Below are 230,686 nucleotides of genomic sequence, written 5' to 3' on the forward strand. Positions count from 1 at the left end.
TGAATCGCTGGAAGCCGCTGTACGCGCAGGTATGAGGTTTCCTCAAATTGATACGAGCACAGGACGCCCTGCATACGATAAAACTCTCGCTTTTCTTCAACGATTGGCTCGCATTTTCAAATGGGATAAATATGAGCGTAAAAGCATAGGGTTTATGAAAGGTCCAGAATTCACTATGCTCCGGTGGTATACCGTGATTCTAATCCAGTGGATTGAAGGTAATGGTCTACGAATGATTCTAGATAGTTCTATCGAATACCAGCGTGAACACCCGGATAGGTTTAGATTCAATCATCAGGAGGTGAAATACCTAGACACTCCTGAACATAAGAACGAAGTGTGTAATAAGACGCTCGAAGCAATTGAGAGCGTCATTCTGTTTAGCTTTGCCAACTACTTCCTGCGAGTTTCAAACGAAATAAAGAAGCAGGAAGGCAAAGACGTGATTGAGAATGATTGGTACGAATACGTAGAGTACGGGACAACTAACGCGAGCACAATTATACTTCAGCGTATGGGATTCACACGTGAATCAGCCACCTGGATTCGGACGCACTATTTCGAGCACATGTACCAAAACAATGAAACCGGCGAAATTTACCTTAACCCTGCGTTGCTGGATGCAGAAAACATAAGTGTTCGTCGTGAGGCTAACGAGATCAAGTTCAACGTGCCAAGGATATTTAATCTTACCGAATATTCTTGGTGACAGATATTTCTAGCATTCCACTCTATTTGAAGTATTTGCCGGTTGCCTGAACATTTTGGCGCATCGGCGTCGTTGCGGTTTCTTAGACGACATTGGCGCGTCTTTGAGAGGCAGGTTCTCTATAATCTGGTAAGAGGATGACCTGCGGCTCGGCTCTCAGGCAGGGTTGACTCGAAGAGGCCTCCGAAGACAGTCCGTGAGATTTCGGCCCAGTTCGCCCGATTGCTGAACTCCTCCAACAGGAAGTCGATGATCTCCTCGGTGGATCCCGGAATCTCGAGGTCTGCCGCAAACAGGCCACTTTTATTAACTATCTGGTTAGGCGATCTCGCCTCATCTGGGTAAAACAAAACCCGGTATCAACTCGCCTAGATACCGGGTTTTAGTTGCGGGGACAGGATTTGAACCTGCGACCTCCGGGTTATGAGCCCGGCGAGCTACCGAACTGCTCCACCCCGCGGCACAAGAATTAACTATACATTTGTTTTTAACGCAACGCAAATTCTTGATGTGAAGCAAAATTTTGGGAGATACAAATCTAATTCATAGATAAGAGTTGGAGTATAAGAGCAGCAGTAATCGAATTATCGAGAAAGCGTAAGAATCGTGAATGATGATGAGCAGCTAAACACTGAAGCAGATCGCGTTGCACTGAATGACAGTCTGTCTCACAACGAGCGCGCAGACGCAGCGGTGGAGGGCTTCAAGCAGCAGAATCAGCTTGAGCAACAGACTCAGCAAGACCAGGATGCGCAGCAGGATCAGCTCCAGCGGCACGACCAGCAGGATCAGCAGCACCAGCAAGAGCAACAAGTGCAGCAGGGCCATAGTGATCGGCAGGAGTTACCCACAGCGATATACGCACCACCAGTAAACACTGCCGTTCTGCACGAGACGCCGCAGTCTGATCCGCAAGAACAGCAAGCGCTGAGAGAGCCGCAAGCACCAAAAGAGCCAAAATCGAAAAATAGGGGAGGGGTGCTGCTCCTTTCCGGCCTCCTGATTGGTGGTCTGATTGGCGGCGTCAGCGGCGGCGTTGTGGCCGCAAACGTTGTCGGAAACAACACCGGCAGCGCGAGCACCGGCGTCAGCGCCGTCAAGATCTCTAACCCTGATACCGCAACCGTCGTTTCTGCCGTTGCGGCACAGCGTGTTGAAAGCGTTGTAACACTGCAGGTGCGAGGTCAACGATCCGGCGGCAGCGGCTCGGGTGTTGTCTATTCGCGCGACGGATACATTGTCACAAATGCGCATGTGGTGCTCGCTGAGCCGGGCAACATGCGCCCCGATATCACCGTGCGCTTTGCCGACGGCAAACTGCTGAAGGGTGAGCTTGTTGGCGTTGATCCGCTCGCTGATTTAGCGGTTGTGAAGGTGAAAGCTGACAACCTGAAACCGATCCCGCTGGCAGACTCGAACGCCACCAACGTCGGCGATGTAACCGTTGCAATCGGTGCGCCTTTGGAGCTCAACAGCACTGTAACCAGCGGCGTTGTCAGCGCTGTTAACCGCGGCATCTCTGTCGCCAATTCACTTGTTGAAGACGGCCGCCGCGCACCGGAAGATAACGGTGATAGCGAACGCAACAGCCCGTTTGATTTCTATCTGCAGCCGCCACCGGAGCAGCAGCAAACCCCACGAGCTGACGCAAGCCGGGTCACCCTGCCCGTTATCCAAACCGATGCCTCGATCAACCCCGGCAACTCTGGCGGTGCACTGTTAAACACAGAAGGTGAGCTCATCGGCATAAACGTTGCAATCGCCTCAACGCGATCCTCCGAGACAACAGCGGGGTCTGTTGGCTTGGGCTTTGCGATCCCCGCAAACCTTGTAAAGCGAGTTGTTGACGGGCTGATCGCGGGCGAAAAACCAACCCATGGGCTGTTGGGTGCGAGCGTTAGCGATGCTGCGCAGACGCAGGGGGCCACCCACGCGGGCGGTTACGTTGCTGAAGTTGTGCCAGATTCAGCTGCAGCAAAAGCAGGGATCCGCGCCGGTGATGTGATCACAGCGGTGGAGGGCATTCCGGCAGCAGACGGCACCGCGGTATCCGCCTTGGTGCGGATGCATCCCGGTGGCGCTGAGCTCAATCTCACAGTGCTTAGAAACGGTAAGCCGCAAGACGTTAAAGTAACACTCGGCACACTCTAAGCACAAAGATTTTCGGGATAGAATTACTCGGTATGACGGGGTCTGCAACAAAGTTTGATTTTGCCACTGGCAATTTCTTAAAACTGTTGCGGATCCCGCTCTATTTTTTCGGGTTTCTGCTCTGTTTACTGATTCCCCGCGATAAAGAACGCTGGGTTTTTGCTTCCGCGGCCGGTTTCGGTGAGGGCGCAAGACCGTTAGCTGAAAAACTGCGCGAGCAGCACGCCGAAGCAAAAATCACCTGGCTGGCAGCAGATAAAACCGTGCAACAAGATATCGAGCAGCACGGCTTTAGCGCGGTTTTACAAAAAAGCTGGGCTGGATTTTGGGCCACCGCACGCGCCGGGCAGGTGATCGTGACTCACGGGTTGGGGGACGCAAACCGCTACGGAATTTTTGGTGCGCGGGTTGTGCAACTCTGGCACGGCGCCCCCCTCAAAAAACTCCATTTAGATAGCAGCGCAACAACTAAGCTGCGCGCCCCCGGCATCTTCAAACAGCTCCTGAACCGCATGTATCGCTTCGGAGCGGCAACCGTTGACCTCTATGTTGCAGGATCCTACACCGCAGCAACCAGGCTGCGCACCGCCTTTCGCGTGCTGCCGGGTAGGGTGCAAATTCTTGGAGACCCGCGGCACGATCCGCTCATAAAAATTTTGCGTGATGCTGCGGCGCTAGCAGAACAGCGCAATCAGTTGCTTGCTGTGTTAGAGGGGGCGGATCGAGGGCGCGTGGCCGCAACCGACTGGGTGCTGTATGCGCCAACTTGGCGTGACGGCGAGGCAGACCCCGGAGTGCCGACCCAGGAAGAAGCAAAACAGCTTGCCGCGTTTGCCGAGCAGTGCGGGGTAACCGTTTTTGTCAGGCCCCATCCGCTCGCTGTGGGAGACTACTGCCATCTTGCAGAGCACCCAGAGATAGTGCTTTTAACAGCCGACAGGGTGCGAGATTTAACACCGCAGCTGGGGCAGTTTGCTGTTGTGGTGACAGACTATTCCTCCGTCGCGCTTGATTTCTCACTGACCGAACGCCCGATTGTGTGGTTTGCACCTGATGTTGAGCGATACTCGAAAACAAGGGGGCTCTATGAGCCGTTTTCGGTCACAACAGACGGTCGCTTTGTCACCAGCTGGCAGGCGTGCACGGCAGCACTGCAGCAGATTTTCACCGACCGCAAAGCACGCTCGCTAGCTGCGCAGGCTACTGCGCGGCTGCGCTCAAGGTTTCATAAATACAGTGACGGCTGTGCGTCTGAGCGGGTGATTCAAGCTATCTATGAGCTGCGCACCCCGCTAGCAGATATGGTGCCTGAAAACGCAGTCTATTTTGAGAGCTTCTATGGCAAACAGGCCTCAGACAATCCCTTAGCGCTAGACCGCGAGATCGCAGCAACACTGCCGCAGGTGCCGCGTTTCTGGGCGATTGCCGATGAGACGGTGAGTGTGCCCGCGGGCGCAAGTCCGGTGATGATCGGATCCCGCCTCTGGGTTGCAGCACGCAAACACGCGAAACTTTTAATAGTGAACGATTGGCTGCGGTTTAATTTCAAGCGCGGCAAACAGCAGACAGTGCTGCAAACCTGGCACGGCACAATGCTGAAAAAACTCGCCCTTGCGCGCGACGACACAACGCTACGGTCGCGAATTGCTGTGCATCGTGAATCGCGCCGCTGGTCACTTTTGCTGTCACAGAACCCACACTCAAGCGAGCAGTTTAGAAGCTCTTACGCATATCGTGGTGAGATTCTTGCGAGCGGTTATCCGCGGGTTGATGTCTTAGCGAATGCCGTTTTACTGCAGGGTCAGAAGCGGCAGGTGAATCCGGTGGTGCGGCGTGCCGCGCGGGAGCGTCTCGGTGTGCGCACCAGGTTTGTTGTCTCATATATTCCAACCTGGCGGGCAAACGGTGCTGCGGTGCGGCTGTTAGATGCTGACGAGCTGTCGCAGTCACTGGGCAAGGAATGGACGATCCTGCTGCGCGGGCACACCAGATCTGCAAAAGGCATGCAGCCGGCTGCATCTGGAAACTCAGACACCGCAGCTATTGTGCAAGATACTTCTAACCACGCTGACTTAAACGATGTTTTGCTCGCCTCTGACATTGTGATCACCGACTATTCATCCGTCATGTTTGATGCGAGCGTTGCCGGGCTGCCGCAGATTTACTTCGTGCCCGATAAAAACACGTATCTACAGCAGGAGCGCGGGTTCACATTTGACTTTGATGCTGTCGCTCCAGGGCCGCAGCTAACCAAAACCTCCCAGGTGGCTGCAGCACTTAGAGAGTATGCGGTTTTAGGTGAAAAGGCTGCCTGGATTGTTGCGCACGAAGCGCAGCTAACAGCGTGGCGGGCACGGTTTAACCCTTGGGATGACGGCGCGGCAGCTAGTAGGGTGGTGGCTGAATTGCAGCAGCGCAGCGCACTACCGCAGACGGGAACGGTCAACGCTGGATCCGCCCCCGAACAGAAAACCACGCCAAAACCCTAAACCCCAGCTCAAATGCATAACAGGCAGCGCACTCAGACGCAGCAGCGCCGCGCGTATATTCTGCGGCCGCATTGTGAAAACAGCAAAAATCAGCCCGAGCAGATAGCTGACAGGAAGAGCCAAACCCAAAAACAGCAGCGTCGGATTACCGTTATTAGCAAAACCGACCCCTCCAATAACAGTGATAATCGTCGAAAAGAGAAGCGCCGCAACCAACAGACCTGGCGCAAAGAAACGGGCCGGGTGTTCAGAAAGATAGCGGCGCATAATCACCGCACGCCACACACCCGTCGCCCAAAACTGCTTCGCCAGCGCACGAAAACTGTCTCTCGGGTAGTAGGTCACTTTCAGCTGCGGATCAAACCAAACTTTTTCACCCAAGTTTCTAATGCGCCGATTAAGCTCCCAATCTTCGCCGCGCAGAATCGTCTCGTCAAAACCGCCCGCCTGCACAACAGTCGCGCGGTTAAAAACTCCAAGATAGGCTGATTCTGCCTCCCCAGCCGGGGCCTCACCGTGATACACCCCGCCACCGAGACCGAACGGACTGTTGTAGCAGTCTGCAATCGCCTGCTGTTTTCTAGTGCGGCCAGCAGCCCGCATAACGCCGCCGATGTTTGCAGCCCCGGTGCGTAGGAGCTCAGTGACCGCCCGCTCAACATAGCCGGAATTTAGTTTAGAGTGTGCGTCAACCCTGACAATAACACTGTGTTTGGCAGCGTTAAACCCAAGATTTAGGGCGGTCGGAATATGGTTAGTGGGGTTGTTGATGAGGCGGATCTGCGGGTGCTTTTCTGCCAGCTCTGCTGCCAAAGCGGTTGTGCCGTCAGTGGAGTTGCCGAGCACAAGCAGCAGCTCAAACTCGTTCGGATAGTTTTGCGCAAAAATGCTTGCGACAGCTTCAGCAATATAAGCTGCTTCGTTTAACACCGGCATAACAAAAGAAACCGGCGGGAGCATCAGCGAGGCTGCAGGAGTCACCCCTCAATTTTGGCACGAAACAACACTCTAAGTTATTTCAAAAGCCCAGGGTCTAGCATTGAGGGGATACAGTGTTAGGAGTTTCTTTTTGAGCATCAAGTCTCGTTTGCGCATGTGGGCGGCACGCAACCTTTCTGAACAGCAGAAACGACAGATTAGAGAAATCACGAGTCTCGCATTTCTGTCAGATCGCGCGAAAGTTGTTACCGAATTTGGTAAAAAGCACCCGGTGCACAGTTTTGATGCGTTCAAAAATATTGCCGCCGATCTAGAGTTTTTGCGAGGCACTCTAAAAAAGCACGATATTGAGTGGGCTGAGCTGCCGGCAGATAAACTGCTGCGCACGAATCTGGTTATCGCTGATCGCGACCTAGAAAAGTTCGTGACAGCCGTGCGGCCGCTCGCAGAAACTGGCGCATGGAGCATTCGCGCCGTGCTGAAGCAGGGTTTTCAGGTCAGCATCACAAACCAGAGGCTAAAACTAGCAGAAGTGCAGTCTATTATCTGCCGCAGTCATCACTTTGCTCCCTCTGGCAGGCAGCTTTCTACCGCTGCGGAACAGATTATTGTTGAACCGTGGCGCATCGCATCAGACGGCGAGTTTCGTGCAGACGGAAACACACATCTGCCGGGCACTTTGATCCGCAAAATACCTTTGCGAAACACCCTATTAGAATACTTAACCCCGGCAGCTTGGCAGCGGGCGCAAGAGCACCCCGAGCATCGTGTGTTGCATGAGTTTCCGCACATGTATGAGATTACCCAGCCGATTGATGTGGTTTACACGTGGGTTGACGGCAACGATCCCGCCTGGGCTGCCCGCAAACAGGAGGCACTTGGTGGTGTCGCTAGCGAGAATTTTAACTCCACCGCCTTAAATCAGTCGCGCTTCCAGTCGCGTGACGAACTGCGCTACTCGCTGCGGTCACTGGAATACTATGCGAGCTGGGTCAACCATATTTACATTGTTACCGACCAGCAGATACCGAGTTGGTTAAACACAGAGCATCCAAAAATTACGGTTGTCGATCATAAAGATATTTTTTCGGATCGCAGCAAGCTGCCGGTGTTTAACTCACACGCGATTGAATCGCAGCTGCACCATATTGCAGGGTTGAGCGAACAGTATCTCTATATGAACGACGACATCGTGTTTATGCGACCGGTGGAGCCGTCCCTGTTTTTCACAGCAAATGGGCTGTCGAAGTATTTCCCCTCCAATGCTTCTCTGGATATCGATGAGCCAAGCGCACGGGATATGCCCGTGCTGTCAGCCGCAAAACGAAACAGGCGTCTGCTTGAAGAAAAATACGGGCGCACAGTCACCAACAAGTTCAAACACACGCCGCACCCGCAACTAAAGTCGGTGCTAGAGCAGTTTGAAGCAGAAAACCCTGAGCTTTTTGCAGCCGTTTCAGCCTCGAAGTTTCGGCATCCGGAAGACTATTCGATTCCATCAGCTCTCTACCACTACATTGCCTATGCGCAGGGGAGAGCGATTAACAGCGCCGCAATTAAATACGGATATTTAGATATTGCAAGCGCTGATGCGGAAGAGAAACTTGCGAGCCTTTCTAAGCATCAGAAGTTGGACGTTCTCTGCCTGAACGACACCGCCACCGAACCGGAACAAATAGCGCACGTGAACGCAATCATGCATGACTTTCTCGCGGAGCGTTTCCCGCTTAAGAGCTCTTTTGAGGTTTAACCAAGTATTATTAACGACATGACTTTCAACAGCAGCACACTAGCTCCGGCCGGCGGCGCAGACGTGCTTGATCGAGAGCTTTCAGAGCTGCTCGAAGAAAAGCAGCTTGAAGACGGCGATCACGACCGTTTCTCGCACTATGTGCCAAAAGATAAGATCGTCGAGTCTGCTATCACCGGGAAACCTGTGCGGGCGCTGTGCGGCAAGAAGTGGGTGCCAAACCGCGATCCTGAAAAATTTCCTGTCTGCGCAGAGTGCAAACATATTTACGAGACTGTAATTAACCCATAACTGTTTTATTGGGCAGTCGCTAGCGGCAGAGTGCGCGTCTTAGGCACTGTCTTGCCCGCTGTCGAATAGTCTGCTCCACGAACAGGCTGCGCCCAATCAGAGGGCTGTCTTAGCGCGACGCCTGCTCTGTGCTGCAGCTTAGTTGCCGATGTATTCGATTTGCAGGGCAGGATCGCCGCGCTGCAAGCTCATCGCGATCAGAGGCAGCTCTTGTAGGCGCTGTGCGTGACGCTCTCTTGCTGCTTCGAGACCTGCGGCACCAAGGTGCTCTTGATGAATGTTTCCGTCTGTGATGAGGGGGACGGTGATCTGCTCAAGATTTTCACGCCCCGGCACGCCAGCGGTGTCGGTGCCGTCTTGCGCTTGCACCTCAAACAGTTCTGCAATAGCGCGCCCGTTTTTAAACTCCCGGTAGGCAATTTTCTTACCGCCAACCGATCCTTTATTTTCAGATTTTTTAGCAACTGAAACCCACTGACCGTCGTCTCCCTGGCGCGCAACCAGCTTGTAGACCATATTCATTGTGGGGGAACCTGAGCCGGTCACAACAGATGTGCCAACACCGAAATTATCTACCGGGCTAGCGGCGAGAGCGGCAATTGTGTGCTCATCCAGATCGTTTGTGACTGTGATTTTCGTGTTTTTTGCGCCGAGGGAGTCTAGTAGTTCACGCACCCTGGCAACAACGACCGGCAGATCACCTGAGTCGATGCGCACCGCACCAAGCTCAGGGCCTGCAATTTCGATTGCGTTTTTTACTCCCTGCTCTATATCGTAGGTGTCTATTAGCAGCGTGGTTTGCGGCCCGAAAGCAGTAATCTGCGCCCGAAAAGCCTCTTCTTCGCTATCGTGCAAAAGCGTGAATGAGTGGGCTGCTGTGCCCATTGTTGGCAGACCGTAGGTGCGCCCTGCCTCAAGGTTGCTGGTTGCTGAGAAGCCCGCCAAATATGCTGCGCGTGCGGCATACACGGCGTTAATCTCACTTGTGCGACGTGAGCCCATTTCGGCCAGCGGTTTACCTTTTGCGGCTGTGTGCATACGAGATGCTGCCGTTGCGACGGCTGAATCGTAGTTCAGAATGCTTAATGCGAGCGTCTCAAGCACAACGCCCTCGGCAAAAGTTGATTCTACGGTTAAAAGTGGTGAGCCAGGAAAGAACACCTCACCCTCTGCATAACCGGTTATATTTCCGTTAAATCGGTAGTTTGCGAGCCAGTCGAGAGTTTCACTGTGCAGAAAGTCTCTGTCACGCAACCAGTTCAGCTCAGCATCGGTGTAGCGGAAGTTTTCAATTGCTGTTAGGAGCCTGCCCGTGCCCGCAAGCACACCGTATTTTCGTGCACCCGAAAGTCTGCGGGTGAAGAGTTCGAAAACACTTTTACGGTGCGCTGTGCCTGAACGCAGAGCGGCGTCAACCATTGTGAGTTCGTAGTGGTCTGTGTGGAATGCTGTCGATTTGCTCACAGTTCTAAGTCTAGTGTCGCTTATGTAAACTCGCGCTTAAATCCCGCTTAAACTCCCGCGACTTTTGATCGCATATTGCCAACCAGGTAGGGTCGTTTCGCTTTCGGTAACCCGGCGACGATCAGCGCGTAGGAGTCGGCTATCAACTCGGAGAGGAACTGAGAGTCAATGTCTTCACCGGCGGTGATTGTAATCCAGTGGGTCTTGTTCATGTGGTAACCCGGGCCAATCGAAGCATATGCCTCGCGCAATGCGATTACATCACTCGGGTCTGCTTTGACATTGATCAACTGGCGACCGTGTAGTTCGGTGGCGACCATGAACCACTTGCCAGCTACCCGTACTGCGGTCCAGCCTGGAGCATACTCTCGCTCCTGTGCTCCAGGCAACTCCAACGCATGACGCATAGCCGTTTGATATAGCTGCACATCGTCCATACCCACAATCCTAAATCCTGCGGAGGTGCCGTTGAGTTTGTTTAACTGGCTACGCGCCACAAACTTTACAACACTTATATGATGCAGTAAACAGAAATACCTAAAAATAAAGCAAAAGACACATATTAGGATTGAATTTGTGGATGACGAAGAACGCGGAGATTTTGAGCGCGAAGCTGAGCAAGCGCTGTTTCGTGAATACCGTGACGTGGTAGGGCAGTTTAGATACGCCGTCGAGACAGATCGCCGCTTCTACCTCGCCAATGAAGTTGAGGTTATAGAGCACGAGCGAGGCACGCAGGTGCATTTTGAGCTTAATCTGCGCGATGTTTGGGTGTGGGATATTTATCGCCCTGACCGCTTTGTGAAAAATGCGCGCGTGCTAACATTCCGTGATCTAAACATTGAAGAGCTCAATCATCAAGAGCTGCAGCTGCCTGACGCTCTCGCCTTTGAAGAATAACTAGCATCGCCAAAAGCGTGAGCACACGCCCTATTTTTTAAAAAAAGAGCGCATTTAATAGCCCGTTTGTAACAGGGGAGGCTAACGAATGTTATCCCCAGATTTTTACGTAATCTAAATTTCTACAACCTGCCACATCGATGCTTGTTGTGGAGGTAGAAAATGTTGATTACAAGCGCAGAAAAGCTTGCGGATCGGGCTGAAAAACCTGCATCTGTGCCGCGCTCCGGCAGCTGGTGTACCCACGAGAAAAAACACCTGATCGGGCAGCTGAAGCAGTGTCTTGGGGCGCAGGGTGAAGAGCATGTTGCCCGCCACTGCGTTGCAAAAGGGTATCGCGTGCTCGCACGCAACTGGCGAGCTGCGCACGGCGAGATTGATTTAATTGTGCAAGACGGTCGCACAGTTGTCGCTGTTGAAGTAAAAACACGTTCCGGTGTTGGGCTTGGGAGCCCGTTTCATGCGATCACTCCGCGCAAACTGCAGAGACTGCAGAGTCTGCTTTTGCAGTGGATGCAGGTTAACGGCTATGCGCACTATCGTGCACGCGTTGATGCGGCAGCGGTGCTTATGCGACCCGGTCAAAAGATTGCGCTCGAATATTTGAAAGCAGCAACTCATGGATAGAGTCGCCCGGGTCACAACTATTGCACTCTCAGGAGTGTCTGGCACGCCGGTCACGGTGGAAACCGCAGTCACAAACCAGCTGCCCGGAATTGCGATTATTGGCCTGCCGGACACCGCGCTTGCAGAAGCAAAACTACGGGTGAAACTGGCCTGCGCACAGGCGGGTTACCCGTTAAAAGACCAGTTCATAACAGTTAATTTATCGCCGGCAGCGCTACCGAAGCACGGCTCAGCTTTTGATTTGGGTATCGCGATTGCCTGTATGAGTGCGTGTAAATATTTGCCCAAACTCACCGGTAAAACCTGTGCGTATATTGGAGAGTTGAGCCTCGACGGTGAACTGCGCCGCCCCAACGGTTTGCTCAGTGCCGTGCGGGCGGCTAGAGAGCACGGCTATCAGCAGGTGATGGTTCCTGCGGTGGGAGCGGTTGAGGCTGCTTTAGTGCCAAACATCACAGTAATCGCTGTGCAGAATCTGGCTGGGGCAGTGAACTGGCACCACGGTAAACCTGCAGGGTGGTTTATACAGAGCCCCGCCGATAGCAGCGAGACGCCACACCAACAGAGTGAAATACTGCCAGACCTAGCCGAAATTATTGGCCAGCCAGAAGCGGTTGAGGCTTTGCAGATTGCGGCGGCAGGCAGACACAATATGGCGATGATCGGCCCACCCGGTGTCGGGAAGACAATGATTGCCTCGGCGCTGCCCGGAATTCTGCCAGAGCTTGAAGATATCGCTGCCTTAGAAACAAGCTGTGTGGCATCACTCGCAGACACTCCAATTGTGCAGCTGTGTCGACTGCCTCCGTTTGAAGCACCACACCACTCTGCAACCAGTGCAGCGATTTTGGGTGGGGGTAGCGGCAGGCTGGTTCCCGGCGCTATCACCCGTGCGCACAACGGAGTGCTTTTTCTAGATGAAGCACCAGAGTTTAATCGCGGTGTGCTTGACGCTTTACGGCAGCCACTTGAACAGGGTGAAATTAAACTGCAGCGCGCCCACAGCAGCGCAGCGTTCCCCGCAAAGTTTCAACTTTTGTTAGCGGCAAACCCCTGCCCGTGCGGTTTTGCTTATTCGCTCAACCCAAAGCAGGTTTGCACCTGCCCGCCAGCAAAAGTTATTAGATATTTAAACAAAATATCCGGCCCGCTGCGCGACCGAATAGACCTGACAGTAAAGCTCAACCCGGTGATTAGCTCCGTCGCCGATAAAAGCCTTGCAGTGAGCACAAAAACCGCGAAACAGCGAGTGCAAACAGCGCGGCAGCGACAGCGAGACAGATATCAAAACTGTGCTTGGAGCCTGAACTCTGAAACACCCGGAGTGTGGCTTAGAGACCCAGAAAACAAACCAAGCAGACAGGCGCTAGCCATCCTCGACCAGTCGCTAGCGAACGGGGCTCTTAGTCTGCGCGGATACGACCGTGTGCTCAGAGTCGCTTGGACAATTGCAGATCTCGCCGAAAAAGCTAAACCCGAACGTGAAGAAATCACACAAGCCCTGCTACTGAGAGGAAACCAGCGATGACAAACAGCCCGCCGCAGCTAAAAGATATGCTTCCAGCAGTGCAGGATCTATTGCACCGGGTAATAACCGGGGCAGATGCCGACAGCTCTAAAACAATACCGCTTGAAACACAGCAAGAGGTGCTGAGCCGTATTGCCTGGAATGCTTTAACCGAGCCCAATGAATACATTAGCCGCACACTCATCGATAACTACAGCGGCAGCGCGGCACTCACAGTGCTGCAGAGCGACAACACCGCACATGAAATTAATCAGCTCCTGGATGCAGCAGGCATCACTGTGACACAGCAGCTAGCGCAGAAAGCTATTGAAAGATGGCAGGCCAGGCTAATGGAGCGAAACCTCTTAGAGCTTGTGCGCGACACTCTACAAACAGCGGTAAAAACGGGTCTGCGGGTGCTCACACCGCAACTGCCCGGCTGGCCGGAAAAGCTCAGCGCACTCGGCGAAAATCAACCAATACTGTTATGGACAAAAGGCGACATTGAAACCATCAAACACAGGTTTATCGCAGTAGTTGGCGCCAGGGCACTAACACCCTACGGTGAAACCGTTACAAACTATTTCACCGAGTATCTGTGCAAACAAAATCTTGGCATTATTTCAGGCGGAGCATACGGAGCAGACGGCCTCGCACACCGCATAGCACTCAATCATAAGACACCCACAATAGCAGTGCTGGCAGGCGGAATAGACCGCCCATACCCGAGCGGACACACAGAACTCTTTCGCAAAATTGTGGACACTGGAAACCTGATAGTAACCGAAGCAGCCCCCGGATCCGCCCCCACAAGATGGCGCTTTCTACTGCGAAACCGCTTAATCGCCGCTCTCAGTGAAGGAGTGTTGGTAACAGAAGCAGGAATGCGATCAGGATCAATCAACACAGCCAACCACGCAGCAGAACTCGGAATTCCACTCGGCGCAATACCCGGCAGCGTTATGCTCGGCTCAAGCGCAGGGGCGCACCAACTAATACGCGACCATAAAGCAGAGCTGATTGCCAACACCACACAACTCGATGAGCTGCTGCACCTTCAAGAAACAACCGACAGCACAGAAAACACAAGAAACATTGCCCACCTCCTAGTGCTCGACGCCCTCCCCCTAACAAAAAGCGCAGCAGTGGAACAGATTGCCAGTAGGGCAGGAATCAGCCATAAAGAATGCACCGGCATTCTCGCAGAGCTAGAACTTCTTGGAAAAGTCACACAAGAACACGGAAAATGGCCACCACACTGGCGCCTAGTCAGAGAGTAGGCTATAAAACGCAGAGCCGGATAGCGTCAGACCGCTTGCAAAGAGAGGAAGCAGATGCGCCTAACTCAAGCGATATCCCAGTTTTTGCAAACCGTCGAGCACCAATACGGTTACTCAGCACACACAGTGCGCGCCTACCAAAACGACCTAGACAGATTTGCGGCACATCTTAAAACAAAACACGCACAGACACTCGAAAACGTTGCAACCATCACACTAGAAATAATGCGAGACTGGCTTTGGGAGCTACAAGAACAGGGTAAAAGCACCGCAACCATCAGTCGCAACATCGCAACACTAAAGTCATTCGGCAAATGGCTCGAAGAGCGAGAACTAGTCGAAATCAACCCAGCCACCAGACTGAACACACCCAAAAAACAGCACACCCTGCCGCGAGTCATAGGCGAAAAACAGATAGAAAACCTGCTTATAAACCTGAGACAGGCGGCGCTCGCAGGCGAGGCTGCTGCGCAACGTGATTACGCGATCCTTGAACTGTTATACGCTAGCGCTATTCGCGTGTCTGAGCTGGTGGGTCTAACAGACAGCGATATCAATTTAGCGGAATATACTCTGCGGGTCACAGGCAAAGGGAATAAGCAGCGGATAGTGCCGTTTGGCAAACCCGCTGCCGCAGCCTTAAAACTGTATCTCGAAGCGGGGCGTTTGCAGTTAGCCTCTAAAAATTCAGCCGGCTTAGCAAGCAGCAATATATTTCTTGGCAATCGTGGGGGAGCGCTCAGCTCGTCAGGTGTTTATCGCATCGTGGCGAAGCATCTTAAAAGCCTGCCCGGCGGTGGCCCGCAGGGGCCGCACACACTGCGCCACTCTGCCGCCACACACCTTTTAAATGGCGGAGCTGAGTTGCGTATTGTGCAGGAGATGCTGGGGCACTCTAACCTTGCCAGCACACAAATATATACGCATGTGTCGACAGAGCGGCTTGCACAAACTTTTAAGCAGGCGCACCCGCGAGCGTGATTATCCCGCAGGCTCTGATACCTCTCAGAATCTGACTGTCTCCCCGAGACTGAGTATCTTTCCGAGCCTGATACCTCTCAGAGCGTGATTATCCGCCCGAGAGTGACTATGCGCACCGTAGGTTAGTGCAAAGGCAGTAGAACCGGCTTGCGACGGAAAAATCTGATCGGATTAATATAGTCGTCATTTTTGCGCACACCAATATGAATTGCGGCAGCTGCTGTGTGCCCGGCTCCTTCCACTGTGCCAAGGGGTTGACACCTTGTAACCCTGTCACCGACCTGTAAATCTGTTGCTACCGGTTCGATTGAATACACCAACTCTGGCGACACCTGCACTGAAATAACGTGCCGGTCAACAACCTTGCCAACAAACGAGACGGTGCCCCCGGCCGGGGCTCGCACGGGAGCAGAGGCGGGCTGCTTTGCGATGTCTATCCCGCGGTGCCCGGCAGCATAATAAAAAGGTAAATCAAAATAACGGGTCACGTTAAGCGGGGCATCAAAAGGCGTGCACCACAGATCTGCGTTCTGCACTGTTTGCGGTGACACCTGATGTGCGGTTTCTGACTGGGGCGTGGAAAAGCTGTCTGCGTTGCCAATGGAGGCTGCGATTAGGAATGTGACGCTAGCAAAAAGATGCGTTTTAAACATGCCACTAGCTTTGCAAGGGGAGCGAGGTGAGAATGCGCTTCAGCAAAACATGTGGAGAAACGCCACAGGAACCGACTTGTGCACAGTTGTGGCAAGCGATTCCTGTGGCGCTATAAACAAGGAAGGTTTAGGTTAGTTTATTTTCCGGCTACAATCTCCATTTCTACAACTGGCTTATCAAGCGAGATACGTTTCGTTACTTCAAATGAGGTGAGGTCAACAACGACGAGTTCTTTCTTAACTGCGTCGGTGATGTAAGCCCAGCTACCGTTAACCTTCAGGATTGGTCCCGGCTCCTGCCAGTCTGCTTTCTCTTCCCATTCGCCAATTACTGGCACGCGGTTTGTTACCTCACCGGTGTTCTGATCAATTACATTCAGGTTGCCGTCGTAGGTGAGCACGAGACCCTCACCAGCGGGGCCGCGACCCAGTGAACGGAACCAGTACGCTGAATTCAACTCAACCAGCTTCAGGCTGACAGCTTCGGTGTCGATCAGCGCAACGCGAGTCGGGCGCTCAACCGGATCAGCGTTAGGATCAACCTTGTAATCGCCAAGCACGATTGGTGAGTCTGGGTGGCCAGCAAGATTGCCAGAGCGTGAGTAAGCATCTGCTACAGGAACTTTGTGGAATTGGCCATCTTTAAAGACGAATGGGCCATTCTGGCAACCCATAACCACAACGTCGCCGTTAGCGTTCGGCTTAGCGGTAGCCTCACCGTGGCTGCCCGGGCAGTCTTCGGTAACTGCAACGGTTTTTTCACCGTTTACTACGCGCAGCACTGAGCGTGCATCTGGGTGACCCTCAGTGTGGAAAATGCTGCCGTCACTTAAGCGCACCGCAACGCCGTGGTGTGCGTCACCAGTCTTATGCAGTTCGGCATCTTCTGTGCCGTGCTTAATGTGCTCGGTTGGAACAACCTGGAATGTGCCATCACCGTCAGCAAAGAGCGTTGTGTAGCCGTCATGCACAGTAACGTGGCCAGCTTTTTCTGCTGGGAATTTGACATCGGTGAGCTTTGGGTCGCCCTCAAAGTAGTGGAAGTGGTCACCGTGTGCTTCGGCAACTAGGCCGGTGTCGAAGAGCTGAAATTCGTTGCCCTTGCTGACCAGCAGGTGGCGGTTATCGCCTGCCTGGTTGAGGCGCAGGAAGCCGTCTTGCTTAACCTCGTTAACCACTTCACCGGTTGCAAGATTTACTGTTACGAGACCGCCCTCAACGGCGAGCACGGCGCGCCGTTCAAGCTTCGATACCTCAGTCAGACCCTCTTCAACTTCGATCCCGTGCTCATGATCGTGGTGGTCGTGATCCGCCTCTTCCATCGATGCGGAATTATTACCTGCGCAACCAGCGAGCAACAGAGCTGCTGCGCTGGCGGCTATTAGTGCTTTGTATTTCTTCATGCAGACAATCGTATATGAAATGATAATGATTATCAAAACGGCGTGGCGGCGAGGTTTAATTCCGCTGGCAGCAACTTAGGTGAGTTTTAATATCGCTGCCAGCAACTTCAGCGGCAATAAACTGGTATCCTTAAAGAGCGCCTCGTAAGAGGTGACTTCGCGTGCCTAATAAAACTGCCCGGCCAACGGTCTTACACAGTAAGTGGTGGGGCATTAGGCACCAGGGCCTGTGGTAAACACAGGTGTTTTAAACCGTAAGCGCGTGTAAAACACGCATAACACAAAGGAATATCTGTAATGGCAGTAGTAACCATTCGCCAGCTCCTCGACGCTGGTGTGCACTTCGGGCATCAGACCCGCCGCTGGAACCCAAAGATGAAGAACTTTATCTTCGCTGAGCGTTCAGGCAACCACATCATCGACCTCCAGCAGTCACTCGGTTACATTGACGAGGCATACGAGTTCGTAAAGAACACAGTTGCTCGCGGTGGCCAGATTCTTTTCGTCGGCACCAAGAAGCAGGCGCAGGGCGCAATCGTTGAGCAGGCAGCACGCGTAAACCAGCCATATGTTAACTTCCGCTGGCTGGGTGGTTTGCTCACCAATTTCCAGACCGTTACCGGTCGCCTAGAGCGCATGAAAGAGCTTGAAGCACTCGACTATGAGGGCGGCACCACCGGCTTTACCAAGAAAGAGCTGCTGCTGAAGAAGCGCGAGCTTGAGAAGCTGCAGAAGTCACTGGGCGGTATCCGCCACATGTCTAAGACCCCTTCAGCTCTGTGGGTTGTTGACACCAATAAAGAAAGCCTCGCTATTGAAGAGGCAAAGAAGCTGGGCATTCCGGTTATCGCTATTCTCGACAGCAACTGCGACCCAGACGACGTAACCTACCCAATTCCAGGTAACGACGACTCTATCCGTTCAGTTGGCCTACTCACCCGTATCATCGCTGACGCAGCAGCTCAGGGCATGCTCGAGCGCCACCAGAAGCCGGTTGACGGCGAAGCTGCAGAGCCGCTCGCAGAGTGGGAAGTTGAGCTGCTTAACGCTGAGAGCCAGGACGCTCCAGAGGCTGCAGCTGCAACCGAAGAAGCTGCGGCAGAAGCACCAGCTGCTGAATAATTTGTAATTTTTATAACACTAACTACTTAGGAGTGACATGGCTGCAGTAACTATGGCCGCTGTGAAAGAACTTCGCGAGCGTCTCGGCGCTGGCATGATGGACAGCAAGAAGGCACTCGAAGAGGCTAACGGCGATATCGAAAAGGCGATCGAGATCCTGCGCTTGCAGGGCGCCAAGGGCGTTGCAAAGCGTGAGGGTCGCGCAACCACCGAGGGTCTCGTTGCTGTCTCAGAAAACGGGGGATCAGCAACTCTGATCGAGCTTGCTTGCGAGACCGACTTCGTTGCAAAGAACGCTAAGTTCGTTGAGCTTGGCGAGAAGGTGCTCGCCGCTGTTGTTGCCGCAGGTGCAGAAGACCTAGAGTCTGCGCTTGCAGCAGACGCTGACGGTCAGACCGTTGCAGAGCTCATCAACGATGACGCTGCGATTATCGGTGAAAAGCTTGAACTGCGTCGCGTTGCAGTTGTAAAGGGTGACAAGGTTGCCGTTTACATGCACCGCACCTCAAAAGATCTGCCACCACAGGTTGGCGTAGTCGTTGCATACTCAGGCAGCGATGATGAGACTGCTCGCGCGATTGCACAGCACATTTCATTCGCCGATCCTGTCTACCTCAGCCGTGAAGATGTGCCGACTGAAGAGGTGAAGAAGGAAGAAGAGATCGTGACCGAGATCGCGAAGGGCGAGGGCAAGCCAGAGGCTGCTCTGCCAAAGATCATCGAGGGTCGCCTCACCGGTTTCTTCAAGAACATTGCGCTGCTCGAGCAGCCTTACGCACGCGACAACAAGCTCAGCGTGCAGCAGGTTGTTGATCAGGCTGGCATCACCATACAGGGCTTTGCACGCCTGAAGGTTGGTGCATAAGCCTAGCGGCTTAGATTAGAGATGGCCTCCGGGTTTTCCCGGGGGCCATTTTCTTGCGGATCGGCGGCCAACACGGATGAAATTAGTCCTCTGCGCGTGGGGCCTGCGTCCATTATTATTGGAGAAGCAGAATATGGGTAAACGGTGAAGGACGGCAAGATGTCAGAACAAAAACGTCGGGTTCTATTGAAGCTTTCAGGTGAGGCATTCGGCGCCGGTGCACTCGGTGTAAACCCTAGTGTCGTCAGCCAAATAGCTGCTGAAATCGCAGCAGCAAGCAAGCAAGCGCAGATCGCTGTCGTTGTTGGCGGTGGCAACTTTTTCCGCGGCGCTGAGCTCTCACAGGGCGGTATCGACCGTGCACGCGCCGACTATATGGGTATGCTCGGCACCGTTATGAACGCCCTCGCGCTGCAAGATTTTATCGAGCAGGCGGGTGTGCCGAGCCGGGTGCAGTCGGCGATCGCGATGACGCAGGTGGCAGAAAACTATGTTCCGCTGCGCGCTATTCGACACCTCGAAAAAGATCGGGTGGTGATCTTTGGGGCCGGGGCCGGTCTGCCATACTTCTCAACCGACACAGTTGCAGCACAGCGTGCGCTTGAAATTGGCGCAGACGAGGTGCTTGTTGCGAAAAACGGTGTTGATGGCGTGTATACCGCTGATCCGAATAAAGACCCAAACGCGACTAAAATCGATGAAATCACCTATGCTGATGCGCTGCGGCAGGGCCTGAAGGTTGTTGACGCCACCGCATTTAGCCTGTGCATGGACAACAAGATGCCGATGCGTGTTTTCGGAATGCAACCAGAGGGAAATATTACTCGTGCGATTCTTGGCGCAGAGATTGGCACCTCGGTGCGAGCATAGCGCGCACTCTAAATAGTTAAATCCTGCGTGAGGCAAACGCGGTCTCACGTGGGCGAGTGGGTATGCTTTAAGCATTGATCCAATAGGAATGGAGTTAAGGGTGATTAACGAAGTCTTTACAGATGTGAAAGATCGCATGGCCAAAGCTGTTGAAGCAGTGAAAGAGGGCTTTGCTGGGGTGCGCACCGGGCGTGCAAACCCAGCACTGCTGCAGAATGTGATGGTTGACTACTACGGCACTCCAACCCCGCTGCCACAGCTTGCCTCAGTGCAGAATCAGGACGCACGCAGCCTCTTAATTAGCCCCTACGATAAAGGCGCTCTGACCGAAATCGAAAAGGCAATCCGTGATATGCCGAATCTCGGCGCAAACCCGACTAACGACGGCAATGTTGTGCGCGTAACCCTGCCAGAGCTAACAGAAGAGCGTCGTCGCGACTATGTGAAGATGGTAAAGAACAGGGCTGAAGAAGGCCGTGTTGCGGTGCGCGGCGCACGTCGCAAGGCGAAGGACGAGCTCGACGCTTTGAAGAGCGAAGTTGGCGAAGACGAGATTGCGCGTGCCGAAAAAGAACTGGAGAGCGTGACCAAGTCATTTATCGATCAGATTGATGCGGCTCTCGCGGGTAAAGAAGCTGAGCTTCTCGAGGTTTAACTCTTAATGCAACAAAAGGATCGCCGCCAACTGCGGGCTCAGTTTGAAGCAAATCGGCAGAAATTTGATGCAGCTAATGCGCGGGTCACAGAACGCGTCGGCCGCAACCTGGTTTTTGCGCTTGCTTCCGGCCTGCTATTAGCGGCGATCTTTCTAATTAGTGTCTTTGTCTGGACACCGCTGCTGCTTGTTGTGGCGCTGCTGTTTGGGATCATGGCGATGATCGAACTGGCAACCGCCTTCCGGCAGGCTGGCAGACGTGTGCCGCGTATCGGTGTTTCACTGGGCGGGGCTGCTATTCTAATCGGCGCCTATTTCTGGGGCCTTGAAGGCTTACTCTGGTCCCTCTTCGGAGCAGCACTGTTTTTGATGCTCTGGCGTGCTGTTGAAAGCATCATTCCCGGTTGGAAAGTGCCCTGGCGCACTCTAATTGCTGATCTTGCATCCGGTGTTTTTACGCTTGTTTATATTCCGTTTTTGCTCGGTATCGCGGTTAACTTCGTCAAGATTGAACCCTACGGTGAATGGTGGGTTTTCACGCTTGTGCTGCTTCCTGTTGTCTGCGATATTGGTGCGTGGGCGGCGGGCGTCTCATTTGGCAAACACAAGATGGCGCCGCGCATCAGCCCTAATAAAACCTGGGAGGGTTTTGCCGGTGCCGCTGCAACTGCGGTTATAGCTGGTGCTTTGGCAGCTCATTTTTTCCTGCAGCAGCCTTGGTGGCTTGGCGTATTTCTGGGGCTTGCTGTGCTGATCACAGCGACAGCCGGCGATCTTGTGGAGTCACTAATTAAACGGAATTTGAACGTTAAGGATATGAGCAACCTGATTCCGGGACACGGGGGTCTTTTGGATCGGCTGGACTCGATACTTCCCTCTGTGATTCCAGTGTTTATGGCCGCTTTTTTGATCGGAGTGATATGAGCCGTAATGAGGAAGCGCTTCCGCTTGCTGTGGGTGGTGAGCTTGGATACAACACAGCGCAGGTCGATGAGTTGTTCGCGAAGGCACGCGCAGCCTATGAGGGCGAGCAAGACGGTGCAGTTACCGCTGATGATTTGCGCACGGTGTCTTTTAAACTACAAAAAAACGGCTATGCGGCCCGCTATGTTGATGCTGCCCTCGAGCGGTTAGAGGATGTTTTTGCTGCACGAGCAGGTCGCAACTCAAACGCAAACTCTGAATCTGCTGTGATTGAAGCCGAAAAAAATCAGTTAGCGCGTGAGGTTGCAAACCGGCTTATGCGCCCGCGTGGCGAAAAATTCCGTCGGCGCAACCTGCTCACTTTTGGTTACCGGCGCAGCCAGGTTGATGCTTTTCTCGAACGTGTGGCAGCAGGTCTCGCGGGGGAGAGCAAGCTGTCTATCAGCCAGGTGCGCGAAGCGGTATTTTTCTCAGAGTGGCGCGGCTATGACGAGGCACAGGTTGATGCGCTGCTCGATAGTGTGGTCGAGCTGCTGCTATACGCTCGCTCTTAACTGAGAGAGCGCGATCGCAGCCGTTGTAATCAAATGGTAATATAAACACATTGTGACTGATTTAAAACAGCTAACACCACGAAAGAAGCAACGCCGAGCCGGTCGCGGTCTCTTGGCTGCTGTTTCTGCTGTCGCCGTGGCGGGTGTTTTTGCAATTGCGCCTGTTTCAGGCCTCAACTACGCCTCAGCTGAAGTGATCCCGCTGGCCCCCGGCGAGACACTGAATCAGGAACTTATGGCTGCCGCAACAGCACAGGTTGAGTTTGAGCTGCCGCCGCTTGAAATTGCTGAGATTCCAAAGCCGGAGCCTGAGCCAAAAGCTGTCACAACTTCTGATGCTGCAAGCGGTGGGGGTGCGGCTCCCGCCTTCGCTCCGCCAGCTCCTGCTGTGTCACCAGGCTCCGCACAAGAAATAGCTCGCGGCTATGTAGCTAACGATCAGGAATTTGCCTGCCTGGTTTCACTCTGGCAGCGTGAGTCAAACTGGAACCCGAGCGCAATGAATGCATCTTCTGGCGCATACGGAATCCCGCAAGCACTCCCCGGTGAAAAAATGGCCTCAGCTGGCGCTGACTGGCGCACAAACCCCGATACTCAAATTCGTTGGGGTCTGGGTTATATCGTCGCCCGATATGGCTCACCGTGTGGGGCTTGGGGGCACTCAGAATCGGTCGGCTGGTATTAACAGTGGGGCGCAGAAATCGTCGTGCGCCGCAAGCAAAGATCCGAGATGTTAGTTTTCTCGCTAACGGGGGAGCTGCAATTCAAAGCCGGCGCGGCGAAGAGTATTTTGTGCGGCAAATTCCTGCTGACAGGGCGATAAAAAACTACACATGCCCAGGGTGCAATAATTTAATTCCGGTAGGTCAGGCACACGTTGTTGTTTGGCAAAAAGAAGGATTTTTCGGATCGGCTGCCGCTGTGGCCGACCGGCGTCACTGGCACAGTCACTGCTGGCGATTAGCTTAAAACAGTTTATTAGCCGCCGAACTGTGCACCGTATTTTCTAATTCTGCAACACGTGCCTCGAGCGCTGTAAGGCGTGCGAGGAGATCAGAAGTGTCGTCAGTCTTTGCTGCTACCGCTGGTGCTGCTGTTTCGGTCGTTGCCGCAAGCCCAGGGCCGGTCTGCAGAGTCTGATTAGTCTTAAAAGACTTTGCCGCATCGTTTGCGATCCTGTCTGCCATTTCATTTAGCGGATGCCCGGCATGCCCCTTAACCCATTCGAAACGCACATCTCGACCCTGCACGGCCGCATCGAGATCCTGCATAATTTCTAAATTGAGGACGGGGGAGCCGTCAGCCTTCCGCCAGCCGCGACGTTTCCACCCGGCCATCCACTTTGTGATTGAATCGATCGCATACTTGCTGTCTGTCAGAATTACAAGCTCTTCATCGATGTGCGCGGTTGCGTGTAATAGTTCAAGGATCGCGGTGAGCTCGGCTTTATTATTGGTTGCTGACTGCCACCCACCGGCAGCCCAGTTGTCTGCATCAATAACCCACGCCCAGCCTGCCGGCCCTGGATTGTTTAGCGCTGACCCATCGGTCGCTGCCCGTAATGTCATTTATCCTCTAACTTTGTGTCTGGCAGAATGCTGCCGAGACTTTCAAAATATCTCGCAACCGCGCCACGCTCAACCTTCAGCTGATTCATGCGATCCTCAGCAGCGGCGACAACACGTCCCGCCCGCTCTTCTGCAGCGGTGAAGGTGTTGTGCGCCCGTCGCTTGGCCTCTGCGATGATCTGCTGAGATTCTTCGCTCGCCGCTGTCACCAGACGATCAGCTTCCGCAACTGCGTTGCTGTGCAATTCAGTTATTTCAGCACGCTTTGCTTCTGCCTCCTGCCGCAGCTGCTCTAGATCAGCGTTTGCTTTCCCCACAGCCTCGTCGATTCGCTGCTGCGCAGCTTCATTTTGAGCTTTAATATCGGCGTCAAATTCCGCGCGTTTTTCAACCAGTTCGGTTTGCGCGGTGAGTTTTTCAGCTTCTATCAGCTCACGACTTGTGCGCGCATACTCATCGGCCTCAAAACGCGAAGCGGCAATCTCCTGCGCGACGCGATTTTTTTCCAGTTCGAGCTGGGCATACACCTCAGAGCGACGCCGTTCGAGATCACTGTTTAGACTCTGTGCTGCAAGCGCTGCCTCCTCAGTCAGGGAACGCTTGTGCTCTGCCAGTTCGCGGCTCAGGTTTTCTTCCTGCGTGGCTCTTGCTGCAGCTAGCTCTCGCTCCTGGGCTTTGCACCTTGCGGCGGCGGCTTCTTTCGCAACTATCTGCGCAGCTTGCAGCTGCAAAGCCGCAGCCTCTTTAGCTAAGGCCAATGATGCAGCTGTTAGATCCCGTTCCGCTGCGAGCTGTGCATGCTGCTCGGCAGCGAGAGATGCGAGCTGATCCTCGGTGGTTGTTTTTTGGCGCAGCAGCTCGCGTTCGGTCGCAGCGGTAAGCGCCTGCAGTGTTTCTTCGTGTGCTGCTCGGCTGCGCTGCTGTTCCGCGGTGAACGCTGCTCTATTACGTGCGAACTGTTCTTGCTGCTCCTGTGCTGCTTGCAGTAGCTGTGCTTCCTGAAGCTGTCGATCCGCAAGCAGCTGCTGCAGGAAATTTTCTCGTTCCGTATTTAGCTCTGCGCTCTGCTGCTCGCGCTTTTCAGCCAGCTGCAGATCAAAGTTCTCTCGCTCATACTGTAAGCGCTCATTATGCTCTTTCAGCTCACGCGCTAACTCAGCTGTTTGCGCCTCGCGCTCTGCTTTTAGGCGGGCATTGTGATCGGCAAGCTCGGCGCTCAGACGTGCAAAGTGTGCGGTCACCTGTTCTGCGAGACGCTTATCGTGCGCATCTTTTGCCAGCGCTAACTCTTCAAGCTGCATTGCTTCACGCTCTTCGAGATTAGCTGTGAATGTCGCAAGCTCTGTTGTGCGCCTGTCCAGTTCTGTCTGCCGGGCGGCCTGCAGTTCGACCTCGAGATCAGCGCGTCTCTGCGATGCTGTTTCGGCCTCGCGCGCTTCTTCAAGGCGCAGCCGCTTATTATGCTCACGCAACTCTGCTGCGATACGCGACTCATGCTCGGCTGTTTCACGCGCAAGTTTAGCGGTGTGCTCGCTTGTTTCACGAGAAATTTTTTCACGCAACTCAAGCTCTTGCTGCTCGAGTGAGTTAAGCAGCGTTTTATATTCAGTCTCCAGCTGTAGCCGCTTTGCAGCGTATTCTGTCGCAAGAGTGTGCTCTCGCTGAGCTTGCGCAGTTGTAAACGCTGCACGACTCTGCTCAGCCTCGTCTAACAGCCGAGTCTGAATTTCAACGGTATCTCGCTCAAAATCAGCTTGCTGCTTGGCAACTGCCGCTGCCAGCACTTGCGCATTTGCTTCAAGCGCCGCAACCTCCTCATGCGCGGCGTCGAGGATTTTGGCAGCCTCAGCTTGTGCTGCAGAGATGATGCTTTTAGCCTCGTTCTGGGCCTTATTAACCGCAGCTTCGCTCTCTCGTTTCTGCTGCAGCTTGGCTAGCTCTAGAGCGCGAGTTGATTCCCGCTCCAGCTGCTCACGCTGTATTTTTGCTTGCGTATTTAGTGCGTCTGTATCGGTGCGAGCTCGGGCGCGCAGACGGTCTGCTTCTTCGATGCTGTGCTGCAGAGTTAGATCGGCACGCTCCTGCGCATCACGCAACAGTCGTTCAGCTTCTGCCTCTGTCTGTCGCCGCAGTTTTTCAGCGTCTGCATCTGCCTGCGCCATTAGTGTGTGCGCAGTTTCTTCGGCGGCCTTCAGACTTTTTTCAACACGCAACCCCAAACCTGCATAACCGGTTGTGCCGAGCGCTTCAAGCTGAGTTTGCAGGTCGACAACAAAGGCGCGCTGCTCATCTAACTCTTTGGATGTTTTAGCAAATGCGGCCTGCAGAGAGTGTGACTGCTCACTGAGATCAGCAATCTGTTTGTTCAGATCGGCGACGGTAGCGTCAACCTGTTTCCGGTTGTAACCGCGCATTGCGCTATCAAATTGAGTCACGTTGCTTACTCTCCTCGGGTGGCTGTCTATTTTAATGATAATTCACTGCGTCTAAGGTCTCTCAAGTTCTATTTCGCTGCTTCAGGTAGGCTATACCCTTATAGAGGTGTGCCCGCATCGGTTTAACTTTGTTATTCACACCAGTTAGATATTTAACTTAGTAGGAGAAGAATTGCGATACCTTTTATCGTTAAGCGCAATTATTTTCGGTGCGGTGCTGCTGGTAATCGCTGCCGGGCAGCGTGCAATTCTGGGTGGGCCTGCAAACATTGAAGTGCAGAGTGAAACCGTGAAGGTGGCAGAGTATGTTGTTATCCCCGGTGAGGAACTCGCAAAAATTAATGGCAAGCCGCACCTGTCTGCCGGTCACAACGTCGGCGCCATAGCAACAGGGTCGCTCAGCGATGTCACCGCATGGGCTGCGCCGTACGGCTACACAAAGCTTGTTGTTGATCCAGAATCGAATCGTCTTACCTCTGAAACTGTCGCTCCTGCTGCAGATGAAAAACCCGATCCAAATTTTGAAAGCAGTGATCTCTGGCGCTCCTACGCTGGGTTTGACGGTTCAACAGCCTTTGAATCAACGATCATTGCAGATGAGAATGAAGCCGCAATCGTTTACAGCGATACAGCAGAAGACAAAGCGGCTACACCGATAGATTTGAAATGGGAACAGGTGCGCTACACGCCCTGGGTCGGCCCCTTCTTAACCGCGGGCGGGTTTTTTCTCCTGCTCGGGATCGTGCTCTACATAGTATTTGTGGATCGGGATCGACGCGGTCTCGGTCCGCGTCGCGGTCGCCGGGGGCCGCTTGTTGGCATCAGAAATATGTTCAAACGTAAAAAACCGGTCAACCCACGCTATAGCGGTGGGTCAGCGATGCAGCGTGTGAGCAAATTTACCGCAGTAGGCGTTTTATCAGCTTTGGCCCTAACCGGCTGCTCCGCAGAGCTTTGGCCGCAGCGTATGGAAGAAAAAGCTGATGTAGTTTCTGAAGCACTGCCGCCGACTGTTGCAGAGGAACAGATAGCACGCATTCTAAAAGACATTAGTGCAGTTGCCACTGCAGCGGATGAGGGCCTTGATGCTGGCGGCCTTGAAGCACGTTTTTCAGGTGATGCGCTAAATCAACGGCGTGCAAACTATGCGATCCGCAATGCAAACGCCGACTATAACCTGCGCCCGCCTTTTATTACCACCGAACGGCTTGGGTATGAGCTCGTGCAGCACACCAGCACCTGGCCGCGCTCAATCCTTATGACCGTTGCATCATCAGACACAGCGCCTGATCCGAACGCAACACAAACATCAGACAGCGCAGAAGATACTTCTGAGAGCGTCGAAACAGCGCCGCAGAGCGCATCTCCATCACTGGCCCTGCTGCTAACGCAAGAGAACGCACACGCGCCGTTTAAAGTGCGCAATATCGTCTCCCTGCGCGGTGGCCAGCAGATGCCTGCTGCCGCGCCAGCCGATGAGGGAACAGCGCTCCTGGATAACGAAACCGAACTGTTGACTGTGAAGCCAGCCGAGCTTGGCGGGCTTTACGCAGCCGCGCTGGTCGAGGGTGTCGAGAGCGAAGCTGCGGCGAATTTTGAAACTGTTGAGGATGTTATCCTGACTCGCGGCGGTGCAGCTTGGGTGGCCGCAGAAAACGAACGCACCCGCGACTCGCAGGGGAAGGCAACATTTTCTGTCCGGGCCGAGCAAACAGGTGAGCCTACCGCAATCTCGACAGGCACAGGCGGTGCCCTGGTGGTGCTGACCGTCAACGAATTGCGCACAACAGCCGCAGACGATGACTCTGAGCTGCCGATCAGCGACACAATCGCAGCGATCTCAGATCTGGAGGGTGCGCAGCGGAGCATTACACAAATCGTGGCTCACCAGTTGCTGTTCTACGTGCCGCGCGTGGGCAGTGAAGAAAAGATCTTATTGCTAGGTTCAACGAGCGAGCTTGTAGGAGCATCAAAATAAAATGGCAGATAACCGCTATATTGGCCGTGGGCTTGATCTCAGCTATCTTGCAAACCAGAACCAATCCGCAGCTGCAACAGCGACCCCAGATAGTGGCCAGCAGGCTGCTGGCCAAACAATAGATATTCCAGCTGCGGTATTTACTGTTACTGAGCAGAGCTTCCAGGGTGTAATGCAGCTCTCGCAGGTGGTGCCGGTCATTCTGCTATTCGTAAACCCAGCAGATCAGGCGACTGTCGCGCTGCACGATGCGCTTGCAACGGGAGTTCGTGGGGCGGGCGGCAAACTCACCTTAGGTGTGATTGACGCAACCGCAAGCCCGAGCCTGGTGCAGGCCTTCTCTGTGCAGACTGTGCCGACAGCGGCGCTTGTGCTGGCGGGGCAGCCAGAACTACTGTTCCAGGGGCAGCAGGATCCTAACGCAGTTGTAACCGTGCTACCGCAGATTGTGTCACTCGCTGCTGCACAGGGCATGACCGGCACAGTTAACGCACCCGACCTCGGCGAGACCGCACCAGCTGAGACGCAGAATCCGGTTAATCCAGAACATCAAAAGGCGTTAGATGCCGCTGAGGCGGGCGACTATAAGACTGCGATTGCTGAATATAAAAACGTGTTGGCACGCAATCCGCGCGATAACGAAGCTAGCGCAGCACTCGCCCAGGTTGAACTGCTTGAACGTTTGAGCGGTAAATCAGCGCAGGAGATCCGCGAGGCCGCCGCAAACTCACCACACGGTTTGAGCGAGCAGATGGCGGTCAGCGACCTCGATATCGCCGGGGGGCATATAGAAGACGGTTTCTTGCGTCTGCTTGATCTGTTTGAAAACAGCACCCCAGATGATCGTGCTCACATTCAAGAACGGCTCTTAAAACTATTTGAAGTGGTTGGTGTCACAGATCCGCGCGTGAGCGCAGCACGCCGGAAGCTAGCAAGCCTCCTTTATTAGAGGGGGTTTTGTGCGCGCATATTTTGACCACGCAGCCACCAGTCCAATGCCACTGGTGGTGCGCAAAGCTTTTTTTGATGCCTTAGGCACGGTCGGCAACCCCGCCTCACAGCACGCTGACGGGCAGGCAGCGCGAGACGTTCTCGAGTCAGCGCGTGAAATAATTGCGCGCACCCTACATGTCACCAGCGCTGAAGTTGTGTTTACATCAGGCGGCACAGAGGCTATTAATTTGGCATTGAAGGGGCTGTTTTGGGCACGGAATAGTGGGGCGGATCGCAGACCGGTTATTCTCGTTGCAGACGGTGAGCATCATGCAACAATCGATACCGTAGAGTGGCTGGTCGCACACGCCGGCGCCGAAGCAGAGTGGCTGCCGCTTAACAGTGACGGTGTGTTACTGCCCGAAGTGCTTGAAGCAGCTATCACTAAACACGGTGTTGAAAGAATTGCGCTTGCAACGGTGCTTTGGGCAAACAATGAAATCGGCACTATTCAACCGGTTAGCTCACTCAATCAGATCTGTGAGAGGCATGGAATTCCGCTGCACATCGATGCGGTGTCTGCGCTCGGGCACATAGATATTTCTGCTGTGCACCCTGCCGCGCTGAGTCTTTCTGCCCATAAAATTGGTGGGCCAGTCTCCAGCGGGGCACTAATTCTCGGCCGTAAATGGCAGGTTGTGCCATTAATCCACGGTGGATCGCAGCAGCGTGCACGCTCTGGCACCCAGGATGCGGCTGCGGCAACCGCTTTTGCAACCGCATTAGAGCTGGCATACCAAGATTTAGACCGAAAGCACGCCCGCCTGCAACAAATACAGCAGCGGTTGATAACCGCGATCCGAGAGATTGACGGTACCGCTGTTTTGCGTGGGCCGAAACCGGGGGAGATGCGACTAGCGTCTAATGTGCACTTTACCTTCCCCGGCTGTCAGGGAGATTCGCTCCTCTTTCTGTTAGATATGGCTGGGGTCTCGGTGTCAACCGGCTCTGCCTGCACAGCAGGAGTTGCCGAAGTATCACATGTGATGACAGCGATCGGTCTTGATGATGTGAGCGCAGCTGGAGCTCTTCGCTTTACCTTTAGCCCCGATACGACCGATACAGAAATTGAGATGCTGCTAACCGCCCTGCCACAGGCAATCTTACAAGCACGCAGAGCCGGAATTACCGCTGTTTAAGCCGCACAGAAAGCTCTGCGATTCTTAACGATTTACCCAGCTAGTGAGCCGGTAGACTACACGAGTGAAGATTTTGGCAGCAATGAGCGGAGGCGTGGACAGCGCCGTTGCAGCGGCACGTGCAAAAGAAGCGGGGCATGATGTTGTCGGGGTGCATTTGGCGTTGAGCCGGATGCCCGGCACCTTACGCACCGGCAGTCGTGGGTGTTGCACGGTGGAAGACGCGATGGACGCGCGCCGGGTAGCAAACCTGCTAGATATCCCGTTTTATGTGTGGGATTTTTCCGAACGCTTTAAAGCCGATGTGGTTGATGATTTTGTGGCAGAGTATGAGGCCGGTCGCACCCCAAACCCATGCTTGCGCTGCAACGAAAAAATTAAGTTTGAGGCGCTGCTTGATAAAGCAATTGCGCTCGGCTTTGATGCGGTTGCTACCGGCCACTACGCCAATGTTTTAGAGACTGAAAACGGTATCGAGCTGCATCGGGCGAGCGCTGAAGCAAAAGACCAGTCGTATGTTTTGGGTGTGCTCACACAAAATCAGCTGCGGCACTGCTATTTCCCGCTGGGGGACACCCCGTCAAAAACTCTAGTTCGACAAGAAGCAGCTGAGCGCGGCATACAGATTGCGCAAAAACCTGACAGCTACGATATTTGTTTTATCCCGGAGGGCGACACACGCGCCTGGCTCGATGAGCATATGCATCGCGAACCGGGTGACATAGTCGATCAGGACGGTAACGTTGTTGGCGGGCATGACGGTGCACAGGGATACACGGTAGGGCAGCGTCGCGGTCTTGCAATAGGTCGCCCAGCGCCGGACGGAAAACCGCGCTATGTGCTCTCTATCCGGCCGGTTTCAAACCAAGTGGTTGTCGGGCCGAAAGAAGCGTTAAATGTAGCAACGATTGCCGGTGGTCGCTACTCTCTCACCAGTGAACCGGGGTTTGATCTTGCTTCCCCGTTTAGGTGTGAGGTGCAGATTCGCGCACACGCTGACCCGGCGCCAGCAACAGCGCAGCTGATAGAGATTAACGAGGCAGAGCGCACTGAGAATCACCGCGCTGAGGCAACACACGAGATTGTTGTGACGGTGGATGAGCCCCTGACAGGGGTGGCACCAGGACAGTCAGCTGTGCTCTATATTGGCACGCGGGTGCTTGGGCAGTTCACGATAGATCGCGCAATTTCTCGGCGGCCTAGCGGCTTCTAAGTCGTGCAATACTGCTGCAGTTACTTAAGTTCTCTTTTAATAAGTGTGAGCCCTGAGAAAGTTTCCCAGGGCTCACACTTATTAATAAAGGCAGCTGTTAGCTGATGTGGGTTTAGTCAACATCCTCATCAACCCAAGCCTGTGACTTGGTGATTGCCTTCTTCCAGTTGCGCAGCAGACGGTCGCGCTCGGCATCCTCCATCTGTGGCTCCCAACGACGATCCTCCTGCCAGTTGGCTGAAAGCTCATCTTTGTCTGCCCAGAAACCAACCGCAAGACCTGCTGCGTATGCAGCGCCGAGAGCTGTGGTCTCTGCAACAACAGGGCGCACAACCGGCACGCCAAGCACATCAGCCTGGAACTGCATGAGAGTGTCATTTGCAATCATGCCACCGTCTACCTTCAGCTCGGTCAGATCTACACCGGCGTCTGCGTTAACAGCGTCGAGTACGTCGCGAGTCTGGTAGGCCACTGCTTCCAGCGCCGCACGTGCGATGTGGTTCTTGTTTGAGTAACGGGTCAGACCGGCAATCGTGCCGCGCGCTGTTGAATCCCAGTAGGGGGCAAAAAGCCCTGAGAACGCTGGCACAATGTAAACGCCGCCGTTGTCTTCGACTTCCTTGGCGAGGGTCTCAACCTCAGGTGCATCCTTGATGATTCCGAGCTGGTCGCGCAGCCACTGAATCAGTGAGCCGGTCACCGCAATCGAACCCTCGAGAGCGTAGTGTGCTGGCTCATCACCGATCTTGTAACCAACGGTGGTGAGCAGACCGTTATCTGAGTGCACGATTTCTTCACCGGTCTGGAAGATCAAGAAACAGCCTGTGCCGTAGGTGTTCTTGCTTTCGCCAGCCTCGAATGCGGCCTGACCGAAGGTTGCTGCCTGCTGGTCACCGAGGATGCCTGCGATTGGAGTCTCGCGCAGCAGTGAGTTGTCACGTGCGTGACCGTAAACCTCAGAGCTAGAGCGAATCTCAGGCATCATTGATAGCGGCACACCGAAGTCTGCGAGAATTTCTTCATCCCAGCTCAGTGTCTTCAGATCCATGAAGAGAGTGCGCGACGCATTTGTAACGTCTGTTGCGTGCACGCCGCCCTGTGAGCCGCCGGTCAGGTTCCAGAGCACCCAGCAGTCGGTGGTTCCAAATAGGAGATCGCCAGCCTCTGCCTTTTCGCGTGCACCCTCGACGTTGTCCAGAATCCATTTAATTTTTGTGCCCGAGAAGTAGGTGGCCAGCGGCAGACCCACACGATCCTTGTAACGGTCGGTGTCGCCGTCTGCGAGCTCGTCTACGATTTTCTGGGTGCGGGTGTCCTGCCACACGATTGCATTGTAAACAGGCTGACCGGTGTTCTTATCCCAAACAACGGTGGTCTCGCGCTGGTTTGTGATACCGATGGCGGCCACGTCGTGACGAGTGATGTCGGCGTTAGCGAGGGCTACACCGATCACCTCCTGGGTGTTTTTCCAGATTTCGATCGGATCGTGCTCAACCCAGCCAGCTTTTGGCATGATCTGCTCATGCTCTTTCTGGCCGACTGAAATTACGCTGCCAGACTTATCGAAAACAATTGCACGGCTTGAAGTGGTGCCCTGGTCGATTGCAATTACATATTTAGACATTTTTGTACCTCTTTAGGCTCTTAAATTAAACCGCTACTGCGAGCAGAACTGGCGCAGCGAGTGCGGCAAGTAGGCCACCAACGAGTGGGCCTGCAACAGGCACCCATGAGTATGCCCAGTCGCTTGAACCCTTGCCCTTAATTGGCAGGATTGCGTGTGCGATACGTGGACCGAGGTCACGAGCAGGGTTGATAGCGTAACCGGTTGGGCCACCGAGTGATGCACCGATACCAACAACGAGCAGAGCTACTGGCAGAGCGGTGAGCGCACCAAGACCGCCTGGCACACCGATTTCTGCAACACCAGAGTTAGCGAATGCGAAGATTACGAAAACGAGCACGAAAGTAGCGATAACCTCGGTGATGAAGTTCCAAGCGTATGAGCGGTTTGCAGGGCCTGTTGAGAATACGCCCAGCTTGTTTGCTGGGTCTTCTTCGAGGTCGAAGTGCTCCTTGTATGCGAGCCAGCACAGCACAGCACCGATGACGGCGCCAACAAGCTGAGCGGCAACAGCTGTAAAGAACTGTGCAGCAGTGATTGAACCTGCGGTGAGCAGGCCGAGAGACACTGCTGGGTTGAGCTGTGCGCCGGAGTAAACAGACACTAGCACACCCGCGTAAACCGCGAGGCCCCAGCCCCAGTTGATCATGAGGGTGCCGCCACCGTTGCCTTTAGTGCCCTTCAGCACTACGTTTGCGACAACGCCACAGCCAAGCAGGATAAGCATGGCGGTACCAACAGCCTCAGACAGGAAGTACAAGCCGAGATTAGTATCCATGTCGACATTGACCTTTCTTTATTGTTATTTGGTTTATTGCTGATTATTCAGCGGTTTCTAACGTTACTTAGACCTATTGTGCCGCTTCCGGCTCAGGCGCTACACCTGGCTCGCCGAGGATGACACGCTGTTCTATCCTTAGCTTTTCGGTGGTTCGCTCAATTTCAGCCTGCTGCCGGTTTTCATCCCACCCAAGCGGAGCTGCAATTGCATCGGTAACCTGCTGCAGAGTCTCATCTGTCATGCCGCCGCGGAAAGCGATATGGGTGCGACGCAGGAGCATATCGTCAAGGTGCACAACCTGCTCGTGCTCGGCAAGGTAGGCGAGTTCTTCTGCTGTGTAGCCTGGCACAGCGCTGAGTTTAGTTTCAGTCTCTGGCAGGCTTGCGATGATGTCTTTTGCGCGGGTGCCGTAGCGTTCGAGCAGCTGTTCCACGCGATTGGCGGAGTGATCTCCTTTATGCTTCGCGATCCACTTGGTGCGTGCTTTATCACCCTTTGGATAGTTGCGGCCACCACCAATTGGCATTTCGACGGTGTTTGCTTTGCGGCGCACATCAAGCTCTTTGAGGGTGTCGTCTGCCAGATGCTCTGAGAGCGCACGGAAGGTTGTCCACTTTCCACCAACCAGGCTGAGCACTGGCACACCAAACATCTGCTGGCGTTCGATGCGGTAGTCGCGGCTGACGAAGCCGGGAGCGGTGTCATCGTGTTTTGGCAGTGGGCGGATCCCTGAGAAGGTGTAAACAATCTGCTCACGCTCCAGCTTGATGCGCGGGAAGATGTGCTTTACCAGGTCAAAGAAGTATTCGATTTCACTGTCGGTGCAAACCGTAAGTTTTGCTGGATCAGCGTCGATATCGGTGGTGCCCACAAGCACGCGATTCTTGAAAGGATAAATGAGCACGATACGACCGTCTGAATGCTCAAAGAAGATTTCGTTACCGTTTGTTGCGGCGTAGAGTTCTGGGTTGTCGAGCACAATGTGTGAGCCCTTTGTGCCGCCCATAAACTGTGTGTCATTGCCGAGTGATTCATTGGTGAGGTCGGTCCAAGAGCCAGAGACGTTCAGCACCACGTCTGCCTTAAAATTGAACTCTTTTCCGCTCAGGTTGTCGCGAAGCACAGTCTCGCCATTCTTGAAGCCAACGGCCTCAACGTAGTTTGCGGCGCGTGCTTTCTCGCCACCCAGTAACTCACCATCGGCCAAAACATCAAGTGCGATGCGCTCAGGATCGTGCATAGAGGCGTCGTAGTAGGTGGCTGTGTATTTCACATCGTCGCGCATCTGTGGGAATTCAGCGCGGCTCTTTTTCGCGCCCACAAACCTGTGACGGGGGACTGCTCCGCCGTCGCGTGAGAAGAGATCATACAGTGTGAGGCCGGTTTTAATGAGGGCTGCGCCACGCTCTTTTGGCTTCCCGGTGCCGTGGCTGACCAGCAGTCGATATGGCGCAGCTAAAATGCCTGAAAATGTTGAAAAGATTGGGATCGTGGTGCGCAGCGGCTTGACGTAGTGAGGCGCGTTTTTAATGAGACGGTTGCGCTCAACGACAGCCTCCTGCACGAGACGGAATTCACCGTTTTCGAGGTAGCGAATGCCGCCGTGCACCATATGGCTTGATGCGGAGGAGGCTCCCGAAACGAAGTCATGGCGTTCGACTAGGGCGACATCGACACCCTGCAGAGATAGGTCGCGGAAGGTTGCGAGACCGTTGATGCCCCCGCCAATAATCAGAACGTCTGCGTGCGGGCGATCCTGCAGCGACTTTACCGCGCTACGGGTAACTTCGATGTTCACTCTCTAGCTCCTTAGGTTAGCTTCGAAGATCTTGTGGATCACGTTGGCGTACACCACAACCAATCATTGCCTACAGCCTTACGCCTTGAGAATATTTTTGCAAACGAATTGCACATATGTGCAAGAATTTTCGCATGTACACTGAAATCACAGCTTAGAGTTACATGCTAGGACGGCAATATGGTTCGTGGTAATGAAAATTTGCGCATTAAAGATGCACTGTTTGCGGCCAAACTTTACTACGAGAAAAACGAAAAAATGGCGGCTATTGCCCGCGCGCTGGGAACCTCGCGCTCAACGGTTTCGAGACTGTTGGCATACGCGCGCGAGCAGGGGCTGGTTGAGATACAGATACACGCGCCCACAGGGGATCGCAGCCGTCTTGAAGAGCGGTTAAACAAAAAATTTGATGTGCTTGCCACAGTTGTGCCAGCTTCAAGCCGGGTGAATGAGCTCGAACGGTTAGATAGAACGGCGCGTGTTGCCGCAAAAGCTGTTGCCGCAGCGATTGACTCGAGACTGACCGTCGGTGTTGCCTGGGGGGCAACCCTGTCAGCAATTACTAGGCACCTGCCCACGAAAGACGTATTTGATGTCAACGTGGTGCAGATGAACGGCGCTGCGAATGTGCGCACCAGTGGGGTCTCCTATACGGGCAGTATTTTTGGCAAGTTCGCCCAAGCTTTCGGAGCCTCACTGCATCAGTTTCCTGTGCCCGCGCTGTTTGATGATCCGCGCACAAAAGAGGCCATGTGGCGTGAGAGATCGGTGCGCAGTGTGCTTGATCTGCAGCAGCGCGCCGGTCTTTTTGTCTTCGGTCTCGGCTCACCAAAAGCAGGCCTTCCCTCGCATGTTTTCGCCGATGAGTATCTTGATGGTGCAGATCGGGAGCAGATTAAAACCGAAGCGATTGTGGGTGATTGTGCGACAACCTTCTATCGTGTAGACGGTAGCACCGATGGTATTGCGCTGAATCAGCGTTCGAGCGGGCCGAGCTTCGAGCAGATCCGCAGCATTCCGAGCCGCCTGTGTGTGGTGGCGAGCCCCACAAAACGGTATTCACTGCTTGGTGCTTTACGGGCAGGGTTAATTACGGAACTGGTGGTCGATGAGCAGTGCGCGCGAGCTGTGCTGGCTGAACGGTGAAATAAAAAAGACCTACCGGAGTAGGTCTTTAACTGGGGTGGCTAACGGGACTTGAACCCGCGACCACCGGCACCACAAGCCGGTGCTCTACCAACTGAGCTATAGCCACCATGTGTCGACAACTGTTGCCGCCGACAACTATGCCAGCATAGCGCAACTAAATCTCTTGTTCCAAGTTTAGGCAGTTTCGGCGTGCCGCGTGTCTTGCAGCGAGACTCCTGAGTCTTCTAACAACTCTTTAAACGCTTTTTGAGTGTGCAGCTGCGCTTCTTTCAACTGCGCAGTGTCGGCGTCGATACCACTATTTTGGAAGATCACACGACGGAAGTATGCAAGCTCCTGGATAGATTCAGCAATATCAGCAAGCGCACGATGCCCGCCAAACTTTGGTGGTGAATAGTCGAAAGCTGTGGGAAACCAGCGTCTTGCTAACTCTTTAACGGTTGATACATCTATGCTGCGGTAGTGCAGTAGTGCATCAAAATTCGGCAGATATGTGCTGATAAAACGACGATCCATTCCGATAGTGTTGCCCGCCACCAGTGGCCGCCTGTTACCGCTTACGTATTTCTTCAAATATGCAATGACCTCAGCCTCAGCGTCTGCAAGCGTTTTTCCGCTCGGTATTGACTCAAGCAGCCCTGATTTTGTGTGCATGTCACGCACAAATTCGTTCATATTTTCAAGCGCTGCTGCGCCTGGATTAATCACAACTTCGAGCCCGGGAGCCACCGGCTGTAGGTCAAAATCGGTGATGATCAGTGCAATTTCGACAAGTGCGTCTTTGCTGACGTCTAAGCCTGTCATCTCGCAGTCGATCCAGACTATTTTGTCTGAGGGGTAATTTGTCATTATTTGTCTCTAACGTAATAGGGGAGAGTAAGGGGGTATCTACTCATCTTACTGAGCGATTATTCTTGAGGTATGGCTATTCTTCCAATAACAATTTGTGGTGAACCGGTTTTGCACACCCCCGCAAGCCCTGTGACAGAGTTCGATGCGGCGCTACGCAAACTTGTTGACGACATGTATGAGACGACCGTTGCAGCCCCGGGAGTTGGGCTCGCAGCTCCCCAAGTTGGAATTGGAAAGCGTATTTTCGTGTGGGATTATGCCGACCAAGATGTCGCACCAGCGCAGGGGGTTGCGATCAATCCCGTGCTGCTAATTTCACCCCCGCAGCCTGGGGATCCCGATCAAGAGCTTGAGGTTGAGGGTTGCCTGTCGTTCCCGGGTGAGCGGTTTGCGCTGCGTCGAGCCGAGCGTGCTCTGCTCACCGCGCAGGACATTGACGGCAGAGAGTTTCAAATAGATGCAACCGGATGGTTTGCGCGCATCATGCAGCACGAATACGACCACCTGAACGGCTATCTCTATATCGACCGGCTCGGAGATTTTGACTACCGCGAAGCAATGCGAATCAAGCGTAAACGCAAGTGGGGCAAACCAGGGCTGACCTGGCTTCCGGGGCAGGATAATCTCGAAGGCTAATCTTCTTCCGATTTTTCTTGCGGATCAAAACCGGCAATCGGGATCGATCCCGTTGTCTCCGGTAGTTCAACGATTGAGATAGCGCCGGTTGCAGGAGCAATATCTGGGCTAACTGTTGGCAGCACTTCAGAGCTCTGCTTGGTGTGAAGTCGCAGCGGTTCCGGGCTAAATACCCAAACCGTGCAGGTTATTAGCATCATCAGAGCACAGGCCCAGAACGCGGCGAGCGGGCTCACTCCGTCCAGTAGCGCGCCGACGGCAACAGGGCCGATCACCACCCCAAGGTCTGTCACCATAGAAAGGCTCGCTATCAGTTTCGCTGAACCGCGCTTACCTGCAACGTCAGCTACTGTTGCGTTGATTCCCGGGTTGGCGAGTGCGCCCGCCATACCGATAATGGCGACCACGATAATCATCAAGATAATCTCTGTGCTGAAGGGGAGCAGTAGCAGTGCCACAGCGCTGACGAGTGTTCCAATAATAATTAGCGGCCTGCGGCCGAGCCGGTCGTTCAACCTGCCCGCAGGCACGACGAGTAGCGCATTTCCGGCCGCATAGGCGGCCATAGCCCAACCAGCGGCGGCCGGATCCTTCGAAATATACGATGCGATAAACAGCGGCAGGATGGCCATACGCATACCCCAGACAATGCCGTTTGAAAAACCGCCGATGAGTGAACCTCGAAAGCTTTGAAAGCGCAACCCCTCGCCAAGCGTCATCGCGGAATTTTTTGCGGCGCGGCTATCAGGTTTGCGCCCAACGCGGCTGTTGCGCAAGAGCACGGCAATCAGTGCCGCTGTAAGAGCCAATATGACGCCGTAGACAATAAACGGTGCGCGCATACCAAAGGGAACCAGCAGCGCGCCAAGCAGCGGGCCAATGATGTTACCCGACAGAAAAGCTGCGGCGTTTAAGCTGACAATCTGTGCGCGGGCGGTTGCTGGGGCGAGCCCAAAAAGCATGACACTACTGGCTACCGAGAATGTCACTGAGCCTATGCCTCCGAGTGCGCGCCACACCAGCAGCTCTGTCATGCTTGCAGCGTATGCGCAGAAAATTGTTGTGACAGTCACTATAGAGAGGCCGACTAGCAGACCCGGCAGCCCACCAAATCGTGTAGTGAAGAAGCTTGCGAGTGGTCCAGCAACAAAACGCATTGCCGCAAAGACACTGACCACAAGCCCGGCAACAGCAAAGCTAACCCCAAAAGAGTTTGCGAGCAGCGGCATGACCGGAGCTACGATGCCGTAACCCAAGGCGATCATGAAGGAGCCGCCGAGTAGAACCCACGCTTCTTTTGGAAACTTTGTGCGCTTCATCAACAGAGGCCGTTCTCAATAGTTTCGCATGCACACACGCGCCCCCAGCTGGATTCGAACCAGCGACCAACAGATTAGAAGGCTGTTGCTCTATCCACTGAGCTATGGAGGCTCGAGGCTATCTTAGCCTATTGCCAGGTGTGTCTGCTCTCACGCGGGGCCACAGTATTAGATAAGATTGGGGGAGTTCGAGTATTACTTCGGAGGATTCCTTGAATAACCCAATTAATGATCCAGGTCACGGTGATTCACCAGCAGCGTGGACTGCAGTGATAATAATTCTGCTTGCTTTTGTTGCCGGCGCTTTTTTCTTCTTTTTCGATAAGCCGGTTGCTGTGTTTATCTGTGCAGGCGTAGCAGCTTTCGGTTTGCTCTTGGGCTTCATACTGTCAAAGGCGGGCTACGGAGTAAACGGCCCGAAGTACACGCCAAAGGGTCATTAATCTCCCGTGCTTAGTGACTTATACGCGGGTGCTCTTGAAGACGCTAAAGCCCGTGAGGCAGCAACCACCATTAGTGAGCTAGAAGCAGCGATTGCAGCGAGCCCGCAACCGCTGGACGTGCTTAGCGCTCTCGCGCCAGACGAAACTATTAAGGTCATTGCTGAAGTGAAGCGCGCTTCTCCGTCGAAGGGGGAGCTGGCTGATATTCGCGACCCGCAGTCGCTAGCGCAACAGTATGAAGCTGGCGGGGCGGCAGCGATATCGGTGCTGACAGAGAGTCGCAAATTTAAAGGCTCGCTTGCAGATCTTGCCGAGGTGAAGCGTGGGGTATCGATTCCGGTGCTCCGCAAAGACTTTATCGCTACCGAGTTTCAGCTTCTTGAGGCGCGGGCAGCTGGGGCGGATATGGCCCTGCTCATCGTTGCTGGCTTAGAGCAGCCTTTGCTGCAGAGGCTTTATGACTTCTCGATGCAGCTCGGAATCACCCCGCTGGTCGAAACTCACTCTGCTGAAGAGGTTGCACGAGCGGTAGACATTGGTGCTGAGATCATTGGCGTGAACGCCCGCAATCTTTCAACCTTTGAGCTCGACCGTGATCTATTTGCCTCAGTCGCTGATCATATTCCTTCCGGGGTTATTCGTGTTGCTGAATCAGCTGTAGCCTCGGTTGCAGATGTCGCGCACTACCGGGCAGGTGGTGCTGACGTTGTGCTGGTTGGCGAGGCTCTTGTGCGCGACGGTGATCCTGCAGCAGCTGTAGCCGCATTTTCAGCGGTAGCCTAGATAGACTTGGTAAATTAATGTAGTTCGCGCGACAGCGCGACGTCCATCACTTTAAAGTCTGGAGTTTTTCGTGTCATTGAGCACAGCATCTGGTCCGTTCTTTGGTGAATATGGCGGGCGTTATATGCCTGAATCATTAATTGCGGCGATCGATGATCTGAGCAGACAGCATGAGATCGCGCTTAATGACAAAGACTTCCAAGCTGAGCTAGCTGAGCTACTGACACACTATGCGGGGCGCCCATCTGAGCTAACGGAGGTGCCACGTTTTGCTGCAGCTGCGCGTGAAAAGCTTGGTTTAAGCGGCAAAGGGCCGCGTTTTTTTCTGAAGCGCGAAGATCTCAACCACACCGGCTCGCACAAAATCAATAACGTGCTCGGTCAGGCGCTGCTGACCAAACGGCTCGGGAAAACTCGTGTAATTGCTGAAACAGGCGCCGGCCAACACGGTGTTGCTACCGCCACAGCCGCGGCTCTTTTAGGCCTTGATTGCACAATATACATGGGTGGTCTCGACACTGAACGGCAGGCTCTGAACGTCGCTAGAATGCGTCTTTTGGGTGCTGAGGTTGTTGCGGTTAATTCTGGGAGTCGCACACTTAAAGACGCTATTAACGACGCGTTTCGTGATTGGGTGGCCACGGTTGAAACCACAAACTATATTTTCGGGACGGCCGCCGGCCCCCACCCCTTCCCAACATTGGTGCGTGATTTTCAAAAAATTATTGGGGAAGAAGCACGAGAACAAATGATTTCGCGCACCGGCGCCCTGCCGAACGCAGTTGTTGCCTGCATCGGTGGTGGATCCAACGCAATCGGAATGTTTAATGCTTTCCTTGACGATGCTGAGGTCGCTATTTACGGAGTTGAGGCAGCGGGTAAGGGGCTAGATACCACCGAAACCGCGGCATCTATCGAACGTGGGCGGCCGGGTGTTTTGCACGGTGCGCAGACTTACATCCTGCAAGACGAAGACGGTCAAACAATCGAGTCACACTCAATATCAGCCGGTCTAGACTATCCGGGCGTTGGCCCGCAGCACGCGTGGCTCAATGATATTGGGCGAGTGAGCTACATCGGTGCAACCGACGACGAAGCGATGCAAGCACTCCGCATGCTCACTCGCTGCGAGGGTATTATCCCGGCGATTGAGTCGGCGCACGCGCTTGCAGGAGCGATTGAAGTTTCACGCGATATGGACGAATCAGAAACTATCGTTATCTGCCTCTCAGGCCGTGGCGACAAAGATATGCATACCGCAGCTAAATATTTCAACTTGATTGACGAAGGAGCCGAGGGATGAGCCGGGTAACCGCTGCAATCGAGGCTGCACAAGCTGCCGGTCGCGCTGCTTTGGTGGGGTATCTGCCGCTTGGCTTCCCCGATATTGAAACAAGCGTTGCAGCTGCAGTTACTTTGGTTGAGTCTGGCGCCGATATTATTGAGCTTGGGCCGCCCTATTCTGACCCGGTTATGGACGGTGCAGTCATCCAAGAAGCAACAACTATTGCTTTGCAAAACGGCTTCCGTGTGCGTGATATTTTTCCTGCGATTAAAGCAATTTCAGAGCGGGTGGCAGCACCAATTCTTGTTATGAGCTACTGGAACCTGATTCTGCAGTATGGGGTGGATCGCTTTGCTGCAGATTTGCGGGATGCGGGTGGCGCGGGGCTGATTACCCCAGATATCACTCCTGAGTTCGCTGGTGAATGGATCGCTGCTGCAGAGAAATACGATCTTGATCGAGTGTTTCTTGCGGCACAGACCTCGACCGATGAGCGGCTACAGTTGATCGCTGAAAACAGTCGCGGTTTTGTTTACGCGGTTTCAACGATGGGCATTACCGGAGCCCGTGAAGAGCTGGATGCCGCTGCTGAAAGTTTGGTGCAGCGCTTACGTGCCGCAGGTGCAAAACACGTGTGTGTCGGCATCGGAATCACAAATGCTGCGCATGTGAAAGCTGTTGCTGGTTACGCAGACGGCGCGATCGTTGGCACCGCACTCGTAAAAGCACTGCGTGACGGTGGGATAGATAGGCTCAGTTCTGTTGCGGCAGAATTAGCAACAGGAACCAAGCGTTTGCATAACTCGTAAACTAACACAGTGTAATGCAGACGAACTAAGTTAAAAGTAGCCTCGTAAGATACCGAAAAAGGCAAGAGATGCACAGTTTTTATATTCCAAGCCCAGATATTAACGCGTTTAATCTTGGGCCGTTGCAGATTAAATTTTATTCAGTCACTATGCTGCTTGCCATCGTAGTCGCGACTGTATACACCGCGCGGCGCTTAACGAAGCGTGGCGGTCATGAAGATGCGATGTTTTACTTCCTGGTCTCCGCAGTTTTTTTCGGTATCGTCGGGGCTCGCCTGTATCACGTCATCACCCACTGGGATGAGTTCTTTTATGAGGGCGCCAATCCTTTAGAGGTGTTTGCCATCTGGAACGGCGGAATCGCTATCTTCGGCGCGCTGCTTGGTGGTGCACTCGGTGTTTTTCTTGCATCACGCCTGACCGGTGTCAGGTTTTGGTCACTGGCAGATGCTTTAGTTCCCGGGCTGCTTTTGGCGCAAGCTATTGGCCGTATCGGTAACTATTTCAATCAAGAACTTTTCGGATCACCAACCACCCTCCCTTGGGGTCTTGAGATTGATCCGGGCAATCCTGCTCTGCCGGTTGGTGCACCTGCCGGTGTCTATTTCCATCCGGTGTTTTTGTATGAGATCCTCTGGAACCTGCTCGGCTTAGCCGTGCTGCTGACGCTCGAAAAGAAACTGCAGCCGCGGTGGGGTAAATTCTTTGGCATGTACCTGATCTGGTATGGCCTGGGGCGCATGGCGCTTGAAGGAATTCGCTTGGATCCGTCATACGAGTTTTTTGGTCTGCGCACCAACGGATTAACGGCGCTAGCAGCTATCTTGCTGGGTGTTTTGATTATCTTTATCCAATCACGCCGCCACACAGGCAGGGAAATTAGTGTCTACAGGGATGGTGCTGACCGACCCGGAAAATCAACCCTGAAAGACACCGCCGATGGTGAAAAATATCACCACATTCTTAACCATCCAGAGGTTTCTAATGTCAGTGCACATGAAACCATGGATTCGATGAATCAGAAAGTTTAGGCTTAAAAATTATGCGTCACGCAAAAATTGTTGCTACTTGGGGGCCGGCGGTTGCCAGCTTTGAAAACACGCTGGAGCTTATTACTGCTGGAGTGAACGTTGCTCGTTTAAACATGTCGCACGGCACCCATCTTGTGCATGAAGGGATCTACCGGAATATTCGCAGAGCCGAACAGCAGGTTGGCAGGCCTGTTGCGGTGCTCGCAGATTTGCAGGGCCCGAAGATTCGACTCGGGAAGTTTGACGGTGGGCCCTACGAACTCGAGGTCGGTGATCCTTTCGCGATCACAACTCGTGACGTAGTTGGAACGCGTGAGCTTGTCGGAACAACGCACAAGGGTCTGCCGGGAGATGTGCGCGTTGGGGATCCGCTCCTAATCGACGATGGCAAAGTTGTTTTGCGTGCTACTGAAGTGACAGACGACACCGTGCACGCTGTGGTTGAGGTGCCCGGCGCGGTGAGCAATAACAAGGGAATCAACCTGCCCGGTGTTGCTGTTAATGTGCCAGCACTGTCTGAAAAAGACGAGGAAGATCTGCGGTTTGCACTAAAACTTGGCGCTGACTACATCGCACTCTCTTTTGTGCGCAATGCTGCAGACATCAAGCGTGTGCACGAAATTATGGCGGAAGAGGGTATTCACCGTCCGGTAATTGCAAAGATCGAGAAGCCACAAGCGGTCACAAATCTCGAGGAGATTATTCAAGCCTTTGACGGCATTATGGTTGCCCGCGGGGATCTTGGTGTTGAACTACCGCTCGAAGAGGTGCCGCTGGTGCAGATGGATGCGATTCAGCTTGCCCGACAGAATGCGAAACCTGTTATTGTTGCAACGCAGGTGTTCGAGTCGATGATAGAAAACCCACGCCCGACACGGGCGGAAGCATCTGACTGCGCAAACGCAATCATTAACGGTGCTGACGCTGTGATGCTCTCTGGCGAAACTAGCGTAGGTGCGCATCCTGTGCAGGCTGTGTCGATTATGGCGAAGGTTATCGAAGCGACTGAGGAGAAAGCGCTCGGGCGCATCGAACCTATTGCGACTAAACCGCGCACGCAAGGCGGTGCACTGACGCTTGCTGCGGGAGAGGTTGCTGACTTCGTTGGAGCGAAGTTTGTTTGTGTGTTTACGGAGTCGGGGGATACCGTGCGCCGTATGTCACGCCTGCGCGGATCCGTGCCAATTTTTGGTTTCACTCCATCACTAGATATTGTGCGTCGTATGCAGCTTACCTGGGGTGCGAAGAGCTATCAGGAGCCGCGTGTTAGCACCACTGATGAGATGTTTGAGCAGGTCGATAATGTCTTACTCGGCGACGGCTCCGCACAGGTGGGGGATCTCTGCATAGTCATTTGTGGCACACCTCCGGGAATAATTGGCACCACTAACACTATGCGTATTCATCGCATAGGCGAGGCGACTGGTCGTCTGCCTGAAGCTGGGCCGCGGAAACACGTGTTGGAGGCTGCAAGTCAGTAAAGTTTGCGCTATGCTGGAGCAGGCAGACTGTTTGGCCTATGCTTCAGCAGCGCCAGCCGGAATGGCGGAATTGGTAGACGCACCGCACTCAAAATGCGGCGCCGCAAGGTGTGTGGGTTCGAGTCCCACTTCCGGCACTATTAGGACTACCTTTGTGATACAAATCACGATGGTAGTCCTTAATCGTTTTTGGATAAAAGCGTACCATCTGTGTCAGTTCACTCATCCAGATTAACCACTGCCTTGAAACAATCAAGGTTAGAACGTGAATGAAGAACGACCACAGCCTGTTTCCCAGCTTTTTCGAGAGCGCAGGCTAGCGATTCAAGCTCAGCACGTTCTGCTGCAGGGGTGAGTTTCTTCAAAGTCTCGTCTAGCAGAATAAGTTGGCTTGTCCCTTCGTGCAGGACCGATCGGGCAAGCGCGACACCGCTCAAACCTGATTCTTCAGACGCAAACGGGTCTATATCAGGCACAATAGCTACTTCGCCCTCAGGACGCTGACGATATAAAGCATCAAGTATGACAGATTTCCCTACGCCAGTTGACCCAATCAGCGCGACCATCGGATATTTCTTATCAAGAGCGTCCTCGAGTCGTTTCAGGTCAGCGGGTCTAACTGTTGGAACCGCACGAGACGACTGAACCTCTTCAAGCATTCTGATACGCTCTGCAGTCAAACTAACTACACCAACTTCCTGCAGCGTTTCCACCGTGGATTGAATACCAGAAGATAGTGTCACAGCAAAGTAGATTACGGCAGCGGAAGTAACTAACGAATTTGAATTACCGTACAACAGCACTAGTATCACGGCAGAAATATTCAACAAGAACACTAGTAGCTGAATCAGTCCTGTACGGAGCGCGTAAGCGTTAGCTAGCTGAACAGAAGTTCTGACATATGCTGCTTCTGAACTAGCATAGGCATCCTCCCCGGCCCGACGGAGCCCGGCACTCACGGGTAGAGTGTGCATACCCGCCTGTGCGCCAACTGCTCCGATGAATTCTCCTCGACTATTTGCGGTCGCTGTTGAAGCAGGAAGAATCCATTTTGAACCTTGACGCATAGCAAGAACCGCTAGGGGAGCAACCGCTAGCACAACAATAATAAACAGTGGGGCGCCAGCAACTGCACCGCCAATGAGCATAACGGTCTGTACGATTACCAGGAAGACTGCGCCTAGGGCGCTAGGTACTGACATTTGGAGATCAGAAAAGTCCTCACCAATTCGTCCCACAACCGAACCACTTGTCCGAGGACTAGCGAAACGGTCAATCCTTTGCACAACCCTGCTGTGCAGGCTGCTTAACCTCGCAATAGGGGCTCGGTAGAGCGAGCCAAAGAACAGCACAGATCCGATTAGTGCTGCCAGCGCGCACGCAGCTGAAACAGTAGCGAGCAGAGTAGATAACTCGTCAGATTGAGCAAGTGTTAAGGCAAAAGCGACTTCGGAACCTGCCAGCAGCAGAGCGCCAACTAAAACCCAAACCACGTGAGGGCCAAACAACAGCCTCACTGATCTACGGAAAGTTGCCTGCTTCGGCTGCGGATCTGGAAGATCCACTGTCTCATTTGTATCCGCAGAACCAGCTTCTACTGCTCCCACAGCTCTCGGAACGCCACCCTCTAGCCCCTTATTTTTTTGTTCTCCACTGTCGGAAGTAAACAAGTTAGGAACGTATTCTTCGGAGCTAGTTAAAAGCGTACACGCGGGCACAAGCTCCAGAATTTTTTTGGCGACGATTTCACGCGTAAACGGGTCGAGAGCTGTGAACGTGTCGTCTAGCACCAACCATTCTGGTTCGTCCACCAAGACCAGAGCGATAGCTGCGCGGTGTCTTTCGCCAGAAGATAGAGTCTTTGCATCTACCCAGAACCGTTCTATCGCGTCTTTTTTCACCCCCATGTCTAAAGCAAAATTCGTAAACCGGGATATTTCTTCATTCGATGCAGAATTTTGCCACGCTAGCAACACTGTCTGGGGCATTTCCGGGTTGCTAGGTACGAAAGCTGCATCGCTGCCGGTTGCGGATTTGCGTAAAGCATCAGCGCGATCAGAAGCAGAATCAAGCACCTCTACACCTTTCGAAGGAGGTGACACTAGATTCTGACTATCAGCGGTAGTTTCCAGAGTCTTCTCTAGCCTGTCAAGTTCGTGCATCATCGGCTTAGCCAAGCGAATAACCCGATAATTAACAATGTTGTTCTGCACTGCCGCGTACAGGTAACGGGCCGCCAAAATAATTCCAATGCCGAAGCTTGCGGCAGGGAAAAGCCACGCACCGAGAATAGCAACAAGAGCAAGCACGGTGGTCAAGGCTCCCTGCTCGAGGAATCCATTCAAAACCTGTAACCGTACGCGCTTTTTCAGGAGCTGCTCTTCGGATTTTCTGATGCTTAAAACCTTGCCCAGGGCGCCAGTCCAACTGGGGATAGCACGCCCGCGGGGTAACGAATCAACTAGCCGTTGAATCCAGCGTCTACGCTCTCCCTCCAAAGATACATACTGCTCCCACAGGTTTCCAACCAGCTTCACGAGTTTGACACTAATGAAAACTAATCCAGCAATAAGTAATGCAGCAACCGCACCGCCTGCACCATACAGCGCGAGTGAAATAGCGAGGAAAGCAACAATCTGAACCGTTGAAACAGTAAAGTCAACAACATATGCAAACTGACTGATCTGCGCCGGGTACGTTAGTACATGCTCGTGTGCTTGCTTAGGAGGATTTGAACGCTTAAAAATTTCGCTAAACCGCCGATAAGTCAGTTGGCGCACTGCTAACGTCAGAAGACTCTCCTGACGTTCTTTCACCCAATCCCCAAAACTTTCAGCTAGAAACCCTAAAACAAGCAACCAGATAACACTGACTGGAGTGACAGAATCCGATGACACTCTACCGATGCTCATCGTGATAGCTAGAGAACCTGCAACGCTCAACAGGCCTGCTGCGAAGACTATGAAACTCGTTCTTGCCGGGGCAAAAACAAAAGCAAACCAACGCAACCGTTTTGGTAAAGTCTTCACGAGTCGCTGATAACGCTCAAACATTGAAATCATATTCATAGCTACTCACCTACATTCAGAAAACTTGGTAACTAACGCCAGAAACCTGTCACTGATTTCTTATCCTCAATATTGAATTCAATTACGCTTCGCAACAGATCATACGGTGGTTCAGCACCCCACGGGATCCGAAATAAGTTTGCCGTATAGGATAATTTCAGTTTCTTCAGTGATTCTTCGCAATACGCGATGCCAGCCTGCTCCGGTGACACCGACAGATGTTTAGAAGCAAAAGACAAACCGATAATGTATGTGTCATGGTCCGTAAACATGGGCTGATTCCACGCGATCCGCGCTTTAAGATTTGGGAATTCGCGGTGAATCCACTGAAGAATCTCTAGCGCCTGTGCTCTGTGCGCGGAAACCTTAATCTTCGCCAAAACAGGGGAGAAGAACTCCTGCAAACTTTCTCCCTGAGACATTTCAACAGTCATAGTTCCAAGTATTACACGGAGAAATGTCGTGATTATTTAGTTTGGCTTGGGATCTCACACGTCAGGTGAGATCCCTGAAAACCACGAAACAGTTGAAGAAGTTCTTTTGATCCAGCTGAACTGTCGTGATTAGTTTTTTGAAAAGGTGTCGACAGCAGTCTGCACTGCTGTGTAATAAACAGTGAGCCTACAGACCGAGTTTTTCGGCAACGTAGTCAATATCTTTATCACCACGACCCGACAGATTCACAATAATAATCTTGTCTTTATCAAGGGTGGCAGCCAGTTTTAGCGCGTAGGCGACGGCGTGACAAGACTCGAGCGCTGGAATGATGCCCTCATATTTACACAGTGCCTTAAACGCTTCGAGTGTCTCAGCGTCACTCGCTGTTTCATAGGTCACACGCCCCTCCTGCTTCAAGAAAGCGTGTTGCGGGCCGACGCCAGGATAGTCGAGACCAGAGGCGATAGAGTGCACCGGAGCGGGGGAGCCCGACTCATCCTGCAACACCAGTGTCTGCATCCCGTGAATCACACCGTCTGTGCCGAAGGTTATAGTCGCGGCGTGCTCACCGACAGTGTTTAAATCTTTACCGGCCGGCTCCACCCCATAAATTGCGACCGACTCATCGTCAAGAAATTCGGTAAACAAACCAAGCGCGTTTGATCCGCCCCCAACTGCGGCAACCAGTGCGTCTGGCAGACGACCCTCGTGCGCAAGAATTTGCTCTTTAGCTTCGCGCCCGACGATCGACTGAAAGTCACGCACCATATTTGGGTACGGATCAGGGCCAACCACCGATCCGATAGCAAACATAGTATCTTCATAGTCGCGCGCAAAAACATCGAAAGCAGAGTCTACTGCCTCTTTCAGCGCACCCCCACCAGCGACATTTTCACCAACTGGCACAACTTTTGCACCCAGCAGCTGCATGCGCACCACATTAGGTCGTTGCTTCGCAACATCGATAGCACCCATATGAATTTCGCACTCGAGCCCAACCAGCGCCGCAGCAGTGGCGAGCGCGACACCGTGCTGGCCGGCACCTGTTTCAGCAATAACCTTCTTTTTGCCCATCCGTTTTGCGAGCAGAGCCTCGCCGATACAGTGGTTGATTTTGTGTGCACCGGTGTGATTAAGATCTTCACGCTTCAAATAAATCTTTGCGCCACCGGCATGTTTCGAAAGTTTCTCAGCAAAATAAAGAGGTGATGGACGACCGACGTATTCGGCGAGTAACCGCTCCCACTCGGCTACGAATTCCGGATCTTTAAGCGCCTCAGCATAGGCCTCCGCAACCTCAGCAATTGGGCGTTCTAACTGCGGCGGCAAGAAGCGCCCACCGTAGTTTCCGAAGTATCCCTGTGCGTCCGATTTCTTAAAACTCACCATGAGTATGAGTATATTCCTGCACAGCACGGGAGTGAGGCGTGCGACACCCAGGATAATGCAAGCAGTTGCCTGATAAATTGACGCTATGAGTATCAATAATCCAGTTTCCCTTGCAAACGGCAACACTATTCCAAACGTGGGGTTTGGAACCTTTCAAACACCCCCTGACGAAACGAAGATAGCCGTTGCTGAGGCGATTAAAGCTGGTTACCGCCATATTGATACCGCAGCAATTTACGGTAATGAGGCTGGTGTGGGTGAAGCGGTGCGTGAGAGCGGCGTTGGGCGAGGCGAATTTTTTATCACCACAAAAGTTTGGAACACCGAGCGCGGCTTTGAAAAAACTCTCGCTGCAGCTGAAGGCTCACTCGAGAAGCTAGGTCTTGATTATGTCGACCTGCTGCTTGTGCACTGGCCAGCAAACTACCTGCAGTTTGGTTCGGAAGCAAAAGCATTAAATGCTGACACGTGGCGGGCATTCGAGCACCTTTACGAGCAGGGCAGAGCAAAAGCTATCGGAGTTTCAAACTTTATGGCGCACCACCTAGAGGCGCTTGAAGAAACCGCAAAAGTGCGGCCGATGGTGAATCAGATTGAGGTGCACCCGGGTTGGTATCAAGCAAACGCCATAAAATGGTGCCAAGATCACGATATTGTGGTGGAGGCTTGGAGCCCGCTCGGGCAGCAGGCCGTGCTAGCGCATCCGGTGCTCCAGGAGATTGCAGACCGTCACGGTAAAGAAACTGCGCAGGTTAGCTTACGTTGGGCACTGCAACACGGGCTTATTCCACTGCCGAAGTCGGTGACTCCCGCTCGCATTAGGTCAAACACTGAGCTATTTGATTTCGTTCTTTCTGTGGAAGAAATTCAGGCTATCGACAAGCTTGAGAATATTGGCGGACCGTGCCTGCGCCCAGATGATGTTTTGTTTTAGTATTTGAAATTAATAAACACAGTAGTTTCGAGTCCCCGACTAGATGGAAGGTAATCATGAGTGAAACGAGCGCGCAGCGTCGTGTAGTGGTTGCAGAAGATGAATCATTGATTCGTCTTGATATTGTTGAGACGCTAAAAGATAACGGCTACGACGTTGTTGGTGAAGCCGGCGACGGTGAGGAAGCTGTGCGCCTTGTAGAGGAGCTGCACCCCGACGTTGTTGTTATGGATGTGAAGATGCCGAAGCTTGACGGCATCTCAGCAGCCGAGAAAATAAACAAGGAACGCATCGCCCCGGTTGTACTGCTGACCGCCTTTAGCCAGCGGGAATTGGTAGAGCGCGCAGCTGAGGCGGGAGCGCTTGCCTATGTTGTAAAACCATTCACTCCAGACGATTTGCTTCCTGCAATAGAAATCGCAGTTTCCCGCTTCCAGCAGATTCTAACCCTTGAAAACGAGGTGCAGGATCTCGCAGAGCGCTTTGAAACTCGCAAACTTGTGGATCGTGCGAAGGGTATCCTAAATGACAAAATGGGGTTGAGCGAGCCAGAAGCATTCCGTTGGATTCAGAAGGCATCGATGGATCGCCGGCTGACAATGCAGGATGTTGCCAAAACCATTATTGATCAACTGGGTGCTAAGAAAGACGACTAGTTCCTAGATTAAATAAGTGTGGCGCGTCCTTCGGGGCGCGCCACACTTATTTAGTTAAGGCTTTCTCTCAAGTTTTTTATAAAAGTTGGTGATCCGAATTGTTGAGCAGCGTTTACCATCATTATCACGGGTTATAACTATCTCATGCACAGTGAGTGAGCGGCCAACATGTACCGGCACGCAAACACCAGTCACCGTGCCACTAACAGCCGAATTAGTGTGAGTTGCATTGATGTCAACGCCCACCGCGACGTAGCCTTCAGGGGCGATGAAGTTTGCGTGCATTGAACCGAGAGACTCACCGAGCACAACATAAGCACCCCCGTGCAAAAGTCCGATCGGTTGCGTGTTGCCCTCTACAGGCATTGTCGCCACTGCGCGCTCAGAATTAAACTCTTTGACTTTAATACCCATTCGCTCAGCCAACCTGCCGAATGTGCGTTCCGCAGCCCATAACATGCCGTCTTTAACCTGCTGATTCTCAGCCATTACTGACCTTTCTAACCGGAAGGTGATTATAAACTCACACACTGGAGCGGTAGCCTTGAAGTGTGTCTAATACAAAGCCTACCTTGATGATTATCGACGGCCACTCACTCGCGTTTAGAGCCTACTACGGGGTGCCGGTAGAGCGCTTTCAGAACTCTGAGGGGCAGCACACCAATGCGATTCATGGTTTTATCGCGATGCTGCTTGCCCTGCTAGAGCAGTACGAACCAGATGCGTTAGCGGTGGCTTTTGATATTTCAAGGCACTCATTTAGAACTGAGGAATATCCGGAATACAAAGGAACTCGCGGTGAAACTCCGGAGGAGTTTAAAGGGCAGGTGCCACTTCTAAAAGAGGCGCTTGCCGCGCTCGGCATCATCACACTCGAGCAGGAGGGGTTTGAGGCTGACGATATTCTGGCGACGCTGTCTGTAATTGGGCGCGACAACGGATATAGGGTGTTGGTGGTTTCTGGCGACCGCGATACTATCCAGCTAATCAACGATGATGTAACCCTCCTTTATCCGGCTGCGCAGGGCGTAAAAAAGTTAAAAGAGTATGACGCTCAGGCGGTGAAAGAAAAATATGACGTCTACCCGCACCAGTATCAGGATTTAGCTGCGCTTGTCGGTGAGACCAGCGATAATCTTCCGGGGGTGCCGCTTTGGGGGCCAAAAACAGCTGCTAAATGGATCAATCACTACGGCTCACTCACAGAAATTCTGGCCCATCGTGATGAGATCAAAGGCAAAGCCGGTGAAAATTTGCGCACCTTCGTTGAAAACGTTGAACGCAACCGACGCTTAAACGAGCTGAGACGTGATTTAGATTTACCCGTCGTGATTTCACAGTTAGAGCGACAGCCTGTTGATATTTCAGCTGTAACAGAAATTTTTAGCAAGCTGGAGTTTAGAACGCTGCTGACCCGTGTAAAAAAGTTTGCCGGCCTCGACAATAATGGTGCTACCGCAGCTGATGATGCACATGGTGCAGCGGGGCAGCGATCCTCTAAAGTTGCGTTTAGTAATGACAGTGCGCAGGCACCTAAGCCGCAGGTTTTTACACCACCGCTTCACCTCATTGGCGAAGAGCTGGTGACATGGTTAAAGAAGGCTGACAGGCCTGCGCTCTATTTTTGGGATATTAATCGCGACGGTGTAATTCGAGTGGGCGTTGCGGCGGCAAACGGCACAGTTGAATTTGACTGGAAACCGGGCACTGCTGACTACCGTGAGTTTGAAACATGGCTGAAAAGCGAGCAAGAGAAAATCGTATTCGACGCTAAAGCGTTGCTGCACCTGCTTGCTAAATTAACAACCCCAGAGCTTGGAAATCTCAGCGATGCCCAGCTGCTGGCTTCTATTTGGCGCCCTGATTTCACAGACCGTTCATTTAAAGGGTTTGCAAAGAAGCTGTTGCAGTTTGAAGTTGTTGAGCCTGATATGAGTCAGCTCGTGCCAGACCTTGAGGCTGCAACCGGTGCAGCGAAGCGCGCCTGGCTGACACGTCAAATTCACGAGCAAGCTCTTGAATCACTCCACGATGCGGGGCTGAAGCTCTATTACAGCACTGAACTGCCACTTGTGAAAGTGCTGTTTAACCTTGAACACAGGGGAGTTGCGATAGATACACCGCTGCTTGCTGCGCAACAGGCGGAGCTGCGCGATGCAATCGCAGAGTATGAACAGCGCGCCTATCAGGTGATCGGTCGTGAGGTTAATCTAGGATCGCCGAAGCAACTGCAGACGGTGCTGTTTGACGAACTACAGATGCCAAAGACCAGGAAGATTAAGAGCGGATTTTCTACAGATGCGGCATCACTGCATGAGCTGCAGGCAAAGAGCCCGCATCCGTTTCTGGATGCGCTGCTAGCACACCGTGAAACAACCAAGCTCTCACAAATTATCACCTCGCTTGAAGAAGCGGTCGCAGCTGACGGTCGCATTCACTCCACGCTCTACCAGGTGGGGGCGGCAACAGGGCGCTTAGCGTCTAACTCACCAAATCTGCAAAACATTCCAACCCGTTCCGAAGCGGGTAACAGGATTCGCGGAGCCTTCACACACGGTTCCGAATACATTGGTCTGTTGACAGCAGACTACTCCCAGATTGAAATGCGGGTGATGGCGCACCTCTCTGAAGACCAGGCGCTCATCGAAGCGTTCAATGACGGTGAGGATCTGCACCGCTCAGTTGGTGCACGAGTCTTCGGAGTTACAGCAGCGGAGGTCACTCCTGTTATGCGCGCAAAAGTGAAAGCGATGTCTTACGGTCTCGCCTATGGTTTGGGCCCGTTTGGGCTCGCCAAGCAGTTGGGTATCACTCAAACTGAAGCGAAACAGCTGATGACAGACTACTTCGCACGATTTGGAAAGATTCGAGACTATTTGATGCAGGTAGTGGAAACAGCTCGGGCTGACGGCTACACAGAAACACTTTTTGGGCGCCGCAGGCCATTCCCAGAGCTAAATTCACCAAATCGTGTGCTGCGGGCAACCGCAGAACGTGCCGCCTTAAACGCTCCAATTCAAGGCACCGCAGCTGACATTATTAAAATCGCGATGCTGAAAGTTGAAAGTGAAATTGCGGCTGCTGGGCTTAAATCGCGAATGCTCCTACAAATTCACGACGAACTAATGTTTGAAGTGGCGTCGGGAGAGCGCGAGGCTTTGGAGAAGCTGGTGCGTGAAAAGATGGCCTCGGCCGCAAAACTTGCTGTGCCGCTGGAAGTGTCGGTCGGTTTTGGTCCAGACTGGCAGCAGGCGGAACACTAGCGAGACTCCGCAGGCTGATAAGTGGGAGGCATCAAAAGTCAAATAGATGCTGCGATTTATTTAGCGTCTAAGCGATCGAGAATAAACTCCACTCCCTCTTCACGCATACCGTTGTCGAAGTAGGCGATGTGCCCTTCTTCATTAAATGAGTCGCGGGTTTGGCAGACAATATCTTCGGCTACACAAAAAGAGCGTATGCGATCCGCCGCCCTGTCTAATGCGCCCGGAAGCCGCGGCAGAGCGCCATCAACCGACTCTTTGAAGGTGCCGTAAGCAAAAGAGTCTGACCCGAGGAAGCGGGGATCGCCGTAAAAAATGATCGCTTTCACCCGGTCGAGTGCGGCATCTGAGATGACACCGACGCCCCGCCCTAAGAGACGAGAGTCAGGGTCTGTAAGCGCTTCACCAATTACATAGGCGCCCTGCGAGTAGCCAATGAGAGCTATCTCTTGTTTTGGGCACTCTGTGCTGTGCATCTCAAGGATGTCAATGAGCTTCCGCATGCCTTCGGGTGCGCTCTCGCCAAACTCAGAGCTGGCCGGGTAGTCAACGTCGATTAACTCATAACCGACTTTGCTTGCTGCTGAATCAAATGCAGAGCTTGCATCACTGTCAGACTGCGAAGTTTCAGATTGAGAGCGTTTAGAGTCACTCTCAGGTTTGAAGGGATCGCTCTTTTTGTCTTCTGACGCCTCCAGTTTCTTTTTCAGCATGTTTGAAATGCTGACGACCAGACTTTTTTCACCGTACGGTTCTGCCGTGCCGCGCACAGTCACCGTCAGCACATCGCTGCAAGTCTCAGGAACTTCGGCGGTGGTGTCAGGAAGCTCTGCCAGCGTCCAAGCAGTGCCGGCCACTGGCAGGTCTGTTTCAGATACTTTTTCGAGTGCAGCAACTTCGGCAGCAGCGGCAACACCGGGTGTGTGTGTCGAGCAGGCAGACACTAGGAGGATGCTGCACAGTGATGCCATTAAAGCGGCAAATTTTGGAGAGTGTGAAGCTGGGCGCATAAAAATTAATAATAGGACGAAATAGCCTCTTGATGCGGAAATAAACCGCATTTCGACCTTGCACTGAGTGCATTTGAGGATTACACTGGATGTATGGAACCGTTGTCACCACTCGGTGTGCCGAAATCAAAAACTGATGCTGCGCTATTAATTGTTGCCGCAGCTAATCGTTTGATGCGCGCAGATAACAACGCATTCTCCGCTACTGAATTGGCTTCGGCGGCGGGTGTCTCGCGACGAACCGTATTTAATCACTTCGCCTCACTCGATGATGTAAAAGTTGCGGTTGCCTTAGAGCATGTGCGTGAATTTACAGCGTCGTTTTTGCAGTCGCGCGGCGAATCAGATCCGACGCCCTACGCTAGCTACTCTGAAGCAATTACCGATCTTGAAGCACTGCTGCGCAGCTCTAAACTGCAGAATCTGCTGGTGACCCTGGCGCAGATGCTCGACTGGCGTGAGGGCTCTGATAGGCAGAGCAATGCAATGTTTGCTGACTCAGTGCGGTTGCTCGTGCAGGAGGCAGTGCATCAAAAATTCCAGGTTGTTTCTCCCAGCAAACGACTGGAAGTGATCTTTTTTGCCGCTACTCTGCATGTCTATCTTGCTGAATCTGCACTGTTGTGGCTTGCAAATTTCCGAGATTCACCAGAAGCTGATGCTCATTGGCAAGAGCTGATCTCGGTCGCAATTGATCTTTTGCGTGGTGCCTTTGCGCGCAAATCGTTTTAGGTAAATAAAGTAGGACTAATGGCTAAATTTCTTTACAAACTCGGTCGGTTTGCAGCACAAAAAGCATGGGCTGTCATTCTTATTTGGACGGTCGTGTTGGCTGCCGGCGTTGGGTCTTTCTTCGCCTTTTCTGGCACTCTCACGAATGCGGTAAACATTCCGGAGACAGAAACTGAGAAGGTTGCGGATCAGATCGCTGCTGAGATCCCTGAAGCTGCCGGTGGTTCAGCAGTTGTTGTGCTCAAGGCGAAGAGCGAATTTACAGCCGATCAGCGGGCGGATCTTGCCGCTCTTTTCAGTGAAGTTTCTGATTTACCAGGTGTTGACCGCGTGGTTGATCCCTTCGCTACCGAGGCTGATCTCATGCAGCAGCGAGAGCAGGTGACCGCAGGCGAAGCGCAGATTGCGGATGGCCGCACACAGCTGAATGCCGGAGAGCAACAGCTTACTGCAGCTGAGGCTGAGCTAAAGGCTGGTCGTGACCAGGCGGCTGCAGGTCGCAGCCAGCTTGAAGGAGCCATCGCGCAACTGCAGGCAGCTGGTATCGATCCGCAAGCAAACCCGCAGATAGCCGCACAAACTGCACAGCTTGAGGCCGCAGAAGAGCAGCTGAAAGCAGGAGAAGAGCAGCTTAATAGTTCTAGAGCAGAGCTAGCCGCACGGAAAGCAGAGCTTCAAGCCGCAGAAGAGAAACTTACACTCGGCAAGCAGTTGCTTGACTATGCCACAGACGCGCGGGTTATTTCAGACAGTGGCACCACCGCGCTTGTCAACGTTGTGCTTGAGAAACAGTTCTATGAACTGTTAGACACTGAGCGGGACGGCATTGTTTCAGCTTTTGAAAACGGTGTGCCCGATGGGGTAGACGTGCACTTCAGTCAACAGCTGGCCCAGACAGTGCCAGAACTTATCGGTGTTGGTGAAATAGTTGGTCTTGCGGTAGCACTTATCGTGCTCCTTGTGTTGATGCGTGCGGTGCTGCCGGCTGTTATCCCAGTGCTCAGCGCGATCGTTGGTGTCGGCGTCGGTGTAACCGCCTCGCTGTCGCTCTCAGGAAGCATTGAGATGATGTCGGTGACCCCCGTGCTGGGCATCATGCTTGGGCTTGCAGTTGGTATTGACTACTCACTTTTCATTATTAACCGTCATCGCAAGCAGCTCGCGCAGCGTGTGCCGCTTTTGGAATCGATCGGGTTGGCGAATGGAACCAGCGGTAACGCAGTAGTTTTTGCCGGTATTACGGTTATTATCGCGCTCCTGGCTTTGGGCACCACCGGAATTCCGTTCCTCGGCCTGATGGGCTATGTTGCAGCGGGCTGCGTCGCTATTGCGGTGCTTGTTTCAATCACCCTCACCCCAGCGTTGCTCGGTTTAATCGGAATGCGTGTTATTAGCCGTGCCGATCGTCGCAAGGCTGCCGCGGGCCAGTTCCGGGATGAAAAGCCGGTGCGGGAGATGTCTCGCGGCCGGGCAATCGCCTCGGTGCTACTGCCGGTGGTTGGGCTTGGGCTCATCGGGTTACCTGCGCTTGGTATGAAGCTGGGGCTGCCAACCGGAATTTCAGAGCCGGCAGAAACCACACAGCACAAGGCGTATGTTGCAATCGCTGAGGAGTTTGGTGAGGGTGCAAACGCGCCGCTTATTGTTGTTGCAAATCACAAACCTTTGAACGAGAGTGATTTTGCTGGTGCAGAAGCAACTGTGCTGAAAAATCAGGCTGAGACTGCTGGAAAGCTGGCGGATCATGACGCGGTTGTTGCTGTTGCCCCAATCGCTAATAACATAAAGACCGGCACGTACGCGTTCCAAGTGTTGCCTTCGGGAGATCAAGACGCAGATACGACCCGTGCGCTCGTGTCAGAACTGCGTGATGAAGGATACGGCGTTGCCGGCAACGCCTCCGCGGCTATTGACGTATCCAATAAATTGCAGGCGGCGCTCCCCGTATATCTTGCGCTGGTTGTCGGATTCTCGCTGATTGTGCTGATTCTGGTGTTCCGTTCGATTCTGGTGCCGCTGATCGCCACAGCAGGCTTCGTGCTTTCCTTGCTTGCAACCCTCGGCGCAATGACCGCGATTTATCAGAAAGGTTTTCTCGCTCAGGTATTTGCGGTGGATCACCCAAGTGCGATTATCGCCTTCCTGCCAATCATTGTGATCGGTATCCTGTTTGGTTTGGCGATGGATTACCAGCTCTTTATCGCTAGCGGTATGCGCGAAGCCTATGTGCACGGCACGCCCGCAAGGCTTGCTGTGCAGAAGGGCTTGCGTTTGGGACGCTCGGTTGTGATCGCCGCAGCTCTGATTATGATGAGTGTTTTTGGCGGGTTTATTTTCAGTGCCACAACCATGATCCGTGCCGTTGGTTTCGGCCTCGCATTCGGAGTTCTTGTCGACGCCTTCGTGGTGCGACTTGTTCTGATGCCAGCACTGGTGCACCTTGTCGGTGGTAAAGCCTGGTGGTTGCCGAAGTGGTTGGATAGGTTGCTCCCAAATCTTGACGTTGAGGGCGAAACCTTAAACCGCCAACACACAGACGCGCAAATGCTTGAAAATACGCATAAAAGTGCGGTAAACTGAACCGTCACGTTTGTGGCAGTTTAACTATGTCCATTAGTTCTAATCGCAGCCCGCGCCTAGAACCCGATTTGTATCCATTCTGGAGAATAATTACATGACCAGCAAGACGACCAAGGCGAGCAACCAGGTAGCCGTAAACGATATCGGCTCTGCAGAGGATTTCCTCGCCGCCGTCGAGCAGACACTGAAGCATTTTAACGACGGTGACATGATTGAAGGCACCGTTGTTAAGATCGACCACGACGAGGTGCTCCTCGACGTTGGCTACAAGACCGAGGGTGTAATCCCTTCACGTGAGCTTTCTATCAAGCACGATGTTGATCCGAGCGAGGTCGTCGAAGTAGGCGATACCGTTGAGGCACTCGTTCTCCAGAAGGAAGACAAAGAAGGCCGCCTGCTCCTTTCAAAGAAGCGCGCACAGTACGAGCGCGCATGGGGCGATGTGGAAGGCATTAAGGAAGTTGACGGTGTTGTTACCGGCACCGTAATTGAAGTTGTTAAGGGTGGTCTGATTGTAGACATCGGTCTGCGCGGCTTCCTCCCAGCTTCACTGATCGAACTTCGTCGTGTGCGTGACCTCACCCCGTACCTCGGGCAGGAGATCGAAGCGAAGATTCTGGAGCTCGATAAGAACCGCAACAATGTTGTGCTGTCACGTCGCGCTCTGCTTGAAGAGACACAGTCAGCAAGCCGCTCATCATTCCTGCAGGAGCTCAAGCCAGGTCAGGTGCGCAAGGGTGTTATCTCATCTATCGTCAACTTCGGTGCATTCGTTGACCTCGGCGGTGTAGACGGCCTCGTGCACGTTTCAGAGCTCAGCTGGAAGCACATTGAGCACGCTTCAGAGGTAGTTGAAGTAGGCCAGGAAGTTACTGTTGAAGTTCTTTCAGTAGAGATGGATCGTGAGCGCGTATCTCTCTCACTGAAGGCAACTCAGGAAGATCCATGGCAGGTGTTTGCACGCACCCACGCAATCGGTCAGATCACACCGGGCAAGGTTACAAAGCTTGTGCCATTCGGCGCATTCGTACGCGTAGCCGACGGCATCGAAGGTCTCGTGCACATCTCAGAGCTCTCAGCTGCTCACGTTGAGCTGGCAGAGCAGGTTGTGTCAGTGGGTCAAGAGGCATTCGTTAAGATCATCGACATCGACCTCGACCGTCGTCGTATCTCACTCAGCCTGAAGCAGGCAAACGAGGGTGTTGACCCAGAGGGCACCGAGTTTGATCCAGCTCTCTACGGTATGACCACTGAATACGACGAGAACGGTGAATACAAGTACCCAGAAGGCTTCGATCCTGAGACCCAGGAGTGGAAGGAAGGCTTCGAGGCAGAGCGCGAGGCTTGGGAGCAGGAGTACGCTGCTGCACAGGCACGTTGGGAAGCTCACAAGGCACAGGTTGCTGCCGCTAATGAGCTTGAGGCAAACGTCGCACCTGCAGGAGATGCCGCACCGGCTGCTGAATTTACTTCAGACACCGACGCAGCAGGCACTCTCGCTGACGACGAAGCACTCGCAGCGCTTAAAGAGCAGCTAGAGGGTAACTAATTCCCTAAGCTATAAGTAGATTTCCCCGCGACTAATGAATTTTGGTCGCGGGGTTTTCTATTACAAGTAATCTAGAAACTATGGTTGTATTTGCATTAAGCGGGGGTATCGGCGCTGGGAAAAGCACCGTCGCTGACATGTTTACTAAGCTCGGCGCATACAGCGTTGATGCAGATGAACTCGCACGAGAGGCTGTCGCCCCCGGCTCCCGTGCGTTAGCTAATATTGCCAAAGCGTTTGGAGACGATCTGCTTTTAGCCGACGGATCGTTAGACCGCTTAGCCCTCGGGCAGATCGTTTTTGCATCAGATAGAAAGTTAAAACAGCTTGAAGCAATTGTGCACCCCGAGGTGCAGCGTTTAGGCAGAGAATGCTTCAAAGTGATTGAGAAAAACGATCCGAACGCAATAATCGTGTATCAGGTACCGCTGCTCGTTGAAGCGCAATTAGCGGGGAACTATGCGGGTAACATCATTCTCAGTGCGGATCCGCGAGTGCGGCTTTCTCGCCTGGTAGAAAACCGCGGTATGAGCGTTGCAGATGCGCAGCGCAGGATCGACGCGCAGGCGAGTGAAGCTGAGCGCCTCGCTGTCGCAGACTGGGTGATCCAAACAGATGTGACACAGGAAGAGACCGCAGCGCAGGTCGCTCGAGTGTTTGCAGAGTTAAAAAATTTGGCCGATCCAATTTAGATTTGCTTGCGCCATCACCGCAATAAGCAGGTAGCTTGCAAGAATCGCAACCCACGCCCAGGAAGCTAGTCCCGGTAGTTTTCTGCCAAAAACTCCATGCTTTAAAGCGAAGCTGAGATTTATCCAGAACAGCGGAATAGTTGCGGTCCAGACCACCATGCACCACGGGCAGAGAGTGCCGATGATGAAAATAGACTGAAAGCTGAGCCAGAAAACAAAGCCAATGCCAAATGTGAGGCCGGCAAGGTAGAGCAGCCAGAAAAACCGGTTAAAGCGGGCGCCAGCTAAAAGAGCCGCACCCACAAAAATGGGTGCTGTAAACATCATCAGCCCGAGAATAGTATTTGAGAAACCAAAAACTGAGCCCTGCCATGACTCCATATTTGGGCCACAGGTCACCAAAATTGACAGATCACAGTTGGTCACATATTCAGGATTTTTTAGTTTCTTGATGTATTCAGTAGCCAGCTCAAATGCTGCGAAAAGACCTACTGCGCCAGCAATAATATTGAAAACCGCAAGGGTGCGGAGACGTTCGCGAGTTGCCGGAAACTGATTCATAATTTTAAGTTTATTGATGATTTTCATAAAGAAGGCTTAAGTAGGTGCAATAATAGATTTCAGGTCTTGCGCTACTTGCGTGAATCCGTAAGATTTTTGATCTACTGTGATCTACTAATTGCTACAGTGCGGCCGTTTCTCACACTGAGTAAGTGGGGCAGAGGCGCCGCCGGCAAAGATTTAAGTGCGCTGAAGAAATTTCAGCCGTATGAGGAGTGCACCCACGTGGTGAATAAAACAGAACAAGAAACCGAAACAACTAACTCGCAGTTAGATACTGAAGTCAAGAGCGAGAGCTTAGAAAATACTTCAGTTCCAACAACTGACGCCTTTGGGCAGCCTATCCATTTACCGCTTGCAGAAATGAGCGCGGCAGAAAAGTTTTCTGCGACAAAACGACTGCTGTTTGTGGCACCAGATGTGCCGCCGGTGCCACCGCGGCCGAGACGCTCTGGCTTCCGCAAGCTGGATGATGTGCTCGGATCTATTCTGACTAAAACTCAGGACGCAGATTTTGAGCAGAAGAAATTTGAGCGTAATGAGGAGCGCGGCCGTAATCGCGGGGACAATCAGTCTGCCGACGATGAAGAAAGCGAAACCGGTAATCGTCGTAAGCATCGCAGAGGTGACGCACGCGACCAGCGTAACGAAGATAAAACACAGGTCAGTGAGCCTCAAAAGGTTAAGGGCTCAACCCGCCTAGAGGCAAAGAAGCAGCGCCGTCGTGAAAACCGCGACCAGGGTCGGCGTCGTTTGGTGGTTACCGAATCTGAATTTTTAGCGCGCCGTGAAGCCGTTGACAGGCGAATGGTCGTCAACACAAAACAGGATCGTATTCAAATTGGCGTGCTAGAGGACAAAGTTCTAGTTGAGCACTATGTTGCACGCTCTAGCGAAGCGTCAATAATCGGAAACGTATACCTCGGTCGTGTGCAGAATGTGCTTCCGAGCATGGAGGCTGCTTTCGTCGATATCGGCCGTGGGCGTAATGCTGTGCTCTACTCTGGTGAGGTTGATTGGTCTGACTACAGTGGCAGCAACAACTCACGCAAAATTGAGAAAGTGCTCAACCCCGGCGATACCGTCCTAGTGCAGGTTACTAAGGATCCGGTAGGGCATAAGGGTGCGCGACTGACGAGTCAAATTTCTCTGCCCGGTCGTTTCCTCGTTTACGTGCCAGGCGGAGCAATGAACGGTATCTCGCGCAAACTCCCAGATACCGAACGCGCACGCTTAAAGAAGATCCTAAAAGAGATCGTGCCAGACGGATCGGGCGTGATTGTGCGCACCGCCGCTGAAGGTGCGACAGAAGAACAGCTAACCCGCGATGTGCAGCATCTCACTAAGCAGTGGGAAGAGATCCAAGCACGTGTTTCCAAGGGTGGCGGCCCTGCCGTGCTGCACTCAGAGCCCGATATGCTCATCAAAATTATTCGCGATGTCTTCAACGAAGACTTCGAAGAGCTCATCATCTCTGGCGCTGAAACACACAGCACAATCGCCGGCTATCTTGAGCAACTCGCGCCAGATCTGCTGTCTCGAGTAACACTCTACGACGGTGAACGTGACGTTTTCGATAAATACCGGATCACCGAGCAGATTCAAAAAGCGCTTGAGCGTAAGGTGTGGTTGCCCTCGGGTGGGTCGCTTGTTATTGACCGTACTGAGGCAATGACTGTTATCGATGTGAACACCGGCAAATTCGTTGGATCCGGCGGCAATCTCGAAGAGACGGTGACAAAGAACAATCTTGAAGCCGCTGAAGAGATTGTGCGACAGTTGCGACTTAGAGATATCGGCGGAATTGTCGTCATCGACTTTATCGATATGGTGCTTGAATCCAACCGTGATCTTGTGCTGCGCCGTCTAGTTGAGTGCCTTGGGCGTGATCGCACAAAACACCAGGTTGCTGAGGTTACCTCCCTGGGCCTTGTGCAGATGACCCGAAAGAAGCTCGGACTCGGTCTGCTTGAAACATTTAGCGAACCCTGTGAGGTTTGCGCTGGCCGAGGCGTTATCGTGCAGCACGACCCAGTGCAGCACAGAAAACAGGATAATCAGGCTCGCCGGCGTAACGGCAGCAACGGTAACAATAAGTCAGTGCAGAATTCCTCAGAAACAAAGGCACACGCCCTCACCGAGGGTGCGAAGACGATGATTGCGCAAATCGCCGCATCAACAATTTCGCAGACCAGTGATGCTCAAGATCAGGCAGAAGCACAGACGGACGCGGTTGCTGCAGAACAGAGCAGTGATGCTGCTGGGCAGGGCAAAGAGCAGGCGAAGCAAACTGAAACAAGCCAGCCTGTGCAAAAGAAGCGTCGGGCAAAGCGCGTAGAGAAGTCAGACAACCTGATCGACGATCTTGTCGCTGATGTGCAGCAACTCGAAGAGCATAAAAGCAGCCGCAAGAGTGTGCGAGCAGATGCTGATCTTGCAACCCTGGATGCCATCTTTGAGGCCCTGCCAGAGCCTCCAGCGCCCGGCACACGCTCGCGCCGCGTCTCGCGTCGTCTGTCGCGCCCCGCTGACAGCGCTGAGTAACTAAGTGCGACACACGTTGCACGATGTTTGACCAAAAGTCGGGTTTAAGACTAAACTTGACACTTGGTTCTATCGTTAATTCGGTGGATTAGTGGTTTCCCAAAATACGTAGGTATTAAGGGTGTTGGTTCTAGGGCCGTCGAAGACTTAATTCGATTGGTTCATGTATTAAGAAATAGGTATCAAATGGTTTACGCAGTAGTGCGCGCCGGCGGCCGTCAGGAAAAGGTCGAGGTTGGCTCAACCATCGTCACCAACCGCATTGCCGGTGATGAAAAGGGCATTGTAGAGCTTCCAGCTGTGCTTTTGGTTGACGGAGACAAGATCACCACCGACGCTGACAAGCTCGCTAAGGTAAAGGTGACTGCTGAGGTTGTTGAAGATCTGCGCGGTCCGAAGATTGTGATCCAGCGTTACAAGAACAAGACTGGCTACAAGCGCCGTCAGGGTCACCGTCAGGATCTGACCCGTCTGAAGATTACTGGCATCAAGTAAGTTTAGTTTTTAGTTTTTAAGGAGCTCATAATGGCACATAAGAAAGGCGCGGCATCTACCCGTAACGGCCGTGACTCAAACCCACAGTACCTCGGCGTAAAGCGCTTTGGTGGCCAGCAGGTAAACGCAGGTGAGATCCTGGTGCGTCAGCACGGCACCAAGTTCCACCCAGGCGCTAACGTTGGCCGCGGTGGCGACGACACTCTCTTTGCTCTCGCAGCTGGAGCCGTTGAGTTTGGCACCAAGGGCGGTCGCAAAGTTGTAAACGTAGTCGCTGCTTAAGAAGCTAGCGATACTCTAGAAGGACGAGCTGCGGCTCGTCCTTTTTAGTCGCAGCAGGCAGAATTTCAGGAGACGATAAGATGGTTACCTTCGTTGACCGAGTCCAGGTTTTTTTCAACGCAGGCAACGGCGGGAACGGTTGTGTCTCCGTAAAGCGGGAGAAGTTTAAGCCGCTTGCAGGCCCTGACGGCGGGAACGGTGGTAACGGCGGTGATATTGTGCTCACCGCCACAGAGCAGGTGACCACACTCTTAGATTTTCACAGACGCCCACACCGTGCTGCGTCCAACGGAGCTTACGGCGCCGGAGACTGGCGCAATGGTGCGCACGGTGAATCCTTACAGCTTGAGGTTCCGCCAGGCACTGTTGTGAAGTCTGAAACCGGTGCGGTGCTCGCTGATCTTACGGAGCCTGGGGATACCTTTGTTGCCGCACAGGGAGGCCAGGGCGGTTTAGGGAATGCAGCACTCGCCAGCACCAAACGTAAGGCTCCGGGCTTTGCGCTGCTGGGTATTGCGGGCGAAGAGGTGACGCTCACTCTTGAGCTGAAAACTATCGCGGATGTTGCTCTGGTTGGTTACCCGTCTGCAGGTAAATCAAGCCTTATTGCCGCAATGAGTGCGGCGAAACCGAAAATTGCTGACTATCCATTTACAACACTGCACCCCAACCTCGGTGTTGTGGAGCACGGCGGCCATCGCTTCACAATCGCCGATGTGCCCGGTCTGATTGAGGGGGCCAGTGAGGGTAAGGGGCTTGGTCTCGACTTCCTCCGTCACGTTGAGCGCTGTAGTGCGCTGCTGCATGTGCTCGATGCGGCGGCGCTTGAGCCGGAACGCGATCCGGTAAGCGATCTTGATGTAATTCTGCGTGAGCTCGCCGCCTATCCTGTGCCTGAGGGGCAGACGCCACTCTTGGAGCGACCGCAACTGGTTGCCCTGAATAAGGTCGATATTCCTGACGGGCGCGAGATGGCAGAATTTATGAAGGGTGAGCTTGAGGAGCGCGGTTATCGTGTGTTCCTAATCTCGACTGTGACCAGAGAAGGCCTGCAAGAGCTCGGTTATGCACTCGGAGAGATTGTTGAGACCGATCGGGCAGCGAAACTTGCTGCAAAACAAGAGCAGCAGTCTGAGCGGATCGTGCTGCGCCCACAGCCGAAATCTCGCGAAGCCTCATTCACGATTACTGTGGAGGGGGGCAGCTACGGCCCGGTTTACAGGATCCTTGGAGCGAAGCCGGAACGCTGGGTAAAACAGTGCGACTTCACCAACGATGAAGCGATAGGGTATCTCGCAGACCGCCTGAACAAGATAGGCATTGAGGAAGGTCTTGTAAAGGCGGGCGCTGTCGCCGGTTCTACGGTTGTGATCGGCGAGGGTGAGGGCGTTGTTTTCGACTGGGAACCAACCCTAACTTCAGCAGCAGAGGTGCAGGTTGTGGGAGCCCGCGGCACTGACAGCCGCATTGACCAGAGCGATCGCCGCACAAACAAGGAGCGCCGCAAAGAATATCACGAGTGGATGGACGCTAAAGCCGCGATGCGTGAAGAGCTAGAGCGGGAGCGCGAAGCCGGACTGTGGAAGGAAGACTAGCTGTGGCCGATAACCGCAAGCTGCAACACGGAAACCGCATTGTAGTAAAGGTGGGTTCGTCGTCGGTCAGCGGCGAAAACAAACAGCAAATTCCGCAACTAGCTGCATCCTTGGCGCGGCTGCACGCTGCCGGCAGTGAGGTGATACTCGTCTCTTCAGGCGCGATCTCCAGCGGTGTGCCATTTCTGCAGCTGTCTGCAAGACCGGAAGATCTCGCGACTCAGCAGGCGGCAGCCGCTGTGGGGCAGAACGTTCTGATTAACCGCTACCAGCGGGCCTTCGGCTTTTATGACATAGTTATCGGGCAGATTTTGCTCACCCCCTCAGACTTCGACTCAGCCGAACGCTCTGCTAACGCTCAAGCAACACTGAATCGTATGCTTGAGCTTGGCGCTATTCCGATCATCAACGAAAATGACTCGGTTGCAACGACAGAAATTCGCTTCGGAGACAACGACCGGCTTGCTTCGCTAGTTGCGAAGCTGGTAAAGGCGGATCAGCTTGTGTTGCTGAGTGACGTAGCTGCTCTTTACACAGCACCACCTAATAACCCTGAAGCGCAACCGATACAGTTTGTGCCGTTTGGTGACGACTTAAGCGGTGTGCAGATTGGTGAAGCTAAATCGGGGTGGGGCACCGGGGGAGCGCTAACCAAGGTTGCGGCAGCCAAATACGCGGCAGCGCACGGTGTGCGTGTGGTGCTCACCGATACAAAACTTTTCGCCGCTCTTATAGACGGTGAGTCACACGGCACTTGGTTTGAACCACGTAAAATTTGAGTAGGATTAGGGCATGTGCGAGGAAGCCATCTATCAGAAGCTGTCAGCCGGACGTGAGGCAGCGAAAAAATTTGCAACTGCGTCAACAAACTCTAAAAATGAAGCGCTGAAAAATATTGCGCTCGGCTTACGTAAACACACCGATGAAATTATCGCAGCCAACCAAAAAGATCTGGCTCGCGCTAAAGAGAACGGTATGGCGCAGAGCATCCAGGATCGTCTTATGCTCAACGCTGAGCGGGTAACCGCGCTCAGTGATGCCATTGCTGAAGTAATTAGCCTGCGTGATCCGATCGGTGAAATTGTGCGCGGCTCAACCCTGCCAAACGGCCTGCGGCTCACACAAGTGCGCGTGCCGTTCGGCGTGATTGGCGCGATTTATGAAGCACGCCCCAACGTCACAGTTGATATCGCCTCGCTAGCAATAAAAAGCGGTAATGCTGTTGTGCTGCGTGGCGGTAGTGCTGCAGAAGAGACAAACGCAGTTCTAATCGCCATCATTCAGGATGCCTTAGAAATTTCAGGTTTTCCACGCGCAGCGGTGCAAACCGTTGATGAGTTTGGTCGTGCAGGCGCGACAGCCATGATGCGGGCGCGCGGTTATATTGATGTGCTCATTCCCCGCGGATCCGCAAACCTGATTGAAACAGTAGTGCGTGAGGCGAAGGTGCCGGTGATTGAGACTGGCGCTGGAGTTGTGCACATCTATATTGATAAGAGTGCGAATCTGGAGACAGTTCCGGCGATAGTTGAAAACGCAAAAGTGCAGCGCCCTGGCGTCTGCAACGCCGTAGACACTGTTTTAGTGCATGAGCAGGTTGCCCCTGAGGTTATTGCTGCGATTGAGAGCAGAATCGCTGACCGTGTTGAGCTCTTAGGCGATGCTGCAGCTGTTGCCCTTGGCAGCACAGTGTCTGCCGCCGATGACAGTATCTGGGGCACAGAGCACCTAGCGTTGCGACTTGGTATTCGGGTTGTTTCTGATGTTGACGAGGCGATCGCCCACATCGACCGATATTCGACGAGACACACTGAAGTTGTGCTCGCAGAAGACTACTCTGTCGTTGAAAAATTTATCGCAGAAGTTGATGCAGCAAGCGTGATCGTAAACGCATCTTCCAGATTTACAGACGGCGGTGTGTTTGGCTTTGGCGCAGAGGTTGGCATTTCAACACAGAAACTGCACGCGCGCGGGCCGATGGGAATTACCGAATTGACCAGCACGAAGTGGATTACGCGCGGAAACGGCGATATTCGCCACTGATAGCTGGTGGTTCCCTGATAACATGGGGGAGTTACTATTTACCGATTTCAGATAGGTGATAACTATGAACGCAGTTAGCTTCATTACTGCCGAGGGTGCTGCAGTTGTTAATGAACTCCCGATGCCCGCTATTGTTTTCGGGCTCATTGCTATTGTTGCTTTTATCGCTCTCGCAGTTGTAACTTTCAGCTTCCGCGACGTTGCTAACCGTCACGCAGAAAAGGCTGAGCAGTACAAGCAGAAGTTTGGTGGGCAGGCTCCGCACCACCGTTAAGCACGATGGCACACTCGAGGCGGCGCATCGGTGTCATGGGTGGCACCTTTGACCCGATTCACCACGGTCACCTTGTCGCAGCAAGTGAGGTTGCTCACAGCTACGGGCTGGATGAGGTGATATTTGTGCCCACCGGCAGGCCCTGGCAAAAGTCAGGGGTCTCGCCTGGGGAGCATCGCTATCTAATGACTGTGATCGCAACCGCCAGCAACCCACAGTTCACTGTGAGCAGAGTAGACATCGATCGTGCGGGCCCAACATACACGGTTGATACTCTTCGTGATTTGCGCCAACAGTTTCCCGATGATGAGCTCTTTTTTATTACCGGAGCTGATGCAATAGCTCAGATATTGAATTGGAAAGACGTCGAAGAAATCTGGGGTTTGGCCCACTTTATCGCAGTTTCAAGACCCGGACATGAACTGTCTTTGAGCGGATTATCCGGCGACAATGTTAGTTTATTAGAAGTACCAGCTATGGCTATCTCCTCAACAGACTGTCGTAGCCGAGTCAAACAGGGGCACCCTGTGTGGTACTTAGTCCCCGACGGTGTGGTGCAGTACATTGCAAAACACCGACTGTATATAGATGAAAAGGCAGATGATGACTGAGCAGAATCAAAACGGCCGTGGGGCGTCTAATGCCCCCAACGTTGGATTAGGTGACGCTTTCAATCCAGCTGCTACAGAGACCGGATCAATTCCAGTGCTGCTTGAGCAGGGCGCTGAGTTAACCCCTGAGCAGCTCACGATTCTTGAGCAGCTTGAATCAAGCGTGCAGCTTCCAAGTAGCAACCCAGATGGCAGCCCGCTGACACGTCGTCAGCGACGTGAACTGCATACGCAGGAGTTGGATCGCATCATCAGCGAGTGGGAAGCCGAAAACGGGCCTATTCGTGAATACGGTGTGCAGGCTGCGGCAAGTGACGCACAGTTCGATGAAGACGCACTGCCAGCTACCGAAGCCCTCAGCCTGCAAGAGATGCTAGCTGAGGATCCAACCTCAACTGTTGACCCGCAAGATGCTGCGCAGCCTGCAGAAGAAACAGCTGCAGAAGAATCCGCCGTCGATGTGGATGCGGATAGTGCTGCGTCACGCAAAATCTCATTCTGGCCGTTTGGTGGCAAAAAAGAGTCTCACGAAACTGCAGAGGCTGCTGAGACGGAACCAGCACAGGCTGATTCTGTAGAGGTGGTTGCGGTAGAAAATTCTGAGGTCGCAGCAGCGGCTGATGATGCAGAGATCGTTTCTATTGAACAGTTAGACGATGTAACTGCTGCTGAGCTTGAGACATCAGCAGAACTTGAAGCTGCAGACACTGCTGAGCCTGCAGAGACTGCTGGTGGTGCAACAGCGCAACCTAAATCTGCGATTGTTGGCGGGGGCCACAGTTTCCCAGATATCGTGCCGTTTGAAGAAGAGTCTGTCTTTGACCCTGAGTCTGATCGCAAGATGTCAGATGCTCCTGAGACGAGCGGTTTTGATACCCTGATCTCCAGAGTTGTTTCTGATGAGAGCTCAGCAACCATCACAAGCGGCACCTCAGCTTTGATACTGCCGAGCATGCCGTCTGGCAGTGATCTTGTTGAGTCAATCAACTCAACCGGGGAGCTTTTTGCATCCGGATCAATCGACCTGCCGCAGGCGCTGGGCGAAACAGGTGCCCACCATTCGTTGCACGGTGTTGACGAAGATTTTGATGCGCTGCTCGATATTGAAGCAGCAGCAGGCGATACCTCTTCGCGCCCGAAGAGCGCGCTATCTGCTGTGTCTTCACGACACGCGCAGGCAATGCCGGCCGTGGAGCAGACTAAAGCAGATTCGAGTAAAAAGCCGCTGGTGTTTGCAATCGGTACCGGGGTGCTCATCCTCGCTTCTATCGCCACTGTCGTGGCCGCATTTAATGGAGTCTTTAGCTAGTAATGCAAAACAGTTCAGCTTTAGCGATGTTAGACATCGCTGTTCCCGCCTCGCTCAAATCTGATGGGCAGGATCCGATCGCTCTTAACGTTTCTGAGGTGTTCGGGTATGCCGACATTTTTATGATCGTCTCCGGAGCTGTGGAACGCAATGTGCAGGCGATAGCGCGTGATATTGAAGACGAGCTTAATGCTGCGGGTTATAAAACTCTGCGGCGTGAGGGGCGCGAGTTAGGGCGCTGGATCTTGCTTGATTTCGGTGATCTCATTGTGCACGTCTTTCACGAAGAAGAGCGTGAATACTATGTGCTTGAGCGGCTCTGGTCTGACGGAGCTAAAATTGATCTCTCAAAGCATTTGCCGGCCGTGTAATTTGTTTTAACCTGCAAAAAGCACTAATATAAATATTTGTTGTTCTACACAGAACAAAAGGGCCTATGGCGCAGCTGGTAGCGCACCTGCATGGCATGCAGGGGGTCACGAGTTCGAGTCTCGTTAGGTCCACAAAATTCTCAAAACGTATAAGCTGTTTTCATGGCTGTGAAACTATCAACTATTCGCGCTTTCCTTGAAGAGCTTTATCCGCTCGACTGGGCTGAAGACTGGGATCGAGTTGGTTTAGTTGCTGGGGATCCGGATCAAACAATTTCGCATATCCGCCTTGCGGTGGATCCAACAGTTGCTGAAGCTAACGCAGCGGCTCAAAATACGGGAACCCTGCTGCTCACGCACCACCCACTGCTGCTGCGACCGGTAAGTTTTCTGACAACCGAAACCGGTAAGGGCGCGGTGATTACCAAACTCATACAGTCAAGGGGCGCGCTGTGGTGCGGCCACACCAACTCTGATCGCTCCCGTGCGGGCACGGTTGGCGCCTGGATTGATGCCCTGCAGCTTAAAAATGCTGCACCGCTCGTCGCGCCGCAGACAAACGAGCCGGTGGGGGATTCCAAGCTTTTCGGAATGGGGGTTGTGGCAGATTTGCCCGCGAAAACCACGGTTGTTGGGCTTGCGAGGCAGATCGCAGACATTGTTCCTGCGACAGCGCAGGGTGTGCTTTATACCGGCTCGGGTGACCGTGAAGTGGGGCGGATCGCGGTCTGCCCGGGGGCTGGCGATTCACTGCTCGAGACTGTCTCTCAGCTTGATGTCGACGCATACATCACCTCAGATCTGCGCCATCACCCGGCACTTGAGCATATCGAGTCGCGAGCTAATGCGCTTGCCGTGCCAGCACTGTTGGATCTGCCACACTATGCGAGTGAGTTTATATATCTTGAGTCGTTAGCAAAGATGCTAAGAAGTGAATTTCCAACTGTTACAACAGAGGTTTCTGCCATTTCGAGCAATCCATTCACCGGACGCGTGGATAAAAGCGTGAATTAAAGGCTATTAGAATTTTCACACAACCTACCTTGATACGAATGGAGAAGAGGAAATGGGTTATATAGGCCGTGATATCGAAAATGATCGCAGAGAGAATGTAGTATTGTTTGTACTCTCATTTTTGGTTGGGTTTGTGACAATTTTTTTGACAATAAAGAAACTAAGAACCGCTCGGAGAGAGCACAACCCGATTGATCCGTTCCTCACAGCAGCGTTTTGGATAAGTGCCGTCTATTGCATAGCAGCGGTATCAATCATCGTTGGTTCTGCCTATATCAGTTTCATAGAACCGCAAATAAGTTAATTGTCGCGCAGCGCATCAACCGGTTCGATTTTTGTTGCTTTCAGCGCTGGGTAGGTGCCAGCAATCAAACCCACCAGCGCACCAACAAGCACTCCGATAGGCGCAGCCCAGGCGGCCAAAATTGGTGTCCACTGCTGCACCACACACACCCCGATTAACGCAAGAATACCAACCACAACGCCGATCAGACCGCCCAGTAATCCGGTGGTGAGCGACTCCAACATGAACTGCGCAGCGATATCACGAGCCCTGGCGCCGAGAGCGCGGCGCAAACCAATCTCACCACGCCGTTCTGAAACCGACAGCAGTGTTACGTTCGCGATGCCTATTCCGCCACCAATCAGCGCAACAATACCAATAGCGACAAAGAGCACATTGATATCTGATTCAATGCCCTCCTGCACAGCGTTTGCAAGACGCGGCGCACCAACTTTGAAACCGTCGGGGGAGTTCGGGTTGAGTGCAATAGGGGCTTGCCGACCAACCACTTCGCCGGCACCAAGATCTATGCGAATGTCAAAGTTGCTTGGGGCACCCATATTGAAGTCATGACGAGCGGTTGTGAGCGGCACAATAACAGCGTTCTGCAGATTTTCCCGCACTTTTACGCTCTTCAAAATTCCGATGACAGTGTAGGCGTTGCCGTCAAGAAAAATCGCTGATTGATTGTTAACTCGGTTGATACCCAGCTGTTCAGCCGCTTTTGCCCCGAGCACAGCCACACGATCACCGCGTGCATCGTGACCGGCGTCAAAAAAACGACCGGTTTCTATTTCACCGGCAACCACATCTAAAAGTGACGGTGAGGCAGCTGTAATGCGTGGTGGAACACGCTGAAGTTCAGCGGGATCAGCAATTTCAACAGCTTTTACAGGAGTGTTTTCTGGCGCGTCGGTAATTATTGCAGATGTGGTTACCCCGGCAAGATCCGCAACTCTAGCCGGCGCATCCCAAGGAATTACAGCAGTTGCTTGCTTCGTGCCGCTACCGCCTGCAGAATTACTGTTAGAGCGCTTCGGCTCAATAGTGACGCGCGTTGCGCCGAGTGAATCAAACTGCTGCGCAATCTGACCGCTGGCTGTTTGCGCAAAACCGATTGTTGCCACTAATGAGGCAATACCGAGAACCGTGCCGAGCAGAGTTATAAACATTCGTGATGGGCGGGCACCAACACCCTCAAAACTCTCGTGAAATAAATCACGGGCACTAATGCGCGGCACAGTACGCCGAGGGGTCTTGGCTTTACGATCCCGTTTGAGGCGAATTTTTTTCATGTTAACTCCGTAAGCAGGCCATCGGCTATCCGAACCTGTTTTTGGGCGGCCTCAGCCACATGAGAATCGTGGGTAATCATGACTATTGTGAGCCCGGATGCCCCGAGCTCTGCAAACAGCTCCATGATGAGTTCAGAATTTCGCCGGTCGAGATTTCCTGTTGGCTCATCGGCTAGCAGCAAGCGCGGCTCATTGGCAATCGCACGGGCGATAGCCACTCTCTGGCGCTCACCGCCAGAGAGTGTTGTCGGGTAGAAATTTACACGGTGCTGTAAGCCGACGCGTTTCAAAGCCTGCCGGGCACGTTCTTCACGCTCTGCACGATTGCGCCCGGCATAGGTGCCTGCCAGCATTACATTTTCAAGCACCGTTCTTTTCGGCATCAGATGGAAAGACTGAAACACGAAACCAATTGCTTCACCACGCAGCGCCGCACGATCATCGTCGGCAAGCTCGGAGGTGTTAATCCCCTCGAAATAATAGGTGCCGGTGCTCGGGCGGTCAAGCAGCCCGAGCGTGTTCAACATCGTAGACTTGCCAGACCCGGAAGGGCCGATTATTGCCAGATAGTCACCGCGCTCAATGCGTAAATTAACTCCGCGCAGCGCGAGCACCTGCGGTGAACCGGCAAACAGTCGGGTGACATCGTCAAGCATCGCGATTGGCCCATCGTAGTCGGGGTTTCCAACCGTGCTCACGGTGTTCATTAGCGGCCCACCACAACCTTAGCGCCTTCTTTAACGCGCTTGTCTGTGCTTGAAATTTCTACAAATCCTTCAGCGGCGAGACCGGTGGTGACCTCGACTAAAGCGGTTTCCATCCCGCCTTTATCTTTCGAGATGAGCAGCTCGATGCGGTCTTCACCGCCTGATCCTGCTGTCACCGCCGCAACAGGCACTGCTAACACTTCAGACTCTGTGGCAGCGATGGGGATCGTAACGCGCACGTTGTTACCGCGCAGCTCGGTTACGTCTTCAGCAGACAAACCTTGCGGCTCTAGCACGACCTGATAGCGGCCGGAAGAGTCACCGCTGTTGGAGTTCTTATCGCCCTCTGATCCCTCATCTTTATTCTCGGTGTTTGCAGACCCCCTGCGCACTTCCTTCACAGTGGCTGTGTAGTCTTTACCGCGATGCACAAAAGTTGCGGTCGAGCCGACGGTGATTGACTCTGCATCCTGTTTGCTCACTGTGCCGGTGATTGACAGAGTCGCGCCTGAGACACTCATGGGGGAACCGCTCAAAACATCGCCACGCTTCACTCGCAGCTCATCGACACGACGCGGCAGATCAGTTAGATAGAGAACTTCCGAAGCCGGCAGGTAGACCATATTTGCTTCAACAGCAAGGCGGTACTGTTCCTCAATATCGCGCAGCAGCCCCTGGTCAACCGGCTCTACGTCCTGTGCTTCTGAATACTGCCGTTCGAGATCGCGGATAGTTTTGCGCCCCTCGAGCCCGCCGTCCGGTGCCTTATAACCGAGATCGCGGTACAGTGCGGCGACCGCTTCAGAAGTCGCAGCGTCGAACAGATTGCTAGTAACATCACCAACGCCATACCCGAGCGATGCAAGAGCCTGTTTCAGCTGCAGCACATCAGGCCCCTGCATCCCGACTTTGAGAGTGCGGTAAGCAGGCAGCTCGCCCGGTAACACTACGACCGGCCGACCCGCAACCTCAAGTGCGAGAGTGCCTGCTTCTAAGAGATCACCAACTTTGGGTAGATTTCCGGTTATGATAGGGCGTTCTTCGCTGCCGGCTGTGTCTAACTCGACAGCAACCGCATCAGCGAATGATATTTCACCGCGAGTGATGATCTTGTTCTCTATCTTCCGAAGTTCGATAGGCGCGCTGATCGGGCCGGCCTCGGGGGCTTCTTTGCGTGCAGCAAGCTCTGCAGGTGACACAATAAACTGCATTATGAGCACACCCGCCAGAAGTGAGGCAAGAGCTACGGCGGCAATTACTGCAACAAGTTTTGAACCGCTGAGACCTTTTTTAGATTTCGTGGTGGGCTCTGTGCTGGCATCCTCATCAGTGGTATTTGTATCTTCGTTAGTGGTGTTGGTATCCAGCTCAGGCGCTTGCTCGTTATCAATCATCAGAAATCTACCCTGTCGCGTTACTTGCTTTTCGAGTTCTTCTCGTTGACGAGAGCTGTTACACGGTTGAGAGTCGCCTTATTCTCGTTGACGAATTGGGTCTGCCGCTCAAACGTTATATCGTAGTGTTTTTTGTGATACCCGATCTTTTCCTTGCAATCCCACTCAGCAACGGCAACCTCTCGCTCGCGCTTTTTAAAGGCCTCTAACTCTTCCGGCGAAGCAGAACTGGTCTCGCCAGAATCATCAGATGCAGCAGCTAGCTCGTTGTATTCCTCCCAGAGAATATCTTGCGCACTTTGGTCACCTAAGTTGTCTAACCCAACATCCGCTTTTGCTAGACAGTCAGACAGCTCTCGGTCGAGATCGTGGAAGGGGTAGTCAGCGTGTGTTTTGTCATACTCAGAGTTAGCTAGTTCACCTATTTTCTCAAGCAGGTCTTTGATTTCAGGATCATCCTGCAGCGCACCAATAGGATCCTGTGACATTTCATCATGCCTTATGCTGCCGTAGCAGCCCTGGTCGTAATCATCCCAGCTTGCCTCGCCAGCTTCAATCGCAGCCATTTGCTCTTCAGTAAGCGAAGGGCCCTGCAGTGACTCGTAGTATGCGTCCCGTTCTGAGTCACTCAGACTGTTTACATAGTCTTGATTGGGATCTACCTGCTGGGCGCCGTCAATATCTTCGTCATTTAAGCCGCCCGGAACTTCGGTGATGCCGTAACCGTGTTTTTCCGCATACTCTCTTGAGTCGTACGATAAATCATCATCAGAAGAGCTGTAATCGTCACTGAAATCCTCACGCTTTGGTGGGTTCGGTGTGTAATCCCAACCCTGATCCTGCATACATGAGGCAATTTTTTCCTCCGCCTTAACCAGCGTTTCGTATGCCTTATCGGCATCGTAATCGTTGGCTGAGTAGATCTCGTTAAAAAACTGGTTTAAAGGTAGCTTGTCATAATCGAGATCGGCGGCGCTGCTAGCGTTGTTCTGTGAACCACAACCGCTGAGCACCAATAGTGATGAAGCGAGAATCGCGATTGTTGGCAGCGCTCTCTTTTTGAAGCTCATTGCTGTCTACTCCTTTGTACGGATGTAAGTGCGTACAGCTATACTAGAGCCGCAATCGTCGTAAATAACCGCAAATAATCAAATTGTTATTTAACATCTGACTTTTGGTTTCTAATCAAGCCCAGCACCAGCGGAATTACAATATATGCGGCCAAAACAACAATGTTGTACCACAGCGGAGCAGGCGAGTCGACGCTCCACCCAGGCTCTACAGCAGCGAAGTTGTCCACATAAGCAGCAATGTCTTGCGTTCGTGGGATCGCCAGCACCTTAGCAAGAGGGTGCAGCGCTTCTATGTAAACCGCAGCCGTGAACAGCAGACTCTCGATAACCATGTAGTAGACCAGCGTAATCGTCATGCCTGAAACAAGACTTCTGAACAGGGCAGAAAAGCCGAAACTTGCAGCCCACATCAAAACAATTGGCAAAATTGCGGCAAGTGCTTCGCCATAACCCCTATCAGCAAATCTAACGTTTGGGGCGATCCAAATAACCAGTAAGCTCAAGGCAACTCCGAGCAGCAGATTCAGTGTCAGAAACGTAAATCCAGTCACAGCTTTGGCGCACAACCACTGCCAACGTTTTTGCTGAGTCAGGAATGCATGAGCGTTAAGACCGGACGAAATATCGCCTCCAACGCTAGAAGCAGAAAACACCGCTGCGATGATCGCGAAGATAAAAGATGATGTGGTGAAGATAGATCCCCATGTTTCAACACTGTCTTCTCCGGCAAACACCGCCGAAAGCACCTGCGGCCCGTAGAGGCTGCCAGTTAGCAAAACTGTATACAGAATGGTGGAGCGCAGAGACGCTAGTTTAATAACTTCAGCTTTAATTGCGTTCATTAGATTGTTCATTAGTTTTGGCCTCCGTCTACCTGCGCAGTTGAATACTCTTGGGAGGCGCCGGTTAGTTTTAGGAATGTTTCTTCAAGTCCGACCGTTTGTGTGTAGAGCTGTGTGATGGGAAGCCCATTGGCGAGTGCAAGGCCGGCGATATCTGCACGCGCTGCTGCTTCGTTTTGCTCTTCAGAGATTTCAACCTCAATTTGGGAAGCAGCTTTAGAGCTCGTATTAACTCGATATCCTGCATTTTGCAATAAGGCGGTTAGCCGCACGTGTTCTGGGCACTCGACAATAACCGCAGCGTTACCGGCGAGGAATTCTTGCATGGAATATTCTCCAAGCAGCTGCCCGCGGCCGATTACAACCAGTCGATCTGCGGTGAGCTGCATCTCATTCAGAAGATGCGAAGACACCAGCACAGCCCGCCCTTGGGAGGCGAGGAAGCGGATCGTATCACGCAGCCAGCGCACACCCTCGGGGTCGAGGCCGTTAACAGGTTCGTCCAAGAGCAGATGCTGCGGGTCTCCCAGCAGTGCAGCAGCGAAGTTGATGCGCTGTTTCATGCCAAGCGAGTAGCTTTTCATAGGTTTTTTCGCGACCGCTGTCATGCCTACGAGATCGAGGCACTCAGCAACCCGAGACTGCGGTATCCCGCCGCTCGCAGCCAGTACACTCAGATGCCCATACCCGGAGCGTTTGGGTGTGAACCAATTGGCGTCGAGAATAGCGCCGGCAACTCGCGATTTATTAGGCAACTTCGAGAAATCAGAATCGTAGCTTTTACCGTCAACTGCGCCCGTAAATCTGACAGAACCAGAGCTGGGGGTATCCAGCCCAAGCATGCAACGCATCGTTGTTGACTTGCCGGAGCCGTTTGGGCCGAGAAATCCAGTTACCTGCCCGTCCGGAACCGAAAAACTGAGATCGGCAATCGCCTTCTTGCTGCCGTACGTTTTAGTTAGATTTTCAACTTCGATCATTGTTTAAGAATAAGCGCAACAAGCCTTCCAGCGTAAGGGGGGGCGTGTCGAGGTTTTTGTAAAAATCTGTTACGCTTTCAACAGTTCAAGAGTTGCAGCCTTACAGTACCTGGCTGGCTGCACGACAACCCGAGCTCATTGTTCCGGGTGTCCCAGGGTAAGAACCGGCGCACACGGTGCAGCAAGACAATGAATATCTGCTCATCTCGTGCGTGCAAGCAATGAACAACCACGAAAGCGAGATGAAATGCAGCTCTTCACCTCCGAATCTGTCACCGCCGGTCACCCTGACAAACTGTGTGACCAGGTCAGTGACGCCATACTTGATGCCTACTTGGGTGCGGATCCCACAAGCCGTGTCGCTGTCGAAACGCTGGCCGGTAACGGTCGGATCGTGATCGCCGGCGAGGTGAGCTCTAACGCAGGTATCGACCTTGAGGCAATCGCGCGGAAAACTATTAGAGAGATCGGATACACGGATCCCGCATACGGCCTTGATGCTGCAAACTGTGAGGTGCAAATTTTTGTTGCGCCGCAGTCGCCTGAGATTGGCGAGGGCGTCTCAGTCTCTGCCGAACAGCGCAGTGCGACAGCCGAGGATCCTTTCGACCTGCAGGGGGCCGGTGACCAGGGGATAATGTTCGGTTACGCAACAAACGAAACCCCGACACTAATGCCGCCAGCACTCACTATCGCGCACGCGCTTGCTGCGCGCCTGCAAGAGGTGCGTCAAACTGGAGTTCTAGAGTGGCTGCGACCAGACGGTAAAACCCAGGTGACTTTAGGGCTTGAAAATGGTGTGCCAAAGCTGGTTGACACTGTTGTGCTGTCAACCCAGCATGCTGAACATGTTTCCCAAGATGAGATCCGGGAAGCGGCTGCACATCACGTAGTTGCGCCGATCCTGCACGAAACCGGCCTAGATCTGGAGCAGTTAAAATTACACGTTAACCCCTCAGGCTCGTTTATTGTTGGTGGCCCGCAAGCAGACGCCGGTCTGACGGGACGTAAAATCATCATTGATACCTACGGGGGAGCGGCACGACACGGCGGCGGTGCGTTCAGCGGCAAAGATCCATCAAAGGTTGATCGCTCAGGCGCGTATGCGATGCGGTGGCTTGCAAAACATGTTGTTGCTGCGGGGCTTGCCGAGCGAGCAGAGCTGCAGGTGGCGTATGCGATCGGTAAGGCGCGGCCGGTTGGGCTTTACGTTGACACTTTTGGCACCGGTGTTATCTCTGATGAAGAGATTGCGAAAGCCCTGCAGCGCACATTCGATTTGCGGCCGGCTGCTCTGATTGATGAGCTAAAGCTGAAGCGCCCGATTTATGCAAAGACAGCCGCATACGGTCACTTTGGCAGAGAACTGCCCGAGTTCACGTGGGAGCACACCCCCAAAATAGCTGCGTTAAAACAGGCTGCCGCGTAATCTGGAGTTATGGAAACTATTGGGCGAGGTGCGGGGCGTTATGCGCCGAGTCCAAGCGGGCGCCTGCACATCGGTAATCTGAGCACGGCTCTTGTGGCGTGGCTTGCTGCTCGCTCTACCGGCCGTAAATTTTTAGTGCGGATCGATAACCTCGATCGCGATAGAGATGCCGGCGCAGGGCCAGCACAGCTGTCGGATTTAAAACTGCTTGGGCTTGACTGGGATGAGCCTGCTGTGTGGCAGGCGGATCGATCCGCAAGCTATGCTGCAGCGGTTGAGAAGCTTACCGCAGCCGGATTAGTGTTTGAGTGTTTCTGCTCGCGTAAGGATATTCTGCAAGCACCCACCGCGCCGCATGCACCGCCGGGAGCGTATCCGGGCACCTGCCGCAACCTGAGTGCAGCAGAGATCGCGAACAAGCAGGAGCAGTTTGGTGGGCGCAACCCGGCACTCCGTCTGCGCACACCAGCACCGGCCCAAGAGCGCTCGTTTACAGACGCGCTGCTCGGCAGAGTTACAGGCTCTGTTGATGATTTCGTATTGCGACGTGGTGACGGCACCTACGCCTATAATCTTGCAACCGTGGTTGATGATGCCGCAGCGGGAGTGGATCAGGTGGTGCGGGGAGAGGATCTTGCGCTGAGCACTCCGAGACAGCTCGTGCTTTATGATCTGCTCGGTCTAAAAGCTCCTGAATATGCACACGTGCCGCTGGTTTTAAACAAACAGGGTCAGCGCTTAGCTAAACGTGATGGCGCTGTCACCCTGGCAGAGCTGCTTGAGTTGGGGATCAACCCTAGTGAGGTGCTCTCTAAAATGGCAGAATCTTTGGGGCTTAGTAAACCCGGTGAAGTGGTTAGTGCCACACAACTAATTTCACGCTTCGAGTATGCGAAACTTCCGAAAAAGCCGTGGATCTTTGCGGGGTTATAAGCGAAAAGAATCAGCTTTGATTCAGAGTTTGAATAGGTGCTGTTGCAACACCTAAGTGACGCTGCACACGCTGCGCTAACAGCAGCGCCAATAACCCTAAAGCGGTAAACCCAATCGCTAAGAATGCGGGTGAGTTAAAGCCGAACCCGAGGCCGACCATGAGACCGCCGCCGGCGGCACCGAGAGCGTTCGCTGCGTTGAATGCTGAATGCATCAGAGAGCTGCCGATCACCGGTGATTCAGGAGTTATATCCATCATCCATACTGCAACCATCGGGCTGCAGGCGCCGCTAGAAAACGCCATCACGAAAACACCTGCGCCCAAGATGAGTGGATTGTGTGCGCCAAAAGCAACAATCGCGCAGCCGGTGAGGAAAGCAAGCAGTGCAATGCGCATCCAGAAGCGTTTATTGATATCGGCTAACCTGCCGCCGGTCAGGCTGCCGAGTGTTTGACCGAGGCCGACCAATACGAGGGTTGCCGAAACTAAGTGCGCGTCAAGCTGCGCGACATCTGTTACCAGCGGTGAAATATATGAGTACACCGCAAAAAACCCGGCGGTGCCCAACATCGCTGCGATAAAAGCAAGCCACAAAAGCGGTTTTGTAAGCACCCGGAATTGCGATGTGAGCGGCGCATGTGCCGGAGTTTCCTGCGCTGGCACAGTAACGGCGATAGCAATCACCGCGAGCAGAAAAACACCGGCTATTACGCCGAGCGCGATGCGCCAGCCGAAGGTTTGGCCAACAAGAGTTAGCACCGGCACCCCAGCGAGGGAGGCGAGCGGGAGCCCGAGCATGACGTAGCTGACGGCTCTGCCACGCTGGCCCGGCCCCATCATACGTGCTGCAACCAGCGGCGCAAGACCGAAATAGGAGCCGTGCGGTAAACCGGCGATAAAACGCATAACGACAGCGAGCGCAAAGTTATTAGTGAGCACGGTAGCAAGTGTGGTGAGCACGAAGCTAGCCATAAAAATAAGCAGCACACGTTTTGGGTTAAAACGACCGGCCAGAATGGTGACAACCGGCGCTCCGATAATTACACCCATTGCGTATGCGCTAATAAACCAGCTGGAATTACCGAGCGCGAGATCGCGATTTGTGATGTATTGCGTCTCTAAAAGATCACTCGCGATCTCAGGCAGGATGCCCATCGGCAGAAATTCCGCAGCGCCTATACCAAAACTGCCTATCGCAAGCGCGATGATAGCGAGTAAAACTGTTTTCCTGTTATTCAACTGGACCAGGCTCCGGTCGCTTTGGCTCCACGTTATCGCCTGAGGAAACTCGGCGAATACGACGGATCACCCACGGCAGCAAATACTCGCGCGCCCATACGGCGTCTTCTTTTCGCGCCTCCCGCCAGGTGCGCACGGGAGCGGGTTCGGGTTTGCGTGCTTCAAGCGAGTGGGGCACGTTAAGGCTGTCAAGGATGCAGATAGCTACGGCATGGTGACCGAGCGGGTTGAGGTGCAGACGGTCTTCTGCCCAGTAGCGCGAGTCGGTAAGTTCGGTGCGCGCCCACAGGTTCACTATTATTGCGTCGTAGCGTTCAGCGACGGTGCGCTGATGCATAGAATACAGTGCGGCACGACTGTAGATAGCTTTAAAAACGCCCTCACTGCTGTCAAATGCGCTAAACAGAACAACAGTCGCTCCGGCTTCGGTGAAACGTTTAACGATGCTCTCTTGCTTTGCGATTATTTCGATAATGTTTGCTTTCGGCCGCAAAACATCATTACCGCCGGCAGAAATGAAAACAAGATCAGGCTTTAAAGCAAGTGCTTTATCAACCTGTTCAGCGATGACCTGATCAATCACTTTGCCGCGCACTGCGAGGTTGGCGTATGCCAGATCAGGATTGTGCTTTGCGAGGACGGTTGCGACGCGATCTGCCCAGCCGCGCAAACCACCCGGGGCGGTGTCGTCAGGATCACCCACACCCTCGGCAAATGAATCTCCGATAACCACCATACGGTTCCAGGGGAGACGCAGACCTTCGTTAACCGCAGCTTTTTCTCTGGCGCGCAAAGCTGCTGCGTCCAGTTCTTCCTGATTCGGGATCCGCACCGAATCGGTCGCTGACTGTGTTTTATTATTCGACAAAGCGTCCTCCCAAAAGCACTTAAGATCTGCTTGTGCAGTTTTATTGCTCCCCGATTATTCTAGAGGGGTATGTCTGATCCAATCGACCGCCTGCATCTGCCTGGAACCAGCGCCGCAGAGCACCTTTCACCCTCTTATCCGGAGCGTGCCGCTTGGGGTACGGCGGGAACTCTTAGAGCCTGGCAGGAAGAAGCAATCAGCAAGTATCTAGCTTCTGAACCGCGTGACTTCCTCGTATCGGCGACCCCCGGCGCCGGTAAAACTACTTTTGCGCTGCGGCTGGCTGCGATCCTACGTGCGAAAAATACAGTTAATCAGGTTATCGTGGTTGCCCCCACAGAGCATCTAAAAGTGCAGTGGGCTGATGCGGCTGCCCGGGCCGGCATTAAACTAAACCCGCACTACTCCAATGGTGATGGCTTAAATTACGGAAGCGGCTATCACGGCATTGTTGTGACCTACGCGCAGGTTGCAATGAAGCCAATCCAGCATCAGATCATCTGTGAAGCCGCCGAGACTCTTGTCATTATGGATGAGGTGCATCACGGCGGTGATTCCCTGAGCTGGGGGGAGGGCATCATAACCGCCTACGCCGCAGCAAAACGGCGACTGGCGCTGACGGGCACTCCGTTTAGATCCGATGACGCACAAATACCGTTCCTGCGTTATGCGCGCATGCCCGACGGCACAAAAGTATCTGACACAGATTATGACTACGGCTACGGCCGAGCTCTGAACGACGGGGTTGTGCGCCCGGTAATTTTCATGATCTACGCCGGAAAAATGAAGTGGCAGTCAAGCGCTGGCGAGGTGATGGAAGCACGGTTAGGTGAGGGGAACCCTAAAGACATTACAAAACAGGCCTGGCGCACCGCACTAGATCCATACGGGGATTGGATGTTAAGCGTGCTTCGAGCAGCCGATAAGCGTCTTTCCGAAGTGCGACACCATGTTGAAGACGCCGGGGGGCTTGTAATAGCTGCGGATCACGCAACCGCAAAAGCATACGCCAAACTGTTGGCGGAGATAACCGGGGAAAAGCCGGCGCTAATTCTGTCTGACGACGCGGGAGCATCGCAGCGGATCGCAGATTTTGCAAAAGCCAACACACGGTGGATGGTCGCAGTGCGGATGGTGTCAGAGGGGGTGGATGTGCCGCGGCTAGCGGTCGGTGTCTATGCAACAAATTCTGCTACGCCACTGTTTTTTGCGCAGGCAATTGGGCGTTTTGTGCGCAGTCGGCGCCGGGGTGAAGTGGCAACTGTGTTTTTGCCAAACGTGCCAGATTTAATGCTGCTTGCAAGTCAATTAGAAAAAGAACGCAATCATGTGCTTGATCTAGCCAAAGGGGCTGAGGAGCTGCTTGATGCGGAACAGGTTTTGATAGATGAAGCCAACCGTGAAGAGCAGGCCAGCGCAGCGCTAACAGGCGAGTTTGTGTATAAAGCCTTAGGATCAGACGCGAACTTTGATATGGCGGTCTTTGACGGTCAAGAGTTCGGCGGGTATGCGACAGTCGGCAGTGAGGAAGAGCTGGACTTCCTCGGCCTGCCAGGTATTTTGGAGCCGACTGAGGTGCGCGCGCTATTGCTGCAACGACAGGCGAGACAAGCGCGCCGATCCGCAAGTAAACAGGGAATTAGCGAATTTGCGCCGGAGCGAGCTGAAGCCCCGGAGGCAATTCACAGAACAATTACTGAGCAGCGGAAACTTTTGCACCAGTTAGTCGGGTTGTATGCGCGCAGAACCGGTGATCCGCACGGCGCAGTGCACGCCTGGCTCAGGCGGGTGTGCGGTGGCCCGCAGGTGTCTAAAGCCTCTGTGTCACAGCTGCAGGATCGTATAAATATGCTGCGCCAGCGTTTAGAGGGGTAATCCCGGGTAGGATTTTGATGTGGTCGAAAATCAGGAGTTTGCAGCGGCAAAAGCGCGTGTTGAGGAGCTAACAAAACTGCTTGATGCGGCACGCAAGGCATACTACGCGGACGGCTCATCGCAGTTGTCTGACGCAGAATATGATGCACAGCTTGCCCAATTACGCGACCTTGAAAACACATGGCCTGTGTTGAAAAGTCAGGACAGCCCGACAGAAACAGTTGGTGCGAGCCCCGCAGGCAGCGGCTTCGCAACACACAAACACGCTGAACGCATGTACAGCCTCGACAATGTTTTTAGCATCGCAGAGTTTGAAAACTGGGCGCAAAAAACGAGTGCTGCCGCTGGGGAGCCGATTGCCTGGTTGAGCGAATTAAAAATTGACGGTCTCGCTATCAGCCTCACCTACCGAAACGGGGTCTTTGAAACAGCAGCATCTCGCGGAGACGGCACCGTTGGCGAAGACATTACCGAGAATGCGCGATACATTTCTGCGATCCCGCAAAAACTTACCGGTGACAGTATCCCGGATTTTTTTGAAGTGCGTGGCGAGGTTTTCTTCACCACAGCAGATTTTAAGCACATTAACGAAAGACAGGAAGAGCTGCAAAAGGCCTATGAAGAAGAGTGGCAGCTTAAGCGAAAGCCGGGAGCAAAAATCCCGAAGGCACCACGCTTTCCACAGTTTGCTAATGCGCGCAACACCGCTGCCGGAACGCTGAGACAGTTAACGACTAACAAAAATGCAACAGAGCTTGCCCTAATGCGTGAGCGGCTTGCATCGCTCAGCATCTACGTGCACGGCATTGGAGCGTGGGAGGGTGAGGTCACCGAGCAGAGTCAGGTATATGAGCTGCTGCACGCATGGGGCTTCCCGGTATCGCCGCACAACCGTGTTTTTGAAAGCATCGCTGAGGTGTCAGAGTTTATTATCCAGACCGGGGAAAATCGACACGCTATTGAGCATGAAATCGACGGTGTAGTCGTTAAAGTAAATGATTTTGCTGTGCAGCGCCGTCTGGGACAGACCAGCAGAGCGCCGCGCTGGGCGATTGCATACAAGTATCCGCCGGAAGAAGTGCACACGAAACTGCTCGATATTCGAGTCGGTGTTGGGCGCACCGGTCGCGTCACCCCGTATGCTGTGTTAGACCCTGTCGAGGTGGCTGGCTCCAGAGTTTCGAGGGCAACACTGCACAATCAAGACGTGGTAAAAGCGAAAGATCTGCTGCTTGGAGACACCGTAGTGTTGCGGAAAGCCGGTGATGTGATCCCTGAAATTCTGGGGCCGGTCTATAGCTCTCGCACAGGGAACGAGCGTGAGTGGCAGATGCCGCAGCAGTGCCCAGAGTGTGACACCCCGCTGACGCAGATGAAAGCCGGTGATGTTGATCTACGGTGCCCGAACGACGAAACCTGCCCGGCGCAGTTGGCCGGTCGTATTGAGTACATCGGCAGCCGCAAAATTTTAGATATTGATGCGCTCGGTGAGGCAGCCGCTCAGGCGCTGACGCGGCCGCTCAACGGGAAACCTCCGCTCACCTCAGGAAAGCGCCTCTTTAGTTTGACCACGGCTGAGCTCTTACCGCTTGAGGTCGGTGTTGTAGACGCTGACACCGGTGCCCCGGTAGTGGATGAAGAAACCGGTGAGCAGCTAGTGCGCAGGCCGTTTGCGAGAATTGCCGGTAGCGGTGAAGAGCCCGAAATTAGCATCACTGCAGCAGGGACTACTTTCGTTCCTAACAAGACAGCCGAGAAATTAATAAAGGGGCTTGCAGCTGCAAAAACGCAGGAATTGTGGCGCTTATTGGCAGCGCTCGGAATCCGGCATGTTGGGCCGGTGACAGCGCGGCATATTAGCGACTATTTTGGTTCGTTTGCAGCGATTTTTTCGGCCACTGCTGCAGAACTGACAGCGGTGGATGGTGTCGCGGCTGAAACTGCGCAGACAATTATTAACTGGTGGGCGGTCGACTGGCATCGCGAGATAGTGACCGCTTGGGAGGCTGCCGGAGTGCAAACAGCAATCGCTGATCATCCGGGGCCTGGCACGCAGACGAAATTAACTGGTGTGCTGGCAGGGCTGACCGTTGTTGCAACTGGGACGCTGACCGGCTACACAAGAGATACCGCACAGGAGGCAATCATTGCAGCCGGCGGGAAGGCCGGCTCCAGTGTCTCAAAAAAGACCGACTTTGTTGCTGCCGGCCCTGGGGCGGGCTCGAAGCTTGCGAAAGCGGAGGAGCTTGGTATTCCCGTGCTTAACGCTGAACAGTTTCACACTCTCGTAACAGAAGGTCCTGCGGCACTCCAGCTGACTGTCGAAGAACTCAGAGACAGCGACGTTAGACTTTAAGTGTTATTTTTCAGAATATAAATCTCAAATAGACAGTGAGAAATATGGCAAACGATCCGGGCATTACCCGCGAAACCGTAGAGCACCTTGCGAGCCTTTCGCGAATTACGCTCACCGATGATGAAACCGAGATGTTCACCGCACAGCTTGGTCAGATCCTTGGCGCAATCGCCAAGGTTAGTGAGGTTGCTGGCGAGGATGTGCCAGCAACAAGCCACCCGGTACCACTGGTAAATGTGATGCGGGAAGACGAAGTGCGTGACGTGCTAACCCAAGAGCAGGCGCTGAAAAACGCGCCAGAATCGGCCGAGGGCAAGTTCCAAGTAACTGCGATTTTGGGGGAGGAACAGTAATGAGTTTAATAACCAACACCGCAGCTGAGCTTGCCGCAAAACTCGCAGCTAAAGAGGTTAGTGCCGTTGAGGTAACCCAGGCGCATTTGGATCAAATCACAGCAAGTGACGACACTTACAATGCGTTTCTTGCGCACAATGATTTAGCACTTCAGGTTGCTGCAGACATCGACAAGCAGCGCCTTAGTGGTGAAAACGTGCCCGCGCTTGCCGGTGTGCCGCTCGCGGTTAAAGACGTGCTGGTCACAACAGATATGCCATCAACCTCAGGCTCGAAAATTCTTGAAGGCTATATGTCGCCATTTGATGCGACTGTGGTTGCCAAGTCACGCACTGCCGGGCTGGTGCCGCTTGGAAAGACCAATATGGATGAGTTTGCGATGGGTTCGGCCAACGAAAACTCAGCCTACGGCCCAGTAAAAAACCCTTGGAACATCGATAAAGTTCCGGGCGGCTCTGGTGGTGGCTCAGCCGCTGCTGTTGCCGCATTCCAGGCACCGCTCGCGCTCGGCAGTGACACAGGTGGATCAATTCGCCAGCCAGCCGCACTCACCGGAACTGTCGGCGTAAAACCGACCTACGGTGCTGTGAGCCGGTACGGCGCAATCGCTATGGCCTCATCACTCGACCAGATTGGTCCGTGTGCTCGCACCGTTGCTGACGCCGCTCTTCTGCACGACGTAATCGCAGGTTACGACTGGCACGATTCAACCTCACTCAAGCACGACTGGCCGCTGATGGCTGACGCTGCTCGTGCCGGCGCAGACCCCACGAGCTTAAAGGGCGTGCGAATTGGCGTTGTGAAAGAACTGCTCAGCGACGCAACACAAGAGGGTGTGCGGCAGCAGTTTGAAGCATCTCTCGCACTCGCTGCAGCTGAGGGGGCAGAAATCATTGAGATTAGTGCGCCACACCTTGAATACGCTGTGGCGGCCTACTATCTGATCATGCCAGCTGAGGTCTCAAGCAATCTCGCTCGCTATGACTCAGTTCGTTTTGGTCTGCGTGTGACCCCTGAAAACGGTGGCACTGTCGAAGACGTTATGGGAGCAACCCGTGCTGCAGGTTTTGGCACAGAGGTAAAGCGCCGCATTATTCTCGGCACCTACGCTCTGTCGGCTGGTTACTACGATGCCTACTACGGCTCAGCTCAAAAGGTGCGCACCCTTGTGCAGCGTGATTTTGAAGCGGCTTTTGAAAAGGTTGATGTGCTCGCCTCGCCAACCTCTAACACCACCGCTTGGAATCTTGGCGATCGCGTTTCAGATCCGATGCTTAATTACCTTAACGATGCAACCACTATTCCAGCGAACCTTGCCGGCCTTGCGGGCATCAGCCTACCTGTTGGTCTCGCGGCGGAAGACGGTCTGCCGGTTGGCCTGCAGCTAATGGCGCCGCAATACGGCGATGATCGCCTGTACCGTGTGGGAGCTGCAATCGAATCGCTCATAACCGAACGTGATGGAAAGCCGTTTTGGCAGCACAATCCGGTGTTTGAGACCGCAAAGGCAGGTGCGTAACAGTGGCTAAAACAAAACTGATGGATTTTGATCGAGCACTCGAACTTTTTGAGCCTGTTATCGGTCTTGAGGTGCACGTCGAGCTCAATACGAAAACTAAAATGTTCTCGGCCGCCCCAAACTTTTTCGGTGGCGAACCAAACACCAACGTCACACCTGTTTGTCTCGGGCTTCCCGGAACTCTGCCGGTAGTCAATCAGGAGGCGGTGCGCTACTCAATCAGTCTCGGCCTCGCACTCGGGTGCGAGATCGCAGAGCACTCCGGTTTTGCGCGCAAAAATTACTTCTACCCGGATATGGCGAAGAACTATCAGATCTCGCAGTATGATGATCCGATCGCACACGACGGTTCGCTCGAGATTGAACTGGCAAATGGACGCGTAGTGCATGTGCCAATCGAGCGCGCTCACATGGAAGAAGACGCCGGTAAATTAACACACGGCGGAGACAGCGGGCGCATTCAGGGTGCCACCCACTCGGGGGTTGACTACAACCGTGGTGGTGTGCCGCTGGTAGAGATTGTGACCCGGCCAATTTTCGGCGGGGAAAAAGATACCCCTGAAATCGCTGCCGAGTATGTTGCAACCATTCGCGAAATAGTAAAAGCGCTCGGCATCTCCGACGCGCGTATGGAACGCGGCAATATTCGGTGCGATGCCAATGTTTCACTGCGGCCGCGCGGCACCGAGCAGCTCGGAACCCGCACCGAAACAAAAAACGTTAACTCACTACGCTCTATCGAACGCGCAGTGCGTTTCGAGATTCAGCGTCAGGCACAGATCCTGTCTGAGGGCGGATCGATAGTTCAAGAGACGCGCCACTGGCACGAAGACACAGGTGAGACCTCACCCGGTCGCCCGAAGAGCGATGCTGATGATTATCGCTACTTCCCAGAGCCGGATCTTGCGCCGCTTGCCCCCAGCCGGGAACTGGTTGCAGAACTCAAAGCTGCGCTGCCGGAACATCCAACCCTGCGTCGTCGTCGGCTGAAGCAAGAGTGGTCGTTCAGCCCGCTAGAGTTCCGTGACGTTCTAAACTCTGGGCTGCTTGACACTATTGAAGACGCTGTTGCAGCGGGTGTTCCCGCACAGACCGCACGAAAGTGGTATACCGGCGAAATTGCACGCATTGCAAACGAGCGCAACGCCGTTCCGGGCGAGCTCATTTCAGCCGCACAGCTCGGCGATGTTGTGCAGTTGGTTGATGCTGGCACCCTCAACGACAAACTTGCGCGCCAGGTTATTGCCGCGATTATCGACGGTGAGGGCAGCGCCGCAGAAATCGTGCAACAACGCAACCTGGCTATTGTCTCTGATGATGGCGCACTAATTAAGGCTGTTGATGAGGCGCTTGCAGCGCAACCGGATGTGCTCCAGAAGATCCGTGACGGTAAAGTGCAAGCGGCCGGCGCAATTATCGGTGCTGTTATGAAGGCTATGCGTGGCCAGGCCGACGCTGCCCGCGTGCGTGAGCTTGTGCTTGAACGCGCCGCCGGTTAAACGCAGCACCAGTAGTTTCGCTAGAGCGATGACAGGATCGACGCCGGCAAAGTCAAAACAGGCCGATAAGGCGTCGATCCTGCACATCGATATGGACGCCTTTTTCGTATCCGTCGAATTGCTTTCCCGCCCAGACCTGCGAAGCAAACCGGTTGCAGTTGCAACAGACACCGCTCGTTCGGTGATCTCAACGGCAAACTACACTGCCCGTAAATACGGGGTTGGCTCAGCAATGTCAGTAGCTGTTGCAAAACAGCGCTGCCCTAATTTAATATTCATACCGCCAGATATGAAGAAGTATCGCGACTTCAGCCGCAGAGTTTTTCATATTTTTGAACGCTACACACCTTTGGTTGAGCCTTTAAGCGTAGATGAGGCGTTTTTGGATGTATCCGGGGCGCAGAAACTGTTTGGCACCCCGCGCGAGGTCGCACAAAAAATCCTTGCTGATATATACCGGGAGACAGGATTAACCGCCTCTGTTGGAATCGCCGCAACTAAATTTGTTGCGAAGATAGCTTCCGGCATTAATAAGCCAAACGGAATAACCGAAGTGCCCGCTGACCGCACCCTTGAGTTTCTGCATCCGCTGCCCGTCTCCAAAATCTGGGGAGTGGGTGAAGTTACCCGTAAAAAGCTGGCCGATCGTGCGATCCACACTGTGGGTGAGCTGGCGGTGGCCGATCCAAAAAGCCTTGCAAACCTCATAGGGAAGGCGCAAGCGCAGCATCTTTTGAATCTTGCTAACGGTATTGATTTGCGTGCCGTGCAAACCGAACGGGTAGAGAAATCCGTCTCTGCCGAGCAAACTTTCGAGCGCGATTTAACGGATACGCGTGAGGTGGAGCGAGCCCTTATTGCGCTTTCCGCCAAGGTGGGCCGCCGTGCCCGCAGACAGGGCGTGACGGGCACCACAATCACGGTGAAACTACGCTGGAGTGATTTCAGCACATACTCGAAGTCGCATTCAATAAAAACCCCTATTAACAGCGGTATGTTAATCGCCCAAGAGGCGAAGCAGCTCGCGCATTCGATTATAGAAACACAGGAGCGGGCTGGTCGCAGCCTAGCGCTCAGGCTTCTCGGGGTGCGTCTGAGCAGTTTAACACCGGCGCATACAGCGCAACCCGCGCTCTTTGAGAGCGAGCAGGATCGGTGGCAGAAACTGGATGAAACAGTTGATGAACTGCACGAAAAGTTTGCGCATCTTGGTGTGCAATCAGCGCGGTTACTCAGTGTGCCGCCGCGCTCGGGTGCGCAGCACATTCGAAAGACTGTTGATTAAATCAACCAGCCAGAGGAAAACAATTACCGTATCTCCAACCTCTTGATTAGTTGCCTGTTCGCGAAGTTCTAGCATTTCTTCTGGTGTTGTGACATCAAGTCGCGCGGCCAGGGTTAGCGTGAGGGCGGTGAGCACCCGCGACCACTGGAGCAGCTCTGCATCCGTGAGGGCGATCTGCACCGCACCCACAGCGCACCATTCCTCGAAGTTGCCTAGCTCATCTCTTAGATCCGGCGGCATATTGACCAGATCTAAAAGCGCAGGATCGACTCGCACGGTCGGTTTTTCAAAGTCGCTGCTGCACTGGAGTTCAAGAGTGTCAGCACTGATAGTGGGGAAGCGATCTGCAAGCGCACTGTCGCTGAGCTGTGCAGCGGTTAGTTGCTGCTGCACCTCGTGTGACACTTGCGCCAACTGAGTTACAAGGCTGCGCTCTGTCTGCTGGCGAAAGCTAGTGGCTAAAGCAGCATCGGAGGTGCTGACATCAGGAAATAGTCGGAGCAGGGCGGGATCCTCCGGCGGTTCCTCATTGCCTCCGAGAGCGTATTTTGCAAAAAATGGATCCGGGTCGCTGGGGGAATTTAAGTAGTGGTTGAGCAGCAGCTCAAGCTGCGTGGTCAAGCTCGTTAGTGCCTCAACCTCCTGCGGTGTAAAGCCCAAAAGCACATGCCTGGTGCCACGATACATGCGCACTATGGGAGCTCCTGGAGTGTTGCGATGATGCCGTAACCGTGCAATCTCTCTGCAAGCAGCCACGCCTGCTCTTTATCGCCGGTATACAATTCACAGCTTCCGAAATTGTGAGCTTCATTAACGAAACCTGTTATCTCTTTCCGGGTAAACTCCGTTAGCTCTAGCAGCACAGAGAACACATAGCCGTAAACGAGCACAGGACAGTTGTGCATCACAACCTGCCACTGCTTTCCGGCTGCGCCACTCATGCTCTGCGAGCCCTAAACTTTTGCACCAACCAGATGATGAACAGCACCACAAGAACTGCTATAACCAGGTATTTAAAGCGATCCACCCAGATAATAACCGTTTCCCACTGATTGCCCAGCCAGAAGCCAGCGAGAATCCAAATAGTGTTCCAAAGGAGTGAACCGAGCAGTGTGAGCAGCGTAAATTTCATCAGGTGCATTCGCTCGATACCTGCTGGAATAGAAATCAGACTGCGAAACAGGGGCACCATGCGCCCAAAGAAAACAGCTTTATAACCGTGGCGGTTAAACCAGGCCACTGTTTTCTCGACGTCGTTACCGCTGACTAAGGGCAGTTTTTCAAAAATTGCGACGGTGCGATTATGGCCAATAACAGCGCCTATCCAATAGAGGGCTAAAGCACCTATAACCGATCCCGCGGTAGCCCAAATAATTGCTTCTAGGGGAGTGAACAGGGCACCAGGCTGGCTGGCAGTAAAACCGGCGAGAGGGAGCAGCACCTCACTTGGGATGGGGGGAAATAAATTTTCGAGCGCGATACCGATTCCCACTCCGGGGGCACCTATGAGATTCATAAGGTTTACAACCCAGTCAACAATCGGCTGCAACCAGCCGCCCTCGCTGTGCTGGGCAGCTAGCACTAGGAAATGCATAGTGACCTGCGACACTTAAACACCCACACGAATTTCAGCGAGCGTCTGCACGAGCTGATTATCCAGTTCCAGTTCGGCGTATGATCCGTCCGCAATTTTTGTGGCGATACGCTCTCCAATTTCAGAAGTGGTAAGACCCATCTCTTTGCCAGCTAACGCCGGTAGCTTAGCGATTACAGCGGCGGTTGCTCGCTCAATTGCGGCCGCGGCAGCCCCCTCACCAAGATGCCCGAGCATTAGTGCGAGCGCGAGGATCGCAGCCGACGGGTTAGCCAACTGCTGCCCTGCAATATCCGGTGCAGAACCGTGAATCGCCTCAAACATGCTTGGCGCGCTGCCGTCGAGGTTCAGGTTGGCGCTTGTCGCAACACCGAGACCGCCCTGCACAACCGCACCAAGATCGGTAATGATGTCGCCGAACAGGTTGTCTGTTACAACCACATCAAAACGTTCCGGTGTCAGGGGCAGGTGGAAGCACATCGCATCAACATGCACGTAATCTACTGCAACCTCAGGAAACTCTTGGGCGACTTCATCTACCACCCGCTGCCAGAGCTTGCCTGCTGTCACAAGCACATTAGTTTTGTGACATAGGGTTAGTTTTTTACGCCGCTTGTTGGCCAGTTTGAACGCGTACTCAACCACTCTGCGTGTGCCTGCGTAGGTATTGAGCGACTCTTGCATTGCGGTTTCTTGCTTAGTGCCAGTGTGCACTGAAGAGCCCGCCGCGACGTAGGATCCTTCTGTGTTCTCGCGGACGATCACCAGCTCGCAGCGCTCCGGGTTAAGGTCAGCAATCGGGGTTGGCACGCCGGGGTAGAGGCGGATCGGGCGCACATTCGCCGCCTGATCAAAACGCTGGCGCATTTCGAGAATAATTCCGCGCTCTAGAATTCCGGGAGCTACCCTCGGGTCTCCCATCGCTCCGAAAAATATTGCGTCATAGCCGCGTAGTTCGTCTTCAAATTCATGAAAGAGTCTGCCGGTATTTAGATACTCTGTTGCGCCGATGTCATAGTGCTGTCGTGCTGTTTTAAATCCAAACTCTTTTTCAGCAGCATCTAGCACCGTAAGCGCTGCGCTAACAACTTCTGGGCCGATGCCGTCGCCCGGTAACAGAGCGATTTTATGCTCTCTCATGATTTCGCTTTCTAATCACTATCACTGACTTTTTAAATTTTACGCTTGTGCCCCAATGCCTTTGCGAGCGACAAAGAGAATGAACAGCAGATGACACGCTGCAATAATTAAGAAAACTAGCATTACGGCCGAGTAGCCGGTGACTGTCACGAGCCATCCCGCTAGCAACCCAGCCACAGCCCCTCCAAAAGTGAGCGCTGCGTCGCCCTTTGCTTGCAGCTGTGGGTTTTTTCCGAGATTGTTTGCGGCAAGGGTGGAGGCGCTGCCAGAGATTAGGCCGAAATTCCACCCAACGCCGAGAAGTGTGAGCGCGATCAGCAGCAGATATACGGAATCGCCCGGTGTAAAGAAAATGATGATGCAGCTTATAAGCGAAACACTCGCTGCAGCAAACGCGATTTTCTGCGCCCCAAATGTGTCTACCCAGTGGCCCGTGACTAAAGAAGTTAGGTACATTGCGGCGATGTGCAGGCTGATCAGAATCTGCACCGCTTCCGGATGCATTCCCGCCTCTGCCATATGAGAGGGTGTTACCGCCATAACCCCTGACAGCACAAACATAACTGCAAACATTGTTGTGCCGCCAAACAGCGCAAGCTTGCGGTCAAAGAGCTGTGATGTTGCAGAGGAACGTTTTGCGCCCGTAAACCTAGCAAGGTTCTGCGCTAAGACGTAAGGATCAGGTCGCATCAGAAGCAGCACAATAATTGCTGCGAAGAGATAGGCTAGCGCGCTTAAAATAAATGGCCCTGCGTAAGAGGGGAGCTCAAGCGACTGGGTCGGCTCAGCTATCAGTTTAGAGAGGCTTGGGGCTGCAACTGCACCGATAGTGCTCGCAAAAAACGCAACTCGTATCGCTTTGCCACGGTTTGTCGGGTGCGCAAGGTCGCTGCCGGCGTACCTGGAATGCAAGCTTGCCGCGAATCCGGAGCCGTAAACGATTAAGCCGATAAAAAGCAGTGGTGTGCTGGCAAATTTGGCGGCGATGAGCACCAGCATTGCGCCAAGCCCGCCGAGCGCGTAACCGAGCCCGAGACTTAGCCTGCGGCCGCGCGCTTTAGCGAGCAGTCCCAGTAAATATGCGACAACTCCCGCACCCAACAGTGACAGCGCCGCGGGGATGCCAGGTGCGCTCTCTGCGCCGAACAGCTCAGTTGAAAGCAGCGAACCGCTCAAAATAGTTGTTGGCAGCCCGACACCGGAGACTAGCTGGCTCACCATGACCACTTTTAAGGTGTTATCTTGTGCAGCAGAGATTTTTTCTTGTGAGAGATGCTCGGGTCTGCGTTGTTTTGCCATCGGCTACTCCTTTAACCGGTGTATGTGCAAAAACCCCTGGCAGTTTTTACCGCCAGGGGTTTTAACTCGTGCGCGAGGGGGGACTTGAACCCCCACGCCCTAAATGCGGGCACTAGCACCTCAAGCTAGCGCGTCTACCTATTCCGCCACCCGCGCGAGTTGGGATGTGTTGAACACAACAGGTTTAAACATAGCATGATTTCTTCATTAGAGCGAAAAAAGTTTGTTTGTCCGGCGCGTCACAGTTTCCCTAGATAGGCTTAAAGAATGAATGAGCAGTATTCAGAGACCGTCAGGCTCGCGCAGCGGTTAATTCAGTTTGACACTTCTAATCGTGGCGGGGGAGACGCCAACCCCGAGCTACCGGCAGCCCAGTTTATTGCCGCATACCTTACTGACCTTGGTTTACAGCCGGAGATTTATGAGGCTGCGCCGGGTCGCGCAAATGTGATAGCTCAGATCCCCGGTGCCAACCCCGAACTGCCTGGGCTTGTTTTGCACGGCCATCTTGATGTTGTGCCCGCGGATCCAGCCAACTGGTCGGTAGATCCTTTCGCCGGTGAAATCCGCGACGGTATGCTCTGGGGGCGTGGCGCCGTCGATATGAAACAAATGGATGCGATGATGCTGACCGCGGTGGCTGAACTTTTGCGGGCTGGCGAAAAACCGCGCCGAAATATTACACTCACGTTCTTCGCTGACGAAGAAAACGGCGGTGTTTTTGGTTCGGAGTTTATGGTGCGCGAACACCCAGAGGTGTTTGCCGGCAACGGCTATGCGATCAGTGAGGTTGGCGGCTACTCGATATATCTTGGAGATAAGCGCGCCTACCTATTGCAAACAGGCGAAAAAGGAAACGCCTGGATCAAGCTGCGCGCACGCGGCGTTGCGCAGCACGGATCGCGTCTGCCGGTCGATAATCCGATCACAAAACTGGCTGCGGCAATCAACCGACTTGCCGAAAAAGAGTGGCCGATCACACTCGGTGAAACCACCTCTAACCTGCTTGCTGAGATCGAAAAGCTAACCGGGCCGGGCTCGCCACAGGAGCTTGTGGCACGCACCGGAGCAGCCGCCACCTTCATTGACGCGACGCTGCAAAACACCTGCAACGTGACTCGCCTCAACGCTGGCTATATGCACAACGTCGTCCCGGATGTTGCCGAGGCAGTGATCGATGTGCGCACGCTACCTGGACAGAAGGAAGCAACTCTGGCAGAGATTCAAGAGATTCTCGGGCCGGATATTGAAATGGATGTGCAGTTTTCCGGCATCGATCTTGAGGTGCCGTTCGCTGGTGAGGCGGTCGACGCTATGATTAGCGCGCTGCAGAAGCACGATCCGGATGCGCTTGTGCTCCCGTATCTACTTAGCGGTGGCACCGACAATAAGGCGCTAGCAGAGCTGGGGATCTCAGGTTACGGGTTCGCGCCGCTCCTGTTGCCACCTGAGCTTGATTTTCCAGCTATGTTCCACGGCGTCGACGAGCGTGTGCCGCTTGCGGCTTTAGACTTTGGTCACCGCGTGTTGGTAGATCTGCTGCGCGAGTTCTAGAGGCTGTTCCATGAGCATATTTGAGTCTATTATTCTCGGTTTGATCCAGGGTTTGACAGAGTTTTTGCCTATCTCCTCAAGCGCACACCTGCGGGTTGCCGGTCAGGTTATGGGTCTTGGCGACACCGGCAGTGCGTTTACCGCAATCACACAGCTTGGAACAGAGCTAGCGGTGATCCTCTTTTTTTGGCGTGACATCAAACAGATCATCGCAGCTTGGTTTGGCTCGCTGACCGGTCGCGTGCCGCGCGGCGACGCAAACGCGAAACTCGGTTGGTGGATCATTTTTGGATCACTTCCCATCGTAATTTGCGGCCTCCTTTTTGAAGAGCAGATCGACACCACGCTTCGGTCGCTCTGGATTGTTGGCGCAAACCTGATTATCTTCGGCATCATTCTCGGAATCGCTGACCGGATCGGGAAAAAACGGCGTGAGCTTCAGGATCTTAGCCCCGCGCACGGTTTAACCTATGGTTTTGCGCAGGCTCTCGCGCTGATCCCCGGTGTCTCACGCTCAGGCGGCACGATCACAGCTGGGCTTTTAATGGGCTACAGTCGGGCTGCTGCTGCCAGATATTCTTTTCTTCTCGCGATCCCTGCAATCGTCGGATCCGGCGGCTATAAGTTAATTAAATCGTTTAGTGAAACTAGCCCGGTGGGAGCGCTTGAAACCTTTATTGCAACAGCTGTTGCTTTTGTTGTGGCCCTCATTATTATTAAGTGGTTTATGCACTTTATTTCGACCCGGTCATTTATGCCATTTGTTATCTATCGAGTAATTCTCGGTGTTGTGCTGTTGATTTTGGTTGCAACAGGGGTGCTTGATCCGGCCGGTGGCACAACTCTCTAGGAAGATATGCGTACTTGGACAGCTCCAGCATTAAGCAAACTGCCCGGTAAGGGTGATCTGCCGCGTCTTTTTAATACCGCTACAGGCCGGTTTGAACATACAACGCTGCCAAACGGCAGAGCAACCCTTTATGTGTGCGGTATCACCCCGTACGATGCCACACACCTTGGTCACGCCTTCACCTACCTAAGCTATGACCTGCTACAGCGCGCGTGGCTCGATGCGGGATACGCTGTCGAGTACGCACAAAACATCACCGACGTTGATGATCCGCTGCTGGAGCGAGCCGCACAAACTCATAAAAACTGGGAAGGGCTCGCAGCAGAACAGATTGGGCTTTTCCGCTCAGATATGTACCAGCTAAAAATGCTGCCACCTCAGCACTACGTTGCAGTTACCGAGGTGGTGCAGCCAATTGCCTACGCTGTTTTAAAACTGCTAAAGCACGGATTCGCGTATGAGGTTGACACCCCAGAAGCTACAGCAAATGATATTTATTTTGACTATAAAGCTGTTACTGAGCAGGGAGTGTGGCAACTTGGCGATATTACGAAGCTGCTTCCTGCTGAGTATTTAACGCTGGCAGCTGAGCGCGGCGGCGATCCAGACCGCGCAGGCAAACGTGATCCGCTCGATCCGCTACTGTGGCGGGCAGCGCGAGAGGGTGAACCTGCTTGGGAGTCACCGGTTGGCTACGGGCGACCCGGCTGGCATGTGGAGTGTGCTGTTATTGCCGCTGAGGCGTTGGGCACTCCGTTCAGCGTGCAGGGCGGGGGAGCGGATCTTCCCTTCCCGCACCATGAGTTTTCAGCGGCTACCGCAGCCGCCCTGTATCGCAATCCGCTTGCGCATCTCTACTCCCACACCGCGCTAGTGAGCTACCAGGGGCATAAAATGAGTAAATCCCGTGGCAACCTGGTGTTTGTTCACAAGCTGTTACAAGCAGGGTATAGCGGCTCAGAGATCCGGCTTGCGCTGGCCGCGCATCACTACCGCACAGAGTGGGAGTGGCAGGACGGTGAAATCGACAGGGCGCGTGCCAGACTAGCGCGCTGGGCAAAGGGATTTGCAACAGAGCGGGCGGATCAAACTTCTGCCGCCGCTGTCTTACTGCAGCTGCGCCAGGCACTTGCCAACGATCTAGACACTCCGGTGATGCTCGCCGTGCTCGATGCGGCTGCGGCTACCGGCGTAGATGATCCGCAGACTGTTGTGGCTGCGGTGCAAAACTTGCTCGGTATTGAAATCAACCTCGCTTCAGGAGAGTGAATGCAGAAAGAAAGAAAACCAGCTGCGCTGCTGTGGGATCTTGACGGGACGATTGTCGACTCCGAGCAGTATTGGGTGCGGGCCGGTCATGAAATAGTTAGTCAGTACGGTGTTGCGCTGTCTGCCGAAGCTAAACAGGGGCTGATCGGTAAAAGTTTGTGGGAATCAGCGCGAGTGCTGCGTGAACACGGGGTGACACTGCCAGCCGCAGATATCGTGCAGGGTAAAGCAAATCGTGTGGTTGAGCTTTATCAGACTGCGGGCGTAATTTGGCGGCCGGGAGCGCGCGAGCTGTTGCTGGCCGCACGTGAAGCCGGGATTCCGAACGTGTTGGTGACTATGGCACTGCGTAATGTTGCAGAGGCTGTTGCGGCCGAACTTCCAGAAGGCACATTTGCGGCTATTTTTGGCGGTGATGATTTCCCTCCGGGTGGCGGAAAACCGCTTCCTGCGCCATACCTTGCTGGTGCAGCTGCGGTGAGCGCTGACCCCGGAGACTGTGTTGTGTTTGAAGATTCTGACACAGGGCTCGCTGCTGCAACCAGCGCCGGATGCGTCACAATTGGCGTCGAACACCTTCTAGACTTAAGCGGCTACCAGTCTCATTTAGTGCTTGATACGCTAGCAGACGTTGATATTGAAACAGTGTCAACATATTTCACAAAACTTCGTCATCTGCCACCAACCCGTGGCGGCCACAGTCTTTCAGAGGTATAAATTATGAGCGCAGTTCGTGGCCCCTTCGTTTTTGGTGACCGAGTGCAGCTCACCGGTCCACGCAATAAGCGATACAGCATTACACTCGTGCCCGAAGGGGAGTTTCACACCCACTGGGGGATGATCCCGCACAAAGATATTGTGGGGCGCGATGATGCGAGTGTTCTGACGATGGAGGGTGGTCAGGAGTTTTTAGCTATTCGCCCGCTGCTGGCCGATTTTGTGATGGCGATGCCGCGCGGTGCCGCAATTGTGTATCCAAAAGACGCCGCACAGATTGTGTCACAGTGCGATATTGCGCCAGGGCTTAATGTTGTTGAAGCCGGGGTCGGTTCTGGTGCTCTAACTCTGCATCTCTTGCGCGCGCTTGCGGGCAGCGGCAGGCTGCACTCAATCGAACGTCGGCAAGAGTTCGCCGACATCGCTGCTGCAAACGTGACAGCATTTTATGGCGGCAAAGCGCCGAATTGGGAGCTATCTGTGGGTGATTTCCAGGATGTTTTGCCTAAGGTCGCAGAGCCGGGATCGATTGATCGTGTGGTTTTGGATATGCTTGCGCCGTGGGAGTGTGTTGACGCTGCTGCAACCGCGCTGGTTGGCGGCGGCGTATTCATCGCATACGTAGCGACTGTGACTCAGTTATCGCGCACAGTAGAGGCGCTGCGCGCAAGCGGCGCCTTCACGCACCCCCAGTCATCTGAGACTCTCGTTCGGACATGGCATGTTGAAGGGCTTGCTGTGCGCCCAGATCACCGTATGGTGGGGCACACAGGTTTTCTTGTGACGGCTAGACGCCTTGCGCCGGGTGCAGTGCTGCCTGAGCTGAAGCGACGTGCATCAAAGTCAGAATTTAGTGATGCTGATGTTGATGCCTGGACACCGGGCATGGTTGGGCAGATGGTGAAGAGCGATAAAGTTTTACGTAAAAAAGCACGTGCCGCCGAACGATTTGCCCAGCAGCGTCAAATAAACCCGGATCCAGAGGTTTGAGGCTAGACTGCAGAAGATGAGCCCCTCGCCACCTCACTCAAATGGTGCAGAGTCACCCGCTGCCGCCATTCTGTTTGCGTTTAAGAGTGACCCCAGGCCGCGCACTAAAGAGGAGATCATAACAGCCTTTCCGACCCAGTTTCTAAAGGGTGGTAAATCATCGGCCGAACAGAAATTTAGCGCTGCAAAGCGGGCGCTGAAAGAGAGCGGCATTGTTTTAGAACTTGATAAAAATAATCGCTACAGCTTAGAACTAGATTCAGCCTTTCTGGGCGAGGTAACTCAATCTTTCACAAACGTGGAAGCTATGGTGCTCTACGCTGCGGGCAACATGTGGTCTGCGCGCAGACGGGACAAAATTAACAGCACTCTGCTGTTTAAGCTCGCTACTTTAATTGGCATACATCAGCCGCGAGCACAGCTGTTGCGGCTGGATAGCGCGATAGATTCGTCTAAATTACAGCCCATACTTGACGCTCTGCAGCACGGCCTGCTGCTTGCGACAAATAGCAATAAGACCCTTATCGCACCGCTCGAGCTCGTAGAAATACTGGGGCGTTGGTGGTTGATAGGAGTGGATCAGGATTCTGCAAAGCTCGATATTTGGGCGGTTCATGAATTGGAGGGTATCGAGCCTAACGATCGTGCACAGGCAGCAGAACTGCGCGTCACAGACCTCGAACTGACACAGTTTAAACAGAGTGAACTCTCTCGCCTCATCAATGCGGACCGTATCCACTTGAGTTTGAATCGGCATGATTCTGCTCACCTGCCACTCAGAGAACTAACTGAGAGATGGTATGGCCTAACCGGTCAGGCAAGGCCCGTAGCCAATTCTGACGGCTGGACGGACGATAATCTACCGCAGTTCGACCTGCCAGAGGTATCGAGGCTCATAATCAAAGCGCGTGGCGCGGCACGGGTTGACAGCGGCTCACCAATAGCTACCGCCGTTCAGACTGCACTAGAAAAGGTTGTGCAACAGCACACAGGAGCAGAGCCGGCCGCACCGACTACCCGGGGCAGCGCATTTTCGCATCGCGCCTCAAGACTTGACGAGTTTGAGCGCATGACGCTTGCTACATCGATTGTGCAAATCGTGGGCCAGAGCGGGGAAATCTCTGTTACACAGCTTGCAAATTTTTTGCAGTTGAGCGAAGAAACAGTAACAAAAATTGCACTCGGTGTAAACTCGATCAGCTACGATGCGATTGACGCAGACACACCAACCGCCTGGTCGAGCGAACGATACCCACTATTTGATGAAACAGATCTCACTGAGAGAGGTATCGTCCGCGTTTCGGGTGAGTTGCTAGACGCCTCTTTAACATTTACAGCTGCCGAACTAGATCTGCTAATTACCGGTATTAAGACCGTGCTTATGCATCTTCCCGCACAGTTTAAAGCTGCGGGTGAGAGTGCGATTGAGAAAATTAGACTTATCTACGACAGCAGATACTCTGCAGCAGAGCGGGCCAATTTTCTATACAGCCTGTCAGAAAATAAGCGTCTTACTGCACTGTCCGCGCGCGAGACTGCACCCGAGCTGTCGCCGTTAAACCGCGATCCGCAGTATGCCAAAAAACTCAACACCGTATTAACCGCTTTGGTGGAAAAGCGCGGGCTCAATTTTAAATACCATAATGGGTCAGCGGTTAAAGACCGGACGGCTCTTATTAACTCTATGTCACTGATTGATGGTGACTGGTTAGCAGACGCCTACGATTTAGCTGCCGGTAAAACGCGTCACTTTTATCTCCATAAAATGAGTGATCCGCATTTCGGTGAGATACTATCCGACGATGATTTAACAGATATTGCAGCCTCTCTTGCCGCAACACGGCAACGAAAACACGCCACAGTGGATATCTTGGTGGCACCCCAAGCCCTGACTTTAATTAAAGAGTTCCAACCCCGGCAGTACAAAACCGTAAAAGGCCAAGAACCTGTCGGCTATGCTGACTGGATCCACTGCTCGGTTGATTTGTGGCGCCCAGAAAATCTTGAAAAACTCGTGTTCAGCGCTCCCGGCCAGATAATAGTGCTAGGCAGTGCGGCTTCGCGTGAGCGGATTGCTATGGTTGCAGCGCAACTGCTGCAGACCGTTATTAGAGACGGCGACTAACCTGCGTTACAATCTAGGCGTGGCGAGATCGAAACGGCGAAGCAATCCAGAAGCGCGAATGCGGCTGATGGAGCACATTGCAGAGTTTCGACGACGGCTCATCATCTGCGCAATAACAGTTGCTGTTGCCGCTATCGCAGGTTGGTTTTTAAGCGATATGGTTTGGGATTTTCTGCGCCAACCGGTCAACCAAATAGCCGCCGAAAATGGGCGTCTTACCGCAATTACATTTCGTGATGTCACAGGCTCTTTTGACCTGAAGTTGCGCATCTCAATTTTTATCGCGATTTTTATCGGTTCCCCTATTTGGCTCTACCAAATCTGGGCGTTTTTCGCTCCGGGCCTCACCAAAAAAGAAAAAGCGACAACTATCGGTTTTATCTCTGCCGCAACCCCACTGTTCTTGAGCGGGGCTGTGTGCGGCTGGTACGTGCTGCCAAACATTGTGAAACTGCTCACCAGCTTTAGCTCTAGCGAAGATGCGCTGCTGCTGGATGCGCGCACCTACCTAGATTTTGCAACAAGACTGCTGCTCTCGGTCGGCGTTGGTTTTGTGCTGCCGGTGTTCGTCGTCCTGCTGAATTTTGCTGGTGTCTTAAGCTTCAAAACGATTATTGGAAGCTGGCGCTATGCGGTTATGGCTATTGTGCTTTTTGCTGCTATCACAACCCCCGCCGCTGAAGTTGTCAGCATGTTCGTGATCGCAATCCCGATGGTACTGCTCTATTTCACTGCAGCGCTCATAGCGTATCTGGTTGACCGCCGCAGGGCGAAGCGGTCGGCCGCCGAGTTCGCTGAGTATGAGGGTGTTTAAGAGTGGCGATCACAGAAACCACCGCTGACGCTCGAGATACTGTTGCTGCCTTTCAGCAGAGACTGGGATATCAACTCGATCCTTTTCAAACAGAGGCGTGTCTGCGTCTTGCGGGTGGCAAATCAGTGCTCGTGGCCGCCCCCACAGGCTCGGGAAAAACAACAGTTGCTGAGTTTGCAGTTGCACTATCGCGGCAAGAACACGATCTCGAGATAATTTACACCTCACCGATAAAAGCTCTCTCTAATCAAAAATATCGCGAGCTGTGTGTGACATACGGTGAGGATCAGGTTGCGCTGTTAACCGGCGATGTGACGGTTAACCCTGCGGCGCCAATTAAGGTAATGACAACCGAGGTGCTGCGCAATATTATCTACGCTGACGCTGACAGCCTTAATCGTCTTGCATTTGTTGTGCTTGATGAGGTGCACTATCTAGGAGACCCGTTTCGTGGTGCGGTGTGGGAAGAGATCATCCTGCATTTGCCGCTGCACGTTAAAATTGTCGCACTCTCTGCAACAGTGTCTAATGTTGAAGAGTTGGGCGACTGGATTAACACAGTGCGTGGCGATACTGAAGTAATTATTTCCGAGCGACGACCTGTGCCGCTCTATCAGCATGTGCTCACTCCTGACGCTTTCGAACCGCTGTACGTGCACGGCAGGTTTAATCGTGCGCTCGTGCACAAGCTGCCTGCCAAACGAAAACGGAGCAGGGGAGCTGCGCCTAAAAAAATACGCGCAATTCGTCATGCAGATATTGTGCGCGGCTTGGATGAAACCAAGCTCACCCCTGCAATCGTTTTCATATTTAGTCGCCGCGGTTGTGATCAGGCGGTCACAAACTGTTTGTATGAGGGCGTATCGCTAACAACCAGGCAAGAACGAGAAGAAATACGCCGTGTTGCACTCGCTGCAACCGCAGACTTCTCTGAGGCCGAACGTCGTGTGTTGCGCATTCGCACCTGGATTAGGGGTCTTGAGCGGGGGATCGCAGCGCATCACGCGGGTCTGCTGCCACAGCTGAAAGCGGTGGTTGAGCTGCTTTTTCAACAGCGCCTTCTGAAAATAGTTTTTGCCACCGAAACACTCGCTTTGGGGCTGAACATGCCGGCTAAGGCGGTTGTGCTAGAAAAGCTTGTGAAGTTCAACGGTGAGGATCGTGTGCCGCTTACCAGCGGCGAGTACACGCAGCTCACCGGCCGTGCCGGGCGCAGGGGGATCGATGATGAGGGGCACGCGGTCGTGGTTTGGCACGATGGTCTCGATCTCGAAATGCTGCAGGGATTGGCGGGCAACCGCAGCTACCCGGTGAAGTCGAGCTTTAAGCCGACCTACAACATGGCGGTTAATCTTTTGTGCACGAGAACCCCCGATGAGGTTTATAAAACTCTTGAGCGTTCCTTCGCACAGTTTCAGGCGGATCGCGCAGTGGTCGGGAACGCAGCCGAAATACAAAAAATGCGCCAGTCGCTTACCGCATACGAAACAGCGATCGCTAAGGCAAAGACCGAGGCTGAAGCTGCCCGCTGGCGAGACCGGGCGAAAAAGCTGAGACGGCGCGTTTCACGCGAGCAAAACCGCATCTCTGGCAGGGTGAACAGCGTGCCGCGCCGCTTCAAAAAAGTTGTGCGCGTGCTAAGCGAACTGGGATACCTCACCGCATCAGAGAGGGATGATCTGCAGCCTAACGTGTGGGGGCATGCTCTCACTCATATTTATGGTGAGCGCTCTCTGCTTGTTGCCGAAGCGATCCGCAACGGAATCTGGAATGAGCTGAAACCCGCTGAGCTTGCAGCGCTAGTGGGTGCGCTCACCTATGAGCCGCGCCCAAACGACTGGGGAGATAATTACCCGCTAAGCCCCGCCTTTTATGCAGCAACTGATGCCACAGAGCGTCTGTGGGTGCGGATCGACAAACTAGAAGAGGCAGCCGGTCTGCCAGAGCAGTCAGTCCCCGCAGTGTATAAAGCTTGGGTGATGCACGCCTGGGCAGAGAAGAAACCGCTCGAAGAGATTCTTGAGCGCAGCAATCTTACGCCCGGAGACTTTTTGCGTTGGGCGAAGCAGACCGCAGACCTCTTGGGTCAGATAATTAGTGCTTGTGCGGCAGTCGATAGTGATCCAGCTACCCCGGATATGTATGCACTGGAGGTGCTGGCGAAGCAGGCGCGCGGTCTTGTGCTGTACGGCATAGTTGAAAGCGCGGGTCTCTAAGCTATGCGCACTGTGCTGCCAGCGGTTATCTGGGCGGCCACCGCTGGTGTCGGTGGTCTGCTGTTAGATCTCTCTCATGAGGGCGCTGCGCTTTGGTGGTTAACCCCGGTTGCAATCTGCCTGCTGCTCTTACCGCTGTGGCAAAAATCTATTGGCGCTGTGCTGTTAGGCGGGTTTAGCGGAGCCGCAGCTTTCTGGCTTTTGCACATTAACTGGCTGACTCTCTATCTCGGCCCGATTCCGTGGCTTGCGCTAGCCGGCGTTATGGTGTTGTGGCATTTACTCTTTAGTTTTTTTGCCTCCCGTCTTGTGCGTCTCACCTCCGCAATCGGGTTGCAGGCTGCCGGTGTTGCTGGTTTGTGGGTGGCTAAGGAGCTTGTTGAGGGATCCTTCCCCTACGGTGGTTTTTCTTGGGCGCGCATCTACGCAACGCAGGGGAGCAGCCCGCTGCTTGAAGCAGTCAGCTGGTTTGGGGTGGCCGGTTCGGGCTTTATACTCGTTTTCTGTAGTCTGCTACTGGCGCTCGGCCTGCGCGAGTATTACCTCTCCGGTAGACGCAGACGTAAAGCTTTTTTCTCGCTCGGAAGCGCACTCTGTGGCTTCTTGATATTGGCCTTACTCCCAGCATTTCCGCTTTCTAGCACAGGCTCTTTAAACATTGGTGCCGCACAGGGTAATGCACGCGCTGGTATCTTTCAGGATCGCGAAAGCGGGGATGTGTTTCGAGATCATCTTGCTTCAAGCTACGGCCTCATCGCTGAGATGACTGGTGGCAACTCCGGCACAAAAGATTTTCGTAACAGTGTTTCAGACGGGCTTAAGCCGAAAGACCTCGACCTTTTGGTGTGGCCCGAAAACGCGGCGGAGTTTCAAGCAACCCGTCGCGTCCCTGTGAGAGCGGCTCTGGCTCAGCTCGCCTCTGAAATAGAAGCACCTGTGCTTGTGGGAAGCATTTTGCAGGAAGCCGATGCTGACTTAACTGTCACAAACTCGGCTGTGCTCTTTAACGAAAGAGGCTGGCAGATTGGGCGTTACGACAAGCTGAACCCTGTTCCTTTCGGCGAATATATGCCCAACAGAGAATTTTTTAATCTATTGGTGCCAGATTTAGTGTCTCTTGTGCAACTGGACTATAAACACGGAGATCTGCCGGCTGCTCTCAAGCTGCCAAACAGCCCCAACACAGCACTCGGCGTCGCGATTTGTTTTGACATGGTGTTCGACCGGCACAGCACGGCTATGCTCCAAGAAAAGGCGCAGGTCTTTATCGCGCTCACAAACAACGCTGATTTTGGAGACACGGATGAAAATGCGCAGCAGGTCGCGCTTATGCGGCTCCAGGCTGTTGCTGCCGGCCGTGCAATGGTTAACGTTTCAACAGTTGGCTATAGCGAGATTATCGACAAAGACGGCAGCGTGTTAGCTCACGTTCCTGCGCACACCGCTGGTGGTATGGCGGCGCAGGTGCCGCTGTACGACGGGGCAACGCCGGCGATGATTTTCGGCGGGTTGTTCGCTCTCCTTAGTTGTTTGCTGCCCTGCGGTGTCTTCGGTGGGGCACTGTTCAAGAGAATCAAGAAGGCAGTATCGTAAGACTATTAATTATTTATCACCGTCAGGAGGACATATGAACCCGCTTGCACCAGGCAGCCTTAAAGGAAAGCGTGTTTTGGTTACCGGCTCGTCTCGTGGAGTTGGCGCTGACACCGTCAGCTATTTTGCTGAGGCCGGTGCCGATGTCGTGATTAACTACCGCAATAAGGCTGCGCGGGCTGAAAAACTAGCTCAAGAACTCAGTAAATTCGGTGGCAAGGTTATTACCGCTGGCGCCGACCTCACTGATGCTGATTCAGTAGAGCAGCTCGCTGACACTATTAAAACTGAGCTTGGCGGTCTCGATATTCTCGTGCTTAATGCCTCTGGTGGCATGGAGCGCGGCATGGCCGAAGACTATGCGATGGTGCTAAACCGCGACTCGCAGGTGCGCATGCTCGAATCAATGCAGCCGCTGCTTGCAGAGGGTGGCCGTGTCGTCTTTGTGACCAGCCATCAGGCGCACTTTATTCGCACCACACCCACCATGCCTGAATATGAGCCGGTCGCGCTCTCAAAGCGTGCCGGTGAAGACGCCCTCCGTGAACGCATTCCGGCGCTCACTAAAGACGGTATCGAGTTTGTTGTTGTGTCGGGTGACATGATTGAAGGAACAATCACCGCAACCCTGCTTGAGCGCGCAAACCCTGGCGCAATCGAGGCGCGTCGCGAGGGGGCGGGCAAACTTTATAACGTTGCTGAATTTGCGGCAGAGGTTGCGGCGGCGGCTGTTGATCCGGTGCCCGCCGACAATACACGCCTTGTTGGTGACACATCTGATTTTAACGCTGCGTAATGTCGGCTGCGCTGACGCTCTCGCCTGCTCAAGTAACCGCACTGCGTGCAGCGCTTGACAGTGCCGACTATACGCTTGACAGTGTGACGGCGCTCCTTGGCGCAGAAGCGTTGGAGTCGTTGCGTGCGGGATCTTTTGCCGGTGCGCTGCATCGCTTCGCCAAACTTCCTGCCTCACCACTCAAAACGCTCTGTGCACTGTTCTATCTCGGGGCACCTGTCACTCGTGATGAGCTGCAAACAACCTTCACACAGCTGACCCCGGAGGAGCTCACAGGGGCCGGGGTGCTCCGGGCAAATAACAGTTATTTTTCTGCTGCAGTATCTTTGAACCCGGTAACTATCGCTGACGGGCACAACCGCGACTCAGGCGCCTACAGCTGGTGGTTATTCAGCGATTTAGACGATCATCTGCGCAAAGAGGCTGTTTCCGATGACCATGTTATGGGCGTTGGTGGCGCAACTCGATCCCTCATTTCACAGCTTCCACCCCTTAAAGTTGCCACCGCCGCAGATATTGGAACCGGGTGCGGGGTTGTCGCTTTCCACTTAGCAAAACGCGCTGCAAAGGTTGTTGCAACGGATCTTTCTTCACGTACGCTCAACTTTGCGCAGGTAAACGCACAGTTGAATGAGATAGTAAATATCGAGTTTCGTGCGGGGGATCTTTTTGCGCCGCTCGGGGCAGAGCGCTTCGACCTGCTGGCGAGCAATCCACCGTTTGTTATCAACCCCGCAGGGGAGAGCGCGCTCAGCTATCGCAGCACGCAAGAACCGGGAGATGCTCTGGTTGCACGCTTCACCAAGCAGCTTCCGGGTTATCTGAATAATGAGGGGCGAGCGGTTGCCCTCTTGAGTTGGGAAAACTACTGGGGTAAGAATTTTGCGGATCGCCCAACCGCTTGGCTTGAGCAGAGTGTTAAGCAGTTCGGGTCTGCATGGGTTATTGAGAGGGATCGCGTTAACCCACTTGCTTACGCAAAAATGTGGGCGCGCGATGGCGGTGTGCAGCTTGGCACAGCAGCCAGTGAAAAGCTGCAGCGCTCTTACCTTGACGACTTTGAAAAACGCGAAGTATCGACAGTTAGTTTTGGCTCCTTACATCTGCAAAACGGAGGTCAGAAACCCGTTCTGCATGTTGCAGAAGTGCGCTCACCCTACGGGGATCCGCAGAAATTGGGGAGCGCTATTGATGCAGCGTTTCGCACCGGTTCTCGCATTACAGGCTTAAGTGATTCAGAAATCCTCGAAAGTCGTCTGATGCTCGCCGCCGGTGTGAAAGAGCAGCGTTTACACAAGCCGGGGGAGGCAGATCCGCAAGAAATCTGGTTTGCGGCAACGCTGCCTTTTCTACAGCAGTATCCAGCGGGCACAGCAACCGCAGCAATGCTTGGAGCGAGCGACGGGGAGCTGAGTGTGGGGCAGATTGCTGGCGCGCTTGCCGATATTTTTGAGGTAGAGCCCGAAGCTTTAGCAACTGAGCTTTGCACGGTTGTGCGTGAGCTCGCCTACACCGGTCTTTTTACTGTCGCGCCTTAATTTTGCGCGGTAGAATTAGCTAATTATGCGATTTATAGATCTGACCGGAAAAACCGGTGATAAGCAGCGACTGCTCAACAGCGTACCACGTGCTGCACTGGGTGCAACTGAAGCGCAAGAGCAGGTTACTGCTTTGATAAATGCTGTGCGTCTCGAGGGTGAAAAAGCCCTGCGTGAACAGGCGGAACGGTTTGACGGTGTTGCAGGTCACGCTCTTAGAGTGCCTGAAAGTGAAATTACCGCTGCGCTTGACTCGCTCGATCCGGCACTACGGGATGCTTTAAAGACGATGGTGGAGCGCGTGCACGCTGCTTCTCTCGCGCAGATTCCTGCTGCACAAACAGTAAACTTTGGCACTGGAGCTGAGGTGTCGCTGCGGTGGCAGCCGGTTTCGCGTGTCGGCCTCTATGTGCCGGGCGGAAAAGCAGTCTATCCGTCTAGCGTCATAATGAATGCGGTGCCCGCGAAGGCCGCGAAGGTTGAGTCACTGGTTATCTGCTCACCTGTGCAGCCAGAAAACGGTTCTGTGCACCCGACAATCCTGGCGGCGGCGGCGCTCTGCGGTGTCGATGAGGTTTACGCTATTGGCGGCGCCGGTGCAATTGCGGCGATGGCGTATGGTGTGCCTGACATCGGCCTGGAGTCTGTCGATGTTATCACCGGCCCCGGAAACATCTTTGTTGCGGCGGCAAAACGCGCTGTTAACGGCGTTGTGGGGATCGACTCTGAGGCGGGCACAACTGAAATTATGGTGCTCGCAGACAGCACATCAGAGGCGCGTTTTGTGGCGGCTGATCTGCTCAGCCAGGCAGAGCATGACGAAGCTGCTGCTTCGGTGCTGGTGACCGACTCTCAAGAGTTTGCTGCAGCCTGTGCAGCCGAGCTGCAGCAGCAGTTGGCGATAACCGAGCATCGAGAGCGGGCCACCCGCGCTCTCGAAGGGCCGCAGTCCGGAGTGATACTGGTGCGCGACCGACAAGAGATGATCGCAGTAGCAGACGCTTATGCGGCAGAGCATCTCTCGATCCAAACCGCAGATGCTGAGGCACTTGCTTCTGAAATCAGCAACGCCGGCGCAATTTTCATCGGGCCTTACGCTCCTGTGTCTTTGGGTGACTACATGGCCGGCTCCAACCATGTTTTACCGACCGGCGGCACAGCACGCTTTAATTCTGGGCTTGGCGCACACACATTTCTGCGCCCGCAACAGGTAATTAACTACTCTAAAGCAGGGTTGCAGCACGTTCTCGATCCGCTGTTGACCATGTCTGACGCAGAGGGCTTGCCCGCCCACGGAGCAGCCGCAGCCGTTCGCTTTGGAGGCACCAGCTAATGAACTGCCCGTTTTGCCGCAACCCTGATTCGCGTGTGATAGACACCCGCACAACTGACGAGGGCACCCTAATCAGACGCCGGCGCGAGTGTCCAAACTGCGGGAAGCGGTTTACAACTTCAGAAACAGCTGCGCTCACAGTGTTAAAACGTGGGGGAGCGGTTGTGCCTTTTTTGCGCTCTAAAGTGATTGAAGGTGTTAAAAAGGCCTGTCAGGGGCGCCCGGTAACTGAAGCTGAGCTGTCACTTTTAGCGCAGCAGGTTGAAGACAATCTGCGTGCAACCGGTGCAGCGCAGGTTGAAGCAAAAGAGGTTGGGCTTGCGATCCTGCCTTTTCTCCGCAAACTCGATCAGATCGCCTACCTACGCTTTGCGAGCGTCTATGAAAACTTTGAAAGTTTAAGCGATTTTGAGTCTGCAATCGCTGGTCTACGGGCTGAAGAGGCTGCAGAGGGCGTTCAGAGCAGCAACAGTCATACAGAGGATCAACTGACCGAAAATAACAGTTAGAGTCGCACTATGTATCAGTTCATTTTTAATAATTTCTTCCGCCGCATTGACGCTGAAACAGCTCACAAACTGGTTTCTGGTGTGCTGAAAGCACTGCCGCCGTTTGCGCCTGTTTTGCGGCGTTTTACACAGCCGCATCCCGCACTGCGCGTGCGTGCTCTCGGAACTGTTTTTCCGTCACCGTTCGGCTTAGCCGCAGGCTTTGATAAAAACGCTGAAGAGATTATTGGTCTTGGAGCTTTGGGCTTCGGGCATGTTGAGGTGGGCACCCTCACCAAGCACCCACAGGAGGGCAACGAAAAACCGCGGCTATTCCGTCTGGTCGAAGATCGTGCGCTGATAAACAGGATGGGTTTTAACAACGGCGGGGCGGCGGCCGCTGCGCCACGGATTGCGAAAGCTCGACGCAATAAGCACCGTCCGGTAATTGGCGTCAATATTGGTAAGAGCCGCATCACGCCGGTTGCAGATGCGGTTGCTGACTATGTCGACTCAACACAACGGCTTAAGCATCTTGCAGATTACATCGCGGTTAATGTGTCATCACCAAACACTCCGGGGCTGCGCGGCCTGCAGGAGGAGAGCATGCTGCGTCCGCTACTCGAAGCAGTGCACGCCGCTGCAGAATCGGTTCCGGTGCTTGTCAAAATTGCGCCGGATCTAGATGACGAGCAGATTGACGGGATCGTTGCGCTTGCGGCCGAAATTGGGCTCGCCGGAATCATCACCCACAACACAACTATCGCGCGCACCGGCCTAAAGACATCAGATGCAGAGATAGAGCGTATCGGCGCGGGTGGCCTGTCTGGCAAACCCCTTGCGGATCGTTCTCTCGAAGTGCTCAAACGTGTGCGCAAAGCCGCACCGGAAAATGATTTTGTCATTATTTCGGTCGGCGGTGTCACAACCGCAGACGATGTAATTGCGCGTCTTAATGCGGGCGCAGATTTGGTGCAAGGATACACCGCATTTATCTACGAGGGCCCGCGCTGGGCCGCAAAAATTAACCAAGAGCTGTATAAGCGCGGCTGGCGCGGTAACGTCTAATTTAGGTTAGCGCGGGAAGTGACCGCGCTTTACCTGTGGCTTAGGCAGTCGCATGATACGCATTTGCATCGCACGGCTGATTGCGTACCAGCGGTAGCCGCGCTTTAGATTTTCGGCGCCAAATTTCTTGGTTAGGGCGCGCTTTATTTGGATACTCAAGAAAATAGCGTCAACAATAAAGAACGCAATCATGATCCAGAGCGCAAGAATTCCGTATGTTGCGATGTTAGTGGGGAAGAAAGTTAGCACAAGCACTACCAGCATGAACGGTAGTAACAGCTCACCAACCGTCCACCGCGCATCAACATAGTCACGAACGAATTTACGCTGCGGGCCTTTATCGCGCGGAGTGAGGTAGCGTTCGTCACCAGCGGCAACACCCGCACGCACCTTTTCACGCTCAAGGCTGACCGCTTCACGTCTAGCAGCACGAGCAGCTTTCGAGCGATCGCCAACAAGGGGGCGTGCCTTCAGAGCTTGAGCCTGTTTGCGCGTTGGGGTGGGGCGGCCCTTCCCCTGCTGTTTCTTTGCGTTTTCTGGCTTCGGTTCTGCGGCGTTCAAAACACGCTCCTTTGGCTTAGCTATTTTCAGACTTGCTGACTAAAACAGTTTATATAAAAGGACGCTAAATGAGTGCGCTAAATGCGCTCGCTGCGTAGAATTAACACCATGAGTGGCAATACATTAGGGCATCAGGTTGCGCTGACTGACGCAGCCCGCGAGAAGGTTTCCAGCTTGCTTGCGCAAGAGGGCCGTGAAGATCTGCGCTTGCGCATCGCCGTGCAGCCGGGCGGTTGTTCCGGTCTTATTTACCAGCTTTATTTTGATGAACGCCTGCTTGAAGACGACGCAATCGTAGACTACGACGGCGTTGAGGTGATTGTCGATAAAATGTCGGCCCCTTATTTAAACGGCGCAACAATTAGTTTTGAAGACACAATTGAGAAACAGGGCTTCACAATTGACAATCCAAACGCCCAGGGATCATGCGCCTGCGGCGACAGTTTTAGTTAAAAAACTCCCTAGATAAACATTAAACACGCCAATACGGGTAAACTTGTCCTGAAAATCCCCTGAAAGGCGGTAAGCTATCAGGGAGTAATCAGGTTTGAAGAATCTTTCAGCTTGTTCACATCTTGAAAGGTAAGCAGTGCGTTCTACACGTCTTAAGAAATGGGCAGCGGGTGCTGCGGTAGCCAGTGCGGGCATTCTCCTTGCTGGTTGTACACCGAACCAGACCCGGGGCTTCCTTCCTGAAGGATCAGAGGGAGCGACAAATCACACCGACAGCATTATCGGTCTCTGGACCACCTCATGGATCGTGCTGCTTGTTGTTGGTGTCATTGCGTGGTCGCTCGTGATTTGGGCTACCATTGCTTATCGCCGTCGCAAGGGTGAGACCGGTGTGCCTGTGCAGCTGCGCTACAACATGCCGATCGAAACACTCTTCACTGTGATCCCGGTGATTCTGATCATTGGCTTCTTTGCTTTTACCGCAAAAACCCAGTCTGCAATTGAAGAGCCTATTGCAAACCCAGATAACCGCATCGAGGTTATCGGTAAGCGCTGGGCTTGGGATTTCAACTACACCGATGAGAATGTTCACTTCTCCGGTGTGCAGGTGCAGACCGATCAGAACGGCTCACCAACTGCTGACACGATGCCGACTCTCTACCTGCCGGTAAATAAGAGCACCGAGGTAAAGCTCGAGTCGCGCGACGTGATCCACTCATTCTGGGTTGTTGAGTATCTCTACAAGAAGGACATGATTCCTGGTAAGACCAACTACATGTACTTCACTCCAACTAAGACCGGTACATTTGTTGGTAAGTGTGCAGAGCTCTGTGGTGAATATCACTCAAACATGCTTTTCCAGGTGAAGGTGGTCGAGCAGGACGAGTACGATGCATACATCGCGAGCCTTGCAGCGAATCCTGAGAATCAGGGTCTGCTCAGTGTCGACTACAACCCTAATCAGAACCTGCCCGGCACCAGCGCTCCTGAGGGCCACTAGGCATAAGAGGAAATACTGAAATGAAAAAAGGTAACGTAATCGTTTCGTGGTTGACGTCAACAGACCACAAAACAATCGGGTACATGTACCTGATTAGCTCCTTCGTGTACTTCCTAGTCGGCGGCCTGATGGCTCTGGTTATTCGTGCACAGCTGTGGGCACCGGGGCTCGAGGTTGTCGCCACACGTGAACAGTTCAACCAGCTGTTCACCATGCACGGCACAATCATGCTTCTGATGTTTGCAACACCACTGTTTGCAGGCTTCGCAAATGTGCTGCTGCCACTGCAGATCGGCGCACCTGATGTGGCTTTCCCGCGTCTTAACGCTTTCGCGTTCTGGCTCTACACCTTTGGTTCACTGATCGCTGTTGGTGGTTTCTTCACCCCGCAGGGTGCGGCCTCATTCGGTTGGTTTGCCTACGCACCGCTCTCAAGCGAAACCTTCTCACCTGGTATCGGTGGAAACCTGTGGGTGCTGGGCCTCGGCATCGGTGGTTTCGGCACCATTATGGGTGGTGTTAACTTCATCACCACTATCCTGACAATGCGTGCTCCTGGCATGACGATGTGGCGCATGTCGGTGTTCACATGGAACACCCTCATCACCTCAATCTTGATCCTTCTGATCTTCCCTGTGCTTGCCGCAGCTATGTTGGCACTCGCCTCAGACCGCATCTTCGGTTCGCACGTTTACGACGCAGCAACAGGCGGCGCAATTCTCTGGCAGCACCTGTTCTGGTTCTTCGGGCACCCAGAGGTTTACGTTATCGCGCTGCCATTCTTCGGCATCGTGTCTGAGATTTTCCCAACCTTTAGCCGCAAGCCTATCTTCGGTTACAAGACACTTATTTACGCAACAATCTCAATCTCTGCTCTGTCTATGACCGTGTGGGCGCACCACATGTTCGTAACCGGTTCGGTATTGCTGCCGTTCTTCGCGCTGATGACAATGCTTATTGCGGTGCCAACCGGTGTGAAGATCTTCAACTGGATCGGCACCATGTGGCGGGGTAGCATCACCTTCGAGACCCCAATGCTCTACGCTCTCGGGTTCTTGGTAACCTTCATCTTCGGTGGTCTCACCGGTGTTATCCTTGCCTCACCGGCACTCGACTTCCACCTGTCAGACTCATACTTCGTGGTTGCGCACTTCCACTACGTGATTTTCGGCACCGTGGTGTTCGCAATGTTCGCAGGGTTCTACTTCTGGTGGCCAAAGTTTACCGGTAAGCGTTTGAATGAGCGCCTCGGCAAGATTCAGTTCTGGATCCTGTTCATCGGCTTCCACGCTACGTTCCTCGTGCAGCACTGGATTGGTGTTAAGGTTCTGCCACGTCGTTACTACAGCTACCTGCCAGAGGACGGCGTCACCTGGATGAACCAGCTGTCAACTGTCGGATCAGTTTTGATCGCAGTTTCGATGCTGCCATTCCTGCTCAACGTTTACATCACCTGGCGCAATGGTAAGAAGGTCGAAGTTGACGACCCATGGGGTTACGGGCGTTCACTCGAGTGGGCAACAAGCTGCCCTCCACCACGTCACAACTTCAACTCAATCCCACGTATCCGCAGCGAGTCTCCTGCTTTCGACCTGCACCACCCAGAAGTGAGCGGGGTAGAGCAGCCTGCTCCACGACCAGCTGTCACAGCATCACACTAAGAGGTAGGTAAACAATGAAATCGAACATCGTAATTTATTCGGTGCTTGCCGTCTACTTCTTCGTGATTGCAACCCTGTACACCGTGTGGCATATGATCGCCTACAACGGTGAGGTTGAGTGGGCTGGTAGCCTCGCAGTTGCCGGCTCAGGGTTCCTCGCGCTGTTCTACGTTGGCTACCTGACCCTCAACTACCGCAAGCAGGGCGGTCAGCTTCTTGAGGATCAGGCTGAGGCAGATATCGATGACGCAGATCCTGAGATCGGCGAATTCAGCCCTTGGAGCTGGTGGCCGCTGCTTCTCGCATTCGGTATCGCGGTTGTTACTCTCGGTCTGTGCATTAACGGCTACTGGCTCGCATTCTACGGCGGCCCTATTGCACTGCTCGGCGTTGTCGGTCTTATCTTCGAATACTACAGAGGTAACTTCGCGCGCTAAGATGTCAGTATGACTATCACTATTCGCAGAGGCCAGTCTGAAGATGCTAAACAGCTCTTCGGGCTGGCCTCGCAGTATGTAACAGGCCGTGAACCAATCACCATTGACGAATTCACGGTGGCGCTTGATAATGTGCTGCGTTATCGTGAACAAGAAACCAACGTTCTTTTTGTGGCGGAGTATGAAGGCAGGGTTGCCGGATACTCCCTGATGACCGTCTCCCGACTGCTGCACGCACCGGGCCTCACAGCGCATCTGCAGGAGTTAATTGTTGATGAATCTGTGCGCGGTCACGGCATCGGAGATCGCCTTGTAGCGGCTAATGAGCACTACTGTATGGGTCGTGGCGTGCGTCAGCTGTCTGCAATGACTTCGCACATCGGGCGCTTCTACAATCACCGCGGGTTTGAGCCTATCGGGCAGCACTACCGTAAAATTCTGGAGCTCGGCTAAACGCACCACCCTTAAGGCGGGCATCTTCCACAGCATGCCTCAGTGTCTTCGCATGCCATCCAGCACGCAGCATGCTAGCGAGCCCAGCAGCAGCTGTCTCGAGTGAGGTAGGGCTGCCTCTTTGCAGCCCTATAAATACTCTGCACGCTGCCTGATGTCTCAGAGACTTTATGCCACGCCGGATCAAATGCGCGCAAACTACGATTTAGCCGCTTGATTGATTCATATTCAAGATTAGAGAGAAGAATCTTGTGACCTTTTAACCGCCCAGTGTTCCTGCCCGCTTGGGTACCCCTGTCCGGTGACGAGAGGTGGATGGTTGAGACCTTTTACCTAGGTGAAGACACCATGCAAACCGATGCCATCATTGCGATCTGCGACCGGCTTCGCGTTGAGCGCTCCATGGCCTACAAGCGTAGAGCTAAGGCGCTAGAGCATCTGTCCGCCCTTCTCTATGGACGCTAGATCTCTCTTGGGGCAGTCTCCTTCGCCGCATACCTTCGGGGTAGAATGGAGGTATGCGGCGAAGGAAAGGCCCTAAGTCATCGGTAGAAGAATGGTCAGATTTCAAGGGCAAATCTGATCTGTTGCGTTACGCCGTATATTGCGTTCAGGTAATAGCGATCATTTTTGGTGCACTCGGTACACTCTTAGTGGACGTGGCTGCAGTATTCACTTCACGATCGGTACTCGGATTAATCCTGATCACCATTTCTGCTATAACAGCTGTGGGTTTTCAAGTGTGGGTTGATGGACGCACAAGAGAACTCGAGAAACGCCGCAATAAGCACATCACCAACTTCAATGATCACCTTGACGGCATCATTACGCCTCTTTTAAATCTCGCATCCTCCGATGGGGGCATGAAGACTGCAGAAATTTTTACGGATGCAGTTCTAGCTGCAGGTGTTCACTTGTTTCCCGAGGATGGCCTGAGACTGTGCTTGTACCGGCTTGAAGACATCAGCGATGTGCCTCCAGGTGAAAACCTGGAAGGATCGGATCACTACTTGCAACTTATCGGATCCCGTGGTCGACTTGATGTGCCACGCAGGTACTTTATTCCGGGTGAAAAAGCGAGTAACCACGCGATTGAAATTGCACTTGGTCACTCAAGTAGGCCGTTTTCGCTAGTTCCAGAAGATGATGATCGTTTCTCTCGTTACGAAGGCTCGGTCTGGTGCTCGTACATGGAGTTTCCCCTAATCGGTAAGCATCGAAATCTCGGTGCCTTGATGGTGGATTCTCGTGAACGCGTGCTGTGGACACAGGAACATCAAGCGATCGGCCAAACGGTTGCGACGTTGCTCTCACACGGCCTTGACTTGCTGCCAAGTGCTGCCCGTGATGTTGTCCCTGAGTTAACTTCGCTCCAGGGTGTCGAAGGCATCTTGCCGAGCGGCTGGGTAAGCTGAAAGAACGAAGGGAGGACGACCATGGCTGATATTTTCGATGTCTCTAAGGAGATTCTTAAACACTATTCCTATGGTATCTCCACTCGCAAGCTCCAGAAGCTTGCTTATTTCTCTCAAGGATGGGTGCTAGCCTTGACTGGAAAGCCTCTTTTTGAGGAGGACTTCGAAGCGTGGCAGTTTGGCCCTGTGTCTCGCTCCTTGTATTGCCGCCATCGTGGCGCGTACAGCATTACTGACTCTGATCTTCCGCTTGGAGACGCCACCAATCTTAACCGCACGGAATCTGTCATAGTCGGAGCTGTTCTTCGGAACTATGGCTCACTCTCTGGTGACGAGTTGAGTGATATGACACATGCAGTTGGGACACCTTGGCAGCGGATTCGACAGGAGAAGGGGGTACAAGTTGGTAAGGGGTCCAGCGAAATTATCCCTAAAGACCTCATTCAGGCTTACTTCCGTAATATTCTCCGTGTTGAGAGTTAGGTGGACAAAACACGAACGCATTTGCGCTTGCAGGTCGTCTACACTGTAAGCAGTTGAAAATATGTCGAAATCCCCCGCAGTCACTATAGTTCGGGGGATTCAGTATCCCCGGCAGCGTGGGAGGTGATGGATCATGCCGCCTCGACCTGCTATTCCGTGCCGGTGGCTTGGCTGCCAAGCTCTCACCGACACCCGCTACTGCCCTGAACACGTGAAGAGAGGCCGACCGGAACTATCGCCGGTATGAGCGTGACCATGAGATCAACAAACTCTACAGCAGCCTGGCGAAAGATCCGTACCGCCTATGTCGTCCGTCATCTGCTCTGCGAATGCTGCGATGTCAATGGACGTTTGACGCCCCTGTCTCACGGTGGCACCCATGATGAAGACAACCTGATGTCGCTGCTCAACCCGCGCCACTAACGCCAAACTGCGAAAGATGGTGACCGGTGGCGAAACACGGGGGAGTGGTGTGAATCTCTGGAGCCTCTTTCTGTACGTGTAAAATCAGATCTTCGCACCTGATATACGGCATAAGTTATATAAAAGAAAAGGGGGTGTGAGATAACTCACACCCCCGAAATCTTTACCTATTAGTGGTGATCGTGCTTAGCAGCTTCGATCTCACCCTTAGTTGGTGGGACGATACGATCCTCGAAGAAGAACCGGCTAATAGCAGCACGCACACGACGCCCAAACGGAATCTTGCCGTTTGCGTCAGGACGCAGCACCAGCGGTGCGTAGTCGTGGTAGCTGACAAGCTCCCAGCGCTCTGCGTCAGAAACAGGCTCGTGCACCTCAGTGAACTTACCGCCCGGCAGACGCACGATGCGTGCAGATTCGTAACCGTGCAGCGCGATGCTACGGTCTTTCTTCTGCAAACCGAGGCAGATGCGCTTGGTGACAACGAAGGCGAGAATAGGGCCAACAATCAGTGACACCTGGAGCATGTGAATCATAAACTCCAGAGACTGCTGGAAGTGAGTCGCCATCAGGTCGGAGCTAGCACCAGCCCACAGCACAGCGTAGAAGGTAACACCGGCTGCACCGATTGCGGTACGGGTAGGTGCGTTGCGTGGACGGTCAAGGAGGTGGTGCTCGCGCTTATCACCGGTAACCCAAGCTTCAATAAATGGGTAGAGAGCCACAATTATGAAGAAGATACCGATAACGATAAGCGGTGCAAGCATGTTGAATGACCAGGTGTAACCGAACCATTCAGCTTCCCAGCCCGGTGGCACAAGACGTAGCGCACCGTCAGCGAATCCGATGTACCAGTCAGGCTGGGTACCAGCGGAAACCGGTGAAGGATCGTATGGGCCGTAGTTCCAGATCGGGTTGATGCTAAAGGTTGCAGAGATTAGCACCAAAACACCAAACACGATGAAGAAGAAGCCACCAGCTTTAGCTGCGTAAACAGGCAGCACTGGGAACCCTACAACGTTTTCCTGAGTGCGGCCGGCACCAGGGAACTGGGTGTGCTTGTGAATTACCACGAAGGTAAGGTGCAGTGCAATGAACAGAATCACCAGAGCAGGCAGCACCATAATGTGCAGCATGTAGAGGCGACCAATGATATCCATGCCCGGGAATTCGCCACCAAAAAAGAGGTAGCTGAGCCAGGTACCAACAACCGGAATTGCCTTCATAATGCCGTCAATAATGCGCAGACCGTTACCTGACAGCACATCGTCAGGGAGTGAGTAGCCTGTGAAGCCCTCAGCCATTGCAAGCACAAAGAGCACGAAGCCTACCACCCAGTTAAGCTCACGAGGCTTGCGGAATGCGCCGGTGAAGAATATACGCAGCATGTGCAGACCAATAGATGCTACGAACATTAGAGCGGCCCAGTGGTGGAGCTGTCGCACCAACAAACCACCGCGCACTGAGAAGCTGATATCGAGGGTCGACGCCATAGCGGCAGACATCTCAATACCCTTCATCGGTGCAAAGGGACCATCCCAGTGTGTCTCAACCATTGATGCCTGGAAGAAGAGCGTCAGGAATGTACCTGAAAGCAAGATTACAACGAAGCTGTAAAGCGCAACCTCACCGAGCAGGAAAGACCAGTGATCTGGGAATACCTTGCGGCCGAACTCCTTAACGGCGACGCCAACCTTGGTGCGCTCATCAAGATAGTTTGCTGCTTTTGCTGTAAAGCTGGTCTGGCCAGCCTTTTTTTCGAGAGTTACGTTACTCACTTCAGACGCTCCCAGTAGCTAGGGCCAACAGGTTCTTGGAAGTCACTCTGCGCGATGAGGTAACCCTCGTCGTCAACAGTGATAGGAAGCTGTGGCAGTGGACGCTTTGCAGGACCAAACACAACCTTTGCCTGATCAGAAACATCAAACTGTGACTGGTGGCACGGGCAGAGGAGGTGGTGGGTGTGCTGTTCGTAGAGTGCAACAGGGCAACCGACGTGGGTGCAAACCTTTGAGTAGGCGACGATACCGTCGTATGACCAAGACTTGCGATCTTCAGGCTCTTTTAATTCGTCCTTGTTGAGGCGCATAAGCAGCACGATTGCTTTTGCCTTCTCGTCAAGCGGGTGCTCTGCTTCGTACAGATTCTCTGGAATTACATGGAAAGCAGAACCAATGGTTACCTCTGATGCCTTGATTGGAACACCGCTCGGGTCGCGAGCCAAACGCACACCCTTGTCCCACATTGTGTGCTTCAAGAGATCGATCGGATCATACTCCTGTGGCGCCAAGCTGCGCAGCAGGGTAATACCGGGCAGCGGGAAAGCGATTAGAGCACCAATCAGGCTGTTGCGCACCAGGGTGCGGCGGCTGAAACCAGACTCTTCATCTGCGAGTGCAAAAATCTCAGCAGCGGTTTTGCGATCTTCCTCGTTAGTGGCTACCGGATGGCGGTAGTCGATCGATTCACCGTCATGCATTAAGGCCTTGCCCCAGTGCACAGCACCAATACCAATGCCGAGCAGACCGAGTGCCATACCCAAACCAACGAACAGGGTGTGCAGACGTATGTCAAACAGTTCACCTGATTCGATTGGGAAGAACATGTAGGCGAGAACTGCACCGAGGCTACCTGCAATTGAGAGGTAGAACAGTGAGAACACAATGCGCTCAGCTCGCTTAGCCTTCTTAGGGTCGAGATCGGTCACGCGCTTACGATGCGCTGGCAGACCAGGGTTCTCTACCGCGTCAGAGGAAATCACCGCGGTGCCACCATCTTGCGGGTAGGCATCGTGGCTCTGGCTGGCGACAACGGCGCCGTTAATGCCGTCTTTCGCTTCCTTTGCCAATTTAGCTCCTAATTATTTCGGTTAAAAGATTTTTCCAACAGGGGAGAGTTAGTTTGACTTAGAGGTCACCCACACAGTGAGTGCGACAAGCCCGCCAAGCCCAATCACCCAGATAAACAGACCTTCGGCTACAGGGCCGAGAGAGCCGAGCTTGAAGCCACCAACAGAAGTCTCGTTTTCGATGTACTTGAGGTAGCTGATGATGTCAGCTTTATCTTCAGCGGTCAGGTTTGCATCTGAGAACACCGGCATGTTTTGTGGGCCGGTTGCCATTGCCTCGTAAATGTGAGCAGCGTCAACACCCATCAGGCTTGGTGCAAACTTGCCCTGTGTCAGAGCACCACCGGCTGCAGCAACGTTGTGGCACATTGCGCAGTTAATGCGGAACAGTTCGCTACCGCGCGCTGCATCGCCGTCTGCCTGCAGGAATCGTGAGTCTGGAATCTCAGGCCCTGGAGCGAGTGACGCGATGTAAGCAGCCATCTGCAGTGTCTGTTCTTCTGTGAACTGCTTTGGCTTCACCATGCCCTGCGGACCCTGGAAGGCCAGTGGCATACGGCCGGTGCCAACCTGGAAGTGCACAGAAGCAGCGCCAACACCGATAAGTGACGGGCCGTCGTTTGGAGTGCCCTCAGCGTTCATGCCGTGGCATGTGCCGCAGTTTGCAGCAAACAGTTTGCGGCCCTCTTCAATAGTGCTAGCAGAGGTCATATCAACTTCAGCGGTTGCTGATACCTGGTTAATTCCAGCGTATGCGCCACCGGTGATGATTAGACCGATACCGAGAAGTGCCAACGTGGCAAGCGGATGCCGACGTCCTGTTTTCTTAAGCTTTTTTGACTTTGCCATAATCTATATCCCGATCTAAACTGCGCTTACTTAGCGATGTAGATGATCCAGAAGAGGATGATCCAAACGATGTCAACGAAGTGCCAGTAGTAAGAAACTACGACTGCGCTAGTTGCTTCTTTGTGGGTGAAGTTCTTTACTGCGTAAATACGGCCGATTACCAGCAGGAATGCAATAAGACCCAAAGAAACGTGGAGACCGTGGAACCCGGTGGTCAGATAGAAAGCAGCGCCGTATGCGTTGCTAGAAAGTGTCACACCGTGGGAAACAAATGTTGCATACTCAAACACCTGACCGGCAACGAAGATCGCGCCCATGAAGTAGGTCAGGTAGAACCATTCGACGGTGCCCCAGCGGCTGATCTGCAGCGGGCCGCCAAGACGGTATGGCTGGCTGCGCTCTGCCGCCCACACACCCATCTGGCAGGTGATAGACGATGCCACCAGGATCAGCGTGTTAATGAGCGCGAAAATGAAATTGTGCTTCGCTGTTTCTGCCGCCCACTGTTCAGGGGCCATAGCGCGTAGAGAGAAGTAAATTGCAAAAAGACCAGCGAAGAACATAACTTCACTGCCGAGCCAGATAATCGTGCCAGTGGCGACGATATTAGGCCGCTTCACTGCCTGCACGGCTGATTTGGTAGCCATCTTGTAACTTTTCACCTTTTCATATTGGTCGCTGCTGTTCCCGCAAGCCAAAGCAAGCGCTCACAACCGCAACTAAACGGTCTCTGCCATCTTACCTGAATAAATGCCGTGAGTGCAGCGCATTTGCAGGTGGTTTTAATGAAACATTTCAGATTTTGCGTAAAGCGACCCCGTTTAGCGGTGCAGAACTCCTAGAAGTACACCATTAATTAGCGGGTTTTCTGTAAAATTTAGGCATGTCAAACACCGTTGAATCATGGCCAAACATTCTCGAAACACTCCTCGCGGGGCGCGAGCTTGGCGTGTCGCAGGCCGAGTGGGTAATGTCCCAGTTCGTGACGGGGGAGGCGACTCCAGCACAGATCGGCGGCACTCTCGTAGCTCTGCGAAGTAAGGGCGTGACAGCTAGTGAGCTGCTTGGATTCAGCGACGCAGCTCTTGCGCACGCGACACAAACAAAGCTCGGCAGTGACGCTGTAGATATTGTGGGCACCGGTGGTGACAAGGTTGGCACTGTCAATATTTCAACAAGCGCTGCAATGGTTATAGCTGCGGCGGGCGTCCCGGTTATCAAACACGGAGCTAGGGGAGTATCGAGCAAATCGGGCGCGTCAGATGTGCTGGCAGCACTCGGCGGCAGCCACGGCTTAAGCGCCCAGGCGCAGCTTAGTGTTTTTAAAACAGCAAACATCGCCTTCTTAAATGCACCCAATATGCACCCAGGTTTTGCGCACGTTGCGCCTGTGCGCAAAGAGTTAGGGATCCCAACCGTATTTAACTACTTAGGGCCGCTCTGCAACCCGGCAAAACCGATCGCATCTGCGATTGGTGTAGCAAATGCAGAACTTGCACCAAAAATAGCTGAGGTGTTTGCGCTGCGAAAGCAAACGGCTTTGGTGTTCCACGGCGGTGACGGGCTCGATGAACTAACGACAACAACCACCTCGACTGTTTATCAAGTTGCGGGGGGCAAAATTACATCTCTCGAGTTTGATCCGCAAAATGTTGGCATCGGGCGTGCAACAATTGCAGAGCTTCAAGGTGGGGATCCAGCAGAAAATGCACAAATCATGCGAGACACCTTCAACGGCGCGCAGGGCCCTGTGCGAGAAATAGTTGCACTCAATGCAGCTGCGGGGCTAACAGCGTATGAGCTTGCAACAGATGAAAATCTGGGCAGCGCTGATTTCAACGAGCGTATAGCAAGGAATTTGCAGCGAGCCTATGAGGCAATTGATTCAGGCGCCGCACTCAGCACAGTTGACGCTTGGGTGAAAGCAACTCAGGAAAACGATTAAGCGCTCTAAGTCGGTAATCTGCCGCGTCACCGCGAGGGGAGTTGATTTCACTCGCAGTGATAAGCGAACAGTTCTTCAGAATACTTAAACTGACATAATATGTATTATCAACGCAAGAGCAGAGTGGCGCGATTAGCAACCCAGATGCAGGCTGCAATTACCGCCGCATACGCACCGACCATGATTGCCGCGTCGCTTCTTGTAAAGGCGGCAAAAATTAAAAAGATCAGCGCAACCAATGTGGCAAGGCCAAATAATACGCGCAACAGAAAACGCACCAAGGAGCCAAGCAGCGCAATTTTATTGTCGCCGTGCGCAATTATTAAGCTCCAGAGCGCGTAGCTTCCGATTGTGAGCGCCAGCGCGCCAACCATGTCACTCGGACGATGCCATCCGGCGGTCATCACCTGCAGCGCAACTATGCTCAGACCAAAACCAACTAAAGCTGACATAAAACCACGAATCGCGGCCGGCACAGCAAATATCAGCGCTATCCCGAGCACCGCAATAGCCGTCATATGCCCGCTTGGAAAGGAATTGTGCGTCAGCGCCGCGTCTATTAACACCGGCCTGTCTAGCAGCACATTCTTTAACAGCTGTGACCCAAACAGTGCTGTGAGTGACGCCAGCAGCACCACCAGCGCACGGCGGATACTCCACACCGCTAGTGTGAGCACAACAAGCACACCAAGGCTTAGAAAAACCGATAAGGGTGACACCATATTTACCGGAAAACCGGGATCGGTCTTGTAGTTAGCCGTTTCTAGCACACTCGCCTCGGCCAACTGTCCGGTTCTTGTGAGCACGCCAACATAGTAAGCTGCAAACCCCGCAACACCCGCGATCAACAGGGTGAACGAAGCGGCTAAACGTGACCTGTTAAGCATATTCGTCAAAATCCTATTGCCTTTCGTTGTTGCTGGCGTCGCCCTTACCAAACTAGCCGGATTGGCTTTGATTTAACTGCGACACTGCGCGCAACGACCACAAGCTAAGGCTGGCGGCGTGTGCGACATTGAGTGAATCAACACCGTTTTGCATCGGAATTTTTACGAGCACATCAGAGGCTCCAAGGGCCTTTCTAGATAGACCCGGCCCCTCAGAGCCGAGTAAAAACGCCACTTTCTCAGGCGGATTACTGGCAAACTCCAGAAGATCCACTGCGTTTTCTCTTAGTGCGAGACCGGCGAGCGTAAATCCCATCTTCCGCAGCAGCGGGCCCGCCTCCTCCCACCGCGGTAGATGCGCCCATGCGACGTTAAACACGCTCCCCATACTCACTTTTATTGCGCGTCGATAGAGCGGATCCGCACACCCCTCTGTTAGTAATACTGCGTCTGCGCCGAGGCCTGCAGCAGCTCGAAATATCGCCCCCACATTTGCATGGTCTACAAGCTGATCCAGCACAACCACAGTCTTTGCATTTTGCAACAGCGGTGTGATCTCAGCAGGTCTGGGGCGATTAAACGTTGCCAATGCTCCCCTGTGCACGTTATAACCGGTAACAGCGGCAAGCTGCTCGCTCGTTCCAAGCACTATCGGAACTTTAGGATACTGCTTTATTAGAGGGGTTAAAGTATCTAGATGTTTTTCCTGCAGCAGCGCAGCGCGCGGTGTCAGCCCAGCCTGCAGCGCACGATTAATAATCTTTTCTGATTCAGCGACAAACACACCGTGCTCGACCTCTGCTTTCGAGCGCAACTGCACTTCGGTGAGGTGCACAAAATCTGCAAGCACCGCCTGCGGCGCATCTTCCCATGTCAGAATCGTCATTATTTCAGACTCTGTATGAATTTAATCGCAAGCTGCGCGGCTTCCAGAGGTGCTTCGTAGTGCACCAGGTGCCCGACTCCCCCAACAATATGAATTTGCGCTTTTGGCAGTTTATTAGCCAAGGCTAGCTGCTCAGGCAGTGCAGTAATATCATCTTTTTCGCCGACGATGAGCTGTATTGGGAGCGCAGTAGCGCCAAGCTCTTCTCCAACGGTGGTGCTAACGCTCGCTTGAAAGGCTTCAAGCAGCGAGTTTGTGTCGGCGAAATTACTGAAATAAAGGCTGTGCTGCCGGTGTATCCAACCGCGCAGTTGCCGGTCGCGAGTTTTTGCCATAATTTCGCTCATACCGCGCACAATGATGCCATTGCTCAAAAGTTTGTGCGCAATTTTCTGCGGTAGCACAGCTCCAGCCCTGTAATAGGCGATAGCGAGCTTGGTTGCTAGGGCGCGCGGCCCTTCAAGCGCCGGCGCCGAAATCGGGTTAATGAGGGTCAGCGACAGTGGCTGCAACCCCCCACCAACAGCTGCAGCAGAGACCAGTGTGCCAAACGAATGGGCAATTATGTGTGCGCCAGCGGGCGCCACAGCGTGACAGAACTGCTGCAACCAAGCGGCAAACCCAGCTATATCATGGGTGGCGTTCATAGTTGGAGTCTGACCGAACCCGGGCAGATCAGGAACAATAATGCGGTATTCACTCGCCTGTGAGCCGAGTGTTTTGAGTATTCCGTCGACTATCAAATTAAGGCCGTGGTGATCACCGCGGAAACCGTGCACAAGCACTATTGGCACCCCAGTATCAGGGCCGGTTACCCAGGCCGCAGTGGCGCCAGCCCCTGCCATCGGCACATACAAAACTTCAGTTTCCATAACCCTCTCAGTCTAGTAAGTGCGGCTTAGAGCTTTTAAGAGCGAGATAAAGTCATACACCCCCGCGTTACCATAAGTACATGTCACAAAAAGACCTAACAGCGTTTAAAAATTTCATTGCATTCGATACTGAGACAACCGGAATAGACACTGCCGCATCGCGAATTGTGAGCGCCTCAGCAACTGTTTTTGCAGCGGGCGAGGCGCAAACTACCTACGATTGGCTTATCAATCCAGGAGTTCCAATCCCGGAGCAGGCATCCAGGGTGCACGGCATAACAACTGAAATTGCCGAGCGTGACGGGCAGCACCCGGCTGAGGCAATCACAGAGATTGTGGCGCTCCTAAACTCACACGCTGATAAGGGGTATGCGATTCTGGCTTACAATGCGCCGTTTGATCTATCGATCCTTAAAAGCGAAACAAAACGCTACGGCCTTTTACCAGTCAAAGAAAACAGCACAGTTTTTGATCCGCTCGTGCTCGATAAACACTTTTGGAAGTATCGCAAAGGCAAACGCACACTCGAGGTCACCTGCGAGCACTACGGGATTACACTCAGTGCAGCTCACACAGCAGATGCTGATGCGCTCGCGGCGGGCCTGCTGATGCTGGCGATGCTGGAGAAGTTCGGTGACGCAGACGACTTCCCTAAAACACCAGCTGAACTCCATACCGCACAGGTGCGGTGGGCTGTAGAGCAGGCAGCCGATTTTGAGGCCTACCTGCACCGCATAGGCAAAACCGACGCAGTCATATCAGGCACTTGGCCGGTTAAATAAAAAGGTGCGGCGCTCAAACTCTTTGAGCGCCGCACCTGCAACAGCAGCAATAAACTGCTGTCAGCAAAAAGACTTACTGCCCGAAGCCAGCAAAACGCTGGTTGAACTTCTCAACACGACCTGCAGAGTCAAGAATGCGCTGCTTACCGGTGTAGAACGGGTGTGATGCGCTTGAGATTTCAACGTCGATAACCGGGTAGGTTTCACCGTCGAGCTCAATGGTCTTGTCGCTGGTGAGGGTTGAGCGAGTCAAAAAGGTTTCACCTGAAGCCAGATCGCGAAATACGATTGCTTCGTAGCTAGGGTGAGTTTCTTTCTTCATGATGATCCTTCTAAAGTTTGAGTTTGCGCGTGTTTACGCGAAAGTCTAAATAGCGAAGCTAATCGCACCAATAGATTAATATAGCATTTAAATTCGAGTTATGCTGCAGCAACAGCGAAATAACGGTCTGATTCGCTGCTAATTTTTAGCTCAACCCCGAATGCGGCTGACAGATTTTCTGAAGTGAGCACCTCAGAAATAGCTCCCTGCGCCTTGGGCTTGCCGTCTCGACCCAAGAGCAGCATGTGTGTGAAGCCCGGCGGGATCTCTTCCACGTGATGCGTCACCATAATCATGGCTGGGCTGTCGGGCGACTTTGCAAACCCGGAGAGCATCTGCAACAGCTGCTCACGCCCGCCCAGATCAATATTTGCGGCAGGTTCATCGAGCAACAGCAGCTCTGGATCGGTCATTACGGCGCGCGCGAGCATGACACGTTTGCGCTCACCGTCACTGAGGGTGCCGAAAGTGCGCTCTGCGAGATCGGTCAGGTGCCACTCAGCGAGCACACGGTGTGCCCGCTTTTCATCAAGCTCGTCATACTGTTCATGCCAACGGCCAGCCACGCTGTAGGCCGCAGTCAAAACAACATTAAAAACGGTCTCGTCTAGCGGAATGCGTCGCTCGTGTGCGCGGGTCACGATACCGATAGCTGTGCGCAGCTCAAAAATATCTACCCGCCCCAAGCGCTCCCCAAGCACATCTACTGTGCCTGAGGTTGGGTAGTCGCTCACACCGGCAATCTTCAGCATCGTAGATTTACCCGCACCGTTTGGACCGAGAATCACCCACCGCTGTGAGCTGTCTACCGTCCAATTAATACCGTTCAGAATCGCCCGGCCACCGCGCACGTAACGGACGTCGTCAAAATTAATGACTTTAACCATGCAATTTAGCCTACTCTGGCATTCTTAAAGAACCGTGCGGCACGCCTTAGCGTTGAACGCAAATACAATGTTAGATATGAACAAAAACGCGCCACTGGTAGTGCTCGACTGTGATTCAACCTCGATCCGCGAAGAGGTGATTGAGATTATCGCCAAGACCGCGGGATCTTATGAGGAAGTAAAAACTATCACCGATGCCGCAATGCGCGGTGAGTACGATTTTGCTGAAAGCCTGAAAGCGCGTGTCGCAACCCTTAAAGGTGTGCCAGAAAGTGTTTTCGAGCAGACCGCAAAACAGCTTAATTTCAACCCCGGTTTTACCGAGCTTGTCGAAGCAGTGCACGCGCGTAACGGGCATATTGCTGTTGTCTCTGGCGGGTTTCTAGAGGTGCTTGATCTCGTTATGCCAGCGCAAAAGGTCGACGTCTGGCATGCGAATCGGCTGACGGTTGCAGACGGCAAACTCACCGGCACTGTCAGCGGGGAGATTGTGACCGCAGCAACTAAGGCTGACTACCTGAAAAAATGGGCGGCAGAGTTTGGCACTCCCCTGTCTCACACCATTGCGGTTGGTGACGGCGCCAACGATATTGAAATGATGCGGATCGCGGCAATTAGCGTCGGCTATCAAGCAAAACCAGCTGTGCGCGAGGTCGCCGACTACTGTTTCGACGACACTCTCGCACACATTATTCCGCTGCTTGATCGCCTCGGCTAACCGCACAGCTACTAATAGCTAGTGACCCATCCCGAGACCGCCGTCGACAGGGATGACAGCGCCTGAAATGTAGGCTGCGTCGGGGCCTGCGAGGAATGATGCAACACCGGCGATTTCAGAGGCATCACCAAAACGAGCCGCAGGAATGTTTGCTAGATACTGTTTCTGCTGCGCCTCTGGCAGCACCGCAGTCATTTCAGTGTCAATAAAGCCCGGTGCGATCACGTTTGCGGTAATGTTGCGCCCGCCTAGTTCGCGAGTGAGTGAGCGCGCAAACCCGACAAGCGCAGCCTTAGATGCGGCGTAGTTTGTTTGCCCCGGCGATCCGTAGAGACCGACAACACTTGAGATCAGGATCACACGGCCAAATTTTGCGCGCAAGAATCCCATTGAGGCGCGCTTCACGACACGGAAAGCGCCGGTTAGGTTGGTGTCAATCACACCGGTAAATTCTTCTTCGCTCATGCGCATCAGCAGAGTGTCTTTAGTGATGCCGGCGTTGGCCACCACCACCTCAACCGGCCCCCATTTTTCTTCAACCTGTTTAAATGCTGCGTCAACGCTTGCAGAGTCAGTAACGTCAGCTTGCACGGTAAATGCGCCCTCGGGCCCTCCCTCACCGGAGCGTGAGGTAACCGCAACACGATGACCGTCAGCGATCAGACGCTCAGCAATAGCGCACCCAATGCCGCGATTTCCACCGGTGATTAGAACTACTCGGCCAGTCTCTTGAGCCACATTTCCTCCTCTTGTGGGATCAACCATTTTCATTAATGCTAGCTGTTCAAGGAAGGCGTACACTGAATGTGGGAGGTGGTCGTGTCGGAGTCGGTAAATATCACGAGTGTGGGCGTTGATCCTGCCGCAGATCGGGCACGACGCCAGCGTTTTTACCTGCTTTCGATGGCGATCCGCTTTGTGTGCGTTGCGTCGCTGTTTTTTCTGCCGCTGCAGCTGTCATGGTTTGCAATTGTGGGGGCGGTTGTGCTGCCCTATTTCGCGGTTATGATCGCCAACGCTGTCGCGCCAACAGTCGATGATGCTAAATTTCAGACGGTGACGCCAGCTGCGATCACCCCGGAGGCACCCAGTGCCCCAGCAGCGAGCACCCCGCACACTATTGTTGTTGATGCTTTTGCGGATCGGAAAAGCTCAGGTGAACGCATTTATGGGGAGTCTTAAGCGCTGTGATCCGCAATCTGTTTGATGAGAGTCTGCCGCGCTACACCTGTTCGCGCACGAACTGCCTCGCGCACGCAACGGCAAAGCTCCTGTGGCGCAATCCAAAAATTCACAGCAACGGTAAAACCAAAATATGGCTTGCCTGCCCTAAACACCGCGAGTATCTGTTTAACTTTTTAGCGGCAAGAGATTTCCCAGTCGAGATTGAGGAAATTACAGAACTGTGAATCGCGAACAAAATAAGTATGTCGGGTGGCGTTTTCTGTATTCACCACGGTGGATCGGCTATTACGCGATGCTGGTTATTTTCGCGGTTGCCTGTGTGCTGCTCAGTGACTGGCAGTTCAACCGTCGCGAAGAGGCGCGCGCTGAAATAGCCAGAATCGTCAATAACTATGACGCACCCGCAAAAAACCTGTCAGAGGTTTTGCGCCCCGGTGACAGCTTCGACACCGATGACATGAAGTGGTTGCCGGTTACTGTGACCGGTGAATTTGTTGGCGAGCCGCTGCTCGCACGCAATCGCCCCGGCGCTGGCGGCTCTGGCTCTGACGTGGTGCGCGCTTTTCAAGCGACCGACGGCACAGTTATTTTTGTCGATCTCGGTTGGGTCGACTATTCATTAGACGGTGACACCGCAGCCGATTTTGCCGCGCTGCCTACTCCCCCAACGGGTAAAACGCACGATTTAACAATTCGACTGCGCGCGAGTGAACCGCAAATTAAAGACCGGGTTTCAACCACTGAAACTGTTGGCACGCTCAACGTCTCTGACATGTTAGAGGTGGCAAACCGCAAGGGCCCTGCCATTAGTGAGCAACAACTGATAACCGCTGCGTATGGCATGTTTATTGCTGCTCAACCGACTGTAGAGCACGGCGCACTGCCCGACAAACCCGCGCTAGATGAGGGGCCGCATCTGTCTTACGCACTGCAGTGGATAGTTTTCATTGCGATCGCGGGATCCGGGGTGTGGTACGCGGCACGGCAGGAGTTTAAAAACTTTAACCGCGGATCCGCAAGGGTTAAACAGATGGAAGAAAAAGCGCAGGCCAAACAGCGTGCCCGTGAGGCAAAACGCGGTAAGAGCGACGCCGATATCGAAGACGAACTGTTAGACGGTTAAGCAAGCTCGATCAGATCGAGATAGTCTGCAGACCAGATGTCTTCGGTAGCTTCGGGCATAATCAGCACCCGCTCTGGGTTGAGGGCTGCAACCGCGCCCGGATCGTGCGAGACCAGCACCACTGCCCCGGTGAATGTCGCAAGCGCGTTTAGGATCTCTTCGCGGCTGGCCGGATCCAGGTTGTTTGTTGGCTCATCCAGCAGCAACACGTTTGCACTGGAAACAACCAGCGTTGCAAGCGCAAGCCTAGTTTTTTCACCGCCTGAGAGCACCCCAGCCGGCTTATGCACGTCATCGCCGGTGAAGAGGAACGAGCCGAGCACTTTGCGCGCCTCTGTTTCGGTTAAATGCGGCGAGGCAGACACCATGTTTTCAAGCACAGAGCGCTTAACATCGAGTGTTTCATGCTCTTGCGCATAGTATCCAACCTTTAAACCGTGCCCTGCTATCAGTTTGCCGGTGTCTGGCTTATCAACACCGGCGAGGATGCGCAGCAGTGTGGTTTTACCCGCGCCGTTAAAGCCGAGCACAACAACTTTGCTGCCCTTATCGATAGCCAGATCAACGCCGGCAAAAATCTCCAGCGAACCGTAAGACTTTGAGATGCTCTCAGCCATGAGCGGTGTTTTCCCGCAGGGTTGCGGATCGGGGAAACGCAGTTTTGCCACTTGGTCAACCTGCCGCACAGCCTCAAGCCCGGAGAGCATTTTCTCGGCTCTGGCGACCATCTGGTGTGCTGCGGCAGCTTTTGAGGCTTTCGCCCCAAAGCGAGCAGCCTGTTCTTTTAGCGCGCTGGCTTTCTTTTCAACATTGGCCCGCTCTTTACGGCGTCGCTCCTCGTCGGCGGCACGCTGGCGCAGATAGTGCTTCCACCCCATGTTGTAGATGTCGATAACCTGCCGGTTAGCGTCAAGATAGAAGACACGGTTTACGGTTTCGTCTACCAGCTCTACGTCGTGGCTGATGATTATGACCCCGCCTTTATAGCTGCGCAGAAACTGCCTGAGCCAGGCAATAGAGTCGGCGTCGAGGTGGTTTGTGGGCTCGTCAAGGATCATCGTGTCGGCGTCGGAAAAAAGGATCCGCGCTAATTCGATGCGTCGCCGCTGCCCACCCGACAGCTCGCCCAGTGGTTGTTCGAGCACACGATCAGGCAGCCCGAGATTGTGGGCGATCGTCGCCGCTTCGCTCTCTGCCGCATAACCGCCGAGTGTGTGCAGCTGATCCTGCAGCCGACCGAAGCGTTTCATCGCGCGTTCGGCAACCGTCGTATCGCTGCTCGACATTTGCTCTGTGGCTACCGCGAGCTGTTCGTGCAGTGTGCCCAAACCGCGCGCGTCTAAAATGCGGTTGCGTGCTATCTGTTCGGGGTCTGCGGATCGCGGATCCTGCGGCAAAAACCCGAGCTTGCCGCGCACACTCACCCGCCCCTCGCTCGCCTGTTTGTCACCGGCGAGAACTTTAGTGAGGGTGGTTTTGCCCGCACCGTTTCGGCCAACCAAGCCGATTTTGTCACCGGGGTTGACCGTGAACGAGACGTCGCTCATTAACCGTCTGGCGCCAACATCAATCGCCAGACTCTCTACTGAAATCACTAGATTGAAAAACCTAGGGCGCGCATCATGTCGCGGCCGTCATCGGTGATGCGCTGCGGAGTCCACGGCGGCATCCACACCCAGTTGATGCGGAATGCGGCAACAAGGCCGTCGAGTGCTTCAGCAATATCGTTTTCGATAACGTCAGTGAGCGGGCAGCCGGCGCTCGTCAGCGTCATTGACACAACAAGCGCGTCATTTGCTTCATCGTAGGCGAGGTCGTAAATGAGACCGAGGTCGACGATGTTTACCCCGAGTTCTGGGTCAGAAACATTTTTCAGCGCTTCAAGCGCCTGCTCTTTAAAGGCAGGATCCATATTGGCAAACTGCGGCTGAGTCAAAAAAATGCCTTTCTGTTTAATGAACTCGCTGGAGACTGATTTTACTCTGACTCCAGCGAGTTGTGAAGCACTGCTTCTTTAATCAGGTTATGCAGCAGCCTTAAGGTAGCGATCGTAGCCCTCTTCTTCAAGCTGCTCTGCAAGCTCTGGGCCGCCCTGCTCTACCATCTTGCCGTCAACAAAAACGTGCACGTAGTCGGGTTTAATGTAGCGCAGGATGCGAGTGTAGTGGGTGATCAACAGCACGCCGAGGTCGTTGCTCTCGTGCGCGCGGTTCACACCCTCTGACACGATGCGCAGCGCATCAACGTCAAGGCCGGAGTCGGTTTCGTCGAGCAGCGCAAACTTTGGCTTTAGCAGTTCGAGCTGCAGAATCTCAGCGCGCTTCTTTTCACCGCCTGAGAATCCTTCGTTCACGTTGCGCTCGAGGAATTCACCACCCATGCGCAGGTTTTCCATCGCGCCCTTCACGTCTTTCATCCAGTCGCGGATCGCCGGCGCGTTACCGTCGATAGCGGTTTTCGCGGTGCGCAGGAAGTTTGACATGGTGACGCCCGGAATTTCTACCGGATACTGCATTGCGAGGAAGAGACCGGCTTTAGCGCGCTCGTCAACCTCCATTTCAAGCACGTCTTCACCGTCTAGGGTGATTGAGCCGCTGGTCACCTCATAGTCTGGGTGGCCTGCGATGGTGGAGGCAAGGGTTGATTTGCCTGAGCCATTTGGCCCCATGATTGCGTGGATCTCACCCGAGTTAATTGTGAGATTCACACCCTTAAGAATTTCTTTCGCACCGTTGTCAGTTTCGATTGAAACATGCAGGTCTTTAATTTCAAGAGTTGCCATTAGTCGTTTTTCTCCCTGTAAATCGGAGTTGGATCAATAAGAATTTGGTTGTTTTCGATCTTCACATCAAAGACCGGGACCGGCTCATAGGCCGGCAGGTTTTGCGGCCAGCCGGTGCGCAACGAAAACTGTGAGCCGTGCGCCCAGCATTCGAGAGTGTCGTCCTCTACGAAACCTTCGCTCAATGAGATATCACCGTGGGTGCATCTGTCACCAATAGCGAAGACGTTGCCGTCGCTGTCGCGCACAACTGCGATGTGCTGGCCGGAAAGCTCAACTTTTTTGGGCGTGTTCACCTGCACCTCATCGGCTGCGCACACTGCTTCAAAGCTCATGCTTAGCGCTCCATGCTCGCAGCGATCGCAGCGTCTGAACGCGCAAGTTCAGCGTCGAGTCGCTCAGCAACTTGCGCAGCGATTTCAGCGTTGTCGATCTGCTGCACAACCTCGTTCAGGAAGCCGTGCACAACCAGGCGACGAGCTGTTAGTTCGTCGATGCCACGCGCCATCAGATAAAACAGATGCTCCTCATCGAAACGGCCGGTTGCTGATGCGTGACCGGCACCTTCAATATCGCCGCACTCAATTTCAAGATTTGGAACAGAGTCGGCGATTGGGCCGCTTCCGAGCACCAGGTTCCGGTTTTCTTCATATGAGTCGGTGCCAACAGCTTCAGGGCCGATAAGCACGTCACCGATCCACACTGTGTGCGATCCGCGCCCCTGCAGCGCACCCTTATAGCTGACGCGTGAGCGACAGTTGGGCGCCTGGTGGTTCACCCAAACCTGGTGTTCGAGGTGCTGGCCGGGATCGGCAAAGTAGAGGCCGTGCAGCTCGACGTCTGCGCCCTTGTGCACAAGGTGTGCCGACGGGTTGATGCGCACGATCTTGCCACTCAGGTTGATAACAACGTGCTTTAAGAAAGCATCACGGCCAACCTCAGCATGGTGGGCTGAAACATGAATCGCATCTTCATCCCACTCACCAATCGTGATGAGGTTGAGTTTTGCGCCGTCTCCCACTTTCACTTCAACTGTTTCGGTGAGTTTCGCGCTGCCGCTGTAAACGAGAGTGAGCACAGCCTGTGCGTGCGGTTTCACATCAATAAAAATATGGCCGCCGCTTGCTGCGGTGCCGTAATCAGACAGCCGCACAACACCCTGTTTTTCTTCTTCGCCGCTGATCTCGATGACGAGTGCTTCTTCGAAAGCGTTGTGCGCGCGCACTGCCGCACGGTCTTCTGGTTTGTAGACCGAAGCGATGCGAGCATCGTCGCGGCTTACGAATTTAGCGTCAATTCCGGCTGTTTCTCCGGCGTCTACGGTTGGTTTAGCTGCTGCCAGCTCACCGTTCAAGATTGCGTCGAGCTCTTTCACGGGAGTGTAGCGCCACTCAGCCTCACGACCGGTAACCTCCGGGAAATCAGCGAGGTCGGTTGAGCTGGGGCGCTCTGAGCGAGTTTGGATTGGTACGAACTTTTCGTCGTTGTGGTTAATACCCATTACTTAGCCGACCGATCCTTCCATATTCATTTCGATAAGTTTATTCAGCTCGAGTGCGTACTCCATTGGCAGTTCGCGTGCGATCGGCTCAATAAAGCCGCGCACAATCATCGACATTGCTTCAGTTTCGGTAAGACCCCGGCTCATCAGGTAGAACAGCTGCGCTTCGCTCACCTTGGTGACGGTTGCCTCATGGCCGAGCTGCACGTCATCAACCCGAATATCGATTGCGGGATAGGTGTCTGAGCGTGAAATACGGTCTACCAGCAGCGCATCACAGATAACGGAGTTTGCTGAATGGTGCGCATTTTCAGCGATCTTGACCTCACCGCGATAGCCGGCCCGGCCACCGCCACGCGCAATCGACTTTGACACGATTGATGACTGCGTGTGCGGCGCTAAGTGAATCATCTTTGCGCCAGCATCCTGGTGCTGACCGGGGCCTGCAAAGGCGACTGAGAGAGTCTCACCCTTGGCGTGCGCACCGGTTAAGAAGATTGAAGGATACTTCATCGTCACTTTTGAGCCGATATTGCCGTCAACCCATTCCATAGTTGCGCCCTCTTCAGCGATTGCACGCTTCGTGACGAGGTTGTACACATTGGTAGACCAGTTCTGAATTGTGGTGTAACGCACACGGGCGTTTTTCTTCACAATAATCTCAACAACAGCAGAGTGCAGTGAGTCGGTCTTATAGATTGGTGCGGTGCAGCCTTCGATGTAGTGCACGTAGCTACCCTCATCGGCAATAATCAGGGTGCGCTCAAACTGCCCCATGTTCTCAGTATTAATGCGGAAGTATGCCTGCAGCGGGATCTCAACGTGCACGCCCTTCGGAACATAAACAAAGGATCCACCAGACCACACTGCGGTATTTAGGGCAGCGAATTTGTTGTCTCCGGCAGGAATAACGGTGCCGAAATACTCTTCGAAAATTTCTGGGTGTTCTTTTAGCGCGGTGTCAGTGTCGAGGAAGATAACCCCCTGCTGTTCGAGATCTTCACGAATCTGATGGTAGACAACCTCTGACTCATACTGTGCTGCAACACCGGCAACCAGACGCTGACGCTCAGCCTCTGGGATGCCGAGGCGCTCGTAGGTGTTTTTAATATCTTCTGGCAGATCTTCCCAGGTTTGCGCCTGCTCTTCTGTCGAGCGCACAAAGTATTTGATGTTGTCAAAATCAATCTCTGAAAGATCTGCGCCCCACTGCGGCATTGGTTTGCGATCAAACAGCTGCAGTGCTTTGAGGCGACGCTGAAGCATCCATTCAGGTTCACCCTTTAAACGAGAAATATCGCGCACAACATCTTCGCTCAGGCCGCGCTTGGCGCTTGCCCCGGCTGCGTCAGAGTCGTGCCAGCCAAACTCGTACTTACCTAGCTCTTGCAGTTCGGGACGATCAATTAATACGTCTGTCATTACACCTTCCTTGCGGGCTTTTAGTCGCGGTTGCGCATAGAATAGGCACTGTTAGCGACCACGCCTTCTACTCTACCGAGCGCTGCCTGAATTTTAGGTAGGCTTGAATCAGGTTAGGCTTACCTTGCCAGACACGCGCCTAAAGGAGTTTTTCGATGTCACCTGCCACCGCCCCTGCCTCTCTTGCGGATCACGGCAACCAAGGCATCAAAAGCCCGTGGCTGAGGCGCATGGCCTGGGCTTCAATGCTTGCCAATATCGTGATTATCGGCACCGGTGGTGCTGTGCGCCTAACCGGTTCGGGGCTGGGCTGCCCGACTTGGCCGTTGTGCACTCCCGGCTCTCTGCTGCCGACAGAGGAGCTCACATGGCATTCAGCGGTTGAGTTTGGCAACCGTCTCATGACCGGGGTGCTCAGTGTGTTAGCGCTTGCTGTGCTGATTCTTGTGTGGCGTTACCGGAAGCAGCGCCCAGATCTTTTCGCGCTTGCCTGGGTCATGCTCGCGGGTGTGTTAGCGCAGGCGGTTGTGGGCGGCATTATTGTGATTACCGGGCTCAACCCGCTGATCGTCGGGTTCCACTATTTTGCCTCCATTTTGATGGTGACTGTCGGCACAGTTTTTGTGATGCGCATGACCCAAGCGCCCGGCCCGCGAGTGAAGGTTGTGAAAGACTCTATTTGGCTCACCACGACCCTGATCGCCGTGCTTAGTGTTGCGACTATTTTCGTTGGGATCATCACCACCGGGGTTGGCCCCCACTCTGGTGATGCTAACGTGCAGCGCACCGGCATTGATGCGCAGCTGCTCGCGCACATGCACGCCTGGCCGGGGTATGCGCTGCTCACAGTCACAGTTATTGGTTTGATTCTTGCCTATGCAACAAACGCTAGCACTCGCAAGTTTTTTGCCGCGCTTTTGGTGCTGCAGCTTGTGCAGGTGGCTATCGGAATTTATCAGGCTAACTTTGGGCTGCCACCGATCGCGGTTGGGGCACACATGGTGCTGGCAGCGATCCTCGCATCGATCACCACCGCAATGATTGTGCGTTCGAGCAAGCCACACTCTCTTGCAGACTGACCTAGGTTAGTTCCACTAGCGGATTCTTCTTCGAGTCCGTTGGGTTATCTCTCCCGGCTAACGCAGGCACGAATCCACCACCGCTATCACCCATACTGTTTCATGGCTTTTACCTGATCCGCACGGTATGCGCAATCTTGGTTGTGTATCATTCATGCAGTGGTATAAAATGGGTAACGATAGATCCCCGGTCAGGCCTCTCACCCATCGCGGGTGATGCACAAATGGCCGGGGCCTTTCATATCGTGGAGGCAAACCCAATGCCGAAAGAATGGTTGAGCTACGAGCAACAAGTAGAACTGCTCGGCCAGCGCGGCATGTGCTTTGATGACACAGCAGCTGCAATTAAGTTCCTTGCGAGAGTCAATTACTACCGCTTCTCAGGGTACTTCCGGTACTGGCAGCATGATCCAGCAGGCGGCAACAACCGATTCTTTGACGGCACCTCATTCGAAACTATTTGTGCACTCTATAACGCTGAGCAAGAACTTGTGAGTGTCTGCGATGAACTGCTGCACCCTCTGGAGGTTCTTCTTCGCACCCGGTTCGCTTATGCCTATGGTCGCCATGTTGGGGTAACGGGGAAGTTTGCACGCGGTGAGGGTTTCACCCAATCACCCCACCAGGATGCGATACGTGTCGAAGAACATGCGCTTTCCAATCTTGACCGCAGTAAAGAAGATTTCGTCGCTCATTACCGTGGTGAGGTCAAGCAAGGCCGTGTCTACAAGCCTGAAGCCTATGACCGCATGCCAATCTGGGTTGCAGTGGAAGCCTTCTCTTTCGGCAGCCTGTCTCGTCTCATCGAAGCTTCCACTGCCTCCGGCGTGCTTGATGATATCGCAGAATCGATGGGCACGTCGCGCAAATTACTGCCCGGTCAAGTCAAATCATTCGTATATTTACGTAACCGAGTAGCCCATTGCGCTCAGCTGTGGAACCACCGGGTGCTCGATGTTCCCGGTCTACAACCGAAGACCGCCAGACAAATCAAGCGGAATTACCGCACCTTTTCAGATCATTCAATATACAAAATTTTTGTCGCGCTTGACGATGTCGCTACCCGTTCTGGAATATCTAGCGCGTGGTTGACAGACACTATCGAGCCCATATTAAACAAGCATCCGTTGCTAGCGAAAGGGATAGCCGAGCCGGCACGCTACGGAGAACTATCTCGCGATACCCTTATCAATTAGATTTTGTGGCAGAGCTGTCGTAGCTGAAGAGATCTCTGTTGCACGGATTCAAACCATTTATCGATCTTTACACCGCAACCGGTCGTTAAGATGAATACCTAAACATCGTTTCGCAAGCCACAAGACCGGAAAGAAGGCTAATGAAAACCGCGCAGCTATTAAAGTACAACAAGCAGTCGATACAGCTTTCACTCGAGGAGGCTCCAAAGCCGACACCCGCCCCTCACCAGGCTCTGCTGCGTGTGCTGACAGCGGGTGTGAACCCTCTTGACAACATGGTCTCCCGGGGCGAAGTAAAGCTCATCACGCCATACTCTCTGCCGCTTATTGCAGGCCATGAAGTGGTTGGCATCATTGAGGAACTAGCAACACCACACACCAGGTTTCAGCCGGGCGACAGGGTTTTTGCGAGGCTCCCGCTAGATAACATAGGTGCCTTTGCTGAATATGTTGCCGTAGATGTTGACGCACTCGCGCATGTGCCTGATGTTTTCAACGATGTGGAGGCTGCCGCGATCCCGCTCACGGCGCTGACCGCCGTGCAGTCTCTGCAACTGATGGATCCGCAACCGGGCGAGACAATCTTCATTTCAGGGGGCACCGGCGCTCTGGGTGCAATGGCCATCCCCCTAGCTAAAGCCAAAGGGTTAACCGTCATCACAAACGGCTCTGCCAGTAACAGGGAGCGGGTGCTAGAGCTGGGTGCTGACCTTTTCTTCGACTATCGCACCCAAGACTACGCCACCGAGCTAGAAAATATAGATTATGTGCTCGACAGTGTAGGCGGCAAAGAGACTGAGCGCCAAATGGGAATCTTAAAACCCGGCGGGCACATAGTTTCTCTGCGCGCTCTGCCAAACGGCGCTTTTGCAAAGCGTATGGGCCTTTCTCTGTTCAAGCAGATGCTATTCACTCTGGCCGGCAGGAAGTTTGATGCGCTAGCCAAACGTCACAACGTCACCTATGATTTCCTTTTTGTAGAATCCAATGGTGCCCAGCTGCAAGATGCCGCAGCCGTGCTCGCCGAGCGCAGTATCTCCCCCGCTGTTGACGCGGTTTACGATCTTACCGATATTAATCAGGCACTTGAGAAGGTGGCGAACGGCCGCTCTAAGGGAAAGACGGTCTTAAACATCTCTAAGCAGAGTACCGGAGGAAATCGCGGCTAGTCGGCAAAGCGGATTATGTCGCGCGCTACTTCCTCGGCAATAATCGGGATCCCGTAAACACGCGCCTTCTTAGCTTTTAATGACTGTGAGTCTGGATCCCCCGCAATTAGCACCCGAGTTTTTTTCGCGATGCCGGCCAACTCTACACCGTGTGCTGCCAGGTACGCAGTCCAGTCTGCTCTACTAAACTTCTTTTCACCCGTCACGGTCACCCGATCACCGGCGTGCAACAGAATTCCCTGCAAAGGGCCCACTTGCTCAGAAGCAGGACGGCCGGCAGCACTCCCCTGCGACTGTGACCGAGCTGCGGCAGATAGGCTAGACCGGTTAGAAGCGAGAGCAGCCTTCGTAGCAGCTTCGGAAACACCCAAGGCGCTAGCAACAGTCAACACGATGTTGCGCTCTTGCTCGGTAATAACTCCATCAGCCCAGGCTTGTTCGATCAACTGAGAAACATAACTCTCATGCAGCTCTCGCAGACCGTCACGGCCCACTCTATTATTATTAGCGAAAGATACTAACTGAGTCTGCTCAGTTAGCGACAGCTGCTGATCCAACAACACCAGATCTAACAGTTTGAAATATTCCTCAAACGCCACGCTCGCCACAGGCGCACGGTCACGAACCAGCCCAGCAAACCAGCCACCATCACGCGCGGCGGCACGAGCCTCAGCAACAAGTTTTCGACTCAAAAGCACCGGCTGCTGCGGTGACGAAAGACCGGGTGTCGACCGCACACCGGTTAAATCTGTAACCTGTGCGCACAGGGCGCTAATCATGTGGTCAAAAGCGGAAGTGTTTTTTAAGAGGTACTGGAAAAGCTTTGCGGTTGCGATGGCATCAGCAACAGCAGCATGCGCCTGCTCATTAGTGATGCCGAGATACTCACAGCAGGCACCCAGTTTTACGCTCGGCAGATTTAAATATTTCTTCGCAAGGCTGACCGTGTCAATCACAGGCAGATCCTGTGCGGGGCCGCGCCCGCATCGTCGCAGCTCGTGATGAATAAAACCGCTATCAAACCGTGCATTGTGTGCGACGAGAATGCGCCCATCGAGCGAGGACAACAACCTGTCAGCGATATCTGAAAAAATAGGGGCACCGCACACATCAGCGGCAGTAATTTTATGCACCTCTGTAGCGCTCACATGCCGTTGCGGGTTCACCAGGGTTTCCCATGAGCTTTCAATCTCGCCAGCAGGGCTCAGCTCGACAACACCAATTTCTATAATCCGGTGCCCGTGGTTAAACGAAAAACCGGTCGTTTCTATATCTACAACTGCGTAGCCGCGCATCCTCAACTCTCGCTTTCAAAGGATGGTGGATAGAGTGCCTTTTCGGCTGCCATACTGCTTTTTATATTACTCTACGGGCAATTGAGTGATCAGCTCTTGTGAGTTGTGAAACATGACCACCTTCCGGGTCGTCCACGCCTCAGTTTTCCGTCATCACCCGTTTAGCGGCCTCTGCGGTATCTCGCCATGCTTGACGCACTTCCTCATCATTCATCCCCGGTTTCCAAGCCCGCAGTAAGACAACAAATACCAGCTCCACAGCTATTGCGATAAGCACTATGATTCCTGCTGATGACAGAGAACCAGTTAGCACGTAAGACGCTGCAAAATAGATGCTTGCTAACAGAAAAAGCTTTGCAAATATGGGTAGCCAACCACCTGGAGAATTATGCTTCTTTTTTCTTGCATAATTCAGATCAAACGTGGTCGATAGTGTTTCGCAAATAACCACGCTTAATCCCACAATAATTATCAATAGATGCACAGGCATCTTGTATGGCAATAGCCAAAACACAACGGCAGAGGCTATAAGAACACATACACCGACAATAAAACCAGTGATTAGATGCCCCCACCAGGCGTATGAAAACGAGACAGGCTTCCAAGAAGTATCCATGCCACTTCTCCATTCTCACCCGAAGCAAGCGGAAATTATTCCATCGAATCCGAGGATTATCGCGAGAGCTTGAGCACCTTCCTCGCCAATCTCAGCAAAGGCTGCTCCGCTTTTAATGGCTCTCCAAATGCCGCTTACGCCACCCCAAATTTTCCGCGCGTCTTTCAACCATTTGAGTATTTTACCCACAGGAAGGCCATATTGAACAATTACACTTGCTATCTCAGCACCACACTGCCACCACGATGCTCGAGTAGTTATCCCTCCAACACTCATTACGTTCAGCGCTCGAGAAAGCTGCTCCTCATAATTAGGCGTTGTCCGCGGGTTAGCATTCCTTAAGTTTTCTGGAATTCTATCTAACGCCTGAATAAGACGGTCAAGTTCTGCGTCACTCAGCGAAGGTGAAGTCGAATTCAGGTTAACCGATGTCGAGACTATTTGCATCGAAATATCTCTGCCACTCCCCTCACTCACACTAACAGCAGTTACACTGTTACCGGCCAGTCCGAGTGCCAAACTTACAGAGGATCCAATAATCATATTGAGAATTTTCATTTTTCTCCTTACTTTATTTCGTTGCCGGCTTCCATGGCGGCAACCTCTGTTCCGTAGTAAGACTCAGTGCTCGCTGCAGTGAAACAGCATTTACGCAACAATTTTGTTGCGTAATACGATTATTAGTGTTATAGCTTATCTAACATCATGCGTCAACGGAAAATTCTCTTTATCTTTAGCGCGATTTTTATCAGTTCCTTGGAAGGTAGGATCATGTCTTTGAAGCCTTGCTGGGGTCACAAGTCGTAAGGCACATGATCGTTATCGAATGTGTCTCAGTGTCAGCGGCGTAATCAGGAAATACAGAGCTTGGGTGTGGACGTCATCTGAACTAGTTCCCGTTAGTTGGACGAGGATGGGGAAGTCAGTTTCTGGCTGGTGGGTAGCAGTGCACAAGTGCCGAATGGAGTTACTGTCACCGATCCGGTTCAGTCTTTGCGGTTGAGGCGCTCGTGAATCAGGGGTAAGAGCACGCGGTCAATATCAGCTTTGAACTGTGGATCGGCAAGATATTTAATCGCAAAATCCTGATTCTGGTTCATGCGGTCGAGCACGATATCTTGGATCCGCTCAGCGTAAACGATGGAGAACATGTCCATCGAGTTGTGCGCACGCGATTTAACCTCGGGATCTTCCACCATATCTTCGGTGAGCTGTTCGATGACCTTATCCATGTGGGTGAACTCGGTGCCCCAACGGTCGTTGAGCTTAGAAATGATATTAGACAGTGTGTCTTTGTCGTCTTCCTTAACGCCGCCAGTGTCGGGATTGTTTGACAGTTGCCCTTGCTCATCTGCCAGGGCGATGGATCCTTCATACACCTGCTGCAGGCGGTAATACTGCAATGTGACTTCATCATCGAGGCTCGGGGCGGGGTCGCCGTCGATGCGGAGCTTGCGCACCAAAAGTTTTGCGTAAGCGGCAAAACGATGCAGGGTCGCATCATCGTAGCGGATGATGTGGGTCAAGAAATCATAGTTGCGGGTGAACTTATTCATTCGCGCCCGCACTTTGAGCTTGTCTTCGTCACTAAGCTCATTGAATCGACCCACCGCCGGGTCTAGGTAGGCGTTGAGCCTGCTGAAGTCGAGGTTTGTTTGTTTCTTCTGCGCGGTGAAGAACACCCGATTAAAGCCTTCAACCTCTTTGTCTGTCCACAAATGGTATGACGCGAGGAAGTGGTACAGATCGTAGACGATATTGGGGTCGGTTTCGGCTGTGATGCCTGTCGAAATGTAATAGTCTTGGAATGATTTTTGAATATCTTCTGCGCTGTTGACGAAATCGAGCACGAAGGTGTCGGTTTTGCCCGGGTGCATCCGGTTGATCCGCGACAGGGTTTGCACTGCTTTCACGCCGTGCAGTTTTTTATCGACATACATTGTGTGCAGGAGCGGCTGATCGAAACCGGTCTGGTATTTCTCTGCAACCAGCAGCAGCTGATATTCTCCGGTAGCGAACCGTTCCGGCAGTTCTTCTTCCGGGATCTGGTTGAGCTGCTGCTCAGTGTATTCCGCGCCCTTATCGTCTACTGTGCCAGAGAAGGCAACCAGCACACCCAGGTCGGTGTAGCCCATGCGTTCGATGTAGTCACGGAATGCAAAAAAATAGCGCACCGCGTGCAGACGCGAGCCGGTAACCAGCATCGCTTTAGCGTTTCCACCAATCTTGTGAGCGACGTTGGCACGAAAGTGCTCGATGATGATCTCTGCTTTTTGCCGCAGGTTGTAGGGGTGCAGGCTTAAATATTTCCCCAGCGCTTTGTTGGCTTGTTTCGTCGAATATTCTGGATCTTCGGCAGTGGTTTTACCCACTTTGTAATACGTTTGATATGTGGTGTAGTTTTGCAGCACATCGAGGATGAATCCCTCTTCGATCGCTTGCCGCATTGAGTAGACGTGGAAGGGCTCTGGTGTGCTATCTGGCACGGGGGTGCCGAACATTTCTAGCGTTTTTTGCTTCGGTGTGGCTGTGAAAGCGAAGAAGGATAGGTTCTTTTGCCGGCCTTGGGTTAGAAGTTCTTGCGCGATCTGCTCATCAATTTCGAGCTGCTCTTCTTCGACCTGCGCTTCAGCTGCCGCGTAACGCTCGAGGAGGTCTTCTTCTGAGTCTTTCCCCTCTGTTGCCGTATCTGCCAGCACCTGCTTTAACCGTTCAGATGTCTCACCTGTTTGTGAGGAGTGCGCCTCATCAACGATCACCGCAAATCGTTTACCGGCTGTGGCGATAGCGCTCACGTCTACAAACGGGAACTTTTGCAGGGTGGAAATAATTATTTTCGCCCCGTCTGTTAAGGCTTCTGTCAGCTGCCGGGCGCTTTTATCTACCCGCACTACCACACCGGCTGTGTGATCCATTGCGTAGATCGTATCTTGGAGTTGCTTGTCTAGCACTCGCCTGTCGGTGATGACGATGATTGAATCAAACACTGCCCGCTGCTGACTGTCGTGCAGGTTTGAGAGGTGGTGCGCAAGCCAGGCTATCGTGTTTGATTTACCGGAGCCGGCAGAGTGCTGCACCAGATAGTTTGTGCCCGCGCCATGCGTTTTTGCGTCGGCTACTAAAGAGCGCACGGCGTCAAGCTGGTGGTAGCGCGGGAAGATCAGTTTATTTTTCCGCGCATCAGTTTTATTTGGGATGAATTGCACGAAGCGGTGCAGAATATCGAGCAGTGAATCTCTTGCCAGCACCTGCTCCCACAGGTAGGAAGTTTTGTATTTTTCGGGGACGGGCGGGTTGCCGGCACCGTTGTTAAAACCACGGTTAAACGGTAAGAACACTGTGTTTAAGCCGTTCAGTTTGGTGGTCATCCACACTTCGTCAGTGTCGAGAGCAAAATGCACTACTGCGCGGCGGTTCAGGCCGAACAGCACCTCTGAGGCGGGCCGTGAGCGCTTGTATTGCTCAATCGCATCACGATAGGTCTGGCCGGTGAGTTGGTTTTTTAACTCCAAGGTCACCACAGGAATGCCGTTGACGAACAGCACTGTATCGACAGAGTTGTTGTTTTTCGTCGTGTAGCGCAGCTGGCGCACGAGAGTCATGCGGTTGGCCCAGTATTTTTCTGCCAGCATCTCGTTTAGGTCTGAGCCTGGCGCGAAATACACTAGCTTGAATCTGGCGCCGAGGTCTTCCACACCCTGGCGTAAAACATCAACCACGCCGCGCTGATCAAGTTCACGCGCCACACGTTTGCAGAATTTTTCTGCGGCTTTACTGCCGTGGATGCGCTCTAGGCGCTCCCACTGCTGCGGCTGGGTTTCTTGCACGAATTCGAGGAGATCCTGCGGATACAAGCCCAGCTGCTTGTCATAGCCGGCCGACGGCCTCGACTCGTAGCGGTCAAACTTGGAAGAGCCAACGTTAGTCAGCCAGTGTTCGATTTCTTCTTCAAACCTGCGCTCAGAAGTATCCATCACGCTGCCTCCCCCACACGAATCTTGCCCGTCACCGCATCGTTAATAACCTGTTTGCGATAGTCCCCCAACAGCTCGATCTGGCGTTTGATACCCGCTATAGCCGAATCAATCTCAGCAGTCTTAGCATCTAAATAATCGGCAATAAGCTGCTGCGTTGTTGCGTCGTCAGAAAACGGAACTATCATGTTTCCGAAGTTCGACACTGTTAACTGATTAATAGTGGTTGTTAGGTAGGTTGGTAGGTAATAATTAAATAAGTCGGAGTTAAGCAAGTAGTAGAAATACCTGCTGTTGCAGTAAGGCCTAGCGATCATAATGAAGGCTCCAAAAGCCATTCCATCTTCATCTATGACAGCGCTTTTACCAATCAGTTTTTTACTGCCGTTAGCAGAGCATATTAAAACGTCTCCTCGGGCTGCTTTAGCCTTATCTGGAATATCTAAGTCAACGTAAATCAGATCGGTTTTGTCTAATTTTCCGTTGCGAATATTGTTTGACCTGAGCACAGGAGTCCCATGGTCAGATAGGTTTTCTGGAGAGTATGTTAACCCATTATTAATATCAGCAAGCCTTTTAATTCTGATAGCACTCCATCCCTCTGGTAATTCACCGAACCAAACCTCCTTATCTTCAAGATGAGGCATCATCCCACCGGTGTCGCGCATTGGCGCGTGGGGGTCGAGGCCGCGGGTCACCGTGTGGGCGATCAGCTCACGCCGATACCGCTCCAGCAGCTCAACCTGCCGCCTAAGCTTCCCAACAACCCCATCAACCTCACCAGTCTTGCTATCCAGAAAAGCTGCAATTTGCCTCTGCTCTTCATCAGATGGGACGAGAACCGGAATCTTCCCTATTTCCTTATAATTTACCGACTGCCGAACGCCTCCACCGAGCGAGTAAAACACTTTTCTTAAATCATAAAAATGGATCAACCAAGCCAGATAATTGGCATCCATCGATTCACGAGTGTTTAGCCCAATGTAAGCGCTAGTAATGATTCCGCGCTCTCTCGCGATTGCGCTACGAAGGCTCCTCTTATCGTTCTGCAAGTCAGTCATACGAAGAACAATGCAACCAGGCTCAACGATTTGATAGCCGTCGAAAGAGGACGGCAACAACCCAAACGCAAGGTCAATATCCTTGCGGATTATTCGTCCATAACTCAAGCTAAGTAAATTCTTTTCTAACAGATCCTCATTCTTGATCTTATTTTCATATGTGACATTAGATATATACGCAATTTTCCATGTCGAGGGCATGTTTCCAACCCACTCGACGCCACTGTCTTTGTACTGCTCGTAGGTTTCCATTTAGTCCACCTGCTCACTGAAGAGTTTGGCGATGTCGGCTTGGATGCTCGCCGAGAGGGCTTGGATTTCGGCGAGGGTTTTAACGGGGTCACCGAGTTCCTCATATTTATAGAAGTAGCGGGTGAAGGGAATCTCGTAGCCAACCTTGGTTTTCGCGCGGTCAATCCACGCATCCGGCGCATAAGGAATAACCTCCCGCTGAAAGTAGGCGTCGATATCTTCTCGCAAAGGTATCTGCTCGGTGTCGCGCAGATCAGGGTCGGCCTCAATGTTGCCCTTCGCATCACGGCATATATCACCCTCAGGGTTTTTAGTGCCGAGCTCAGCCACAATCTTCCGCAAGGCGGCAACGCTGATCTTCTCACCCCGGGCTTTAACGCCCTCGCTGAGCAGATCTGTAAACTCATCACGGTTGAGATAAACCCTTTCAGGGTTAAGCCCCGCTAGCGTCTCAATAATTGCCCGCTGCAGCCGCTCCCCCGCCTGAATCTGCTCACTGCGGGCGGGCTCAGTTTTCTTCTTCGAGACAGCAAGATCCGTAAACACCCTAGCCTGCTGCAGCCGGTCAAGCGCCTCAGCGCTGGCCTGAAAGCTTAACCGCAGCGGGCTTTCAACAGTGATCTCGTGATAGCCAAAATCTGCAGTGTCAAAAATTTTAGAGTGTTCAGTCTCTGCAAACGCCCCATAAAGCTTCGTAACGTCATTAATGTGCTCGGGGGTGAGCTCTTTCCGCTTCTCACCGAGGGGTTTGCGCATGCGCTGAAAATAACTCGTGGCATCAATCAGCTGCACCCTGTTCTGACGCTTACGCTCTTTACGGTTAGACAGCACCCAAACATAGGTGAGAATCCCCGTGTTATAAAACATCTGATCTGGCAGCGCAATAATTGCTTCCAGCCAGTCATTTTCGAGAATCCAGCGGCGAATCTCCGATTCACCTCCCCCGGCACCGCCCGTAAACAGTGGGGAGCCGTTAAAAACAATCGCGATCCGGGTGCCCGGCGCATTCACCGGATCTTTCGGATCATAGGGCCGCATCTTCGAGATCATATGCTGCAAAAACAGAAACGACCCATCAGAGACGCGCGGAGTGCCCGCACCAAAACGGCCCTGCCAACCCTTACGTTTCGCTTCATCAAGAATCGGGTCGGCATACTTCTTCCAATTCACCCCAAAAGGTGGGTTGCACAGCATATAGTCAAACCGCTTACCTGCGGTTTGGTCGTTGGTCAGAGAATTACCCTGATAGATGCGCTCCTGACGTTCACCCTTAATCATGATGTCTGATTTAGCGACCGCATAGGTTTGCGGGTTGAGCTCCTGCCCGAAAACCTCAAGACGCGCGGTGCTGTTCAGCCCGGCAACGTGCTGCGCGGCGGTCGAAAGCATGCCGCCGGTGCCCACACCCGGATCATAGAGCGAAACCATCGCACCAGGTGCGCAGATCCGGTCAATGTCTGCGTCTGGGTTAAACAAAATATTGACCATCAGCGTGATAACCTCACGCGGTGTGAAGTGCTCACCAGCAGTCTCATTAGAAAGCTCAGAAAACCTGCGGATGAGCTCTTCAAAAATGTAACCCATCTGAGAGTTACTGACCACATCCGGGTGCAGATTAACCTTCGCGGAGGTAAACTCAGCGAGCACCTGATAGAGCAGGCCCGCCTTATCGAGACGCTCGATCACGTTATAGAAGTTATAAGACTCCATCACCTCACGCGCTGCCGGAGCAAAAGACTGCACATAGTAAGACAGGTTTTGCTCCAGATTGTCTGGGTCATTAAGCAGCGTCTTGAGCGTAAAGTTTGAGGTGTTCCAAAACGGGTAGCCCGTGGCCTTCGCATACTGCAGTTCTTTCACCTGCGACGGCAGTGCGGTGGCCTTAATATCTAAAACAGCCTGCTTCGTGTCAACCAGCACTGAATCTAAACGGGTGAGCACCGTGAAAGGCAGCACAACGTCGCCATACTCGTGCTCTTTGTAGTCACCGCGCAGAAGCTCTGCGATGCTCCAGATCAAAGAGACGTGGCTGGTTAGTTTCTCAGCGCTCACTAAGATCGATCCCTTCATTCATTAGCCGTTTGCGTCCGTCATGCAAAATAAGTTCGGGCAAACACACTCATTAAAAGACTATCGCCCGAGCGCCGTCTTAAGCTGCTCAAGCAGCGCCTTAGAGACGCGCGCACCAAACAGCTCATTATTGACGTGCGACCCGTCAGGGCGAATATACCCCTGATCGCCGACCGCGTCATCGCACAGACCACCGGGGCCGGGGCCAGCGCCCGGCGCACAGAACAGACTGTCACCGTCAAGCACCACAACACTGTCGCGTTGCGCAGCCACCTGCTTCACAATCTCGTTAAAACGCTGCCGGTATTCATCGTGATAGATCATGTTTTGCAGCAGCGGCAGCTCGAGCGTCTCTGCCGGGCGGCTCAGCATGCCAAGCCCCGGGCGCTCAGTGAGCACAACGGCCAGAGTTGCACCGTCTGCGGTGAAACGATCCGCCGCTAATTTGAACGCTTTTTCCTGCTCCCGCCAAAACTCTTCAGAATCCGGGCTGATCAGCCTACCCGAATCTGTATAGCGATCGATCACCTCATAGCGCGACCACCACAGCACAACCCCCGGCTGATACTGCTGCAGCGTCTCATCCTGCACCGGGCGCACATCCGGACACTGCGCGCCAGTCTGGTCAGCCGGCCCCAACTCCATGTGATACGCCATTGGGCTGCACCCGCCGCGCGCCGCACTCACCAGCTCAAAACCATAGTCGCCGACATACTTTGACAGCTCAGGTGTGAGACGCTTTGGCACAGAATCACCAACCAGCATCACCACATTCTCGTTCAGGCTAGAGCCGGCGATAAGCGGCCGCACGGTTTTACTCAACGGGGTGCCACCCACCAGCGTGGCAAGCAGAGCAGTAACAATTATGGTTGATGCAGCGGCAAACAGAGTCTTGCGTGTTGAGAGCCACTTAGAGAGCGCGCCCTGGCGAATCGGCATCTCAATAAGATGGTATGACAGCGCCGCGCACACAACTGTGATGACAATAACCAGCAGCGCTTTCAGCGGCTGAAACTCTTTCACATCACCGAGGATCCACTGCGCCCACGGCCAGTGCCACAGATACAGCCCGTAAGAGATGCGGCCGAGATAGCTGATCGGCGCAAAAGCGAGAATGCGGGCTTCAAAGCCGTTAAGCTTGTGCGCGACACCAAGCAAGAGCGCCGCGGTCGCGATGCTAAAGAGCGCAGCACCGCCTTTAAAATAGAACGGTGCCGGGCCGTCTAGCACAGCAAATAAGGCAAGCATCACTATGCCGCCACCCCAAATGAGCGGGCGCGCCCAGCGGGCCACCCACGCCGCAAAAGCAGGACGCGCCACAAACAGTGCAGCAAGCGCGCCAAGCAGCAGCTCAAAAGCTTTAGTATCGGTGCCCATATAGGCGCGGTCGGTTGAAACGTGTGCGGCAAGCTGCCACATGAGTATCACCGACGCTACGACACCAACCCCGGTAGCAACGGTGAGTGCACCGAGCGCGCGATCCGCCCCGCTGGTGCTGCCGCGTTTGCGCCGCAAAACAGCCCACGTAATTAGCGCCACTAGCAGCGGCCAGAAAACATAAAACTGCTCTTCAACCGCGAGCGACCACATGTGCAGGAGCGGTGACTCGGTGCCGTCTGCCGCAAAATATGAGGTGGAGCCGATAAAACGCCAGTTTGCGAGATAAAAAACCGTCCACCAGGCGTCGGCACCAATCTCTTGCCGCCGGTAAATTGGCGCAAACCACTGCGCCCACACGAGCACAGCGAGCAGCACGAGAATGGCTGCCGGCATCAGCCGTTTAATGCGTCGCACCCAGAAATTAGCGAGACTTATTTTGCCGTCGCGGCGAATGCTGCGGATCAAACCGCCGGTGATGAAATACCCCGACAGCACAAAGAAAATGTCAACACCAAGATAGCCAGCGGCCATCGTTGGCGCAGAGACGTGAAACAGAATAACGAGAAAAACCGCGACCGTGCGCAGGCCATCCAGCGCGTCAAGCCGGTTATCGTGTTTGGCAATAGTTTGAGCAGACATATTTGAAAATTATGATAGCGGCTCTGCCGCGCTCTCCCCGATAACCGCGCCCTTCGCGTTTTAACGTCTCAGCTAGCCAATAAAACCGAAATAGAAAATAGGATCGAGCGCCATTGCCAGTGAGATAACCGTCAGATAGCTAATTGAGCCGTGGAAGACGCGCATCGGGCGCCCCTCCTTGCCGCGAATCGCGTGATTGTAGAGCGCGTGACTCTCAATAATAAAGTATGCGCCAGAAACCACTGCGGTAATCGTGTAGATAAGACCCATCGGGGCAACCGGCACCAGCAGCAAAGAAGCGGCAACAGTCGCCCACGCATAGAGAATAATCTGCAGGCTAACCGTGCTGCGGGCGCGCACAACCCCGAGCATCGGAACATTTGCGGCGGCGTAATCCTCTTTATATTTGATCGACAGCGGCCAATAGTGTGGCGGCGTCCAGAGGAAAATAACCAGGAAGAAGATCCACGGCTCCCAGCTTAAACTTTCTGTCACCGCAGCCCAGCCGATAAGCACCGGGAAGCACCCTGCGATGCCGCCCCAGATAATGTTTTGCTCACTGTGTCGCTTCAGAATCAGCGTGTAAATAACAACGTAAAAGAAAATTGCCACAAGCGACAGCAGCGCTGCAAGCCAGTTTGTGGTGATGTAAAGCCAGACGATTGACATAAGACCCAACACCCACGAGAAAATCAGGGCGTTACGGTCAGAGATTTCACCGGTTACCAGCGGCCGATTTTTGGTGCGCCGCATCTTGCGATCCATGTCGCGATCGATATAGCAGTTGAAGGCACCGGCACTGCCCGCGCTCATAGCACCGCCGATGAGCGTTGCGATAACAAGCCAGAAAGACGGCAGGCCCCGCTCAGCGAGGATCATCGCCGGCACTGTCACAACAAGCAGCAGCTCCATCACCCGTGGTTTTGTGAGGGCAAAATAGGCACGAACCGTTGAGCCTAGCGTGCGCGGCCTTTCGGGTGTTGCCTCGGCAGTAACTGACGCTATTTGAGTAGACATTACCTTAAATTATAGGCCATTCATCTGATGGTTTTGCGAAGGATCGCCCGTCACAACCGTGCCGCGACAGAAAGCACTAAACTTAAGAGAGTTGTCGTGTGCCCCTACACGAAGCAAGCAGCTTAGTTTTCAGCACTAAATCCAAGAAAGACTCGTAATGCAGCCATTGGAGTGGACAGAAGCCGACGACCTCGCCGTAGATACCGCCCGTATCCTCGCGGCAGACGCAGTAGAAAAGGTCGGTAACGGCCACCCGGGAAGCGCGATCAGCCTTGCGCCCGTTGCCTATCTGCTCTATCAGAAGGTCATGCGCCACGATCCGCAAAACACTGACTGGGTGGGGCGCGACCGCTTTATTCTGTCGATCGGTCACTCATCGCTCACCCAGTATGTGCAGCTCTACCTGGGCGGTTTCGGGCTTGAGCTTGACGATCTCAAAGCGCTGCGCACCTGGGGCGCAAAAACCCCCGGCCACCCGGAATACGGGCACACCGCTGGCGTCGAAATCACCACCGGCCCGCTCGGGCAGGGGCTCGCTTCAGCGACCGGTTTTGCCTATGCGCAGCGGTATGAGCGCGGCCTTTTCGACCCGGATGCTGCCGCAGGCGACAGCCCCTTCGACCACTACACCTATGTGCTCGCCGGCGACGGTGACATCCAGGAGGGTGTCACCAGCGAAGCAGCCTCGCTGGCCGGTCACCAGCAGCTTGGCAACCTCATCGCAATCTATGATGCAAACCAGATCTCTATCGAAGACGATATTGATGTTGCCTTTAGCGAAGACGTTGCAAAACGCTATGAGGCTTACGGCTGGCAGGTGCTCGACGTTGATTGGCGTGCTGGCGGCGCATACAAAGAAGACGTGCACGCTCTCTATGACGCGATTGCGGCAGCGCAGGCAGAAACCAGCAAGCCGACCCTAATTATTTTGCACACGATTATCGGGTGGCCGAGCCCCAGCAAGCAAAACACCGGCGGCATTCACGGCGCGAAACTCGGCGGTGATGAGCTTGCCGGTTTGAAGCGCGCGGTTGGGTTTGACCCCGAGCAGACCTTTGCGGTGTCAGAGGCCACAATCGCGCACACCCGTGCGCTGACAGAGCGTGCCGCAGAGGATGTTGCCGTCTGGCAAGAAAAGTTTGATGCTTGGGCGGCTAAGAACCCGGAACGCTATCAGCTGTTTAAACGGCTCGAGGCCCGAGAGCTGCCTGCAGGCGCATTGGAAGCGCTGCCCAAATTTGAGGCTGGCACTGCGGTGGCGACACGCGCCGCATCCGGCAAAGTGCTTGGTGCACTGGGTGCAATTATGCCGGAGTTGTGGGGCGGATCGGCGGATCTCGCCGGCTCAAACAACACCACGATCGCAGGCGCAGCCTCGTTCATTCCGGCAGAGCACTCAACCGGCACCTGGCAGGGTAACGAGTACGGCCGCACCCTGCACTTCGGCATTCGCGAACACGCCATGGGGGCGATTCTCAATGGCATTCAACTGCACGGCAAAACCCGCGCCTACGGTGGCACCTTCCTGCAGTTCGCCGACTACATGCGCCCCGCTGTGCGGCTTGCCGCCCTCATGAACATTCCGAGCGTCTTTGTCTGGACGCACGACTCGCTTGCACTCGGTGAAGACGGCCCCACCCACCAGCCTGTTGAGCACCTCACAGCGCTGCGCGCAATTCCGAACCTTGCAATTGTGCGCCCGGCAGACGCCAACGAGGTTGCAATCGCCTGGCACGAAACTCTGCTGCGGCATGCGGGGCCTGTGGGTCTCGCATTGAGCCGCCAAAACCTGCCGGTGTTTGAGCGTGGTGCCACAGAGGCAAGCGACAGCGAACTCGCTTCTGCTGAGGGCGTGCGACGCGGCGCATACGTGCTCGCTGAAGCGCAGGGCGGCACACCAGAGCTGATCCTGATAGCGACCGGATCCGAGGTAGAAATCGCGCTCGGTGCGCGTGAGCGTCTGCAGAGTGAAGGCATCCCAACCCGCGTTGTGTCAGCGCCGTGCCTTGAATGGTTTGAAGAGCAAGATGCCGCATACCGTGAGAGCGTGCTGCCTAAAGACGTCACCGCTCGCGTCTCTGTTGAGGCCGGTCTTGCGCTCAGCTGGTATAAGTACCTCGGTGTGCGCGGGCGCGCAGTCTCTGTTGAAGAGTTTGGTGCGTCAGCAGACAATGTCACACTCTTTGAAAAATACGGCCTGACCGTTGACAATGTTGTGGCAAAGGCGAAGGAGAGCCTTGATGCCTAACCCCAACACTTCTGCTTTAGGCGCAGCGGGTGTTAGTGTCTGGCTCGACGATCTCAGCCGCACGAGCTTAGCTGACGGCACCCTCGCCCGGCTAATCGCCGACACGAATGTTGTGGGTGTGACCACCAATCCCGCAATATTTGCTGCGGCTATTGGAAAAGACGACAGCTACAGCGACTCGATTGCAGCAGCTGCAGCACAGGGCCTCACCGCCAACGAGACTGTTTTACAGATTGCCTGCGCTGACGTTGCAGCAGCCTGCGACCTGCTGCTTCCCATCTATAACGCGACACAAGGCCGCGATGGCCGGGTCTCGATCGAAGTTGAGCCGCAGCACGCGCACGATCGTGACGCCACAGTTGCGCAGGCTAAGGAGCTGTGGCGCAGCATCAACCGCGAGAACCTCATGATTAAAGTGCCCGCAACCCCTGCGGGTATGCTCGCGGTGGCCGACCTGATTGCTTCGGGCATCAGCGTTAACGTGACGCTTATTTTCAGTGTTACGCAATACCGTGAAGTAATTAACGCCTACCTAGTCGGCATCGAGCGGGCGCTTGAGGCCGGTCTAGACATCTCGAAAATTCACAGCGTCGCCTCCGTTTTCATTTCACGCCTCGACACAGCCACCGCCGACACACTCGCAGCAGCAGACGCTGCCGGTGCTGAGCTATACGGCAAACTCGGCGTTGCAAACGCGCGCCTTATCTACGAAGTGTTTCAGCAGGTGTCTGCATCTGAACGCTGGCAGCTGCTCGCCTCACAGGGTGCGCAACCCCAGCGTCCACTGTGGGCGTCCACAGGTGTGAAAGATCCGGCACTGCCGGCCACCCTCTACGTCGACGAGCTGATAGCCGCCGACACAGTAACAACCCTCCCCCGCGCCACTCTCGCAGCCTTCGCAGAATCGGGCACCGTGCAGAGTGACACCATCACCCCAAACATTGACGGCGCACATCGCGTGCTCAACGCAGCCGCACAGCTCGGTGTCGACTATACAGCTGTGACCGCAGAGCTCGCCCGCGATGGACTCGAAAAATTCGAGATTGCTTGGAACGAGCTCATCGCTACCGTCGCCGGCAAAATGTCTTAGCAGAAGAGCAATAATTTGGCTAAATTTCGCGTATTCACCCCAGATAACGACAGCAGCTACCGGGCGGCTTTACAGCTGTTAGTAGATAACGGTTTTGCCGGTCGGCTGCAGCAGCAGGACGCCACCCTCTGGCTAGCGCAAGATCGCGCAGAGGCGGCCGAACGCATGGGGTGGGTTGCTTTCCAAGAAGCCGCAGACGAAACCCTCGCACGCGCAGCTGAACACCGTGCTAAATTGCGCGATCTTGGGTGTGAGCGGATCGTGCTGTGCGGTGTTGGCGGATCCTCACTAGCGGCAGCTTTGATTGCAGACTGGGAAAATGTTGAGCTGACGGTGCTCGACTCAACCCATCCCGCGCAGATCGCCGAGGTGCTCGCTGCCGATCTTCACCACACCGCGGTTATCATCGCCTCAAAATCAGGCACCACGCTAGAGACTCAGGCACAGCTTCAGAGTTTTGAGCAGGCATACGCCGCAGCTGGTATCAGTGCCCGGGAACGGGTCACAGTCATCACAGACCCCGCCACCCCGCTAGAATCGCACGCGACCCAACACGGATACACCATATTTAATGCGGATCCTAAGGTTGGGGGTCGCTTTTCAGCGCTCACAGCGTTCGGCCTCGTGCCACCCACGCTAGCCGGCGCAGAGCTCGGCCCGCTGTTGGTGGATGCTAATGCTGCAGTCGCGCAGCTCTTCACCGACTCCGATGAGAATCCAGCGCTGCAGCTTGCCGCTGCCCTATTCTCGCGTCTCGAAACAGAGTTTGCCGGATACGTTATTCCAACAGCGGATGAGGCCACCCAGCTTGGTGACTGGATCGAACAGCTTGTTGCAGAATCAACCGGTAAGCACGGTAAGGGCTTCTTACCCATCGGCATTCCGTTTGAGCAGGTTACTGAGCTAGATTTAAAAGCCGCACACACAACAACTGTGTATGTGCCAGAAGAGCCGGAGGCCTCCCCCGCTAGCGGTTATGCGGTGAGCGGAAACCTCGCGGAGCAGTTTCTGACATGGGAGGTTGCGACCGCCGCGCTGGGTTGGCTGTTAGAAATCAACCCCTTTAACCAGCCCGATGTTGAGGCTGCGAAGAGCGCTGCACGGCAAATAATAGAAAGCACAGAGCAGCCATCCATTAACTATTCAGATTCTGAAAATCTGGACGCTGCCGATATTAGTGCGGCTATTGCAGCCGCTGACTATGTCGCGTTTAACGTATACGCACCACAAAATGAGCACAGCCTGGCACTGCTAGAGCCGCTGCGCGCGCAGTTAATGGCCACCGCACAAGCACCGGTGGCGTTAAATTACGGGCCACGCTACCTGCACTCAACAGGGCAATTCCATAAGGGCAGCGCAAAACGCGGTTTCTTTATCTCGCTGCTTGCGCTAGCGGCACCGGAAACCCCGGCATCAGCAGCTGGGTCGGTAACAGCTGCGGCCGCTGCACAAAGCGGCGAGCGGAACACCACCGAGCCCGACTATGCAAAAATTATTGCAGCGCAGGCAAGCGGTGACGCCAAGGTGCTCAGAGAGCGCGGGCATCGGGTTTTGGAGCTGAGTGGCGCAGATCTTGCGCAGCTCGTTTCGCAGGTCGCGGCGGTAATCAGCCATTAGCTGCAGTGAGCACGCGCGAGAAAAGTTTACTGTTCCTGATTTTTCTTTAGATCACCGCGACGCTGCCGCAGCTTCTTTAACGCATCTTCGAGCAGCTGCTCTGCCTCTTCTTCAGTGCGGCGCTCCTTCACGTAGGCTAAGTGCGTTTTGTAAGGCTCATTCTTCTGCGCCACCGGAGGATTTTCACGGTCACGCCCCGCTGGCAGACCGGTCTTAGGCGAGTCGATCTGGTCGGGAATCTCTGCCGGATCTACGTCTGCAGAAAAATAGCGCACTGTTTCATTACCCTCAGCATCCCAGTATGAAACAGCGATACGCGCCGAGCGCATCCCGTGATCAATTTCGCCCATCGGGCCTGATCCAACACGGGCACCACGGATAGCATTATTTCCGCTCAAAGTTCTATGCTCCCCTTCTAGAAGGCGAAACGCTGCAGGATACCCAGCGCAACAACGCTGAAGAACCACACAAGCGCGATGATTATTGTTATGCGGTTGAGGTTGCGTTCAGCAACACCGGAGCTACCCAAGTTTGAGGTAATTCCACCACCGAACATATCTGACAGGCCACCACCGCGACCCTTGTGCAGCAGGATAAACAGGGTCAGCAAAAGACTGGTGATAACCAGAATAGCGATCAGAATAATCTGAATAACTGTCACAATGGCCTTTCTAACAGCCGATAAACACTATGCACCAGTATAACCGCAAAAGTTATTGCGGCTCACAAAGCTTGGTGCAAAGCGCAACTTTATTATTTAGAACTTCACAATGTTGGTGAACTCATCAACCTTAAGGCTGGCGCCGCCAACGAGCGCACCGTCGATATCTGGCTCTGCCATGAAACCTGCGATGTTCTCTGCTTTCACCGAGCCGCCATAAAGGATGCGCGTCGCTTCCGCAAAGTCAGCACCGCGTAGTTCCGTCAGCTTCTCGCGCAGCGCCTTGCACACCTCCTGCGCCTGCTCAGGGGTTGCTGCCGATCCTGATCCGATCGCCCAGACTGGCTCATAAGCAACCACCAGCTCTGCCTCAGCGGGAATTTCAGCTAAGGCGTTTTCGAGCTGAGAGACAGGAACCGCAGCAGCGCCGTGCTGCTTAAGATCCTCTGCTGTCTCTCCGATGCAGAGCACAGGCACCAAACCGGCCGCTGCAGCAGCCGCTGCCTTCCGGCCAACGATCTCGTCTGTCTCGTGATGCCCCTCGCGACGCTCAGAGTGACCTACAATCGCGTAGCTGCAGCCGAGCTTGGTTAGAAACTTGGCGCTGATATCTCCCGTGTAGGCACCCGACTCGTGCTCAGAAACATCTTGCGCGCCGGTCTTTAGTGAAAGCTTTTCCGCTTCAGTAATAACCTGCACCGAACGCAGATCGGTAAAGGGTGGGAAGATTGCGACCTCAACCTCAGCCGGATCGTATTTCGCGTCTCTCAGGCTCCAGGCAAGTTTCTGTGTGAATGCAGTCGCCTCAAGATGATTAAGATTCATCTTCCAGTTGCCTGCGATTAACGGTAAACGTGTTGCGCTCATGCGAGCACCTCCAAACCTGGCAGCTGCTTGCCCTCAAGGAACTCAAGGCTCGCACCACCGCCTGTAGAAATGTGTCCAAAATCAGAATCTGCAAAACCGAGGGCGCGCACAGCGGCAGCGCTGTCTCCACCGCCAACCACAGCGAGACCGGATACTTCCGTCAGAGCCTTGGCAACTGCGCGCGTGCCTGCGGCAAAGTTTTCCATCTCAAAGACACCCATAGGGCCGTTCCAAAAGACAGTTTTAGCGGCACGAATTTTTTCGGCGAACAGTTTCGCAGACTCAGGGCCGATATCAAGGCCGATCCCGCTTGCTCCGAATGAGCTTTCTTCGATAGCGTCTGCTGCGACCACTTCGTATGCTGCATCAGCATCAAACTTTTCGGCAACAACAATGTCGCTTGGCAGCACCAGCTCAACACCCAACTCAGTGGCACGCTGCAAATAGCCGCGCACCGTTTCGATCTGATCCTCTTCAAGCAGGCTCGCACCAACCTTATGCCCCTTAGCTGCAAGGAACGTAAAGAGCATTCCGCCGCCGATAATCAGGGTATCTACACGCTCAATCAGATGATCGATAACACCAAGCTTGTCTGACACTTTTGAGCCACCGAGCACAACCGTGTATGGCCGCTTAAGGTCTTCCGTCAGCTGCTTTAACACCGCAACCTCGTCAGCGACAAGCAAACCCGCCGCACTCGGAAGTGCTTTTGCAAGCTCAGTCACGCTCGCCTGACTGCGATGCACAACACCAAAACCGTCGAGCACGAAAGCGTCTGCAAGCTCGGCCAGACGGGCTGCGAACTGGCTGCGCTCCGCCGCATCTTTAGATGTTTCCTGCGCGTTAAAACGCAAGTTTTCAAGCATTAAAACAGCGCCGTCTTTTAGCTCTTTCACCGCTGCAGCAGCTTCTGCGCCGACCGTGTCAGCAACAAAACTAACAGGCGCATCAATTATCTCGCCGAGTCGCTGCGCGACAGGCTTAAGTGACAGGCTGTTATCAACCTCACCCTTTGGGCGGCCAAGGTGGCTGATAACGATCACCCGGGCATTTTCTGCCGTGAGCTTCTCAATGGTTGCAGCAGCCGCACGCACACGGCCGTCGTCGGTTATTACACCGTCTTTCAGCGGAACGTTAAGATCAGACCGCACTAAAACAGTCTTGCCGCTCAGGTTGCCGAGTGTTTCTAGAGCTCGCATCTCACCCTCCATAGAGTTAGTTAAACCGCAAAAGGCGGCACCAGATTAATGGTACCGCCCCTCACATTAGTTTTTGCGCAGAAAAACCCTAAAGTTTCTCGCCTACGAGCTTGGTGAAGCTCACAAGCTGGTTAGTGTAACCCCACTCGTTGTCATACCAAGAAGAAATCTTTACCAGCTTGCCCGACACTGCGGTAAGCCCTGAGTCAAACACTGACGGATGTGGATCACCGACAATGTCGCTAGACACAAGCGGCTCTTCTGAGTAGGCGAGGATACCCTTTAAACGCCCCTGGCTGGCAGCACGCTGAAACGCAGCGTTAATCTCATCGACGGTGAGATCATCGCGCTTCGCAATAATGTTGAGGTCAACGATTGACGCCACAGGCACCGGAACACGGTATGAAGAACCGTCCAGGCGGCCATCGAGCTCTGGAATAACCTTGCCAATAGCTTTCGCCGCACCGGTTGAGGTTGGCACAATGTTTTCAGCTGCAGCACGGGCGCGACGCAGATCACTGTGCGGTGCGTCCTGCAGACGCTGATCAGCGGTGTATGCGTGCGCGGTCATCATGAAGCCCTGCTCGATGCCGAATTCGTCATTAAACACTTTAGCGATCGGTGCCAAACAGTTGGTTGTGCAAGATGCAGCAGAGATAACATGCTGGGTCTCAGCGTCATACTCTTCTTCGTTCACGCCAACAACGAACATTGGCACGCCCGCCTTGCCCGGTGCTGAAATAACCACCTTCTTAGCGCCCGCGTCGAGGTGCTGTTTTGCAGCGTCGTATTCGGTGAAGCGACCGGTTGATTCGATTACGATATCAACGTCAAGCTCGCCCCACGGCAGTTTAGCCGGCTCTTTTTCGCTCAGCACCTTAATGCGGTCACCGTTTACGGTGATGCTGTCTTCGTCGTGCGTTACCTCAGCGTTAAAACGACCGGCGACGGTGTCGCGACGCAGCAGGTGCGCGAGAGTCGCAGTATCGGTGAGGTCGTTCACTGCAACAATGTCAAAGTCGAGACCGCGCTCAACTGCTGCCCTTACAAAGTTGCGGCCGATCCGACCAAATCCATTAATAGCAATACGTGTGCCCAATTTCACGTGCCTTTCTAAATTGAGAGTGCCTAGTGCGTTGCCATAACGCACCGGCGAGAGGGTGTGTAAGTCTTAGATCAGACCTGCGGTCTGAGTGCGCGCACGCTCAAAGCGCTCAGCGACATTCTCCCAGTTCACAATGTTCCAGAAGGCGTCAACATAGTCTGCCTTCACGTTCACATAGTCAAGGTAGAACGCGTGCTCCCACATATCCAGCATTAACAGCGGGGTGCTGCCTGCTGGGAAGTTTGCCTGCTGATCGAAGAACTGCTGAATGTTCAGACGCTGACCGAGCGCATCCCAGGTGAGCACCGACCAACCTGAGCCCTGAATGCTGAGCGCGGTAGCGTTAAAGTGCTTTTGGAAGCCATCGAAAGAGCCGAAAAATTCGTCAACCGCAGACGCCAGCTCACCCTCTGGTTTGCCGCCACCGTTTGGCGAGAGATTGGTCCAGAAAATTGAGTGGTTAACGTGGCCACCGAGGTTAAACGCGAGATCTTTTTCCAGTTTGCTAACGTTTGCAAAATTGCCGTTTTCGCGCGCCTCAGCCAGTGCCTCAAGAGCAGCATTTGCGCCGGTCACATATGCTGCATGGTGCTTGCTGTGGTGCAGCTCCATAATGCGGGCGCTAATAGAAGGCTCAAGTGCGCTGTAGTCGTAGCTGAGCTCAGGAAGTGAGTAAACCAATTTAATTCTCCTTTGTTTCTACGCTTCTAAGCTCAATTTTAGCGCTTACGCAAAAACAAACTCTGAGAGTGGTTTTAGAGCACACCGCTTATGCGGTTTATGATTCACGCGGAATTGCTGCCTCAGTGCCGGGAATGCCAAGCTGCTTCGCAACCTTATCGGCCATGCCGAGCAGGCGCCTGATGCGCCCCGCGATCGCGTCTTTCGTAAGCGGTGGCTCAGCCTTGCTGCCAAGCTCATCAAGGCTCGCTTCGCGGTGTGTTAAACGCAGCTGGCCGGCAACTTTTAGATGCTCAGGCACATCATCACCGAGAATCTCCAGCGCACGCTCAACACGCGCACAAGCGGCAGCGGAGGCTTGCGCAGACCGCCTGAGATTCGCGTCATCAAAGTTCACAAGGCGGTTTGCTGTTGCCCGCTTTTCGCGATCCTGGCGCTGATTGTTCCAAAACTCAGCGCTCTTAGTTGCTCCCATCTTCGAGAGCATCTCAGCAATTGCTTCAGGATCGCGGATTAACACTTTCACCTGTCCGCGAATCTCGCGGCTTTTAGCCTGGATTCCCAAACGTCCTGCAGCACCCACCAGCGCCATCGCCGCTTCATTTGTGGGGCTGGTTAGCTCAAGGCTCGCTGACCGTCCGGGAGCGGTTAGCATGCCGCGCGCCATAAATGCGCCGCGCCAGGCAGCGGCCAGCTCATCCGGTGAGCCTGTCGCAACTCGATTTGGTAGGCCACGCACCTGCTGTCTGCGACTATCGAGCAAGCCGAGACGACGTGCGATTGCTTCGCCATCACTGGTGCGGAAAAGAAACATCGGCTGCCCCGGTTTGGTTGAGTTAACCGGCAGCTGCTTTGCCTCCGTGACAACACCGTACATTTCAAACAGAGCCTTACGCATGCGCTGCAGAATGTAGGGTGAGTGAAATTCTGCCTCAAGCGCTACCCGGCCGGAGATGTTGTGCAGCCCGCCGGCAAAGCGCAGCGCGGTGATCAACTCCGCATTGCGCACCCCCTGATCACAAACCTCAATTTGACGCAGTTCTTCACGAACAACAGAGGTCTGCGAGGCAGGCATAGCGTTAGACACTGAACGATCCTTCCGACTCAATTTGGCGTTGCGGCAGATAGTTATTTTACGGCAGAAATTAGGCGCGCGTAAACATGTATTATGTTCGGTTAAATTTAGGCGCCGCTCACTTACTCACGCCCGAGGTCGCGGTGCCGCACAGACACCTGCACCCCGGCTAAATCAGCCAATCTGCCGGCAATTTCGTTTGTCACCGCAACAGAGCGATGTTTACCGCCGGTGCAGCCGACAGCCAACATTACGTGCCGTTTGTTCTCGCGTTGGTATCCCGCAAAGACCGGCTCTAACGCCGCAACATAGTTTGCGATAAATTCGTGCACACCCTCTTGCGCGAGCACAAACTCGCTCACCTCTGCATCGTTACCGGTGAGCGGGCGCAGCTCAGGTAACCAGAACGGGTTTGGCACAAAACGCATATCGATCATCAGATCGGCATCACTTGGTGCCCCGTATTTGAAGCCGAAACTCTGCACAACCAGCTGCAGTTTTGGGGCATCAGCCTCAGAAAAGAGCTCACGGATGCGACTCGTCAGCTCATGCACGTTATAGCGCGAAGTATCGATAACAAAATCGCTTAACGCACGCAGCTCAAGCAACCGGTCACGCTCTTTTTGGATCCCGTCGAGCAGACTACCTGCGCCCATCAGCGGGTGTGGCCTGCGCACAGCCTCATAGCGGCGCACCAGCACATCGTCACTCGCATCGAGGAAGAGAATGCGCGGGGAGCCCTTCTCAGAAATTTCAGCCAGCGTTTCCCGCAGCGTCTCATCGAGGTCGCGGCCGCGCGCATCTACAACAGCAGCAATTTTTTTAATCGCCCCGTCTGAGAGCTCAGCCATATCAGCTACGGTGGTTAAAAGCTTTAGCGGCAGGTTATCAACGACATACCACCCCATGTCTTCGAGGGTGTTTGCAGCGGTGCTCCGACCGGCGCCAGACATTCCGGCAACGATTAAAATATCTCGTTTTGCTATCTGCGTATCACTCATTACTGCCCAACTTCATCGTTCTCTGATCCCGCTGTGTCAATGCTATCTAACCCCTTCGCCTTGGCGCTAGGCGTGTGCAGATGTTCGTAAATAACCGAGGCAAGGCTCTCTCCCACACCGGGCACCGCGCCAAGCTCAGCGATGCTTGCCGAACGCACCCTTTTCACCGATCCAAAAGTGCGCAACAGAGCCTTCACCCGAGCTTGGCCGACACCGGGAATTTCTGACAGCTCGGTTGCTAACGCTTTCGATCTGCGCTGTTTTTGGAAGGTGATTGCAAATCGGTGCGCCTCATCACGCAGCCGCTGCACAAGAAACAGCGCCTCTGAATTGCGCGGCAGAATCACCGGAAAATCATCCTCTGGCAGCCACAGCTCTTCAAGTCGCTTTGCAATGCCCGCAACAGCGATATCTGTGATGCCGGCTTCCTCAAGTGCAGCCGCTGCGGCGGCCACCTGCGGTTGACCGCCGTCGATCAACAGCAGCTGCGGCCGGGCACGATACAACCCCACCTCGGGCGCCAGCTCATCTGCTTTGCCGAGCGCCGCAGCCCGGCGGGCCACCACCTGCCGAATTGAGTCAACGTCGTTGTTTGCTTCAACCACCTTGTATTTCCGGTATGCGCCTTTCGCGGGCAGGCCGTCTTCAAACACCACAAGAGAGGCCACCACGTTCGTGCCCTGCAGATGCGATACGTCGATAGCCTCAATGCGTAGCGGGGGTTCTGCAAGCCCGAGATACTGCTGCAGCTCTGCCAGTGCGTCTGTGCGTGCGGTGATGTCGTTGGTGCGGCGCAGACTGTTGCGCAGCAAGTGCTCGCCCGCATTCTTTACCGCACTCTCTAATAGCCGGGCTTTCTCGCCGCGTTCGGCAACCTTAATTTGTGGGAGCGCACGCAAACCGTGCCGCTGTTTGAGCACTTCGCTCAGATCGGCAGCGTTTTCTGGCAGCGCTGAAGTAATAATCCGCTTCGGGGGTGCTTCTCTCTCGTAGACGCTCTGCAGCACCTGCTCGAGCACCGTGCCGGCTGAATCATCCGGCCCGACTTCCACGATCCAACTGCGTTCACCGCGAATGCGGCCCGCTCGCACTTTAAACTGGTGCACAGCACCCAAAAGTTCGTTGGCGTAGTAGCCGAAAAAGTCTGCGTTTACCTCGCTAGCAAACACCACTGCTTGCTTTTCGAGAATATGCTCGAGCGCCTGCAGCCGGTCGCGCAGTTTTGCGGCCTCTTCAAAACGCTGTGCGGCTGCTGCATCCCGCATCTGGCTCTCCACCTGCCGCACAAACCGGCGGTCGAGTGACCGCAAGAATCGCACCATTTCTTTTGCGCGTTCGCGATGCTCGGCAATCGATACCCGCATCGAACACGGCCCGTGGCAGCGGCCTATTTGGCTGGCTAAACACGGTCTGCCGGAGCGCATCGCGCGAGAGTAGTCTGCGTCGTTACAGGTGCGCAGCGGGAATGCCTGCTGCACGAGATCAAGGGTTTCACGCAGCGCCCAAACTTTCGGGTACGGGCCAAAATACTTTGCTTTTTTAATGCCCTCTTTGCGAGAAATGATTGCGCGGGGTGCTTCATCCCCCATTAAAACAACCAGATAGGGATAGCTTTTATCATCTTTAAACTGGACATTAAAAGGCGGCCGGAATTCGTTGATCCAGCTGTGCTCGAGCACCAAAGACTCAGTGTCGCTAGCAACAACCGTCCAGTCAACCTTAGCCGCCAACTGCACCATTAATTGTGTGCGCGGTTGCAGCGTGTGCAGCGGCTGAAAATAGTTTGCCAAGCGGTTGCGCAAGTTTTTTGCTTTGCCGATATACAGCACGCGACCGTGGCGATCCGAAAAGCGATAAACACCCGGGTCTGTTGGCACCTCCCCCGACTGCGGTTTAAATGCCTTCCGGTTATCGACGGTGCGCATTATTTACCGGCTGGGTGAGCTGCTAGCGCTTCTTTAAGGAAGCGACCGGTGTGACTTTCAGCTACCTGCGCAACCTCTTCAGGGGTGCCCGCAGCAACCAGCGTGCCACCGCCTGAGCCGCCCTCAGGGCCGAGGTCAATTACCCAGTCTGCAGAGCGAATCATATCGAGATTGTGCTCAATAGTGATTACTGTGTTGCCCTTATCAACCAGAGTGTTGAGCACCTTTAAGAGCTTGCGCACATCTTCAAAATGCAGACCCGTGGTCGGCTCATCAAGCACATAGACGGTGCGGCCGGTCGAACGCTTCTGCAGTTCAGTTGCAAGCTTCACCCGCTGTGCCTCACCACCGGACAAAGTTGTGGCCGCCTGCCCAAGCTGCACATAACCAAGCCCCACATCAACAAGAGTTTGCAGGTAGCGATAAATCGAGCTGATCGGCTGGAAGAACTCCGCCGCCTCTGAGATCGGCATTTCTAGCACTTCAGAGATGTTCTTACCCTTGTATTTAATCTGCAGGGTTTCACGGTTGTAGCGTTTGCCGTCACACACCTCACACGGCACATACACATCGGGCAGGAAGTTCATCTCGATCTTCAACGTGCCATCACCCGAGCAAGCCTCACAACGCCCGCCCTTCACGTTGAAACTGAAGCGACCGGCAAGATAGCCGCGCACCTTAGCCTCTTGTGTTTCAGCAAACAGCGCACGAATTTTGTCAAACACACCGGTATAGGTTGCCGGGTTTGAGCGCGGAGTGCGCCCAATTGGCGCCTGGTCAACGTGCACGACCTTATCTAAATGTTCAAGCCCGTGCACCCGCTTATGCTTGCCCGGCAGCTGGTGTGCGCCGTTTAGTTTATTGGCGAGCACCCGGTAGAGGATATCGTTAACCAGCGTAGATTTGCCGGATCCGCTCACACCCGTCACCGCAGTAAACACACCGAGCGGGAATTTCACACTCAGCTCTTTAAGGTTGTTTGAGCGCGCACCAACAACCTCTAGCTGCCGTTTCTTATCTACCTTGCGACGTTTCTCGGGCGTCGCAATTACCTCGCGGCCAGAGATAAACGCACCGGTTATCGACCGTTTATTTGCGCGTAAGTCGGAGACGGTGCCGGAATGAACAACCTCGCCGCCCTCAACACCTGCGCCCGGCCCAATGTCAACGATCCAGTCGGCAGCGTCGATAGTTTCTTCGTCGTGCTCAACAACGATTAGCGTGTTGCCGAGATCTCTAAGCCGTATCAGAGTGTCTATCAGACGGCGGTTGTCGCGCTGATGCAAACCAATAGAAGGCTCGTCAAGCACATACAGCACGCCGGTCAGGCCAGAGCCGATTTGCGTTGCCAGTCGAATCCGCTGCGCCTCACCGCCGGAGAGTGTGCCAGCAGCACGACCCAGAGTAAGGTAATTCAGCCCGACTTCAATTAGGAAGCTAAAACGCGCCCGAATCTCGCGCAGCACCTGTGCCGCAATCTTTGCCTCACGCTCGCTCAGAGTGAGCTCGTCAAAAAAGACCTGCGCCTCACCGAGACTGAGGTCAGCAACCTCAGAGATAGAAAGATCGTTCACCGTCACCGCAAGCACCTCAGGTTTGAGACGCGCACCCTTACAGCTTGCGCACGGCACAGCGCGCAGCAGCTCAGCCCACTTTGCGCGCACATTATCGCTTTCTGCCTCCATATATTTGCGTTCAACATAGGAGATTGCGCCCTCAAAACCAGAGCGATACTTCACCTCACGGCCGTGACGGTTGCGATAGGCGACCTGCACTTTAAAGTTTTTGCCGTAGAGCAGCATCTCTTGCACACGTGCAGGCAGATCTTCCCACGGTGTCTTAAGAGAGAAGTCGTGCTCAGCAGCTAAAGCCTGCAGCTGGTTTTGGAAGTAACTATAAAGCCCGCTGCCCTGCGTGCTCCACGGAATAATCACCCCTTCGGCGAGCGACAGCGTGGTGTCAGCCAAAACAAGGTCGGGGTCTGCCTGCAGGGAGGTGCCAAGCCCTGAGCAGGTTTCACACGCGCCAAAAGGTGCGTTAAACGAGAAGGTGCGCGGCTCAATTTCGCTGATCTGCACCGGGTGGTTGTTCGGGCAGCTGCGGTGCTCACTAAAACGGCGCACAGGCAACTCAGGCTCACCCGCACGAGCCGGGAAACTCACCTCAACAACTCCCCCGGTTAGTCGCAGCGAGGTCTCAATCGCGTCAGTGAGGCGACCAAGAATTGAATCTTTGCGCACCAGCCGGTCAACAACAACAGAAATGTAGTGCCAGTCACTCTTTTTCAAGGTCGGTGGTTCGCTCAAATGATGAGCCTGACCGTCAACGATAATGCGTGAGAAACCGTCAGCTGCTAATTCAGCAAAATAGTCAACAAATTCGCCCTTCTTCTTTTCAACCACGGGAGCCAAAACCTGAAAGCGTGTGCCCTCTGGCATCTCCATGAGTGTGTCGGCAATCTGCTGCACGGTTTGTGATTGAATCAGCTCGCCACAAACCGGACAGTGCGGGATCCCGATGCGCGCCCACAAAAGACGCATATAGTCGTAAATCTCGGTAATCGTGCCAACCGTTGAACGCGGGTTGCGGTTGGTTGACTTCTGATCTATTGAAACTGCCGGGCTCAAGCCCTCAATAAAATCAACATCGGGCCTGTCAACCTGCCCCAAAAACTGGCGCGCATATGCGCTGAGCGACTCAACGTAGCGGCGCTGACCCTCAGCAAAAACAGTGTCGAAAGCAAGGCTCGATTTACCGCTGCCGCTCAGGCCGGTAAAAACCACCAGGCTGTCGCGCGGAATGCTCACATCAACATTCTTCAGGTTGTGCACTCTGGCACCCTGCACTTTAATTTTTGCTTGCGCCAACGACTTTACAACCGGTTTTTTCACACTCTGCCTAGCTTTAGTCACCTATTAATTATATGGCAACAGCAAGAAGAAATAGAACATTCGTTCGAGAAAGCTGAATCACGTCGTTAGTGCGCTTTCCGCACCTGGCGCAACTCCTTTTTCAAATCCTGAATTTCGTCACGCAGCCGCGCCGCCAACTCAAACTTCAGCTCATCAGAGGCAGCCAGCATCTGCGCAGTGAGCTCAGCTATCAGCTCTTCAAGCTCAACACCGTCACCACTCTGGGCGCTAGTTTTTGCGCTCGACTTACGCGCTGTCGCAGGCCGAGCGCGATCCGCAAGCAATTCTTCGCTGTCAGCTGCTTCCCGCGCCAGCATCTCGGTAATATCACCGATTTTTTTGCGCAGTGGTTGCGGATCGATACCGTGTTCCTGATTATATGCCTGCTGAATTTCACGGCGGCGGTTGGTCTCGTCAATCGCCTCTTGCATTGAGTGCGTAATATTGTCTGCATACATATGCACTTCACCGCTGACATTGCGCGCCGCACGACCAATCGTCTGAATAAGCGAAGTGCGAGACCTTAAGAAGCCCTCTTTGTCTGCGTCAAGGATCGCAACCAGCGACACCTCAGGCAGGTCGAGACCCTCACGCAGCAGGTTAATTCCGACAAGCACGTCAAACACGCCCGCGCGCAACTCGCTGAGCAGCTCCACGCGCTTCAGGGTGTCAACATCCGAGTGCAGATAGCGCACCCGCACGCCAGCTTCTTCCATAAAGGCGGTCAGCTGCTCAGCCATTTTTTTGGTCAGCGTGGTCACCAGCACACGCTCATCACGTGCGGTGCGCACCCGCACCTGCTCGAGGAGGTCATCAATCTGCCCGGCCGATGGCTTCACGATTATCTCGGGATCCACCAAACCTGTTGGGCGAATAATCTGCTCCACAACACCGTCTGCGCGATCCAGCTCATATTTACCGGGTGTTGCAGACAGATACACAACCTGCCCGACACGCTCTTGAAACTCAGCAAACTTCAGCGGTCGGTTGTCGAGTGCGCTCGGAAGGCGAAAACCGTGCTCAACCAGTGTGCGCTTGCGCGATGCGTCGCCCTCATACATTGCACCGATCTGCGGCACAGTTACGTGCGACTCATCGATAACAACAAGCAGGTCGTCTGGAAAATAGTCGAGCAGACAGTGCGGCGCCTCCCCCGGTGCACGCCCGTCCATATGCCGTGAATAGTTTTCAATGCCCGAGCAGAAACCGATCTGCTCCATCATCTCCAGGTCAAAGGTTGTGCGCATACGCAGGCGCTGCTCTTCAACAAGCTTGTTCTGTTTTTTTAGCTGCACGCTGCGTTCTTCGAGCTCTGCTGCGATGTCTTTCATCGCTCTTTGCATCACATCGTGACTTGCGACATAGTGTGATCCAGGAAAAATCGAGACCGTCTCAACTTCGCGGATCAAATCTCCGGTTACCGGGTGCAAGAAGCTCAAAGCTTCAATCTCGTCACCGAAAAGCTCGATTCTAACGGCGAGCTCTTCATACATTGGAATGACTTCGATGGTGTCACCGCGCACACGGAAGTTGCCGCGCACAAACTCTATGTCGTTGCGCTGATACTGCATATCGACGAGGCGTCTGGTGAGCACATCACGGTCGATAACATCTCCAACAGCAAGCGGGAGCATCGCCTCATAGTATTCCTCAGGCTTACCGAGGCCGTAGATGCAGGAAACGGTTGACACCACCACAACGTCACGTCTGCTCAAAAGCGCATTCGTGGTTGAGTGACGCAGACGCTCAACCTCAGCGTTAACGCTGGAGTCTTTCTCAATAAATGTGTCAGTCTGCGGCACATACGCCTCAGGCTGATAGTAGTCGTAGTAGCTGACGAAATACTCGACCGCGTTGTTTGGCAGCAGCTGCCGAAACTCATTCGCGAGCTGCGCTGCAAGTGTTTTATTATGCGCGAGCACGAGCGTGGGTCGCTGCACCTGCTCGATCAGCCATGCGGTGGTTGCAGATTTTCCCGTTCCGGTCGCGCCGAGCAGCACAACATCGGTTTCACCCGCGTTGATCCGGGCAGCAAGCTCAGCGATTGCCTTGGGCTGATCACCGCTCGGAGTGTATTCAGAGACAACCTGAAACGGTCGAACGCTGCGAGTGAGCTCCACTTTATGCGAACCAGAGAGCTATTTCGCGTGCGGCTGATTCTTCGCTATCGCTGCCGTGCACAAGATTCTGCTGCACTTTTAAGCCCCAGTCGCGGCCGAGATCACCGCGGATGGTGCCTGGTGCGGCGGTGGTTGGATCGGTGGTACCGGCCAGGGCACGGAACCCTTCAATGACGCGGTCGCCGGTCAGGCGGATAGCAACCGTTGGGCCGCTTGTCATAAACTCCAGCAGCGGCTCATAAAACGGCTTCCCCGCGTGCTCAGCATAGTGTTCTGCGAGAAGTTCACGGTTTGGCTGCACAAATCGCAAATCTGCAATAACGTAGCCCTTCGCCTCGATACGACGCAAAATTTCGCCTGTCAGCTGACGTTTCACCCCGTCTGGCTTGACAAGCACGAGCGTTTCTTGAGACATCTCTCCCCCAATAATTTAAAAACTTAGAGCTAGGTTAAATTGTATGCTTTAGCGCTGGAATTTTTCTGGGTTTGCCGCCCATGCTGCGCGCATTCGGTCAATCTGCTTGCCCTTAATCATCGCGAAGACCCACAGCCCGCCAAACAGGACTGCCACAATCAGCGTTGCTGGCAGGAAAAAAGCGGCAGCGAAAAGAATAATTTGCACTAGCCAGCCGACGGTGATACCAATCGGTGTGCGCATGACGAGAAGCGCAACAACGCACAGCGCACAGAGAATAAGACCTGCGTAAATTCCAATTTGTGGCGGATCAAAAACGTTAAGCCCGTACATCGTCATGCCCACCAGGAAAATGATAATAATTTCAAACCCGAGCGCGATTGACGCAAGGGCTTTCTGGGTTGAGCCACGGCCGTGGTGCCCGCCAGAGAGCCGGTTTGCGTAGTTAACTCCCGCGCGCTCAGACGGCGACAGTTCAAGATCGTCAGCCATTACCAGCCCTCTTCTTTCGCAATCGCTATTGCGGATCCCGCGAGCAACACAGATCCGGCCACGAGTATACCGCGGCCTGCATCCTCTGCCGCCCAGTCGTAAGCAGCGGTTAGACCGTCAAATGTTGACTCAGCAACCCACAGATTATCGTGCGCAGCAAGCTCACTCGCCTCAACGAGGCTGTGCAGCTGCGTGACATCAAGGGTGCGCGGTGAATCAACCGGCACCAAAATCACCTGCTCACCCAATTGGGCGAGCTGCGTCAGCACCCCCGTAGCGTCTTTATCGGCGAGCACACCGGCAACAACCGTGGTTTCTGAAAACGCGAAGTTCTCGGTGAACGCTTGGCTCAGCGCGGCGGTGCCGTGCGGGTTGTGCGCCGCGTCAACAACGATAGTTGGGTTCTGTGTCAGCACCTGTAAGCGACCGGGTGAGACAACCGCAGCAAGAGCAGCCTCTACAGTTTCACTGTCGAGCGCGCGTGGGGCAAAGAAAGCAGCAACAGCGGCCAGCGCCGTTGCGGCGTTTTCACCCTGATGTGCTCCCATGAGCGGCACAAAAAGATCTTCGAGCGTGTAATCTCCCTGACCGTCGGTCAGGCGCACGGAGATCAACCGCCCGCCCACGGCAACCTGGTTTTGCAACAGCTCATACTGTGCTCCTGCCGCAACAACTTCTGCATTTTGTTGGCTGGCAAAATCTTGCAGTTCCGCCTGGGCTTCCGGGCGCTGCGATGCGAAAACAGCTTTTGATTCAGGTTTTATGATCCGCGCTTTAGTTGCCGCAATTTCAGCAATAGTGTCGCCGAGAATCCCTGTGTGATCGAGCGCCACCGGGGTCACTACAGCAACCTCTGCATTCGCAATATTGGTTGCATCCCACTCACCGCCCATACCCACTTCGATCACCGCAATTTCAACCGGGGCGTCCGCAAAAAGTGCATAACCGAGCACAGCGAGCGCCTCAAAGAATGTGATCCGTCCCTGCCCCTGTGCTTCTAACTCAGCGTCAACCACTTCTAGCGCCAGCTGCATCGACTCCCAAACTGTCGCCAACTGCACGCCGTCTACCGGTTCACCATCGATACAAAAGCGTTCGGTGAAGCTCACCAGGTGTGGGCTCGTGAAGAGCCCGGTGCGCATGCCGTGCGCTCTGAGCAGTGCCTCAATCATGCGTGCGGTTGAGGTTTTTCCGTTCGTGCCGGCAACCATAATCACCGGGTAGAGATCCTGCGGGCGCCCCACCAAATCAGCCAGTCGTTTCACCGGCTCAATGCGTGGGCGCGGTGTGGCCTCACCGACGCGGGTCATAAGCTCATCGAGCACCAGCTGCGCAGCCCTCTTTGACTCAGTGCCGTAAATTTCTGCGTGCACCTTTAAGGCTGCGGCGCTCAGCTGTTCGACGGCTGCGCCGTCGTCGGTGGCGTCGTCATCGTCAAGCAGCGGGTTGAGCATTTTCGCCATTGCCACTGCTTCTGCCTTCGCAGCGTCAGCAGTGATACCGGCCTCACGGTTTGCGGCATCCCACGGGTCTAATTCTTGAGTCATTACTGCGCTGCACCCTCTGCATCCACCGTTACCACAATTGGAGCCTTTTCAACGCCCAGCGCTTTAGCTATCGCGATACGCGCGATCCTGTCGCTGATCTGTTTGTTGCCGGCGTTTGCAAGCGCAGCAACATCGTCAGTTGCCTGCACGTTGAAGGCGACAGCGAGTGTTTCACCGCTGATGAGTGCGGCGTGTTCTTCCAAGGCGGCAGCGTATTCGGGGGCAACATTCACAGCGAGCACAATGCGATCACTCACATCAAGGCCCGCCTGTTTGCGCGCCTCCTGAATCGCGCGCACAGCGTCACGGGCAATCCCCTCAGCTTCAAGCTCCGGCGTAGTTTCGGTGTTTAGCAGCACAAAACCACCGCCAGCCAAAAGCGCTAGCGCAACACCAGCAGCTTCACCATCGCCCGCCGACAGGGTGAGCTCGTACTCCCCCTCTTGAAGTTCAACACCACCGGCGGTGACAACACCATCAACCTCTGACCAGTCGCCACTCTTCGCGCCCTTAATCGCTTGCTGCACAGCTTTGCCGATGCGCGGTCCGGCAGCGCGGGCGTTAACGGTGAGGTTTGAGGTGATGCCGTATTTTGCGGCCGCATCATCTGTCAGCTGTGAGAATTCAACCTGACGCACGTTTAATTCGTCGCACAGCAGCGCCGCAAACGGCTCCAGTGCTGCTGGTTGGGTGCTCACCACGGTCAGCTTCTGTAGCGGCAGGCGCACGCGCAGCTGCTTAGCCTTGCGCAGGCTCAACGCTTGTGAAGTTATCTGGCGCACCTCGTCCATAGCTGACACAAGTTCCGCGTCGTATGGAAGAGAGGCAGCATCAGGCCAGTCGGTGAGGTGCACAGAACGACCGCCTGTCAGCCCCTGCCAAATCTCTTCAGTAACCAGCGGCGCTAGTGGTGCGGCTGTGCGGGTTAGCACTTCGAGCACCGTAAACAGGGTGTTAAAGGCTTCACGGTTGCTGTCTTTGCCGTTTTCACCGTTGACACCCTCCCAGAAGCGGTCGCGCGAGCCGCGCACATACCAGTTGGTGAGCACCTCGGCAAAGTCGCGCAAAACAGCTGCAGCGGTTGTTGTGTCAAGATTTTCAAGAGCGTTTTCGGTTGCAACAACAGCGTCCCTAAGCTTTGCCAGAATATAGCGGTCGAGCTCATTCGTGCTGCCGGTGTCAAACTGCGGCTCAAACCCGTCTGCATTTGCATACAGGGTGAAGAAATACCAGGTGTTCCAGAGCGGCAGCAAAAACTGTCGCACACCCTCACGGATCCCCGCTTCTGTGACGATCAGGTTGCCGCCTCTCACAACCGGTGAGGCCATCAGGAACCACCGCATAGCGTCAGAACCGTCGCGTTCAAAAACCTCGTTGACATCGGGATAGTTGCGCAGCGACTTCGACATTTTGTTGCCGTCACTGCCGAGCACAATGCCGTGACTGATGCAGTTTTTAAATGCCGGGCGGTCAAACAGTGCGGTCGCTAACACGTGCTGCACATAGAACCAACCGCGAGTTTGCCCGATATATTCAACGATGAAATCTGCCGGTTGGTGTGTCTCGAACCAGTCTTGATTTTCGAAGGGATAGTGCACCTGCGCGAACGGCATTGAACCGGAGTCAAACCACACGTCGAGCACGTCTTCGATCCGCCGCAGTTTACTCTTACCCGTCGGATCGTTCGGGTTGGGTTTCACAAGCTCGTCAATATACGGTCGGTGCAGATCAACCTCGCCCTGTTCGTTGCGTGGCAGAGTGCCAAAGCCGGCTTCAAGCTCAGCAACAGATCCGTAGACCTCAACGCACGGATATTCGGGATCGTCACTCACCCAAACCGGGATCGGTGTGCCCCAGAAGCGGTTTCGACTGATCGACCAGTCGCGCGCCCCCTCTAGCCACTTCCCAAACTGCCCGTACTTCACATTTTCTGGCACCCAGTTAATTGCCTCATTGGTTTCGAGCAGGCGATCCTTAAAATCGGTAACGCGCACAAACCAGCTTGAAACAGCCTTATACATAAGCGGCGTGCGGCAGCGCCAGCAGTGCGGGTATGAGTGCTCATAGCTGGCCTCACGCAGCAGTCGGTGATCTGCTTTCAAAACATTAATAATGGTGCGGTTTGCTTCAAAAGCTTGCACACCAGCGATATCGTTCAGCGGCCCGCCCCGGAACAGTGGCAGGAATTCAGCGGCGTCATCAACAGACAGAATGACTGGAATGCCATACCGCTGATTGACGAGCATATCTTCTTCACCGTAGGCGGTTGCCTGATGCACAATACCGGTGCCGTCTTCGGTTGTGACATAGTCTGCAACGGTGAAGATCCAAGCGTTTTCAGTGCCCCAGGTTGCAGCGTCGCTAAAGGTGTCCCACAGCGGCTGGTACTCTACATATTCAAGCTGTGATCCCTTAATAACCCAGGTCGCAGCAGCTAGCGCAGCAGCCGGCTCAGCATAACCAAGCTCTTTTGCGTGCGCGGCAACTCGATCCTTTGCCAGCAGGTATTTTGCGGTGCCCGCTGCTCCCCCGTCGGCAGCACCGTTTTCGCCCGCTGGCACTACGACATAGTCAACCTCTGGGCCGACCGCAACCGAGAAGTTGGTTGGCAGCGTCCATGGCGTGGTCGTCCAGGCGAGGGCGCGCACACCCTCGAGGCCAAGCTCGCTAGCTTTCGCACCAATAAGCGGGAATGTTACCGTCACAGACGGATCCTGCCGCATCTGATAGACGTCATCGTCCATGCGCAGCTCGTGGTTTGACAGCGGTGTCTGGTCGCGCCAGCAGTAGGGCAGAATGCGCTGCCCCTCATAGGCCAGACCCTTTTTATAGAGCTCTGCGAACGCCCAAATGACGCTCTCCATGTATTCGATATTCAGGGTCTTGTAGTCGTTTTCAAAGTCCACCCAGCGCGCCTGGCGGGTCACATACTCTTCCCACTCGCGTGTGTACTGCAGCACAGACTCGCGTGCTTTCGCGTTGAACTTATCGATCCCCATATCGAGAATCTCTTGCTTCTCGGTCAGCCCCAGCTGCTTCATTGCCTCCAGTTCGGCCGGCAGCCCGTGGGTGTCCCACCCGAAGCGGCGCTCCACCTTCTTGCCGCGCATCGTCTGGAAACGGGGGAAAATGTCTTTCGCATACCCGGTGAGCAGGTGCCCATAGTGTGGCAAACCGTTCGCGAACGGTGGGCCGTCGTTAAAAACCCACTCTGCCGCACCATCACGCTGCGCAATAGACTGCTTAAAGGTGTCGTCCTGCTTCCAAAACGCTAAAATTTCGCGTTCGATAGCGGGAAAATTAGGTGCGGGGGTGACACCAAACGCAGCACCGCTGCCCGTGTTCTGTTTGCGCGGAAAGATCATCTCGGTTTACTCCAGCTCACATTGTTCACTAACACGCTGGGACGAGATTGCTCCCGCGGTACCACCCCGCATTGCCGCAAGAGCGGCCACTTCATGCTGGCTTTACGCGCCACAACGCCCGGTTCTAATAGGCGACCCAGTAATGGGCTGCTGTTCTTCCAGGAACTCCCCGGTGATAGCCGGATCTTCGTCAGACTACTATTCTAACCCATGTTGCCGGGCTTGTTCTGCAAGCACAGCAGCGGTTTCACCGTGTGCCACAACCACACCGTTTTGCAGCACAATCGCGGTGGCGGCAACGCTGTGCACAATCTCCAACTCGTGCGACACCAAAATGATGCCAAGCTGCAGCCGCTGTATTAGATCCTGCAGCAGATTAGCAATTTCCATGCGCGCAGATTTATCCAACGCCGCAACCGGCTCATCACACAGCAGCACATTCGCGCCGGTCGCTAACGCACGGGCGATTGCAACGCGCTGTGCCTGCCCACCAGAAAGGGTGCGGATCCTGCGGCGCGCCAGACTGCCTGGCAATCCAACCGCCCGCAGCAGCTCGTCGACAGTCTGCGCTGTTTTGCCACGCCGTTTTGCAACAGCACCCGCTTCTTTCAAAACCGTTTCGACTCGCATTTCTGGCAGCAAACTGCTGCGCGGATCCTGCGGCACCCATGCAAAGTGCACACCGGCGGCTTTTGTGACAGCCCCTGTGTAAGGCACTGCGCCCAACACAGCCTGCAGCAGTGAGGTCTTACCTGAGCCGCTCTCCCCCAAAACAGCAACCGCCTCCCCCGCTCGCAAAGAGAAACTCACCCCGCTCAGGGCGGCTCTCTCAGCGTCGGGGTAACGCACACTTAAATCACACAGCTCAAGCAGCGTTGCAGTTTTGTGCGCTGGCTGCGGCGCGCTCACCCCACCAGCAGTCTGCACGGTCAAATTCCCTGGGGCAACACTGCCGCCTTTCACAAGATATGCCCGATCCGCAAACTGCGCTGCAGCGGTCATATCGTGCGTAATTAAAATCAGTGCTGCGCCCGCATCAACATACCCGCGCAGGGTGGCTAGAACGGCTGTTGCTGTCTGCTGATCCAGTGCACTGGTTGGCTCGTCTGCAATTATCAGTGGCGGCGTGTGCACCGTAGCTGCAGCAATCAGTGCCCGCTGCCGCATACCCCCCGAAAGCTCATGCGGGTAGCGCCGTATAACCGCGGGAGCATCAGCCAGCTGCGCCCCCGTCAACGCCTTAGTTACCGCCTCACCAGTGTGTCGCACACCGCGCAGGCGAAGTGATTCAGAGACCGCTAAACCCACCCGCTGCAGCGGATCAAGCGCACTCAAAGCATCCTGATTAACAAAGCCGATGCGGGTGTTGAGAAACTGGCTGCGCCCGCGTGCGCTGAGAGACAGCACATCGTGATCGCACACTCGCAGCTTATCTGCCGTGGTTTTAATCCCAGCGGGCGCAAGAGCTGTCAGCGCCCGCACAAAGAGGCTTTTGCCCGCGCCAGACTCCCCGACGAGAGCGACACACTCACCAGCGCGCACCTGAAAATCAGCAGCTGCCACAATCAGCCCCTGCGGGCCAGAAACTTTAAGATTCTTAACACTAACCACCGTCATTAGAAAGCACCTCGCGTCTCTGCAATCTTCTGCCGGTAAACGTAAACAGCATAATCGTCAAAAGCAGTGCCAGCCCCGGCCACAGCACCGGCCACCAGCTGCGTGCAACATAGCTGCGCCCCTGACTGAGCATGACACCCCAGTCGGGTGTTGGAGGCTGCACACCCAACCCCAGGAAGGTGAGCCCCGACACAATCAAGATGGCGGTGCCGATGCCAATTGTAAAGAGTGAAAATAGCGGTTGCAGAGCAGGCATAAGCACGTAACGCCAATTGCGCCGCAGCACCCCAACACCGTTAAACTGCGCGGCGGTGTAGGCTTCGCTTGCGCGCTTTGCCTCAGCGCTATAGAGCATGATACGGGCATAACCGGGAGCCATAGCCAGCGCTACCGCCGCTATCACCGCGACCGGGCTGCTCCCGAAAAAAGCCAGCAACAAAAGCGCGAGCAAAAATTCTGGCAGCGCCATCAGCGCATCAATAACCCGCATACCCGCTTCACGCACCACTCTCGGCACCACAGCCAGACCGGCGCCCAGCGCAACACCCAGCACAAACGCCACAGCAACAGCGCCCAAGCCGGTGAGCACGGTCGAGCTCGCCCCATACACCACACGCGCCCAAATATCGCTGCCGGTCTGATCGGTGCCCAAAGGGTGCGCCGCTGAGGGAGGGGCGAGCGCAAGGTGCGGATCGGTCGCGAGCGGATCATACGGGGTAAATATGCCCGGCGCGACAACACACAGCAGCAGCAAAATAAAGCCTAAAGCTGTTAAGACCTGCCTGACCCTACCCATGCACAGCACCCCGCAGCCGCGGATCCAGCAGACGCACCGTCACCTGAGTAAGCACAGTAAGTGCCGAAAAGAGGGTCGCGGCTAAGGCAACCACCCCGAGCACAACAGGCATATCGCGCATCACAATCGCATCGAGTGTGAGACTGCCCAAACCCGGCCTGGCAAAAACAGCTTCAACCAGCACCGCACCACCCAGCACCCCACCGATCAGGTTCACCAGCAGCCCGAGCACAGCGGGGGCGCTGTGTTTTAAACCGTGTGTCAGCGTAAACCGCAGGCGAGACATGCCGCGCGCTCGCGATGAGAGCGCAAACGGTAGCAGTTCTATGCGATCCAGTTCGTGGTCGAGCACCTGCCCAAGATAGCCGGCAGCGGGAATCGCTAGGGTGAGAGCTGGCAGAATACTCGATCCGGGAGAAGCGACACCGCCGGATGGTAACCATTTGAGCGAGAACGCAAACAGGCTGAGCAGCAAGAATCCAAGCCAGTAGCTTGGGGTTGATGCTGCCAGCGTGTGCGCAAAATCAAGCAGGCCGCTCACGCGTGAGGAAGCACCCCACGGTGTGAGCCCGCGTTTAAATATCTGCCCCAATAGCGTGAGCAGCACAGCGAAGAGCAAACCCAGTGCGGCAATTTCAAGCGTGTATTGAAACTGCTGCGCGAGCATCGCTGTCACAGCCTGGTTGCGCTGCAGAGAAAAACCGAGGTCGCCGGTTATGAGGTTGCCGAGGTAGTTTAAGTATTGAATTGGGAGCGGCCGATCCAACCCCATTTCAACAAAAATTTCGGCCTGGCGTTCGGCGCTGATGCGTGACAGCGGCCCAAAGCGGGCGCTCACCGCGTCACCGGGCAGTGCAGCGACCGCCCAAAATGCGATCGTGACCGCTAACCAAACGGTTACCAGGGCGCGTAAAAGTGGGCGAATTACCGCACGCGATATTAAGCCCACTTTTACTCTCATACCCTGCAACTTTGTGTTATTTAACCCTCTAGGTGTTTGTTACTTACGCTTTGCTGGTGTTAAAAAACACCGGGAAACCGTAGCCGTCCACAGCAAAGCCCGCAGTGTTTTTACCAACGACGTTAATAAATGCGGTGTTGAACACTGGGATAATGTAAGCCTCATCAGCTGCGGTGCGAATCACTTCGCTATAGATTTCTCCGCGCTTTTCAGCATCGAAATTTGCTGTTGCAGCGGTGAGCTTCGCATCCAGTTCTGGGTCAGCAACAGACACGATATTTTGGAAGCCCGCGCTGTGCAGGTGGTTGCGCAGAATGTCTGGATCGGCAGAAGAATAACCCCAGTCGGTTAGCGCCATCTCTGGGGTGCCGTAAAACTTGTTGTACTGCTCCCCCTCAAGCACGTGAATGTTCACTTCAACGCCGAGCTTGCGCCACCCGTCTGCCAGGAAGGTTGAGATGGTTTCACGCTCAACCGGCTGCTCCGTCCAGCGATACCAATCGAGCGACAGTTTTTCGCCGTTCTTTTCGCGGATCTCTCCCGGATTGCTCTGCACCCAGCCTGCTTCATCGAGGAGCGCAGCTGCCTTTGTTTCATCAAAGTTTGTGTAATCTTTATCTGCTGCTGCGCCGATTGCTGGCGTTGACTGGCTCAAAACACCGGTGGCCGGCTGCAAATTGCCCTGGAAGGTTGAGGCAACGATTGCGTCAATATCTGCGCTGAGAGCCAGCGCCTGCCGCACCTTAACATCAGCGAGAATCGGGTTAGAGGTGTTCAGGAACACTGAATACGGCATTCCCGGGTTCTCATTCAGCACAACTTCTGAGGTAAGACCGTCAAGACCGTTTGGTTGCAGCTCAGAAGCAACATCTGCCTCACCGCTTTCAACACGCTGCACACGCACCTGCTGCTCAGGCACGATTTGCACCTCAAGGTTGCTTGCAGTTTTATCAGCCGCCTTCACTCCCTCTGGGTACCAGTTGTAGTCGGCGTTGCGTTCATAGCTGATGCTTGCGCCGGGGGTGATTTCTGTCATAACCCACGGCCCTGTGCCAACAGATACTCCAGGGCCGCCCACCGGCAGTTTTTCAGCGCTCGCGGCGAGCGCTTTCGGTGAATACATGCCCAGGTTTGCGGTTGAAGTGTTGATTAGAAACGGTGCGAAAGGCTGTGTAAAACGCACCTCAACAGTGTCATCATCGATAACCACTGTTTCGCTATAGACGTCACCGCCCAAAAGATCGCTTGCCGCAGCAGACTCGGTTTCTTCGGCCATGATGTGATCGAAGTTAGCTTTCACCGCTGCTGCGTTAAACGCCTCACCGTCGTGGAAGGTAACGTCGTGTCGCAGATCAAAGCTGACGCTCTTCCCATCTTCAGAAACGGACCAGTCGGTTGCCAGCCACGGCTGCAACTCGCCTTTTTCGTCGAGGTAGGTGAGCGAGTCCAGCACCAGGCGCCCAACGATTGCGCTGACATCCAACTGGCTGCGGTGCGGATCCATGTGGTTGTTCTCGAGATTGCCACCGGCGATCGCCCACACGAGCTTCTCGTTGCCAGTTGCTCGATCTGCTGTGTCGCCGCCCGCTGTTGCGCAGCCCGACATCACAACCGCGCCGAGCGCTGCGATCGCCGCTATGCGAGATAGTTTTGCTGAGAAAGATGCCATTTAAAGCCTTTCTTGAATTCTTGAACAGTGTTTATTTAATACCGAGTGTTAGTGTAGCAGTATGGCGTCAGCTCAAGCACATACGGGTCGCGGGCGACCCAAAGCCACCAATGCAGAGACACTGCAAGAGGCGGCCTATGACCTGTTTCTCACACAGGGTTACGACAGCACCACAATCGCACAAATCACGGCAACTGCCGGCGTCGGGCGCACCACATTCTTCAACTACTTCGCTGAAAAGAGCGATGTGTTTTGGCCGGAAATTGATAAAACTCTTGCCCGCCTGAAACTAGCGCTGCAAACACACGATAAAACCGGCATAGATCTGCTTATCGCCGCCGTCAGCGATACTTTAAAGCCGTGGGAGGCTGGCGCGATCCCCTGGATATTGAGCCACTTTGCCGCTATCGGCAGCCCGGTCGCCGCACTAGACAGCTCCGGCAGTCGTGTGTATGAAATCGCTGCGCTAATCCGCACACACTTAGTTAGCACTCCAGCAAACAAAAATTTCACTGCAGAGATAGCAGCTGCAACACTCACCGGAGCCCTTTTGGCGGCAATTTTTGAGTGGGTGCAAAAAGGGCCGGATCGCGGATCCATTCACCACCATCTGACACAGCGGCTGCAACCTCTTGCGCACCTATTTGACGAGAAAATCCGCTAAAATTCATAAGTATTTATGTTTTCGGCAGGCCTTTTCTGCCAAGACTACGACCGAGAACTCGTGGAGTATCTAAAATATGCGTAATATCCCAGAAAAACCAGCGCTTGAAGGTCTTGAGACAAAGTGGGGCGAGGTCTGGGAGCAAAACGGCACCTACTCTTTTAAACGCGACGGCGCAGAGCGTGAGTGTGTCTACTCTATTGACACCCCGCCGCCAACCGCGTCTGGTGCTCTGCACATCGGTCACGTGTTTAGCTACACGCACACCGACCTTATTGCACGCTACCAGCGCATGCAAGGCAAGCGCATCTTCTACCCCGTCGGCTGGGACGATAACGGCCTGCCCACCGAACGACGCGTGCAAAACTACTACGGTGTGCGGTGTGATCCATCGCTGCCGTACATCGAAAATTTTGAACCACCGCAGACCGGCGGTGACAACAAGAGCAGCAAAGCTGCCAATCAGCTGCCGATCTCACGGCGTAACTTCATCGAACTGTGTGAAGCGCTAACTGAGGAAGATGAAAAACACTTCGAGGAGCTGTGGCGCACACTCGGTCTCAGCGTTGACTGGTCACACCAGTACCGCACTATTTCACCGGCAACCATTCGTGTCGCGCAACAAGCCTTCTTAAACAACCTCGAGAAGGGCCAAGCGTATATTTCTCAAGCGCCAACACTCTGGGATGTTACCTTCCGCACCGCGGTAGCGCAGGCAGAGCTTGAGGATCGTGACATGCCGGGCGCCTACCACACGCTGGTTTTCACCAATGTGGCAGACGGTGCTGAAATTAAGATCGACACCACGCGCCCAGAGCTGCTTCCGGCCTGTGTTGCGCTCGTCGCACACCCGGAAGACGAACGCTACCAGCAGCTGTTTGGGCAGACTGTGCGCACCCCGCTTTTCGAGGTTGAGGTGCCGGTGGTGGCCCACCCTCTCGCGCAGCCTGACAAAGGCACCGGTATCGCAATGATCTGTACCTTTGGTGACACAACAGACGTTACCTGGTGGCGCGAGCTGCAGTTGCCCAATCGCAATATTCTCGGCTTTGACGGCCGTGTGGTTGCTGATGCTCCTGAGGTGATTACCAGTGAGGCCGGCTTGGCTGCGTTCGCGCAACTTGCCGGAAAAACAGTATTTAGCGCAAAAGAGACAATCGTTAAACTGCTGCAGGAGTGCGGCGGCATGGTTGGGGAAATTCGCAAAATCACCCACCCCGTAAAATTCTTTGAAAAAGGCGATAAGCCGCTCGAGATTGTTTCCACCAGGCAGTGGTATATCAAAAACGGCGCAACCGACGAAGCGTTACGCGCACGTTTGCTCGAACACGGTAAAGCGCTCACCTGGCATCCAGACTTTATGCGGGTGCGCTACGAAAACTGGGTTGAGGGTCTCAGCGGCGACTGGCTGATCAGCCGTCAGCGCTTCTTCGGGGTGCCGATCCCTGTGTGGTATGCGGTAGATGATAACGGTGAGACTGACTACGATCGCGTTCTCGTGCCGAGTGCTGAGCAGCTCCCTGTTGATCCATCAAGCGATGTGCCAAACGGATACTCTGCCAAGCAGCGCGATGTGCCCGGCGGTTTTACCGCTGAGGTTGATGTGATGGATACGTGGGCTACTTCCTCTCTCACACCGCAGATTGCGGGCGGTTGGCTGCACGACCCAGAGCTGTTTGACCTGGTTTACCCGTACGATATTCGCCCGCAGGGGCAAGATATCATTCGCACCTGGCTGTTTAGCACGCTGCTGCGGTCAGAGCTTGAGTGCGGCAAACTACCTTGGAAAAACGCGGGTATCTCAGGTTGGATCCTTGACCCAGACCGAAAAAAGATGTCGAAGTCAAAGGGCAATGTTGTAACCCCAATTGGCATGCTTGCCGATCACGGAGCAGACGCCGTGCGCTACTGGGCAGCCAGCTCTAAGCTTGGCACTGACGCTGCTTTTGATCCGCAGCGGCCAACACAAATTAAAATCGGTCGGCGTCTAGCGATGAAGGTGCTAAACGCGGCGAAGTTTGTGCTTAGTTTTGACTCATCTGGTGTGAGTGACGCGAAAGAAAGCGTTACCGAGCCGCTTGATCGGTCGCTGCTTAAAGCACTGTCGGAGGTTGTGACTGAGACCACCGCCGCCTATGACGCCTATGATCACGCACGCGCACTAGATGTGACAGAAACCTTCTTCTGGACGTTCTGTGACGACTATCTGGAGTTGGTCAAGTCACGCGCCTACGGCGAGGGGGCTGGCCAAACATCAGCCGTTGCAACACTCCGCACCGCCCTGAGTGTGCTTGTGCGGTTACTCGCCCCAACTCTGCCGTATGTCACCGAAGAGGTGTGGTCTTGGTTCAACGACGGCTCTGTGCATCAGGCCGCCTGGCCAACCACTGACGAGGTGCTTGCTGTTGCCGGCTCTGCTGCCGACGCCTCCCTACTGCAGGTTGCCGGTGAGGCGATTATCGGTGTGCGCGGCGCGAAGAGCGAGGCTAAGGTATCGCAGCGCACCGGTGTGCTGCGCGCTGTGGTCTCGGCTAACGCTGAAACCGCCCAAAAACTTGAGCAGGTTGCTGCAGATATTAAAGCGCTGGGTCGCATCACAGCACTTGAGATCGACAGCAGCGGATCAGCTATCGAGGTGCGCGAGGTTGAGCTTGATCTCAGCGCTGACGCTGCAGGGTAAGCAGTTATGCAAATAGGCACCTCATGGCGGTTTGGCACCCCCATTCCAGATGCGGTGCCCCAGGCGTTTCACAGTGAAATTTTAGCGATCGAAAGCTCACTCACGGGCAAGGAAAACAACTACTGGAAGCTGACCTCGCTGGAAGGTCAGCCCCGGGTTGCGCTCGGCAACACTGTGACACTCCTGCTGTCAGATACCGGCGCAGTAGAGCGGCTTGATCCAGACGCGGCAAACACCACAGCGCTGCAGCGCAATGCTGCAGACGAAGATGATGACTGGATCTAGAAATTTTCATCTAGACCTGCGCACTCAGGCGTGAACTTGTTTTAAGCTGTGCGTTTTGCGTTTTTCTTGTTGCGCAGCACGCGCGGCGCGTCAGTGCCGTTAACAGCATCGGCGGTAATCAGCACTTTCACGATGTCCGAATCTGACGGTGCATGGAACATTACCGGGCCGAGCACCTTTTCAAGAATTGAGCGCAAACCGCGGGCGCCTGTGCCGCGCGCCATTGCCTGCTTTGCCACCGCCTCGAGTGCATCCTTAGTGAATTCTAGGTCGATGCCGTCTATTCTAAACAGCTCTCTGTACTGTTTTACGAGCGCATTCTTTGGTTCAGTCAGAATCCGGATCAGAGCTGTTTCATCTAAAGCGTCAACGGTTGCAATGACCGGGAGACGCCCAATAAATTCAGGAATGATGCCGAACTTGTGCAGGTCTTCCGGTTCCACCAGCGAGTAGGCGTCGCTTGCTGAAACCCTGTCACCAATATCTGCGCCGAAACCGATCCCGCCGCGCCCGAGACGCTTTTGGATAATTTCTTCGAGGCCGGCAAAAGCACCGGCAACAATAAAGAGAATATTTGAGGTATCAATTTGTAAGTATTCAGAGTTTGGCTGCTTCCTGCCACCCTCTGGCGGGACGGATGCAACCGTCCCCTCGAGAATCTTCAAAAGCGCCTGCTGCACTCCCTCACCGGAGACATCACGGGTTATCGATGGGTTGTCGCCTTTGCGCGAAATTTTATCAATCTCATCAATATAGATGATGCCCTTTTGTGCTTTTTCAACATTGAAGTCTGCGGCACGCAAAAGCGTCAGAAGGATGTTTTCGACGTCTTCGCCAACGTATCCGGCTTCTGTGAGCGCGGTGGCATCGGCAACAGCAAAAGGCACTCCGAGCTGTTTCGCAAGCGCCTGCGCCAGATAGGTTTTACCAACACCGGTGGGGCCAATCAACATAACATTTGATTTAGCCAGTTCAATTTGCTCTTTATCTGAGTCAACCAGAGATGGTTTTTGCTGCGCCTGGATCCGCTTATAGTGGTTGTAAACAGCGACAGACAGCGCCTGTTTTGCACGGCTCTGCCCGATCACATACTCATCGAGGAAAGCCGCAATTTCCTTCGGTTTTGGCAGCGTGAAATTAGTCTCATCCTGCGCGCTATCCTGCGCTTCACGCTCTGCGATAATCTCGCTGCACAACTGCACACACTCATCACAGATGTAGATGTGTGAGCCCGCGATGAGCTGCTTTACTTGACTCTGCGGCTTACCGCAGAAAGAACACTTCAGGCCCTCGCTCGAGTCGCTCTTCAATGCCATTTCAAGCTCCATTCATAAGCACTGCCTAGCCAGTTTAGGGGGTCCATTTAAATACGCCAGTAGCCGCGCCGATGGAAAACTCGGAGCGGCTACTGAATGCAGCGATTATGCGTTTTCGCGACGCGTAAGCACCTGATCGATGATGCCGTATTCAACAGCTTCCTGCGCGCTCAGGATCTTATCGCGATCGATGTCTTTGTTCACCTGCTCAACAGACTGGCCGGTGTGTTTTGCGAGAGTTTCTTCAAGCCAGCTGCGCATGCGCAAAATTTCCTTGGCCTGAATCTCGATATCGGTTGCTTGACCGTGCCCGCCGCCGCCGGTAGCTGGCTGGTGGATCAGCACACGTGCGTTCGGCAGCGCCAGTCGCTTCCCGGGAGCCCCGCCCGCCAGCAGCATTGCCGCAGCTGATGCAGCCTGCCCGAGGCACACTGTTTGCACATCAGGTTTGATGTACTGCATTGTGTCGTAGATCGCGGTCATCGCGGTGAAAGAGCCACCGGGTGAGTTGATGTACATCATGATGTCGCGTTCTGGATCCTGGCTTTCAAGCACCAGGAGCTGCGCCATGATGTCGTCCGCTGACGCATCATCAACCTGCACACCTAGAAAGATAATGCGATCTTCAAACAGTTTCGCATACGGATCTTGCCGTTTGAAGCCGTATGCGGTGCGCTCTTCAAAGCTCGGCAGCACATACCGACTCTCAGGCATGTTTCGCACTGCGTTTGGCAAAAGAAAGTTTTCACTCATTTTCATAAACCTTACTTCTTAGTACCGCCGCCGCCAACAACATCAGATGCGGTAGCTCGAATGTGATCCACAAAACCATACTCGAGAGCTTCTTCGGCGGTGAACCAACGATCGCGATCACCGTCTGCGTGAATCTGTTCAACAGTTTTGCCGGTTGCCGCAGCTGTGATCTCAGCAAGGCGCTGTTTCATGCTGGTGATAAGCTGCGCCTGAGTCTGTATGTCGCTGGCTGTGCCACCGAATCCACCGTGCGGCTGATGCAACAGCACACGCGCGTTCGGGGTGATGTAGCGTTTGCCGGGGGTGCCGGCGGTTAGCAGGAACTGTCCCATCGACGCAGCCATACCGATGCCGACCGTCACAATATCATTTGGGACAAACTGCATAGTGTCGTATATCGCCATTCCGGCAGTGATGGAACCACCGGGCGAGTTAATGTATAAGTAGATATCCGCCTCTGGGTCTTCTGCCGCAAGCAGCAGCATTTTTGCCGAGATCTCATTCGCGTTATCGTCGCGCACGTCAGAGCCCAACCATACAATGCGATCTTTGAGCAGGCGATCAAAAACATTCGCCTCGTGTGTCTTAGCTGACATTTTTTGCTCCATTCATACTGTCTGTAATGAGACTAGCCGCAATTTCACGAAAAATCAGGCTTGTTCGCCGTCGGCGGAATTAAATGAAAAGCCCCTGGGAGCGACTGCTCTCAGGGGCGATCCAAACAGTTAAGCACTACTTCTTGTCTGAGTCTTTCTTGCCTGCTTTTTTAGCTGGTTTTTCCTCAGTGTTTTCAGCAGCTTCCTCTTCTTCACCGGTGTCAATGCGGGTGAATTCTGAAAGATCTACCTCATTGCCGCTTGCGTCAACAACGTTAACCTTGGCAAGCGCAATTGCCATTGCCTTATTGCGGGTAACCTCACCGACAATAGCGTTCATCTGGCCGCCCTGGCTCAATAGCTGAATGAACTGGCCAGGCTCCATGCCGTAGCGCTGCGCAGACTGGAAGATGTACTGGCTGAGTTCGTTCTGGGTCGGCTGCACTTCTTCAGCCTCAACAATTGCGTCGAGAATTAGCTGCAGCGCAATCTGCTTCTGCACGTCGCTGGTGACCTCTTCGCGGTGCTCATCGTCTTCAAGACGCCCCTCCTGCTCAAGGTGGCGGTGCACCTCTTCTGCAACAAGCTCTTCAGAGACAGGCACCTGAGCGCTTTCAAGCAGCTTCTCGATGAAGATATCACGCGCCTGCTCACCCTGCTTGAATACCGCCTGCTGTTTCACTGTCTCAGCAAGATTCTCTTTCAGCTCTGCGAGAGTATCAAACTCTGAAGCGAGCTGCGCGAACTCATCGTTAGCCTCTGCAAGCTCACGCTCTTGCACCGCGTTAACGGTTACCTCAACCTCTGCGTCTTGGCCTTCGTACTCGCCGCCGAGCAGCTGTGAGCTAAAGGTGGTTGATTCACCAGCGGTGAGGGTTTCGATCGCTTCATCCATACCCTCGAGCATGTTTCCCGCACCAACCTGGTATGAAACACCTGTCGCACGGTCAACCTCTTTACCATCGATGCTTGCTACAAGGTCGATAGTTACGTAGTCGTCTTTTGCGGCAGGGCGGTCGACATCTTTGAGCTCACCAAAACGCTCGCGCAGCTTCTCGAGCTCTGCATCTACTGCATCTGCACCGATTTCTGCATCATCAACGGTGATCTTGTACTGACCGTAGCGTGGCAGCTTGAACTCAGGGCGCACCTCTACTTCAAAGACCAGCACGAGATCGCTCTTGTCGTCTTTCGCGTCTGGCCACTGCTCTACATCGGCGGTTGGGCGGCCCATTGGAACCTCGCCAGACTCGTCAATTGCGGCGCGGAAGAATGTATCGAGCGACTTATTAACCGCTTCTTGGATAACCGCTTCGCGGCCAACCCGCTGATCGATAATTGGAGCAGGTACGTGCCCTTTACGGAAACCTGGGATCTGCACCTGCTCTGAGATGGTCTTATATGCGTCTTTCAGGAAGGGAGCGAGCTCCTCCTGAGTAACAGTAACGCTAAGCTTTGCGCGGGTTGGAGTGAGCTTCTCAGCTTTAGTAGTCGCCAATTTCGGCCTCTCGTGTCGGATACGTGTTCGGCGCTCTGGTGAGACTGTTTCAGTCGGGATGACAGGATTCGAACCTGCGGCCTCTCGGACCCAAACCGAGCGCTCTAGCCAAGCTGAGCTACATCCCGGAAGTTGCCGGCAAGCCGGCGAAAAACAGTCCCACTGCGCGTCTATATGAGCCGCGCAGAGCAACTTAACCAGTATAACTGATTTGCAGACTTTGCGCCTCACAACACCGCATCCTCAACACTGGGTTGAAGACAGGCACACCAAGAATGCTCTCGATGTGACACAGTGGCTCCCCCGACTGGGCTCGAACCAGTGACCTAGCGGTTAACAGCCGCTCGCTCTGCCAACTGAGCTACAGGGGAATGTTGTTTAACCAACTTGATTTAATATAGTTGATACTTTCGGATCGCGCAAATCACACTATTCGGCGTGTCGATCGTTTCGCTATCTATTAATTTCGTCGCAGACAAGTTTGCACACTGCCGCTGTTGTGCAAACCCAAAGTTCCATGTACACTCTAGGAGTGCGTTTAGCACAGCGCGGGTGTAGCTTAATGGTAAAGCTTTGGTCTTCCAAACCAACGACGCGAGTTCGATTCTCGTCACCCGCTCCACTAGTTGACTTCCACGCGCTCATCACTACTCACTCTGCATTAGTGCAGAAGCTACTTGTTTGACTCCCCTAGAATCGCAAAAATCGGACGGTGACCTGAGCCGTGTGAGTCTGCAAGCACTCCAAACCAGAGAGGTTGATAGGCAGAACCAATATAGACATGATCAATTGCCGCACCAAAAGCAGGAGGCAGAAGGCTCGGCCAGGTGCCAGCTTGTTTTTCTCCGAGAGCACTGCTGATGTCCTGACATGCACCGAGAGCGTCTGACCCAATATTCCGGGTCGTGGCGTTGAAATCTCCCACTGCAATTGAACGAGGTTCGCTGCACATCTTCTTAGCCCACGAAAAATGACGCTGCCACCAATCTGTCCCGATCCCAAACTCCGGCCGCTGCAGATGTGCAACGGTTATTTTAGGTGAAGCGCTTGTGGGGTCCACAGGCTGTGCGTAAAAGCCAGCCCAGGGCGGGGTGTCATGATTGATGGGCAGATATTCACCGAGTTTGTTAGACACGAAAAGAGTCTGCCCAGGAGCGTCTGCCCAAAAATAAACGTTCATGTCGAGTTGTCTGCCGATTTCGCAGAAGTTACCGTCGTGTTCTGTTACTTTGGTCGGTATAAAGTTACAGTCAAATGAACTAGTAACCGCTTGATTATCTTCAGGCAGAACTATAATGTCAGGTTTAGTTTGCGCAGCAAGCTCGAGCAGCTCTTCCTCAGAAACCACTTGGTCTGTGTTGAAAGACAGTATTCGCAACTGATGATCCCCAGACGCTGGAATATCCGCTACCTGCACTAAAGCACCACCGCTGGCAGTCATCCAGCTGCCAATAAAACACACGATTGCAATCAAGATAGAGGCTACGAGCTGCACACGCGGGAAGCGCCTCGATGCCGATCCAGGTGCTGACTCAGATACAACCCTCCTTTTTTTTAGCTGCAATAAACACACCACCGAAATATGCGAGTAGTGTCAAAATCCCCAGCAGTAGCAGGACCAAGCTCTGGAAAGCTGTGATCGCAAAACCAGCTGCGAAAGACTGGGCCCCAGGCAGCATGGGCACAATAAAGACCACTAAAACCAAACAAGAAACCCCAGCAAAACCCAGAAAACTACCGACAGTTCGTTTTTTCATGCTTGCACCTCGGTCAGGCTGGATCTGACGAAATATGTTTCGTCAGATCCAGCTTCGGATTGTTAGTAGGAAACTCCAACATACGTAGCACTTAGAAACGTGCTCCTGTTTGCCCCTAGGAGAACCAACATTAGACTGGTGAGTAATGTCGCCAGTACGATCCGTATTTTCGAACTCATTATTTCTCCTTTGAAATAAAATTAACTTCATTGTTAATGTCGATCATTTAAATTGACAATATTTATCATATGACATGTATTGCTTGTCAGAAACACCGATATATATCAGGGCAGCTACCTTAATAATGGCCAGTAACTCTAAAAGATCATCTCACTGTCACGACTCAAGGTATTAAGAAGCAGTGCCTCAGTTTTAACTCTACAGAAAGTTAATCAGTGACAGATGTCGCAAGGAATGCGCGAATCTCGTTTTTCACGCGTTGCCAGGTCTCGGTTTCAGCCTTTATTGCTGCTTATCTCTTTTCTTTTCGCGAAAGTTTCGCCCATAAATGTATGCAGCCATGATGATAAGTACTGCAAAACGTGTCCAAGAGGAGTTTTGAATAGCAAGCAACCCAATTGTCGAAGCCATATACAGTACCGACCAGAAAACCTCAGAGAGACTTTCTCGAAAACGCCGGTAAAGACTCCATATTGTAGCAACTATAAGAATTGCAATCTCTACCAGATTTGCGAAGTCATTCCATGCGGAGTAGATCAAGTTGTTAGCAAGAACAGATAGGATCCCACCCCAAATAATCTCAGGAAGTATTGCAACGGCATCTATATTATTCCTACCCATCCCAATCTAACCCCCATCAAATTATTTGCCCTCGATTTTCACATCGATTGGTGGAATTGCCCAATCAGAGTAGAAGGTGTTAAAAGCGACCATAAAGCAACAACAGCCGCAGGTCCAGCTTCAGCAGCGAAATTGTGAAGCAATCTCACTTCATCAGAGGTAAAGTAATACTTGTCATGGAGTTTCCGCATCGCTTGCGGTGATGGAGAACTTTCCTGATGTAGTGATACTACTTTTCAGTGCAGCATTTGCTTATGCTATTTTTTGTTGCGAATTCTATTGCTTGTGCTTCTGTGTAGCTTCACACTAGCGCTTCCTTTCGGTAATGCCACAACATTGTGGTACATATGTGAGAGGGAATCTAGATTACGTTACCTCTCACAGGTATCACCAACTCTACACCGCTTCATCTATCCAGTAATCGGCCTCGCCCGCTCCATAGGTCAAGGAATTTGTCGACATATAGATGATGAGCTTTAGCGGCTGAGAATCTTCACTCGCTTCGATAAGACTGGAGGGGGTTGGCGGATCATGTCAGCTTTGATGGTGCCAAACAAGTCAAACACGATGCGTTCTTGCCAGTCCATTAGCCGAAACGCATGCCCGCCCAGCGACCCTTCGTGTTCGATATGTATATACAGCTCTGGCCTGGCACTATATCCAGTCATAAAAGGCCTTATTTTAAGAAAATAGCGATATCGCTCAATCTTTGGTGGGCAGGCTGTGTCCTCTAAGAAATACTTGCGCGTTTGCGAGGTTATTCTGTGATTCCGGCTTTGATGGCGGTGATAGCTAGTTCACCTCTAGTGGCGCAGCCAGTGCGGGCTAGAATGTCGGAGACATAAGAGCGCACGGTTGCTTCGGTGAGCTTGGTTTGCCGGGCAATATTTTTGTTAGCGAAGGCTTTCAGCAGTAGCCGGAACGTCGGGCGCAGATGCTCCGGCAGCGCGGTGACCGCATTAATGAAGTCTGCATATTGTTCCCGGTTTTCATAGGTCTGGGCATAGGAGGATGTGAGGATTTCAATGGGTCGGGGTGCCATCACCTGCTGGCCGGCATAGGCTTTGCGAATCAGCTGAGCGAGCTCGGGCGCTGGGATGTCTTTGGTGAGAAATCCTCGCACGCCCGCCCCGATTGCTTGTCCAAGAGATTCTTCATGCTCGAATGCGGTAAGCATAATTATCGTGAGGCCGGCCTGCTCACGGCTCAGGCGGCGTGCGGCTTCGATACCGCTCACCACTGGCATATCCACATCCAATAGCGCCACGTCTATCCGGTGTAGCGCCAGTTGCTCGAACACCTGAGCGCCATTAATAGCAGTGGCTACCACGTGCAACCCCTCTTGCGCGTCCAACAAGTTAGCAAGACCTTCACGAATAATCTGGTCATCGTCCGCGATCAGGATACGAACTTCTCGCTCGTCAGTCATCAGCTTGCTCCTTCACAGAGTCACTCCTGCGTAAGCTGCCGCTTCGGTACTCGTCTTGGCTATTAGAAGGAATCGTGATGTAGGTCAGCCACTGGTTGCCAAGATCGCTGACCTCCATACTTCCACCTTCTGCCCGAATTTTGGCACCTAAGTTTGCCAGCCCATAACCACTACTCATGTCCGGAGCTGCCGGCACCGATGCAATCTCATTACTCAACGATATAGTGAGCACGCCTGACTCGCCGTCAATATCGATCACAAGGTGCGCCTCGGAATCGGCGGGCGCGTATTTCAACATATTCGAGCCACACTCTCGGATAGCGAGTGCCCCTGTGAGTTGTTGTTGGCGTGTCACCACGCAGTCAAGGTCATCGGGTAGCACGATATCGAGTTCAATATGACGTGTTTTCAACATCTGCATCACTTGATCTACCACTTTAGACAGGGGCACATCGCTTGCCGCAGCATCGATTGAGAGGATCATTGGGCGGATTCGCCGTGACGCCTCGGTGGCTGCCGCCACTATGGGCGAGAGCTCACTAGAGAGCTCAGGGTGACGGGCAGCCATGTCTTGGGCAAGCACGGCCACGTGCGCCAAGTCTTTCGCCGTCGTATCATGCAGCTGACGAGCCAACTCCTTACGGTTGTCGGAGGCAGCGCGATGTGTGCGTTCTTTTTCCTGTTCTGCAAGCACCCTGTGCCCATTTTGCCAACGTAGCACCAAACCGATAGCTAACACAAGCACGGTAGTTAAAACAGAGCTAAATGCCTCTAGACCAGGTGTGAGACTCACCGCTGTTGCAATGACCCCGTCGAGGACGAACACGAGCACGGCTGGCACAATCCAGGAACGAATTAGCCAGAAAATCATCAAGATGCTCAGAGCAAAGCTCACCATCTCGAAACCATCAATCAGATTAAACAGGTTAAAAACGAAATAGCACACGAGGAAAACGTATTCGCACACCTGCAGCCAGCCCGCGGCCACAAACAAAACGATAAGGGTGAGCGAGAATATCACGCGCAGTATTGAAGCGCTCTGCTGACCAGATATCAGCTGAGCCGCGTCGAAAACAAGGAAGAAAACAGCCGAAAGTGTGAACACCAGTGGCTGCACCAGTGTAGAACGGCTGTATCTAGGGAATATGAGGTGAAACATCACCAGACACTATATCGAGCTATCTATGAGGTCGATGCTTCTCGCAGCCAGGAAAATTGGGAAACAATTTACAGATTCGTGGTGTCAACCAGTGTGCAGACGAACTCTCAACTATTTGAACGGCCCGAGTTATTGTCAACTGTTCGGTAACTGTATATTGAGATACCATCGGAGTTCCCATTGCAGTCATGCAAGCCACGGCAAACACTCCTGCGGTGATACGCGTAGCAATCATTTCTCTACCTCTCTACAAAATCACTTTGAGTTTCCGATCCTATTGGAACACTCATAAGCTTCGACACCGACGAATGTCGGTATAACTGACCAACATTCGTCGGTATCTACACCAGTAACCAGATCGATAGCTTAAAGTCACTTACGAGAAAATAGAGGAGAAAATATGCGTCACAGAGCTTGGAAGTCGCTTGTAGGCATTACAACAGCATATGCGCTGAGCCTAGGTGGGACTACTTCTGCATTAGCTACTGATACTGAACACAGTCTCTCAGCAGCGAAGCTGACTCAGACATCCGATACTATCTTGGCGAATACTGATGATACGCTGGAGGAATTCGACTATGCGGATGCTACGGCTAAAGCCTTAATAAAAGAGGAGATTGGGCTTTCAGCAAAATCACTAGATTATCTAGTGTCCGATAAAGTTCCACTTAGTTTAAATCTGGATAGTTCTAATCAATCAATTTCTGGTGACATTCTTTCTGGCCTTTCTGAGCAAGAAGCACGAATTATTAATACTTTGCCTACCGTTGATAGCGAGACGGGCGAAGTATCAATTCCTAATCCCGAGACCAGAGAAATGTTTTCCATACGGGTTAATGGGCATATAGTTACCGAAGTAACAAATGGTGTCGTTCGTACCCAAGACGCGGATGTCCAAGATACCGAAATCGCCGTATCTCATGTAACAGAAGATGAATCTGGACAAATTATTGGTGTTATCAAAGATCACAATGCTTCATACATGGATTTTGGGTACACATTGCCCGAGGGGTATCAACTCGAGGCACGCAGTGATGGCGGGTTTTCATTATTATCTGAATCTGGCACCGTAGAAGGAGAAATCGACGCTCCGTGGGCAATAGATGCGGATGGAAAAGAGCTGCCTACCAGTTTCGAACTAGTTGATGGCAGTATCTTGAGGCAACATGTGAATACTGAAGGCGCATCTCTTCCAATTGTTTTAGACCCTTCTTGGTCGTGGTGGTTAGTTACAGCTGGGAAGTGCGCAGTATCTATTGCTCCTCTTCTTGTCACGGGCGGAGCTGCAATAGCGGCACGTGTGCCGAAACTTATATCCTTCATTAATAAGTTGTCAAAGACTCCAAAAATCGCCACTGCTATAACTAAGGTAGGGGGAGTTAAGAATGCTGCTGTTGCCGCGATCAAAAATGCAGTAATTACATTGCGCAGTAAACTACCACAAGGAATAGCTTCTAAACTTCCTTCCCCGACTCTGACGGCAAAGGATAAAATCTTCATCGCGGCCGCTTGGCCTTTCATAGTAGATAACTTCTGGGATTTGATAGGTATCGGAAGTTGTTATTCCCTTATTAGGGGGAGGTAGATTATGTATTTCTGGCTGAGCCTTGGCCTAATCCTGATCGGAGCGTGTTTTTCTGGAGTGCAGTTCGCCAGAATCTGCACCACAGTGAGAAATGACGGCAAGAAAGATCGCGATCTGTCCTTCATGTTTTCATCCGCACTGTTGGCTTTTGCAATACCGTTTTTTAGTCCGATATCGCAGAATCTAGGTGCCTCAGTTTCATTGTTTATTGCGATAAGTGCCGTATCAACACTCGTGGTGAGCCGGTCTATTCGACAGAAACAGTGAGATAAGAAAGGCATTCATCAAGTAACGAAGTTAAGCAGATACAGGAGTATCAAGGAATGCGCGAATCTCGTTTTTCACGCGTTGCCAGGTCTCGGTTTCGGCAACTGATAGCGCACCATGGATTGTGCCAGGCAGCATGTGCATCTCAACTGCAACACCCGCGTCAACCAAATCCAGCGCAAAACGCACACCCTCATCACGCAAAGGATCAACAGGGTTAACAATCACTAGAGTTGGCGGCATCAAAGCCGCCACTTTCCGTGCCGGAACGTAGGGTGGCACAGCATACGGGTCTCCCAAGTAGTGCGCCCATGCAGCCTTTGACGCGGCCCGCGTCCAAATCGGGCCGTCACAGTAGGTGTCAAAAGACCCCGTAACCATACCAGGTTCAAGACAGGGCTCAAGCAAGACAGCCCTTTCAACCGCAACTGGATCACCACTCTCGGCAAGCAGCATCAGCGCCTGCTGCGCGAGCCCAGCCCCAGCAGAATCACTGTATATGTACAGCGGCAGATCTGGATACGTCTTAGCAAGATAGCGCAATGAGCGCACGCAGTCCGTAGCGCCCGCAGGCCACGGAAACTCCGGCGCTAAACGATAGTCTGGGCTAGCAACGAGTGCCCCACCAAACACTTCAATCAGGTCACTATTGCGTGCGTCATCATAGCGCGCTGCCCCGGCAACATACCCGCCACCGTGAATCGACAGCACAACACACTGCGGCTCATCACCACGTGTCAAACACCTCAATACAAAACTGTCATCAACTGCTGCGCTTTCCCCACCCAAACGCACCTCAAACACCTCAACACCTGCGGCAGGCTTGACATCGCCCAACAGTTTCTCACCGCGGCGGCGCATTTTTAGATAATCATCGGTGTTTTGGTCTGGTGTGCCTGCGATAATAGGCTGCAATTCAGCGGCAATATACGGCGTCGGGAGTGCCTCACGCTGACCGCATCGCTCTAAGAAACTATCAAGCGCCCTATAAAATTCTTCAGATTTATCTCGCCGCACCGTGTGTGAAGCGCCCGGAATGAGCACTGCATCAATATGGGGATTACCTAAACTTGCAACCTCAGCAAGGCCCGCTTGACCAAACAACACATCATCTTTATCGCCGGTCACTAACAGCGTTGGAACAGCAAGTTCAGTGAATATCTCGCGGCCGCTAACACCAACAACACCACCGGCGATGAACCTGCGATCCACCTGTGTTTTTCCCTGCGCCCACGCACCATACTCTGATGCAGGCCACGCGGGATACTGCGCCATCAGTTCAGTGACCGCCGCACCAACGTGTTCGGTCACGCTCTCCTGCCGTCGCAATCTGTCTGCGGCTGTATCACGGTACAGTTTAGTTTGCTCTTCGGTTAAGAATGCGGGATCTTCAAGGATCAGCGCCTGGATAAGATCCGGCAGCTCACGCGCTATTGCTCCTGCGATAGCACCGCCCATCGAATGCCCCAGCAGCACAACTTTGCGGCTCATGCTGCGTCTTGCAGCTGCGATAACAATTGTGCGTGCCGCGGCAACAGCGGCTCGGAAAGGATCGCCTAACTCTGCATCAGTAAAACGTCGTGACAGACCGTGCCCGAGGGTGTCAACTGCATAAATCTGCCAGTCATCTTGATAGTGCTGCACAAGATCAGACAGCGCTGCCGCGTTATCAGTAACCCCGTGCAGTGCGACAATAGTCCCTTTAATTTCACTGCCGGCTACCGCATATGAGATACCGTGATTAACCATAAAGACTTCCTTAGTCCAAGTAGGTATGCGCTATCACCATAACATGATATTACGCCCCGTTACGCCAAGGTGAAGAGACGCCAGATGTATTACTGCCCCTTATTTGGGCCAACCTAAATAAACTGCGAAAGCGATCCCGGCTACACCGATAACTATGGACAACAGCCAGATGGGGTTTAGTTTCACATTTTTAAACCCTGCAATAAGACATACAACACCAAATATGAAAGAAAAAATCATTACAGCAAAACCCATGATTAACCTCGTTTTAACTCAACTAATCTCTCGTGTCGGCTAGCTATTTCTGAGTCATGCGTGACCGTAATAACCGTTGCGCCGTGGTGCTTGTTTAGTTCCAATAACAGATCGAGTATACGTTCAGCATTTTCTGCATCGAGCGAAGCGGTAGGCTCATCCGCAAGAATCAATTGAGGTTTTAGAATAACTGCGCGTGCAAATATAGCTCGCGCTTTCTCTCCGCCGGAGCATTCCAACGGTTTCTTGTCGAGAATTGACTCTATACCAAGGGAGCGAGTGAGCTCTAGCAAGCGTTTCCGTCCCTCGCTTTTCCTTTGTTTAGCGTACAACATCGGCAGAGCGATATTATCCGCAATAGACAGAGAGTTAATTAAAGCGGATTCTTGCAGCACAAATCCTATTTTTTGGTTTCGCCATTGTGCCAGTTCCGCATCAGTTAATCTAAAAACATCCTTCCCAAATAAGCTGTAACTGCCAATAAATTTTCTATCGAGCAAGCCTAGAATATTCAGTAGGGTGCTTTTCCCAATACCTGATTCACCTACTATGGCAAGCGTTTGAGCTTGCGATACAGCGAGAGTTAGATCATTTAGGGCTGTTACGACAGACGACTTCCCACGATAAAGTTTACTTTTAACATGCAATTCAATAATGTTGTCTTTCATTGCAGTACTCCAACAGTAATAGGAATCCTCTTCACACGGTAAACAGCTATTTTTGACACGACAACTGCAATTAAGACATCAACGATAAGCGCTGCCGTTATCCCTACCCAATCCATAAAAATAAGACCACCAAATGATCCATAGGTCATGAAATATGCGTCTTTTTTTATCCAGAAACTTTGTCTAGAATAAGCGGCTAAAACAAATATTACGATCAAAGCGAGCAGAGATAAACCGGCATAGTAGCTAAAAAATATGCGTCGAAATTTTTTGTAGCTTAGCCCCACAAGAAGATTTATCGTAAATTCACGAATCATTGTACGAACGCTAATCAACGAACTCCACACTGACAATAGAATTATCGCCACGAGCAAAATTACGGACACCACAGCAAGAAAATTAATAGAAGACTTAAAGTATTGGTTATAAAAATCAATATTTTGTTGTTCACTAAAATAATTGAAATCTACTGCGATTATCTGCTTAATGTAAGACTGTAGCTCCTTAATCTCCTGCGCAGTGGCATTAATTAGCACTAGATCCATCAAACCGTTTAATTTGAAAGCGAGATCTGTTTTTTCGATAAAGTCTTCCGTCACCGGGACAACAATTGAGAAATTGTAATATTGCTTAGAATCTAATGCATACAAATTTGAATGCGCAGTATTTTCAGCGAGTATCCCTTTGACAACGTATTCTTTCGGCATGTGCAAAACAGGGTCAACCATTGTGAATGTTGATCCCACTGGGTAATCTTCGGTAAGACCTCGCCCTACTAAAACCGGTATTAAATCAGAACTCTCTACACGGCTCTCGAACGTTATACCTTCCCCACTTGCGATAGCAAAACCATTCAAATTACTATAGGTCTGGTTCATATATACTGCTGGTATTTCAACATCATACCTATTTGGTAAGTCAACGATGTACCCATCGGTGAACAGTCCATATTCATATTTACTGCTCAGGAAGTTATATATTTCCTGCAACCTAGTTTCGGTAATTTTTTCGAAGTCTAAATTTGAATTTGGGTCCAAATTGGATACAACTATTTCTGAGGAAGTTAAACGTGAAGCCTCTTGCGCCCCTTCAATTGTAGAAACTATGGTTCTCACTGTAGTAAAGGCTATATAGTTCCCTGCTAATAGCAGTAAAAACACAGTTAAACTCAGTAAGGGTTTCCGCAAGAAAACCCGCAAAAAGAAAAACTTAAAGATACTCATTGCGGATCCTTTCATTTTCACCTCAATAACAGAGCAGTTAAGGTGATATATGCCGCAAAGCAAGTGAATAAATAGACCGAATTATCAATATTCAAATTCAGTGATAGGTGCGCAGCAATGGATATACAAAAACTAAATAAAAGAATGGTCACACAGGCAAGAGCGTATCTGAAACGTATAGTGCATACTCTGTCGCCAACTAAAACACGGCATTTCACCTCAGTTTTGGCAGCTAGCAAGAACTGATAATGGTGCACAGCAACTACTAGCGAGAGCCCTAATAAAAGTTGTGTTTGATACTCCAGAAGGGGTTTCAGGTATCTTATCAACACATACGAAGACGCAGATCCATGTGCTACATATGAGAAAAACCACGATAAGAAAAAGAATCCAAGATAAAGTCCAAGCAGCTCAAATAGCATAATTTTCCTGATTGGAACTTTTCTCAGGAAACTCCCTATAATCACGGTAATACAGCCAGGTAGTTAAGAGTTTAGGCGCCTAAATTAACCGATACTTGGGTCAGTACCTTTTACCGTGAGTGACCCCACGATTGAGCATAAGCCACGCCAACGCCACCCAGAGAAAGCATTATGGAGAGAACTAATGTTGTGATTTTCTTATTCATCGTTTCACCCTTCACCATTGAATGTGAGCAGATTCTACTTCTAATCGGAACGTACAACATTATTTTGGAAATGTCAAGTATGAGCTGTAGCTGCACATCTACAGCGCTATCTGAGCCCTAACAAACGTTGTTAGTGTCACACCACCTGCGCTATTCAAACAGCTGGTCGAACTCACGGCGCAGCTTGGTAACAGTATAAATGTGCTTGCGAATTTCTGTCGCCTCATCGCTCCCGGGGTCTGCAACCAACCTTAGACGTCTTGTAAGCTCCTGCTGCAAGGTTTCAAAATCACGTTGCTGCAGCCGCACAACAGACTGCACCACGAATTTCTGAAACTGCCGGGTCTCTAAGTTTGGCAGCGGCAGCAGCGCAATCTCCCGCACCAGAGAACGCACCTCTGCAGGGGCTGCGGCGCTGACACGGTCAACCCAACCGGCGCCGTCACCAAGACTCTCAAGCGAAACTGCAATAGCATCGCGCACCTGTTTTAAAGGCCCAAGATCAACTCGCGCAGTTGCCGCATGCGCGAGACGATCCGCGCCGACCAACAGCGGATACTGCAGCATCGCTGCGAGCGCATCCACCTCTATCTCTGTTCCCGTATCTTGCGGGAGCATGCCGAGTGTGATCTGCGGCACCTGCTGGGGTGTGGTAGCAGCAACCGTATTTTGACCATTTGCCTCTGCGGTATCCGCCGCTAACTCCCGCGGAGCGGTGTGCGCCTTTGGTAGGGCAAGATTGCCGCGCTGTTTCAGTGCCCGAAACTCTCGCTGCACATCGGGAAAGTCTAAACCAACCATTTTGCCCAGCTCACGCATGTATTCCGGCTGCAGACTGCTGTCTTTAATCGCGGCGATTACCGGAAGAGCCCGCCGGAGCGCACCGTAGCGCCCCTCGATAGTGTTTAGATCATAGTTCTTAACAGCGTGTTGCAGGGCAAACTCGAACAGCGGTTTCTTCTCGCTAAACATTGCGATAACCGCGTTGTCCCCCTGCTGCTGTCGCAGATCGCTAGGATCTAAACCGTAGCGGTTCGTTGCAATATAGGTGTGGGCGTTGAACTGATGATCCTGCCCGAAAGCCTTCAACGCTGCAGCCTCACCGGCGGAGTCCGGATCAAAGGTGAAAATAACTTCAGCCGCCGCCTCGTCACCCAGAATGCGGCGCAAGAGACGAATGTGATCTGATCCGAACGCGGTACCGCAGGTCGCTACCGCGTTGGTGATACCCGCAAGGTGACACGCCATAACGTCTGTGTACCCCTCAACGACGATTGCGCTGCGTCGCTCAGCGATAGTTTTTTTCGCGCTGTCTAAGCCGTAGAGCACCTGTGATTTTTGATAAATCGGTGTTTCAGGGCTGTTCAGATATTTTGGCCCCTGGTCGCTCTCTAAAAGTTTTCTGGCACCAAAACCGATAGTTTGGCCGGTGATGTTTTTTATTGGCCACATAATACGCCCGCGAAAGCGATCATAGATGCCACGGCTGCCAGCCGACGCCAGCCCGCTCGCAGTGAGCTCTTCTTGGCTAAACCCGCGCTGCCTTAATAGCCCTGTCAGCCCATCCCAAGAGTCTGGTGCATAACCAATCTCAAATTTTTTTAACGCCCCACTGTCAAAGCCGCGCTTTGCCAGAAATTCAACCGCAACCTGACCGTTTTCAGTTGCAAGCTGCCGGGCGTAAAACTCTGTGGCGATCTTGTGCGCCTCATAGAGTCTGGTTTTGCTCGGCCCTTTAGGCGCCCCCTGCCTATCCTCATAAGAGATTTGATAGCCGACTCGCTCAGCGAGCCTCTCAACCGACTCTGTGAAAGAGAGGTGTTCGTGCTTTTGTAAGAACGCGATCGTATCGCCGCTTTCGTTACACCCAAAGCACTTAAAATAGCCCTGATTTACGTTGACGGTAAAGCTCGGTGTTTTCTCATCATGAAACGGGCACAGCCCTTTAAATGACCCGGCACCAGCCCGCTTCAGGGTCACATAGTCAGATACCACATCAAAAATATTGACCCGCTGCTTAATCGCGGCAATGTCACTCTCGGGTATGCGGCCTGCCATGCCGTTAAGTCTAGCGCGCCGCTTAAACCAGCGGAATAGCGCAGTAGCGGTTATAAAGCTCAATCGCTGCTTGATCCGACAGACTCGCAACCTGATCTACAACAGCACGCTGCGCTGCGTGCTCACTCTCAGCACTATTAAAATCGCTCTGGAATGCGGGATCCATCAACCCCGGTTGCTGCCAAAATTTATCGAGCAGCTCAGTAAGCAGTTCACGCTGTTTGCGGTAAGTCGCCTGCCTGCTGTCTGCGCGCATGACATAGGCTGCAACAATCCCCTTCAAAACAGCGATTTCTGCGCGGATCGTGCGCGGCACAATCACACTGCCCCCGTAGCGCGCAAGCTGTTCCGCAGCATAGCTTTCTTTCGTTGCGGTAATCGCGGCGCCCGCAAAGCGACCGATCATATCGCTTGTGAAATTTTTTAGCTGCGCTGCGTCTTGACGGCTGCCCGTCCAATCAGTCAACCACAGCGACGATGCAGCAATATTCTCGTATGCTTCACCCAATTCAGCGATCGTGTATTCGTTGCCAGACCACTCGGCGATAGTGCGCAGTGTCGCCTGATGCCCGCTCTTTGCAGCGAGCATAAACGGGGTTATGTGCTCACTAAATATCGCGTCTTCAAAATCGTGCACAGAATAGGCGATGTCGTCAGCGAGATCCATCACCTGCGCTTCAAAGCTTTTACGGCCCGGCACCGCACCCTGCCGCAGCCAGTCAAAAACAGCGCTATCTGAATCGAAGTAGCCAAACTTATGACGTTTATTACCGGTCGCATCGATGCGGCCCCAAGGATACTTACACGAGGCATCGAGCGTTGCGCGCGTCAGGTTCAAACCTATCGAGTTGCCGTTAGCATCAAAACGTTTTGATTCAAGACGCGTCAGGATGCGCAGGGTTTGCGCGTTTCCTTCAAAGCCACCGGCTTTATCAGCCCATTCATTCAGCGCGACTTCACCGTTGTGCCCAAACGGTGGGTGTCCGAGGTCGTGGGTCAGACAGGCGGTGTCAACCAAATCTTCAGAGACATTAAAACTTGCGGCAAGCTCCCGACCGATTTGCGCCACCTCAAGCGAGTGTGTGAGACGGTTGCGCGCAAAGTCGATGCCCGCGCGGGGGCTGAGCACTTGAGTTTTTAACGCTAAGCGTCGCCACCCAAAACTGTGCAAAACACGTGCCCGATCCCTAGCAAAATCGCTGCGAGAACTGGTGTGCTGCTCTGGCTGAAAACGCTCAAAGTCAGCTTCTGAATATCCCTTAACCACCGTTACCGTCAATTTCTGCCGCAGCAAGCTCAGTGAAGTCGATATTTTCTACTGTCTGTGTATCGAGCCAGCCCTCCGGCAGGTGCGGCCGTTTTGGTCTGCCGGCGCGGCCCCGCGGCCCTTCGGCTCCCTCACCCGGATACGCCATGTCGCGATCCATGGTTGCAAATATCTCATCCATATGTTCGAGTGAGATCACCGCCGCAAGCGCCCGCCGCACATCTCCGCCAACGCTATAGCCTTTGAAATACCAGGCCATATGTTTGCGAATATCGCGACATGCGTGCGCCTCATCGTCACCAAAAAACTCGATTAACAGCTCGGTGTGGCGGCGCACAGCATCCATAACAGCGCCGAGTTTTGGCGCTGCAGCCAGGGCGCGCGCTTCCTCCCAGCTGATGCGCCCGGCACGAGCCTCAAACATCGCCTGCAGATCACCGAACAGCCACGGCCTGCCGAGACACCCCCGACCAACAACAACACCGTCACAACCGGTCTGTTCAACCATCGTAATAGCGTCCTGCCCAGACCAAATATCACCGTTGCCGAGCACCGGAATATCCGCACGCGCCTTCACAATTTCAACAAGTTCCGCTATTGCATCCCAGTCAGCTTTGCCGGAATAGTGCTGCGCGGCGGTGCGGCCGTGCAATGCGATTGCGCTGACACCCGCATCAACCGCAGCCCGTGCAGAATCCTGGAAAGTGAGGTGATCCTCATCGATCCCCTTGCGCATTTTAATAGTCAGGGGGATGCTGCCCGCCGCTTTCACCGACTGCTCAACGATTGCTGCGAACAGATCTTTTTTCCACGGCAGTGCCGCTCCCCCGCCTTTGCGTGTCACCTTCGGCACAGGGCAGCCAAAATTCAGGTCGATATGATCGGCAAGATCCTCGTCTACCACGATTTTCACGGCTTCCGCGATAGTTTTCGGATCAACCCCATAAAGCTGCATTGAACGCGGGGTTTCGCTCTCATGAAACTGAATTAATCGCATGGTTGCGGGAGTTTTTTCAACCAGCGCACGGCTGGTAATCATCTCGCTAACAAAAACCCCGTCACCATACTCTTTGCACAGTCTCCGGTAGGCAGTGTTGGTGATACCGGCCATCGGGGCCAGCTCGACCGGAATATCGAAACTGAGCTTCCCTATTTTTAGCGGTTGGTGTTCAACTGTTTGATTCATTGCGTCATAATTCTCGCACTATTTACTTCAGTGGCAAATCAACTGCACCACCGAATCTGCGGTTTCTGCCGTGAAACTCTTGAATTGCCCGCCACAAATCGGTTCTATCAAAATCTGGCCACAGCTTCTCAACAAACATCATTTCAGCATAGGCAGACTGCCACATCATAAAATTGCTCGTGCGCATCTCTCCCGATGTGCGCAGAAAAAGATCAACATCGGGTAGCTCCGGCACGTAAAGATGGCGTGCTAGTGAGCGCTCGGTAATATGTTTGGGATCCAGTTTGCCGTCTTTGGCAGCTGCAGCAAGCGCCCGCACCGCATCAACGATTTCAGTGCGCCCCCCATAGTTAACACACATAGTGAGTGTTAAACCCGTGTTGCGCCGGGTGAGAGCTTCAGCTGCATGCAGCTCTTTAATAACCGAAGACCACAGCCTAGGGCGTCTACCCGACCAGCGCATACGCACGTTCCAGTCGTGTAGCTGCGCCCGCCGTTTTCTTAAAACTTCACGGTTGTATCCCATGAGAAAGCGCACTTCTTCTGGTGAGCGGCGCCAGTTTTCAGTTGAAAATGCGTAGACGGTGAGATACTTAACCCCGGCTTGTGCAGCGCCCGCCACAACGTCTAACAGTGTCTGCTCACCACGCCTGTGCCCCTCAATGCGAGTGAGTCCCCGCTGGTTTGCCCATCTGCCGTTACCGTCCATCACGATCGCTATATGTTTTGGCACCGGTCCGCTAAATTCAGGCGGAGTCTGCCCGGTCCAGTCAACGGGCACGAGCGTCTCAGACTCTTTCGCCACGGTTTCCCCTTTGCTGTTCTGCCCTTCTGGCTATTTCATCGATTGTAAGCGACTTTAAGCCACGCTCAAGTTGCCACCGCACAAATGCCGCGATTAGGTCACTGACATGCTGGCGGCTACTGGCATCACTGTTGTTTACGCGCACCCAGGCTCCAATCAAGAGCGCTGCCAAAAGCTCATACTCTGCAAAACTAATGCGTGACATAGCCGGTGTCGCGCAGTTATCGCAAACCACCCCGCCGTGCTGCACACTAAAGTGGGTGAGATTATCTCGCGACCCGCACACCACACAAGAGCGCAACTCAACCGTCCAGCCTGCCAGTGCGAGACTGCGCAAAAGGTATGAATCGCGGAGCAGCTCAGGGGCCTGCTCTCTGCCGGCTAGTGCTTTTAACGCTGCGCTCAAAAGGTTGAACTGATGCACGCTTGCGTCCATTTCAGTCAGCTGAATCGCTGTTTCGGCCATGATGCTTGCAGCCCTGTAGCGGTCAAAATCCAAACTGATTTCAGCACCGAATAGGGCTAGTGAGTCAACTTGATTCAGTGAGTCGAGACCGCTTCGCCCCTCAAACGCAAGCAGGTCTACGATATTAAAAGGTTCAAGCCTGGCGCCTATTTTTGAGTTGATCTTGCGTACACCGCGCGCAACTATTCTGCGCTGCCCGTGTGCGCGGGTGAGGGCTGTAATAATGCGATCAGCCTCACCCAACTTTTGGGTGCGCAGCACAATCGCATGATCCCGAAACACTGGCATAAGTAGAGTATTTAGCGCCGCGCCCAAGATTTACTTAGCGCACGCCGATTTGCAAGAATTAATCTGTGGAAAACGAGATCTTTACCATTCCGCTCGCATTAGATATTTCAGCTGTCGCTCTCGGAAGTATGCAGGGCGCACTTTTTGCAGCGGGCTTTAAACGCCTTGATTTGCTTGGTGTTGCGGTAATCTCCATCTGCTGCGGCATTGGCGGCGGTCTGATCCGAGATCTTTTTCTAAATGTGACACCGGCAACTATGACCACCAACTGGTACATGGTGACGTGTGTGGTGGCCGGTATGATCGGGATGCTCCTGCAGCGCGTGCTGTTGAAGGTCGATAAGCTAATCAACGTTTTTGACGCGCTCTCACTCGGCGCTTTCGCAGCCCTCGGCACAACTAAAGCTCTCGCCTTTGGGCTGCCAATTGTGCCCGCTATCTTTTGCGGCGCGGTGACCGCCGTCGGCGGTGGTGTTGTGCGAGATGTTTTTTTGAATCTGCCAATAGCAGCTCTGCACGTCGGGTCGTTTTACGCGGTTGCGGCGATTGTTGGATCAACGTTCGTGGTGCTCGCAATCAAGTTCGGGATGAGCATCACGATCGCGGGTGTTATCTGTGTTGTGTTAACCGCTGCGATCCGTCTGCTCGCGATGCGTTTTGGCTGGAGCCTGCCCGAGCAGCGTGCGCTCGATAGGCGCCGTCGTCGTCGCCAGCGCCAGGTCGAAGAGACCATCGAAGCGATCCGCACTCGCACAATTCAGATACCGCATTTACCGGATGGACTACCAGACATCGATCCGGAAGGGCCAAACCCAATGCCGCGCGCCTAATAGGCGCGAACACTACCGGCGCATCCCTTTACGGCGTCTGCCCGCTTTTTGTTCGGCCGCTAACCACGCCGTCTGTGCGGGGGTCTGCCCGCCACTGGCGTTAGCTTTGGAGCCTAACGCAGCCGCTCCCGCACGTGACAGCGCCCAGGCATGGGTTATCGCAATCGCGAGCGAGTCGGCAGCATCGGCCGGCTTTGGCAGGGCCGCAAGCCCGAGATGCCGGGCCACCATCGTTGCCACCTGTGATTTATCAGCCGCACCGTAACCTGTCACCTGCAGCTTAACTTCATTTGGAGTGTAGAGCGTCACCGGAATACCGCGCTGTGCCGCTAAATAAAGAACCACCCCTGAAATCTGCGCAACACCCATCACAGACGGCAAATTTTGCTGCGCAAAAACACGCTCTAAGGCAATCTCGTTCGGCTTCTCAGCGCTATCCAGGATCCGCTCAATAGCCCCGCCGATCTTCGCGAGACGCTGCTGCGGTTCACTATCCGCCGCGCTCTGCAGCACCTCAACATGATCGAACTGCAGTTTACGACCGGGTAAAAGAGTAACGGCACCGACCCCACAGCGTGTTAGCCCGGGGTCGATGCCGAGAATCCTTGTCATAAGGTGATTTTATTCGTCTGCCTCAAGCTCCGCCTGCACCTCAGCGGTCAGACCAAAGTTTGAGTAAACGTTCTGCACGTCATCGCTGTCTTCAAGCGCATCAATCAGCTTAAAGATTTTCCGCGCCGTCTCAGCGTCAATATCAACCTTCAGATTCGGCACAAACTCAACCTCAGCTGATTCGTAATCGATCCCAGCATCAGCCAGCGCCTTTCGAGCCGGCTCAACATCGTTTGGCTCGGTGATAATCTCAAACGCCTCACCGTTCGGGGTTTTCTCTACCTCTTCAGCACCAGCTTCGAGCACCGCCTCAAAAATTGAGTCTTCATCTGCGCCCTCAGCCGCTACGGTAATCACACCTTTACGGTTGAAGTTGAAAGACACGCTTCCCGGGTCTGCCATGTTGCCCCCGTTGCGGGTCACCGCCACACGCACTTCGGTTGCTGCACGGTTGCGATTATCGGTCAGACACTCAATCAGGAGCGCCACACCGTTGGGGCCGTAAGCCTCATACATAATAGTTTCGTAGTCAACAGCATCACCGGTGAGACCTGCGCCACGCTTGATAGCGCGCTCAATGTTGTCGTTCGGCACAGACTGTTTTTTAGCTTTGTGCACAGCAACTTCAAGAGCCGGGTTGCCCTCTAAGTCTGCGCCGCCAATTCGTGCGGCAACCTCGATATTCTTGGTCAACTTCGCAAAAGCTTTTGCACGCTTCGCATCAAGCGCTGCTTTCTTGTGTTTGGTTGTTGCCCACTTGGAGTGACCTGCCATCGATATTCCTTACCGTCTTCAGAAAAAGTCAACAGATTCAGTTTAGAGGTAATCGGCAGATTACCCCATATTTCTTGCGGATCGCGCGGCTAACTTGTGACGTCCCACGCCGATGCGAGCTGTGCTCTAACCTCTTCAAGCAGCTGCGGCAGTGCCTTCGTGCGCGCGATGATGGGAAAGAAATTAGAGTCGTATCTCCAACGCGGCACGATGTGCTGATGCAGATGGGCTGCGATCCCAGCACCAGCCACCTCCCCCTGGTTCATTCCGATATTAAAACCGTGACAGCCACTCACCTCTTTGATAACGCGCATCGCGTGCTGCGTTAAGAAACCGATCTCTGCAACCTCTGCGGCAGAAGCTTCGTCATAGGTCGAAATATGCCGGTAGGGGCACACAAGCACATGCCCGCCGTTGTATGGAAACAGATTCATCAGGACGAAAGCGCTCTCGCCACGCGCAACGATAAGACCGTCTGCGTCGCTCTTTGCCGGCGCCGCACAGAATGGACAGTCTGCTGCTCCCGGCTGGGTGTGGTCTGCCACATACGCCATCCGATGCGGCACCCAGAGCCTGCTGAAACCATCAGGCGCGCCGGCGGCAAACTCCGTCTCACGCTCTGCGCCGAAGAGGTCGGCCGGCAGATCCACCCCCTGCGCTACTGTGTCCGCATCTTCTAGGCCCATGCGGTGTTCACCTGTTCGTGCTGCTGAATCGCCTGCACGATGCGCTCCACAGCCTCAGCCACCGGCACACCGTTTAACTGTGAGCCGTCACGGAAGCGGAAACTGACCGCGCCAGCGCTGCGATCCTCTTCACCGGCGATGAGCTGGAAAGGCACCTTCGCTTTGGTGTGGGTGCGGATCTTCTTTGGCATTCGATCATCGTCGTGATCCACCTCAGCACGCACACCGTGCGCGCGCAGTTTTTCAATAATCTCATCGAGGTATGAGCCATATTCAGCGGCCACCGGAATACCGACAACCTGCACAGGAGACAACCAAACCGGGAATGCACCAGCATAGTGTTCAAGCAAAATTGCGAAGAATCGCTCAACCGAGCCGAGCAGCGCCCGGTGAATCATGGTCGGACGTTTACGCGTGCCGTCAGCGGCAGCGTATTCAAGCTCGAACAGCTCCGGTTGATTAAAATCGAGCTGCACGGTGCTCATCTGCCATGTGCGGCCGATCGCATCACGCGCCTGCACCGATATTTTCGGGCCGTAAAAAGCCGCACCACCCGGATCAGCAACCAGCTCGAGACCTGTTTCTTCTGCCACCTCACGGAGTGTTGCTTCAGCGGTTTCCCACTGCTCATCTGTGCCCACCGATTTTTCCGGATCGCGGGTTGAGAGCTCAAGATAGTAGTCGCTGAGGCCGTAACCATTCAGCACATTAAAAACCTGTGTCAGCTGACTCTTAATCTCATCGCGCACCTGCTCATCGGTAACATAAATGTGCGCGTCGTCCTGGGTCAGGCCGCGCACACGGGTCAGGCCTGAGAGTGTGCCGCTCTTCTCGTAGCGGTAAACCGTGCCGAACTCGGCAAGACGCAGCGGCAGCTCACGATAGGAGCGTGCGCGAGCGCGATAAATGAGATTGTGGAAGGGGCAGTTCATCGGTTTCAGGTAGTAATCCTGCCCGGGTTTTATGACGTTGCCCTCGCTGTCACTCACCTCGTCAAGATGCATTGCCGGAAACATGCCGTCTTTATAGAAAGACAGGTGCTGGCTTGTTTCAAAGAGGTGCCCCTTCGTAATGTGCGGGGTGTTTACAAGGTCGTAGCCGGCCGCAAGCAGTTGCCCCCGTAGGTACTGCTCAATTTCATTACGGATGATGCCACCCTTGGGGTGGAAAACGGCAAGACCCGAACCGATTTCATCAGGGAAGCTGAACAGATCTAGCTCGACTCCGAGCTTGCGATGGTCGCGTTTCGCGGCTTCTTCAAGCCGCACCTGATAGGCGCGCAGCTCATCTTTGCTCGGCCACGCGGTGCCGTAGATGCGCTGCAACTGCGGATTCTTCTCACTGCCCCGCCAGTAAGCGGCGGCTGTGCGCATTAAACTCCAGCCGTTGCCGATTAGCTTTGTGTTGGGCAGGTGCGGGCCGCGGCACAGATCCTTCCAAAGCACCTCACCGGTTTTCGGATCAACGTTGTCATAGATTGTAAGTTCTGCACCACCGACCTCAACGTTCTCGTTATCGTCGCCGGTGCTGCCCTTGATCCCGATTAGTTCAAGCTTGTAAGGCTCATTTGCGAGCTCTCTGCGCGCTTCGTCCTCTGACACCACGCGACGCACAAACCGCTGCCCCTGCTTCACAATCTGCTGCATTTTTTTGGTGATCTCTTTGAGATCTTCAGGTGTGAACGGCGCAGCAGGATCAAAATCGTAGTAGAAACCGTCGGTTACCGGTGGCCCGATGCCCAATTTAACTTCTGGGTTGATCGCTTGCACGGCCTGCGCAAGCACGTGCGCGGTGCTGTGGCGCAAAATGTTTAAGCCGTCTTCTGACTCAAGCGTGACCGGCTCAACTGTATCCGTGTCAGAGACTGTAGCTGCTAAATCTTTCAATTCGCCGTTGACGCGCATCGCGACGACGTTGCGGTCGGTAAACAGTGAAAAACCGTCTGCCACAATCTCTCCTAAGTGGTAGATCTGTTGTTAACTTCTCTACGCTGCATCTAGTCTAAAAATTTCTACTTCTATCTTAGAGGCGTAGACTTATCGGGTGTCAGAAACCTCTGCAATTCGTTTATCAACTGGTTTTCCGGATAAGCCGCCCTTCGCATTAATCATTAGCCTGGCAATGTTAGCGATGTTGGGGCCGTTCACAATCGACATGATCTTCCCCGGTTTCCCGCATATCGGCAGGGAGTTTAATGTCAGCACGGCACAACTGCAGCAAATTACTAGTATTTATCTTGTTGCCTTCGCAGGAATGAGCTTATTTCACGGCGCTATTTCTGATGCGATAGGGCGCAAACGGGTTATGCTGCTTGCCTTTAGCGTCTATCTGCTCGCCAGTCTGGGCACGACTCTTGCGCCGTCGTTCGAGCTGCTGCTGATTTTTCGCACTGTTCAAGGGCTGTCAGCAGGTGGTGCAACTGTTATCTCTCGCGTCATAATTCGCGATCTCTACAGCGGCCCGATTGCGCAGCGACTGACCAGTAATGTGATGATGGTTTTTGCGCTCGCTCCCGCTATAGCGCCAATTATCGGCGGCTGGGTGCTGCTCATCGGCACCTGGCGTCATATCTTTTTTGCGATGTTCGTATACGCCGCTGTGACTCTCGTCTTAACGCTCATTCGCATTCCTGAAACACTGCCTAAAACCAAGCGTCTGCCGTTTAAGCCTGGCGCTATTCTGAAGGCGCTAGTGCATGTGGGTCGCAACCCGCGCTTCTTACTGCTTGGCTTGGTCACATTAGCCAGCCAGGGTTTCTTTGTTTACATCAGTGCCGCGCCTGTCATTATTCCGCACTACTTGGGGCTCAGTGAACAGGACTACTGGCTTTTATTTGTGCCTATTATTGGCGGTATGACCATCGGCAACCTGCTGGTCGGGAGGCTCTCATTCAGGGTGCGGCGCAGCACGTTCATCAGTATTGCGCTTCCGGTGTTGCTCATAGCCCACAGCTACAGCACGGTGATGGCATATTTGATCATCGACACAGGCAACACCCACGCCCTCCCCGCGCAGTTGCTCATGGTGGGGCCGGCGTTGGCCGGGCTGGGTGCGGCACTAATGATGGGCCCGACGCAGCTTGAAATGGTTGACATGTTCCCTGATTCAAAAGGTAGCGCGACCAGCGTCGCATCATTTCTGCTGCTGCTCTGCTCAGCAACTATCGCCGGTGTCATAGTGCCGGCGGCTGAAAGCGCTGCCTGGCAGTTGGCTGCCGGCGCCCTGGGGCTGGTTGTAGTTGGCAGCATCGGATGGTTAATTTACCGGGCTGTCGTTAAAAAACCGGTTTAGGGGTTTAGAAGCGTGTGGCTCCACCCGTCTGCAGTGTTGAGATTCGGCTGCTCGCTCCCCTGCCACTGTAAACGTACCCGCCGGTGCATCCGGTGATCGGTGCCACGCCAGAATTCAATTTCTCGCGGAAGCAACACGAAACCACCCCAGCGCTCCGGCAGCGGCACATCACCTTCCTGATAGAGCGCCTTGGCTGCTGCAAAATTAGCGTCGCGCTCAGCCTCACTCGCAACAGCCTGTGACTGCTGTGAAGAATACCCTGCGAGCCTGTTCTCTACCGGGCGAGCCTGCCAGTATGCCAGATCACTGTCGCGTGAGGTCAGCGTCACATCGCCGCGCACACGCACTTGGATCCACGCATTGTGCCACAGCATCGTAATAGCTGCCTGCGGGTGTTTCTGCAGTTGCACCCCCTTAACAGAGCTGCGGTCAGTATAAAACTCAAAGCCAGACTCCCTAGGCGGCCGCACATACACGATTCGCGAGTCTGGGTATCCGCTCTCAGCATCGAAGGTGGCAAGTGCGGCTGCACGGTGATCAACAATGATATCGCTGCTCTCAGCTGTTTGCCACCACTTAGTTAGCAGGTCTAGTGGTGCATAAGACCCGGAAGCTAAGGCTTCAAAAGTTTCAGTAAAGAGCTGATCATACTGTGCAGAACCCATAATAAAAGTCTATTACGCGATTCTCGCAGTCAGAGAAAACTACTGTGATTAGTAAGTAATCTGTGAGCGATACTGGATTCGAACCAGCGACCTCTTCCGTGTCAAGGAAACGCGCTAACCAGGCTGCGCCAATCGCTCATTTAGTGGAGGTGGCGACGGGATTCGAACCCGTGTATACGGCTTTGCAGGCCGCTGCCTCGCCTCTCGGCCACGCCACCGAAAGGAATAAACCTTACCGGGGGTGGTTCGGTTAACCGCCCACCAGAGCGGATGACGAGACTCGAACTCGCGACCCTCACCTTGGCAAGGTGATGCGCTACCAACTGCGCTACATCCGCTTGCTACACGTTCCCGTGCAACTCGATTAACTTTAATAAACTCATTATCATTTTGCAAATAATCACGGCGCTCAGCGTGTCGCACGCACTCTGCACTGTTTCATTTTGTTAACTCTCGCCCGTATTTACGCGATATGCCCCGAGGTGGCAATAAGCTTTTACATAAGACTGACCCGGCAGTCAAGAACTTATTAAAATGCTCCAAGATCCGATTTCGTCCGAACCCACGCCTGTGCCGCAGCGGCGTCGCACTGGGCGGGTGCTGGCGTCCCTGTTAGTTGGTGCCTGTGTGCTCGCCGGCAGCTACTACGCCTACGATCAGCGCTACACAATTTCAAACTGGATTCAGACGCAACAGTTTGAGCCATCTGCTGAGGTTGCAACTCTCGAAGAGCATCTCCAACTAACCACCGCCGGCTCGCTCGTCTTCAGATCAACGCATCCAGAGATTATCGATCGCGACCGGTTTAATAAGGCGTGTGCCGGTGTTGACCACAGGGAGGGCGGTCATGTTGTCGGTTGCTACTCGCACAAGCACGCAATTTATCTGTTTCGCGTCAATGATTCCCGCATTTCTGGAATCGTCGAAACCACCGCTGCGCACGAACTTTTGCACGCCGCCTGGGCGCAACTTAAAAACGGTGAGCGCGAGAGCCTGCAGCAGCAACTGCTCAGCTTTTATGAGGAAAGAAAAGCCGCAGATCCCGCACTTGCTGAGCGGATGAGCGTGTATGAACACCTCTCAGAAACAAGTTTCGCTAACGAACTCCACTCAGTGTTAGGCACCGAAGTTAGCGATTTGCCCAAGACCCTGGAAACGCACTACAGCAGCTACTTCAAAGACCGCGGTGCGATCCTCTCCTATTTCAACGGTTACCATTCTGTGTTCAGCGACCTCCAGGCAGAAGCTGAGCAGCTACAGGCAAACATGGACGGCATTAAGTCTGAATACGAGTCTCGCAGGGCAAGCTTTGAAGATGCAGTGCGCTCATTTAATGCAGACGCAGAGGCTTTCAGAAAACGCAATGACGAACATTTTTATGCGGACGACCCAGCAGCGTTTTACCGAGAAAGCGATCTACTGAAACAGCGCCGCGACAGCTTAGAAAATGAGCGGCTCCAGCTAGAAGGGCTCGCATCTGATTTTGAAACAAAGAGGCAACGCCTCTTGGAGTTATCTGAAACCTCTGTCGACCTCAACCGGAAACTCGACAGCAGCCTAGATCCGCTCCATTAGAGAACACCTCTGTGCTGCAGTTGTTTAACAACCTCGTCATACTGGCTGCGGCTCACTTGCGCAGCCTCGCGACGCATTCCTGAGGTCTTAACGCGCAAAATACGATGTGGGTTAAGATAGCTGTTTCGCTGTTCCGCATCCCACGGCCCAGACCCTATATTAATAAATCCGCGATGCTGTTTAGTTGACAGATAGCAACCAATTACCGTCTCTTGATCGCAGCGGCCAAGGATCAGCACGGGACGATCTTTGCCGCGCCCGTCAGCCTCCTGATACGGCACCCACGTCCAAACAACCTCACCCGGATCTGGATCGCCATCATGATTCGGTTGATAACCAAACACAGCCGACTTAATTTCTGCTGTTTTAGCGTCACAGGTGGCGCCAGCGCCGTAACGTCCGGGAGATTCCGCGCCAGATACTTGATAACCGTGCTTGTGTTGAGAGGCGCTGCGGCCCCGAGCAGATCTGGTGCCGCGCCGGGTGCGTTTTCCACGAAACAGCTCAGCAAACAGCGACTCTAAAGTTTTTCGGATCAACCGTTCCCAGTTCATATGCGCGCCCTAATCAGCAATTTCACCTGAGCACAGGGCGTTTACGCGCGACATACAGCGCAGATACTTCTTGCGATAACCGCCGTCGAGCATGCCACCGCCAAAAATAGTGTTTAGCGGGATACCGGTTGCTTGCATCGGAATCTGCGCATCATAAACGCGGTCAATGAAAGCCACAAACCGGAGCGCGGCAGACTGATCTGTCAGCTCGAAGGTGTCACGCAGGCCGATCCGGTCTATGCCGCTGACCAGCGCCGCATAGCTTGAAGGGTGCACATGTCTCAAGTGGTTAAGCAGGTCAACAAAGCTATCGTCGGTCACAAACTTGCCAGCTGCGCTATCGCGTGCAAGTTTTTCGGTGTACTGCTGACTGCTCAGCACAACCGCTTCACCCTCAATATTGCGCTGTCGGTAGTCTTCGCCGTCAATTCGTACGGTCACGAATTTTTCACTCATAGACTGAATCTCGCGCATAAAATCGGAAGCGGCGAAACGCCCCTCACCCAGTGCATTCGGCGGAGTATTACTGGTTGCAATGAACTTTGAACCGGTTGCGGTGAGATCTTTAATCAGGCGCGTCATCAGCATCGTGTCACCCGGATCATCAAGCTCAAACTCATCGATACAGATAAGTTTTGCGCCGCTGAGCACTTTCACCGCACCGTCGTAACCCAATGCTCCAACAAGCGCCGTATATTCAATAAAGGTGCCAAAATATTTGCGCCCGGCCTGCGCGTGCCATGCGGCCGCCAACAGGTGGGTTTTTCCAACACCGAAACCGCCGTCGAGATAGACACCCATTTTGCCGGCGGGCACAGTTACAGCAGGCGCAAGCTGTGCTGCCTCTTCTGCTACCCCCTGCTTTTTCTTACGCCCAAAGCCGAAAAATCCCCCGCGCTTTTCCTGCAGCGGCTGTGATCCGACACCGGCAACAAAATTGCGCAACAGCTGCCTCGCCTCAGACTGTGAGGAGTGCGCAGGATCCGGTTTATAAGAATCAAAAGTAGCCGTGGCAAACTGCGGTGGCGGTGTCAGAGTCGCCACAAGCTCCATGCCGGTAACCCGTGGGGTCCTGTGCGTCAGGTGATTGAATGCAGAATTTTCGTTTGCTAGCACCCGTTAATTTTAGACCGCTCAGCTTACAGCCAGAATTGCGGCGCGCCTCAGGGGTGGATATGAGAGGCACTCATAAATTATCAGTGTGAGCGCAACTTTAACAACTGCCCCGCCCAGTTTCGAGGCGGCGGTATCGCAAATTCGGGCGGCAAATTTTCGCGCTGAATTGCAGTGGGCAGAAATTGCAGCACCGCGCACAACCGCGCAGTTCACACACGCTATCGGTGGCGGAGTATCACACCTACAAGACAGAAACGCCGAGCCGGATCTTGATTCAGCCGAAGGCGCCGGGCGTCTGATACTTTTACACGACAGTAACAGCGTTGATAGCTGGGGCAGTGATTTTCGTTTTGTGTGCTACGCCCAGGCTCCCCTAGAGCTCGAAATGGGAGACGACCCTTTTATTGCAGATGTCACCTGGTCGTGGTTGCTTGATGCGCTCAACAAGCACGGCGCCGACTACACAGCAATATCCGGATCCGCAACAAAAACTATCTCCTCCGGCTATGGCGGATTAGCAGCAGCGGGCACGGGTGCGCAGCTACAAATTCGCGCCTCATGGACGCCGTGCGATGACAACTTTGCGGCGCACGCCGAGGCTTGGGCCCAGCTTTTGTGCATGATGGCCGGCCTACCAGACGCTGAGGGCGTCGTTTCCTTGAGCGCGCACCGTGCACGCAAGGAACGCGTTTAACAATGACGTCAGAGAAAGCTTTGCTGCCGCAGAGCTCACTGCGTCTGAGCTGGGAGCTCATTGATGACGATCTCGGTCTTAAAAGAGCTGTTACTGAGTTGGCAGCGCACGACGGCCCGTTTGCGTTAGACACCGAGCGAGCATCAGGATACAGATACTTCAGCAGAGCCTACTTGATCCAAATAAAAAGAGGCGACTCAGCGATCTTTCTGATTGATCCGATAGAAATTCTTGATCTTGAGCCGCTGCGTGAATTGCTAAACCAATCTGAGTGGATTTTGCACTCTGCGCCGCACGATCTTCCCTGCCTGGCTGAGCTGGGGTTGCGCCCGAAAAAACTGTTTGACACCGAGCTTGCCGGTCGCCTGCTTGGGAAAAAGCGCACCGCGCTTGGAAAACTTGTTGCAGAAGTTCTTAACGTGCAGCTTGAAAAGAAGTTTTCTGATGTTGACTGGTCGCTGCGCCCGCTGCACCACGAATGGCTTGAGTATGCGGCAATCGATGTCGAGTTTCTCGCCAACATACGCGAAAATTTTATCGCTGCAGCAAAAAAACAAAACAAGACCGAAATTTTTGCTGAAGAGTTTGCGGCGCTCTTAGAGTGGCAACCGAAACCTAAACGCGCCGATCAGTGGCGCCGCACTTCACACATTACGAAGGTAAACGGTGATAATCGGGCACTTGCGATTGTCAAAGAGTTGTGGCTCGCCCGCGATGCGCTCGCACGTGAGATGGATGTTGAGCCGACGCTGCTATTGCGCGATAGCGCGATTATTGCGGCCGCCGAAAAACGACCACGCTCTGAAAATGATCTCGTTCGCATGCGTGACTTTCGCGGCACCGCTGCACGCACAGAAGCCGGGCGCTGGTGGCGGGCGATCCGAAAGGGTAAACAGAGCACTGAGATATTGAAGCACCCACCAGAACGGGGAGATTCTGAAGCCAGTCTACGCCGGCTACTAACCGGCCGTGATGCGGATCCGGTGTTGCGAAAACGCCTCACACGCGGGCGTGAAATCATCGCAGAAATAGCCGATGAGATGGCGATACAACCAGAAAATCTGCTCGAACCGGCTGTTTTAAAACGACTTATTGTTAGGCCGCCTGAAACCCCAGATTTGGAGAGTCTCAACAGTGCCTTGCGCGAGCTTGGTGCACGTAATTGGCAGGTTGAAGCAATATCGCAAAAACTCAGGCTTATTTTTGTAGACTCAAACTAAAAGTAATTCCATTATTTTATTGGGAGGCAATGTGGCCACTGCAAGGCAAATCGCGTTTGTTGACGGCGTGCGCACACCATTTGGGCGCGCCGGCGAAAAGGGAATGTATTGGAACACCCGTGCCGACGATCTCGCTGTCAAAGCAACTCAGGGACTCTTAGAGCGCAACCCTGAGTTACCGCTAGACCGAATAGACGACGTCGGCATCGCAGCAACCACCCAGCAGGGTGATCAGGGGCTCACTCTGGGGCGCACTGTTGGAATTCTTGCTGGTCTGCCACAGTCAGTGCCTGGCTTTGCGCTTGACCGCATGTGTGCCGGCGCGATGACAACAACAACACTGCTGGCCAGCGCAATCGGGGCTGGGCACATCGATGTCGCCCTCGCTGGTGGTGTGGAGCACATGGGCCGCCACCCGATGGGGTTTGATGCAGATCCAAACCCGCGTTTTCTCGCGGAAAAAATCGTGTCGCCAGACTCGCTGAATATGGGTATTACCGCTGAGCGGCTGCACGACCGTTTCCCACATCTCACAAAACAGCGTGCGGACGAATTCGCAATGCGCAGCCAGCATAAGGTGGAGGCGGCTTACGGCCGCGGAGATATTCAGGCGGATCTTGTGCCTGTGGCGATTCGCTCTGCGCAAGGGTGGGGGCTTGCAACCGAAGATGAGGGTCGACGCCCAGAGACTAATCTCGAAAGCCTTGCCGGGTTGAAAACACCGTTCCGCCCGCACGGCCGTGTTACCGCGGGTAACGCTTCACCGCTCACAGACGGCGCAACTATGTCACTACTCGCTGGCGCCGATACCGCTAAAGAGCTCGGCCTTAATGTAAAAATGACTTTGGTTAACTACGCATTTGCGGGAGTTGCCCCAGAGGTTATGGGCTTGGGGCCGGTGCCCGCAACCGAAAAAGCACTCAAACGTGCCGGGCTGACAATTGACGATATTGGCCTGTTTGAATTAAATGAGGCTTTTGCCGTACAGGTGCTGTCGTTCACCGATCATTTCGGCATTGCAGACGATGATCCGCGCATCAACCCATGGGGTGGCGCAATCGCTGTTGGGCATCCGCTTGCATCTTCTGGTGTGCGTCTCATGATCCAGCTGGCACGCCAATTCGAGCAGCGACCAGATGTGCGTTACGGCATCACAGCAATGTGTGTTGGGCTCGGCCAGGGCGGCTCAATTATCTGGGAAAACCCACACTACAACGGCAAGAAAGGAAAGTAATAATGACTGATTACACAAAAATTGATTTCTCGCCGCTTATCGAGGCATCGGCAGACGAAGTAGTTACCGAAGCATATGTGCGTGATGTGAAACTTAATTCCGGGAAAACTTTAGCGCTCATCACACTCGATAATGGGCACGACCACTCTCGCCCAAACACTCTCGGCCCGCGCACGCTAGCGGGGCTGGGCAGCACACTAGACGAACTGCGTGCCCGTGCTGCCGCCGGCGCTATTGACGGTGTCGCGGTTACTGGCAAGCCGTGGATTTTCGCTGCCGGCGCTGACCTGTCAAAGGTTGGTTCTCTTGCAACCCGTGAAAATGCGCTGCTGATGGCACAGATGGGTCACTATGTGCTGGGCAAATTTAGCGATCTTGGCGTCCCGTCTTTTGCGTTTGTCAACGGTCTCGCGCTCGGCGGGGCAATGGAAATCGCACTCCACTGCGACTACCGCACACTCGATGAAAACGCCGCCGCACTGGCATTCCCAGAAGTATTCCTGGGAATTATTCCGGGCTGGGGTGGCGCAACACTCGTGCCAAACCTGATCGGCATCGAGGCTGCAATTGACATCATCATCAGCAACCCGCTCAAGCAGAACCGCATGATGAAGCCAAAACAGGCCTTTGAGTTGGGTCTTTTTGACGCAATGTTCGGCTCAGCTAGCTTCCTTGAAAACTCTCTGCGTTGGGCAGACAGCGTTCTTAGTGGTGACACTAAAGTGCAGCGCCCGAATGAGCCCGGCAAGCTTGAACGCCTGACCAAATGGCCGGTTGCCATTAAAATTGCCAGAAAAACTCTTGAGTCAAAAATTGGTACCGCGGCAAAAGCACCCTATCGGGCACTTGAACTGCTCGATGCTGCGAAGGATAACGACCGCGCAAAGGGCTTTGAACGTGAAGACCAGGCGCTCACCGATCTGATTTCTGATGACCAGTTCCACGCTTCCATCTATGCCTTCAACCTTGTGCAGAAGCGCGCTAAGAAACCTGCTGGCGCTCCAGCAAAAGAGCTTGCGCAACCCGTTAACAAGGTTGGAGTCATTGGCGCTGGCCTTATGGCAAGCCAATTTGCGCTGCTTTTCGCTCGCAAGCTGCGCGTGCCTGTGCTCATCACCGACTTAGATCAAGAGCGCGTTGATAAAGGCCTTAGTTACATCTATGGCGAAGTTGACAAGATGCACGAAAAGGGGCGTCTCTCAAGCGATGATGCCAACCAAATTAAGGCACTCGTCACCGGCACAACAGATAAATCACTCTACGCAGACTGCGACTGGGTGATTGAGGCGGTGTTCGAAGAACTCGGTGTTAAACACGCTGTATTCAAAGAGATTGAACCAATCATCAGTGACACCGCGATCATCGCAACAAACACTTCATCACTTTCAGTGGCTGAAATTGGCAGTGTGCTAAAGCATCCTGAACGTCTCCTTGGTTTCCACTTCTTTAACCCAGTGGCGGTTATGCCGCTGATTGAAGTTGTGCGCATCGAGCAAACCAACGATGAGGCACTCGCAACCGCGATGGCCACCGCTAAGAAACTCGGCAAGAGCGCGGTTATCACCGCGGATCGTCCCGGTTTCGTGGTTAACCGCCTCCTTGCAAAGATTATGGGTGAGCCAGCTCGCGCGATTGACAACGGCACCGACCTTGCGGTTGTTGAACGTTCGCTCGATCCAATCGGTTTGCCGATGGGGCCGTTTGAGCTGATCGATCTAGTTGGATACAAGGTTGCTGCGCACGTGCAAGACACTATGGCAACAGCCTTCCCTGAGCGGTTCTACGCAACCGATACTCTGCACAAACTCGCAGATGTTGAAAGCCCGCTAGAGAAAAATAAAGCCGGAAAACCAACCGGTTTTTCAAAGCAGGCTGCCAAACTCCTGGCGGGGGGCAAGAGTCCGAGCACCGCTGCAGAAATTCTGCGCACCGTTGAAGACGAGCTCGCAAAAGAAATTCACATCATGCTCGAAGAGGGTGTTGTGACCGCTGCTGAAGATATCGATCTCTGTCTTATCTTCGGCGCTGGCTTCCCGTTCCAAGCCGGCGGCATCACGAAGTACCTGGATAGAGTGGGTGCGTCAGAGCGAGTGAACGGTAAGAAGTTTCACGCCTAAACCCTAAAATCTTAGGTTCTCCTAGCGGATCAGCGTCAGCCAAGAAGTTGTTTGGCGCTGATCCGCTAGTTTTTTGTGTAAGAAAAATTAGTCTGTGATCGCTTCAAGCGGTGGCGTGCGTGCGGCGTTACGCGCTGGTAGCACAGCAGCTATAACACCCACAACAGCTGAGAAGAGTACCAGCAAACCTAGTTGCTGCCAGTTAATCACCGGATTACCGAGCCCCTGCTCGTCAAGGGTGCGAATAAACGCCCACCCAAGCGTTAGCCCGAGCCCGACACCCAGCAGTGCACCGTAAACTGCGATCTGCACCGCTTCCAAAGTAATCATGGTGCGCACCTGACGGCGATGAGTGCCAACGGCGCGCAGCATGCCAATCTCCTGGCGCCTCTCGATCACATTCAACGCGAGGGTGTTCACAATACCTAGCACAGCCACTATCAGTGCCAAGGCCAAAAGCCCGTAAAGCACATTAAGCATCTGATCGATGAGCGCCGCCTGCGCTCCAGCAAACTCGGTCTTAGTGTTTGCCGACAGCACAATATAGTCGTCAATAACGGTTTCAACAGCCTGTTTCAGCTGTTTTACATCCACCCCGTCAGCCGCTTGCAGCGGAACAAATGCCAGCGAAACCTTAGGCGCATTCGGCACGCCTGCAGTCTGCATCATCTCTAGCGCGTCTGCTGCTAGAGAGCTGCTGACAACCACGTCGCCAAGCAGATCGTTCTCAGCGTATACACCCACAACCTGCGCTGTTTTTAGCGCAAGGCCGTTAAACCCTATCGTTGCAGTATCGCCCGCGCTGAACTTGTGATTTGCAGCATACTTGCGGCTAACAAGCACGCCCTCTTGCTTAAGGCTCACATCTCCGGCAACAGATTCTATTTCGATCCCGTTTGTGGGGTCTCCCGAAACGACCGTAACAGCAGCAAACCCGGTTTCTGTTGCCGAAGCATCGGAATTTTCCAGAAGAGACAGTGGCGCAAAGCCGATTGCGGTTACTGTCTCTACCTCATCAAGTTCACTAAGCGCTTCCACAACCTGCTCTGGCACAGAAAACTGTCCGTTTGCCCCGCCGGTTGGCCCCGACACCACCAGGTCTGCTTTTAATGCGTTATCGGTGAAATCGGTTAGTGATGCTTTCATTGTCGTGCCGAGCATACTGAACGCCGTCACAAGTCCGATGCCCAGAGCAAGGGCAAAAGCTGTTGTAGCGGTGCGTCGCGGATTGCGCTGTGAATTGGTGGCAGCGAGTTTACCCACCGCTCTGAAAGGCAGCCCGATAAACGCCCCCAAACCGGGCAGAACAGCTCGCACAATAGCTGGTGAAAACAGTGCCACACCGGTAATCAGGCAAACAGCGCCAACAGCGACAACACTTGCACGCGACTCGGTGCTCTGCTCTGCGAGCAACCAGCCTCCCGCGACAACGGCTGCAACACCGAGCAGCAGCACAATCAAGCCACTAATTGTGCGCGCCTTCAGGCCTCCCCCGTCTTGCTGGCGCATCGCAGCAACCGGACGCACCTGCCCTGCGCGGCGTGCCGGTGCCCAAGCGCTTAATACGGTTACCACCGTGCCCACGATAAGGGGCACGAGAACTGTTTCAACAGATAGTTGCATGCCGGTATTTGGCAGTTCCATACCGGCTGCCGCCATTCCGGCAAGAATCAGGCGGACCAAGCCGAACCCCGCAGCGACACCGAGGATCGATCCGAACACACCCACCAAAATTGCCTCAAAAACGATACCGCGTGTGAGTTGTCGCTGTGAGGTGCCGATCGAGCGCAATAGCGCAAACTCCCGCTGCCTTTGAGCGACGATCATAGCGAAAGTATTGGCAATAATGAAGGTGCCAACAAACAGTGCGATTAGACCAAATGCGAGCAGGAAGTAGTTTATAAAGCTTAAAGCTGTGGTGACCCGCTCTGTTGTTTCAGCGGCGAGGTCTGCGCCAGAGCGCACAGTGAACTGTGGGTAAGTCTCAGTTAGATGCTCAACAAGAGAGTCAGCGTGTTTGCCGCTCACCCCGAGCTGTCCGGCAACGCCATTTGGCAGATAAGACTCAATATATGCGGGGGCGTCCATATAGACGGTGAATGCCCCACCCGGGCGCACCTCAGTGGTAACGATAGCCGACACCGTAACGTCTCGTCGCGCATCTGAGTCAATCAGAATCAGTTCATCGCCGATTTTAATGTTGAAACGATCGCTATCAGCCTCATGCACCGCAACCTCTTGGGTGCCGTGCGGCGCTGCCCCTGTAACAACCGTGGCAACGTGTGACACAGCATCTGTCGCATCGTAATACGGTGCGACATGCACGGGCGCTCCACTAGTGCGCAGCTGCTCACGGTCTGAATTGGCGATCACTACCGGAGTGGTGCTCAAAATCGCGGCGCGTTTTACTTCAGGATCTGCCGCTATCTTCTCTCGCCATGCAGCGTCAAGCGGCACGCCAGCGTCGCTGCTTGAGACGACCGCGTCGATACCATCAAAATTGGAGCTGACGATCTCGTCAAATGCACCCTTTAGGGTGTTAGTGAATATAAAACTGCCGGCAACAAACGCTGTTCCGAGCACAACAGCGAGCACGGTTAAGAGTAACCGCACTTTGTGCGCGAGCAGATTACGGATTGATACTTTTCTGAGTGCTGCGGACATTAGCGCCCTTCAAACTCAGTCATAGCGGCCAAAATCTCATCGGTTGTGGGGCGCTCAAGCTCTGTCACAATCTTGCCGTCTGCGAGAAAAACCACTCTGTCAGCGTAGGACGCGGCTCTGGGATCGTGAGTGACTATAACCACAGTCTGTTTGTCAGTATCGACAGCGGTGCGCAGAATCTGCAGCACCTCTTTTGAGCTGTTGGAGTCTAGGTTTCCTGTTGGTTCATCACCGAAGATAATTTCTGGTTTCGCAACCAGGGCGCGGGCGCAGGCAACACGCTGCTGCTGACCGCCGGAGAGTTCACTGGGTCGGTGCCCAAGGCGAGAGCTCAGACCGAGGCGCTTAGTTACCTCCTGAAACCACTCTTTATCAACAGGACGCCCAGCTATATCCAACGGCAGAGTTATGTTTTCTGCCGCGGTTAGAGTTGGCACAAGGTTAAAAGACTGAAAAATAAAGCCCAGCCGATCGCGGCGAAGGTTGGTTATCTCTTTATCTTTCAGTTTGGTGATTTCGGTTTCACCAATATAGCTCTCCCCCGCAGTAGCAGTGTCGAGACCGGCCATGCAGTGCATGAGCGTTGATTTTCCAGAGCCTGAGGGACCCATGATCGCTGTGAACTGCTGTTTCTTAAATTCGACTGAAACCCCAGCTAGGGCGTGCACAGCTGTGTCGCCGCTGCCATAAGTTTTAACGAGATTCACTGCTTTTGCGGCGTAAGTCACTAAATTATTCCTATTCAATACGTGTAGAGAAAACAGCGGGGGCAGAAGCTTTTAGCCCCTACCCCCGCTAGTAAATGAGTAGCTGACAGTACTTAGGTGTGTTTAGACGAGTGACCGCAGTACGTACTGCAGAATGCCACCATTGCGGTAGTAGTCAGCCTCACCGGGGGTGTCGATACGCACAACCGCGTCAAACTCAGTAACACGACCGTCATCGTGCTGCGCTTTAACCTTAACTGTTTCTGGGGTGCGCCCCTCATTAAGTTCGGTGATACCAGAAATGCTAAACACCTCAGTGCCATCAAGACCCAAAGAGTCAGCATTCTGGCCGGCTGGGAATTGCAGCGGTAACACACCCATACCGATCAGGTTTGAGCGGTGAATACGCTCATAGGATTCAGTGATCACTGCACGCACACCGAGCAGCGCGGTGCCCTTTGCAGCCCAGTCACGTGAAGACCCGGAGCCGTACTCTTTACCACCAAGGACAACCAGCGGCACGCCAGCTTCCTTGTAGTTCATCGCAGCGTCATAAACTGCTGCTTGCTCTCCGCCGTTAGTGAAGTCGCGTGTGAATCCACCCTCAACACCGTCGAGCAGCTGGTTCTTAATACGAATATTTGCGAAGGTGCCGCGGATCATAACCTCGTGGTTGCCACGACGTGACCCGTAGCTGTTGAAGTCCTTCGGAGCAACACCGTTTTCGGTCAGGTAGCGGCCTGCTGGGGTGTCAGCGCGGAATGAACCGGCCGGCGAGATGTGGTCGGTGGTGACCGAGTCACCCAGCTTCAAAAGCACACGGGCACCGTCGATGTCGGTTACCGGTGCTGGAGTGAGCTTCATGCCCTCGAAATAAGGCGGTTTGCGCACATAGGTTGAATCTTCCGCCCACTCGAAGGTGTCGCCAACTGGGGTGTCCAGGTTCTGCCAACGGTCGTCACCATCAAAAATGGTGTCGTACTTGCTCTTGAACATTTCTGTGTCGATCGACTCATCGATGATCTGCTGCACTTCTGCAGGGTCTGGCCAGATATCCCGCAAGAAAACATCCTGCCCGTCTGCATCCTGACCGAGTGGCTGGGTCTCAAAATCAAAATCCATTGACCCGGCAAGTGCGTAAGCAATAACGAGCGGCGGTGATGCAAGGTAGTTCATCTTCACATCTGGATTGATGCGACCCTCAAAGTTGCGGTTTCCTGACAGCACAGCCGTGACTGAAAGATCGTTTTCCTGGATCGCCTGTGAGATTTCACTTGCGAGCGGGCCAGAGTTACCGATGCAGGTTGCGCAGCCGTAACCAACAACGTAGAAGTTAATTGCTTCAAGATCTTGCAGCAGACCCGACTTCTCGTAGTAGTCG

At 53.7% G+C, this 230,686-nt stretch carries 201 protein-coding genes, 12 tRNA genes and 1 riboswitch (2 of these 214 running past the window's edge); of the genes, 103 read left to right on the forward strand and 110 right to left on the reverse strand.

Annotated features, from left to right (window positions below):
- Positions 1–709 carry the 3' portion of a DEAD/DEAH box helicase gene (locus HCR00_RS01065; protein ID WP_167142033.1) on the forward strand. Its footprint begins 1,925 nt before the window's first position, so 709 of the gene's 2,634 nt are visible here — the last part of the coding sequence; the start codon falls outside the window, past its left edge; its stop codon occupies positions 707–709.
- A 386-nt stretch (positions 710–1,095) separates the two neighbouring features.
- Here the strand turns inward: HCR00_RS01065 and HCR00_RS01070 are convergent.
- Positions 1,096–1,169: transfer RNA gene (locus HCR00_RS01070), tRNA-Met, on the reverse strand.
- Positions 1,170–1,315: 146 nt separating this feature from the next.
- On the opposite strand from HCR00_RS01070, the gene HCR00_RS07020 reads away from it, so the two are divergent.
- Both HCR00_RS07020 and HCR00_RS01080 read left to right on the forward strand, forming a co-directional pair.
- Positions 1,316–2,860, forward strand: a complete 1,545-nt coding sequence (locus tag HCR00_RS07020) for a S1C family serine protease (protein ID WP_167142035.1) — start codon at positions 1,316–1,318, stop codon at positions 2,858–2,860.
- A gap of 32 nt (positions 2,861–2,892) precedes the next feature.
- Positions 2,893–5,349, forward strand: a complete 2,457-nt coding sequence (locus tag HCR00_RS01080) for a CDP-glycerol glycerophosphotransferase family protein (RefSeq protein WP_167142038.1) — start codon at positions 2,893–2,895, stop codon at positions 5,347–5,349.
- On the opposite strand, the gene HCR00_RS01085 is transcribed toward HCR00_RS01080, so the two are convergent.
- Complete coding sequence (locus HCR00_RS01085) at positions 5,284–6,330, reverse strand: glycosyltransferase family 2 protein (RefSeq protein ID WP_243854482.1); 1,047 nt, start codon at positions 6,328–6,330, stop codon at positions 5,284–5,286. The two genes, HCR00_RS01080 and HCR00_RS01085, sit on opposite strands and share 66 nt — an antisense overlap.
- 88 nt (positions 6,331–6,418) lie before the next feature.
- On the opposite strand from HCR00_RS01085, the gene HCR00_RS01090 reads away from it, so the two are divergent.
- Complete coding sequence (locus HCR00_RS01090; protein WP_167142041.1) at positions 6,419–8,038, forward strand: stealth family protein; 1,620 nt, start codon at positions 6,419–6,421, stop codon at positions 8,036–8,038.
- A gap of 18 nt (positions 8,039–8,056) precedes the next feature.
- Positions 8,057–8,329: a DUF3039 domain-containing protein gene (locus HCR00_RS01095; protein WP_166984972.1), complete on the forward strand. Its 273-nt coding sequence runs from the start codon at positions 8,057–8,059 to the stop codon at positions 8,327–8,329.
- Positions 8,330–8,467: 138 nt separating this feature from the next.
- On the opposite strand, the gene HCR00_RS01100 is transcribed toward HCR00_RS01095, so the two are convergent.
- Both HCR00_RS01100 and HCR00_RS01105 read right to left on the reverse strand, forming a co-directional pair.
- On the reverse strand, positions 8,468–9,793 hold the full coding sequence (locus HCR00_RS01100) for a nicotinate phosphoribosyltransferase (protein WP_167142043.1): 1,326 nt from the start codon (positions 9,791–9,793) through the stop codon (positions 8,468–8,470).
- A 47-nt stretch (positions 9,794–9,840) separates the two neighbouring features.
- The gene (locus tag HCR00_RS01105) at positions 9,841–10,230 is read right to left on the reverse strand and encodes an MmcQ/YjbR family DNA-binding protein (RefSeq protein WP_167142046.1); all 390 of its coding nucleotides are present in this window, start codon (positions 10,228–10,230) and stop codon (positions 9,841–9,843) included.
- A 139-nt stretch (positions 10,231–10,369) separates the two neighbouring features.
- On the opposite strand from HCR00_RS01105, the gene HCR00_RS01110 reads away from it, so the two are divergent.
- The 5 genes from HCR00_RS01110 (at position 10,370) to HCR00_RS01130 (ending at position 15,088) form a co-directional block, all read left to right on the forward strand.
- Positions 10,370–10,693 carry a DUF2469 family protein gene (locus HCR00_RS01110; protein ID WP_166984970.1) on the forward strand — a complete coding sequence of 108 codons (324 nt, stop codon included), beginning with the start codon at positions 10,370–10,372 and terminating at the stop codon, positions 10,691–10,693.
- Positions 10,694–10,855: 162 nt separating this feature from the next.
- Positions 10,856–11,320: a YraN family protein gene (locus HCR00_RS01115; RefSeq protein WP_167142049.1), complete on the forward strand. Its 465-nt coding sequence runs from the start codon at positions 10,856–10,858 to the stop codon at positions 11,318–11,320.
- Positions 11,313–12,848, forward strand: a complete 1,536-nt coding sequence (locus HCR00_RS01120) for a YifB family Mg chelatase-like AAA ATPase (protein ID WP_167142052.1) — start codon at positions 11,313–11,315, stop codon at positions 12,846–12,848. The genes HCR00_RS01115 and HCR00_RS01120 overlap by 8 nt, the downstream gene beginning before the upstream one ends.
- A complete protein-coding gene (gene dprA / locus HCR00_RS01125) occupies positions 12,845–14,107 on the forward strand; it encodes a DNA-processing protein DprA (RefSeq protein ID WP_167142055.1) in 1,263 nt (420 codons plus the stop codon). Before HCR00_RS01120 ends, dprA begins: the two co-directional genes overlap by 4 nt.
- Before the next feature lie 54 nt (positions 14,108–14,161).
- Positions 14,162–15,088 (forward strand): tyrosine-type recombinase/integrase, encoded by a 927-nt coding sequence (locus tag HCR00_RS01130; protein WP_167142058.1) that lies wholly within the window; start codon positions 14,162–14,164, stop codon positions 15,086–15,088.
- Positions 15,089–15,210: 122 nt separating this feature from the next.
- Here HCR00_RS01130 and HCR00_RS01135 read toward each other — a convergent pair whose 3' ends face one another.
- Together HCR00_RS01135 and HCR00_RS01140 are read right to left on the reverse strand one after the other, a co-directional pair.
- On the reverse strand, positions 15,211–15,741 hold the full coding sequence (locus tag HCR00_RS01135) for a M23 family metallopeptidase (protein ID WP_167142060.1): 531 nt from the start codon (positions 15,739–15,741) through the stop codon (positions 15,211–15,213).
- A 137-nt stretch (positions 15,742–15,878) separates the two neighbouring features.
- Complete coding sequence (locus HCR00_RS01140; protein WP_243854483.1) at positions 15,879–17,144, reverse strand: hypothetical protein; 1,266 nt, start codon at positions 17,142–17,144, stop codon at positions 15,879–15,881.
- A 297-nt stretch (positions 17,145–17,441) separates the two neighbouring features.
- On the opposite strand from HCR00_RS01140, the gene rpsB reads away from it, so the two are divergent.
- From rpsB to HCR00_RS01175, 7 genes are all read left to right on the forward strand, one after another.
- Positions 17,442–18,266 (forward strand): 30S ribosomal protein S2, encoded by an 825-nt coding sequence (rpsB, locus tag HCR00_RS01145; RefSeq protein ID WP_166984960.1) that lies wholly within the window; start codon positions 17,442–17,444, stop codon positions 18,264–18,266.
- Between the two features lie 37 nt (positions 18,267–18,303).
- A complete protein-coding gene (gene tsf / locus HCR00_RS01150) occupies positions 18,304–19,131 on the forward strand; it encodes a translation elongation factor Ts (protein ID WP_167142063.1) in 828 nt (275 codons plus the stop codon).
- Between the two features lie 159 nt (positions 19,132–19,290).
- Positions 19,291–20,001, forward strand: coding sequence for a UMP kinase (pyrH, locus tag HCR00_RS01155; protein ID WP_167142066.1), 711 nt, complete (start codon positions 19,291–19,293; stop codon positions 19,999–20,001).
- Positions 20,002–20,101: 100 nt separating this feature from the next.
- Positions 20,102–20,656, forward strand: coding sequence for a ribosome recycling factor (gene frr, locus HCR00_RS01160; RefSeq protein WP_424945194.1), 555 nt, complete (start codon positions 20,102–20,104; stop codon positions 20,654–20,656).
- 6 nt (positions 20,657–20,662) lie between these two features.
- Complete coding sequence (locus HCR00_RS01165) at positions 20,663–21,580, forward strand: phosphatidate cytidylyltransferase (RefSeq protein WP_167142069.1); 918 nt, start codon at positions 20,663–20,665, stop codon at positions 21,578–21,580.
- Positions 21,577–22,134 (forward strand): DivIVA domain-containing protein, encoded by a 558-nt coding sequence (locus HCR00_RS01170; RefSeq protein ID WP_166984946.1) that lies wholly within the window; start codon positions 21,577–21,579, stop codon positions 22,132–22,134. Before HCR00_RS01165 ends, HCR00_RS01170 begins: the two co-directional genes overlap by 4 nt.
- A gap of 52 nt (positions 22,135–22,186) precedes the next feature.
- Positions 22,187–22,819, forward strand: a complete 633-nt coding sequence (locus HCR00_RS01175; RefSeq protein ID WP_243854484.1) for an aggregation-promoting factor C-terminal-like domain-containing protein — start codon at positions 22,187–22,189, stop codon at positions 22,817–22,819.
- 280 nt (positions 22,820–23,099) lie between these two features.
- Here the strand turns inward: HCR00_RS01175 and HCR00_RS01180 are convergent, their stop codons facing one another.
- Entirely contained in the window at positions 23,100–23,702 is a 603-nt protein-coding gene (locus tag HCR00_RS01180; protein WP_167142072.1) for a ribonuclease H family protein, read from the reverse strand.
- Entirely contained in the window at positions 23,699–26,137 is a 2,439-nt protein-coding gene (locus tag HCR00_RS01185) for a hypothetical protein (RefSeq protein ID WP_167142075.1), read from the reverse strand. The genes HCR00_RS01180 and HCR00_RS01185 overlap by 4 nt, the downstream gene beginning before the upstream one ends.
- Before the next feature lie 172 nt (positions 26,138–26,309).
- Between HCR00_RS01185 and HCR00_RS01190 the strand changes: the two genes are divergently transcribed.
- From HCR00_RS01190 to mnmA, 4 genes are all read left to right on the forward strand, one after another.
- Positions 26,310–28,115, forward strand: coding sequence for a DUF8094 domain-containing protein (locus tag HCR00_RS01190; RefSeq protein WP_167142077.1), 1,806 nt, complete (start codon positions 26,310–26,312; stop codon positions 28,113–28,115).
- Between the two features lies 1 nt (position 28,116).
- On the forward strand, positions 28,117–29,064 hold the full coding sequence (locus HCR00_RS01195) for a tetratricopeptide repeat protein (protein ID WP_167142080.1): 948 nt from the start codon (positions 28,117–28,119) through the stop codon (positions 29,062–29,064).
- A gap of 10 nt (positions 29,065–29,074) precedes the next feature.
- The gene (locus HCR00_RS01200; RefSeq protein ID WP_167142083.1) at positions 29,075–30,247 is read left to right on the forward strand and encodes a cysteine desulfurase family protein; all 1,173 of its coding nucleotides are present in this window, start codon (positions 29,075–29,077) and stop codon (positions 30,245–30,247) included.
- A 64-nt stretch (positions 30,248–30,311) separates the two neighbouring features.
- Positions 30,312–31,460 carry a tRNA 2-thiouridine(34) synthase MnmA gene (gene mnmA, locus HCR00_RS01205; protein ID WP_243854485.1) on the forward strand — a complete coding sequence of 383 codons (1,149 nt, stop codon included), beginning with the start codon at positions 30,312–30,314 and terminating at the stop codon, positions 31,458–31,460.
- Between the two features lie 112 nt (positions 31,461–31,572).
- On the opposite strand, the gene glpK is transcribed toward mnmA, so the two are convergent.
- The 3 genes from glpK to HCR00_RS01220 all read right to left on the reverse strand — a co-directional run bounded on the left by glpK (position 31,573) and on the right by HCR00_RS01220 (position 35,663).
- A complete protein-coding gene (gene glpK, locus HCR00_RS01210; protein WP_166984934.1) occupies positions 31,573–33,084 on the reverse strand; it encodes a glycerol kinase GlpK in 1,512 nt (503 codons plus the stop codon).
- A 25-nt stretch (positions 33,085–33,109) separates the two neighbouring features.
- Positions 33,110–33,862 (reverse strand): MIP/aquaporin family protein, encoded by a 753-nt coding sequence (locus HCR00_RS01215; protein WP_166984932.1) that lies wholly within the window; start codon positions 33,860–33,862, stop codon positions 33,110–33,112.
- Positions 33,863–33,935: 73 nt separating this feature from the next.
- Positions 33,936–35,663 carry a glycerol-3-phosphate dehydrogenase/oxidase gene (locus tag HCR00_RS01220; RefSeq protein ID WP_243854486.1) on the reverse strand — a complete coding sequence of 576 codons (1,728 nt, stop codon included), beginning with the start codon at positions 35,661–35,663 and terminating at the stop codon, positions 33,936–33,938.
- Between the two features lie 180 nt (positions 35,664–35,843).
- On the opposite strand from HCR00_RS01220, the gene HCR00_RS01225 reads away from it, so the two are divergent.
- Complete coding sequence (locus tag HCR00_RS01225; protein ID WP_166984930.1) at positions 35,844–36,809, forward strand: sugar-binding transcriptional regulator; 966 nt, start codon at positions 35,844–35,846, stop codon at positions 36,807–36,809.
- 33 nt (positions 36,810–36,842) lie between these two features.
- On the opposite strand, the gene HCR00_RS01230 is transcribed toward HCR00_RS01225, so the two are convergent.
- Together HCR00_RS01230 and orn are read right to left on the reverse strand one after the other, a co-directional pair.
- Positions 36,843–36,918: transfer RNA gene (locus HCR00_RS01230), tRNA-His, on the reverse strand.
- A 68-nt stretch (positions 36,919–36,986) separates the two neighbouring features.
- Positions 36,987–37,661: an oligoribonuclease gene (gene orn, locus HCR00_RS01235; protein ID WP_166984928.1), complete on the reverse strand. Its 675-nt coding sequence runs from the start codon at positions 37,659–37,661 to the stop codon at positions 36,987–36,989.
- Positions 37,662–37,733: 72 nt separating this feature from the next.
- Between orn and def the strand changes: the two genes are divergently transcribed.
- Entirely contained in the window at positions 37,734–38,300 is a 567-nt protein-coding gene (gene def / locus HCR00_RS01240) for a peptide deformylase (RefSeq protein ID WP_166984926.1), read from the forward strand.
- Here the strand turns inward: def and HCR00_RS01245 are convergent.
- Both HCR00_RS01245 and HCR00_RS01250 read right to left on the reverse strand, forming a co-directional pair.
- The gene (locus HCR00_RS01245) at positions 38,297–39,619 is read right to left on the reverse strand and encodes an MFS transporter (protein ID WP_167142085.1); all 1,323 of its coding nucleotides are present in this window, start codon (positions 39,617–39,619) and stop codon (positions 38,297–38,299) included. The two genes, def and HCR00_RS01245, sit on opposite strands and share 4 nt — an antisense overlap.
- A gap of 39 nt (positions 39,620–39,658) precedes the next feature.
- A tRNA-Arg gene (locus tag HCR00_RS01250) sits at positions 39,659–39,731 on the reverse strand.
- Positions 39,732–39,831: 100 nt separating this feature from the next.
- Here HCR00_RS01250 and HCR00_RS01255 point away from each other — a divergent pair.
- The 7 genes from HCR00_RS01255 to HCR00_RS01285 all read left to right on the forward strand — a co-directional run bounded on the left by HCR00_RS01255 (position 39,832) and on the right by HCR00_RS01285 (position 45,588).
- Positions 39,832–40,062 (forward strand): DUF6704 family protein, encoded by a 231-nt coding sequence (locus tag HCR00_RS01255; RefSeq protein WP_166984922.1) that lies wholly within the window; start codon positions 39,832–39,834, stop codon positions 40,060–40,062.
- A gap of 6 nt (positions 40,063–40,068) precedes the next feature.
- Complete coding sequence (gene trpC, locus HCR00_RS01260; RefSeq protein ID WP_166984920.1) at positions 40,069–40,845, forward strand: indole-3-glycerol phosphate synthase TrpC; 777 nt, start codon at positions 40,069–40,071, stop codon at positions 40,843–40,845.
- A gap of 70 nt (positions 40,846–40,915) precedes the next feature.
- Positions 40,916–42,148, forward strand: a complete 1,233-nt coding sequence (gene trpB, locus HCR00_RS01265) for a tryptophan synthase subunit beta (RefSeq protein ID WP_166984918.1) — start codon at positions 40,916–40,918, stop codon at positions 42,146–42,148.
- Positions 42,145–42,939: a tryptophan synthase subunit alpha gene (gene trpA / locus HCR00_RS01270; RefSeq protein WP_167142088.1), complete on the forward strand. Its 795-nt coding sequence runs from the start codon at positions 42,145–42,147 to the stop codon at positions 42,937–42,939. Before trpB (HCR00_RS01265) ends, trpA begins: the two co-directional genes overlap by 4 nt.
- Before the next feature lie 68 nt (positions 42,940–43,007).
- A complete protein-coding gene (gene lgt / locus HCR00_RS01275; protein ID WP_167142091.1) occupies positions 43,008–43,970 on the forward strand; it encodes a prolipoprotein diacylglyceryl transferase in 963 nt (320 codons plus the stop codon).
- A gap of 11 nt (positions 43,971–43,981) precedes the next feature.
- Positions 43,982–45,451: a pyruvate kinase gene (gene pyk, locus HCR00_RS01280; RefSeq protein ID WP_167142094.1), complete on the forward strand. Its 1,470-nt coding sequence runs from the start codon at positions 43,982–43,984 to the stop codon at positions 45,449–45,451.
- 55 nt (positions 45,452–45,506) lie between these two features.
- Positions 45,507–45,588 (forward strand) — tRNA-Leu (locus tag HCR00_RS01285).
- An 81-nt stretch (positions 45,589–45,669) separates the two neighbouring features.
- Here HCR00_RS01285 and HCR00_RS01290 read toward each other — a convergent pair.
- From HCR00_RS01290 to trpB (HCR00_RS01300), 3 genes are all read right to left on the reverse strand, one after another.
- Positions 45,670–48,519: a hypothetical protein gene (locus tag HCR00_RS01290; RefSeq protein ID WP_167142097.1), complete on the reverse strand. Its 2,850-nt coding sequence runs from the start codon at positions 48,517–48,519 to the stop codon at positions 45,670–45,672.
- 32 nt (positions 48,520–48,551) lie between these two features.
- Positions 48,552–48,953, reverse strand: coding sequence for an iron chaperone (locus HCR00_RS01295; RefSeq protein WP_243854488.1), 402 nt, complete (start codon positions 48,951–48,953; stop codon positions 48,552–48,554).
- A 187-nt stretch (positions 48,954–49,140) separates the two neighbouring features.
- Positions 49,141–50,346: a tryptophan synthase subunit beta gene (gene trpB / locus HCR00_RS01300; protein ID WP_167142100.1), complete on the reverse strand. Its 1,206-nt coding sequence runs from the start codon at positions 50,344–50,346 to the stop codon at positions 49,141–49,143.
- 85 nt (positions 50,347–50,431) lie between these two features.
- Between trpB (HCR00_RS01300) and HCR00_RS01305 the strand changes: the two genes are divergently transcribed.
- Positions 50,432–51,280 (forward strand): aldo/keto reductase, encoded by an 849-nt coding sequence (locus tag HCR00_RS01305; protein ID WP_167142103.1) that lies wholly within the window; start codon positions 50,432–50,434, stop codon positions 51,278–51,280.
- Between the two features lie 56 nt (positions 51,281–51,336).
- Positions 51,337–51,936, forward strand: coding sequence for an ANTAR domain-containing response regulator (locus HCR00_RS01310; protein ID WP_166984898.1), 600 nt, complete (start codon positions 51,337–51,339; stop codon positions 51,934–51,936).
- 54 nt (positions 51,937–51,990) lie between these two features.
- Here the strand turns inward: HCR00_RS01310 and HCR00_RS01315 are convergent, their stop codons facing one another.
- A complete protein-coding gene (locus tag HCR00_RS01315; RefSeq protein WP_167142105.1) occupies positions 51,991–52,425 on the reverse strand; it encodes a hotdog fold thioesterase in 435 nt (144 codons plus the stop codon).
- 86 nt (positions 52,426–52,511) lie between these two features.
- Between HCR00_RS01315 and polA the strand changes: the two genes are divergently transcribed.
- A complete protein-coding gene (polA, locus tag HCR00_RS01320; protein WP_167142922.1) occupies positions 52,512–55,199 on the forward strand; it encodes a DNA polymerase I in 2,688 nt (895 codons plus the stop codon).
- 56 nt (positions 55,200–55,255) lie between these two features.
- Here the strand turns inward: polA and HCR00_RS01325 are convergent, their stop codons facing one another.
- Positions 55,256–56,209, reverse strand: coding sequence for a cutinase family protein (locus tag HCR00_RS01325; RefSeq protein ID WP_167142108.1), 954 nt, complete (start codon positions 56,207–56,209; stop codon positions 55,256–55,258).
- 93 nt (positions 56,210–56,302) lie between these two features.
- On the opposite strand from HCR00_RS01325, the gene HCR00_RS01330 reads away from it, so the two are divergent.
- The 4 genes from HCR00_RS01330 to coaE all read left to right on the forward strand — a co-directional run bounded on the left by HCR00_RS01330 (position 56,303) and on the right by coaE (position 61,762).
- Complete coding sequence (locus HCR00_RS01330; RefSeq protein ID WP_167142110.1) at positions 56,303–56,941, forward strand: TetR/AcrR family transcriptional regulator; 639 nt, start codon at positions 56,303–56,305, stop codon at positions 56,939–56,941.
- A gap of 18 nt (positions 56,942–56,959) precedes the next feature.
- Entirely contained in the window at positions 56,960–59,521 is a 2,562-nt protein-coding gene (locus HCR00_RS01335; RefSeq protein WP_167142114.1) for an MMPL family transporter, read from the forward strand.
- Positions 59,522–59,615: 94 nt separating this feature from the next.
- Positions 59,616–61,070 (forward strand): 30S ribosomal protein S1, encoded by a 1,455-nt coding sequence (gene rpsA / locus HCR00_RS01340; RefSeq protein ID WP_166984888.1) that lies wholly within the window; start codon positions 59,616–59,618, stop codon positions 61,068–61,070.
- A gap of 80 nt (positions 61,071–61,150) precedes the next feature.
- Complete coding sequence (gene coaE / locus HCR00_RS01345; RefSeq protein ID WP_167142117.1) at positions 61,151–61,762, forward strand: dephospho-CoA kinase; 612 nt, start codon at positions 61,151–61,153, stop codon at positions 61,760–61,762.
- Here coaE and HCR00_RS01350 read toward each other — a convergent pair.
- Positions 61,736–62,323: a vitamin K epoxide reductase family protein gene (locus HCR00_RS01350; protein ID WP_167142120.1), complete on the reverse strand. Its 588-nt coding sequence runs from the start codon at positions 62,321–62,323 to the stop codon at positions 61,736–61,738. The two genes, coaE and HCR00_RS01350, sit on opposite strands and share 27 nt — an antisense overlap.
- A 228-nt stretch (positions 62,324–62,551) precedes the next feature.
- Between HCR00_RS01350 and HCR00_RS01355 the strand changes: the two genes are divergently transcribed.
- The 12 genes from HCR00_RS01355 to HCR00_RS01410 all read left to right on the forward strand — a co-directional run bounded on the left by HCR00_RS01355 (position 62,552) and on the right by HCR00_RS01410 (position 72,861).
- A complete protein-coding gene (locus HCR00_RS01355; protein ID WP_243854489.1) occupies positions 62,552–64,867 on the forward strand; it encodes an Rne/Rng family ribonuclease in 2,316 nt (771 codons plus the stop codon).
- A gap of 186 nt (positions 64,868–65,053) precedes the next feature.
- On the forward strand, positions 65,054–65,362 hold the full coding sequence (gene rplU / locus HCR00_RS01360; protein ID WP_166984882.1) for a 50S ribosomal protein L21: 309 nt from the start codon (positions 65,054–65,056) through the stop codon (positions 65,360–65,362).
- A 30-nt stretch (positions 65,363–65,392) separates the two neighbouring features.
- Complete coding sequence (gene rpmA, locus HCR00_RS01365; RefSeq protein ID WP_166984880.1) at positions 65,393–65,644, forward strand: 50S ribosomal protein L27; 252 nt, start codon at positions 65,393–65,395, stop codon at positions 65,642–65,644.
- A gap of 80 nt (positions 65,645–65,724) precedes the next feature.
- Positions 65,725–67,239, forward strand: a complete 1,515-nt coding sequence (gene obgE / locus HCR00_RS01370; RefSeq protein ID WP_167142123.1) for a GTPase ObgE — start codon at positions 65,725–65,727, stop codon at positions 67,237–67,239.
- 2 nt (positions 67,240–67,241) lie between these two features.
- Complete coding sequence (proB, locus tag HCR00_RS01375; protein ID WP_166984876.1) at positions 67,242–68,018, forward strand: glutamate 5-kinase; 777 nt, start codon at positions 67,242–67,244, stop codon at positions 68,016–68,018.
- 13 nt (positions 68,019–68,031) lie between these two features.
- Positions 68,032–69,282: a glutamate-5-semialdehyde dehydrogenase gene (locus tag HCR00_RS01380; protein ID WP_167142126.1), complete on the forward strand. Its 1,251-nt coding sequence runs from the start codon at positions 68,032–68,034 to the stop codon at positions 69,280–69,282.
- 64 nt (positions 69,283–69,346) lie between these two features.
- Positions 69,347–69,556, forward strand: a complete 210-nt coding sequence (locus tag HCR00_RS01385; protein WP_166984872.1) for a hypothetical protein — start codon at positions 69,347–69,349, stop codon at positions 69,554–69,556.
- A gap of 5 nt (positions 69,557–69,561) precedes the next feature.
- The gene (nadD, locus tag HCR00_RS01390) at positions 69,562–70,167 is read left to right on the forward strand and encodes a nicotinate-nucleotide adenylyltransferase (RefSeq protein WP_167142129.1); all 606 of its coding nucleotides are present in this window, start codon (positions 69,562–69,564) and stop codon (positions 70,165–70,167) included.
- Positions 70,160–71,476 (forward strand): hypothetical protein, encoded by a 1,317-nt coding sequence (locus HCR00_RS01395; RefSeq protein WP_167142132.1) that lies wholly within the window; start codon positions 70,160–70,162, stop codon positions 71,474–71,476. The genes nadD and HCR00_RS01395 overlap by 8 nt, the downstream gene beginning before the upstream one ends.
- A 2-nt stretch (positions 71,477–71,478) precedes the next feature.
- Entirely contained in the window at positions 71,479–71,847 is a 369-nt protein-coding gene (gene rsfS / locus HCR00_RS01400; protein WP_424945186.1) for a ribosome silencing factor, read from the forward strand.
- A gap of 59 nt (positions 71,848–71,906) precedes the next feature.
- Positions 71,907–71,979, forward strand: a tRNA-Ala gene (locus tag HCR00_RS01405).
- A gap of 30 nt (positions 71,980–72,009) precedes the next feature.
- Positions 72,010–72,861, forward strand: a complete 852-nt coding sequence (locus HCR00_RS01410) for a Nif3-like dinuclear metal center hexameric protein (RefSeq protein ID WP_167142134.1) — start codon at positions 72,010–72,012, stop codon at positions 72,859–72,861.
- Between the two features lie 300 nt (positions 72,862–73,161).
- Here the strand turns inward: HCR00_RS01410 and HCR00_RS01415 are convergent, their stop codons facing one another.
- The 6 genes from HCR00_RS01415 to HCR00_RS01440 form a co-directional block, all read right to left on the reverse strand.
- Complete coding sequence (locus HCR00_RS01415) at positions 73,162–74,439, reverse strand: ABC transporter permease (RefSeq protein WP_166984864.1); 1,278 nt, start codon at positions 74,437–74,439, stop codon at positions 73,162–73,164.
- Positions 74,436–75,146, reverse strand: coding sequence for an ABC transporter ATP-binding protein (locus tag HCR00_RS01420; RefSeq protein WP_208317139.1), 711 nt, complete (start codon positions 75,144–75,146; stop codon positions 74,436–74,438). The genes HCR00_RS01415 and HCR00_RS01420 overlap by 4 nt, the downstream gene beginning before the upstream one ends.
- The gene (locus tag HCR00_RS01425; protein WP_243854490.1) at positions 75,146–76,540 is read right to left on the reverse strand and encodes a peptidoglycan-binding protein; all 1,395 of its coding nucleotides are present in this window, start codon (positions 76,538–76,540) and stop codon (positions 75,146–75,148) included. The genes HCR00_RS01420 and HCR00_RS01425 overlap by 1 nt, the downstream gene beginning before the upstream one ends.
- Positions 76,541–76,560: 20 nt before the next feature.
- Entirely contained in the window at positions 76,561–77,610 is a 1,050-nt protein-coding gene (locus HCR00_RS01430; protein ID WP_166984862.1) for a hypothetical protein, read from the reverse strand.
- A gap of 86 nt (positions 77,611–77,696) precedes the next feature.
- Entirely contained in the window at positions 77,697–78,467 is a 771-nt protein-coding gene (locus HCR00_RS01435) for an ABC transporter permease subunit (protein ID WP_167142137.1), read from the reverse strand.
- Positions 78,467–79,435, reverse strand: a complete 969-nt coding sequence (locus HCR00_RS01440; protein WP_166984858.1) for an ABC transporter ATP-binding protein — start codon at positions 79,433–79,435, stop codon at positions 78,467–78,469. The genes HCR00_RS01435 and HCR00_RS01440 overlap by 1 nt, the downstream gene beginning before the upstream one ends.
- Positions 79,436–79,518: 83 nt before the next feature.
- A riboswitch (SAM riboswitch) is annotated at positions 79,519–79,662 on the forward strand.
- A gap of 20 nt (positions 79,663–79,682) precedes the next feature.
- On the opposite strand from HCR00_RS01440, the gene metK reads away from it, so the two are divergent.
- Both metK and gluQRS read left to right on the forward strand, forming a co-directional pair.
- Positions 79,683–80,864, forward strand: a complete 1,182-nt coding sequence (gene metK / locus HCR00_RS01445; RefSeq protein WP_166984856.1) for a methionine adenosyltransferase — start codon at positions 79,683–79,685, stop codon at positions 80,862–80,864.
- A 9-nt stretch (positions 80,865–80,873) separates the two neighbouring features.
- The gene (gene gluQRS, locus HCR00_RS01450) at positions 80,874–81,797 is read left to right on the forward strand and encodes a tRNA glutamyl-Q(34) synthetase GluQRS (RefSeq protein ID WP_166984854.1); all 924 of its coding nucleotides are present in this window, start codon (positions 80,874–80,876) and stop codon (positions 81,795–81,797) included.
- Positions 81,798–81,807: 10 nt separating this feature from the next.
- Here gluQRS and HCR00_RS01455 read toward each other — a convergent pair whose 3' ends face one another.
- Both HCR00_RS01455 and HCR00_RS01460 read right to left on the reverse strand, forming a co-directional pair.
- Complete coding sequence (locus tag HCR00_RS01455; protein WP_167142140.1) at positions 81,808–83,037, reverse strand: MFS transporter; 1,230 nt, start codon at positions 83,035–83,037, stop codon at positions 81,808–81,810.
- Positions 83,030–83,905, reverse strand: coding sequence for an SGNH/GDSL hydrolase family protein (locus HCR00_RS01460; RefSeq protein WP_243854491.1), 876 nt, complete (start codon positions 83,903–83,905; stop codon positions 83,030–83,032). Before HCR00_RS01460 ends, HCR00_RS01455 begins: the two co-directional genes overlap by 8 nt.
- Before the next feature lie 69 nt (positions 83,906–83,974).
- Between HCR00_RS01460 and HCR00_RS01465 the strand changes: the two genes are divergently transcribed.
- The 6 genes from HCR00_RS01465 to dinB are packed head-to-tail and all read left to right on the forward strand — an operon-like array spanning position 83,975 to position 92,793.
- Entirely contained in the window at positions 83,975–85,780 is a 1,806-nt protein-coding gene (locus tag HCR00_RS01465) for a DEAD/DEAH box helicase (protein ID WP_166984850.1), read from the forward strand.
- Positions 85,781–85,799: 19 nt separating this feature from the next.
- Entirely contained in the window at positions 85,800–88,136 is a 2,337-nt protein-coding gene (gene ligA, locus HCR00_RS01470) for an NAD-dependent DNA ligase LigA (RefSeq protein WP_167142143.1), read from the forward strand.
- 44 nt (positions 88,137–88,180) lie between these two features.
- Positions 88,181–88,489, forward strand: a complete 309-nt coding sequence (gatC, locus tag HCR00_RS01475) for an Asp-tRNA(Asn)/Glu-tRNA(Gln) amidotransferase subunit GatC (RefSeq protein WP_166984846.1) — start codon at positions 88,181–88,183, stop codon at positions 88,487–88,489.
- On the forward strand, positions 88,489–90,009 hold the full coding sequence (gatA, locus tag HCR00_RS01480) for an Asp-tRNA(Asn)/Glu-tRNA(Gln) amidotransferase subunit GatA (protein WP_166984844.1): 1,521 nt from the start codon (positions 88,489–88,491) through the stop codon (positions 90,007–90,009). The genes gatC and gatA overlap by 1 nt, the downstream gene beginning before the upstream one ends.
- A 2-nt stretch (positions 90,010–90,011) precedes the next feature.
- Complete coding sequence (gatB, locus tag HCR00_RS01485; protein ID WP_166984842.1) at positions 90,012–91,508, forward strand: Asp-tRNA(Asn)/Glu-tRNA(Gln) amidotransferase subunit GatB; 1,497 nt, start codon at positions 90,012–90,014, stop codon at positions 91,506–91,508.
- Between the two features lie 28 nt (positions 91,509–91,536).
- Positions 91,537–92,793 carry a DNA polymerase IV gene (gene dinB / locus HCR00_RS01490; protein ID WP_167142146.1) on the forward strand — a complete coding sequence of 419 codons (1,257 nt, stop codon included), beginning with the start codon at positions 91,537–91,539 and terminating at the stop codon, positions 92,791–92,793.
- Here the strand turns inward: dinB and HCR00_RS01495 are convergent.
- The 6 genes from HCR00_RS01495 to HCR00_RS01520 form a co-directional block, all read right to left on the reverse strand.
- The gene (locus HCR00_RS01495) at positions 92,737–93,480 is read right to left on the reverse strand and encodes a DUF2017 family protein (RefSeq protein WP_243854530.1); all 744 of its coding nucleotides are present in this window, start codon (positions 93,478–93,480) and stop codon (positions 92,737–92,739) included. The two genes, dinB and HCR00_RS01495, sit on opposite strands and share 57 nt — an antisense overlap.
- A 5-nt stretch (positions 93,481–93,485) precedes the next feature.
- On the reverse strand, positions 93,486–93,734 hold the full coding sequence (locus tag HCR00_RS01500) for an ATP-dependent Clp protease adaptor ClpS (protein WP_167142152.1): 249 nt from the start codon (positions 93,732–93,734) through the stop codon (positions 93,486–93,488).
- Positions 93,731–94,402 (reverse strand): DedA family protein, encoded by a 672-nt coding sequence (locus tag HCR00_RS01505; protein WP_243854492.1) that lies wholly within the window; start codon positions 94,400–94,402, stop codon positions 93,731–93,733. The genes HCR00_RS01500 and HCR00_RS01505 overlap by 4 nt, the downstream gene beginning before the upstream one ends.
- Positions 94,403–95,527: a 3-isopropylmalate dehydrogenase gene (locus HCR00_RS01510; protein ID WP_166984834.1), complete on the reverse strand. Its 1,125-nt coding sequence runs from the start codon at positions 95,525–95,527 to the stop codon at positions 94,403–94,405.
- 39 nt (positions 95,528–95,566) lie between these two features.
- On the reverse strand, positions 95,567–96,826 hold the full coding sequence (locus HCR00_RS01515) for an MFS transporter (RefSeq protein WP_167142155.1): 1,260 nt from the start codon (positions 96,824–96,826) through the stop codon (positions 95,567–95,569).
- A 69-nt stretch (positions 96,827–96,895) separates the two neighbouring features.
- Positions 96,896–96,982 (reverse strand) — tRNA-Leu (locus HCR00_RS01520).
- Between the two features lie 111 nt (positions 96,983–97,093).
- On the opposite strand from HCR00_RS01520, the gene HCR00_RS01525 reads away from it, so the two are divergent.
- The 14 genes from HCR00_RS01525 to HCR00_RS01590 are packed head-to-tail and all read left to right on the forward strand — an operon-like array spanning position 97,094 to position 114,177.
- Positions 97,094–98,380: a M20/M25/M40 family metallo-hydrolase gene (locus tag HCR00_RS01525; protein WP_167142158.1), complete on the forward strand. Its 1,287-nt coding sequence runs from the start codon at positions 97,094–97,096 to the stop codon at positions 98,378–98,380.
- Between the two features lie 10 nt (positions 98,381–98,390).
- The gene (locus tag HCR00_RS01530) at positions 98,391–99,230 is read left to right on the forward strand and encodes an undecaprenyl-diphosphate phosphatase (RefSeq protein ID WP_167142161.1); all 840 of its coding nucleotides are present in this window, start codon (positions 98,391–98,393) and stop codon (positions 99,228–99,230) included.
- Positions 99,231–99,236: 6 nt separating this feature from the next.
- Positions 99,237–100,499, forward strand: coding sequence for a cysteine--1-D-myo-inosityl 2-amino-2-deoxy-alpha-D-glucopyranoside ligase (gene mshC, locus HCR00_RS01535; RefSeq protein ID WP_167142164.1), 1,263 nt, complete (start codon positions 99,237–99,239; stop codon positions 100,497–100,499).
- Positions 100,500–101,216, forward strand: coding sequence for an HAD family hydrolase (locus tag HCR00_RS01540; protein ID WP_166984824.1), 717 nt, complete (start codon positions 100,500–100,502; stop codon positions 101,214–101,216).
- Between the two features lie 3 nt (positions 101,217–101,219).
- The gene (locus HCR00_RS01545) at positions 101,220–102,206 is read left to right on the forward strand and encodes a tRNA (adenine-N1)-methyltransferase (protein ID WP_166984822.1); all 987 of its coding nucleotides are present in this window, start codon (positions 101,220–101,222) and stop codon (positions 102,204–102,206) included.
- 16 nt (positions 102,207–102,222) lie between these two features.
- Positions 102,223–104,331, forward strand: coding sequence for a WYL domain-containing protein (locus HCR00_RS01550; RefSeq protein ID WP_167142167.1), 2,109 nt, complete (start codon positions 102,223–102,225; stop codon positions 104,329–104,331).
- Between the two features lie 19 nt (positions 104,332–104,350).
- Positions 104,351–105,145, forward strand: a complete 795-nt coding sequence (gene tatC / locus HCR00_RS01555) for a twin-arginine translocase subunit TatC (protein ID WP_243854493.1) — start codon at positions 104,351–104,353, stop codon at positions 105,143–105,145.
- Positions 105,146–105,147: 2 nt separating this feature from the next.
- Positions 105,148–107,361, forward strand: a complete 2,214-nt coding sequence (locus tag HCR00_RS01560; RefSeq protein ID WP_167142170.1) for a DEAD/DEAH box helicase — start codon at positions 105,148–105,150, stop codon at positions 107,359–107,361.
- Between the two features lie 3 nt (positions 107,362–107,364).
- Positions 107,365–108,954: an apolipoprotein N-acyltransferase gene (gene lnt / locus HCR00_RS01565; RefSeq protein ID WP_167142173.1), complete on the forward strand. Its 1,590-nt coding sequence runs from the start codon at positions 107,365–107,367 to the stop codon at positions 108,952–108,954.
- Positions 108,955–108,988: 34 nt separating this feature from the next.
- On the forward strand, positions 108,989–109,750 hold the full coding sequence (locus HCR00_RS01570; RefSeq protein ID WP_167142176.1) for an SDR family oxidoreductase: 762 nt from the start codon (positions 108,989–108,991) through the stop codon (positions 109,748–109,750).
- The gene (locus HCR00_RS01575) at positions 109,750–111,288 is read left to right on the forward strand and encodes a methyltransferase (RefSeq protein ID WP_167142179.1); all 1,539 of its coding nucleotides are present in this window, start codon (positions 109,750–109,752) and stop codon (positions 111,286–111,288) included. The genes HCR00_RS01570 and HCR00_RS01575 overlap by 1 nt, the downstream gene beginning before the upstream one ends.
- Positions 111,289–111,313: 25 nt before the next feature.
- A complete protein-coding gene (gene hisD, locus HCR00_RS01580; RefSeq protein WP_166984810.1) occupies positions 111,314–112,621 on the forward strand; it encodes a histidinol dehydrogenase in 1,308 nt (435 codons plus the stop codon).
- Positions 112,621–113,130: a transcriptional regulator NrdR gene (nrdR, locus tag HCR00_RS01585; RefSeq protein ID WP_166984808.1), complete on the forward strand. Its 510-nt coding sequence runs from the start codon at positions 112,621–112,623 to the stop codon at positions 113,128–113,130. The genes hisD and nrdR overlap by 1 nt, the downstream gene beginning before the upstream one ends.
- Positions 113,131–113,139: 9 nt before the next feature.
- Positions 113,140–114,177, forward strand: coding sequence for a quinone-dependent dihydroorotate dehydrogenase (locus HCR00_RS01590; RefSeq protein WP_167142183.1), 1,038 nt, complete (start codon positions 113,140–113,142; stop codon positions 114,175–114,177).
- A 6-nt stretch (positions 114,178–114,183) separates the two neighbouring features.
- Here HCR00_RS01590 and HCR00_RS01595 read toward each other — a convergent pair whose 3' ends face one another.
- Complete coding sequence (locus HCR00_RS01595) at positions 114,184–114,738, reverse strand: DUF3043 domain-containing protein (RefSeq protein WP_166984804.1); 555 nt, start codon at positions 114,736–114,738, stop codon at positions 114,184–114,186.
- A gap of 108 nt (positions 114,739–114,846) precedes the next feature.
- On the opposite strand from HCR00_RS01595, the gene erpA reads away from it, so the two are divergent.
- The 8 genes from erpA (at position 114,847) to HCR00_RS07000 (ending at position 121,063) form a co-directional block, all read left to right on the forward strand.
- Positions 114,847–115,191: an iron-sulfur cluster insertion protein ErpA gene (gene erpA / locus HCR00_RS01600; RefSeq protein WP_208317138.1), complete on the forward strand. Its 345-nt coding sequence runs from the start codon at positions 114,847–114,849 to the stop codon at positions 115,189–115,191.
- A gap of 136 nt (positions 115,192–115,327) precedes the next feature.
- The gene (gene ctaC, locus HCR00_RS01605; RefSeq protein WP_166984800.1) at positions 115,328–116,191 is read left to right on the forward strand and encodes an aa3-type cytochrome oxidase subunit II; all 864 of its coding nucleotides are present in this window, start codon (positions 115,328–115,330) and stop codon (positions 116,189–116,191) included.
- Between the two features lie 20 nt (positions 116,192–116,211).
- On the forward strand, positions 116,212–117,852 hold the full coding sequence (gene ctaD, locus HCR00_RS01610) for an aa3-type cytochrome oxidase subunit I (RefSeq protein ID WP_166984798.1): 1,641 nt from the start codon (positions 116,212–116,214) through the stop codon (positions 117,850–117,852).
- Between the two features lie 14 nt (positions 117,853–117,866).
- Positions 117,867–118,289, forward strand: a complete 423-nt coding sequence (gene ctaF / locus HCR00_RS01615; RefSeq protein WP_166984796.1) for an aa3-type cytochrome oxidase subunit IV — start codon at positions 117,867–117,869, stop codon at positions 118,287–118,289.
- Positions 118,290–118,298: 9 nt separating this feature from the next.
- Positions 118,299–118,742: a GNAT family N-acetyltransferase gene (locus HCR00_RS01620; RefSeq protein ID WP_166984794.1), complete on the forward strand. Its 444-nt coding sequence runs from the start codon at positions 118,299–118,301 to the stop codon at positions 118,740–118,742.
- Positions 118,743–119,260: 518 nt separating this feature from the next.
- Positions 119,261–120,157, forward strand: coding sequence for a hypothetical protein (locus HCR00_RS01625; protein ID WP_166984792.1), 897 nt, complete (start codon positions 119,261–119,263; stop codon positions 120,155–120,157).
- A gap of 21 nt (positions 120,158–120,178) precedes the next feature.
- Positions 120,179–120,640, forward strand: a complete 462-nt coding sequence (locus HCR00_RS01630) for a Panacea domain-containing protein (RefSeq protein ID WP_166984790.1) — start codon at positions 120,179–120,181, stop codon at positions 120,638–120,640.
- Positions 120,641–120,883: 243 nt separating this feature from the next.
- A complete protein-coding gene (locus HCR00_RS07000) occupies positions 120,884–121,063 on the forward strand; it encodes a hypothetical protein (protein ID WP_243854494.1) in 180 nt (59 codons plus the stop codon).
- 170 nt (positions 121,064–121,233) lie between these two features.
- Here HCR00_RS07000 and qcrB read toward each other — a convergent pair whose 3' ends face one another.
- From qcrB to ctaE, 4 genes are read right to left on the reverse strand one after another with little or no spacing between them, the layout of a single operon-like run.
- Positions 121,234–122,841, reverse strand: coding sequence for a cytochrome bc1 complex cytochrome b subunit (gene qcrB / locus HCR00_RS01640; protein ID WP_166984788.1), 1,608 nt, complete (start codon positions 122,839–122,841; stop codon positions 121,234–121,236).
- The gene (gene qcrA / locus HCR00_RS01645; protein WP_166984786.1) at positions 122,838–123,911 is read right to left on the reverse strand and encodes a cytochrome bc1 complex Rieske iron-sulfur subunit; all 1,074 of its coding nucleotides are present in this window, start codon (positions 123,909–123,911) and stop codon (positions 122,838–122,840) included. Before qcrA ends, qcrB begins: the two co-directional genes overlap by 4 nt.
- 48 nt (positions 123,912–123,959) lie before the next feature.
- Positions 123,960–124,760 (reverse strand): cytochrome bc1 complex diheme cytochrome c subunit, encoded by an 801-nt coding sequence (gene qcrC, locus HCR00_RS01650; protein WP_166984784.1) that lies wholly within the window; start codon positions 124,758–124,760, stop codon positions 123,960–123,962.
- 26 nt (positions 124,761–124,786) lie between these two features.
- Complete coding sequence (ctaE, locus tag HCR00_RS01655) at positions 124,787–125,407, reverse strand: aa3-type cytochrome oxidase subunit III (RefSeq protein ID WP_166984782.1); 621 nt, start codon at positions 125,405–125,407, stop codon at positions 124,787–124,789.
- 236 nt (positions 125,408–125,643) lie between these two features.
- Here ctaE and trpD point away from each other — a divergent pair, with 236 nt between their 5' ends.
- Entirely contained in the window at positions 125,644–126,705 is a 1,062-nt protein-coding gene (gene trpD, locus HCR00_RS01660; protein ID WP_166984780.1) for an anthranilate phosphoribosyltransferase, read from the forward strand.
- Positions 126,706–126,812: 107 nt separating this feature from the next.
- Here trpD and HCR00_RS01665 read toward each other — a convergent pair whose 3' ends face one another.
- From HCR00_RS01665 to HCR00_RS01675, 3 genes are read right to left on the reverse strand one after another with little or no spacing between them, the layout of a single operon-like run.
- Positions 126,813–127,592 carry a phosphatase PAP2 family protein gene (locus HCR00_RS01665; RefSeq protein ID WP_167142186.1) on the reverse strand — a complete coding sequence of 260 codons (780 nt, stop codon included), beginning with the start codon at positions 127,590–127,592 and terminating at the stop codon, positions 126,813–126,815.
- 52 nt (positions 127,593–127,644) lie between these two features.
- Entirely contained in the window at positions 127,645–128,478 is an 834-nt protein-coding gene (locus HCR00_RS01670; protein WP_167142190.1) for a TrmH family RNA methyltransferase, read from the reverse strand.
- Positions 128,478–129,350, reverse strand: a complete 873-nt coding sequence (locus HCR00_RS01675) for an alpha/beta fold hydrolase (protein ID WP_166984774.1) — start codon at positions 129,348–129,350, stop codon at positions 128,478–128,480. Before HCR00_RS01675 ends, HCR00_RS01670 begins: the two co-directional genes overlap by 1 nt.
- An 80-nt stretch (positions 129,351–129,430) precedes the next feature.
- Here HCR00_RS01675 and HCR00_RS01680 point away from each other — a divergent pair, with 80 nt between their 5' ends.
- Complete coding sequence (locus tag HCR00_RS01680; protein WP_166984772.1) at positions 129,431–130,132, forward strand: exonuclease domain-containing protein; 702 nt, start codon at positions 129,431–129,433, stop codon at positions 130,130–130,132.
- 73 nt (positions 130,133–130,205) lie between these two features.
- Here the strand turns inward: HCR00_RS01680 and HCR00_RS01685 are convergent, their stop codons facing one another.
- Positions 130,206–130,454 (reverse strand): type B 50S ribosomal protein L31, encoded by a 249-nt coding sequence (locus HCR00_RS01685; RefSeq protein WP_166984769.1) that lies wholly within the window; start codon positions 130,452–130,454, stop codon positions 130,206–130,208.
- A 98-nt stretch (positions 130,455–130,552) separates the two neighbouring features.
- The gene (locus HCR00_RS01690; RefSeq protein WP_166984767.1) at positions 130,553–131,341 is read right to left on the reverse strand and encodes an ABC transporter ATP-binding protein; all 789 of its coding nucleotides are present in this window, start codon (positions 131,339–131,341) and stop codon (positions 130,553–130,555) included.
- Positions 131,342–131,417: 76 nt separating this feature from the next.
- On the opposite strand from HCR00_RS01690, the gene serB reads away from it, so the two are divergent.
- Entirely contained in the window at positions 131,418–132,059 is a 642-nt protein-coding gene (gene serB, locus HCR00_RS01695) for a phosphoserine phosphatase SerB (protein WP_166984765.1), read from the forward strand.
- A gap of 18 nt (positions 132,060–132,077) precedes the next feature.
- Here the strand turns inward: serB and fabG are convergent, their stop codons facing one another.
- A complete protein-coding gene (gene fabG, locus HCR00_RS01700; RefSeq protein WP_243854495.1) occupies positions 132,078–132,797 on the reverse strand; it encodes a 3-oxoacyl-ACP reductase FabG in 720 nt (239 codons plus the stop codon).
- A gap of 81 nt (positions 132,798–132,878) precedes the next feature.
- Here fabG and HCR00_RS01705 point away from each other — a divergent pair, with 81 nt between their 5' ends.
- Genes HCR00_RS01705 through HCR00_RS01715 form a run of 3 tightly spaced genes read left to right on the forward strand, consistent with a single transcriptional unit; the run spans position 132,879 to position 134,367 of the window.
- Entirely contained in the window at positions 132,879–133,241 is a 363-nt protein-coding gene (locus HCR00_RS01705; protein ID WP_166984761.1) for a DUF3099 domain-containing protein, read from the forward strand.
- A gap of 5 nt (positions 133,242–133,246) precedes the next feature.
- Complete coding sequence (locus tag HCR00_RS01710; RefSeq protein WP_243854496.1) at positions 133,247–133,468, forward strand: hypothetical protein; 222 nt, start codon at positions 133,247–133,249, stop codon at positions 133,466–133,468.
- A complete protein-coding gene (locus HCR00_RS01715; protein WP_243854497.1) occupies positions 133,465–134,367 on the forward strand; it encodes an SURF1 family cytochrome oxidase biogenesis protein in 903 nt (300 codons plus the stop codon). Before HCR00_RS01710 ends, HCR00_RS01715 begins: the two co-directional genes overlap by 4 nt.
- Here HCR00_RS01715 and abc-f read toward each other — a convergent pair.
- The 6 genes from abc-f to sufB form a co-directional block, all read right to left on the reverse strand.
- Positions 134,364–135,914, reverse strand: coding sequence for a ribosomal protection-like ABC-F family protein (abc-f, locus tag HCR00_RS01720; RefSeq protein WP_424945195.1), 1,551 nt, complete (start codon positions 135,912–135,914; stop codon positions 134,364–134,366). The genes HCR00_RS01715 and abc-f overlap by 4 nt on opposite strands.
- 47 nt (positions 135,915–135,961) lie before the next feature.
- The gene (locus tag HCR00_RS01725) at positions 135,962–136,279 is read right to left on the reverse strand and encodes a metal-sulfur cluster assembly factor (RefSeq protein WP_166986415.1); all 318 of its coding nucleotides are present in this window, start codon (positions 136,277–136,279) and stop codon (positions 135,962–135,964) included.
- A gap of 111 nt (positions 136,280–136,390) precedes the next feature.
- Positions 136,391–137,149, reverse strand: coding sequence for a Fe-S cluster assembly ATPase SufC (gene sufC / locus HCR00_RS01730; RefSeq protein WP_166984757.1), 759 nt, complete (start codon positions 137,147–137,149; stop codon positions 136,391–136,393).
- Positions 137,149–137,484, reverse strand: a complete 336-nt coding sequence (locus HCR00_RS01735) for a Rieske (2Fe-2S) protein (protein WP_166984755.1) — start codon at positions 137,482–137,484, stop codon at positions 137,149–137,151. The genes sufC and HCR00_RS01735 overlap by 1 nt, the downstream gene beginning before the upstream one ends.
- Before the next feature lie 2 nt (positions 137,485–137,486).
- Entirely contained in the window at positions 137,487–138,650 is a 1,164-nt protein-coding gene (sufD, locus tag HCR00_RS01740) for a Fe-S cluster assembly protein SufD (RefSeq protein ID WP_166984753.1), read from the reverse strand.
- Positions 138,651–138,653: 3 nt separating this feature from the next.
- Positions 138,654–140,072 (reverse strand): Fe-S cluster assembly protein SufB, encoded by a 1,419-nt coding sequence (gene sufB / locus HCR00_RS01745; RefSeq protein ID WP_166984751.1) that lies wholly within the window; start codon positions 140,070–140,072, stop codon positions 138,654–138,656.
- A gap of 155 nt (positions 140,073–140,227) precedes the next feature.
- On the opposite strand from sufB, the gene HCR00_RS01750 reads away from it, so the two are divergent.
- The 3 genes from HCR00_RS01750 (at position 140,228) to HCR00_RS01760 (ending at position 143,516) form a co-directional block, all read left to right on the forward strand.
- Positions 140,228–141,151, forward strand: coding sequence for a COX15/CtaA family protein (locus HCR00_RS01750; RefSeq protein WP_167142193.1), 924 nt, complete (start codon positions 140,228–140,230; stop codon positions 141,149–141,151).
- Positions 141,152–141,411: 260 nt separating this feature from the next.
- A complete protein-coding gene (locus HCR00_RS01755; protein WP_167142196.1) occupies positions 141,412–142,347 on the forward strand; it encodes an Abi family protein in 936 nt (311 codons plus the stop codon).
- A 140-nt stretch (positions 142,348–142,487) separates the two neighbouring features.
- Positions 142,488–143,516 (forward strand): NADP-dependent oxidoreductase, encoded by a 1,029-nt coding sequence (locus HCR00_RS01760; RefSeq protein ID WP_167142199.1) that lies wholly within the window; start codon positions 142,488–142,490, stop codon positions 143,514–143,516.
- On the opposite strand, the gene HCR00_RS01765 is transcribed toward HCR00_RS01760, so the two are convergent.
- From HCR00_RS01765 to HCR00_RS01800, 8 genes are all read right to left on the reverse strand, one after another.
- Positions 143,513–144,811, reverse strand: a complete 1,299-nt coding sequence (locus HCR00_RS01765; protein ID WP_167142202.1) for an exonuclease domain-containing protein — start codon at positions 144,809–144,811, stop codon at positions 143,513–143,515. The two genes, HCR00_RS01760 and HCR00_RS01765, sit on opposite strands and share 4 nt — an antisense overlap.
- 139 nt (positions 144,812–144,950) lie before the next feature.
- Positions 144,951–145,427 (reverse strand): hypothetical protein, encoded by a 477-nt coding sequence (locus HCR00_RS01770; RefSeq protein ID WP_166984741.1) that lies wholly within the window; start codon positions 145,425–145,427, stop codon positions 144,951–144,953.
- Positions 145,428–145,442: 15 nt separating this feature from the next.
- Positions 145,443–145,985, reverse strand: coding sequence for a hypothetical protein (locus tag HCR00_RS01775; protein WP_167142205.1), 543 nt, complete (start codon positions 145,983–145,985; stop codon positions 145,443–145,445).
- A 428-nt stretch (positions 145,986–146,413) separates the two neighbouring features.
- The gene (locus tag HCR00_RS01780; protein ID WP_208317286.1) at positions 146,414–149,401 is read right to left on the reverse strand and encodes a type I restriction endonuclease subunit R; all 2,988 of its coding nucleotides are present in this window, start codon (positions 149,399–149,401) and stop codon (positions 146,414–146,416) included.
- A complete protein-coding gene (locus tag HCR00_RS01785; protein WP_167142211.1) occupies positions 149,401–150,714 on the reverse strand; it encodes a restriction endonuclease subunit S in 1,314 nt (437 codons plus the stop codon). The genes HCR00_RS01780 and HCR00_RS01785 overlap by 1 nt, the downstream gene beginning before the upstream one ends.
- Positions 150,715–152,766, reverse strand: a complete 2,052-nt coding sequence (locus HCR00_RS01790) for a type I restriction-modification system subunit M (RefSeq protein WP_167142214.1) — start codon at positions 152,764–152,766, stop codon at positions 150,715–150,717.
- A gap of 78 nt (positions 152,767–152,844) precedes the next feature.
- Entirely contained in the window at positions 152,845–154,803 is a 1,959-nt protein-coding gene (locus HCR00_RS01795) for an acyltransferase family protein (protein WP_167142216.1), read from the reverse strand.
- Between the two features lie 72 nt (positions 154,804–154,875).
- A complete protein-coding gene (locus tag HCR00_RS01800) occupies positions 154,876–155,820 on the reverse strand; it encodes a heme o synthase (protein WP_166984731.1) in 945 nt (314 codons plus the stop codon).
- A gap of 157 nt (positions 155,821–155,977) precedes the next feature.
- Between HCR00_RS01800 and tkt the strand changes: the two genes are divergently transcribed.
- From tkt to HCR00_RS01815, 3 genes are read left to right on the forward strand one after another with little or no spacing between them, the layout of a single operon-like run.
- A complete protein-coding gene (gene tkt / locus HCR00_RS01805; protein WP_167142219.1) occupies positions 155,978–158,068 on the forward strand; it encodes a transketolase in 2,091 nt (696 codons plus the stop codon).
- Complete coding sequence (tal, locus tag HCR00_RS01810) at positions 158,061–159,158, forward strand: transaldolase (protein WP_167142222.1); 1,098 nt, start codon at positions 158,061–158,063, stop codon at positions 159,156–159,158. Before tkt ends, tal begins: the two co-directional genes overlap by 8 nt.
- A 15-nt stretch (positions 159,159–159,173) precedes the next feature.
- Positions 159,174–160,775, forward strand: coding sequence for a glucose-6-phosphate isomerase (locus tag HCR00_RS01815; protein ID WP_167142225.1), 1,602 nt, complete (start codon positions 159,174–159,176; stop codon positions 160,773–160,775).
- A 26-nt stretch (positions 160,776–160,801) separates the two neighbouring features.
- Here the strand turns inward: HCR00_RS01815 and HCR00_RS01820 are convergent, their stop codons facing one another.
- The 19 genes from HCR00_RS01820 to HCR00_RS01910 form a co-directional block, all read right to left on the reverse strand.
- Positions 160,802–161,173, reverse strand: coding sequence for an RNA polymerase-binding protein RbpA (locus HCR00_RS01820; protein ID WP_166984725.1), 372 nt, complete (start codon positions 161,171–161,173; stop codon positions 160,802–160,804).
- A 17-nt stretch (positions 161,174–161,190) separates the two neighbouring features.
- Positions 161,191–161,436, reverse strand: coding sequence for a preprotein translocase subunit SecG (secG, locus tag HCR00_RS01825; protein WP_166984724.1), 246 nt, complete (start codon positions 161,434–161,436; stop codon positions 161,191–161,193).
- 96 nt (positions 161,437–161,532) lie between these two features.
- Positions 161,533–162,303 (reverse strand): triose-phosphate isomerase, encoded by a 771-nt coding sequence (gene tpiA, locus HCR00_RS01830; protein WP_166984723.1) that lies wholly within the window; start codon positions 162,301–162,303, stop codon positions 161,533–161,535.
- Positions 162,300–163,514, reverse strand: coding sequence for a phosphoglycerate kinase (locus HCR00_RS01835; RefSeq protein ID WP_279586788.1), 1,215 nt, complete (start codon positions 163,512–163,514; stop codon positions 162,300–162,302). Before HCR00_RS01835 ends, tpiA begins: the two co-directional genes overlap by 4 nt.
- Positions 163,515–163,590: 76 nt before the next feature.
- Complete coding sequence (gene gap / locus HCR00_RS01840) at positions 163,591–164,601, reverse strand: type I glyceraldehyde-3-phosphate dehydrogenase (RefSeq protein WP_167142228.1); 1,011 nt, start codon at positions 164,599–164,601, stop codon at positions 163,591–163,593.
- 72 nt (positions 164,602–164,673) lie between these two features.
- The gene (locus HCR00_RS01845; RefSeq protein WP_424945187.1) at positions 164,674–165,288 is read right to left on the reverse strand and encodes a superoxide dismutase; all 615 of its coding nucleotides are present in this window, start codon (positions 165,286–165,288) and stop codon (positions 164,674–164,676) included.
- Positions 165,289–165,385: 97 nt separating this feature from the next.
- Positions 165,386–166,363, reverse strand: coding sequence for a DNA-binding protein WhiA (gene whiA, locus HCR00_RS01850; protein ID WP_166986405.1), 978 nt, complete (start codon positions 166,361–166,363; stop codon positions 165,386–165,388).
- A 122-nt stretch (positions 166,364–166,485) separates the two neighbouring features.
- On the reverse strand, positions 166,486–167,364 hold the full coding sequence (gene rapZ / locus HCR00_RS01855; protein WP_167142231.1) for an RNase adapter RapZ: 879 nt from the start codon (positions 167,362–167,364) through the stop codon (positions 166,486–166,488).
- On the reverse strand, positions 167,364–169,289 hold the full coding sequence (gene uvrC / locus HCR00_RS01860; RefSeq protein WP_167142234.1) for an excinuclease ABC subunit UvrC: 1,926 nt from the start codon (positions 169,287–169,289) through the stop codon (positions 167,364–167,366). The genes rapZ and uvrC overlap by 1 nt, the downstream gene beginning before the upstream one ends.
- Positions 169,289–172,180, reverse strand: a complete 2,892-nt coding sequence (gene uvrA / locus HCR00_RS01865) for an excinuclease ABC subunit UvrA (protein ID WP_167142931.1) — start codon at positions 172,178–172,180, stop codon at positions 169,289–169,291. Before uvrA ends, uvrC begins: the two co-directional genes overlap by 1 nt.
- A gap of 86 nt (positions 172,181–172,266) precedes the next feature.
- The gene (gene uvrB, locus HCR00_RS01870) at positions 172,267–174,321 is read right to left on the reverse strand and encodes an excinuclease ABC subunit UvrB (protein WP_167142237.1); all 2,055 of its coding nucleotides are present in this window, start codon (positions 174,319–174,321) and stop codon (positions 172,267–172,269) included.
- 1 nt (position 174,322) lies between these two features.
- On the reverse strand, positions 174,323–174,736 hold the full coding sequence (gene ndk / locus HCR00_RS01875; protein WP_167142240.1) for a nucleoside-diphosphate kinase: 414 nt from the start codon (positions 174,734–174,736) through the stop codon (positions 174,323–174,325).
- 48 nt (positions 174,737–174,784) lie between these two features.
- Positions 174,785–175,228: a DUF4233 domain-containing protein gene (locus tag HCR00_RS01880; protein ID WP_166984717.1), complete on the reverse strand. Its 444-nt coding sequence runs from the start codon at positions 175,226–175,228 to the stop codon at positions 174,785–174,787.
- Positions 175,228–176,775, reverse strand: coding sequence for a bifunctional folylpolyglutamate synthase/dihydrofolate synthase (locus HCR00_RS01885; protein WP_243854498.1), 1,548 nt, complete (start codon positions 176,773–176,775; stop codon positions 175,228–175,230). Before HCR00_RS01885 ends, HCR00_RS01880 begins: the two co-directional genes overlap by 1 nt.
- Entirely contained in the window at positions 176,775–180,140 is a 3,366-nt protein-coding gene (ileS, locus tag HCR00_RS01890; protein WP_167142243.1) for an isoleucine--tRNA ligase, read from the reverse strand. Before ileS ends, HCR00_RS01885 begins: the two co-directional genes overlap by 1 nt.
- Before the next feature lie 198 nt (positions 180,141–180,338).
- Positions 180,339–181,757, reverse strand: coding sequence for an ABC transporter ATP-binding protein (locus tag HCR00_RS01895; RefSeq protein WP_167142246.1), 1,419 nt, complete (start codon positions 181,755–181,757; stop codon positions 180,339–180,341).
- Positions 181,744–182,553, reverse strand: a complete 810-nt coding sequence (locus HCR00_RS01900) for an ABC transporter permease (protein ID WP_166984714.1) — start codon at positions 182,551–182,553, stop codon at positions 181,744–181,746. The genes HCR00_RS01895 and HCR00_RS01900 overlap by 14 nt, the downstream gene beginning before the upstream one ends.
- Positions 182,546–183,514 (reverse strand): ABC transporter permease, encoded by a 969-nt coding sequence (locus HCR00_RS01905; RefSeq protein ID WP_167142249.1) that lies wholly within the window; start codon positions 183,512–183,514, stop codon positions 182,546–182,548. The genes HCR00_RS01900 and HCR00_RS01905 overlap by 8 nt, the downstream gene beginning before the upstream one ends.
- A 43-nt stretch (positions 183,515–183,557) precedes the next feature.
- A complete protein-coding gene (locus HCR00_RS01910) occupies positions 183,558–185,183 on the reverse strand; it encodes an ABC transporter substrate-binding protein (RefSeq protein WP_167142252.1) in 1,626 nt (541 codons plus the stop codon).
- Positions 185,184–185,244: 61 nt separating this feature from the next.
- Here HCR00_RS01910 and HCR00_RS01915 point away from each other — a divergent pair, with 61 nt between their 5' ends.
- From HCR00_RS01915 to HCR00_RS01925, 3 genes are all read left to right on the forward strand, one after another.
- Complete coding sequence (locus tag HCR00_RS01915; RefSeq protein ID WP_167142255.1) at positions 185,245–185,847, forward strand: TetR/AcrR family transcriptional regulator; 603 nt, start codon at positions 185,245–185,247, stop codon at positions 185,845–185,847.
- Between the two features lie 76 nt (positions 185,848–185,923).
- Positions 185,924–188,527: a valine--tRNA ligase gene (gene valS, locus HCR00_RS01920; RefSeq protein ID WP_167142258.1), complete on the forward strand. Its 2,604-nt coding sequence runs from the start codon at positions 185,924–185,926 to the stop codon at positions 188,525–188,527.
- Between the two features lie 6 nt (positions 188,528–188,533).
- Positions 188,534–188,812: a hypothetical protein gene (locus HCR00_RS01925; protein WP_167142261.1), complete on the forward strand. Its 279-nt coding sequence runs from the start codon at positions 188,534–188,536 to the stop codon at positions 188,810–188,812.
- 41 nt (positions 188,813–188,853) lie between these two features.
- Here the strand turns inward: HCR00_RS01925 and clpX are convergent, their stop codons facing one another.
- From clpX to HCR00_RS01955, 6 genes are all read right to left on the reverse strand, one after another.
- On the reverse strand, positions 188,854–190,128 hold the full coding sequence (gene clpX, locus HCR00_RS01930; RefSeq protein WP_166984708.1) for an ATP-dependent Clp protease ATP-binding subunit ClpX: 1,275 nt from the start codon (positions 190,126–190,128) through the stop codon (positions 188,854–188,856).
- Positions 190,129–190,233: 105 nt separating this feature from the next.
- Complete coding sequence (locus HCR00_RS01935) at positions 190,234–190,881, reverse strand: ATP-dependent Clp protease proteolytic subunit (RefSeq protein ID WP_166984707.1); 648 nt, start codon at positions 190,879–190,881, stop codon at positions 190,234–190,236.
- An 11-nt stretch (positions 190,882–190,892) separates the two neighbouring features.
- Positions 190,893–191,477 carry an ATP-dependent Clp protease proteolytic subunit gene (locus HCR00_RS01940; protein WP_166984706.1) on the reverse strand — a complete coding sequence of 195 codons (585 nt, stop codon included), beginning with the start codon at positions 191,475–191,477 and terminating at the stop codon, positions 190,893–190,895.
- A gap of 136 nt (positions 191,478–191,613) precedes the next feature.
- Positions 191,614–192,975 (reverse strand): trigger factor, encoded by a 1,362-nt coding sequence (tig, locus tag HCR00_RS01945; protein WP_167142264.1) that lies wholly within the window; start codon positions 192,973–192,975, stop codon positions 191,614–191,616.
- Between the two features lie 53 nt (positions 192,976–193,028).
- Positions 193,029–193,103: transfer RNA gene (locus tag HCR00_RS01950), tRNA-Pro, on the reverse strand.
- A 167-nt stretch (positions 193,104–193,270) separates the two neighbouring features.
- Positions 193,271–193,346: transfer RNA gene (locus tag HCR00_RS01955), tRNA-Asn, on the reverse strand.
- A gap of 177 nt (positions 193,347–193,523) precedes the next feature.
- Here HCR00_RS01955 and HCR00_RS01960 point away from each other — a divergent pair.
- Positions 193,524–193,597 (forward strand) — tRNA-Gly (locus tag HCR00_RS01960).
- A gap of 51 nt (positions 193,598–193,648) precedes the next feature.
- Here HCR00_RS01960 and HCR00_RS01965 read toward each other — a convergent pair.
- From HCR00_RS01965 to HCR00_RS01980, 4 genes are all read right to left on the reverse strand, one after another.
- Positions 193,649–194,470 (reverse strand): endonuclease/exonuclease/phosphatase family protein, encoded by an 822-nt coding sequence (locus HCR00_RS01965; protein WP_167142267.1) that lies wholly within the window; start codon positions 194,468–194,470, stop codon positions 193,649–193,651.
- Between the two features lie 37 nt (positions 194,471–194,507).
- The gene (locus HCR00_RS01970) at positions 194,508–194,732 is read right to left on the reverse strand and encodes a hypothetical protein (protein WP_167142270.1); all 225 of its coding nucleotides are present in this window, start codon (positions 194,730–194,732) and stop codon (positions 194,508–194,510) included.
- A 1,558-nt stretch (positions 194,733–196,290) separates the two neighbouring features.
- Complete coding sequence (locus HCR00_RS01975; protein ID WP_167142273.1) at positions 196,291–196,962, reverse strand: response regulator transcription factor; 672 nt, start codon at positions 196,960–196,962, stop codon at positions 196,291–196,293.
- Positions 196,955–198,121, reverse strand: coding sequence for a sensor histidine kinase (locus HCR00_RS01980; protein WP_167142276.1), 1,167 nt, complete (start codon positions 198,119–198,121; stop codon positions 196,955–196,957). Before HCR00_RS01980 ends, HCR00_RS01975 begins: the two co-directional genes overlap by 8 nt.
- A 400-nt stretch (positions 198,122–198,521) precedes the next feature.
- Here HCR00_RS01980 and HCR00_RS01985 point away from each other — a divergent pair, with 400 nt between their 5' ends.
- Positions 198,522–199,706, forward strand: a complete 1,185-nt coding sequence (locus HCR00_RS01985) for a hypothetical protein (protein ID WP_166984701.1) — start codon at positions 198,522–198,524, stop codon at positions 199,704–199,706.
- A gap of 297 nt (positions 199,707–200,003) precedes the next feature.
- On the opposite strand, the gene HCR00_RS01990 is transcribed toward HCR00_RS01985, so the two are convergent.
- The 8 genes from HCR00_RS01990 to recO all read right to left on the reverse strand — a co-directional run bounded on the left by HCR00_RS01990 (position 200,004) and on the right by recO (position 210,566).
- Complete coding sequence (locus HCR00_RS01990; RefSeq protein WP_167142279.1) at positions 200,004–201,722, reverse strand: alpha/beta hydrolase; 1,719 nt, start codon at positions 201,720–201,722, stop codon at positions 200,004–200,006.
- 257 nt (positions 201,723–201,979) lie between these two features.
- Complete coding sequence (locus tag HCR00_RS01995) at positions 201,980–202,645, reverse strand: ABC transporter ATP-binding protein (protein WP_166984699.1); 666 nt, start codon at positions 202,643–202,645, stop codon at positions 201,980–201,982.
- A complete protein-coding gene (locus HCR00_RS02000; RefSeq protein WP_167142282.1) occupies positions 202,642–203,883 on the reverse strand; it encodes an ABC transporter permease family protein in 1,242 nt (413 codons plus the stop codon). Before HCR00_RS02000 ends, HCR00_RS01995 begins: the two co-directional genes overlap by 4 nt.
- Before the next feature lie 763 nt (positions 203,884–204,646).
- On the reverse strand, positions 204,647–206,554 hold the full coding sequence (dnaG, locus tag HCR00_RS02005) for a DNA primase (protein ID WP_166984697.1): 1,908 nt from the start codon (positions 206,552–206,554) through the stop codon (positions 204,647–204,649).
- Positions 206,555–206,576: 22 nt separating this feature from the next.
- On the reverse strand, positions 206,577–207,821 hold the full coding sequence (locus HCR00_RS02010) for a deoxyguanosinetriphosphate triphosphohydrolase (RefSeq protein ID WP_243854499.1): 1,245 nt from the start codon (positions 207,819–207,821) through the stop codon (positions 206,577–206,579).
- Positions 207,814–209,007: a tRNA dihydrouridine synthase DusB gene (gene dusB / locus HCR00_RS02015; RefSeq protein WP_166984695.1), complete on the reverse strand. Its 1,194-nt coding sequence runs from the start codon at positions 209,005–209,007 to the stop codon at positions 207,814–207,816. Before dusB ends, HCR00_RS02010 begins: the two co-directional genes overlap by 8 nt.
- Before the next feature lie 22 nt (positions 209,008–209,029).
- Complete coding sequence (locus HCR00_RS02020; RefSeq protein ID WP_167142288.1) at positions 209,030–209,812, reverse strand: isoprenyl transferase; 783 nt, start codon at positions 209,810–209,812, stop codon at positions 209,030–209,032.
- Positions 209,796–210,566, reverse strand: a complete 771-nt coding sequence (recO, locus tag HCR00_RS02025) for a DNA repair protein RecO (RefSeq protein ID WP_166984693.1) — start codon at positions 210,564–210,566, stop codon at positions 209,796–209,798. Before recO ends, HCR00_RS02020 begins: the two co-directional genes overlap by 17 nt.
- A gap of 65 nt (positions 210,567–210,631) precedes the next feature.
- On the opposite strand from recO, the gene HCR00_RS02030 reads away from it, so the two are divergent.
- Complete coding sequence (locus tag HCR00_RS02030) at positions 210,632–211,396, forward strand: trimeric intracellular cation channel family protein (protein WP_167142291.1); 765 nt, start codon at positions 210,632–210,634, stop codon at positions 211,394–211,396.
- 12 nt (positions 211,397–211,408) lie between these two features.
- Here HCR00_RS02030 and ruvC read toward each other — a convergent pair whose 3' ends face one another.
- The 4 genes from ruvC to thrS all read right to left on the reverse strand — a co-directional run bounded on the left by ruvC (position 211,409) and on the right by thrS (position 215,372).
- A complete protein-coding gene (gene ruvC, locus HCR00_RS02035) occupies positions 211,409–212,008 on the reverse strand; it encodes a crossover junction endodeoxyribonuclease RuvC (RefSeq protein WP_166984691.1) in 600 nt (199 codons plus the stop codon).
- Between the two features lie 9 nt (positions 212,009–212,017).
- Positions 212,018–212,782: a YebC/PmpR family DNA-binding transcriptional regulator gene (locus tag HCR00_RS02040; protein ID WP_166984690.1), complete on the reverse strand. Its 765-nt coding sequence runs from the start codon at positions 212,780–212,782 to the stop codon at positions 212,018–212,020.
- Positions 212,783–212,871: 89 nt separating this feature from the next.
- Positions 212,872–213,468 carry an HIT family protein gene (locus HCR00_RS02045; RefSeq protein ID WP_166984689.1) on the reverse strand — a complete coding sequence of 199 codons (597 nt, stop codon included), beginning with the start codon at positions 213,466–213,468 and terminating at the stop codon, positions 212,872–212,874.
- The gene (gene thrS, locus HCR00_RS02050; RefSeq protein ID WP_424945196.1) at positions 213,459–215,372 is read right to left on the reverse strand and encodes a threonine--tRNA ligase; all 1,914 of its coding nucleotides are present in this window, start codon (positions 215,370–215,372) and stop codon (positions 213,459–213,461) included. The genes HCR00_RS02045 and thrS overlap by 10 nt, the downstream gene beginning before the upstream one ends.
- A 139-nt stretch (positions 215,373–215,511) precedes the next feature.
- Here thrS and HCR00_RS02055 point away from each other — a divergent pair, with 139 nt between their 5' ends.
- Positions 215,512–216,759, forward strand: a complete 1,248-nt coding sequence (locus HCR00_RS02055) for a multidrug effflux MFS transporter (RefSeq protein ID WP_166984688.1) — start codon at positions 215,512–215,514, stop codon at positions 216,757–216,759.
- On the opposite strand, the gene HCR00_RS02060 is transcribed toward HCR00_RS02055, so the two are convergent.
- The 4 genes from HCR00_RS02060 to HCR00_RS02075 form a co-directional block, all read right to left on the reverse strand.
- Complete coding sequence (locus tag HCR00_RS02060; RefSeq protein ID WP_166984687.1) at positions 216,756–217,424, reverse strand: pyridoxine/pyridoxamine 5'-phosphate oxidase; 669 nt, start codon at positions 217,422–217,424, stop codon at positions 216,756–216,758. The genes HCR00_RS02055 and HCR00_RS02060 overlap by 4 nt on opposite strands.
- Positions 217,425–217,487: 63 nt before the next feature.
- A tRNA-Val gene (locus tag HCR00_RS02065) sits at positions 217,488–217,562 on the reverse strand.
- A gap of 6 nt (positions 217,563–217,568) precedes the next feature.
- Positions 217,569–217,642 (reverse strand) — tRNA-Cys (locus HCR00_RS02070).
- A 47-nt stretch (positions 217,643–217,689) separates the two neighbouring features.
- Positions 217,690–217,762, reverse strand: a tRNA-Gly gene (locus HCR00_RS02075).
- 196 nt (positions 217,763–217,958) lie between these two features.
- Here HCR00_RS02075 and HCR00_RS02080 point away from each other — a divergent pair.
- Positions 217,959–218,999, forward strand: coding sequence for a hypothetical protein (locus HCR00_RS02080; RefSeq protein ID WP_166984686.1), 1,041 nt, complete (start codon positions 217,959–217,961; stop codon positions 218,997–218,999).
- Here HCR00_RS02080 and HCR00_RS02085 read toward each other — a convergent pair.
- Both HCR00_RS02085 and zapE read right to left on the reverse strand, forming a co-directional pair.
- The gene (locus tag HCR00_RS02085; protein ID WP_166984685.1) at positions 218,996–219,553 is read right to left on the reverse strand and encodes a type II toxin-antitoxin system PemK/MazF family toxin; all 558 of its coding nucleotides are present in this window, start codon (positions 219,551–219,553) and stop codon (positions 218,996–218,998) included. The genes HCR00_RS02080 and HCR00_RS02085 overlap by 4 nt on opposite strands.
- 9 nt (positions 219,554–219,562) lie before the next feature.
- The gene (zapE, locus tag HCR00_RS02090; protein ID WP_424945188.1) at positions 219,563–220,669 is read right to left on the reverse strand and encodes a cell division protein ZapE; all 1,107 of its coding nucleotides are present in this window, start codon (positions 220,667–220,669) and stop codon (positions 219,563–219,565) included.
- Positions 220,670–220,754: 85 nt separating this feature from the next.
- Between zapE and HCR00_RS02095 the strand changes: the two genes are divergently transcribed.
- Genes HCR00_RS02095 through HCR00_RS02110 form a run of 4 tightly spaced genes read left to right on the forward strand, consistent with a single transcriptional unit; the run spans position 220,755 to position 225,934 of the window.
- Positions 220,755–221,363, forward strand: coding sequence for a DUF3000 family protein (locus HCR00_RS02095; RefSeq protein ID WP_167142294.1), 609 nt, complete (start codon positions 220,755–220,757; stop codon positions 221,361–221,363).
- A 2-nt stretch (positions 221,364–221,365) separates the two neighbouring features.
- Positions 221,366–222,583 carry an HRDC domain-containing protein gene (locus HCR00_RS02100; protein ID WP_167142297.1) on the forward strand — a complete coding sequence of 406 codons (1,218 nt, stop codon included), beginning with the start codon at positions 221,366–221,368 and terminating at the stop codon, positions 222,581–222,583.
- 31 nt (positions 222,584–222,614) lie between these two features.
- Positions 222,615–223,817 (forward strand): thiolase family protein, encoded by a 1,203-nt coding sequence (locus HCR00_RS02105; RefSeq protein WP_167142300.1) that lies wholly within the window; start codon positions 222,615–222,617, stop codon positions 223,815–223,817.
- A gap of 2 nt (positions 223,818–223,819) precedes the next feature.
- On the forward strand, positions 223,820–225,934 hold the full coding sequence (locus HCR00_RS02110) for a 3-hydroxyacyl-CoA dehydrogenase NAD-binding domain-containing protein (protein ID WP_167142303.1): 2,115 nt from the start codon (positions 223,820–223,822) through the stop codon (positions 225,932–225,934).
- An 87-nt stretch (positions 225,935–226,021) separates the two neighbouring features.
- Here HCR00_RS02110 and HCR00_RS02115 read toward each other — a convergent pair whose 3' ends face one another.
- The 3 genes from HCR00_RS02115 to acnA form a co-directional block, all read right to left on the reverse strand.
- Positions 226,022–228,598 (reverse strand): ABC transporter permease, encoded by a 2,577-nt coding sequence (locus HCR00_RS02115; protein WP_167142306.1) that lies wholly within the window; start codon positions 228,596–228,598, stop codon positions 226,022–226,024.
- Positions 228,598–229,326: an ABC transporter ATP-binding protein gene (locus HCR00_RS02120; RefSeq protein WP_243854500.1), complete on the reverse strand. Its 729-nt coding sequence runs from the start codon at positions 229,324–229,326 to the stop codon at positions 228,598–228,600. Before HCR00_RS02120 ends, HCR00_RS02115 begins: the two co-directional genes overlap by 1 nt.
- Positions 229,327–229,428: 102 nt before the next feature.
- On the reverse strand, positions 229,429–230,686 hold the 3' end of the coding sequence (gene acnA / locus HCR00_RS02125) for an aconitate hydratase AcnA (RefSeq protein WP_167142312.1). Its footprint extends 1,439 nt past the window's final position; 1,258 of the gene's 2,697 nt are visible here — the last part of the coding sequence; the start codon falls outside the window, past its right edge — the gene reads right to left on this strand; the stop codon is at positions 229,429–229,431.

It is taken from the genome of Canibacter zhoujuaniae (assembly GCF_011752005.1).
GTDB lineage: Bacteria > Actinomycetota > Actinomycetes > Actinomycetales > Microbacteriaceae > Canibacter > Canibacter zhoujuaniae.

Bases quoted from the DNA above. Each gene is read 5' to 3' on its own strand.
- uvrC (WP_167142234.1), bottom strand. From the start codon at position 169,289: ATGCGCACCGTCGATAACCGGAAGGCATTTAAACCGCAGTCGGGGGAG.
- HCR00_RS01120 (WP_167142052.1), top strand. From the start codon at position 11,313: ATGGATAGAGTCGCCCGGGTCACAACTATTGCACTCTCAGGAGTGTCT.
- sufD (WP_166984753.1), bottom strand. From the start codon at position 138,650: ATGGGTATTAACCACAACGACGAAAAGTTCGTACCAATCCAAACTCGC.
- ctaD (WP_166984798.1), top strand. From the start codon at position 116,212: ATGAAAAAAGGTAACGTAATCGTTTCGTGGTTGACGTCAACAGACCAC.
- HCR00_RS01665 (WP_167142186.1), bottom strand. From the start codon at position 127,592: ATGCTTAACAGGTCACGTTTAGCCGCTTCGTTCACCCTGTTGATCGCG.
- HCR00_RS01170 (WP_166984946.1), top strand. From the start codon at position 21,577: ATGAGCCGTAATGAGGAAGCGCTTCCGCTTGCTGTGGGTGGTGAGCTT.
- HCR00_RS01980 (WP_167142276.1), bottom strand. From the start codon at position 198,121: ATGTTTCACCTCATATTCCCTAGATACAGCCGTTCTACACTGGTGCAG.
- HCR00_RS01760 (WP_167142199.1), top strand. From the start codon at position 142,488: ATGAAAACCGCGCAGCTATTAAAGTACAACAAGCAGTCGATACAGCTT.
- HCR00_RS01180 (WP_167142072.1), bottom strand. From the start codon at position 23,702: ATGACATTACGGGCAGCGACCGATGGGTCAGCGCTAAACAATCCAGGG.
- HCR00_RS01525 (WP_167142158.1), top strand. From the start codon at position 97,094: ATGAATGAGCAGTATTCAGAGACCGTCAGGCTCGCGCAGCGGTTAATT.
- rpsA (WP_166984888.1), top strand. From the start codon at position 59,616: ATGACCAGCAAGACGACCAAGGCGAGCAACCAGGTAGCCGTAAACGAT.
- HCR00_RS01310 (WP_166984898.1), top strand. From the start codon at position 51,337: ATGAGTGAAACGAGCGCGCAGCGTCGTGTAGTGGTTGCAGAAGATGAA.
- HCR00_RS02110 (WP_167142303.1), top strand. From the start codon at position 223,820: ATGACTGATTACACAAAAATTGATTTCTCGCCGCTTATCGAGGCATCG.
- HCR00_RS01130 (WP_167142058.1), top strand. From the start codon at position 14,162: ATGCGCCTAACTCAAGCGATATCCCAGTTTTTGCAAACCGTCGAGCAC.
- rpsB (WP_166984960.1), top strand. From the start codon at position 17,442: ATGGCAGTAGTAACCATTCGCCAGCTCCTCGACGCTGGTGTGCACTTC.
- gluQRS (WP_166984854.1), top strand. From the start codon at position 80,874: ATGGAAACTATTGGGCGAGGTGCGGGGCGTTATGCGCCGAGTCCAAGC.
- HCR00_RS01895 (WP_167142246.1), bottom strand. From the start codon at position 181,757: ATGACGGTGGTTAGTGTTAAGAATCTTAAAGTTTCTGGCCCGCAGGGG.
- HCR00_RS01725 (WP_166986415.1), bottom strand. From the start codon at position 136,279: ATGGATCCTGCCTTTAAAGAGCAGGCGCTTGAAGCGCTGAAAAATGTT.
- HCR00_RS02060 (WP_166984687.1), bottom strand. From the start codon at position 217,424: ATGGGTTCTGCACAGTATGATCAGCTCTTTACTGAAACTTTTGAAGCC.
- HCR00_RS01415 (WP_166984864.1), bottom strand. From the start codon at position 74,439: ATGAAAAAAATTCGCCTCAAACGGGATCGTAAAGCCAAGACCCCTCGG.
- def (WP_166984926.1), top strand. From the start codon at position 37,734: ATGGCTATTCTTCCAATAACAATTTGTGGTGAACCGGTTTTGCACACC.
- HCR00_RS01335 (WP_167142114.1), top strand. From the start codon at position 56,960: ATGGCTAAATTTCTTTACAAACTCGGTCGGTTTGCAGCACAAAAAGCA.
- HCR00_RS01910 (WP_167142252.1), bottom strand. From the start codon at position 185,183: ATGGCATCTTTCTCAGCAAAACTATCTCGCATAGCGGCGATCGCAGCG.
- pyrH (WP_167142066.1), top strand. From the start codon at position 19,291: ATGTCAGAACAAAAACGTCGGGTTCTATTGAAGCTTTCAGGTGAGGCA.
- HCR00_RS01530 (WP_167142161.1), top strand. From the start codon at position 98,391: ATGAGCATATTTGAGTCTATTATTCTCGGTTTGATCCAGGGTTTGACA.
- HCR00_RS01105 (WP_167142046.1), bottom strand. From the start codon at position 10,230: ATGGACGATGTGCAGCTATATCAAACGGCTATGCGTCATGCGTTGGAG.
- HCR00_RS01545 (WP_166984822.1), top strand. From the start codon at position 101,220: ATGAGCGCAGTTCGTGGCCCCTTCGTTTTTGGTGACCGAGTGCAGCTC.
- HCR00_RS01795 (WP_167142216.1), bottom strand. From the start codon at position 154,803: ATGTCTGCTCAAACTATTGCCAAACACGATAACCGGCTTGACGCGCTG.
- HCR00_RS02000 (WP_167142282.1), bottom strand. From the start codon at position 203,883: ATGAAAGGATCCGCAATGAGTATCTTTAAGTTTTTCTTTTTGCGGGTT.
- nadD (WP_167142129.1), top strand. From the start codon at position 69,562: ATGGCACACTCGAGGCGGCGCATCGGTGTCATGGGTGGCACCTTTGAC.
- HCR00_RS01800 (WP_166984731.1), bottom strand. From the start codon at position 155,820: ATGTCTACTCAAATAGCGTCAGTTACTGCCGAGGCAACACCCGAAAGG.
- HCR00_RS01765 (WP_167142202.1), bottom strand. From the start codon at position 144,811: ATGCGCGGCTACGCAGTTGTAGATATAGAAACGACCGGTTTTTCGTTT.
- HCR00_RS01590 (WP_167142183.1), top strand. From the start codon at position 113,140: ATGTATCAGTTCATTTTTAATAATTTCTTCCGCCGCATTGACGCTGAA.
- HCR00_RS01495 (WP_243854530.1), bottom strand. From the start codon at position 93,480: ATGTATCGTGGCACCAGGCATGTGCTTTTGGGCTTTACACCGCAGGAG.
- trpB (WP_167142100.1), bottom strand. From the start codon at position 50,346: ATGGTGAGTTTTAAGAAATCGGACGCACAGGGATACTTCGGAAACTAC.
- HCR00_RS02115 (WP_167142306.1), bottom strand. From the start codon at position 228,598: ATGTCCGCAGCACTCAGAAAAGTATCAATCCGTAATCTGCTCGCGCAC.
- orn (WP_166984928.1), bottom strand. From the start codon at position 37,661: ATGACAAATTACCCCTCAGACAAAATAGTCTGGATCGACTGCGAGATG.
- HCR00_RS01670 (WP_167142190.1), bottom strand. From the start codon at position 128,478: ATGACGATTCTGACATGGGAAGATGCGCCGCAGGCGGTGCTTGCAGAT.
- obgE (WP_167142123.1), top strand. From the start codon at position 65,725: ATGGTTACCTTCGTTGACCGAGTCCAGGTTTTTTTCAACGCAGGCAAC.
- coaE (WP_167142117.1), top strand. From the start codon at position 61,151: ATGGTTGTATTTGCATTAAGCGGGGGTATCGGCGCTGGGAAAAGCACC.
- HCR00_RS01995 (WP_166984699.1), bottom strand. From the start codon at position 202,645: ATGAAAGACAACATTATTGAATTGCATGTTAAAAGTAAACTTTATCGT.
- HCR00_RS01315 (WP_167142105.1), bottom strand. From the start codon at position 52,425: ATGGCTGAGAATCAGCAGGTTAAAGACGGCATGTTATGGGCTGCGGAA.
- recO (WP_166984693.1), bottom strand. From the start codon at position 210,566: ATGCCAGTGTTTCGGGATCATGCGATTGTGCTGCGCACCCAAAAGTTG.
- HCR00_RS01780 (WP_208317286.1), bottom strand. From the start codon at position 149,401: ATGGATACTTCTGAGCGCAGGTTTGAAGAAGAAATCGAACACTGGCTG.
- HCR00_RS01380 (WP_167142126.1), top strand. From the start codon at position 68,032: ATGTGCGAGGAAGCCATCTATCAGAAGCTGTCAGCCGGACGTGAGGCA.
- HCR00_RS01095 (WP_166984972.1), top strand. From the start codon at position 8,057: ATGACTTTCAACAGCAGCACACTAGCTCCGGCCGGCGGCGCAGACGTG.
- HCR00_RS01775 (WP_167142205.1), bottom strand. From the start codon at position 145,985: ATGAAAATTCTCAATATGATTATTGGATCCTCTGTAAGTTTGGCACTC.
- tpiA (WP_166984723.1), bottom strand. From the start codon at position 162,303: ATGAGCGCAACACGTTTACCGTTAATCGCAGGCAACTGGAAGATGAAT.
- whiA (WP_166986405.1), bottom strand. From the start codon at position 166,363: ATGCCTGCCTCGCAGACCTCTGTTGTTCGTGAAGAACTGCGTCAAATT.
- HCR00_RS01750 (WP_167142193.1), top strand. From the start codon at position 140,228: ATGTCACCTGCCACCGCCCCTGCCTCTCTTGCGGATCACGGCAACCAA.
- HCR00_RS01330 (WP_167142110.1), top strand. From the start codon at position 56,303: ATGGAACCGTTGTCACCACTCGGTGTGCCGAAATCAAAAACTGATGCT.
- HCR00_RS01325 (WP_167142108.1), bottom strand. From the start codon at position 56,209: ATGCGCCCAGCTTCACACTCTCCAAAATTTGCCGCTTTAATGGCATCA.
- HCR00_RS01140 (WP_243854483.1), bottom strand. From the start codon at position 17,144: ATGAAGAAATACAAAGCACTAATAGCCGCCAGCGCAGCAGCTCTGTTG.
- HCR00_RS01410 (WP_167142134.1), top strand. From the start codon at position 72,010: ATGGCTGTGAAACTATCAACTATTCGCGCTTTCCTTGAAGAGCTTTAT.
- HCR00_RS01350 (WP_167142120.1), bottom strand. From the start codon at position 62,323: ATGAATCAGTTTCCGGCAACTCGCGAACGTCTCCGCACCCTTGCGGTT.
- HCR00_RS01540 (WP_166984824.1), top strand. From the start codon at position 100,500: ATGCAGAAAGAAAGAAAACCAGCTGCGCTGCTGTGGGATCTTGACGGG.
- HCR00_RS01385 (WP_166984872.1), top strand. From the start codon at position 69,347: ATGAACGCAGTTAGCTTCATTACTGCCGAGGGTGCTGCAGTTGTTAAT.
- HCR00_RS01785 (WP_167142211.1), bottom strand. From the start codon at position 150,714: ATGGAAACCTACGAGCAGTACAAAGACAGTGGCGTCGAGTGGGTTGGA.
- ileS (WP_167142243.1), bottom strand. From the start codon at position 180,140: ATGATCTTTCCGCGCAAACAGAACACGGGCAGCGGTGCTGCGTTTGGT.
- HCR00_RS01515 (WP_167142155.1), bottom strand. From the start codon at position 96,826: ATGGCAAAACAACGCAGACCCGAGCATCTCTCACAAGAAAAAATCTCT.
- HCR00_RS01425 (WP_243854490.1), bottom strand. From the start codon at position 76,540: ATGATTGATAACGAGCAAGCGCCTGAGCTGGATACCAACACCACTAAC.
- pyk (WP_167142094.1), top strand. From the start codon at position 43,982: ATGCGTCACGCAAAAATTGTTGCTACTTGGGGGCCGGCGGTTGCCAGC.
- HCR00_RS01685 (WP_166984769.1), bottom strand. From the start codon at position 130,454: ATGAAGAAAGAAACTCACCCTAGCTACGAAGCAATCGTATTTCGCGAT.
- HCR00_RS01935 (WP_166984707.1), bottom strand. From the start codon at position 190,881: ATGAGTGAAAACTTTCTTTTGCCAAACGCAGTGCGAAACATGCCTGAG.
- HCR00_RS02045 (WP_166984689.1), bottom strand. From the start codon at position 213,468: ATGGGCCTAGAAGATGCGGACACAGTAGCGCAGGGGGTGGATCTGCCG.
- HCR00_RS07000 (WP_243854494.1), top strand. From the start codon at position 120,884: ATGAGCGTGACCATGAGATCAACAAACTCTACAGCAGCCTGGCGAAAG.
- dnaG (WP_166984697.1), bottom strand. From the start codon at position 206,554: ATGGCAGGCCGCATACCCGAGAGTGACATTGCCGCGATTAAGCAGCGG.
- mshC (WP_167142164.1), top strand. From the start codon at position 99,237: ATGCGTACTTGGACAGCTCCAGCATTAAGCAAACTGCCCGGTAAGGGT.
- dinB (WP_167142146.1), top strand. From the start codon at position 91,537: ATGACAGGATCGACGCCGGCAAAGTCAAAACAGGCCGATAAGGCGTCG.
- HCR00_RS01570 (WP_167142176.1), top strand. From the start codon at position 108,989: ATGAACCCGCTTGCACCAGGCAGCCTTAAAGGAAAGCGTGTTTTGGTT.
- HCR00_RS01630 (WP_166984790.1), top strand. From the start codon at position 120,179: ATGGCTGATATTTTCGATGTCTCTAAGGAGATTCTTAAACACTATTCC.
- qcrC (WP_166984784.1), bottom strand. From the start codon at position 124,760: ATGGCAAAGTCAAAAAAGCTTAAGAAAACAGGACGTCGGCATCCGCTT.
- HCR00_RS02085 (WP_166984685.1), bottom strand. From the start codon at position 219,553: ATGAACTGGGAACGGTTGATCCGAAAAACTTTAGAGTCGCTGTTTGCT.
- HCR00_RS01755 (WP_167142196.1), top strand. From the start codon at position 141,412: ATGCCGAAAGAATGGTTGAGCTACGAGCAACAAGTAGAACTGCTCGGC.
- HCR00_RS01975 (WP_167142273.1), bottom strand. From the start codon at position 196,962: ATGACTGACGAGCGAGAAGTTCGTATCCTGATCGCGGACGATGACCAG.
- clpX (WP_166984708.1), bottom strand. From the start codon at position 190,128: ATGGCATTGAAGAGCGACTCGAGCGAGGGCCTGAAGTGTTCTTTCTGC.
- HCR00_RS02100 (WP_167142297.1), top strand. From the start codon at position 221,366: ATGACGTCAGAGAAAGCTTTGCTGCCGCAGAGCTCACTGCGTCTGAGC.
- metK (WP_166984856.1), top strand. From the start codon at position 79,683: ATGCAGCTCTTCACCTCCGAATCTGTCACCGCCGGTCACCCTGACAAA.
- rsfS (WP_424945186.1), top strand. From the start codon at position 71,479: ATGCAAAACAGTTCAGCTTTAGCGATGTTAGACATCGCTGTTCCCGCC.
- HCR00_RS01165 (WP_167142069.1), top strand. From the start codon at position 20,663: ATGCAACAAAAGGATCGCCGCCAACTGCGGGCTCAGTTTGAAGCAAAT.
- HCR00_RS01080 (WP_167142038.1), top strand. From the start codon at position 2,893: ATGACGGGGTCTGCAACAAAGTTTGATTTTGCCACTGGCAATTTCTTA.
- tkt (WP_167142219.1), top strand. From the start codon at position 155,978: ATGCAGCCATTGGAGTGGACAGAAGCCGACGACCTCGCCGTAGATACC.
- HCR00_RS01905 (WP_167142249.1), bottom strand. From the start codon at position 183,514: ATGAGAGTAAAAGTGGGCTTAATATCGCGTGCGGTAATTCGCCCACTT.
- rapZ (WP_167142231.1), bottom strand. From the start codon at position 167,364: ATGAGTGATACGCAGATAGCAAAACGAGATATTTTAATCGTTGCCGGA.
- HCR00_RS01500 (WP_167142152.1), bottom strand. From the start codon at position 93,734: ATGAGTGGCGCAGCCGGAAAGCAGTGGCAGGTTGTGATGCACAACTGT.
- HCR00_RS01215 (WP_166984932.1), bottom strand. From the start codon at position 33,862: ATGGATACTAATCTCGGCTTGTACTTCCTGTCTGAGGCTGTTGGTACC.
- HCR00_RS01985 (WP_166984701.1), top strand. From the start codon at position 198,522: ATGCGTCACAGAGCTTGGAAGTCGCTTGTAGGCATTACAACAGCATAT.
- HCR00_RS01900 (WP_166984714.1), bottom strand. From the start codon at position 182,553: ATGGGTAGGGTCAGGCAGGTCTTAACAGCTTTAGGCTTTATTTTGCTG.
- rplU (WP_166984882.1), top strand. From the start codon at position 65,054: ATGGTTTACGCAGTAGTGCGCGCCGGCGGCCGTCAGGAAAAGGTCGAG.
- HCR00_RS01435 (WP_167142137.1), bottom strand. From the start codon at position 78,467: ATGAACAATCTAATGAACGCAATTAAAGCTGAAGTTATTAAACTAGCG.
- HCR00_RS01115 (WP_167142049.1), top strand. From the start codon at position 10,856: ATGTTGATTACAAGCGCAGAAAAGCTTGCGGATCGGGCTGAAAAACCT.
- erpA (WP_208317138.1), top strand. From the start codon at position 114,847: ATGAGTGGCAATACATTAGGGCATCAGGTTGCGCTGACTGACGCAGCC.
- trpD (WP_166984780.1), top strand. From the start codon at position 125,644: ATGTCAAACACCGTTGAATCATGGCCAAACATTCTCGAAACACTCCTC.
- ruvC (WP_166984691.1), bottom strand. From the start codon at position 212,008: ATGACAAGGATTCTCGGCATCGACCCCGGGCTAACACGCTGTGGGGTC.
- HCR00_RS01420 (WP_208317139.1), bottom strand. From the start codon at position 75,146: ATGAACACCGTGAGCACGGTTGGAAACCCCGACTACGATGGGCCAATC.
- HCR00_RS01135 (WP_167142060.1), bottom strand. From the start codon at position 15,741: ATGTTTAAAACGCATCTTTTTGCTAGCGTCACATTCCTAATCGCAGCC.
- lgt (WP_167142091.1), top strand. From the start codon at position 43,008: ATGCACAGTTTTTATATTCCAAGCCCAGATATTAACGCGTTTAATCTT.
- HCR00_RS01835 (WP_279586788.1), bottom strand. From the start codon at position 163,514: ATGGAGGGTGAGATGCGAGCTCTAGAAACACTCGGCAACCTGAGCGGC.
- HCR00_RS01195 (WP_167142080.1), top strand. From the start codon at position 28,117: ATGGCAGATAACCGCTATATTGGCCGTGGGCTTGATCTCAGCTATCTT.
- HCR00_RS02080 (WP_166984686.1), top strand. From the start codon at position 217,959: ATGCTCCAAGATCCGATTTCGTCCGAACCCACGCCTGTGCCGCAGCGG.
- HCR00_RS01225 (WP_166984930.1), top strand. From the start codon at position 35,844: ATGGTTCGTGGTAATGAAAATTTGCGCATTAAAGATGCACTGTTTGCG.
- HCR00_RS01620 (WP_166984794.1), top strand. From the start codon at position 118,299: ATGACTATCACTATTCGCAGAGGCCAGTCTGAAGATGCTAAACAGCTC.
- HCR00_RS01305 (WP_167142103.1), top strand. From the start codon at position 50,432: ATGAGTATCAATAATCCAGTTTCCCTTGCAAACGGCAACACTATTCCA.
- HCR00_RS01970 (WP_167142270.1), bottom strand. From the start codon at position 194,732: ATGAAAAAACGAACTGTCGGTAGTTTTCTGGGTTTTGCTGGGGTTTCT.
- ndk (WP_167142240.1), bottom strand. From the start codon at position 174,736: ATGTCTCAAGAAACGCTCGTGCTTGTCAAGCCAGACGGGGTGAAACGT.
- tal (WP_167142222.1), top strand. From the start codon at position 158,061: ATGCCTAACCCCAACACTTCTGCTTTAGGCGCAGCGGGTGTTAGTGTC.
- HCR00_RS01675 (WP_166984774.1), bottom strand. From the start codon at position 129,350: ATGGAAACTGAAGTTTTGTATGTGCCGATGGCAGGGGCTGGCGCCACT.
- gatC (WP_166984846.1), top strand. From the start codon at position 88,181: ATGGCAAACGATCCGGGCATTACCCGCGAAACCGTAGAGCACCTTGCG.
- nrdR (WP_166984808.1), top strand. From the start codon at position 112,621: ATGAACTGCCCGTTTTGCCGCAACCCTGATTCGCGTGTGATAGACACC.
- HCR00_RS01510 (WP_166984834.1), bottom strand. From the start codon at position 95,527: ATGAGAGAGCATAAAATCGCTCTGTTACCGGGCGACGGCATCGGCCCA.
- HCR00_RS01770 (WP_166984741.1), bottom strand. From the start codon at position 145,427: ATGGATACTTCTTGGAAGCCTGTCTCGTTTTCATACGCCTGGTGGGGG.
- HCR00_RS01440 (WP_166984858.1), bottom strand. From the start codon at position 79,435: ATGATCGAAGTTGAAAATCTAACTAAAACGTACGGCAGCAAGAAGGCG.
- HCR00_RS01465 (WP_166984850.1), top strand. From the start codon at position 83,975: ATGTCTGATCCAATCGACCGCCTGCATCTGCCTGGAACCAGCGCCGCA.
- HCR00_RS01925 (WP_167142261.1), top strand. From the start codon at position 188,534: ATGCAAATAGGCACCTCATGGCGGTTTGGCACCCCCATTCCAGATGCG.
- HCR00_RS01575 (WP_167142179.1), top strand. From the start codon at position 109,750: ATGTCGGCTGCGCTGACGCTCTCGCCTGCTCAAGTAACCGCACTGCGT.
- abc-f (WP_424945195.1), bottom strand. From the start codon at position 135,914: ATGAGCGACGTCTCGTTCACGGTCAACCCCGGTGACAAAATCGGCTTG.
- HCR00_RS01550 (WP_167142167.1), top strand. From the start codon at position 102,223: ATGAGCCCCTCGCCACCTCACTCAAATGGTGCAGAGTCACCCGCTGCC.
- HCR00_RS01885 (WP_243854498.1), bottom strand. From the start codon at position 176,775: ATGACTCAAGAATTAGACCCGTGGGATGCCGCAAACCGTGAGGCCGGT.
- HCR00_RS01915 (WP_167142255.1), top strand. From the start codon at position 185,245: ATGGCGTCAGCTCAAGCACATACGGGTCGCGGGCGACCCAAAGCCACC.
- HCR00_RS01690 (WP_166984767.1), bottom strand. From the start codon at position 131,341: ATGGTTAAAGTCATTAATTTTGACGACGTCCGTTACGTGCGCGGTGGC.
- HCR00_RS01880 (WP_166984717.1), bottom strand. From the start codon at position 175,228: ATGGCTGACGATCTTGAACTGTCGCCGTCTGAGCGCGCGGGAGTTAAC.
- tsf (WP_167142063.1), top strand. From the start codon at position 18,304: ATGGCTGCAGTAACTATGGCCGCTGTGAAAGAACTTCGCGAGCGTCTC.
- polA (WP_167142922.1), top strand. From the start codon at position 52,512: ATGATTATCGACGGCCACTCACTCGCGTTTAGAGCCTACTACGGGGTG.
- HCR00_RS01990 (WP_167142279.1), bottom strand. From the start codon at position 201,722: ATGGTTAATCACGGTATCTCATATGCGGTAGCCGGCAGTGAAATTAAA.
- HCR00_RS01395 (WP_167142132.1), top strand. From the start codon at position 70,160: ATGACTGAGCAGAATCAAAACGGCCGTGGGGCGTCTAATGCCCCCAAC.
- sufB (WP_166984751.1), bottom strand. From the start codon at position 140,072: ATGACAGACGTATTAATTGATCGTCCCGAACTGCAAGAGCTAGGTAAG.
- HCR00_RS01290 (WP_167142097.1), bottom strand. From the start codon at position 48,519: ATGAATATGATTTCAATGTTTGAGCGTTATCAGCGACTCGTGAAGACT.
- HCR00_RS01295 (WP_243854488.1), bottom strand. From the start codon at position 48,953: ATGACTGTTGAAATGTCTCAGGGAGAAAGTTTGCAGGAGTTCTTCTCC.
- valS (WP_167142258.1), top strand. From the start codon at position 185,924: ATGCGTAATATCCCAGAAAAACCAGCGCTTGAAGGTCTTGAGACAAAG.
- hisD (WP_166984810.1), top strand. From the start codon at position 111,314: ATGCGATTTATAGATCTGACCGGAAAAACCGGTGATAAGCAGCGACTG.
- HCR00_RS01680 (WP_166984772.1), top strand. From the start codon at position 129,431: ATGTCACAAAAAGACCTAACAGCGTTTAAAAATTTCATTGCATTCGAT.
- HCR00_RS01245 (WP_167142085.1), bottom strand. From the start codon at position 39,619: ATGAAGCGCACAAAGTTTCCAAAAGAAGCGTGGGTTCTACTCGGCGGC.
- HCR00_RS01625 (WP_166984792.1), top strand. From the start codon at position 119,261: ATGCGGCGAAGGAAAGGCCCTAAGTCATCGGTAGAAGAATGGTCAGAT.
- dprA (WP_167142055.1), top strand. From the start codon at position 12,845: ATGACAAACAGCCCGCCGCAGCTAAAAGATATGCTTCCAGCAGTGCAG.
- HCR00_RS01940 (WP_166984706.1), bottom strand. From the start codon at position 191,477: ATGTCAGCTAAGACACACGAGGCGAATGTTTTTGATCGCCTGCTCAAA.
- HCR00_RS01735 (WP_166984755.1), bottom strand. From the start codon at position 137,484: ATGAGCTTTGAAGCAGTGTGCGCAGCCGATGAGGTGCAGGTGAACACG.
- thrS (WP_424945196.1), bottom strand. From the start codon at position 215,372: ATGCGCGTCAACGGCGAATTGAAAGATTTAGCAGCTACAGTCTCTGAC.
- lnt (WP_167142173.1), top strand. From the start codon at position 107,365: ATGCGCACTGTGCTGCCAGCGGTTATCTGGGCGGCCACCGCTGGTGTC.
- sufC (WP_166984757.1), bottom strand. From the start codon at position 137,149: ATGGCAACTCTTGAAATTAAAGACCTGCATGTTTCAATCGAAACTGAC.
- HCR00_RS01430 (WP_166984862.1), bottom strand. From the start codon at position 77,610: ATGAGCTTCAAAAAGAGAGCGCTGCCAACAATCGCGATTCTCGCTTCA.
- dusB (WP_166984695.1), bottom strand. From the start codon at position 209,007: ATGAATCAAACAGTTGAACACCAACCGCTAAAAATAGGGAAGCTCAGT.
- trpA (WP_167142088.1), top strand. From the start codon at position 42,145: ATGAGCCGGGTAACCGCTGCAATCGAGGCTGCACAAGCTGCCGGTCGC.
- HCR00_RS02040 (WP_166984690.1), bottom strand. From the start codon at position 212,782: ATGGCAGGTCACTCCAAGTGGGCAACAACCAAACACAAGAAAGCAGCG.
- ctaF (WP_166984796.1), top strand. From the start codon at position 117,867: ATGAAATCGAACATCGTAATTTATTCGGTGCTTGCCGTCTACTTCTTC.
- gatA (WP_166984844.1), top strand. From the start codon at position 88,489: ATGAGTTTAATAACCAACACCGCAGCTGAGCTTGCCGCAAAACTCGCA.
- glpK (WP_166984934.1), bottom strand. From the start codon at position 33,084: ATGTCTAAATATGTAATTGCAATCGACCAGGGCACCACTTCAAGCCGT.
- serB (WP_166984765.1), top strand. From the start codon at position 131,418: ATGAACAAAAACGCGCCACTGGTAGTGCTCGACTGTGATTCAACCTCG.
- ctaE (WP_166984782.1), bottom strand. From the start codon at position 125,407: ATGGCTACCAAATCAGCCGTGCAGGCAGTGAAGCGGCCTAATATCGTC.
- rpmA (WP_166984880.1), top strand. From the start codon at position 65,393: ATGGCACATAAGAAAGGCGCGGCATCTACCCGTAACGGCCGTGACTCA.